The sequence below is a fragment of the Pluralibacter gergoviae ATCC 33028 = NBRC 105706 genome (genome assembly GCF_001598855.1).
GTDB lineage: Bacteria > Pseudomonadota > Gammaproteobacteria > Enterobacterales > Enterobacteriaceae > Pluralibacter > Pluralibacter gergoviae.
Genome location: NZ_BCZS01000003.1, coordinates 112,013 through 333,071, shown reverse-complemented (window position 1 = coordinate 333,071; position 221,059 = coordinate 112,013). Strand labels below are relative to the sequence as shown.

General features: G+C 61.1%; 196 protein-coding genes and 2 pseudogenes. 89 read left to right on the top strand and 109 right to left on the bottom strand.

Annotated features, from left to right (window positions below):
* Window positions 1–145 (top strand): transposase (locus tag ENGE1_RS26785; RefSeq protein WP_073971306.1); only part of this gene is annotated, 145 nt, incomplete at its 5' end.
* 27 nt (window positions 146–172) lie between these two features.
* On the opposite strand, the gene ENGE1_RS28355 is transcribed toward ENGE1_RS26785, so the two are convergent.
* A complete protein-coding gene (locus ENGE1_RS28355; RefSeq protein ID WP_151206543.1) occupies window positions 173–421 on the bottom strand; it encodes a hypothetical protein in 249 nt (82 codons plus the stop codon).
* Between the two features lie 183 nt (window positions 422–604).
* Here ENGE1_RS28355 and dcp point away from each other — a divergent pair, with 183 nt between their 5' ends.
* A complete protein-coding gene (gene dcp, locus ENGE1_RS05705) occupies window positions 605–2,650 on the top strand; it encodes a peptidyl-dipeptidase Dcp (RefSeq protein WP_048273194.1) in 2,046 nt (681 codons plus the stop codon).
* A 106-nt stretch (window positions 2,651–2,756) separates the two neighbouring features.
* Here dcp and ftrA read toward each other — a convergent pair whose 3' ends face one another.
* Window positions 2,757–3,761 carry a transcriptional regulator FtrA gene (gene ftrA / locus ENGE1_RS05700; RefSeq protein ID WP_064360563.1) on the bottom strand — a complete coding sequence of 335 codons (1,005 nt, stop codon included), beginning with the start codon at window positions 3,759–3,761 and terminating at the stop codon, window positions 2,757–2,759.
* Window positions 3,762–3,840: 79 nt separating this feature from the next.
* On the opposite strand from ftrA, the gene ENGE1_RS05695 reads away from it, so the two are divergent.
* The 3 genes from ENGE1_RS05695 (at window position 3,841) to ENGE1_RS05685 (ending at window position 6,477) form a co-directional block, all read left to right on the top strand.
* On the top strand, window positions 3,841–4,239 hold the full coding sequence (locus ENGE1_RS05695; protein ID WP_048252733.1) for a rhodanese-like domain-containing protein: 399 nt from the start codon (window positions 3,841–3,843) through the stop codon (window positions 4,237–4,239).
* Between the two features lie 144 nt (window positions 4,240–4,383).
* Window positions 4,384–5,487: a cobalamin-independent methionine synthase II family protein gene (locus ENGE1_RS05690; protein ID WP_048252732.1), complete on the top strand. Its 1,104-nt coding sequence runs from the start codon at window positions 4,384–4,386 to the stop codon at window positions 5,485–5,487.
* A 96-nt stretch (window positions 5,488–5,583) separates the two neighbouring features.
* Window positions 5,584–6,477, top strand: coding sequence for a LysR family transcriptional regulator (locus ENGE1_RS05685; protein WP_043083932.1), 894 nt, complete (start codon window positions 5,584–5,586; stop codon window positions 6,475–6,477).
* A 40-nt stretch (window positions 6,478–6,517) separates the two neighbouring features.
* On the opposite strand, the gene ENGE1_RS05680 is transcribed toward ENGE1_RS05685, so the two are convergent.
* From ENGE1_RS05680 to ENGE1_RS05670, 3 genes are read right to left on the bottom strand one after another with little or no spacing between them, the layout of a single operon-like run.
* Entirely contained in the window at window positions 6,518–7,852 is a 1,335-nt protein-coding gene (locus tag ENGE1_RS05680) for an MFS transporter (RefSeq protein ID WP_048252731.1), read from the bottom strand.
* 9 nt (window positions 7,853–7,861) lie between these two features.
* Entirely contained in the window at window positions 7,862–8,512 is a 651-nt protein-coding gene (locus ENGE1_RS05675) for an RraA family protein (protein ID WP_043083934.1), read from the bottom strand.
* Window positions 8,512–9,462, bottom strand: coding sequence for an RraA family protein (locus ENGE1_RS05670; RefSeq protein ID WP_197737240.1), 951 nt, complete (start codon window positions 9,460–9,462; stop codon window positions 8,512–8,514). Before ENGE1_RS05670 ends, ENGE1_RS05675 begins: the two co-directional genes overlap by 1 nt.
* Window positions 9,463–9,632: 170 nt before the next feature.
* Here ENGE1_RS05670 and urtA point away from each other — a divergent pair, with 170 nt between their 5' ends.
* The 6 genes from urtA (at window position 9,633) to zinT (ending at window position 15,772) form a co-directional block, all read left to right on the top strand.
* The gene (gene urtA / locus ENGE1_RS05665; RefSeq protein ID WP_048252729.1) at window positions 9,633–10,904 is read left to right on the top strand and encodes an urea ABC transporter substrate-binding protein; all 1,272 of its coding nucleotides are present in this window, start codon (window positions 9,633–9,635) and stop codon (window positions 10,902–10,904) included.
* 17 nt (window positions 10,905–10,921) lie between these two features.
* Window positions 10,922–12,481: an urea ABC transporter permease subunit UrtB gene (gene urtB, locus ENGE1_RS05660; protein WP_048252728.1), complete on the top strand. Its 1,560-nt coding sequence runs from the start codon at window positions 10,922–10,924 to the stop codon at window positions 12,479–12,481.
* Window positions 12,481–13,554, top strand: coding sequence for an urea ABC transporter permease subunit UrtC (gene urtC / locus ENGE1_RS05655; protein ID WP_043083938.1), 1,074 nt, complete (start codon window positions 12,481–12,483; stop codon window positions 13,552–13,554). The genes urtB and urtC overlap by 1 nt, the downstream gene beginning before the upstream one ends.
* The gene (urtD, locus tag ENGE1_RS05650) at window positions 13,554–14,351 is read left to right on the top strand and encodes an urea ABC transporter ATP-binding protein UrtD (RefSeq protein WP_043083939.1); all 798 of its coding nucleotides are present in this window, start codon (window positions 13,554–13,556) and stop codon (window positions 14,349–14,351) included. Before urtC ends, urtD begins: the two co-directional genes overlap by 1 nt.
* Before the next feature lie 9 nt (window positions 14,352–14,360).
* Entirely contained in the window at window positions 14,361–15,059 is a 699-nt protein-coding gene (gene urtE / locus ENGE1_RS05645) for an urea ABC transporter ATP-binding subunit UrtE (protein ID WP_048252727.1), read from the top strand.
* Between the two features lie 86 nt (window positions 15,060–15,145).
* Window positions 15,146–15,772, top strand: a complete 627-nt coding sequence (gene zinT / locus ENGE1_RS05640) for a metal-binding protein ZinT (RefSeq protein WP_225823567.1) — start codon at window positions 15,146–15,148, stop codon at window positions 15,770–15,772.
* A gap of 3 nt (window positions 15,773–15,775) precedes the next feature.
* Here the strand turns inward: zinT and ydeE are convergent, their stop codons facing one another.
* Window positions 15,776–16,960, bottom strand: a complete 1,185-nt coding sequence (gene ydeE / locus ENGE1_RS05635; protein ID WP_048273193.1) for an efflux MFS transporter YdeE — start codon at window positions 16,958–16,960, stop codon at window positions 15,776–15,778.
* A 177-nt stretch (window positions 16,961–17,137) separates the two neighbouring features.
* Here ydeE and eamA point away from each other — a divergent pair, with 177 nt between their 5' ends.
* Complete coding sequence (gene eamA / locus ENGE1_RS05630; protein ID WP_043083944.1) at window positions 17,138–18,037, top strand: O-acetylserine/cysteine exporter; 900 nt, start codon at window positions 17,138–17,140, stop codon at window positions 18,035–18,037.
* 204 nt (window positions 18,038–18,241) lie between these two features.
* On the opposite strand, the gene ENGE1_RS26775 is transcribed toward eamA, so the two are convergent.
* The 4 genes from ENGE1_RS26775 to marR form a co-directional block, all read right to left on the bottom strand.
* A complete protein-coding gene (locus ENGE1_RS26775; RefSeq protein WP_072065259.1) occupies window positions 18,242–18,577 on the bottom strand; it encodes a putative T6SS immunity periplasmic lipoprotein in 336 nt (111 codons plus the stop codon).
* Window positions 18,578–18,888: 311 nt separating this feature from the next.
* Complete coding sequence (gene marB, locus ENGE1_RS05625) at window positions 18,889–19,095, bottom strand: multiple antibiotic resistance protein MarB (RefSeq protein ID WP_043083945.1); 207 nt, start codon at window positions 19,093–19,095, stop codon at window positions 18,889–18,891.
* 7 nt (window positions 19,096–19,102) lie between these two features.
* The gene (gene marA / locus ENGE1_RS05620; RefSeq protein WP_043083946.1) at window positions 19,103–19,495 is read right to left on the bottom strand and encodes an MDR efflux pump AcrAB transcriptional activator MarA; all 393 of its coding nucleotides are present in this window, start codon (window positions 19,493–19,495) and stop codon (window positions 19,103–19,105) included.
* Between the two features lie 17 nt (window positions 19,496–19,512).
* Entirely contained in the window at window positions 19,513–19,947 is a 435-nt protein-coding gene (marR, locus tag ENGE1_RS05615) for a multiple antibiotic resistance transcriptional regulator MarR (RefSeq protein WP_048252768.1), read from the bottom strand.
* A gap of 256 nt (window positions 19,948–20,203) precedes the next feature.
* Here marR and ENGE1_RS05610 point away from each other — a divergent pair, with 256 nt between their 5' ends.
* Window positions 20,204–20,872, top strand: coding sequence for a MarC family NAAT transporter (locus tag ENGE1_RS05610; protein WP_045290998.1), 669 nt, complete (start codon window positions 20,204–20,206; stop codon window positions 20,870–20,872).
* 43 nt (window positions 20,873–20,915) lie between these two features.
* On the opposite strand, the gene ENGE1_RS05605 is transcribed toward ENGE1_RS05610, so the two are convergent.
* A complete protein-coding gene (locus ENGE1_RS05605) occupies window positions 20,916–22,109 on the bottom strand; it encodes a sugar transporter (protein ID WP_048252724.1) in 1,194 nt (397 codons plus the stop codon).
* 144 nt (window positions 22,110–22,253) lie between these two features.
* Between ENGE1_RS05605 and ENGE1_RS05600 the strand changes: the two genes are divergently transcribed.
* From ENGE1_RS05600 to ENGE1_RS05585, 3 genes are all read left to right on the top strand, one after another.
* Window positions 22,254–23,051: a PhzF family phenazine biosynthesis protein gene (locus tag ENGE1_RS05600; RefSeq protein WP_048252723.1), complete on the top strand. Its 798-nt coding sequence runs from the start codon at window positions 22,254–22,256 to the stop codon at window positions 23,049–23,051.
* The gene (locus ENGE1_RS05595) at window positions 23,051–23,845 is read left to right on the top strand and encodes a PhzF family phenazine biosynthesis protein (RefSeq protein WP_048252722.1); all 795 of its coding nucleotides are present in this window, start codon (window positions 23,051–23,053) and stop codon (window positions 23,843–23,845) included. The genes ENGE1_RS05600 and ENGE1_RS05595 overlap by 1 nt, the downstream gene beginning before the upstream one ends.
* A gap of 622 nt (window positions 23,846–24,467) precedes the next feature.
* Complete coding sequence (locus tag ENGE1_RS05585; protein WP_064360562.1) at window positions 24,468–27,467, top strand: autotransporter outer membrane beta-barrel domain-containing protein; 3,000 nt, start codon at window positions 24,468–24,470, stop codon at window positions 27,465–27,467.
* Here ENGE1_RS05585 and ptrR read toward each other — a convergent pair.
* The gene (gene ptrR, locus ENGE1_RS05580) at window positions 27,464–28,336 is read right to left on the bottom strand and encodes a putrescine utilization regulator PtrR (RefSeq protein WP_045291006.1); all 873 of its coding nucleotides are present in this window, start codon (window positions 28,334–28,336) and stop codon (window positions 27,464–27,466) included. The two genes, ENGE1_RS05585 and ptrR, sit on opposite strands and share 4 nt — an antisense overlap.
* Window positions 28,337–28,438: 102 nt before the next feature.
* On the opposite strand from ptrR, the gene sad reads away from it, so the two are divergent.
* The 14 genes from sad (at window position 28,439) to mgtU (ending at window position 45,480) form a co-directional block, all read left to right on the top strand.
* Window positions 28,439–29,824 (top strand): succinate-semialdehyde dehydrogenase, encoded by a 1,386-nt coding sequence (gene sad / locus ENGE1_RS05575; RefSeq protein WP_045291007.1) that lies wholly within the window; start codon window positions 28,439–28,441, stop codon window positions 29,822–29,824.
* 493 nt (window positions 29,825–30,317) lie between these two features.
* Window positions 30,318–32,006, top strand: coding sequence for an aspartate-alanine antiporter (gene aspT, locus ENGE1_RS05570; RefSeq protein WP_045291009.1), 1,689 nt, complete (start codon window positions 30,318–30,320; stop codon window positions 32,004–32,006).
* A 56-nt stretch (window positions 32,007–32,062) separates the two neighbouring features.
* Window positions 32,063–33,664 (top strand): bifunctional aspartate transaminase/aspartate 4-decarboxylase, encoded by a 1,602-nt coding sequence (locus tag ENGE1_RS05565; protein WP_048252720.1) that lies wholly within the window; start codon window positions 32,063–32,065, stop codon window positions 33,662–33,664.
* A gap of 148 nt (window positions 33,665–33,812) precedes the next feature.
* Window positions 33,813–34,739 carry a glutaminase B gene (gene glsB, locus ENGE1_RS05560; RefSeq protein WP_043083957.1) on the top strand — a complete coding sequence of 309 codons (927 nt, stop codon included), beginning with the start codon at window positions 33,813–33,815 and terminating at the stop codon, window positions 34,737–34,739.
* Window positions 34,739–35,098, top strand: coding sequence for a DUF4186 domain-containing protein (locus ENGE1_RS05555; protein ID WP_043083958.1), 360 nt, complete (start codon window positions 34,739–34,741; stop codon window positions 35,096–35,098). Before glsB ends, ENGE1_RS05555 begins: the two co-directional genes overlap by 1 nt.
* 28 nt (window positions 35,099–35,126) lie before the next feature.
* On the top strand, window positions 35,127–36,554 hold the full coding sequence (locus ENGE1_RS05550) for a sensor domain-containing diguanylate cyclase (RefSeq protein WP_043083959.1): 1,428 nt from the start codon (window positions 35,127–35,129) through the stop codon (window positions 36,552–36,554).
* Between the two features lie 176 nt (window positions 36,555–36,730).
* Entirely contained in the window at window positions 36,731–37,717 is a 987-nt protein-coding gene (locus tag ENGE1_RS05545; RefSeq protein ID WP_048252766.1) for a sensor domain-containing diguanylate cyclase, read from the top strand.
* A 95-nt stretch (window positions 37,718–37,812) separates the two neighbouring features.
* The gene (locus ENGE1_RS05540; protein WP_043083960.1) at window positions 37,813–38,349 is read left to right on the top strand and encodes a GNAT family N-acetyltransferase; all 537 of its coding nucleotides are present in this window, start codon (window positions 37,813–37,815) and stop codon (window positions 38,347–38,349) included.
* Window positions 38,350–38,457: 108 nt separating this feature from the next.
* The gene (locus ENGE1_RS05535) at window positions 38,458–39,909 is read left to right on the top strand and encodes a tagaturonate reductase (protein ID WP_048252765.1); all 1,452 of its coding nucleotides are present in this window, start codon (window positions 38,458–38,460) and stop codon (window positions 39,907–39,909) included.
* Window positions 39,910–40,153: 244 nt separating this feature from the next.
* The gene (locus ENGE1_RS05530) at window positions 40,154–41,068 is read left to right on the top strand and encodes a bestrophin family protein (protein WP_048252719.1); all 915 of its coding nucleotides are present in this window, start codon (window positions 40,154–40,156) and stop codon (window positions 41,066–41,068) included.
* Between the two features lie 619 nt (window positions 41,069–41,687).
* A complete protein-coding gene (locus ENGE1_RS05525) occupies window positions 41,688–42,383 on the top strand; it encodes an MgtC family protein (RefSeq protein ID WP_087464862.1) in 696 nt (231 codons plus the stop codon).
* 155 nt (window positions 42,384–42,538) lie between these two features.
* Complete coding sequence (gene mgtA, locus ENGE1_RS05520) at window positions 42,539–45,271, top strand: magnesium-translocating P-type ATPase (protein ID WP_048252718.1); 2,733 nt, start codon at window positions 42,539–42,541, stop codon at window positions 45,269–45,271.
* Between the two features lie 18 nt (window positions 45,272–45,289).
* Entirely contained in the window at window positions 45,290–45,382 is a 93-nt protein-coding gene (gene mgtR / locus ENGE1_RS28350) for a protein MgtR (protein ID WP_098939801.1), read from the top strand.
* Window positions 45,383–45,393: 11 nt separating this feature from the next.
* On the top strand, window positions 45,394–45,480 hold the full coding sequence (gene mgtU / locus ENGE1_RS29180; protein ID WP_254712453.1) for a magnesium transporter protection protein MgtU: 87 nt from the start codon (window positions 45,394–45,396) through the stop codon (window positions 45,478–45,480).
* 174 nt (window positions 45,481–45,654) lie between these two features.
* Here mgtU and ENGE1_RS05515 read toward each other — a convergent pair whose 3' ends face one another.
* Together ENGE1_RS05515 and ENGE1_RS05510 are read right to left on the bottom strand one after the other, a co-directional pair.
* Window positions 45,655–46,929, bottom strand: coding sequence for a Glu/Leu/Phe/Val family dehydrogenase (locus ENGE1_RS05515; protein ID WP_064360560.1), 1,275 nt, complete (start codon window positions 46,927–46,929; stop codon window positions 45,655–45,657).
* 330 nt (window positions 46,930–47,259) lie between these two features.
* Window positions 47,260–48,594 carry an aminotransferase-like domain-containing protein gene (locus ENGE1_RS05510; protein WP_064360559.1) on the bottom strand — a complete coding sequence of 445 codons (1,335 nt, stop codon included), beginning with the start codon at window positions 48,592–48,594 and terminating at the stop codon, window positions 47,260–47,262.
* Between the two features lie 104 nt (window positions 48,595–48,698).
* On the opposite strand from ENGE1_RS05510, the gene ENGE1_RS05505 reads away from it, so the two are divergent.
* Window positions 48,699–49,586 carry a DMT family transporter gene (locus ENGE1_RS05505; RefSeq protein ID WP_048252716.1) on the top strand — a complete coding sequence of 296 codons (888 nt, stop codon included), beginning with the start codon at window positions 48,699–48,701 and terminating at the stop codon, window positions 49,584–49,586.
* A 45-nt stretch (window positions 49,587–49,631) separates the two neighbouring features.
* Here ENGE1_RS05505 and ENGE1_RS05500 read toward each other — a convergent pair whose 3' ends face one another.
* Window positions 49,632–51,035, bottom strand: coding sequence for a glucose/sorbosone family PQQ-dependent dehydrogenase (locus tag ENGE1_RS05500; RefSeq protein ID WP_048273191.1), 1,404 nt, complete (start codon window positions 51,033–51,035; stop codon window positions 49,632–49,634).
* Window positions 51,036–51,375: 340 nt separating this feature from the next.
* Here ENGE1_RS05500 and ENGE1_RS26770 point away from each other — a divergent pair, with 340 nt between their 5' ends.
* A complete protein-coding gene (locus ENGE1_RS26770; protein ID WP_052097926.1) occupies window positions 51,376–51,681 on the top strand; it encodes a hypothetical protein in 306 nt (101 codons plus the stop codon).
* A 9-nt stretch (window positions 51,682–51,690) separates the two neighbouring features.
* Here ENGE1_RS26770 and ENGE1_RS05490 read toward each other — a convergent pair whose 3' ends face one another.
* The 4 genes from ENGE1_RS05490 to ENGE1_RS05475 are packed head-to-tail and all read right to left on the bottom strand — an operon-like array spanning window position 51,691 to window position 54,993.
* Window positions 51,691–52,350, bottom strand: coding sequence for a methionine ABC transporter permease (locus ENGE1_RS05490; RefSeq protein WP_162268884.1), 660 nt, complete (start codon window positions 52,348–52,350; stop codon window positions 51,691–51,693).
* Entirely contained in the window at window positions 52,347–53,138 is a 792-nt protein-coding gene (locus ENGE1_RS05485; RefSeq protein ID WP_053075532.1) for a methionine ABC transporter ATP-binding protein, read from the bottom strand. Before ENGE1_RS05485 ends, ENGE1_RS05490 begins: the two co-directional genes overlap by 4 nt.
* Complete coding sequence (locus tag ENGE1_RS05480) at window positions 53,135–53,944, bottom strand: MetQ/NlpA family ABC transporter substrate-binding protein (protein WP_048273190.1); 810 nt, start codon at window positions 53,942–53,944, stop codon at window positions 53,135–53,137. Before ENGE1_RS05480 ends, ENGE1_RS05485 begins: the two co-directional genes overlap by 4 nt.
* A 20-nt stretch (window positions 53,945–53,964) precedes the next feature.
* Window positions 53,965–54,993: an isopenicillin N synthase family dioxygenase gene (locus ENGE1_RS05475; protein ID WP_048252713.1), complete on the bottom strand. Its 1,029-nt coding sequence runs from the start codon at window positions 54,991–54,993 to the stop codon at window positions 53,965–53,967.
* A 361-nt stretch (window positions 54,994–55,354) separates the two neighbouring features.
* Between ENGE1_RS05475 and ENGE1_RS05470 the strand changes: the two genes are divergently transcribed.
* Complete coding sequence (locus ENGE1_RS05470; protein ID WP_043083979.1) at window positions 55,355–55,654, top strand: hypothetical protein; 300 nt, start codon at window positions 55,355–55,357, stop codon at window positions 55,652–55,654.
* A 460-nt stretch (window positions 55,655–56,114) separates the two neighbouring features.
* Here the strand turns inward: ENGE1_RS05470 and ENGE1_RS05465 are convergent, their stop codons facing one another.
* The gene (locus tag ENGE1_RS05465) at window positions 56,115–56,813 is read right to left on the bottom strand and encodes an RES family NAD+ phosphorylase (RefSeq protein ID WP_048252712.1); all 699 of its coding nucleotides are present in this window, start codon (window positions 56,811–56,813) and stop codon (window positions 56,115–56,117) included.
* On the bottom strand, window positions 56,806–57,480 hold the full coding sequence (locus tag ENGE1_RS05460) for a hypothetical protein (protein ID WP_048252711.1): 675 nt from the start codon (window positions 57,478–57,480) through the stop codon (window positions 56,806–56,808). Before ENGE1_RS05460 ends, ENGE1_RS05465 begins: the two co-directional genes overlap by 8 nt.
* 246 nt (window positions 57,481–57,726) lie before the next feature.
* On the opposite strand from ENGE1_RS05460, the gene ENGE1_RS05455 reads away from it, so the two are divergent.
* Window positions 57,727–60,372: an excinuclease ABC subunit UvrA gene (locus ENGE1_RS05455; RefSeq protein WP_048252710.1), complete on the top strand. Its 2,646-nt coding sequence runs from the start codon at window positions 57,727–57,729 to the stop codon at window positions 60,370–60,372.
* 3 nt (window positions 60,373–60,375) lie between these two features.
* Here the strand turns inward: ENGE1_RS05455 and ENGE1_RS05450 are convergent, their stop codons facing one another.
* The 5 genes from ENGE1_RS05450 to treZ form a co-directional block, all read right to left on the bottom strand.
* Window positions 60,376–61,665 (bottom strand): arsenic transporter, encoded by a 1,290-nt coding sequence (locus tag ENGE1_RS05450; protein WP_048252709.1) that lies wholly within the window; start codon window positions 61,663–61,665, stop codon window positions 60,376–60,378.
* Between the two features lie 51 nt (window positions 61,666–61,716).
* Window positions 61,717–62,037, bottom strand: coding sequence for a metalloregulator ArsR/SmtB family transcription factor (locus tag ENGE1_RS26760; protein ID WP_043083992.1), 321 nt, complete (start codon window positions 62,035–62,037; stop codon window positions 61,717–61,719).
* A 298-nt stretch (window positions 62,038–62,335) separates the two neighbouring features.
* Window positions 62,336–63,694, bottom strand: coding sequence for an MFS transporter (locus ENGE1_RS05445; protein ID WP_048252763.1), 1,359 nt, complete (start codon window positions 63,692–63,694; stop codon window positions 62,336–62,338).
* Between the two features lie 353 nt (window positions 63,695–64,047).
* Window positions 64,048–66,558, bottom strand: coding sequence for a malto-oligosyltrehalose synthase (treY, locus tag ENGE1_RS05440; protein ID WP_048252708.1), 2,511 nt, complete (start codon window positions 66,556–66,558; stop codon window positions 64,048–64,050).
* Entirely contained in the window at window positions 66,555–68,330 is a 1,776-nt protein-coding gene (treZ, locus tag ENGE1_RS05435; protein ID WP_048252707.1) for a malto-oligosyltrehalose trehalohydrolase, read from the bottom strand. The genes treY and treZ overlap by 4 nt, the downstream gene beginning before the upstream one ends.
* Before the next feature lie 145 nt (window positions 68,331–68,475).
* On the opposite strand from treZ, the gene ENGE1_RS05430 reads away from it, so the two are divergent.
* Window positions 68,476–69,036, top strand: a complete 561-nt coding sequence (locus ENGE1_RS05430) for a GNAT family N-acetyltransferase (protein ID WP_048252706.1) — start codon at window positions 68,476–68,478, stop codon at window positions 69,034–69,036.
* A 116-nt stretch (window positions 69,037–69,152) separates the two neighbouring features.
* On the top strand, window positions 69,153–70,328 hold the full coding sequence (gene fdhA, locus ENGE1_RS05425; RefSeq protein WP_048252705.1) for a formaldehyde dehydrogenase, glutathione-independent: 1,176 nt from the start codon (window positions 69,153–69,155) through the stop codon (window positions 70,326–70,328).
* A gap of 46 nt (window positions 70,329–70,374) precedes the next feature.
* Here the strand turns inward: fdhA and ENGE1_RS05420 are convergent, their stop codons facing one another.
* The 7 genes from ENGE1_RS05420 to ENGE1_RS05390 all read right to left on the bottom strand — a co-directional run bounded on the left by ENGE1_RS05420 (window position 70,375) and on the right by ENGE1_RS05390 (window position 77,463).
* Window positions 70,375–71,151, bottom strand: coding sequence for a lysine/arginine/ornithine ABC transporter substrate-binding protein (locus ENGE1_RS05420; protein ID WP_045288845.1), 777 nt, complete (start codon window positions 71,149–71,151; stop codon window positions 70,375–70,377).
* A gap of 16 nt (window positions 71,152–71,167) precedes the next feature.
* Complete coding sequence (locus ENGE1_RS05415; protein WP_048252704.1) at window positions 71,168–72,343, bottom strand: M20 aminoacylase family protein; 1,176 nt, start codon at window positions 72,341–72,343, stop codon at window positions 71,168–71,170.
* Window positions 72,344–72,510: 167 nt separating this feature from the next.
* Window positions 72,511–73,257 carry a proteasome-type protease gene (locus tag ENGE1_RS05410; RefSeq protein WP_048252703.1) on the bottom strand — a complete coding sequence of 249 codons (747 nt, stop codon included), beginning with the start codon at window positions 73,255–73,257 and terminating at the stop codon, window positions 72,511–72,513.
* Between the two features lie 13 nt (window positions 73,258–73,270).
* Entirely contained in the window at window positions 73,271–74,089 is an 819-nt protein-coding gene (locus ENGE1_RS05405) for a transglutaminase family protein (RefSeq protein WP_048252702.1), read from the bottom strand.
* A complete protein-coding gene (locus ENGE1_RS05400; protein ID WP_045288840.1) occupies window positions 74,086–75,015 on the bottom strand; it encodes an alpha-E domain-containing protein in 930 nt (309 codons plus the stop codon). The genes ENGE1_RS05405 and ENGE1_RS05400 overlap by 4 nt, the downstream gene beginning before the upstream one ends.
* Window positions 75,009–76,448: a circularly permuted type 2 ATP-grasp protein gene (locus tag ENGE1_RS05395; protein ID WP_043084005.1), complete on the bottom strand. Its 1,440-nt coding sequence runs from the start codon at window positions 76,446–76,448 to the stop codon at window positions 75,009–75,011. The genes ENGE1_RS05400 and ENGE1_RS05395 overlap by 7 nt, the downstream gene beginning before the upstream one ends.
* A 190-nt stretch (window positions 76,449–76,638) precedes the next feature.
* Window positions 76,639–77,463 (bottom strand): phytanoyl-CoA dioxygenase family protein, encoded by an 825-nt coding sequence (locus ENGE1_RS05390; protein WP_048252701.1) that lies wholly within the window; start codon window positions 77,461–77,463, stop codon window positions 76,639–76,641.
* A 524-nt stretch (window positions 77,464–77,987) separates the two neighbouring features.
* On the opposite strand from ENGE1_RS05390, the gene ENGE1_RS05385 reads away from it, so the two are divergent.
* Genes ENGE1_RS05385 through ENGE1_RS05370 form a run of 4 tightly spaced genes read left to right on the top strand, consistent with a single transcriptional unit; the run spans window position 77,988 to window position 81,996 of the window.
* The gene (locus ENGE1_RS05385) at window positions 77,988–79,508 is read left to right on the top strand and encodes an amino acid ABC transporter permease/ATP-binding protein (RefSeq protein WP_048252700.1); all 1,521 of its coding nucleotides are present in this window, start codon (window positions 77,988–77,990) and stop codon (window positions 79,506–79,508) included.
* Window positions 79,509–79,532: 24 nt separating this feature from the next.
* On the top strand, window positions 79,533–80,432 hold the full coding sequence (locus tag ENGE1_RS05380) for a phytanoyl-CoA dioxygenase family protein (RefSeq protein ID WP_048252699.1): 900 nt from the start codon (window positions 79,533–79,535) through the stop codon (window positions 80,430–80,432).
* An 11-nt stretch (window positions 80,433–80,443) separates the two neighbouring features.
* Window positions 80,444–81,259: a transporter substrate-binding domain-containing protein gene (locus ENGE1_RS05375; RefSeq protein ID WP_098940928.1), complete on the top strand. Its 816-nt coding sequence runs from the start codon at window positions 80,444–80,446 to the stop codon at window positions 81,257–81,259.
* 5 nt (window positions 81,260–81,264) lie between these two features.
* Entirely contained in the window at window positions 81,265–81,996 is a 732-nt protein-coding gene (locus ENGE1_RS05370; protein WP_043084013.1) for a class II aldolase and adducin N-terminal domain-containing protein, read from the top strand.
* Between the two features lie 4 nt (window positions 81,997–82,000).
* On the opposite strand, the gene ENGE1_RS05365 is transcribed toward ENGE1_RS05370, so the two are convergent.
* The 5 genes from ENGE1_RS05365 to ENGE1_RS05345 form a co-directional block, all read right to left on the bottom strand.
* The gene (locus tag ENGE1_RS05365) at window positions 82,001–83,005 is read right to left on the bottom strand and encodes an alpha/beta fold hydrolase (RefSeq protein WP_043084014.1); all 1,005 of its coding nucleotides are present in this window, start codon (window positions 83,003–83,005) and stop codon (window positions 82,001–82,003) included.
* 3 nt (window positions 83,006–83,008) lie between these two features.
* Window positions 83,009–83,323: a hypothetical protein gene (locus ENGE1_RS05360; protein ID WP_146144441.1), complete on the bottom strand. Its 315-nt coding sequence runs from the start codon at window positions 83,321–83,323 to the stop codon at window positions 83,009–83,011.
* A gap of 222 nt (window positions 83,324–83,545) precedes the next feature.
* Window positions 83,546–83,740: a hypothetical protein gene (locus tag ENGE1_RS05355; RefSeq protein WP_045288830.1), complete on the bottom strand. Its 195-nt coding sequence runs from the start codon at window positions 83,738–83,740 to the stop codon at window positions 83,546–83,548.
* Between the two features lie 29 nt (window positions 83,741–83,769).
* On the bottom strand, window positions 83,770–84,078 hold the full coding sequence (locus ENGE1_RS05350; protein WP_225823390.1) for a biofilm development regulator YmgB/AriR family protein: 309 nt from the start codon (window positions 84,076–84,078) through the stop codon (window positions 83,770–83,772).
* A 354-nt stretch (window positions 84,079–84,432) separates the two neighbouring features.
* Window positions 84,433–85,335, bottom strand: a complete 903-nt coding sequence (locus ENGE1_RS05345; protein WP_048252698.1) for a LysR family transcriptional regulator — start codon at window positions 85,333–85,335, stop codon at window positions 84,433–84,435.
* A gap of 111 nt (window positions 85,336–85,446) precedes the next feature.
* On the opposite strand from ENGE1_RS05345, the pseudogene ENGE1_RS05340 reads away from it, so the two are divergent.
* Window positions 85,447–86,185 (top strand): annotated as a pseudogene (locus tag ENGE1_RS05340) (sulfite exporter TauE/SafE family protein).
* 30 nt (window positions 86,186–86,215) lie between these two features.
* Here ENGE1_RS05340 and ENGE1_RS05335 read toward each other — a convergent pair.
* The 6 genes from ENGE1_RS05335 to ENGE1_RS05310 are packed head-to-tail and all read right to left on the bottom strand — an operon-like array spanning window position 86,216 to window position 91,335.
* Window positions 86,216–86,683 (bottom strand): GlcG/HbpS family heme-binding protein, encoded by a 468-nt coding sequence (locus ENGE1_RS05335; RefSeq protein WP_023285947.1) that lies wholly within the window; start codon window positions 86,681–86,683, stop codon window positions 86,216–86,218.
* A 46-nt stretch (window positions 86,684–86,729) separates the two neighbouring features.
* Entirely contained in the window at window positions 86,730–88,130 is a 1,401-nt protein-coding gene (locus tag ENGE1_RS05330) for a cytochrome c (RefSeq protein WP_045288827.1), read from the bottom strand.
* Between the two features lie 3 nt (window positions 88,131–88,133).
* On the bottom strand, window positions 88,134–89,726 hold the full coding sequence (locus tag ENGE1_RS05325) for a GMC family oxidoreductase (protein ID WP_048252697.1): 1,593 nt from the start codon (window positions 89,724–89,726) through the stop codon (window positions 88,134–88,136).
* Window positions 89,727–89,759: 33 nt separating this feature from the next.
* The gene (locus ENGE1_RS05320) at window positions 89,760–90,407 is read right to left on the bottom strand and encodes a sugar dehydrogenase complex small subunit (protein WP_043084020.1); all 648 of its coding nucleotides are present in this window, start codon (window positions 90,405–90,407) and stop codon (window positions 89,760–89,762) included.
* Between the two features lie 15 nt (window positions 90,408–90,422).
* Window positions 90,423–90,899 carry a GlcG/HbpS family heme-binding protein gene (locus ENGE1_RS05315; RefSeq protein WP_043084021.1) on the bottom strand — a complete coding sequence of 159 codons (477 nt, stop codon included), beginning with the start codon at window positions 90,897–90,899 and terminating at the stop codon, window positions 90,423–90,425.
* A gap of 28 nt (window positions 90,900–90,927) precedes the next feature.
* On the bottom strand, window positions 90,928–91,335 hold the full coding sequence (locus tag ENGE1_RS05310) for a DoxX family protein (RefSeq protein ID WP_043084022.1): 408 nt from the start codon (window positions 91,333–91,335) through the stop codon (window positions 90,928–90,930).
* A 466-nt stretch (window positions 91,336–91,801) separates the two neighbouring features.
* Here ENGE1_RS05310 and ENGE1_RS05305 point away from each other — a divergent pair, with 466 nt between their 5' ends.
* From ENGE1_RS05305 to ENGE1_RS05295, 3 genes are read left to right on the top strand one after another with little or no spacing between them, the layout of a single operon-like run.
* A complete protein-coding gene (locus ENGE1_RS05305) occupies window positions 91,802–92,779 on the top strand; it encodes a hydroxyacid dehydrogenase (protein ID WP_048252694.1) in 978 nt (325 codons plus the stop codon).
* A 3-nt stretch (window positions 92,780–92,782) separates the two neighbouring features.
* Window positions 92,783–93,475, top strand: a complete 693-nt coding sequence (locus tag ENGE1_RS05300; protein WP_043084024.1) for an RraA family protein — start codon at window positions 92,783–92,785, stop codon at window positions 93,473–93,475.
* Between the two features lie 54 nt (window positions 93,476–93,529).
* Entirely contained in the window at window positions 93,530–94,990 is a 1,461-nt protein-coding gene (locus tag ENGE1_RS05295) for an MFS transporter (RefSeq protein WP_053075549.1), read from the top strand.
* Between the two features lie 8 nt (window positions 94,991–94,998).
* Here the strand turns inward: ENGE1_RS05295 and ENGE1_RS05290 are convergent, their stop codons facing one another.
* Complete coding sequence (locus tag ENGE1_RS05290) at window positions 94,999–95,886, bottom strand: LysR family transcriptional regulator (protein ID WP_023285956.1); 888 nt, start codon at window positions 95,884–95,886, stop codon at window positions 94,999–95,001.
* Window positions 95,887–96,011: 125 nt separating this feature from the next.
* Between ENGE1_RS05290 and ENGE1_RS05285 the strand changes: the two genes are divergently transcribed.
* From ENGE1_RS05285 to ENGE1_RS05275, 3 genes are all read left to right on the top strand, one after another.
* Entirely contained in the window at window positions 96,012–97,142 is a 1,131-nt protein-coding gene (locus ENGE1_RS05285; protein ID WP_043084029.1) for an L-dopachrome tautomerase-related protein, read from the top strand.
* A gap of 103 nt (window positions 97,143–97,245) precedes the next feature.
* Window positions 97,246–98,541, top strand: coding sequence for a CitMHS family transporter (locus ENGE1_RS05280; protein ID WP_048252693.1), 1,296 nt, complete (start codon window positions 97,246–97,248; stop codon window positions 98,539–98,541).
* A gap of 194 nt (window positions 98,542–98,735) precedes the next feature.
* Window positions 98,736–100,001, top strand: coding sequence for a glycoside hydrolase family 10 protein (locus tag ENGE1_RS05275; RefSeq protein ID WP_080964535.1), 1,266 nt, complete (start codon window positions 98,736–98,738; stop codon window positions 99,999–100,001).
* Window positions 100,002–100,003: 2 nt separating this feature from the next.
* Here ENGE1_RS05275 and oxlT read toward each other — a convergent pair whose 3' ends face one another.
* Both oxlT and ENGE1_RS05265 read right to left on the bottom strand, forming a co-directional pair.
* On the bottom strand, window positions 100,004–101,266 hold the full coding sequence (gene oxlT, locus ENGE1_RS05270) for an oxalate/formate MFS antiporter (protein WP_048252691.1): 1,263 nt from the start codon (window positions 101,264–101,266) through the stop codon (window positions 100,004–100,006).
* A 144-nt stretch (window positions 101,267–101,410) separates the two neighbouring features.
* The gene (locus ENGE1_RS05265) at window positions 101,411–102,337 is read right to left on the bottom strand and encodes a LysR family transcriptional regulator (protein WP_048252690.1); all 927 of its coding nucleotides are present in this window, start codon (window positions 102,335–102,337) and stop codon (window positions 101,411–101,413) included.
* A 121-nt stretch (window positions 102,338–102,458) separates the two neighbouring features.
* Here ENGE1_RS05265 and ENGE1_RS05260 point away from each other — a divergent pair, with 121 nt between their 5' ends.
* Window positions 102,459–103,865, top strand: coding sequence for an MFS transporter (locus ENGE1_RS05260; protein WP_048252689.1), 1,407 nt, complete (start codon window positions 102,459–102,461; stop codon window positions 103,863–103,865).
* Here ENGE1_RS05260 and ENGE1_RS05255 read toward each other — a convergent pair.
* The gene (locus tag ENGE1_RS05255) at window positions 103,862–104,440 is read right to left on the bottom strand and encodes a nuclear transport factor 2 family protein (RefSeq protein ID WP_048252687.1); all 579 of its coding nucleotides are present in this window, start codon (window positions 104,438–104,440) and stop codon (window positions 103,862–103,864) included. The genes ENGE1_RS05260 and ENGE1_RS05255 overlap by 4 nt on opposite strands.
* 106 nt (window positions 104,441–104,546) lie before the next feature.
* On the opposite strand from ENGE1_RS05255, the gene ENGE1_RS05250 reads away from it, so the two are divergent.
* Window positions 104,547–105,107 carry a cupin domain-containing protein gene (locus tag ENGE1_RS05250; protein ID WP_048252686.1) on the top strand — a complete coding sequence of 187 codons (561 nt, stop codon included), beginning with the start codon at window positions 104,547–104,549 and terminating at the stop codon, window positions 105,105–105,107.
* A gap of 15 nt (window positions 105,108–105,122) precedes the next feature.
* Here ENGE1_RS05250 and ENGE1_RS05245 read toward each other — a convergent pair whose 3' ends face one another.
* Together ENGE1_RS05245 and ENGE1_RS05240 are read right to left on the bottom strand one after the other, a co-directional pair.
* Complete coding sequence (locus ENGE1_RS05245) at window positions 105,123–106,055, bottom strand: Rpn family recombination-promoting nuclease/putative transposase (RefSeq protein WP_043084041.1); 933 nt, start codon at window positions 106,053–106,055, stop codon at window positions 105,123–105,125.
* 126 nt (window positions 106,056–106,181) lie between these two features.
* Complete coding sequence (locus ENGE1_RS05240; protein WP_043084042.1) at window positions 106,182–106,610, bottom strand: OsmC family protein; 429 nt, start codon at window positions 106,608–106,610, stop codon at window positions 106,182–106,184.
* Between the two features lie 206 nt (window positions 106,611–106,816).
* On the opposite strand from ENGE1_RS05240, the gene sra reads away from it, so the two are divergent.
* Both sra and ENGE1_RS05230 read left to right on the top strand, forming a co-directional pair.
* Window positions 106,817–106,948 carry a stationary-phase-induced ribosome-associated protein gene (gene sra / locus ENGE1_RS05235; protein ID WP_043084046.1) on the top strand — a complete coding sequence of 44 codons (132 nt, stop codon included), beginning with the start codon at window positions 106,817–106,819 and terminating at the stop codon, window positions 106,946–106,948.
* Between the two features lie 186 nt (window positions 106,949–107,134).
* Complete coding sequence (locus ENGE1_RS05230; protein WP_048252760.1) at window positions 107,135–108,835, top strand: NAD-dependent malic enzyme; 1,701 nt, start codon at window positions 107,135–107,137, stop codon at window positions 108,833–108,835.
* 99 nt (window positions 108,836–108,934) lie between these two features.
* Here the strand turns inward: ENGE1_RS05230 and arnF are convergent, their stop codons facing one another.
* From arnF to arnB, 7 genes are read right to left on the bottom strand one after another with little or no spacing between them, the layout of a single operon-like run.
* Window positions 108,935–109,318: a 4-amino-4-deoxy-L-arabinose-phosphoundecaprenol flippase subunit ArnF gene (arnF, locus tag ENGE1_RS05225; protein ID WP_048252685.1), complete on the bottom strand. Its 384-nt coding sequence runs from the start codon at window positions 109,316–109,318 to the stop codon at window positions 108,935–108,937.
* Window positions 109,318–109,641 carry a 4-amino-4-deoxy-L-arabinose-phosphoundecaprenol flippase subunit ArnE gene (gene arnE / locus ENGE1_RS05220; RefSeq protein WP_048252684.1) on the bottom strand — a complete coding sequence of 108 codons (324 nt, stop codon included), beginning with the start codon at window positions 109,639–109,641 and terminating at the stop codon, window positions 109,318–109,320. The genes arnF and arnE overlap by 1 nt, the downstream gene beginning before the upstream one ends.
* Window positions 109,638–111,299 (bottom strand): lipid IV(A) 4-amino-4-deoxy-L-arabinosyltransferase, encoded by a 1,662-nt coding sequence (arnT, locus tag ENGE1_RS05215; RefSeq protein WP_048252683.1) that lies wholly within the window; start codon window positions 111,297–111,299, stop codon window positions 109,638–109,640. The genes arnE and arnT overlap by 4 nt, the downstream gene beginning before the upstream one ends.
* A gap of 4 nt (window positions 111,300–111,303) precedes the next feature.
* Window positions 111,304–112,200, bottom strand: a complete 897-nt coding sequence (arnD, locus tag ENGE1_RS05210; protein ID WP_043084053.1) for a 4-deoxy-4-formamido-L-arabinose-phosphoundecaprenol deformylase — start codon at window positions 112,198–112,200, stop codon at window positions 111,304–111,306.
* Window positions 112,197–114,179, bottom strand: a complete 1,983-nt coding sequence (arnA, locus tag ENGE1_RS05205) for a bifunctional UDP-4-amino-4-deoxy-L-arabinose formyltransferase/UDP-glucuronic acid oxidase ArnA (protein WP_064360558.1) — start codon at window positions 114,177–114,179, stop codon at window positions 112,197–112,199. Before arnA ends, arnD begins: the two co-directional genes overlap by 4 nt.
* The gene (gene arnC / locus ENGE1_RS05200) at window positions 114,179–115,159 is read right to left on the bottom strand and encodes an undecaprenyl-phosphate 4-deoxy-4-formamido-L-arabinose transferase (RefSeq protein WP_048252681.1); all 981 of its coding nucleotides are present in this window, start codon (window positions 115,157–115,159) and stop codon (window positions 114,179–114,181) included. The genes arnA and arnC overlap by 1 nt, the downstream gene beginning before the upstream one ends.
* Window positions 115,160–115,164: 5 nt before the next feature.
* Entirely contained in the window at window positions 115,165–116,304 is a 1,140-nt protein-coding gene (arnB, locus tag ENGE1_RS05195; protein WP_048252680.1) for a UDP-4-amino-4-deoxy-L-arabinose aminotransferase, read from the bottom strand.
* A 692-nt stretch (window positions 116,305–116,996) separates the two neighbouring features.
* On the opposite strand from arnB, the gene ENGE1_RS05190 reads away from it, so the two are divergent.
* Together ENGE1_RS05190 and adhP are read left to right on the top strand one after the other, a co-directional pair.
* A complete protein-coding gene (locus ENGE1_RS05190) occupies window positions 116,997–118,715 on the top strand; it encodes an ABC-F family ATP-binding cassette domain-containing protein (RefSeq protein ID WP_048252679.1) in 1,719 nt (572 codons plus the stop codon).
* 212 nt (window positions 118,716–118,927) lie between these two features.
* A complete protein-coding gene (gene adhP, locus ENGE1_RS05185) occupies window positions 118,928–119,938 on the top strand; it encodes an alcohol dehydrogenase AdhP (RefSeq protein WP_048252678.1) in 1,011 nt (336 codons plus the stop codon).
* Between the two features lie 35 nt (window positions 119,939–119,973).
* Here adhP and araJ read toward each other — a convergent pair whose 3' ends face one another.
* The 4 genes from araJ to fdnG form a co-directional block, all read right to left on the bottom strand.
* Window positions 119,974–121,143 carry an MFS transporter AraJ gene (araJ, locus tag ENGE1_RS05180; protein ID WP_064360561.1) on the bottom strand — a complete coding sequence of 390 codons (1,170 nt, stop codon included), beginning with the start codon at window positions 121,141–121,143 and terminating at the stop codon, window positions 119,974–119,976.
* A gap of 166 nt (window positions 121,144–121,309) precedes the next feature.
* Window positions 121,310–121,966 carry a formate dehydrogenase-N subunit gamma gene (gene fdnI, locus ENGE1_RS05175; protein WP_043084064.1) on the bottom strand — a complete coding sequence of 219 codons (657 nt, stop codon included), beginning with the start codon at window positions 121,964–121,966 and terminating at the stop codon, window positions 121,310–121,312.
* Window positions 121,959–122,843, bottom strand: a complete 885-nt coding sequence (gene fdxH, locus ENGE1_RS05170; protein WP_043084066.1) for a formate dehydrogenase subunit beta — start codon at window positions 122,841–122,843, stop codon at window positions 121,959–121,961. The genes fdnI and fdxH overlap by 8 nt, the downstream gene beginning before the upstream one ends.
* Window positions 122,844–122,854: 11 nt before the next feature.
* Window positions 122,855–125,902 carry a formate dehydrogenase-N subunit alpha gene (fdnG, locus tag ENGE1_RS05165; RefSeq protein WP_098939859.1) on the bottom strand — a complete coding sequence of 1,016 codons (3,048 nt, stop codon included), beginning with the start codon at window positions 125,900–125,902 and terminating at the stop codon, window positions 122,855–122,857.
* A 214-nt stretch (window positions 125,903–126,116) separates the two neighbouring features.
* Here fdnG and yddG point away from each other — a divergent pair, with 214 nt between their 5' ends.
* On the top strand, window positions 126,117–126,998 hold the full coding sequence (gene yddG / locus ENGE1_RS05155; RefSeq protein WP_048252676.1) for an aromatic amino acid DMT transporter YddG: 882 nt from the start codon (window positions 126,117–126,119) through the stop codon (window positions 126,996–126,998).
* A 42-nt stretch (window positions 126,999–127,040) separates the two neighbouring features.
* Here yddG and ENGE1_RS05150 read toward each other — a convergent pair whose 3' ends face one another.
* Window positions 127,041–128,555: a SmvA family efflux MFS transporter gene (locus ENGE1_RS05150; protein WP_064360557.1), complete on the bottom strand. Its 1,515-nt coding sequence runs from the start codon at window positions 128,553–128,555 to the stop codon at window positions 127,041–127,043.
* Between the two features lie 114 nt (window positions 128,556–128,669).
* Here ENGE1_RS05150 and ENGE1_RS05145 point away from each other — a divergent pair, with 114 nt between their 5' ends.
* The 6 genes from ENGE1_RS05145 (at window position 128,670) to narI (ending at window position 137,525) form a co-directional block, all read left to right on the top strand.
* Complete coding sequence (locus ENGE1_RS05145; protein WP_043084072.1) at window positions 128,670–129,248, top strand: TetR family transcriptional regulator; 579 nt, start codon at window positions 128,670–128,672, stop codon at window positions 129,246–129,248.
* A gap of 170 nt (window positions 129,249–129,418) precedes the next feature.
* Window positions 129,419–130,810: a nitrate/nitrite transporter NarU gene (narU, locus tag ENGE1_RS05140; RefSeq protein ID WP_048273188.1), complete on the top strand. Its 1,392-nt coding sequence runs from the start codon at window positions 129,419–129,421 to the stop codon at window positions 130,808–130,810.
* Window positions 130,811–130,871: 61 nt separating this feature from the next.
* Window positions 130,872–134,612, top strand: coding sequence for a nitrate reductase subunit alpha (locus tag ENGE1_RS05135; RefSeq protein ID WP_048273187.1), 3,741 nt, complete (start codon window positions 130,872–130,874; stop codon window positions 134,610–134,612).
* Window positions 134,609–136,153: a nitrate reductase subunit beta gene (gene narH / locus ENGE1_RS05130; RefSeq protein ID WP_048252672.1), complete on the top strand. Its 1,545-nt coding sequence runs from the start codon at window positions 134,609–134,611 to the stop codon at window positions 136,151–136,153. The genes ENGE1_RS05135 and narH overlap by 4 nt, the downstream gene beginning before the upstream one ends.
* The gene (gene narJ / locus ENGE1_RS05125; protein WP_043084078.1) at window positions 136,153–136,848 is read left to right on the top strand and encodes a nitrate reductase molybdenum cofactor assembly chaperone; all 696 of its coding nucleotides are present in this window, start codon (window positions 136,153–136,155) and stop codon (window positions 136,846–136,848) included. The genes narH and narJ overlap by 1 nt, the downstream gene beginning before the upstream one ends.
* Window positions 136,845–137,525 carry a respiratory nitrate reductase subunit gamma gene (gene narI / locus ENGE1_RS05120; protein ID WP_043084080.1) on the top strand — a complete coding sequence of 227 codons (681 nt, stop codon included), beginning with the start codon at window positions 136,845–136,847 and terminating at the stop codon, window positions 137,523–137,525. Before narJ ends, narI begins: the two co-directional genes overlap by 4 nt.
* Window positions 137,526–137,564: 39 nt before the next feature.
* On the opposite strand, the gene nhoA is transcribed toward narI, so the two are convergent.
* Window positions 137,565–138,410, bottom strand: coding sequence for an N-hydroxyarylamine O-acetyltransferase (gene nhoA, locus ENGE1_RS05115; protein ID WP_045288796.1), 846 nt, complete (start codon window positions 138,408–138,410; stop codon window positions 137,565–137,567).
* 149 nt (window positions 138,411–138,559) lie between these two features.
* Between nhoA and ENGE1_RS05110 the strand changes: the two genes are divergently transcribed.
* Window positions 138,560–139,132 (top strand): flavin reductase family protein, encoded by a 573-nt coding sequence (locus ENGE1_RS05110; RefSeq protein ID WP_043084083.1) that lies wholly within the window; start codon window positions 138,560–138,562, stop codon window positions 139,130–139,132.
* On the opposite strand, the gene ENGE1_RS05105 is transcribed toward ENGE1_RS05110, so the two are convergent.
* Window positions 139,133–140,110 (bottom strand): isopenicillin N synthase family dioxygenase, encoded by a 978-nt coding sequence (locus ENGE1_RS05105; RefSeq protein ID WP_048252671.1) that lies wholly within the window; start codon window positions 140,108–140,110, stop codon window positions 139,133–139,135.
* Between the two features lie 503 nt (window positions 140,111–140,613).
* Between ENGE1_RS05105 and ENGE1_RS05095 the strand changes: the two genes are divergently transcribed.
* The 4 genes from ENGE1_RS05095 to ENGE1_RS05080 are packed head-to-tail and all read left to right on the top strand — an operon-like array spanning window position 140,614 to window position 144,631.
* The gene (locus tag ENGE1_RS05095; protein ID WP_048252670.1) at window positions 140,614–141,582 is read left to right on the top strand and encodes an ABC transporter substrate-binding protein; all 969 of its coding nucleotides are present in this window, start codon (window positions 140,614–140,616) and stop codon (window positions 141,580–141,582) included.
* 14 nt (window positions 141,583–141,596) lie between these two features.
* Window positions 141,597–142,415: an ABC transporter ATP-binding protein gene (locus tag ENGE1_RS05090; RefSeq protein ID WP_080964534.1), complete on the top strand. Its 819-nt coding sequence runs from the start codon at window positions 141,597–141,599 to the stop codon at window positions 142,413–142,415.
* Window positions 142,408–143,202, top strand: coding sequence for an ABC transporter permease (locus ENGE1_RS05085; RefSeq protein WP_048273185.1), 795 nt, complete (start codon window positions 142,408–142,410; stop codon window positions 143,200–143,202). The genes ENGE1_RS05090 and ENGE1_RS05085 overlap by 8 nt, the downstream gene beginning before the upstream one ends.
* A 7-nt stretch (window positions 143,203–143,209) precedes the next feature.
* Window positions 143,210–144,631, top strand: coding sequence for an amidohydrolase family protein (locus ENGE1_RS05080; RefSeq protein WP_048252668.1), 1,422 nt, complete (start codon window positions 143,210–143,212; stop codon window positions 144,629–144,631).
* A 62-nt stretch (window positions 144,632–144,693) separates the two neighbouring features.
* Here the strand turns inward: ENGE1_RS05080 and pptA are convergent, their stop codons facing one another.
* The 8 genes from pptA to ENGE1_RS05040 form a co-directional block, all read right to left on the bottom strand.
* On the bottom strand, window positions 144,694–144,927 hold the full coding sequence (gene pptA / locus ENGE1_RS05075) for a tautomerase PptA (RefSeq protein WP_045288789.1): 234 nt from the start codon (window positions 144,925–144,927) through the stop codon (window positions 144,694–144,696).
* 109 nt (window positions 144,928–145,036) lie between these two features.
* Window positions 145,037–145,429, bottom strand: a complete 393-nt coding sequence (locus ENGE1_RS05070; RefSeq protein WP_048252667.1) for a DUF4150 domain-containing protein — start codon at window positions 145,427–145,429, stop codon at window positions 145,037–145,039.
* A 10-nt stretch (window positions 145,430–145,439) separates the two neighbouring features.
* Entirely contained in the window at window positions 145,440–146,045 is a 606-nt protein-coding gene (locus ENGE1_RS05065) for a DUF3540 domain-containing protein (RefSeq protein WP_045288787.1), read from the bottom strand.
* Window positions 146,046–146,054: 9 nt separating this feature from the next.
* Window positions 146,055–147,125, bottom strand: a complete 1,071-nt coding sequence (locus ENGE1_RS05060; RefSeq protein ID WP_048252666.1) for a pentapeptide repeat-containing protein — start codon at window positions 147,123–147,125, stop codon at window positions 146,055–146,057.
* Window positions 147,122–149,662 (bottom strand): DUF2169 family type VI secretion system accessory protein, encoded by a 2,541-nt coding sequence (locus tag ENGE1_RS05055; RefSeq protein ID WP_048273184.1) that lies wholly within the window; start codon window positions 149,660–149,662, stop codon window positions 147,122–147,124. Before ENGE1_RS05055 ends, ENGE1_RS05060 begins: the two co-directional genes overlap by 4 nt.
* Window positions 149,663–149,720: 58 nt before the next feature.
* Window positions 149,721–150,083: a DUF3592 domain-containing protein gene (locus ENGE1_RS05050; RefSeq protein WP_225823385.1), complete on the bottom strand. Its 363-nt coding sequence runs from the start codon at window positions 150,081–150,083 to the stop codon at window positions 149,721–149,723.
* 33 nt (window positions 150,084–150,116) lie between these two features.
* Entirely contained in the window at window positions 150,117–150,335 is a 219-nt protein-coding gene (locus ENGE1_RS29560; protein WP_421667056.1) for a hypothetical protein, read from the bottom strand.
* A gap of 160 nt (window positions 150,336–150,495) precedes the next feature.
* Window positions 150,496–152,901 carry a type VI secretion system Vgr family protein gene (locus ENGE1_RS05040; RefSeq protein WP_080964533.1) on the bottom strand — a complete coding sequence of 802 codons (2,406 nt, stop codon included), beginning with the start codon at window positions 152,899–152,901 and terminating at the stop codon, window positions 150,496–150,498.
* Window positions 152,902–153,458: 557 nt separating this feature from the next.
* Between ENGE1_RS05040 and ENGE1_RS05035 the strand changes: the two genes are divergently transcribed.
* The 3 genes from ENGE1_RS05035 (at window position 153,459) to ENGE1_RS05025 (ending at window position 155,865) form a co-directional block, all read left to right on the top strand.
* Window positions 153,459–154,304 carry an MBL fold metallo-hydrolase gene (locus tag ENGE1_RS05035; RefSeq protein ID WP_048252756.1) on the top strand — a complete coding sequence of 282 codons (846 nt, stop codon included), beginning with the start codon at window positions 153,459–153,461 and terminating at the stop codon, window positions 154,302–154,304.
* A gap of 302 nt (window positions 154,305–154,606) precedes the next feature.
* On the top strand, window positions 154,607–155,416 hold the full coding sequence (locus tag ENGE1_RS05030) for a DUF3289 family protein (RefSeq protein WP_064360556.1): 810 nt from the start codon (window positions 154,607–154,609) through the stop codon (window positions 155,414–155,416).
* A 2-nt stretch (window positions 155,417–155,418) separates the two neighbouring features.
* Window positions 155,419–155,865, top strand: a complete 447-nt coding sequence (locus ENGE1_RS05025; protein WP_043084111.1) for a DUF943 family protein — start codon at window positions 155,419–155,421, stop codon at window positions 155,863–155,865.
* Between the two features lie 190 nt (window positions 155,866–156,055).
* On the opposite strand, the gene ENGE1_RS05020 is transcribed toward ENGE1_RS05025, so the two are convergent.
* The 9 genes and pseudogenes from ENGE1_RS05020 to ENGE1_RS04975 all read right to left on the bottom strand — a co-directional run bounded on the left by ENGE1_RS05020 (window position 156,056) and on the right by ENGE1_RS04975 (window position 166,103).
* Window positions 156,056–156,955 (bottom strand): transporter substrate-binding domain-containing protein, encoded by a 900-nt coding sequence (locus ENGE1_RS05020; RefSeq protein WP_048252661.1) that lies wholly within the window; start codon window positions 156,953–156,955, stop codon window positions 156,056–156,058.
* Complete coding sequence (locus ENGE1_RS05015) at window positions 156,952–157,734, bottom strand: amino acid ABC transporter ATP-binding protein (protein WP_269473355.1); 783 nt, start codon at window positions 157,732–157,734, stop codon at window positions 156,952–156,954. The genes ENGE1_RS05020 and ENGE1_RS05015 overlap by 4 nt, the downstream gene beginning before the upstream one ends.
* Window positions 157,718–158,635: an amino acid ABC transporter permease gene (locus ENGE1_RS05010; RefSeq protein WP_048252659.1), complete on the bottom strand. Its 918-nt coding sequence runs from the start codon at window positions 158,633–158,635 to the stop codon at window positions 157,718–157,720. The genes ENGE1_RS05015 and ENGE1_RS05010 overlap by 17 nt, the downstream gene beginning before the upstream one ends.
* A 9-nt stretch (window positions 158,636–158,644) precedes the next feature.
* Window positions 158,645–159,154 carry a GNAT family N-acetyltransferase gene (locus ENGE1_RS05005; RefSeq protein WP_043084117.1) on the bottom strand — a complete coding sequence of 170 codons (510 nt, stop codon included), beginning with the start codon at window positions 159,152–159,154 and terminating at the stop codon, window positions 158,645–158,647.
* Between the two features lie 10 nt (window positions 159,155–159,164).
* Window positions 159,165–161,428 (bottom strand): annotated as a pseudogene (locus ENGE1_RS29175) (NtaA/DmoA family FMN-dependent monooxygenase).
* The gene (locus ENGE1_RS04990) at window positions 161,421–162,566 is read right to left on the bottom strand and encodes a M20 peptidase aminoacylase family protein (protein WP_048273182.1); all 1,146 of its coding nucleotides are present in this window, start codon (window positions 162,564–162,566) and stop codon (window positions 161,421–161,423) included. The pseudogene ENGE1_RS29175 and the gene ENGE1_RS04990 overlap by 8 nt, the downstream one beginning before the upstream one ends.
* Window positions 162,563–163,564: an MsnO8 family LLM class oxidoreductase gene (locus ENGE1_RS04985; RefSeq protein WP_048252655.1), complete on the bottom strand. Its 1,002-nt coding sequence runs from the start codon at window positions 163,562–163,564 to the stop codon at window positions 162,563–162,565. Before ENGE1_RS04985 ends, ENGE1_RS04990 begins: the two co-directional genes overlap by 4 nt.
* Before the next feature lie 132 nt (window positions 163,565–163,696).
* Window positions 163,697–165,112 carry a purine-cytosine permease family protein gene (locus tag ENGE1_RS04980; RefSeq protein ID WP_048252654.1) on the bottom strand — a complete coding sequence of 472 codons (1,416 nt, stop codon included), beginning with the start codon at window positions 165,110–165,112 and terminating at the stop codon, window positions 163,697–163,699.
* 244 nt (window positions 165,113–165,356) lie between these two features.
* Entirely contained in the window at window positions 165,357–166,103 is a 747-nt protein-coding gene (locus tag ENGE1_RS04975; protein WP_048252653.1) for a pirin family protein, read from the bottom strand.
* Window positions 166,104–166,197: 94 nt separating this feature from the next.
* Here ENGE1_RS04975 and ENGE1_RS04970 point away from each other — a divergent pair, with 94 nt between their 5' ends.
* Window positions 166,198–167,112 carry a LysR family transcriptional regulator gene (locus tag ENGE1_RS04970; protein WP_048252652.1) on the top strand — a complete coding sequence of 305 codons (915 nt, stop codon included), beginning with the start codon at window positions 166,198–166,200 and terminating at the stop codon, window positions 167,110–167,112.
* Here ENGE1_RS04970 and ENGE1_RS04965 read toward each other — a convergent pair.
* Window positions 167,109–167,657: a P-loop NTPase family protein gene (locus ENGE1_RS04965; protein ID WP_043084127.1), complete on the bottom strand. Its 549-nt coding sequence runs from the start codon at window positions 167,655–167,657 to the stop codon at window positions 167,109–167,111. The genes ENGE1_RS04970 and ENGE1_RS04965 overlap by 4 nt on opposite strands.
* A 158-nt stretch (window positions 167,658–167,815) precedes the next feature.
* Between ENGE1_RS04965 and ENGE1_RS04960 the strand changes: the two genes are divergently transcribed.
* A complete protein-coding gene (locus tag ENGE1_RS04960; protein WP_080964532.1) occupies window positions 167,816–171,874 on the top strand; it encodes a DEAD/DEAH box helicase in 4,059 nt (1,352 codons plus the stop codon).
* Between the two features lie 46 nt (window positions 171,875–171,920).
* On the opposite strand, the gene ENGE1_RS04955 is transcribed toward ENGE1_RS04960, so the two are convergent.
* The gene (locus ENGE1_RS04955) at window positions 171,921–172,442 is read right to left on the bottom strand and encodes a 5' nucleotidase, NT5C type (RefSeq protein ID WP_048252651.1); all 522 of its coding nucleotides are present in this window, start codon (window positions 172,440–172,442) and stop codon (window positions 171,921–171,923) included.
* 286 nt (window positions 172,443–172,728) lie between these two features.
* Between ENGE1_RS04955 and ansP the strand changes: the two genes are divergently transcribed.
* Complete coding sequence (ansP, locus tag ENGE1_RS04950; RefSeq protein ID WP_043084129.1) at window positions 172,729–174,177, top strand: L-asparagine permease; 1,449 nt, start codon at window positions 172,729–172,731, stop codon at window positions 174,175–174,177.
* Window positions 174,178–174,243: 66 nt separating this feature from the next.
* Here ansP and yncE read toward each other — a convergent pair whose 3' ends face one another.
* Window positions 174,244–175,305 carry a 7-bladed beta-propeller protein YncE gene (gene yncE, locus ENGE1_RS04945; protein WP_048252650.1) on the bottom strand — a complete coding sequence of 354 codons (1,062 nt, stop codon included), beginning with the start codon at window positions 175,303–175,305 and terminating at the stop codon, window positions 174,244–174,246.
* 247 nt (window positions 175,306–175,552) lie between these two features.
* On the opposite strand from yncE, the gene pqqU reads away from it, so the two are divergent.
* Window positions 175,553–177,658: a TonB-dependent receptor PqqU gene (gene pqqU, locus ENGE1_RS04940; RefSeq protein WP_048252649.1), complete on the top strand. Its 2,106-nt coding sequence runs from the start codon at window positions 175,553–175,555 to the stop codon at window positions 177,656–177,658.
* 38 nt (window positions 177,659–177,696) lie between these two features.
* On the opposite strand, the gene ENGE1_RS04935 is transcribed toward pqqU, so the two are convergent.
* From ENGE1_RS04935 to ENGE1_RS04925, 3 genes are all read right to left on the bottom strand, one after another.
* Window positions 177,697–178,356, bottom strand: coding sequence for a GntR family transcriptional regulator (locus ENGE1_RS04935; protein WP_048252648.1), 660 nt, complete (start codon window positions 178,354–178,356; stop codon window positions 177,697–177,699).
* A gap of 217 nt (window positions 178,357–178,573) precedes the next feature.
* Window positions 178,574–179,611 (bottom strand): NADP-dependent oxidoreductase, encoded by a 1,038-nt coding sequence (locus ENGE1_RS04930; protein WP_048252754.1) that lies wholly within the window; start codon window positions 179,609–179,611, stop codon window positions 178,574–178,576.
* A 67-nt stretch (window positions 179,612–179,678) separates the two neighbouring features.
* Window positions 179,679–180,254, bottom strand: coding sequence for a helix-turn-helix domain-containing protein (locus ENGE1_RS04925; RefSeq protein WP_043084133.1), 576 nt, complete (start codon window positions 180,252–180,254; stop codon window positions 179,679–179,681).
* A 287-nt stretch (window positions 180,255–180,541) separates the two neighbouring features.
* On the opposite strand from ENGE1_RS04925, the gene ENGE1_RS04920 reads away from it, so the two are divergent.
* The 5 genes from ENGE1_RS04920 to ENGE1_RS04900 all read left to right on the top strand — a co-directional run bounded on the left by ENGE1_RS04920 (window position 180,542) and on the right by ENGE1_RS04900 (window position 185,649).
* Complete coding sequence (locus ENGE1_RS04920) at window positions 180,542–181,738, top strand: DUF2235 domain-containing protein (RefSeq protein WP_053075547.1); 1,197 nt, start codon at window positions 180,542–180,544, stop codon at window positions 181,736–181,738.
* Window positions 181,739–181,806: 68 nt separating this feature from the next.
* Window positions 181,807–182,325: a GNAT family N-acetyltransferase gene (locus ENGE1_RS04915; protein ID WP_048252647.1), complete on the top strand. Its 519-nt coding sequence runs from the start codon at window positions 181,807–181,809 to the stop codon at window positions 182,323–182,325.
* A complete protein-coding gene (locus ENGE1_RS04910; RefSeq protein ID WP_048252646.1) occupies window positions 182,322–182,771 on the top strand; it encodes a DMT family transporter in 450 nt (149 codons plus the stop codon). Before ENGE1_RS04915 ends, ENGE1_RS04910 begins: the two co-directional genes overlap by 4 nt.
* Before the next feature lie 178 nt (window positions 182,772–182,949).
* Window positions 182,950–184,110: an iron-containing alcohol dehydrogenase gene (locus ENGE1_RS04905; RefSeq protein ID WP_048252645.1), complete on the top strand. Its 1,161-nt coding sequence runs from the start codon at window positions 182,950–182,952 to the stop codon at window positions 184,108–184,110.
* A 42-nt stretch (window positions 184,111–184,152) separates the two neighbouring features.
* Window positions 184,153–185,649, top strand: coding sequence for a CoA-acylating methylmalonate-semialdehyde dehydrogenase (locus ENGE1_RS04900; RefSeq protein ID WP_048252644.1), 1,497 nt, complete (start codon window positions 184,153–184,155; stop codon window positions 185,647–185,649).
* Window positions 185,650–185,746: 97 nt separating this feature from the next.
* Here ENGE1_RS04900 and ENGE1_RS04895 read toward each other — a convergent pair whose 3' ends face one another.
* The 5 genes from ENGE1_RS04895 to ENGE1_RS04875 all read right to left on the bottom strand — a co-directional run bounded on the left by ENGE1_RS04895 (window position 185,747) and on the right by ENGE1_RS04875 (window position 189,218).
* A complete protein-coding gene (locus ENGE1_RS04895; RefSeq protein WP_045287768.1) occupies window positions 185,747–186,523 on the bottom strand; it encodes an IclR family transcriptional regulator in 777 nt (258 codons plus the stop codon).
* An 84-nt stretch (window positions 186,524–186,607) separates the two neighbouring features.
* On the bottom strand, window positions 186,608–186,964 hold the full coding sequence (locus ENGE1_RS29170; protein ID WP_048252643.1) for a nuclear transport factor 2 family protein: 357 nt from the start codon (window positions 186,962–186,964) through the stop codon (window positions 186,608–186,610).
* 42 nt (window positions 186,965–187,006) lie between these two features.
* Complete coding sequence (locus tag ENGE1_RS29165; protein ID WP_043084140.1) at window positions 187,007–187,318, bottom strand: ASCH domain-containing protein; 312 nt, start codon at window positions 187,316–187,318, stop codon at window positions 187,007–187,009.
* Entirely contained in the window at window positions 187,318–187,551 is a 234-nt protein-coding gene (locus ENGE1_RS04880) for a DUF2526 family protein (RefSeq protein WP_045287767.1), read from the bottom strand. The genes ENGE1_RS29165 and ENGE1_RS04880 overlap by 1 nt, the downstream gene beginning before the upstream one ends.
* A 65-nt stretch (window positions 187,552–187,616) precedes the next feature.
* Window positions 187,617–189,218: an ABC transporter substrate-binding protein gene (locus ENGE1_RS04875; RefSeq protein ID WP_048252642.1), complete on the bottom strand. Its 1,602-nt coding sequence runs from the start codon at window positions 189,216–189,218 to the stop codon at window positions 187,617–187,619.
* 411 nt (window positions 189,219–189,629) lie between these two features.
* Here ENGE1_RS04875 and ENGE1_RS04870 point away from each other — a divergent pair, with 411 nt between their 5' ends.
* The 4 genes from ENGE1_RS04870 to ENGE1_RS04855 all read left to right on the top strand — a co-directional run bounded on the left by ENGE1_RS04870 (window position 189,630) and on the right by ENGE1_RS04855 (window position 197,589).
* The gene (locus ENGE1_RS04870; protein ID WP_048252641.1) at window positions 189,630–190,922 is read left to right on the top strand and encodes an SrfA family protein; all 1,293 of its coding nucleotides are present in this window, start codon (window positions 189,630–189,632) and stop codon (window positions 190,920–190,922) included.
* Window positions 190,923–190,925: 3 nt separating this feature from the next.
* Entirely contained in the window at window positions 190,926–193,895 is a 2,970-nt protein-coding gene (locus tag ENGE1_RS04865; RefSeq protein WP_048252640.1) for a virulence factor SrfB, read from the top strand.
* Entirely contained in the window at window positions 193,892–196,030 is a 2,139-nt protein-coding gene (locus ENGE1_RS04860) for a virulence factor SrfC family protein (protein ID WP_048252639.1), read from the top strand. Before ENGE1_RS04865 ends, ENGE1_RS04860 begins: the two co-directional genes overlap by 4 nt.
* Before the next feature lie 125 nt (window positions 196,031–196,155).
* Window positions 196,156–197,589, top strand: coding sequence for an aldehyde dehydrogenase (locus ENGE1_RS04855; protein WP_048272975.1), 1,434 nt, complete (start codon window positions 196,156–196,158; stop codon window positions 197,587–197,589).
* Here ENGE1_RS04855 and ENGE1_RS04850 read toward each other — a convergent pair.
* Window positions 197,586–198,338, bottom strand: coding sequence for an alpha/beta fold hydrolase (locus ENGE1_RS04850; protein WP_045287761.1), 753 nt, complete (start codon window positions 198,336–198,338; stop codon window positions 197,586–197,588). The two genes, ENGE1_RS04855 and ENGE1_RS04850, sit on opposite strands and share 4 nt — an antisense overlap.
* A gap of 65 nt (window positions 198,339–198,403) precedes the next feature.
* Window positions 198,404–198,577, bottom strand: a complete 174-nt coding sequence (locus ENGE1_RS26755) for a GhoT/OrtT family toxin (RefSeq protein ID WP_072051241.1) — start codon at window positions 198,575–198,577, stop codon at window positions 198,404–198,406.
* Window positions 198,578–198,760: 183 nt separating this feature from the next.
* Between ENGE1_RS26755 and yncL the strand changes: the two genes are divergently transcribed.
* On the top strand, window positions 198,761–198,853 hold the full coding sequence (gene yncL / locus ENGE1_RS26750; protein ID WP_071883391.1) for a stress response membrane protein YncL: 93 nt from the start codon (window positions 198,761–198,763) through the stop codon (window positions 198,851–198,853).
* Between the two features lie 68 nt (window positions 198,854–198,921).
* On the opposite strand, the gene ENGE1_RS04845 is transcribed toward yncL, so the two are convergent.
* Window positions 198,922–199,179 (bottom strand): hypothetical protein, encoded by a 258-nt coding sequence (locus ENGE1_RS04845; protein WP_045287797.1) that lies wholly within the window; start codon window positions 199,177–199,179, stop codon window positions 198,922–198,924.
* A gap of 175 nt (window positions 199,180–199,354) precedes the next feature.
* On the opposite strand from ENGE1_RS04845, the gene ENGE1_RS04840 reads away from it, so the two are divergent.
* A complete protein-coding gene (locus ENGE1_RS04840; RefSeq protein ID WP_045287760.1) occupies window positions 199,355–199,624 on the top strand; it encodes a DUF883 family protein in 270 nt (89 codons plus the stop codon).
* Between the two features lie 203 nt (window positions 199,625–199,827).
* Here the strand turns inward: ENGE1_RS04840 and ENGE1_RS04835 are convergent, their stop codons facing one another.
* From ENGE1_RS04835 to ENGE1_RS04795, 9 genes are all read right to left on the bottom strand, one after another.
* Window positions 199,828–200,076 (bottom strand): GlsB/YeaQ/YmgE family stress response membrane protein, encoded by a 249-nt coding sequence (locus ENGE1_RS04835; RefSeq protein WP_043084150.1) that lies wholly within the window; start codon window positions 200,074–200,076, stop codon window positions 199,828–199,830.
* A 147-nt stretch (window positions 200,077–200,223) separates the two neighbouring features.
* Window positions 200,224–201,648, bottom strand: coding sequence for an aminobutyraldehyde dehydrogenase (gene patD, locus ENGE1_RS04830; protein ID WP_048252752.1), 1,425 nt, complete (start codon window positions 201,646–201,648; stop codon window positions 200,224–200,226).
* Between the two features lie 21 nt (window positions 201,649–201,669).
* Complete coding sequence (locus ENGE1_RS04825; protein ID WP_048252637.1) at window positions 201,670–202,476, bottom strand: ABC transporter permease; 807 nt, start codon at window positions 202,474–202,476, stop codon at window positions 201,670–201,672.
* On the bottom strand, window positions 202,466–203,407 hold the full coding sequence (locus ENGE1_RS04820) for an ABC transporter permease (protein WP_043084155.1): 942 nt from the start codon (window positions 203,405–203,407) through the stop codon (window positions 202,466–202,468). Before ENGE1_RS04820 ends, ENGE1_RS04825 begins: the two co-directional genes overlap by 11 nt.
* The gene (locus tag ENGE1_RS04815) at window positions 203,408–204,421 is read right to left on the bottom strand and encodes an ABC transporter ATP-binding protein (protein ID WP_048252636.1); all 1,014 of its coding nucleotides are present in this window, start codon (window positions 204,419–204,421) and stop codon (window positions 203,408–203,410) included.
* Between the two features lie 14 nt (window positions 204,422–204,435).
* Window positions 204,436–205,596 carry a putative ABC transporter substrate-binding protein YdcS gene (ydcS, locus tag ENGE1_RS04810; protein WP_043084158.1) on the bottom strand — a complete coding sequence of 387 codons (1,161 nt, stop codon included), beginning with the start codon at window positions 205,594–205,596 and terminating at the stop codon, window positions 204,436–204,438.
* A gap of 320 nt (window positions 205,597–205,916) precedes the next feature.
* Window positions 205,917–207,323, bottom strand: a complete 1,407-nt coding sequence (locus ENGE1_RS04805) for an aminotransferase-like domain-containing protein (RefSeq protein WP_048252635.1) — start codon at window positions 207,321–207,323, stop codon at window positions 205,917–205,919.
* Between the two features lie 171 nt (window positions 207,324–207,494).
* Window positions 207,495–209,456 carry a peptidase U32 family protein gene (locus tag ENGE1_RS04800; RefSeq protein ID WP_048252634.1) on the bottom strand — a complete coding sequence of 654 codons (1,962 nt, stop codon included), beginning with the start codon at window positions 209,454–209,456 and terminating at the stop codon, window positions 207,495–207,497.
* A 79-nt stretch (window positions 209,457–209,535) separates the two neighbouring features.
* Window positions 209,536–210,066 (bottom strand): helix-turn-helix domain-containing protein, encoded by a 531-nt coding sequence (locus ENGE1_RS04795; RefSeq protein ID WP_043084163.1) that lies wholly within the window; start codon window positions 210,064–210,066, stop codon window positions 209,536–209,538.
* Window positions 210,067–210,226: 160 nt separating this feature from the next.
* Between ENGE1_RS04795 and ENGE1_RS04790 the strand changes: the two genes are divergently transcribed.
* The 3 genes from ENGE1_RS04790 (at window position 210,227) to ENGE1_RS04780 (ending at window position 212,822) form a co-directional block, all read left to right on the top strand.
* Window positions 210,227–211,387, top strand: coding sequence for a benzoate/H(+) symporter BenE family transporter (locus ENGE1_RS04790; protein WP_048252633.1), 1,161 nt, complete (start codon window positions 210,227–210,229; stop codon window positions 211,385–211,387).
* Window positions 211,388–211,509: 122 nt separating this feature from the next.
* Window positions 211,510–212,094 (top strand): YceI family protein, encoded by a 585-nt coding sequence (locus ENGE1_RS04785; protein ID WP_043084170.1) that lies wholly within the window; start codon window positions 211,510–211,512, stop codon window positions 212,092–212,094.
* A gap of 257 nt (window positions 212,095–212,351) precedes the next feature.
* Entirely contained in the window at window positions 212,352–212,822 is a 471-nt protein-coding gene (locus ENGE1_RS04780; RefSeq protein ID WP_045287751.1) for a DoxX family protein, read from the top strand.
* On the opposite strand, the gene ENGE1_RS04775 is transcribed toward ENGE1_RS04780, so the two are convergent.
* Window positions 212,819–213,694: a helix-turn-helix domain-containing protein gene (locus tag ENGE1_RS04775; protein ID WP_048252632.1), complete on the bottom strand. Its 876-nt coding sequence runs from the start codon at window positions 213,692–213,694 to the stop codon at window positions 212,819–212,821. The two genes, ENGE1_RS04780 and ENGE1_RS04775, sit on opposite strands and share 4 nt — an antisense overlap.
* Window positions 213,695–213,870: 176 nt before the next feature.
* On the opposite strand from ENGE1_RS04775, the gene ENGE1_RS04770 reads away from it, so the two are divergent.
* Window positions 213,871–214,779, top strand: a complete 909-nt coding sequence (locus tag ENGE1_RS04770; RefSeq protein ID WP_048252631.1) for a DMT family transporter — start codon at window positions 213,871–213,873, stop codon at window positions 214,777–214,779.
* Window position 214,780: 1 nt separating this feature from the next.
* Here the strand turns inward: ENGE1_RS04770 and ENGE1_RS04765 are convergent, their stop codons facing one another.
* A complete protein-coding gene (locus ENGE1_RS04765; protein WP_048252630.1) occupies window positions 214,781–216,367 on the bottom strand; it encodes an ABC transporter substrate-binding protein in 1,587 nt (528 codons plus the stop codon).
* Window positions 216,368–216,459: 92 nt separating this feature from the next.
* Here ENGE1_RS04765 and pepT point away from each other — a divergent pair, with 92 nt between their 5' ends.
* Window positions 216,460–217,692 carry a peptidase T gene (gene pepT / locus ENGE1_RS04760; RefSeq protein WP_048252629.1) on the top strand — a complete coding sequence of 411 codons (1,233 nt, stop codon included), beginning with the start codon at window positions 216,460–216,462 and terminating at the stop codon, window positions 217,690–217,692.
* Here the strand turns inward: pepT and tehB are convergent.
* Window positions 217,689–218,285 (bottom strand): tellurite resistance methyltransferase TehB, encoded by a 597-nt coding sequence (gene tehB, locus ENGE1_RS04755; protein ID WP_045287796.1) that lies wholly within the window; start codon window positions 218,283–218,285, stop codon window positions 217,689–217,691. The genes pepT and tehB overlap by 4 nt on opposite strands.
* 2 nt (window positions 218,286–218,287) lie before the next feature.
* Window positions 218,288–219,289: a dicarboxylate transporter/tellurite-resistance protein TehA gene (gene tehA, locus ENGE1_RS04750; protein WP_048252628.1), complete on the bottom strand. Its 1,002-nt coding sequence runs from the start codon at window positions 219,287–219,289 to the stop codon at window positions 218,288–218,290.
* 107 nt (window positions 219,290–219,396) lie between these two features.
* On the opposite strand from tehA, the gene ydcK reads away from it, so the two are divergent.
* Window positions 219,397–220,377, top strand: coding sequence for a YdcK family protein (ydcK, locus tag ENGE1_RS04745; protein ID WP_048252627.1), 981 nt, complete (start codon window positions 219,397–219,399; stop codon window positions 220,375–220,377).
* Here the strand turns inward: ydcK and rimL are convergent.
* Window positions 220,369–220,932 (bottom strand): 50S ribosomal protein L7/L12-serine acetyltransferase, encoded by a 564-nt coding sequence (gene rimL, locus ENGE1_RS04740; RefSeq protein ID WP_048252626.1) that lies wholly within the window; start codon window positions 220,930–220,932, stop codon window positions 220,369–220,371. The two genes, ydcK and rimL, sit on opposite strands and share 9 nt — an antisense overlap.
* Between the last annotated feature and the right edge of the window lie 127 nt (window positions 220,933–221,059).

Below are 221,059 nucleotides of genomic sequence, written 5' to 3'. Positions count from 1 at the left end.
TTTGCTACGCCAGCAGAACGCGCATTTACGTATGCAGAGTAAAACGGGGCTTTTGTGGTCGAGATCGTACTTTGTATGCAGCACCGGAGGGGCAACGATTGAAACGCTCAGAGCCTACGTTCAGAGTCAGTCAACGCCGGATTGATCTTTAAAGCCCTGCGGGTTTTTCGCCTTATATCCCCGCCCGCATCGGGCGAGGGTTTACGGCGTTTTTCGCTAAAAGCGCAATGAGGACTGATTGTGCGGATACTTTTATAAAACTCACGGTATAAAGGCGACCTGATGCGATGCTGCCTGCCCAGAATTGTCTGGCTACATGTTCCTGTGACGTGTTTAAAGAGTCAATATTATAACGTTCAAACTCGTCCTGTTCGCTAACTTCAGTTTCATCCTCGAAATCATGCCATTTCCAGCAGTGCATTGTTACCTCAATTCCGTTTGTGGTTGGCGTATTTAAACAGACTGTCAAATTATGAACAATTCCGAAATCGGATCTTAGACTGGTGAGTTTCCTAAGCCTTGAACCCCGCCAGCCATATACCCTACTATCCGTCAATGCCCGCTGCGCCTGATGCCCGGGCCCATCAACCCACAGGAGTCCCGCATGTCCAGCCAGAATCCGTTCCTCTCCGCCAGCCTGCTGCCGTACCAGGCGCCGCGCTTCGATCTGATTACTGAGGCGCACTATCAGCCCGCGTTTGAAGAGGGGCTTAAGCGCAAGCGGATGGAAGTGGCGGCCATCGCCGACAATCCGGCGGCGGCCACTTTCGAGAACACGCTGGTGGCGCTGGAGCGCAGCGGCGAGCTGCTCGACCGCGTGACCGCCGTATTTTTTGCCATGGCTGCGGCCCATACCAGCGACGCGATTCAGCAGCTTGAGGAGACCTTCGCCGCCGGGCTGGCGGCGCTGGACAATGATATCTACCTCAACCCGGCGCTGTTTGCCCGCGTCGAACAGGTGCGGGCGCAAAACGATGCCCCGAACGACGAGTCCCGGCGGCTGGTGGAGGTGATTTACCAGCGCTTCGTGCTGGCGGGTGCCAATCTCAGCGATAGCGATAAGCAGATCCTGCGCGGGTTGAACACCGAAGCGGCGGCGCTGGCTACGCAGTTTAATCACCGCCTGCTGGCGGCTGCGAAGGGCGGCGGTCTGGTACTGGAGGCCCGGGAACAGCTCGACGGCTTCAGCGACGACGAGATCGCCGCCGCCGCCGATGCCGCGCGCGAAAAGGGACTTGAGGGCCGCTGGCTGATCCCGCTGCTCAACTTTACCCAGCAGCCAGCGCTGGCCCGCCTGCGCGACCGGCAGGTGCGCGAGCGGCTGTTTAACGCCGGCTGGCAGCGCAATGAAAAAGGCGATGATAACGACACCCGGGCGCTCATTCTGCGGCTGGTATCCCTGCGCGCCAGGCGGGCGCAGCTGCTCGGCTTTGCCGACTACGCCAGCTGGAGCATGGCCGACCAGATGGCGAAAACCCCGCAGGCGGCGCTCGAGTTTATGCGCAACATCGCCCCGGCGGCCCGCGCCCGCGCGGAGCGCGAACTGGCCGACATTCAGCGGCTGATTGACCAGCAGCAGGGCGGCTTTCGCGCCGAGGCCTGGGACTGGGGGTACTACGCCGAACAGGTGCGGCTGGCGCGCCACGACCTCGACGACGCGCAGATTAAGCCCTACCTTGAGCTGAACCGGGTATTGACCGACGGCGTCTTCTGGGCCGCCTCGCAGCTGTTCGGCATCCGCTTCGTCGAGCGCTTTGATATTCCCGTTTACCATCCCGACGTGCGGGTATGGGAGATCTTCGACGCCGACGGCGAAGGCATGGCCCTGTTCTACGGCGACTTCTTCGCCCGCGACAGCAAGAGCGGCGGGGCGTGGATGGACAACTTCGTCCAGCAGTCGACGCTGCTCGGCGCCCGGCCGGTTATCTACAACGTCTGCAATTACGTGAAACCTGCCGAAGGCAGCCCGGCGCTGCTGAGCTGGGACGACGTGGTGACCCTGTTCCACGAGTTCGGCCACACCCTGCACGGCCTGTTCGCCAGCCAGCGCTATCCGACGCTCTCCGGCACCCGCACGCCGCGCGACTTCGTCGAGTTTCCGTCGCAGATCAACGAGCACTGGGCCAGCCACCCGCAGGTGTTCGCCCGCTACGCCCGCCACTGCCGCAGCGGCGAGCCGATGCCCGACGCCCTGCGCGAGCGGCTGCTGGGATCGCTCACCTTTAACAAGGGCTACGACATGAGCGAGCTGCTGAGCTCGGCGCTGCTGGATATGCGCTGGCACACTCAGGCCGCCGGCGCGCTGGCCGATGACGTCGACGCTTTTGACGCGCGGGTGCTGCGCGAGGAGGGGCTGGATCTGGCGGCGGTGCCGCCGCGCTACCGCAGCAGCTACTTCGCCCACATTTTCGGCGGCGGCTACGCGGCGGGCTACTATGCCTATATCTGGACCCAGATGCTGGCGGACGACGGCTACCGGTGGTTTGAAGAGCAGGGCGGCCTGACCCGCGAGAACGGCCAGCGCTTTCGCGAGGCGGTGCTGTCGCGCGGCAACAGCAGCGATCTCGAGGCGCTGTACCGCGACTGGCGCGGGCGCGATCCGCACCCGCAGGCGATGCTGAAAAATCGCGGCCTGGATGAGGCTGTTTAGCTTTCGTTTAACGTCTGTCCGTTAGGCTGGGAACGTAATTGCAGGCTGGGCCTTGCCAACAAGGTTCGGTTTGCTACCCAAAAGAAAAATCAATCCATGCAAGCATTTACCGCCACTTAGCTGGCGGTTTTTTTTGCCCCGCGTTCCGGTACTGGCGCGGACTGACGCCGTAGCGCTGGCGAAAATGCTGCCGCAGGGCGCCGCCGGTGGCGAAGCCGCAGTCGGCGGCAATCTGCTCAACGCTGAGAGTGCCTCCGGTGAGCGCGTCGGCCGCCCGGCGCAGGCGCGTCTCCAGCAGCCAGCGGGCGGGCGTGGTGCCGGTGGACTCCGCAAAGCGCCGCAGCAGCGTGCGCGGGCTCATGCCCGCTCTGGCGGCGAGCGTCGCCAGCGTGTGCGGTTCGGCGAGGTGAAGGTGCAGCCAGTCGAACAGCTGGCCCATGCACTGGCTCTCGCGGCTGCGGGCCACCGGACGGGCGATCTGCTGCGACTGCCCGCCGTCACGGTGGGGCTGGATAACCAGCCTGCGCGCCACGCAGTTGGCCACCTCCAGCCCGTAGTCGCTGCGCACCACGTGCAGGCAGAGATCGAGCCCCGCCGCGCTGCCCGCCGAGGTCATCACCTGCTCATCGCCCACGTACAGCGCATCGTCCACCACCTCAATCGCCGGAAAGCGGCACCGCAGCGCATCGACGTAGCGCCAGTGGGTGGTGGCCCGGCGGCCGTCGAGCAGCCCGGCCGCCGCCAGCACAAACGCCCCCGAGCAGATAGCGATAATCCGACAGCCGCGAAGATGGGCCTGCCGCAGGGCCGCGCACAGCGCCGCCGGCACCGCTGAATCGGCCCCGCGCCAGCCGGGCACGATAAGGGTATCGGCCTGCGCCAGCAGCTCGCCGCCGCCGTCGGCCATCACCCGCACGCCGCCGGTGGCCCGCAGTTCGCCTTCATCGACGGCGGCCACCGCAAAGCGGTACCAGTTCTCGCCCAGCTCCGGGCGCGGCAGGCCGAAGACCTCTACCGCCATGCCGAATTCAAAGGTACACAGGCCGTCATAGGCGAGGGCGACCACCAGCGGGCGGGGCGCATTTGTCAGGATTGCGGCGCTTTCTGTCATCATATGGGGCGGTTACGCGGGGCCATGTTTGGTGTGATAACAGTTACCACGACAGCCCGTCGTCCAGCAAGGAGTAACTATGAGCCTCGTCACCGCCGTTCCCGCCGCGTCCTCTCCAGACGCCGTTCGCCACTTTCAGCTGCGCCTGAGCGTTGAGACCGACTGCGCCGACGTCCACGCCGCGCTTGCCGGCGGCGCGCCGGACTTCGTGCTGCTGCACGTCGTCGGCAGCCCGCAGGGTTTCGCCCGGCGGCATCTTCCCGGCGCCGTTCACCTGCCGCACCGCGAGATCACCGCCGACAGCCTCGCCCGCTGGCCCGCCAACACCCTGTTTGTCACCTACTGCGCCGGGCCGCACTGCAACGGCGCCGATGTCGCGGCGCTGAAGCTGGCCCTGCTCGGGCGGCCGGTGAAAATCATGATCGGCGGCATGACCGGCTGGCAGGATGAGGGGTTTACTTTTGCCCAACATGAATAACGTTCAACTCACATGAGGTAATCTCATTTGCCGCCGGCGGCGCGGCGTGCCAGTATCTGGACATGTAGCCATCCAGAAGTCTGAAAGTTGTTTTTGCTAATGATAACGCCGGGTAAGCAGTTGCCCGGCAAGACAGGAGAGAGTATGCCGCAGCCAGCCGCCCCCTACCGCGCCGATATCGTCGGCAGTTTTTTACGTCCCGACAGCATCAAGCGGGCCCGCGAACAGTTTGCCGCCGGTAAAATTGACGCCCGCCAGCTGCGCAGCGTTGAAGACGCGGCGATCCGCGATGTCGTCGCCCACCAGTGCGACTGCGGCCTGAAGGTGGTCACCGACGGCGAATTTCGCCGCGCCTGGTGGCACTTCGACTTTTTCGACGGCCTGCAGGGCGTTGAGCGCTACGATTCCGATAAGGGCATTCAGTTTAACGGCGTGCAGACCCGGGCCCACGGCGTGCGGGTTACCGGCAAGCTGGGCTTCGGCGATCATCCGATGCTGGAGGATTTCCGCTACCTGAAGAGCATCAGCGGCGGCGCCGAGCCGAAGATGACCATCCCGAGCCCCAGCGTGCTGCACTTCCGCGGCGGGCGCAAAGACATTGACGCAGCGGTCTATCCGGATCTCGCCGACTATTTCGACGACCTGGCCACCACCTGGCGCGATGCCATCCGTGCGTTCTACGACGCGGGCTGCCGCTATCTGCAGCTGGATGATACCGTCTGGGCCTACCTCTGCTCCGACGAACAGCGTCAGCAGGTGCGCGAGCGCGGCGACGATCCCGACGAACTGGCAAAAATCTACGCCCGGGTGCTGAATAAGGCGCTGGAGGGTAAACCGGCGGATCTGACCATCGGCCTGCACGTCTGCCGGGGCAACTTCCGCTCGACCTGGATCTCCTCCGGCGGCTACGGGCCGGTGGCCGAGGTGCTGTTCGGCACCGTCAAGGTCGACGCCTTTTTCCTTGAGTACGACAACGACCGCTCCGGCGACTTCGCGCCCCTGCGCTTTGTGCGCCCCGGCCATCAGAAGGTGGTGCTGGGCCTGATTACCACCAAAAACGGCGAGCTGGAAAATCCCGAGGCGGTGAAGGCTCGCCTTAAAGAGGCGGCGCAGTACGTGGCGCTGGAGCAGATCTGCCTCAGCCCGCAGTGCGGCTTTGCCTCCACAGAAGAGGGCAACAGCCTGACCGACGCCCAGCAGTGGCAGAAAGTGAAGCTGGTGACCGGGATTGCGGCAGAGGTCTGGTAGCCGCGCCGGGCGGTAAAGAGATCGACATCTTTACCGCCCGCGATATTATGGCTTTCCGTAAAACAGGCGGCTAAGCGATCGGTTGGCGAAAAACGCGTGAATATAAAACAGCTGAAATATTTTTGTAAGGTTGTCCAGTGCGGGAGCATCAGCGCGGCGGCAAACGATCTGGCCCTTGCGCCGCCGGCGGTAAGTATGCTGATCGCCGCCTTTGAAAAGGAACTTAATGGCACGCTGTTTGACCGCAGTTCGCGGCCGCTGAAGCTCACCAAGCTCGGCGAATTTATCTATCAGCGGGCGCCGGAGATCATTTTCGATATTGAGAAACTTGAGCACGATGCGCTCAATTATGTTAACGCGAGAAGCGCCTCGCTCAGCATCTGCTTTGTCCGCTCGCTGATGTTCAATCTTATTCCGGAAACCATCAAGCGCCATCTTGAGATGAACAGCCATATGCAGTTCACCCTGAAAGAGGTGCTGTCGGAATATCAGGTGCCCTATTTGCAGGACCAGAGCTTTGATATCGGCTTTTCGCGGCTGATGTACAGCGATGAGCATCCGACGCCGGAGCTGTGCAAAGAGCTTATTCTGGTTGACCCGCTGATTGCCGCCGTCCCGCGCAATCACTATCTGACCCGCAAGCGCTTTATTACGCTGCGCGACTTCTGCAGTTCGCCCTTTATCATCTATCCCTGCGATCCGAAGAGCGACTACGCCAGCTGTATCTTTGGCAAGTTTGATGAGCTCGGGATCCATCCGGCGATTTCTCACCGCGTCGTTGAAATCCACACCGCGCTGGCGCTGGTTGGCGCCGGGCTTGGCGTCACGCTGGTCGGGGCGTCGACCGTCGAGAATAATCGCCAGGACGTGGTCTTCTTGCCGATCGAGGATTTCAAATGCCTGAGCTATATCTACGCGCTCTATAATCCGCGCAATACAAACCCCAACATTCGCGCCTTTATTGATGAGATGAAGCAGAGAGCGGGCTGAAAGACGAGCGATGCGGGAACCGGGTCCCGCATCGGAAGACTCAGGCCTGGCCGTAGGGCTCGTCAATGGTCAGGATCACAACGAAGGTGATAAGCGAAATCGCGGACATAAACAGGAAAACCGTATTCCAGCCATAGCTATCGAGGATCATCCCGGCAATAAACGGCGTCGCGGCGCCGCCGAGTTGGCCGAACATATTGACGATGGCATTGGCGACCGGAAATTTCTCTTTGGCGATAAACGACATCGGATAGACCATATAGGCGGAGAAGCCGATGCTCAGCAGCAGGCCGGTCATAAACAGCAGCAGCGCGCAGGTGAGCGGCGTTACCGGGACATAGATCAGCAGCAGCATCATCACCGAGGTCGACACCGCCGAGATCAGCATACCCGGCTTGCGGCGCTTGCTCAGCACCTTGTCAGACAGCAGGCCGCCGAGCAGATTCCCCAGCACGGCGCCGACCCAGGGCGCGGCGGCGACAAAGCCCATGCCGACAATCGACAGATGCTTTTCGGCCAGCAGATAGGTCGGGATCCACGCCAGCAGCAGGCTGGAGATGCCGAGCTGGCAGCAGTAGCCCAGGCCGCAGCCCAGCAGGTTCCACGATCTCACCACCTCGCCGGTCGTGGTCAGGGTCTTCACCGGTTTGAGCCGGATCAGGGCGTCCAGCCAGGGGATTTTTACGTAGCGCGCCTGGCCGCCGCTGGCGGCGGCTGTTGCGGCGGCTTCATTGATAACGTCCAGCTCCCGGCGGTTCACAAAGCGCGAGGCGGCGGGCTTATCGGCAACAAACAGATACCAGATAATAGGCAGAATCAGTCCCGGCAGGGCGAAGAAAATAAAGACCTCCTGCCATCCCCAGTGCAGAATAATTGCCGCGCCAATAATCGGCGTCAGGACCGGTCCGAGCTTAATTGAGGATAAAAATATTCCCGACGCAGTGCCTTTTTCTTTCGACGGGAACCAGTTGTTAATTGTGGTCGAGACGCCAATAGGCAGCGGCCCTTCGGCAATGCCCAATAATACCCGGCAGAGTTTTAATTGCAGCACGGAGCCGGAAAAACCGGTTAATGCCGTGGCGATGGAGGTAAAAACCATCGAGGTGGTAAATACCTTTCTCACGCCGTAGCGGGTAATTAACCACGCCGAGGGGATCTGGATCAGGGCGTAAGCAATCAGGAACAGACTGACCAGCGCCCCGGCCTCGGCATTGGTCATATGATATTGCTGGCGAATAAACGGCAGCGCGACGCCGAGATTCGCCCGGTCGGCGGCGGCGATGGTATAAATTAAAAAGAAGAGGCCGGCCACCCACCAGCGGTAGTGGGTGGGTTTTTTATTCAGTAGGGTGGCATGTTCTATATTCAGGCTCATAATAATAACCTATTTAAGGTTTAAAGCATCAAACACCGCGTGGAGATTCATCAGTTCCGCAGTGGTTGCCCCTTTGGCGATCTTATTTTTATAGTTGGCCTCTTTTTCTTCTCTGGCACATGCCAGTTCCATGACCTCTTCAAGGCGTCGGGCGGGAATAACGACAATACCATCGCGATCGCCGACGATAATATCTCCGGGATAAATTGTACAATCACCAATATTAACCGGCTGATTCATTACGCCGGGCTGTTTCTTCTCCGTACCGCGAATAGAAATCGCGCGCGCAAAGACCGGAAAATCGGCCTGAATAATGGCCTCGCTGTCGCGAACGGCGCCGTTGACGATAAGACCGGCCAGGCCCGCGTACTGGGCCTGGGTCGTTAAGACATCGCCCCAGATGCCCGCTTCGGTAAACCCGTCGCAGTTGATAATCAGCACATCGCCGGGGCTGACGTGGAGCAGCGCATAGTGAATCATCAGGTTATCGCCCGGGCGCAGGTGCAGGGTGAAGGCCCGGCCGGCCATTTTCATCGTCGGCGAAAGCGGTTTAATCGCGCAGTCAACGGCCCCGGTCGCGCCCTGGGCTTCATATAAGGTTGCGGCACCTAATTTAATCAGCGCGCTGGCGGTAATATCATTTAAAGGTTGAGTGGTCATTATTTTTCCTCGATGAGCGGGTTTCTTTGCAGAGTGTGGTAGTGATGTTTTTGACGCGCTTCTTTAATCGACATGCCGGCGAGTACGTCATCAGTAATAAGATTTTCCAGACGACTGGTTTCCATTGCCCGCAGAATAACTTTTTCTGCGTTCCGGATATCCAGCACCACAACGCCGTCGCTGTCGGCGGCGATAATATCGCCGTGGCACACCCGGGTGCCGCCGAGATTAATCACGCCGGCGGTTTCTGCGACCTGCACGCGATCTTTCCCGGTGCGCATAAAATTGCCGAGGGCGTAGACCGGATAATTTGCATCCCGGGCCTCGGCGGTATCCCTGCACACGCCGTGAATGACGGTTCCGGCAATACCCCGGTGGGCCGCAAGCTGGCTTAAAATACCGCCCCAGACCGTGCAGTCGGTCCGCCCGGCGTTATCAATGACGACGGCATCGCGGGGCGTGACCTGGTCGATAAAATCCCCGACGGAGCCTGGATTATGGTTATCGACCGGAATATAGCGCACGGTCCACGCCGTACCGACAAATGCTCTGTCGACGGTGACGGGTTTAATTCCGTACACCACGCCGGGTAGCGAAAAATAGTCCAGCGCATCCGAAAGTTCTGGGGTGGATAATGTTTTTGCCGCCGCAATAAGTTCATCAATATTCATTTTTTCACCTGACTGGTTTGTGGTTTTCACACTATTCATCAGCGGCGATAACCTCACAACGGCATCGGGAATAACCTGAATTAAGAAAAACTTAATCTGTGAGGCGTGCGAACGGGATGTTAACCTTGTTTTATATATATTATTGATATTTATGGTTTTATCGACGACGGTGAAGAAAGCCCTGTAAAGGGGCGTAATAAAATTGTGATGGCGCCGGAATTTTATATTTACCCGTTCCGCGGCGGGGAGTGCTTTTGGTGCAACGCCCGATGGCTGCACTGTTGTAATGCATTTTTTCCCGGCGCGGCGCGCCAGGGCCGGTGCAATAAGGGCTTCGCGTCGGCGGTCCGCTGATAATGCGCGTGCAGATCAGAACTGGCACTCTTTTTGCCTGACTCCTGACGAGATTATTCGGGATCGTCCTTTTCGTTTTTACTCAGGAGTCATCTATGCGCCGTCGTACTTTCCTCAATGCCTTTGCCTTAACTGCCGCTGCTGCCGCCATAGGATTCAGCGCCAGCGTCTATGCCGCCGACACCATTAAAGTCGGGATCATGCATTCGCTCTCCGGGACAATGGCGATTTCCGAAACGCCGCTTAAGGACGTGGCGCTGATGACCATTGATGAAATCAACGCCAAGGGCGGGGTGCTGGGCAAAAAGCTCGAACCGGTGGTGGTGGATCCGGCCTCCAACTGGCCCCTGTTCGCCGAGAAGGCGCGCCAGCTGCTGACCCAGGACAAGGTGGCGGTGGTGTTCGGCTGCTGGACCTCAGTGTCGCGCAAATCGGTGCTGCCGGTATTCGAGGAACTGAACGGCCTGCTGTTCTATCCGGTGCAGTATGAAGGGGAAGAGATGTCGCCGAACGTCTTCTATACCGGGGCGGCGCCGAACCAGCAGGCGATCCCGGCGGTACAGTATCTGATGAGCGAGGACGGCGGCGGCGCGAAGCGCTTCTTCCTGCTCGGCACCGATTACGTCTATCCGCGCACCACTAACAAGATCCTGCGCGCCTTCCTGCACTCGAAGGGCGTGCAGGATAAGGATATTGAAGAGGTCTACACGCCGTTTGGCTACAGCGATTACCAGACCATCGTCGCCAACATTAAGAAGTTCGCCGCCGGCGGCAAAACGGCGGTGGTCTCGACCATTAACGGCGACTCCAACGTGCCGTTCTATAAAGAGCTGGCCAACCAGGGCGTGAAGGCCACCGACGTGCCTGTAGTCGCCTTCTCGGTGGGCGAAGAGGAGCTGCGCGGCATCGACACCAAACCGCTGGTGGGCAACCTCGCGGCGTGGAACTACTTCGAGTCGCTGGATAACCCGGTGAATAAAGCCTTTGTCGCCGACTACCGCGCCTACGCGAAGGCCCACAAGCTGCCGAATGCCGACACCGTGGTGACCAACGATCCGATGGAGGCCACCTATGTCGGCATCCACATGTGGGCCCAGGCGGTCGAGAAGGCGGGCACCACCGATGTCGATAAAGTGCGCGCGGCGATGGCCGATCAGTCCTTCAAGGCGCCGTCGGGCTACACCCTGACGATGGACGCCACCAACCACCATCTGCACAAGCCGGTGATGATCGGCGAAATCGAGAGCAACGGCCAGTTTAACGTCGTCTGGCAGACCGATAAAACGGTGCGCGCCCAGCCGTGGAGTCCGTACATTCCCGGCAACGACAAGAAGTCCGACAGCCCGGTGAAAGCCTCCGCTCAGTAACTGGCAAGGAAACCTGGATGAAATATCTCCTGATACTGCTGGCGCTGGTCCTGCCGTGGGCTGCGCAGGCGAACGATGCCGATGACTTTGTGGCGGCCAGCCGGCCGGCGCAGGCCGAACTGCTCGGCAAGTGGGCGGCGGATCCGCAGCCGCAGCGCCTGCCGCTGCTGCGGGCGCTGTCGGCGGAGAGCCTGCGCGCCGACGACGGGCACCACGCCTTCAGCGTGGTGAATGGCAACACCACCGCGCTCGGGGACGCTGCCGCGCCCGCCGGCGATCTGCGTCCGGTGCGGCTTACCAACCGCCTGCGCAACCTGGTGGCGGGGGCGCTGGCCACCCATCAGCTGGTGAGTGACAGTGTCACTGACAGGCTGGCGGCGGCCAGAACCCTGCAGCGCGACGGGGCCGCCGATCTGCGGCCGCTGCTGGCGAAGCGTCTGCAGGTCGAAAGCGATGAGGGCGTGAAGGCGCAGCTGGCGCTGGCGCTGGCCAATCTCGATCTGGCCAGCCCCGACGCCGCCGTGCGGCTGCGGGCGGTAGAGGCGCTGGGCCAGGGCACCGACCCGGAGCTGCAGGCGCGCCTGACGCCGTTTACCGACCCGAAGCTGGAGCCCGATGCCGCGGTGCGCGCGGCGGCGGCGGACAGCCTCAGCCACATTCAGTCGCGGCTGAAGTGGGGCGACTGGCTCGGCCAGGCCTTTATGGGCCTGTCACTCGGCTCGGTGCTGCTGCTGGCGGCGCTGGGGCTGGCGATCACCTACGGCCTGCTCGGCGTGATTAACATGGCCCACGGTGAAATGCTGATGCTCGGCGCCTACAGTACCTGGCTGGTGCAGCAGGCGCTGGCCCAGTTCGCGCCCCAGTGGCTGAGCTTCTATCCGCTGCTGGCCCTGCCGGTGGCCTTCGCGGTTACCGGCGGCATCGGTATGCTGCTGGAGCGCACGGTGATCCGCCACCTCTACGGCCGCCCGCTGGAAACCCTGCTGGCGACCTGGGGCATCAGCCTGATGCTTATCCAGATCGTGCGCATGCTGTTCGGCGCCCAGAACGTCGAAGTGGCGAACCCGGCCTGGCTCTCCGGCGGTATTCAGGCGCTGCCTAACCTGATCCTGCCGTGGAACCGCATCGTGACCATCGGCTTTGCGCTGCTGGTGCTGTTCTTCACCTGGCTCATCCTCAACAAGACCCGCCTCGGCCTCAATGTACGGGCGGTGACCCAGAACCGGGCGATGGCCGCCTGCTGCGGCGTACCGACCGGGCGCATCGATATGATGGCCTTCGGCCTCGGGTCCGGCATCGCCGGGCTGGGCGGCGTGGCGCTGTCGCAGCTCGGCAACGTCGGCCCGGAGCTGGGTCAGGGATACATCATCGACTCCTTCCTGGTGGTGGTGCTGGGCGGCGTCGGCCAGCTGGCGGGCAGCGTTGCCGCCGCGTTCGGGCTGGGCTTCTTCAATAAGATCCTTGAGCCGCAGATGGGCGCGGTCCTCGGGAAAATCCTTATTCTGGTGCTGATCATTCTGTTTATCCAGAAGCGGCCTCAGGGACTGTTTGCGCTGAAAGGGAGGGTTATCGACTGATGAGCCAGCCACTGACTCTGACGCTCGCCCGGCGGGCCCCGCGCCCGCTGCGCTGGCTCGGCGGCCTGCTGGCCGCCGCGCTGCTGGTGATGCCGTTTCTGGCGCTGCTGCCCGCCAGCAGCCCGCTGTATATCTCCACCTGGATGCTGACCCTGGTGGGGAAAATTCTCTGCTACGCCATTGTGGCGGTAGCGCTCGATCTGGTGTGGGGCTACGCCGGGCTGCTGTCGCTGGGACACGGTCTGTTCTTCGCCCTCGGCGGCTACGCGATGGGCATGTACCTGATGCGCCAGGCCGCCGGCGACGGGCTGCCGGCGTTTATGTCGTTTCTGTCGTGGAGCGAGCTGCCGTGGTTCTGGTGGGGCACCCAGCACTTTGCCTGGGCGCTGCTGCTGGTGATGCTGGTGCCGGGCCTGCTGGCGCTGGTCTTCGGCTGGTTCGCCTTCCGCTCGAAGATCAAAGGCGTCTACTTCTCGATAATGACCCAGGCGCTGACCTACGCCGGGATGCTGCTGTTCTTTCGCAACGAGACCGGCTTTGGCGGCAACAACGGCTTCACCGGCTTTACCACCATCCTCGGCTTTCCGGTCACCGCCACCGGCACCCGCATCGGGCTGTTCGTGGCGACGGTGCTGCTGCTGCTGGCGACGCTGGCTATCGGCTTCGCGCTGGCGCGCAGCAAGTTTGGCCGCATCCTGACGGCGGTGCGCGACGCCGAAAACCGGCTGATGTTCTGCGGCTACGATCCGCGCGGCTTTAAGCTGCTGGTGTGGACGCTGTCGGCGGTGCTGTGCGGACTGGCGGGGGCGCTGTACGTCCCGCAGGTGGGGATTATCAACCCCGGCGAAATGTCGCCCACCAACTCGATTGAGGCGGCGATCTGGGTAGCCCTCGGCGGGCGCGGCACGCTGATCGGGCCGGTGCTCGGCGCCGGACTGGTCAACGGCGCCAAAAGTCTGTTCACCGTCGCCATGCCGGAGTACTGGCAGCTGTTCCTCGGACTGATTTTTATCGTCGTCACGCTGTTTCTGCCGCGCGGCGTCATCGGACTGCTGCGCAGAGGAGAGAAGTAATGCATCAGCAAGAAGGGCTCTTTACCCGCCAGCAGCCGACGGACCGCTTCCGCGAGCAGACCGACCCGGTGCTGCAGCTGGAGAACATCAACGTCAACTTCGACGGTTTTCAGGCGCTGACCGATCTCTCTTTGCAGATAGGCGTCGGCGAGCTGCGCTGCATTATCGGCCCCAACGGCGCGGGTAAAACCACGCTGATGGACGTGATCACCGGCAAGACGCGGCCCCAGAGCGGGCGCGCTCTGTACGATCAGTCGGTGGATCTGATGACCCTCGATCCTATCGCTATCGCCCGCCGGGGCATTGGCCGCAAGTTCCAGAAGCCGACGGTGTTTGAGGCGCTCAGCGTTGAGGAGAACCTCGAAATCGCCATGAAGGGCGAAAAGTCGGTGTGGGCCAGCCTGCGGGCGGCGCTCAGCGGCGAGCAGCGGGACCGCCTCGACGAGGTGCTGCAGCTGCTGCGCCTCGAGGGCGAACGCCGCCGGCGCGCCGGGCTGCTCTCCCACGGTCAGAAGCAGTTCCTGGAGATCGGCATGCTGCTGGTGCAGGAGCCGCACCTGCTGCTGCTCGATGAGCCCGCCGCCGGGATGACCGACGCCGAAACGGAGTATACCGCCGAGCTGTTTCGCGCGCTTTCCGGCAAGCACTCCCTGATGGTGGTGGAGCACGATATGGGCTTTGTGGAGACGATTGCTGATAAGGTGACGGTGCTGCACCAGGGCCAGGTGCTGGCGGAGGGCTCCCTGCGGGAAGTGCAGGCCAATGAGCAGGTTATCGACGTCTATCTCGGGCGCTAAGGAGCAATCATGTTACAGGTTCAGGAGCTGCACCAGTATTACGGCGGCAGCCACATTCTGCGCGGCGTAAGCTTTGAGGTGCGGGTCGGGGAGATCACCTGCCTGCTGGGGCGCAACGGCGTGGGTAAAACCACACTGCTGAAATGCCTGATGGGGCTGATCCCGGCCCGCAGCGGCAGCGTCAGCTGGCAGGATAAGGCCATCACTCAGCGCAGGCCACATCAGCGGGTGCAGGCGGGGATTGCCTACGTGCCGCAGGGCCGGGAGATTTTTCCCCGCCTCACCGTTGAGGAGAACCTGCTGCTGGGCATGTCGCGCTTTCCGGCGCGGGAAGCCCGCCAGGTGCCGGAGGAAATTTACCGGCTGTTTCCGGTGCTGCGCGAAATGAAGCAGCGCCGCGGCGGCGACTTATCGGGCGGGCAGCAGCAGCAGCTGGCGATAGGCCGGGCGCTGGCCAGCCGCCCGCAGCTGCTTATTCTCGATGAGCCGACCGAGGGCATCCAGCCTTCGGTGATCAAGGAGATTGGCCAGGTGATCCGCACTCTGGCCCAGCGCGGCGATATGGCGATCCTGCTGGTGGAGCAGTTCTACGACTTTGCCGCCGAACTTGCCGACCAGTATCTGGTGATGTCCCGGGGCGCTATTATCCAGCAGGGGCGCGGCGCCGAGATGGAGGCCCACGGCGTGCGCGGTATGGTGACAATATAGCGAGCGCAGCCCTTGAGAAAGGTGTTGTTATAATATAGCATCACTTTTTTCTGATACCAAAGGGACTCTCCGTGGCCGCTAAACCTCTGTTTTTAACCATCTCTATTATCGCCGCGCTGCCTGCAGCCGGCGCTTTTGCCCACTCGCACGGGCACGCCTTCACCGCAGCCGAGCAGAAGGCCGCCGACGGCGTTTTCGCCGACGGCGACGTGCGCGATCGTAAGCTCTCCGACTGGGACGGCATCTGGCAGTCGGTTTATCCGCTGCTGCAGCACGGCGATCTCGACCCGGTGTTCCGCCAGAAGGCGGAAAAGGATAAGAGCAAAACCTTCGACCAGGTGAAGGCCTACTATACGACCGGCTATAAAACCGACGTCGATAAAATCAATATTGAAAATAACGTTATCGAGTTCGACAGCGGCCGGGAGGCGGTCTCCTGCGAGTACCGCTATGAAGGGTTTAAAATTCTCACCTACGCGTCGGGCAAGAAGGGCGTGCGCTACCTGTTTACCTGTCAGGATCTGGAGAGCAAGGCCCCGCGCTTCGTGCAGTTCAGCGACCACCTGATAGGCCCCCGCCAGTCAATGCACTTCCACATCTTTGCCGGCAACACCTCGCAGACGGCGCTGCTCAAGGAGATGGATAACTGGCCGACCTACTACCCGGAGCAGCTCTACACTCGCCAGGTGGTGGAGGAGATGCTCCACCACTAGCCGTCAGGCCGCCGTTTGCAGGCTGGCGATGCGCATCCCACGCAGGATCATCAGCCAGGCGACGACAATGGCGGCAATCATAAAGGCGAACACCGTCCACGCGGGCAGGCTGGAAAGGATCATGCCGGTGATCATCGGATTGGCGGCGGCCCCCAGCCAGCCCAGCATCTGCGCCGAGAAGTAGCTCGCCTTCATCCCCGGCGGGGCAATGCTGTCGATCAGCATATATTCGCCGGGGGCGTAAATAATCTCGCCGACGGTAAACAGCGCCGCCGCCGCGCCCCACAGCCACAGGTTCTGGTGGGCGCCGATAAAGCCCACCAGGCCAATAATAAAGAACACCATGCCGATGGTCATCAGGCGGCCAATATTGGCGGGCGTAATGGCGCGACCGATAAAGTACTGCAGGGAGACCACCATCACCGCGTTGACCGGCAGCACGACGGAAACCACTTTCTGGGCAAACTCCGGGTTGCTCAATTCGACCAGCACGTACTGGGAGATACAGGTGGCAAACGAGCCGCCGACGTAGGAGGCCAGCACGCCGGAAAGGGTGTACCACAGCAGCGCCCGGTCCTTCAGCAGCACCGACGGCTGCCAGGCGGCGGCATTTTTTTCAGTTTCGGCAGCGACGCTGCGCCGGACGTACAGCTGAATAAACACCAGCGGAAACGCCGCGCAGACGGCGGCCAGCCAGAAGGGCAGCTGCAGGCCGTACATTACAAGCCAGGTGCCGATGGGCGGGCCTACGGTCCAGCCGATATTCACCACGCTGTAGTTGAGCGAGAAGATGCGCGCCTTTTCGCCGCCGGCAAGGCTGTCGGAAAACCACGCCTTCAGCACGGTGGAAAACACCGAGTAGGCGCAGTTGATCAGCGAAAAGAAAAACACCACCAGCGCGACGCTGTCGACAAGCGGAATGGCGACAAAGCCGCCGATAAAGGCGGCCACCGCCGCCAGCATATAGCGCTTTTTATCGAACTTGTCGGCGAAAATGCCGAAGCCGAGGCTGAATACAATCCCCACGGTCAGCGCCAGGGTGAGGGCATAGCCGATGCTTTCTACGTCCATGCCGAAGCGGCGGGTAAGGTAGATGGTCATAAACGGCAGCGTGGCGCCGCGTCCAACGGTTAACAATAGCGAAGAGGCCAGCAGCGCCGCGGTCGGCCGCCTGAGTGATGGGTTCATGTCCCTGCCCGAAAAGTTTGTTTTTATTGTGTCTTTTCAGAAATATCACGAGTAAACCGCCTTGTACAGACGCGGATTTGCCCCGCGGCGCCTGCCAGAAATAATGACTGTTCGTGCCGTCTTTTTTTCGCTATTTTAAAAATCGTTTACAAAAATTTAATGTTTCAGGGGCGGGGCATGTCGCGTAAAGATGGTCTGTTGGCGCTGTTGGTGGTGGTTGTCTGGGGGCTTAACTTCGTGGTTATCAAGCTGGGGCTGCACAATATGCCGCCGCTGCTGCTGGCCGGCCTGCGCTTTTTGCTGGTGGCCTTTCCGGCCATCTTCTTTATTCCTCGCCCGAAGGTGCCGCTTTCGCTGCTGCTGGGCTACGGTCTGACCATCAGCTTCGGCCAGTTCGCCTTTCTGTTTTCCGCCATCAGCGTCGGTATGCCCGCCGGGCTTGCCTCCCTGGTGCTGCAGGCGCAGGCCTTTTTCACGATTATTCTCGGCGCCATCGCCTTTGGCGAGCGCCTGCAGAGTAAGCAGATGGCGGGCATCGCCCTGGCGGCCATCGGCGTACTGGTGCTTATCGAGGCCAGCTTCAGCGGCGAGCACGTGGCGCTGCTCGGCTTTATGCTGACCCTGGCGGCGGCGCTCTCCTGGGCCTGCGGCAATATCTTCAATAAAAAAATCATGCAGCTCCCCGAGCGGCCCGGAGTGATGTCGCTGGTGGCGTGGAGCGCGCTGATCCCGGTACTGCCGTTTATGCTTGCCTCGTACCTGCTCGACGGCCCGGGAGTCATGCTGGCAAGCCTGGTCAATATTGATATCACCACCGTGCTGGCGCTGTGCTATCTGGCCTGGGCGGCGTCAATCGTCGGCTACGGGATCTGGGGCGCGCTGCTCGGACGCTATGAAACCTGGCGGGTGGCGCCGCTCTCCCTGCTGGTGCCGGTGTTCGGCATCGCCAGCGCCGCGCTGCTGCTGGGCGAACGGCTTAGCCTTATGCAACTGGCTGGCGCGGTGCTGATTATGGGTGGACTCTATATCAATGTCTTCGGGCTACGGCTGCGGCGGGCGGGCGTGGCGCGTGGATAGCGATTTGCTACGGGCATTACGTGAAAAATTCTGCCCGGAGCCAAACGCATTGCTGACGGGCAGAAGGCATGCTGTGAACCGGTCGCCAGTCCTTCACGCAACGCCTTCTCCTGCAAACCACAGACGCTACGGTTGGCGACGGTTACAAAAAATTGCTTAGATATAAAACAGATGGCTATCAACAGGGGTAAGCATTACGTCCCACTAAAAATTGGTCAGCTGCCCATTGTTATCAATAAAAAATTCATGAACATATTTTTGTCCATTCAACCCATAGTTAATGGCATAACTGTAGCCATAATCCCACTTTACGGTTATACAAGAATCCGGATAAGAACGAGCCAAGCTTTCCTTAGCGGCGATCATTCGGTATCCCTTACCCTTGCTTGATTCAATCGTGTAATAGTTGAGAACATCTTTTTTATCAACACTAAAGCAAAGATTATTTCCATCAATGAAGGTAGATCTGGGATGAGGTGCGGGATTACCTCCTGGGCAACCAGTAAGAAGGAAGACTAATGGCAGTACCAGTCTTTTCATCCGGGAAATCCTCGTAAAACTGCTCTGTATTTAGCGATCAGAGAGCGAACTCACCTAATGTTAGAAGCCTAAGCCCTCCAGGTGCTATTGGTGTCCCTGACGATGGGGTTATCCGTTTATTTACTGGCATTCCGCTTGCTCCGTGGGTAATTCAGAGCGAGCATCATACATCTGCGGAACTTACGGCGGAAAGGGAAGATCCTGAGAAAACGCATAAAAAACGTGCGGGGTACGGGAAGCGCTCAAAACGAAAAGCGCTGCAGTGTAATAAAAAAACCCCGCAAGCGCGGGGTCAGGAAATCAGCGGGCGATCAGTTGTAGTACGGTACGCCCAGCTCGTCGGATTTGTCGCTTCCGGCGCCGCGGTGGTTGAAGTCAAACGGCGAGTTCTGCTGTGAAGAGGGCATCACCATCGTACCTCTGGCGTTATTTTCCGGCGCAATGCGCGTCTGCTCAGCAAAACTCTGGCCGGAGACCAGCACTGTTAAGGCGAGGGCGGCAGTAGCGATGTATTTCATAGCAACCTCAGTGACACTGGTGGCATTGATGATTGAGCGGCAGCAGGTAGCGCGACTCACCGGGCATATTGGTGATGCGGTACTTGTGCGGCGGAACGTCAAAGTAGTTCTTAAACGTTCGGGTCAGGGTCTGCTGGGATTCAAAACCGTAGCGTTCGGCGAGGTAGAGAATCGGCTCGTTGCTTGCCTTCAGCTTCTGGGCGATTTCGGTCAGTTTACGGCTGCGGATATACTGGCCCAGCGAGTGGCCGGTCTCTTTTTTAAACATCCGCTGCAGGTGCCATTTTGAGTAACCCGAGCGTTCGGAAACCTTCTCCAGCGACAGCGGAGACTCCAGGTTATCTTCGATCCACTCAAGAATACTGTGAATTGTGATGGCGTCATTATTACGTCTGGACATCATCTTTCCCCTTCTGATTACGGCAGAACTTTTTTGAGCAGCAGCTCAAGCATGGCAATTTCTTCTGTCGTTAAGTTTTTTGTTAGTTCCTGATGCAGGCTTTGTCCTACTAACTGGTGACACTCTTCGCAGATCGCTGCGCCCTCTGGCGTCAATCGCACCAGCACGCCGCGTTTATCATTCGGGTTAGGCAGACGCTCAACCCAGCCTTTACACGCGAGACGATCCAGCATTCTCGTCAGGGCACCCAGGTCCACCGAAAGCACTTTCTTAAGCTCAACCGGGGTCAGGCAACCCTGGCAGCGAATCGAGCTCAGCGTTTTGAACTGCGACGCGGTGATATCCATCGGCGACAGATATTCATTGAGCAGTCGGTCTTTCTTCTGGTTGGCCATGTAGATCAAACGCCCGAGTGGAATGACTTCGTTAAACAGGTCACTGGTGTTTGTCAAAATGGTTGCCCCGGCAAGTAGTTTAGTTGCAGGCGATATTATTGCCCTGGCAACCATAAGTCAATCGAATGGATTTCCCGATCACACTTATTGCTAAAGTGATAACGATCACTCTTTTTGGCTAACATTTGCAGCATTAAAATTATATTGATAAACGTGCGTTATGGTTGAGGCGCTAAACTTTGCCACCACCACGCAATATCCCTAACTACTCTTATACTTTTAACAACATACCGAACCCACTGGAGTTTTACCTATGCTGGAACTTTTTAAGGCCATTGGACTTGGGCTGGTGGTTATCCTGCCGCTGGCCAATCCGCTGACCACCGTGGCGCTGTTTCTCGGACTGGCCGGCAATATGAGCAGCGCCGAGCGCAACCGTCAGTCTTTTATGGCTTCCGTGTACGTGTTCATTATCATGATGGTGGCCTGGTACGGCGGTCAGGTGGTGATGAATACCTTTGGTATCTCGATTCCAGGGCTGCGTATCGCCGGTGGGCTTATTGTGGCCTTTATCGGTTTTCGCATGTTGTTCCCCCAGCACAAGGCGCAGGATTCGCTGGAGGCAAAGCATAAATCCGAAGAGTTGAAAACGGAGCCGGAGGCCAATATCGCCTTTGTGCCGCTGGCGATGCCGAGCACCGCAGGTCCGGGGACCATCGCGATGATCATCAGCTCCGCGTCAACGGTGAAATCCGGCGTCGATTTTGCACCCTGGATATTGTGGGCGGCGCCGCCGCTGACGTTCCTCGCGGTGGGGATTATTCTGTGGGCCTGCTTGCGCAGTTCCGGGGCCATCATGCGGCTGGTGGGTAAGGGCGGTATCGAAGCGATTTCCCGCCTGATGGGCTTCCTGCTGGTCTGCATGGGCGTGCAGTTCTTTATCAACGGCGTGCTGGAGATTATTCACAACTACCAGCCGTGATCGCCTTGTAAAAAAGGTGGCTTGCGCCACCTTTTTTTTCCCCTCAATGCTGATGCTGTTCCTCAAGCGCCACCGGCCAGCGGCGGAAAATCACCACCGACCACATCAGCGCCGCCAGCGCGGGCGCCGCGCCGATATAGCCAATATCCGCCATCGACAGGTGCAGGCTCACCTGGTTTCCCACCAGCGCGCCGGCGCCGATGCCGATATTGAAAATGCCGGAAAACAGCGACATGGCGACATCCGTGGCGTCCGGCGCCAGCGCCAGCACCTTCACCTGCATCCCGAGGCCGATGGTCATAATGGCAATACCCCACGCGACGCTCAGCAGACCAAGGTTCCACTCGCTCTGTGAGGCGGGAAGCAGCAGCAGCAGGCAGAGCGTCAGCAGCGCGATGGCGGCGCTGACCAGCGACGAGGCGTGGCGGTTGCCGAGCTTGCCGAACACCACGGAGCCGATAATCCCCGCGCTGCCCAGCACCAGCAGCAGCACGGTGGCGAACCCGGCATCAAAGCCGGCGACGTTGATCACGAACGGCTCAATATAGCTGTAGGCGGTGTAGTGGGCGGTGACCACCACCGCCGTCAGCAGATAGATGCTGACCAGCGCCGGTCGGCGGAACAGCAGCGGCAGGCTTTTCAGCGAACCTGAGTGTTCGCTCGGAAGCGCAGGCAGCAGCTTGATCAGCGCCACCAGCGTAGCGAAGGCCCCGACGCCGATAATAAAGAAGGTGGTACGCCAGCCGAAGTACTGGCCGACGATGCGGCCAATCGGCAGGCCGAGCACCATCGCCAGCGCGGTGCCGGTGGCAATCAGGCTCAGGGCCTGGGCGCGCTTGCCCGGCGGCGCAAGGCGGATGGCCAGCGAGGCGGTGATCGACCAGAACACCGCGTGGGCGAAGGCAATGCCGATGCGGCTGACGATAAGCACGGTGAAGTTCCACGCCAGAAACGACAGCACGTGGCTGGCAATAAACAGCACGAACAGGCCGATCAGCAGGCGCCGCCGCTCCACCCGACCGGTCAGCAGCATAAACGGCAGCGACATCAGCGCCACCACCCAGGCATAGATGGTCAGCATAATGCCCACCTGCGCGGTCTGCATCCCGAAGCTGTCGGCAATATCAGAGAGCAGGCCGACCGGCACAAACTCGGTGGTATTAAAGATAAACGCGGCAACGGCAAGCGTGACGACCCGCAGCCACGCGACCTTGCGCGAGACGGTATTTGTTGGCATAAACGTATTCTGGGTTGGTTGCGGAAAGAAGAGGATTCGATCTTAAAACCAACGCTGCGCAGAATACAATCATTTTGTGATTTAGATCTCATATTGAAGCGCTATGCCGCGCTTCTCCCGCGATATTTATGCAAAGGACAGACAATGCTCGAGATCCCGTTTTATATGGTAGACGCCTTCAGCGACCGCGCCTTTGGCGGCAATCCGGCCGCCGTGTGCCCGCTGGTCGACTGGCTGCCGGACGCGACGCTGCTGAAAATGGCCCAGGAGCATAATCAGTCGGAAACGGCTTTCTTTGTCCGCACCGACGGCGGCTTCGAACTGCGCTGGTTTACCACCCAGGGGGAAATCAACCTCTGCGGACACGCCACGCTCGCCAGCGCCCACGTCATTTTTGAGTATCTCGACTATCCCCACGCCGAAATCCGCTTCACAACCCGCTTCGTCGGTGAGCTAACCGTGAAGCGCAGCGGCGACTGGCTGACGATGGATTTTCCGGCGTGGCAAACTGCGCCGGTGCAGCCTCCGGCGCTGCTGCTTTCGGGCCTCGGTATCGACGGCGCGCAGGCATTTCGCCTCGGTCGCGACTACCTGGTGGTGCTGGAAAATGAGCAGCAGGTGACGGCCCTGGCGCCGGATATTCACGCCATGCGGCCGCTGGAGAAAATGGTGTGCGTTACCGCCCCCGGCGACGAGGTCGATTTCGTCAGCCGCTTCTTCTGTCCCGGCGAGGCGGTGGCGGAAGATCCGGTCACCGGTTCGGCCCACAGTATGCTCATCCCGTACTGGGGCGAACGGCTGGGCAAAAAGCAGATGCAGGCGCGGCAGATCTCCGCCCGCGGCGGCGAGCTGCGCTGCGAATGGCGGGGCGACCGGGTGCTTATCAGCGGCGAGGCCAGAACCTACCTGATTGGCACGGTGATGCTGCGGGAGGCGATCTGATGGCGCACGCGATCCCCATCTGGCTGGTAGACGCCTTCAGCGACCGCAACTTCGGCGGCAACCCGGCGGCGGTGTGCGAACTGGCGCAGTGGCTCCCCGATGAGCGACTGCTGGCGATGGCGCGCGAGCACAATCAGTCGGAAACGGCCTTTTTTGTGCGCGATGCCGCCGGGATCGGCCTGCGCTGGTTCACCACCCGCGGCGAGGTGAACCTCTGCGGACACGCGACGCTGGCCACCGCCCACGTGCTGTTCCGCCATCTTGACTACCCTGAACCGGCGATCCGCTTCACAACGGCTTCCGGCACGCTCCGCGTGAGCCGGGAAGGCGAATGGCTGACGCTGGACTTCCCCGCGGGCGATAGCGTTGAGCAAACGCCGCCCGGGGCGATGCTCGACGCGCTGGGCATCCGCCGCTATCTCGCCGCGCGCAAAGGGCGGGCGTGGCTGATCGAACTGGCGGACGCCCGCCAGGTGGCTGACCTCGCGCCGGATATTCACCGCATGATCCCCGGCGAGCATAAAGTGACGGTAACGGCAAAAGGCGAGGGGAAATATGACTTCGTCAGCCGTTTTTTCTCCCCCGGCGAAGCCGTGTGGGAGGATCCGGTAACCGGCTCAGCCCATACCATGCTTATTCCTTACTGGAGTGAAAAGCTCGGCAGAAATTCGCTGCTGGCCCGGCAAATATCTTTTCGCGGCGGCGATGTGCGCTGCGTACTTAACAACGATCGGGTGCTTATGGCCGGCCAGGCGACGACCTGGATGAAAGGAACAATCCTTCCCTGTCATTGAAAATATTCGCCCGCGGCAGCGCGGGCGGGTTTTCCAGCAAGTGCAATTTCCTCTGCCATATATTCCTTGGTGCGCACTGTAAGGTTATTCTGGAATAAGTAAAACAATTCTTTTAGTGTGGTCTATGGCCAGTTTTATCATCCTGATAATGGCTTTGCGTCAGAGGATCACCCCGTATTATCGCCTCCCTGGAAAAATTATGGTTCATTATTCTGTGGATTTTCTGGCGCTTGTGGTTTCTGACTCCTTTATTGCCACTCATTTTATGAATGGAGTCATCATTATAAATATACTGGCACAGAGGGGTTGTGATTTTATCTATGTAAATCATTACGTTGCTGTCCTGGCTGGCGAGTCTTGAGCGTTGCTCAAGGTTGCCTGATAATCATCACTATTTCTTATTTTTGAAAGTGTTTACATCGCGATAAGCCCACCGAAATTGCACCGGCGTTTATTGACAGCGAGAGGTGAGCGATTATTGTTTTATATTGCAAAATATGTCGTATAAATTCACGTAATAACGGCTCAATAACAAGGGATGCTCTCTGGAATGATTAAAGACATTAACAGTGTGAATAACGCTCGCCCGCCGTGCGGCAATTTCCGGCTGCGGTGGGGAGCGATATTGGTTTATCTTGCCGCATACGGCAGCGCCCACGCCGCGGATTATATTGAGCCTGGCAGGGCGGGCGATCCCGCGAGCTGGCGAACGCCGGAATTTAACGCCGAGTGGGGGCTCGGAGCGATTAACGCCGACCGCGCCTACGCGGCGGGCTACAGCGGTAAAGGCGTCAGGCTCGGCATATTCGATCAGCCGGTTTACGCGAAGCATCCCGAATTCTCCGGCGACAATAAAGTCGTTAATCTGGTGACGGAGGGGATCCGCGAATACACCGATCCCTATATTCCGGTGAAAAAAGGCGACAAATTTCGCTACGACGGCACGCCGAGTCAGGATTCTGACGGCACGCTGGGCTCTCACGGTACCCACGTCGGCGGTATTGCCGCCGGCAGCCGCGACGGCGGTCCGATGCACGGCGTGGCCTACGGCGCGCAGATCGTCAGCGCGGAAAACGGCGACCCCGGACCGGAGGACGGCATTATTCTCGGTAACGACGGCGCGGTCTATAAAGCGGGCTGGGAGGCGCTGGTAGACAGCGGGGCGCGCATCATCAATAACAGCTGGGGGATCGGCATCACCGAAAAGTTTGCCGAGGGCGGCTACAACCCGGCCTTTCCCCACTTTTCGGTGGCGGACGCGCAAAAGCAGTTCGACCAGATCCGCGCTATTCTCGGCACGGCGCCGGGCGGGGCCTATCAGGGCGCTATCGACGCGGCGCGCAGCGGCGTGGTCACTATCTTTGCCGCCGGCAACGACGGCAACCTCAATAATCCTGATGCGATGGCCGGGCTGGCCTACTTTGTGCCGGATATCGCGCCGAACTGGCTGTCGGTGTCCAGTCTCCAGGATCCGCAAAACCGCGGCGATTACAGCATCAGCACCTTTTCATCGCGCTGCGGCTACACCGCCAGCTTCTGCGTCTCGGCGCCGGGGACGCGGGTCTACAGCTCGGTCATCAACGGCACCAGCCTCGAGGACCTGACCACCGGCTACGCGCGCTACAGCGGCACCTCGATGGCCGCACCGCATACGGCGGGCAGCATTGCGGTACTGATGGAGCGCTTCCCCTATATGACCGGGGCGCAGGTGGCGGAAGTGCTGAAGACCACCGCCACCGATATGGGCGCGCCGGGTATCGACCCGCTGTTCGGCTGGGGGATGATCAATCTCGGTAAAGCCATCGACGGGCCGGGCATGCTGGTTACCGAAGAGGACATTCCCGAGGCGCTGCGCATCAAAGGCGCCTACGGCCCCTCGCAATTTGTGGTGGATCTGCCGGGCGTCGGCGCCGTGCTCGATGCGGGCAAGCCGACCCAGCGCGTTTGCGACAGCGTACTGTGCGGGCTCGACGTCTGGCGCAACGATATCTCGGGCCACGGCGGACTGACCAAGCTCGGCATTGGGACGCTGGTGCTCGCCGGCGCGAACACCTATTCAGGTCCGACGCGGGTCAACGAAGGGCGGCTGGCGGTCAACGGCTCGCTGACTTCTGACGTCAGCGTGCAGGGCGGCGGTATCGTCGGCGGCAGCGGCCGCGTCGGCTCCCTGACCGCCAATCGCGGCGGCACCGTGGCGCCGGGCAACTCCATCGGCACCCTCAGCGTCGATCGCGACCTGCGCTTTGAGCCCGGTTCACGCTACGCGGTAGAGGTCGGCGCGGACGGGCGCAGCGACCGCATTGCCAGCGGCGGCGCGGCGCAGATTAATGGCGGTGACGTGACGGTGTCACTTGAAAACGACCGCAATTTACTGAGCCAGGCGCAGGTGCGCAGCCTCGCCGGGCAGCGCTACGACATTCTCAGCGCGGCGGGCGGCGTCAGCGGGCAGTTTGATTCGGCGGCGCCGCAGTACCTGTTCCTCGGCACTGCGCTGCGCTACCGGCCGGACCGCGTGCTGCTCGACGTCGGCCGCAACGACCGCCGCTTTGAGAGCGTGGCGGCAACCCGCAACCAGCGCGGCGTGGCCCGGGCGGCGGAGTCCCTCGACGCGGGCCATCCGGTGTATGAAAGCATTCTGGCCAGCGGCAGCGCGGGCGAGGCGCGGCACGCCTTCCGGCAGCTGGGCGGGCAAATCCACGCCGATATCGCCTCGGCGCTGGTCAACGACAGCCGCTACCTGCGCGAAACGCTCAACGGCCGTCTGCGCCAGAGCGAGGGGCTGGCGGGCCCGTCGGAAATCAAGGCTGACGAAAGCGGCGCCTGGGCGCAGCTGCTCGGCGCGTGGGACCACGCCTCGGGCACCGGCTACCAGGCAAATACCTACGGTGTGCTGCTGGGGCTGGACGCCGAGGTTGCCAACGACTGGCGGCTCGGCGTGGCGACGGGCTATACCCGCACCTCGCTGGACGGCGGCCACGGGGCGAAGGGCGACAGCGACAACTACCACCTGGCGGCTTACGGCGGACGGGAGTTCGGCAATCTCGCACTGCGCACCGGCGCGGGCTACACCTGGCACCGCATCGGCACCTCGCGGGACATCGCCTACGGGGCGCAGCGCGACCGGGCGTCGGCGAGCTACAGCGCGCGCACCGCGCAGCTGTTTGCGGAAACCGGCTACGGCGTTGAGACCGGATGGGTGAACCTGGAGCCGTTCGCCAATCTGGCCTACGTCAACTTTGAGAATAACCGCATCGGCGAGCACGGCGGCGCGGCGGCGCTGGGCGGCGGCAAGCAGCATACCGATGCGACGCTCTCAACGCTGGGCCTGCGGGCGGACACCACCTGGCAGGTAGCTAAAGAGACGGCGGTGTCGCTGCGCGGCGAAGCGGGCTGGCAGCATCAGTACGGCGACCGCGACCGGGGAACCGGGCTGCACTTCCGCAATAGCGATGCGGCGTTCGTGACTCGCAGCGTGCCGGTGTCGCGGGACGGCCTGCTGCTGAAGGCCGGCGCGGAGGTCGCGGTGAACGATAACGCCGCGCTGACGCTGGGCTACGGCGGGCTGCTGTCATCGAATCACCAGGACAACAGCGTCAACGCCGGGTTTAACTGGCGCTTCTAGGACGCCGCGGCCGGAGCCTCATCCAGCAGTTCGATAAAGGCGTCGAGCTGCCGGGTTTTTGCTCCGCGCCGCCAGATAAGCCAGGTGGTGAGCCAGCGCCACTTCTCCGGCAGCGGCCACGCTTCGACCTGATGATGACCGGGCATACTTTCGAGCATCGAGCGGGGCATCATCGCCAGCCCGGCGCCGGCGATCGCGCAGGCCAGCATACCGTGGTAGGACTCCATTTCGTGAATACGTCCCGGGGCGGCGCCGTCGGCGTGGAACCAGCTTTCGAAATGGCGGCGGTAGGAGCAGTTGGCGCGAAAGGCGTAGATGCTGCTGCCGTTAACGTCGCCGCCGCGCGTCACCGGCGGATGCCCCTTCGGCGCGACGATCATCATCTCTTCCCGGTAAACCGGGATCCCCTCCAGACCCGGATTCATCACCGGCCCGTCGACGAACGCGGCGCTGAGCGTTCCCTCCAGCACGCCGTCAATCATGGTCCCGGAAGGGCCGGTCGCCAGATCGAACTGGATCTTGGGATAGCGCTGGTTATAGCGCGCCAGCGTCGGCGGAATGCGCACGGCGGCGGTGCTCTCCAGCGAACCAACCGAAAACAGCCCCTGCGGCTCATCGCCGGCCACCACCATGCGGGCTTCGTCCACCAGGGCGAGGATCTGCTCGCTGTAGCGCAGGAAGCTGTGTCCGGCGGGCGACAGGCGCAGGCGCTGGTTTTCGCGAATAAATAGCGCCACGCCGAGATCGTCCTCCAACTGGCGGATGCGGGTAGTCAGATTGGAGGGCACGCGGTGCACCCTGCGCGCGGCCTGGGTAATGCTGCCTTCCCGGGCCACGGCGTTAAACATCTCAAGCTGGGTCAGATCCACAGTATTCTCGCATCGTGAATGGGATGGTTAATATTATTCATTTTCCATAAATAGCAGAGTGGGGCACTATCCTGCAAATCGTTCCCTATCTGGAGAGACAACATGACATCACCTGCAACCCACGCTATCTCCGTCAACCCGGCAACCGGTGAAACCCTTTCCACGCTGCCGTGGGCCACGGCTGAAGACGTCGATCGCGCCATTGCGCAGGCCGACAGCGGCTATCGCCGCTGGAAAACCGCCACCGTTGCCCAGCGCGCCGATGCGCTGCGCCAGCTCGGACGCACGCTGCGCCACCGCGCCGACGAGATGGCGCTGACCATCAGCCGCGAGATGGGCAAACCCATTGCCCAGGCCCGGGGGGAAGTCGCCAAGTCGGCCGGACTGTGCGACTGGTATGCGGAGCACGGCCCGGCGATGCTGGCCTCCGAGCCGACGATGGTGGAAAACAACAAGGCGACGATTGAGTATCGTCCGCTGGGGCCGATTGCCGCCGTGATGCCGTGGAACTTCCCGCTGTGGCAGGTGCTGCGCGGCGCGGTGCCGATCCTGCTGGCGGGCAACAGCTATCTGCTCAAGCATGCCCCGAACGTGATGGGCTGCGCCCGGCTGATTGGCGAGATCTTTCGCGACGCCGGCATTCCGCAAGGCGTCTTCGGCTGGGTTAATGCCACCAATGACGGCGTCTCGCAGATGATTAACGATCCGCGTATCGCCGCCGTCACCCTGACCGGCAGCATGCGGGCGGGGAAAGCGATCGGCGCCCAGGCCGGGGCGGCGCTGAAGAAGTGCGTGCTGGAGCTGGGCGGTTCGGATCCGTTTATTGTGCTCAACGATGCCGACCTGGATGAGGCCGTGAAGGCCGCGGTGATTGGCCGCTACCAGAATACCGGGCAGGTGTGCGCCGCCGCGAAGCGCTTTATCGTTGAGGCCGGTATTGCCGACGCCTTTAGCGCAAAATTTGTCGCGGCAACCGAAGCGCTGAAGATGGGCAATCCGGAAGACGAGCAGAACTACCTCGGGCCGATGGCGCGCTACGATCTGCGCGATGAGCTGCACGCGCAGGTCACCGCCACGCTGCGGGAGGGCGCCACGCTGCTGCTCGGCGGCGAGAAGCTCGCCGGCGCCGGCAACTACTACGCGCCGACGGTGCTCGGCAACGTGACGCCGGAGATGACCGCGTTCCGCCAGGAGATGTTTGGCCCGGTGGCGGCCATCACCGTGGCCCGCGACGCGGATCATGCGCTGGCCCTTGCCAACGATAGCGATTTTGGCCTGTCGGCCACCGTTTATACCGCCGATACGGCGCTGGCGGAGCGCTTCTCCCGCGAGCTGGAGTGCGGCGGGGTGTTTATCAACGGCTACAGCGCCTCCGACGCCCGCGTCGCCTTCGGCGGCGTGAAGAAGAGCGGCTTTGGCCGCGAGCTGTCGCACTTCGGTCTGCATGAGTTCTGCAATGTGCAGACTGTGTGGAAGGATCGGCACTAGCCACCGCTAGCCTGCTGCCACGAGCCCGCGCAACCCGCGGGCTTTTTTAGCTGTATCCGTTGGCGCCTATTGCGGGCCACTCTCACCGCGCTTCGCCGGGGACGGCAGCGTAAGTTTCACGCCGGCGAATAAATTGTTAATCATTTTCCGCCGCGATCGTTATCTGCCCGAATATCTCATTTGCCAAAAAAACGCGCATTTACTGACTAAAGTAAAATCACTCTGGATAATTAATGATCGGCTTTTATCAGAAATAAAACAGCGGCTTTTATTATTATTTACATTGCGCGATAACGCCGCGCTAACATTAGCTCGCTTCATTTGTCATACAAATCATGTTGTAAATCAATTTACCGCCTGTTTATTTTAAATGACTGCCTATCCGCACTTATTGATAAATAAATTAAGTACGCAATGCACAGAATGGATTTCGCCAGTTAACGCATTGCAAAAATCTTCTTTCCTCATTTAAATAAATAGAGGGGTATATGGTATGGAGTGGCTTATTAATACGCTACGAGCCTATCCTGAGATAGCGATATTTTTGTCTATCGGCATTGGCTATTGGCTTGGAGGGAAAAGTTTTCACGGTTTTAGTTTAGGTGCGGTAACGTCGACGCTAATCGCAGCATTGATTATCGGCCTGGTGGGTGTTCATATATCAGGGACCGTTAAAAGCACCTTTTTCTTAATGTTTCTTTTTGCCGTCGGCTACGGCGTTGGTCCGCAATTTGTTCATGGGATATCGAAAGATGGTATTCCGCAGGCAATATTTGCGGTAGTGGTCTGTATTCTTTGTCTTATATTTCCGGTTATTGGTGCAAAAGTGGCGGGATACGATTTAGGATCGTCTACCGGACTATTTGCCGGCTCGCAAACTATTTCCGCGGCAATGGGGTTAGCCACCGATGCGATTGGCCGATTGCATCTTGCGCCAGATAAAACCAAAGCCATGGAGGATGCGATGCCGGTCGCCTATGCCGTCACCTATATATTCGGGACGGTGGGCTCGGCGATATTCCTCGCAATAATTGGGCCGCGAATGCTGGGCATTAATCTTGAGAAATCCTGTAAAGAGTATGAAGCGACCATGAGCGAAGGGCAGGAGACTCAGGAGAAAGGCACCGCGTGGCACCGCTATTCCATTCGCGCCTACCAGGTCGATGAGACGAGTGAAATCATTGGCCGCAGCGTGGCGACGCTGGAGCTGGCGCAGCGGGAGAACCGACTGTTCATCAGCCGCATCCGCCGGGGCGAGCGGATTATCGACGCCACGCCGGATGAGGTGATTGCCTGCGGGGATATTATTGCCATTGAGGGCAGCAGGGCCGCGATACTGGCGCTTATCGGCCAGTCGCAGCAGGAAGTTGAAGACCCTGAGCTTATCGCCGTTCCCGTAGAGGGCGTCGATATCTTTCTTACCAACAAGAAGTGGGCAAACGTCACGCTGGAGCAGCTGGCCGCAGAACCCTTCACCCACGGCGTTTTCCTGCGCGGTATTAAGCGCGGTCCGCTTGGCGTGAGTATTCCGGTGCTGCCGGGAACAAAGCTGTGCCGTAACGACATTCTCACCATTACCGGTATGACCCGGGATACCAAGCGCTTTGCCGGCGAGGTAGGGAAAGCGGACCGCCCTGGCAATGCCGCCGACGTTTCATTTATCGGGCTGGCAATCTTTATCGGTACGATGGTGGGGGCGGTAGTTATTAACGTTGCCGGTATTCCGCTGACCCTTTCTACGGCGGGCGGCTCGCTGATTGCCGGCCTGGTCTTTGGCTGGTGGCGCTCCGTGCGTCCAACGGGGGGCCGGATCCCGGAACCGACCCTGTGGTTTATGAACTCCGTTGGCCTGAATGTGTTTATCGCCGTGGTCGGGCTTAACGCCGCGCATGGTTTTATTGAAGGGCTGCGAACCCTGGGCGCCAGTCTGTTTCTGTGGGGCATCTTCGCCACGCTGCTGCCGCTCGTCGTCAGCATGTATATAGGCCGCTATATTTTTCGCTTTCACCCCGCACTGCTGTTTGGCTGTATTGCCGGGTCGCGTACCACTACGGCGGCTCTGGGTATGATTTGCGAATCAGCAAAAAGTAACGTGCCCGCACTCGGTTATACCGTGACCTATGCCGTAGGCAATACGCTGCTGACAATCTGGGGCATGGTCATCATTATGCTGCTGTCATAACAGGACGCAGCGCATCACGTAATTAATATCTGTTTGTATATTAATGGGAGTTAAAAATGGAAAAGGCTAATATTGATTTAAGCAAGTACAGTGCATTAAGCCCATTCGAACTGAAAGATATTTTGATTAAAGCTGCGAGCAGTCGTGAGAATCGCCTGATGCTCAATGCCGGACGCGGCAATCCTAACTTTTTGGCGACCACCCCGCGCCAGGCATTTTTCCAGCTGGGACTTTTTGCCAGTAAAGAGTCTGAATTGCACCTCTCTTATCTGGAAAAAGACGTCGGCGGTCTGCCAAATATTAAAGGTATCGAGCAGCGCTTTTTAAGCTTCCTCGATAAATATAATGATGAACCCGGCATTGGTTTATTGCGGAAAATCATAAGCTACGTTGGCGATCAGATGGGCATCAGCCCCAGCGAATTTCTGCAGGAAAGCGTGGAGGGGATCCTCGGCTGTAATTATCCGGTACCCTCCAGAGCGCTGCGCTTAACCGAGCACGTTATTCGCGCCTATCTCTCAAAAGAGATGCTGGGTAATAAAGTCTCGGCCGAAGACTATGATATCTTCCCGGTGGAGGGCGGCACCGCCGCGATGGCCTATATCTTTAATTCACTCAAAGAGAACCAGCTTATTGCGCCGGGAGATAAAGTGGCAATCGGTATGCCGACGTTTACGCCGTACTTTGAGATTCCGACCCTGAAAGATTACGACCTGCAGATCGTCAATATTAACGCCGATCCGGAACTCAACTGGCAATATCCGCACGAAGAGCTGGATAAGCTGTGCGACCCGGATATTAAAATCTTCTTCGTCGTTAACCCCGGGAACCCTGACTCGGTAAGAATGAGCGACGAGTCGCTCGATTACATCGCCAGGCTGGTGCGCACGAAGCGTCCGGACCTGTTTATCCTGACGGACGACGTGTACGGCACCTTCGCCGATGACTTTACCTCGCTGTTCGCCGTCTGCCCGCACAACACGGCGCTGGTGTACTCCTACTCGAAATACTTTGGTGCAACCGGCTGGCGGCTGGGGGCTATCGCCATGCATAAGCACAACGTGCTGGATGCCAAAATTAAGGTGCTCAGCGCTGAAAAACAGCAGCTGCTTGACGAGCGCTACGCCTCCCTGACCACCACCCCACGCGATCTTGCCTTCATTGACAGGATGGTTGCCGACAGCCGCGCCGTAGCCCTCAACCATACCGCCGGGCTATCGACGCCGCAGCAGGTGCAGATGGCCATCTTCTCGCTGTTTGCGCTGATCGACATTAATGATAGCTACAAGCAGGTCCTCAAGCGCATCATTCGCCGCCGCTATACCGCTCTGTATCAGCAGTTAGGGCTGCCGGTTCCGATGGACGAAACCAGCGCCGACTACTATACGCTGCTTGACTTCGAGACCATCGCGACGGCTTTTTACGGCGCCGAATTTGGCCAGTGGGTGCTCAATAATATTCAGCCCAACGAGCTGCTGTACCACATTGCCGATCAGACCGGGATCGTCATGCTGCCCGCTTCCGGCTTCGGCAGCCCGCGTCCGGGGGGCCGCGTGTCGCTGGCAAACCTTAATGAGTACGACTATGCCAATATCGGCCGCACGCTGCGGGCCCAGGTCGAGTCGAGCTATGCGCTCTATCAGGCCAGCCGCAAATAAACCATCACCGCTTTAATCTGCTACTGTCGGGAGTACGGGCCGCGGCCCGTACTCCCGCTTTGCTTTTGTTTATGCGCGGGAAACAAGACGCTTTCCCGCGACGCTGCTATACTCCGGGCCGTTAAAAAAAGCGCCTGAAGGAATGAGAGTGGCAACGCGTATTGATAATCAGATGCTGAGCGAAGTTCTGGCCGAGGCGGCGCCGCTTATCGGCCAGGGCAGGGTGGCGGACTATATCCCGGCGCTGGCCTGCGTAGACGGGCGCAAGCTCGGCATCGCCATCAGCACGGTAGACGGGCAGCATTTCTGCGCCGGCGACGCCGCCGAGCGCTTTTCTATCCAGTCTATCTCCAAGGTGCTGAGCCTGGTGGTGGCGATGAACCACTACGAAGAGCACGAGATCTGGCGGCGGGTCGGTAAAGATCCCTCCGGACAGCCCTTTAACTCGCTGCTGCAGCTGGAGATAGAGCAGGGCAAACCGCGCAATCCGTTTATCAACGCCGGGGCGCTGGTGGTCTGCGATATGCTGCAGGGCCGGCTGAGCGCGCCGCGCCAGCGAATGCTGGAAATTGTCCGCAAACTTGCCGCGGTGGACGACATTGCCTACGATAGCGTAGTCGCCCGCTCGGAAATGGATCACGCGGCGCGAAACGCGGCCATTGCCTGGCTTATGAAATCGTTCGGTAACTTCGACCATGATGTCAGCACCGTACTGCAAAACTACTTCCACTACTGCGCGCTGCGGATGAGCTGCTGCGAGCTGGCTCAGACCTTTTTGTTTCTCGCCAATCAGGGGCATCAGCCGGGCGTCAGCCAACCGGTGGTGACGCCGATGCAGGCGCGGCAGATCAATGCCCTGATGGCCACCAGCGGCATGTACCAGAATGCGGGCGAATTTGCCTGGCGCGTGGGGCTGCCCGCCAAATCCGGCGTCGGCGGCGGCATCGTGGCCATTGTGCCTCACGAAATGGCGATCGCCGTCTGGTGCCCTGAACTGGATGAGGCCGGCAATTCGCTGGCCGGGATCGCCGCGCTCGAAGCGCTGACCCGGCGGCTCGGGAGGTCGGTCTTCTGATGGCGGATTTAGACGCTCTCTTTACCCGCCTGGGGCGCTCCACTTTTCGCGCCCGCTTTCGGCTGGGGCCGAAAGAGCGGCAGTACTGCTGGGATAAGGGCGCGCAGGTGATTGACAGCCACGCCGCCGACTTTGTGGCGCAGCGCCTGGCCCCGGCCCATCCGCGCAACGACGGCAAGCAGACGCCAATGCGCGGGCATCCGGTGTTTATTGCTCAGCACGCCACGGCAACCTGCTGCCGGGGCTGTCTTGAGAAATGGCACGGTATTGCCCAGGGACGTGACTTGAGTGAAGGGCAGCAGGCGTATATTGTGTCGGTGATCCATCACTGGCTTGTTATACAGATGAACAGCAGGTAATTTTCGCGTCGTTAAGGGTCCATAATTAATGCGTTCTATCGTTATCCCCCGTATTGCCTGTTTTAGCGAAGCGCACGTGCTGCGAAATATCGTCTGGCTTTTTCTGCTGACCACGCTTTTCTACGCGGTTGGCGCCATGCTGCGCCTGGTGCAGGAGCTGTCGCTGTTCTGGCCGCTGAACGCGGTAATGGCCGGCGTTTTCGCCCGCTACGTGTGGCTGAACCGCATTCACTACTACATTATCTGCTATGTGGCGATGCTGGCCTATGACGGTATAACGACCCAGTGGGGCAGCCTGGATTCGCTGGTCATTAACGCTTCCAACATGGTGTTTATCGTGATGGTCGCCCAGCTGGTGATGCGCGATAAGCGCCTGCAGGACACCGATCCGGAGCCGATTAACGCCCTGCGGTTGTTCAACTACAGCCTGATCTCGTCGCTGGCCTGCGCGCTGGTCGGGGCCGTCGCCTCGGTCGGCGTCAATCATCAGGGCTTCTGGCCGATGCTCGGCGACTGGTTCAGCGAGCAGTTCTCCACCGGCGTGCTGATTTTACCCTGCGTCATGACCCTGACCATGCCCTATGAAATTACCGGCATTCGCTGGCGCAGGCTACTGCCGGCGCTGGCGCTTGTCGTTTCGCTGCTGGCGGCCATTGCCGTCGGCGGCGCCGGCAGCCTGGCGTTCCCGCTGCCGGCGCTTATCTGGTGCGCGATCAGCTATCCGATGCCGGTAGTCTGCCTGCTGACGTTCATTACCGGCGCCAGCGAAATCATTCTCGTGGCTAACGGTATTATCAACCTCGCGGTGGATGGCCCGCTGCAGAATGCGCAGCTCTTCTCCACGCGCCTCGGCATCGCCTCGCTCGCTATCTGTCCGGTGATCGTCGCCTCCAGCGTGATTGCCATTAATAATCTGATTCGCCAGGTCTCGCTGCGGGCAGATTTCGATTTTCTTACCCGCGTCTATTCCCGCTCTGGCTTATATGAGGTGCTGAAAACGCGGCCCTGCGATACCGCGGAACAGCACATTACCGTAATGTTGCTGGATATCGACTACTTTAAAAGCGTCAACGACAACTACGGCCACGAGTGCGGCGACTACGTGTTGACGGCGCTGGCGCGGCAGGTGAGCGACGTGGTCGGCAGCCAGGGGCTGGTCGCGCGCATGGGCGGGGAGGAGTTCGCGGTGGCCGCCAAAACGCGCAATGCGGAAGAGGGCTACCGCCTGGCGGAAGCGGTTCGCGCCCACATTGCCGCCAGCCAGTTTCAGTGGCGGCAGCAGACGCTGCAGGTGACGGTGAGTATCGGCATCGGCAATGGCTACACGGAAAACCGCACGCTGCTTGATACATTCAATACACTGATTGTTGAGGCGGACGACTTTTTGTACCAGGCTAAAAAAAGAGGCCGCAACCAGACCTGCGCGCGGGAGACATTGCCCGCTCTGCAATCTTGACGCTGGCCTCCGGGTAAAGCCAGGCAGGCGGCCCAACGCTCTTTTTTGGTAGCTTGTTGCGGGCCGACAGTTCGCCTATGATCGGCGCAGCACCGAACCGGGAAATGCACTGAATGCGTGAATCAGCTCCCCCTCTGGAAAACCGCGGCGTTCCCGGCCTGCGCTTTGTTAAGCGCATGTTCGCCATGCGCATTCTCGGCACCTTTTTTTGCTTTTTCCCCATTCTCTCCGTCCTTGACGAGCTGGGCCGTCCGGCGCTGCTCATCGTCCTGCTGGCGATCAACGCTTTCATCTGGCCGGTTGTGGCATGGCTGCTGGCAAGGCGCGCTGCGGCCCCGCTGGCGGCGGAGCACCGGAATCTGATCGTTGATGCCGGCGCCGGCGGCTTCTGGGTCGCGGTAATGGCGGTGAATCCGCTGCCGTCGGTAGTGATTGTGACCCTGCTGCTGACGGACAGGCTGGCGGCAGGCGGCGCGCCGCTGCTTCGTCGCGCCGTACTGGCGATGTTGACGGCCTTTGTCGTCTGCTGGCTGGCGCTGGATCTGCCGGTGCAGCTCTATGTCACGCAGCGTACGATGCTGGCCACGCTGCCGCTGATTGCGGTCTATCTGCTGGCGCTCTCCATGCTCACGCACGACATCGCCACCCGCCTGCGGCGTAAAAGCGATGAACTGGAGCGTATCGCCATGCAGGACCCGCTGCTGGACATTGCCAACCGCCGCCTGCTGGAGAGGCGCATGACGACTGAGCTGAACCGCATGCGCCAGCGCCGCTGCCGCTCGGTGCTGATGTTTATCGATCTGGACAATTTTAAAGAGGTCAACGACCGCTACGGCCACAAAGTCGGCGACACGATGCTCGGTATCGTGTCGCAGATCCTCACCATGGTCAGCCGGGAAGGCGATACGCCCGCCCGCCTCGGCGGCGATGAGTTCGTCCTGCTGCTGCCGGATACCCGCGGCGAGGAGGCCGCGCTTATCGCCTCGCGGATCATGGACGCGGCGGCGGCGATGGCGGTGCTTCCCGACGCGACTTTGACGCTGAGCATCGGTATTGCCACCGCCGGGCCGGAGGTGCAGGACGTTGGCGCCTGGCTAAAGCTTGCCGACGATGCGCTGTATGAGGCAAAGCGGCGCGGGAAAAATCAGGTTTTTGCCTGCTGAGCGCGGGCGCACACTATCACGAAATCCTATGACCCTTCGGCTTGCATTGCCGCCGGCGGCTGAGATAGTAGAGGCTCAATAATAAGGAGCCTTTTATGCCTGCGGATATCCGCCTTGTACAACTCTCCGCGGACGCCGTCCGCGACCGCATCTCCCAGCTCGCCGACGTGCTTGAGGACTGCGTCGCCGGCGGCGCCTCCGTCAGCTTTATGCTGCCTTTTCATCGCGATACCGCTATCGCCTTCTGGCAGGGCGTGGCCCGCAGCGCTGCCGCTGGCGAACGCCGCGTGCTGGCGGCAATTGACGATAAAGATACGGTTATCGGCACCGTGCAGCTGATCGTCGATTTACCGGAAAATCAGCCCCACCGGGCCGAGGTCGCTAAGCTGCTGGTCCACTCCCGCGGCAGGCGGCGCGGCATCGCCGCCGCGCTGATGGCGGAGCTGGAGCGCCTTGCCGCCGCCGGGAACAAAACCACGCTGGTGCTCGACACCGCCACCGGCAGCGGCGCGGAGACATTTTACAGCCGCTGCGGCTGGCAGCGGGTAGGGGTTATTCCGGCCTTTGCGCTGATGCCGGACGGTGAGATGACGGGCACGACGCTGTTTTACAAGCAGTTAGCCCCGCAGTAACAGATAGTCGTCTGCGCTTTGATCCAGACAGGGGTTTTATGGTTCTGAAGTCTGCTAAGTTATCAGACCAATAATCAGAGCTGTATGACCAATAATAAGGGGCCCCTTGTGAAATCATTAAACCGCCGCGACTTCCCCGGCGCGCAGTACCCTGAGCGCATCATTCAGTTTGGCGAGGGCAACTTCCTGCGCGCCTTCGTGGACTGGCAGATTGACCTGCTCAATGAGCAGACCGATCTCGATGCGGGCATCGTTATCGTGCGCCCGATTGACAGCGACTTTCCGCCGTCCCTGAGCATTCAGGACGGCCTGTACACCACGATCATTCGCGGTCTCAACGAACAGGGGAAGCGGGTCAGCGACGCGCGGCTCATCCGCAGCGTTAACCGTGAAATCAGCGCCTACGGCGACTATCCGGCGTTTCTGGCGCTGGCCCACAATCCCGATATCCGCTTTGTCTTCTCTAACACCACCGAGGCCGGCATCGCCTGGCACGAGGGCGACAAGTTTGATGATGCCCCGGCGGTGAGCTATCCCGCCAAGCTGACGCGCCTGCTGTTCGAGCGCTACAGCGCGTTTAGCGGCGCGGCGGATAAGGGCTGGATCATCATTCCCTGCGAACTGATTGACTACAACGGCGATGCGCTGCGCGAACTGGTGCTGCGCTACGCCCGCGAATGGGCGCTGCCGGCGGCGTTCACCGCGTGGCTTGAAAGCGCTAATACTTTCTGCTCAACGCTGGTAGACCGTATTGTGACCGGCTATCCGCGCGATGAAGCCGCCGCGCTGGAAGCGGAGCTGGGCTATCGCGATGCCTTCCTCGATACCGCAGAACACTTCTACCTGTTCGTTATCCAGGGGCCGCAGTCGCTGGCCGCCGAGCTGCGCCTCGATAAGCTGCCGCTGAACGTGCGCATCGTTGATGACATCAAACCCTACAAAGAGCGCAAAGTCGCTATCCTCAACGGCGCGCACACCGCCCTGGTGCCGGTGGCGTTTCAGGCCGGGCTGGATACCGTAGGTGAGGCCATGGACGACGCGGAGATCTGCGCCTTCGTGGAAAAGGCGATTCATCAGGAGATCATCCCGGTGCTGGATCTGCCGCCGGCGGAGCTGGCGTCATTTGCCCGCGCCGTGACCGGCAGATTCCGCAACCCGTACATTAAGCATCAGCTGCTATCGATTGCCCTTAACGGCATGACCAAGTTCCGTACCCGCATTCTGCCGCAACTGCTGGCCGGGCGGGAGCAGGGCGGCCATCTGCCGCCGCGGCTCACTTTTGCCCTGGCGGCGCTGATTGCCTTCTACCGCGGCGAGCGCGGGGCTGAACACTATCCGGTACAGGACGACGCCCGCTGGCTGACGCGCTATCAGCAGCTGTGGGGCCTGCACCGCGACCAGCAGATGACCACCCGCGGCCTGGTTGAGGCCGTACTGGGCGACGACGCGCACTGGCAGCAGGACCTGAATCAGGTGCCAGGCCTGACCGATGCCGTGACGCGCGACCTTGACGCGCTCCTCAGTCAGGGGATGCGCCAGGCGGTTAAGCCGCTGTGCTGAGTGGCTGAATCACGCGAACCCGGCCGGGCGCCGGGTTTTATTATAAAGCTAATTAGTTACAACATACTATTAGCCACTGATCACACTCCCGTGTCAAGCCTCCAGCCTGACTTAACACTTGAGGCATAACCCATTTCTGCAGCAAAGGGGGGTTATCAATTTGTATATAAAAAGTAGGGAGTGATTGAAATAGCGATGCAGAACACGTTAAATTGCCGCAGCATCCCCTCTTCGACGATAAACCATGATTGTAAGACCACCTGAACACTGGCTGACCCGGACCCTCGTCTGGCACGGATCGGTGCTCTCTAAAATCTTTACCCGGCTGCTGCTTAACTTTCTGCTCTCCGTGGCGGTGATTATTATGCTGCCGTGGTACACCTCGCTCGGCATCCGGTTAACCGTCGCGCCGTTCAGCATTCTCGGCGTGGCCATCGCCATCTTCCTCGGCTTTCGCAATAACGCCTGCTTTGCCCGCTATGTGGAGGCCCGCCACCTGTGGGGCGAGCTGGTTATTGTATCGCGAACCGCGCTGCGTGAGGTAAAAAATACGCTGCCGGAGGGTGCCGATGCGGCCGCCTTCGCCCGGCTGCAAATCGCCTTCGTTCACTCCCTGCGCATGCAGCTCAGGGGGCTGCCGCAGCGGAAGACGCTGGCCCGTTACCTGGATGAAGCGCAGCTTGAGGAAGTACTGGCCGTGCAGTCGCCGGCCAACCGCATCCTGCAGCTGATGGCGGGCTGGCTGGCGGCGCACCGCCGCCGCGGTGCGCTCTCGGACATTCTGTTCAGCAGCCTTAGCAACCGGCTGGCAGAGATGTCGGCGGTGCAGGCGGGCTGCGAGCGTATCGCCAATACGCCGCTGCCGTTTGCCTATTCGCTGATCCTGCACCGCACTGTCTATCTGTTCTGCATCATGCTGCCGTTTGCGCTGGTCTCCGACCTGCACTATATGACGCCGTTTGTTTCAGTGCTGATTTCCTACACCTTTATTTCGCTGGACGCGCTGGCGGAGGAGCTGGAGGAGCCGTTTGGCTTTGAAAATAACGATCTGCCGCTGGATGCCATCAGCACCGCCATTGAGATCGACCTGCTGCAGATGAATGACGCCCGGGAAGTGCCGGCTAAGCGGGAGCACGATAAGCACTATCAGCTAACCTGAGCCGCAGAATAATGGCAATTCGCGTTAAGAAACCGGTAAGCGTTTCCGTGTGTAATAGGCGTACACACGCAAGGAGACCTCGCATGGAAAAAAAGATCCAGACCGTCCTCAACCTGATTCTCTTCGCCTCGCTGTGCGTAACGGCCTGGGATCTGTCGCTGCTGCGCGATGTTAACTGGTAGCGCGGCGGGCGACCATAAAATGATTAGCGATTAACTCCGGTTCGCGCCGGGGTTAAGGTTATCGCGACCGGCTTGCGCATTAAGGTCATTCTAAACAAATCGTCACTAAAGCGAGATTTTAACTTTACTCGAATAATCGAATGACTATAATAAGCACAAATTCACACAGGAGAAATATGTTGGACAGTCACCCTTACTTAAACATCAAGGCAAGCTGACGCTATTTTTTCTGCGCTGCTTGCCAACCGGCGGGCAGCAATCTCCTCATCCAGACGATTGCATCCCATAAAAATAACGCAGCATGGCTGCGAGGATAATCGTCATGTTCATGTTTAAAAATACATTATTCCCTCCACCGTCAGCACGACGTTAATCGCCTTTGCGGCGATAATTTGTCGTGTGCTTAATAAAGCACGTAGTTAATTCTTCCAGCAAAAATGGAGGAAGCTATGTTGATGTTTCCTTATATCGCAAATTTACTCGCCGCGATGCTATTGGGCGCGCTGATTGGCGCTGAAAGACAGTGGCGTCAGCGTATGGCCGGCCTGCGCACTAACGCGCTGGTCGCCACCGGCGCGGCGGTTTTTATTCTGAGCTCTATTTCAACATCGCCGGACAGCCCCGGACGTATTGCCGCGCAGGTGGTTTCCGGTATTGGTTTTCTCGGCGCCGGCGTCATCATGCGTGAAGGCATGAACGTGCGCGGCCTGAATACCGCCGCAACCCTGTGGTGCTCTGCGGCGATTGGCGTACTGTGCGGCTTAGGCCAGTTCTGGCAAGCGGCGGCGGCAACGCTTATCATCCTCTGCGCCAATATTCTACTGCGCGAAGCGGCGCAGAGAATTAATCAGGTCCCCGGCGCGAGAGAAGAAGAGAAATGCTACGTCCTGAATATTGTCTGTCAAAGCGAATATGAAAATGCGATTCGTCAGCTATTGCTTAATATCAGCAAAGAGATGACGCTCAGCCTTCAGGGACTGGTATCGACAGCAGCAAAAGATCAGGGGCATAAAGAAATCCGCATCGAACTGGTGGGGAATGCCGACTGTCGTAAAGCGCGGGATCTCATTATGACAAGAATTGGCGGGGACGAAAACATTACGTCAGTCCGCTGGTGCGTCGAGGGAAGTTAATCTCGCAACTATTTTACTCTGACAATCATTTGTCTAAGGAGTGAATGATGGATATTCCCAGGCCATTAAAGTAACAAGCGTTTAATAACGTAAAAAGGAATTATGCATAAGTTATTTATGCAGGGATAACGACGACTTAAATTTGAGGATTAATCATGACTGACATGAAAATAGAAAACCGGAAAATAAACCGGTCTGCGTCAGAAAATGATAAGCAGAATAAGAAAAGCTTCGCCATTGAAATCGAGGCATTTAACAGCCCGGATCATACGCTGGCGCGCTTAAACAGCAGTCGCCAGGGGCTCACCACCGAAGACGCCCTTGAACGACTGGATGAATATGGCCGCAATGAAGTGGCGCATGAGCAGGCGCCGCCGGCGTTGATCCAGCTTCTGCAGGCATTCAACAACCCGTTTATCTATGTCCTGATGGCGCTGGCCGCCGTCAGCTTCGTGACCGATTACTGGCTACCGCTGCGTAACGGTGAAGAGACCGATCTGACCGGGATCATCATTATCGTCACGATGGTTAGCCTGAGCGGGTTATTGCGTTTCTGGCAGGAGTTTCGCACCAACAAAGCGGCGCAGGCGCTGAAATCCATGGTCCGCACCACGGCGACGGTGCTGCGTCGCGGTCCCGGGAATACGGGGCCGGTGCAGGAAGAGATTGCCATTGAGGAGCTGGTGCCCGGGGACATCATCTTCCTGGCGGCGGGGGATCTGGTTCCGGCGGACGTCCGCCTGCTGGAGTCCAGGGACCTGTTTGTCAGCCAGTCGATACTCAGCGGCGAGTCGCTGCCGGTTGAGAAGTATGATGTTCTGGCCAGCGTTTCCGGCAAAGGATGCGACAGGCTTCCCGAGCCGAACAAAGATAAAAGCCTGCTGGAGATGGGCAATATCTGTCTGATGGGCACTAATGTGACCAGCGGCCGGGCGCAGGCGGTGGTGGTGGCTACCGGAAACCGTACCTGGTTTGGTTCGCTGGCGAAATCCATCGTCGGCACGCGTACCCAGACGGCCTTCGACCGCGGAGTAAACAGCGTCAGCTGGCTGCTGATCCGCTTTATGCTGGTCATGGTGCCGATTGTGCTGCTGATTAACGGCTTCAGCAAAGGTGACTGGGTTGAGGCCTCGCTGTTTGCCCTGGCGGTAGCGGTTGGCCTGACGCCGGAAATGCTGCCGATGATCGTCAGCTCCAATCTGGCGAAAGGCGCTATCGCCATGTCGCGGCGCAAAGTGATCGTCAAGCGGCTGAACGCCATCCAGAACTTTGGCGCTATGGACGTGCTGTGTACCGATAAAACCGGCACGCTGACTCAGGATAATATCATCCTTGAGCATCATCTTGATGTCAGCGGTCATGAGAGCGACCGGGTGCTGACGCTGGCCTGGCTTAACAGCAGCAGCCAGAGCGGGGCGCGCAACCTGATGGATCGGGCGGTGCTGCGCTTTGGCGAGGGGCGGATTGCGCCGGCGACCAAAGAGCGCTTTGTCAAACTTGATGAACTGCCGTTTGATTTTGTCCGCCGTCGGGTCTCGGTGTCGGTGGAAGATGTCCGCCACGGTGATAAAAGCCTGATCTGCAAAGGCGCTGTCGAAGAGATGCTGATGGTCGCCACGCATCTTCGCGAAGGCGACAATGTTGTGGCGCTGGATGACACCCAACGCGATCTGCTGTTAGCCAAAACGAAGGACTATAACGCCCAGGGCTTCCGCGTGCTGCTGGTCGCAACGCGCAAGCTGGATGACGCCGCTCTGACCACGCCGCTGTGCACCGACGATGAGCGGGGACTGACTGTTGAGGGAATGCTGACTTTCCTCGATCCGCCGAAAGAGAGCGCGGGAAAAGCCATTACCGCACTGCGCGAAAACGGCGTGGCGGTGAAAGTGCTGACCGGCGATAACCCGGTGGTGACGGCGCGTATTTGCCTGGAAGTGGGTATCGATGCCAACGATATTCTGACCGGCGCCCAGATTGAAGCGATGACGGATCGCGAACTGGAGCGCGAAGTGGAAACGCGCTCAGTTTTCGCGAAGCTGACGCCGCTGCAGAAGTCGCGCATCCTGAAAACGCTACAGAAAAACGGCCACACCGTCGGCTTTCTCGGCGACGGCATCAACGATGCGCCGGCCCTGCGCGATGCGGATGTCGGTATTTCGGTCGACAGCGCTGCGGATATCGCCAAAGAGGCATCGGATATCATCCTGCTGGAAAAGGATCTGATGGTGCTGGAAGAAGGGGTGATCAAAGGACGTGAGACGTTCGGCAATATCATTAAGTACCTGAATATGACCGCCAGCTCTAACTTCGGCAACGTATTCTCGGTACTGGTGGCCAGCGCGTTTATTCCGTTTCTGCCGATGCTGGCGATTCATCTGCTGATCCAGAACCTGATGTACGATCTCTCCCAGCTCTCGCTGCCGTGGGACAAAATGGACAAAGAGTTTCTGCGCAAGCCGCGCAAGTGGGATGCGAAGAATATCGGCCGTTTTATGCTGTGGATTGGCCCAACGTCGTCCATTTTTGATATCACCACCTTCGCGCTGATGTGGTACGTGTTTGCGGCAAATAACGTTGAGGCCCAGGCGCTGTTCCAGTCCGGGTGGTTTATTGAAGGGCTGCTGTCGCAAACGCTGGTCGTGCATATGCTGAGAACGCAGAAAATTCCGTTTATCCAGAGCCGGGCGACGTTGCCGGTGCTGCTCACCACCGCGGTGGTTATGGCGATCGGGATCTACATTCCGTTCTCGCCGCTGGGAGCGATGGTCGGACTGGAGCCGCTGCCGCTGAGCTACTTCCCGTGGCTGGTCGCGACGCTGCTCAGCTATTGCCTGGTAGCGCAGGGGATGAAGCGTTTCTATATCAAACGTTTCGGTCAGTGGTTCTGATAATAAGGAGGCGCAGAGATGAATCGTTCTCCGGACATCATCATCGCGCTGATATTTTTCCTGATGGGTCTGCTGGTACTGGTGCTGGCAATCTGGCAAATCCTGTTCTGAAAGGGGGCGCGATGCGCAGAGGATCGCTGGATAACGTCTTTATCCAGGTGGCTATTATTGCATTCATCATTATTCTGCTGACGGTCTGGATTAGATAAGAGACTTTTTGTCTCGCCCGCTTGCCGGGCGGCGGCTAACGTCTGCCCGGCCTACCGTTCACGTACAGGAAAATTGAGGATCGCGTATGGTGGAGCGTGGCGCAGGCAGAATAGAAATAGGGAAATAATGACAAGTGGGCCTCAGGCGGCCCACTAAGTCGCATGACAGGGTGATTAACCCGGATAAATACCGCGATCTTTACGCGCCAGCAGAATACGCTCGCAGGCAACAATATAGGCGGCGGTACGCAGGGAGCAGTCTTTTTCGCTGGCCTTGTTCCAGACGTGGATCATGGCGTCGGTCATGATCTTATCCATCCGCTCGTTGATCTCCTCTTCGCTCCAGAAGAAGCTGGCCATGTCCTGGACCCACTCGAAGTAGCTGACGGTCACGCCGCCGGCGTTACATACTACGTCCGGCACCACAATGATACCGCGGGTCGCCAGCACGTCATCAGCGTCCGGATAGGTCGGGCCGTTGGCGCCTTCAAGAACCAGTTTACATTTCAGGACTTCAGCGCGGTGGCGGGTGATCTGCCCCTCCAGGGCGGCCGGGATAAAGATATCCATATCCATGCTCCAGAACGCCTCGTCGTCGATGGTTTCAGCGCCCGGGAAGCCGGCGATCTGCTTATGCTCGGTCTGCCAGGCGGTGAGGGCGGCCATATCGATACCGTCCGGGTTTGACAACGTGGCGGTATGATCCTGAATGGCCACTACGCGCGCGCCGGAGGCGGCGAACAGGCGGGCGGCTTCACTGCCGACGTTACCGAAGCCCTGTACGGCTACGCGTGCGCCTTCAACAGGAATGTTGGCGCGGCGGGCCACTTCGCGGCCGCTGATCCACACGCCGCGGCCGGTGGCTTTCTCACGGCCCAGCGAACCGCCGAGGTGAATAGGTTTGCCGGTGACAACGCCGGTAACGGTCGTGCCGTGGTTCATGGAGTAGGTATCCATCATCCACGCCATCACTTTGCCGTTGGTGCCGACGTCCGGTGCCGGGATATCTTTCTGCGGCCCGATGATGATGCCGATTTCGCTGGTGTAGCGGCGGGTCAGACGCTCAAGTTCGCCTTCAGACAGCTTGAAGGGATCGACGCGGATGCCGCCTTTCGCCCCGCCGTAGGGCAGGTTGAGCGCGGCGCACTTCACGGTCATCCAGGCGGAGAGGGCCATCACTTCATTCAGATCGACATCCGGGTGATAGCGCACGCCGCCTTTACCCGGCCCGCGCGACAGGTTGTGCTGGACGCGGTAGCCTTCAAAGTGGCGGATAGTGCCGTCATCCATCTGTACCGGAATATCGACAATCAGGGCGCGCTTGGGATGGCGCAGGGTATCAACCCAGTGGGAGAGTTCGCCGAGATAGGGCGCAACGCGCTCGATTTGTTGCAGATAGGTGTTCCAGGCAGATGTGCTGCTATCTGAGGCGTAAGATAACTTATCCATGATGAACCTTTAGTTTTGTACGTGGTATGTTCTTTATTTGGCCGTGGTCATAGTGATACTCACTATGTGAGCATCAATTTAACACTTTATTAAATTCTTGTATCCGGCGGCCCGAGAGGGAAAGTGTACGGCGATGCACCAAAATAATGCATCTCCGCCGCGCCCGGCCCTTGCCGCCTGCGGAGGTTGGCATTACCTCATCTTTTTATATGCACTTTATCTGCATAAAAATGAAAAATGACAATTTTTCAAAAGTTTGACGCAGCTCTAAAAGTAAATGCAATGAAAATAAATTGTGTCGGCGGTGTGTCTCATACAGATGGAGTAGGCCTACAGATAGCGGCAGTACTCAATCCCGGCGGCAATCTTCTGCAGCGCGTCGCGAAGCTGGGCGAGCGTGACGGAGCCGAGCGCGAGGCGCAGCGCGTGCGGAGGGCTGCCGGTGGTGCAAAACGGTTCCGCCGTTGAGAGCGAAACGCCGTCATCCCTCAGCCGCCTGATGACCGCCTCGGCGCGGATCTCCTCCCCCAGCGGCAGCCAGCTGTAGTAGGCGTTCGGATGGCCTGTGGGCTTTAGCGGATGCAGCATCTCCCTCACCAGCTGCTGTCGGCGCCGGCCGTCGGCCCGCTTCTCCTCTTCCAGCCGCGCCAGGGTGCCGTCGGCTATCCAGCCGCAGACGATACCGCTCAGCAGGGCGGGCGTATTCCACGCGGTGGCGCGAATGGCGCGCTCAAGGGCGGGCAGCCAGGCGTCGGGCGCCGCCACGGCGCCTACGCGCAGGCCGGTGGCGATATTTTTCGAATAGCCGGTCACGTAAAGAGTCCTTTCGGGCGCCAGGGCGGCCAGCGGCGGAGGCGGGGAGTCCGCAAGAAAGGCGTAGGCGGCGTCTTCAATAATCAGCAGATCGTGCGCGCGGGCGACGGCCACCAGGGCGTCGCGCCGGGAGGCGCTCAGCACCCAGCCCAGCGGATTGTGCAGCGTCGGCATGACGTAGAGGGCGCGAACGTGTCGGGTGCGGCAGAGCGCGTGCAGCGCATCAGGACAGGGGCCGTCGGCGGTGACCGGCAGGGGCAGCAGCTCAAGATGCAGCAGGGTGGCCAGCACCTTAAAGCCGGGATAGGTCAGGGCATCCACGGCCACGGCGTCCCCGGGCCGCAGCATAGCCATCATCGCCACGCAGAGGCCGTGCTGGGCGCCGCTGACGATGAGCACGTTATCCGGGCTGACATTCAGCCGGCGGCGGCGGAGGTCATTGGCGATCTGCTCGCGATCCGCCGCTCTGCCGCCGTGCGGCTGGTAGCGCAGCAGCGCGGCAATATCGCCGGAGGTCGCCACCTGGCGAAGCGCCTGGCGCAGCAGTTCGCCCTGGTCGTCCAGCATCGGCGAATTGAAGTTCAGATCGAGCATGCTGGCGCCTACGGCGTCCTGATCGATACCGAGTCCGGCGGGCAGCGTCAGGTCTCTGACAAAGGTGCCCCGGCCCGCTTCGCCGCTGACCAGCCGCATCGCCTCCAGCTCCTGATAGACGCGCGTCGCGGTCGCCAGCGACACCCGCCGCTCGGCGGCCAGCCGCCGGTGGGTCGGCAGCTGGGTGCCCGCCGCCAGGCCGCCGGAGCGGATCGCCTGCGCCAGCTCGTCAACGATCGTTTTGTACCGCGCCTTCATCACTGTATCCATGACAATTATTTGATTGTACCGAATGCTGCTCACTATTCTGCTGGCTGTCAACGCCCCTGCGCGGGGCCCATTCAGCAATGAGGGAATAAACAGTGGATAATTCAGCAGCGCAAAGCGCCGCGCCGCGTTCGGCCAGCGGCTGGCTAAACGGCCTGGCGGGTGTGGTCATCTTCAGCGGTTCGCTGCCCGCCACGCGGCTGGCCCTGCAGGACTTCGAGCCGGGATTTCTGACCTATGCCCGCGCCACGCTTGCCGCGGCGGTGGCGCTGGTGCTGCTCGCCGTACGGCGGGAAGCGCTGCCGCTGCGGGCGCACGCCGCCGGGCTTGCAATCACCGCCTGCGGCGTGGTGGTGGGCTTCCCGCTGCTGACCGCGCTGGCGCTGCAGCACATCACGGCGGCGCGCTCTATCGTTTTTCTGGGGCTGCTGCCGCTCGCGACGGCGCTGTTTGCGGTGGTCAGAGGCGGGGAGAGGCCGCGCCCGGCGTTCTGGCTGTTTTCGCTCGCAGGCAGCGCGCTGGTTGCCGGCTTTGCCCTCGGGCAGCCGGCGGCGGCCTCGGCCACAGGCGATCTGCTGATGCTCGCCGCCGTCGCGGTCTGCGGCCTGGGCTACGCCGAGGGCGCACGGCTTTCTCGTAAGCTCGGCGGCTGGCAGGTGATCTGCTGGGCGCTGGTTGTCGCGCTGCCGGTTATGGCCGCCGGGGCCGTTTATTCGTTACCTTCGTCCGCTGCGGCGATTCATCCGACCGCCTGGGCCGCGCTCGGCTACGTGTCGCTGTTCAGTATGCTGATAGGTTTTATTTTCTGGTACCGGGGGCTGGCCATCGGCGGAATCGCAGCCGTCGGGCAGCTTCAGCTGCTGCAGCCTTTGCTGGGTCTGATGCTCTCGGCGCTGCTGCTGCACGAATCGATCGGCACAGCGATGCTGGCGACGACGGCTGGGGTGATCCTCTGCGTGGCCGGTGCGAAAAGGTTTGCCTGACGGGAAGTGGGGAAGAAGCCGCCGGGGGGCCGGCGGCTGAGGACGCTATTTACCGGTGTATTCAAACACGATAATCGAGCCCGGGTTAGCCAGGTTTTGGGTCGGCTTGTTGCTCTCATCCATCGCGCCGTTGAAGTTGTCGGTCGCGACGTAGATTTTGCGGGTGTCAGGGCTGACCACCGCCATGCGGTAGCGGTTGGTGGTGTGGAACTCTTTCGCCACGTCGCCCTGCACGTTTTTGGTGTCATCGTTGAGCAGCACGCGGTAGATGGCGCCGTTTTTCAGCGACGTTATCAGCAGCGAGTTACGGAAAGATTTAATGACGCCGTCTTTCGGATAGTAGGCCACGCTGGAAGGCGCGATGGTCGGCCAGCACATGTAGAACGAATCGCCGCAGCTGGCGTCGTTATAGGTGTAACCCTGCGGCACGGTGAAGAAGGTTTTCACCGGCGGCTTGAAGTTTGGCGCGTTCCAGTCGGTCTCTTTTTGCACCGGCACGCCGTCCGGGATGTGGTTCGGATCGTACTTCACGGACTCGCAGTCTTTGGCCTTCGAATAGTTGGCGTAGACGTAGGCCTGATCGTCGCGGTAGCCCGCAACGTGCGGCCAGCCGTAGTTGCCACCGGCCTGCAGGATGTTCAGCTCATCATCCGAAGATGGCCCCTGCTCAGAGGAGTAGAGCGTATCGCCAACGAACACCAGCCCCTGCGGATTGCGGTGGCCGTAGGTAAACAGGTGGCTCTTCACGCCTTCGATAACCGGGTTATCATCGGGGATAGAGCCGTCGCTGTTCAGGCGCAGCACTTTACCGACGTAGGCGGAGTAATCCTTTTTCTCAAGCTCCGCGCTGGTCGGCAGGCGCTGGGCTTCGATAGGCTCGCAAACGTGCTTGCCCTGGTTATGACCCTGCTCACCAATGGTGTAGTACAGCTTGCCGTCTGGCCCAAAGCGCAGGCGGCCGCCGTTGTGGTCGCTGCCCGCCGGAATACCGGCCAATACGTCCTGCTGGTTACCCAGCGTGTGGGCTTTCGGATCGTATTCAAAGCGGACGATCTTCGCGCGCTCGCTGTCGCCGTTCATGTAGGTGTAGGCGGCATAAACGTAATTCTTACTGTCGGACTTCAGGAAATCAGGGGAGAGCGCCAGGCCCAGCACGCCTTCATGCTGCGGACCAATTTTCACGTCGGCAATTTTCACCAGCACCTGCTTTTTACCGCTCTTCGGATCGATGCGGTCGATCGTTGCCCCTTTACGCTCGGTGACCCACAGGTAGCCATCCGGCGCCCACACCATATCCCACGGCGCATCCAGGCCGCTGACCAGCACGTGGGCGGCAAACGGCTCAGCAATCTGGACTTTGCTCTGCGCTGCGCTGTCTGCTGCATAAGAGATGCCGCAGGCTGCGATGGACAGCGCTACGGCCTGCCCGATTAAAGATAACTTATTCATTTCTTATCACTCCATGCCATGAGGTATATTCAATTAATGCGTTGAATCCTTAACAACGTTTTTCAGTATAGGTCACCGTTGTTTTAGACGCGTTGTAATGTCGTTAACCTGTCGTGAACGCGATTTGCGTTAAATCATGGCAACGGGGTTAGTGATGCGTTTTTGTCTACCTGTCAACGAAAAGTAAGGGTGTGCTATGAGGATCTACTGGACCCGGCGGAGTATTCCCGAGTTCGCGGGACTTTCTCCCGCCGTCAGAAATAAAAACTTCAGGGATGCGGTGCGTGCGGTAAATACTCGCGCGGTATATTGGATGGGCACTGGACTATCTTTTGCTGTAATGATAGCCGTACTCATGCTTTCCCCGCGCTTTATTAATCATCCTGATATGGGGCGCTATGCCGGGCTGATAATTATTCCGGGGATACTGATCGGCGCTTTTATCTGGCACCAGTTTGCCATCTTTGCCATGAGGAAATATTACCCGCATATTCTGCGTCGCGGCCAGGACCTCAGCGGTGAAACCGAAGCCGGGCGGCTTATCCGCGAAGCAAATGATGCGGAATATAAGCGCTGGCGCGTGGCCCGCTATGCGCTGCAGGTCGGGCTGGCGGCGCTGGCCCTGGCGCTCATGGTGCATTTGTAAGCCGCGCGTCTATCGTCGATGCGCCAGCCGTCGGACCAGCCGGTCGCCCGTCATCTGGACGACCTGCACCATAGCGATAAGCAGCACGATGGTGCCGAACATCACCCGGTTGTTAAAGCGCTGGTAGCCGTAGCGGATCGCCAGATCCCCCAGCCCGCCGCCGCCGATGACGCCGGCCATCGACGAGAAGCCAATCAGCATGATCACCGTGAGCGTTACCCCGGCCAGCAGGGCCGGGAGCGCCTCCGGCAGCAGCGCTTTAAAAATAATGTGCCGCACGCCGCCGCCCATCGATAGCACGGCCTCAATGCGCCCGTAGTCGACTTCATCGAGCGCGCTTTCCGCAAGCCTTGCGAAGAAGGGAAAGGCGCCGAGGGTAATGGGCACGATGGCCGCCGTGCTGCCGAGGGTAGTGCCGACGATCAGGCGGGTGAGGGGGATCAGGGCGATCAGCAGGACGATGAACGGCAGCGAACGGCCGGTATTGATGATGGCGCCGAGCAGGGCGTTGATTTTGGGCAGCGGCGCCACGCCGCCCGGCCTGGACACATAAAGCAGTACCCCGGTCGGTAGCCCCAGCAGGACGGTAAACAGCGCAGACAGGCTTACCATATAAAGAGTTTCCAGCGTGCCGTCGTACAGCAGCGGCCACAGCGCATCCCAGCTCATGCTACTGTGCATAGCGGCCTCCCGTTTATGCCGTGGCGTGCAAGAAACGCCTCCTCAGCCCGCGGGTCGTGCAGCAGCTGCTGGCGCAGCCTTGACCAGGGCGCGGTCAGCAGATCGGCGATGCGGCCGCTCTCTACAAGCTCGCCGTGTTCCAGCAGGGCGGCGCTGTCGCAGAGCGCTTTGACCACCTCCAGCTGGTGAGTGATCAGCACAATCGTCAGCTTCAGCTGGCGGTTTATTTCCGCCAGCAGGTCGAGGATCGATACGGTGGTCTGCGGATCGAGGGCGCTGGTGGCCTCGTCGCAGAGCAGCACGCTGGGCCGCGCCGCCAGCGCGCGGGCGATACCGACGCGCTGCTTCTGCCCGCCGGAGAGCTGCGAAGGATACGCCTCCCCCTTATCCTGCAGGCCAACCAGCGCCAGCAGCTCCTCTACCCGCGCCCTGCGGGCCGCCTTTGCAACCCGGCCAATTTCCAGCGGCACGGCAATGTTCTCCGCCACGGTGCGGGCGTGAAGCAGGTTGAAGTGCTGGAAAATCATCCCGGTGCGCTGGCGGTACTCGCGCAGGGCGGCGCCATTCATGCCGATGATATCGCACCCGTTCACCAAAATTGCGCCGGACGTTGGCCTCTCCAGCAGATTAAGGCAGCGAATCAGCGTGCTTTTCCCGGCGCCGCTGCGCCCGAGGATGCCGAAGATCGTCCCCGCCGGTATCTGCAGGTTAATCTCTTTCAGCGCCGGCTGGCCCGCACCGGGGTAGGTTTTATTCAGGCCGATGATCTCAATCACGGCTGCTGCGCTACCGGGATCACCGAACCGCTGTAGGTTTTGCGGATGAATTCCGCCACCTGCGGCGAGGTCAGGTCTTTGGCCAGCGTCTTGATGCGCGGGTTGTTGGCCAGCGCAGGCGTGGTGACCAGCAGATTGGCGTAGGGGTTGTTGGCGGCGCTCTCAAGCCCCAGGGCATCTTTCGCCGGCGACAGGCCCGCCTCCAGCGCGTAATTACCGTTAATCACCGCTAAATCCACATCATCAAGCGAGCGGGGCAGCTGGGCGGCTTCAACCTCGAGGATTTTCAGATGCCGGGAATTACCGCTGATGTCTTTCACTGTCGCCAGCGTGGTTGAGGGATCGCTAAATTTACCGCCGAGGGTTATCAGCCCCGCCTTTTGCAGCAGAAACAGCGCCCGGCTCAGGTTGGAGGGGTTGTTCGGTACCGCGACGCTCGCGCCGTCCGGCAGCGACTTGAGGTCCTTATGCCTGCGGGAGTATATGCCCAGCGGCTCAATGTGTACCGAAGCGACGACGGTAAACGTCTTGCCCAGCGCCTGCTCCTGGTCTCTCAGGTAGGGCAGATGCTGGAAGTAGTTGGCATCCACATCGCCGTTAGCCAGCAGCTCGTTGGCGTTAACGCCGCTGGTCAGTTCAACCACCTTCAGATCTAAGCTGGGATCGATTTTTTTAACGTAATTCAGTATCTCCGCGTGCGGGACCGGGTCGGCGGCAACCCGCAGAACCTCCGCGTAAGCGCTGCTCCACGCCAGAGAAAGTGACAGGGTAACAAAAAACGGGCGAAACAGGGTCTTATTATGCATAGTGTGGCCTTCAGTTGGGATTAAACGGTGGCGTGTTCAGCGCGTTCGCGAAAAAGATCCGGGTAGTAGCGGGCGGCAACGTCCGGATGCGAGCGCAGACGCCCCTTCAGGTAGTTCCAGCCGACGTCGCGCAGCAGCGGATTCTCGGGATCGCTATCCGGGCCGCGGGCCTCCTGCGCCAGATCGGCGGGCAGGGCGTAGACCGGGACCACCGCATCGAGCTGCGCGCCGAGGAAAAAGGCTATCGACAGGCGCTCCTGACCGGATGGCGGAGAGACAACGCGGTGTACCGTGGCCCGCAAATAACCGTTGGTGGCAAGCTCCAGCAGCTCGCCGATATTGACCACAAAGCTGCCCGCCAGCGGCGCCGCATCGGTCCAGCGGCCGGGCTCAACTTCCACCTGCAGTCCCTGCTGCGCGTCCTGCAGCAAAAAGCTGAGAAAGCCGGAGTCTTTGTGGGCGCCGACGCCCTGATTGCTCTCGCCGGCGGGCTGGCCCGGGTAGCGAATGAGTTTAATATGTTCATTGGGCCGGTCGCCGTAGAGCCTATCGAAAGCATCGGCCGGCAGGCGCAGCGCCTCGGCGAAGGCCCGCAGCAGCATAAAGCCGACGCCTGCCATACTCTTTTGCCACGTTAGCAGGACGGGCTTCAGCTCGGGCAGCGCCTGCGGCCATAAATTCGGTCCCTGCAACCGCTGCCAGCGCGGCGCCCGTTCGCTCAATGGGAGTGCAGGGCGCTCGGCGCCAATATCAAACTGCTCCCGCCAGTCCGGCTGGCCTCGCGTCAGTTCCGACGCCGCGCGGTTATAGCCGCGAAAGTGCGGAGAGTGGATCATCGCTACCTGCTGCTTCTGCGTATCGGGAAGGGCGAAAAACTGCCGCGCCAGGCGCTGAACGGAGCGCTGAAGCCCGGCATCGACGCCGTGGTTAATGAGATAAAAAAAGCCGCTATCGCGGGCAGCGCGGCGAAGATCGGCCAGAAAGGCCGCTTTTTCAGCCGGATTGAGATAACGGGCAAAATCCAGAACGGGCAGGGCAAGTGCGCTCATGGTGTCCTCCATTAGTAGCTGAAAACAGCTTGCCCGAACCTTTGGTGAAGGCCAAATAACCTTATTTTCTAACCTTTTGCAGGCGCGTATTTTGAGCTTCTGCGATTTTTGGATAAGCAGAATATCTGAGGGCTAATACATCCATATAAAAAATAAGATGCGAAGAAATATGTGTTTTATGTATGGATTTGCCGCCGTAATCACATATTAAAGCCGGTCCTTAACCTATGCTTTTACTATCGCGCATTTCAGATCAGGGAGCGATCGCAGGCAGCCGGACGACGTACGTGAGCGCTGGCTGTCGCGTTGTTTAATCATGGTCCAGCCAAATCAGCAGCGGTCCACGCGTAAGGAGTGAGTTATGAATAGCCCCGATGAAAAAAGCCGTAACGTAAAAATTGAAAAAACCGAGCAGCAGGAGTTTCGGGAGAGCTTTCCATCGCTTCAGCCGCTGTTTTTACTGTTGACGGCGATTATATTCGTATTTGCGGTATATATTATTTTTCAAAAGCTCAGCAGCGGCGGCGCGGCGCCAGATGTCGGATTCGCTGTGCTTTGCACCGCAGGCGCAATGGTGGTCTTCTGCGCCGCCTATGTGTTATTGAAAAATCGCGTAGCCTCCGCCTACCATCACTTTATGCATCACTCTCCACATCACTGATTTCCACGTAGCCTGCAGCGGAGTCCGGAAAGACTCCGCTTTTTTGTGCACAGAAAACCCCCAGCTAGGCTGGGGGTTCAGTAAAGCTTTCAGCTTTGAGCCAGTTATAAAAACCCCTTTTGATAAGTCGATATAAACTGATGTGCATCCTGGGCATGTGGTACTGAAGGAGCAGAATGAAGAGTGGCTGTTGCAGAACCGCTATCTGCCGCAACACACCCGGGCTGAGATAGAACAAACCGCTGGAACCGAAGCGACAAAGTGCCGGACATTTTTTCCGATGTTTTGGTGGGTTGGACAAGCCGTGTATGCGCGTCAGTATGTAGTCAAGGATGACCACAAAACGACGAATTCCGCCTGAATCTATATTGGTGCGCATAATGTATATTATGTTAAATAATATCTGAGGATTATGCAGACGCTACTACACAGCGTTATACGCCGGTGTTTCGCTGCCCTTTCATTCTTTGCCCGGCACAATAAGCACATCGAGCTTCTCTGCCAGGTCAAGCACGTCGTCGTAAGTCGCACCGTCATTTATCAGGCTCAGCGACTCACCTATCTGCGCAAGCGATTGTGGTGTCATGCGGTTACCAAAGAGCATCACTGCCCGCGCGCTATCATCCTGCCTGGAAATCCACGTGAGACCCTGCGTCACCAGGCACTGTGCATAAATTTTTTCAGCCCATTGGCGAGTCGTCGGATAGCAATCTTTCTCAGTGTCAATTATCTCTTTACGGCTAATCCCAAGTTTGCGCAACGCAACGCTTGCAAGGTCTATTAACGTCAGGTCTTTAAGCACCAGAAGTGTTGAGTGCACCTGTCCCTGCAGCTTACTTTTGTCGTACGTTTTGAGGCCTGGCGCAAAAGAAACATCGTGAAAGATTGTCTCCATCATCGCGCACGCTTTAGTCACGCCAGCATACAGAGTCGGAATCGGATCACCTTCAGCATTTCGTATTGGGCTAAAGCGGGCATTACCGCGCACCCCGGGATTAAACTGGTCGGCTGAATAGTGCTCATGATGAACGCGATGTAGCACGGTCCCTTTACTTAATGAATATGCTGTTGTTCTTAATTGGCCACTATGAGGAAGCTGAGAGTGCCCTGCTCCATGATTATCCAGCGCATCCGCTGCGCTGGCAGTACGTTTAGCCATGTTCTACTCCCTGAACTTCATCTCTGGCGGCCGCAATCACTTGCTCAGGATGTGAGGCAAGCAGATCCTGAGGCCGCTTGCCGCCCAGAAAACTGTTTGCCGATATAAACCAGAATGCCATTCCCCAGCTGTCTTTATAGCCGTTTAACGCGTCGATCACCTGAGTCAGCGCTTTTAATGGCCGGAAGCCATTATCCTTATCCAGGCCATAGGCCGGAAAGTAATCGACGCCATTGTGGTGGATAGCGAAAATGCGACCGGCCCTCTTCCACTTGTTCGGCTGAGCGCTTGGGTTGGCGGTACTTAACTGCGCCAGCTGTGCCAGCTCGGCGGCATTCAGCCAGTCACCACTGTCCAGAACTGCCTTACGCGCTTTGACCAGCATGGCGGCTTCTTTAAGGATCCGCGGCGATACAGGTGCCGGTGGCATCAGTGCTTCCGCTAGGCGCTCCAGCGCGGCACGACTTTGCTGTTGCTGTAACAGCCCGTACATAGATGACGCTACATTTGACAGGTTTTCGAAAATGACCTGTATCCCAGGATGATTCTGCTCTTCTAACGTGACGACCAGCACCTGGTCTGCATGAGATTTACTGAGACGGCCCCTGACTTCTTTAGGTGTTCCAATAAGAGTCGAAACCCCGGTATGCGCTTTCTGAACGCTCATGGATGTGTTCTCACGTTGGTTATCAACATGATTAAATTATACCATATCTAAGATAACCCACAAAAATCTTCTCCGGTGTTTAATAGATAAAATCTCAATCAACTTCACATCCGGATTGCGAAGATACGGCCTGGCGGCAGCGGCCAGCACTCATTTCAAATCATAGCCTTTTATAACAATGCCTGGCACATCTGCCGCCATCCTACTATGGTGATCGCAACCCGATTTACCCGACGCAGGAAAACCATGGCAAACAAACAACCTGTTCCCCTACCCGCTCAGGCTACCGACGGCGGCTCGGTAGTGGTTCGCGGCGCCCGCGAGCACAATCTTAAAAATGTTAACGTCGCTATACCGCGCAACGCGCTGGTTGTGTTTTCCGGCGTGTCGGGTTCCGGCAAGTCATCGCTGGCGTTTGGCACTCTCTATGCCGAGGCGCAGCGGCGCTACTTTGAATCGGTCGCACCCTATGCCCGCCGGCTTATCGATCAGGCCGGCGTGCCCGACGTTGACGCCATTGATGGGCTGCCGCCGGCGGTTGCACTGCAGCAGCAGCGCGGCGCCAGCAATACGCGCTCGTCGGTGGGCAGCGTGACTACGCTTTCAAGCCTGGTGCGGATGATGTACTCCCGAGCTGGCGCCTATCCGCCGGGCCAGCCGATGCTCTATGCCGAGGACTTTTCGCCCAATACGCCCCAGGGGGCCTGCCCGTCCTGCCACGGCCTGGGCCATATCTATGACGTGACCGAAGCGCTGATGGTGCCCGATCCGACCCTCAGCATCCGCGATAAGGCGATCGCCTCCTGGCCTCCGGCCTGGCAGGGACAAAATCTGCGCGATATCCTGGTCTCGCTGGACTATGACGTCGATACGCCCTGGCAGGCGCTGCCGGAGAAGGATCGGCGCTGGATCCTGTTCACCGAAGAGACGCCGACGGTGCCGGTCTATCCCGGGCTGACGCCGGCGGAGACGCGCGAAGCTATCGAGAAAAAGATGACGCCGGGCTATATGGGCACCTTTACCGGTGCGCGCCGCTATGTACTGCACACGTTTGCCACCACGCAAAGCGCGCTGATGCGCAAGCGGGTCTCCCGCTTTATGGAAGGCAGGCCGTGCCCCGTCTGCCGCGGGAAAAGGCTTAAGCCGGAATCGCTGGCGGTCACCTTCGCCGGGATCGACATCGGCGAATTTATGGCGCTGCCCGTCAGCCGGCTGGCTGAGCTGCTGCTGCCGGTCTCGCGGGGCGATTTCAGCGCCCACCGCGGCGGCGCGGAAACGGATAGCGATGTTACCCGCCGCGACCGCGCCGGACGCGCGAGCAGCGGTAAAGCCAGCCACGCCGCGACGCCAGACGTGCGGCGCACGTCCGCGCTCTCGCAAGAGAAGCAGCTGGCCGCAGCCCAGCTGGCCAGAGGCATTCTCGCCAGGCTGGATCAGCTGCAAAAGCTGGGGCTGGGGTATCTCTCCCTCGACCGGGCCACGCCAACCCTCTCTGCCGGCGAACTGCAGCGGCTGCGCCTCGCCACCCAGCTCAGCGCCATGCTGTTTGGCGTGGTCTACGTGCTTGATGAGCCTTCGGCTGGCCTGCATCCCGCCGACAGCGACGCGCTTTACGATGCGCTGGAGGGGCTGCGGGACGCCGGCAATTCGGTGTTTGTCGTTGAGCACGATCTCGCGCTGATGCGCCGCGCGCAGTGGCTGGTCGACGTCGGCCCGGCGGCGGGCGAAGGCGGCGGCCGCGTCCTGTATAGCGGCGAGCCGGAGGGGCTGAAAGCCGTGCCGGACTCGGTGACCGCGCAGTATCTGTTTGATGAAGTCAGGCCGCCGCGCATGACCGGCCGGCAGCCGATCGGCTGGCTGCAGCTGCGGAATATTCACCGGCACAATCTTCGGGGCGTTGATGCCGATATTGCGCTGGGCGTGCTGACGGCGGTCACCGGGATTTCTGGCTCCGGTAAGTCGAGTCTCTTCGCCCAGGCGCTGCCGGAACTGGTGCTTTCCGCCCTGGGCCAGGAGCCCGCAGAGTCGCCGACGGAAGGCTCCGACTCCGGAGAGCCGTCGGTGCTGGAAAAAACCGTCGGCGCCCTGGGCGGCGATACCGGCACGATAAAGCGGCTGGTTCAGATCGATCAGAAACCGATCGGCCGCACCCCGCGCTCTAATCTGGCTACCTATACCGGACTGTTTGACCACGTGCGCAAGCTGTTTGCCGCCACGCCGGAGGCGAAAAGCCGCCGCTACGATGCCGGCCAGTTCTCGTTCAACGTGGCCAAAGGCCGCTGCCCGACCTGTGAAGGCGAAGGTTTCGTTAGCGTCGAGCTGCTGTTTATGCCCAGCGTCTATGCGCCCTGTCCGACCTGCCGCGGCGCGCGCTACAACGAGGAGACGCTCAGTATCCGCTGGCGCGGGCAAAACATCGCGCAGGTCCTGCACATGACGGTCGATGAGGCTCTGGCGTTTTTTGCTGATGAGGAGCCCGCGGCCCGCCCGCTTCGCCTGCTGGCGGAAATCGGCCTCGGCTATCTGCGCCTCGGCCAGCCCGCCACCGAGCTCTCCGGCGGCGAGGCGCAGCGGATTAAACTGGCCACCGAACTCCAGCGCGCCCAGCGCGGCCACGCGCTGTATATTCTCGACGAGCCGACCACCGGTCTGCACGCCGCGGACGCGGACAGGCTGCTGGCTCAGCTGCAGCGGCTGGTTGATGCCGGCAACACGGTGGTCATGATCGAGCACGATATGCGCTCGGTGATTCAGGCGGACCGCATTATGGATATCGGCCCCGGCGCGGGTCTGGACGGCGGCAGAGTGGTCGCCGCCGGTACGCCTGAGCAGGTGGCGCAGGTCGCTGAGAGCCGCACCGCCCGCTATATTGCCAGGGAACTGAAGGCGTGAGAATTACAGCGTGACGGAAAGCCGCAGCGCCAGTGCGGCCAGCGTGACGAACAGCACGGGCAGCGTCATGATAATGCCCGTGCGGAAATAGTAGCCCCAGGTGATGGTCATATTTTTCCGCGACAGTACGTGCAGCCACAGCAAGGTGGCCAGGCTGCCGATGGGAGTTATTTTGGGCCCCAGATCGCAACCGATAACGTTGGCGTAGATCATCGCTTCTTTGATGACGCCGGAAGCCGTACTGCCGTCAATGGATAAAGCGCCAACCAGCACCGTGGGCATGTTGTTCATAACGGACGACAGAAAAGCCGTCAGAAAACCGGTGCCAAAGGTGGCGGCCAGCAGACCCTTTTCCGCCAGCACATTCAGCACGTCCGAGAGAAACTCCGTCAGTCCGGCATTGCGAAGGCCATAAACCACCAGGTACATCCCCAATGAGAAAATGACGATTTGCCACGGCGCGCCGCGCAGGACTTTACCCGTATCAATCGTCCGCCCCATTTTTGCCACCGCAAACAGGATAACCGCCGCCGCGGCAGCAATCGCGCTGACCGGGATCCCCAGCGGCTCCAGAATAAAAAAACCGGCAAGCAGAACCGCAAGCACTATCCAGCCGGCCCTGAACGTTGCGGGATCTTTAATCGCACTGGCCGGCGTCTTCAGCAGCGCAGCGTCATAGGTCGCGGGAATGTCCCTGCGGAAGAAAAGGTGCAGCATCGCCAGAGTCGTTACGATAGCGGCGAGATCTACCGGGACCATCACCGAGGCGTATTGCGTAAAGCCGAGGCTGAAAAAATCAGCGGAAACGATGTTAACCAGGTTGGAAACGATAAGCGGCAGGCTGGCGGTATCGGCAATAAACCCGGCGGCCATCACGAAGGCCAGAGTGGTACTTTTGCTGAAGCCAAGCGCGAGCAGCATGGCAATGACGATCGGCGTCAGAATAAGCGCCGCGCCGTCATTGGCAAAAAGCGCGGCAACAGCGGCGCCGAGCAGGACTATCCAGGTAAAGAGCAGGCGCCCTCGCCCGTTCCCCCACCGCGCAACGTGCAGAGCCGCCCATTCGAAAAAGCCTGACTCATCGAGCAGCAGGCTGATGATAATCACGGCAATAAATGTTGTCGTCGCGTTCCAGACAATGTTCCAGACCACCGGAATATCGCCGATATGTATAACGCCGCTGGCGAGCGCCAGCGCGGCACCAATGCTGGCGCTCCAGCCGATGCTCAGCCCTTTAGGCTGCCAGATGATCAGAATAAGCGTCAGTAAAAAGATAATCCCTGCCAATACCATCTCAGGCCCCAATAGAATAGATATGATTAAGAGAATGTGTTCGCGCGTTTTCTAACAGGATGACGATGAGGATGCTGACAGCCACCGGCGAACATCTTCACGCATACACTGCCAGGCGATCGTGATATTCTCTGCCGCCCATGCGGGCATATGCGGCGACAGCCGGTAGTAGATCCACTTCCCTTCCCGACGGTCAAGAACAAGCCCCGCCCCGCGAAGAATCGCCATATGCCGCGATATTTTGGGCTGGGATTGAGATGTCGCTCCGCAGATGTCGCAGACGCACAGTTCCCCCGCTTCTCTGAGCAGCATAATGATGGCCAGTCGGGTTTCATCCGAGAGAATTTTAAACAGTTGCACGGGCTGTAGCATGGTTAACCTCGATTCGTCCGAAGACACATATGCTAAAGCATATGTATTGCTTTTTGAACCACCGATTGCTAATGGAGATAAAAGGACGTCTCAGCGCCAGTCGATGCCTGTATCGATCTGCAAATGGACATACGGCCCGGGCGGTCATCAGGAGAGATTGCGATATCCGCGTTTCCCGGATATCGCGTGAGGTATTAACCGCGGCCTTTATGCCCGGGGCGGCAATGACGCCTTGCCAGAAAAAGGTCGAGCACCAGGCCAGAAGTGATGTTTATGCAGGCTAATATGTATGTTGTAACTAAAAGGAGATTTCTTTTTCCGACTTAAGCTGCGCAAATCCCTCGCCGGGCGCCACTTTATGTCCTGCTGCCGCCAGCGAAATCCGCGAGGTTTCCGGCAGCGACAGCCCGCCGATCAGGGCCATTATAGCTACCGCGCCGAGATACCAGGCCGGTGACACGCTGCTGCCGGTATAGCCAATCAGCCACGTCGCGACCAGCGGCGCGGTGCCGCCGAAGATGGTATAAGCGACGTTGTAGGTAATAGCCGATGCCGTATAGCGGGCGCGGGTCGGAAACACCTCGGAGAGCAGCGTGGCGGTCACTACGCCGGAAAGCACTGCCCCGACCGCCAGCATCAGATCCCCGGCGATGGCGGCCCACAGATGCCCTGACCCGGCCAGTCGCCAGGCCGGATAAACGCTGACGATCGCCCACAGCGCGGTCAGGGCCATCGTTTTGCGGCGGCCGATGCGGTCGCAGAGCAGCCCGGCGGGCGGACAGAGGGCGGCGGCAAACAGCAGCGCCACGGTGGACACCAGCAGCGCGGACGCCCGGCTGAAGCCCGCCTCGGTTTGCAGGAAGGTTGAAAAGAAGGTAGTGAACATATAGAACGACAGCGCGGTCAGCGCGATAAAAGCCCCCAGCCGCAGGATATTGCCGCCCTGCTGGCGCATTGTTTCAGCGAACGGAGCGTGAGGCACACCGTCCGATTCGGCCAGCGCGGCGCGAAAGGCCGGTGTCTCTTCCATGCGCAGGCGCAGATAAACCCCGATCAGGCCGAGCGGCGCGGCGACAAGGAACGGAATACGCCAGCCCCACAGCCCCATCTGCGCCGGACTCAGCGCGGCGTCGAGGCCAAACACCATCACCGCCGCCGCCGCGAAGGCGGTAAAAGTCGAAACCGGCAGGAAGCTGCCGTACCAGGCGCGGCGGTTATCCGGCGAGTGCTCCATTACATAGGCGCAGGCGCCGGCGTATTCGCCTCCGGCGGAAAAGCCCTGTACGCAGCGGGCAAGGGTCAGCAGCAGCGGGGCCGCGACGCCTATCTGATGATAGTCCGGCAGCAGGCCAATGACCGTGGTTGAGGCGGCCATCAGCAGAACGGTAACCGATAAGATGCGCTTGCGGCCGAACTTATCGCCGAGCATACCGAACACCACCCCGCCCAGCGGACGCAGGGCGAAGGCAACGGCAAAAACGGCAAAGGTTTGCAGCAGCGCCGCCTGCGGCAGACTTTGCGAAAAAAACTGCGCGGCGATAACCGTCGCCAGAAAACCGTAAACGGCAAAATCAAACCATTCGACAAAATTACCTACTGCCGCGGCGACAGCGACTTTACGAAGCGTGACCGGCGGAACGGAATGCGGGTTAAGCATAAACATGCCTCCTGCTAAAAGGATGCGAATAGATCGGCGGAACGCCATTATCGGTGCAGATAAAGCGTTGCATAAATATATAACGCGATCAATGCGGGGCATTTTTTATTGCGGGTTTCGGCTGACCTTTGGCTTAATTCTTTATTTAAATAATAAGATTAATCATAAAGTTAACTTTTAATCATATTTTTTAATTATCGGCAAATTCTGTTTTCGCCTGTCGTTTTCAGATATCGATGCGTCGCTCCGGAAAATCAAATGGGTTTTGTAATAGCGTAAAGTGGATAATAAATTCTGCATATTATTCCGACGGCGCAGCAAATTTGCACGGCCGCCGGAATAATAATTGCGCATTACGCCGAAATAAATACCAGTACCCTGACCGCCTCCTGCGCCAGGGTAAGCGTCTCGCCCAAAATCCGGCTTACATTGCTGAACAGCTCCCGAAAGCGCATCGCCGCCAGCGCGGGCGGAATTGAAACCCTGGCGCTTCCCCACAGCGCTTCGCCCGCGGGCAGCCCCCCGGCGACGGCGCTAAACGCCAGGCGCGGCGCCACCACGATAATGACGCCCTCGCCGCCGGTGCGGGCATAGGCAATCACCCGCCCCTCATCGTCGTCCTCCGCCTTCAGCGGCAGCCAGTCGCCGTGGCGCAGCAGCCCCGAAAAGCGCGGGCGCAGGCGCAGCAGTCCGGCGGTGACAAACTGCTTCAGCCGGCCGTCGCGCCACGCCCGCTCGTCGTGAAACAGCGCCGGGCTGCCGGCCGCGAGATCGCTTGCCAGGGCGGCAAAGTCCGGCTCCCGGCGGTTGTCGGGATCCACCAGGCTGAAGTTGAGCCCTTCGCTCCCCTGATAGATATCCGGCACGCCCGGCGCGGTCAGCTTAATCACCGTCTGGGTCAGGCCATTGAGCAGCCCGGCGCGGATAAACGGCTGCAGCCCGTCGCTGAAGTCCTGCAAAAACGCCGCGTTATCCGGCGACAGCAGGTGGCGGGCGTAGTCCAGCACCGTATTCTCGTAGGCCTCATTGCTGTCTATCCAGTCGGTGCGCTGCTTGGCCTCGCGCAGGGCCTTCTCCACGAAGCCGGTAAAGCGCGCCTCCAGCATTTTCAGCGCCGCCGCATCGTCCGGCGCCATCGCTGCGGGCCAGACGCCCGCCAGCGCCTGGTAGAGCATCCAGGTGTCGGCTCCGTTTGGCGCGGTGCCGTCATTCAGGAAACGTACCTGAGTCTGGTTCATCTGCCGCCAGCGGGCGAGATTTTCGGCCCACAGCGACGGCGCCTCGGTCAGCGCGTAGAGCCGGGCCCGGGCGTCCTCCCCGCGCTTGGTGTCGTGGGTCGAGGTGCCGAGCAGCGCGTCCGGCTGGCGGGCCAGGCGGATGCGCATCTCCTGATGAAAGCGGGCGATGCCGAAGCCGCGCGGCAGCGGCTCGGCGCCCACCTCATTAAGGGCCAGATCGACGTTGTGGCGAAAGAACAGCGTATCTTCGACCGATTTGGCCATCAGCGGCCCGGTCAGCTGCTGGAAGCGGGTGCGAAACTGCCCCGCCTCCTGCCGGCAATTTTCCGGCAGATTGCTGCTGAGAATAGCGACGATAAACCCGAGGGCCGCAGAGTCGGCGTCAACCCCGGCGGCCACCCGCGCCAGCAGCGCGCTATCGCTGCGGGTCAGCCCCGCCGCCGTGCCGTAGGTGCGGTAAACCGGGAAAGCGATCAGCAGCTCGCGCAAGGCGCGGCGCAGCGCGTCGGCGTCAATTTGCTCGCCGCCGCTTTCGGCAATCCCGGCGGCCAGCCGCAGCAGCGTCGTAAACTCGCCCTCGAAATTGCGGTCGGTCATCAGCCCCTTGGCGTCCCGCAGCGCATCGCGGCGGTCGGGCGCGCTGCCGGTCGCCTCGTCGTGGACCTGCTCCAGCCGGGTGATGCCGTCGTCATCGACCAGCACTTCCGCGAGGGTGGCGATAAACTCATAGCCGGTGGTGCCCGACACCGGCCAGTCGTCGGGCAGCTGCTCGCCTTTGGCGAGGATCTTCTCAACGGTGATGTAGCATTCCGGCCCGGCCTCGCGGCGCAGGCGCTGCAGGTAGCCGAGCGGGTCCGCCAGGCCATCGACGTGGTCAATGCGCAGGCCGTCAACCGCGCCGGAGTGTACCAGGTCGAGGATCAGGCGATGGGTAGCGTCAAACACCGCCTCATCTTCAACGCGCACGCCCACCAGGCCGGTGATTTCAAAAAAGCGCCGCCAGGAGAGCCGCTTCGGCGCTTCGCGCCACGACATCAGCCGCCAGCTCTGCGCCTCGTGCAGCGCGGCAATCTCCTTTGCGTCCGCCCCGGCCAGCAGCTGCGCTTCCCTGCCCGCCCAGCTGTCGGGATTGAGCGGATAAAGGGTATCGAAGTAGTTCAGCACCGGTTTGCCGGTCGCCGGATCGGCTTCCAGGATCAGCGCCCCGCGCGCCAGCTCGGCTTCAAAGGTGTCGCCGAGAAACGGCAGCGTCAGCGGCCGCGTCCAGTCGATATCAAAATAGTCCGCGTAGCGGCTCTGCCTGCCGTGTTCGATAACGTCCCGCCACCAGCGGTTTTCCAGCGAGGTGGACATGTGGTTGGGTACGATATCGAGAATAATGCCGATCCCCTCGGCGCGCAGGGCCGCGGCCATGCGCTCGAAGCCCGCCCGGCCGCCGATGGCCGGCTCTATCTCATTGGGATCGGTGATGTCGTAGCCGTGGGTCGACTCCGCCGCCGCGGTAAAGATCGGCGAGGCATAAAGATGGCTGATGCCGAGGCTTTTCAGATACGGCGCCAGCGCCGCCGCCCGGTCAAAGGTCATGCCGTTGCGAAACTGAATACGGTAGGTGGCGAGCGGGATCATAGGGCATTATCTCCATCAGCAAGGCAAACGATAATCGCATCCTGCGCATCCTGCGCGCGGGGCCAGCGGAACAGAACCTCGCCGGGCAGATCCGGCAGCGCGTCGCTATCGAGATTGAGCGCAAGTGACAGCGTCACGTTATCAAAGCGCCACTGCACCGCCACCGCGCGATCTTCGGCCTGCAGTACCCGCCCCTCGGCCATAGCGCCGTGGGCAATCAGCGGCGCAATCCGCCGCTGCCGCAGGGCGATCAGCGCCCTGACCAGCGCCAGCCACGCCTGACCGTCGGCGCTTTGCATTCGCTGCCAGTCCAGCTTCGAGCGCCGGAACGTCTCCAGGTCGTTCGGATCGGGCACCGCGTCGCCGTGCCCCGCGTGGCCGGCAAACTCTTTCGCCCGCCCTTCGCGCACCGCCTTCGCCAGCTCGCCGTGAAAGTCGGTAAAGAAGAGGAATGGCCGCGTCTCGCCGTACTCCTCGCCCATAAACAGCAGCGGTACGTGCGGGGAAAGCAGCAGCGCCGCCTGCAGAATCCGGGTGGCGTCCGCCCCGGCGAGGGCAATCAGCCGCTCGCCCTGCGCGCGGTTGCCGGTCTGATCGTGGTTCTGAATAAAATCGACAAAAAAGGACGGCGGCTGGCCGAGGCACGGCACGCCCCTCGGTTCGCCCGTCTGCGGGGACACCTCGCCCTGATAGGCAAAGCCCTCCGCCATCGCGCGGGCCAGCTTTTCCCCCGGCCGTTCGGCAAAATCCTGATAGTAGCCGCGGGTTTCGCCGGTGGCGAAGACGTGGGCCGCATTGTGGTAATCGTCGTTCCACTCGCCGGTAAACAGCGGCGCGCCGCCGTCTTCATCCCGCGGATGCAGAAAAATCACGTTGCGGCTGTCTTCCGTGGTCAGGTGAACATGCCTGTCCGGCAGGTGTTGGCGGATCCGCTGCGCGATCTCCACCAGCACGTGGTCATCGGGATCGTCTTCGATCTGGTCGATGGCGTCAAAGCGCAGCCCGTCGAGGCGATATTCGCTCAGCCAGAACAGCGGCGCGTCGCGGATATAGTCCCGCACCGCCGGGTTTTGATAGGCAATGCCGTTGCCCCAGGGCGTCATGCGCGCGCTATCGAAGAAGCCCGGCGACAGCCTCGGAAGATAGTTCCCCTCCGGCCCGAAGTGGTTCAGCACAATATCGAGCACTACCGACATGCCGAGCGCGTGGGCAGCGTCGATAAACGCGTGAAAATCCCCCGGCGTGCCGTAGGCCGAATGCACCGCGTAGAGCAGCACGCCGTCATAGCCCCAGCCGCGGCTGCCGCCGAACTGGGCCACCGGCATCACCTCCAGTTGGGTGATGCCGATCCCGGCAAGGTAAGGCAGCCGCTCTATAGCGGCCCGCAGCGTCCCCTCCGGCGTGAAGGTGCCGATATGCAGCTCATAGATAACCGTCTCCTCCCAGGGCCGCCCGCGCCAGGCGGTTTGCCGGTGCGGATAGCGCCGGGGATCGATGACCAGGGAGGGACCGTTAACGCTATCCGCCTGCGCCCTGGATGCGGGATCGGCAACCGCCGTCCCGTCCGCCAGCAAAAACTGGTATTCGTCGCCGTGGACCACGTCCGCCGCCTCAATCTCAAACCAGCCGTCCGGCGAGCGGGTCATCGCCAGCTCCCGCCCGGCGAGGCGCAGCGTCAGGCTGGCCTGCCCCTCGGCCCAGACGCGAAAGCGCACCGCGTTATCGGCAATAAACTCGGCGCCCCAGCGCTTGTGAAAGGTGTTGTTTTCCATGCATTGACCTCTGTTGTGCCACGGCCGCCCCGGCCGGAAATTCAAGCTTAGTCCAGCCAGCGGCGCGCGCTGCAAAAGCCGGTTTTTCCGGCGCTTTTGAGCGCGTTGTCTATCATTACTAGACTTTTCTTAACCCGGATGGCCCATGCAGATTCGTAACGGACGTACATCAGACTTTTCCCGCCTTGAGCGCTGTGATTTTTCATTTACCGTCAACCGCGTGGCCAGAGGCCCGTTTATCGACGGCGATCTGCAGATTGAAGCCGTCGATGAGCCGTGGCTAAAAATCTACGAACTGGATATTCAGACTCTGGAGAACCACTGCGCCGATCCGCAGGGGCTGTTTCTGGTCGCCGAAACCGCCGCCGGCGAGATAGCCGGCTTCATCACCGCCTCGCAGAGCTGGAATCAGTTTATTACCATCGACTATATCGCTATCGACAGCGGCAAGCGGCGCAGCGGCGCGGCCAGGCTGCTGATGGATGAAGCCCACCGCTGGGCCTGCACCACCGAGGCGGCGGGCCTGCGGCTGGAGACGCAGAACGTTAACGTCTCCGCCTGCCTCTTCTACCGCAGCTGCGGATTCTCTCTCGGCGGCTATGACCGCTATCTCTATAATGCGCTGCCGGAAAAGGAGGAAGTGGCCCTCTTTTGGTACTACATGCTTGACCGCCGCCCGGCGATGTCGCATCCAGAACAGAGATAAGAATTACCTATGTCGCTTTCAGGTCAGTCATAAGCAAAACGCTCACCTAGACTGTGGAGGCAGAACGTAAGCCGTGTTCTGTTCCAGATTCCTGACCAGCACAATTCGGAGCGACTATGAACAGAGGCGTTGTATACCAGGGGCCGGGGAAAGTAGAAGTCATGGACATTGACGATCCTAAATTTTCCAGCCCGTCCGGCAAGAAGATAGACCACGCAGTGATCCTCAAGGTACTTTCTACCAACATCTGCGGCTCAGACCAGCACATGGTGCGCGGACGCACCACCGCCCCGGCGGGGATGGTGCTGGGGCACGAAATTACCGGCGAAATCATCGAAAAAGGCTCCGATGTTGAGATGCTGGAGGTTGGCGATATCGTCTCGGTGCCCTTCAACGTCGCCTGCGGCCGCTGCCGCTGCTGCCGCGAGCAGGACACCGGCGTCTGCCTGACCGTCAACCCGGCGCGGGCGGGCGGCGCCTTCGGCTACGTGGACATGGGCGGCTGGGTCGGCGGCCAGGCAAAATACGTGATGGTCCCCTACGCCGACTTCAACCTGCTCAAGTTCCCGGACCGCGACCGGGCGATGGAAAAAATCCTCGATCTGACCATGCTGTCGGACATTCTGCCCACCGGCTTTCACGGCGCCATCAGCGCGGGCGTCGGCGTCGGCTCGGTCACCTACGTGGCGGGCGCCGGACCGGTCGGCCTGGCCGCTGCCGCCTCGGCGCAAATTCTCGGCTCGGCGGTAGTAATGATCGGCGACTTTAACAAGGAGCGCCTGGCCCACGCCGAAAAAATGGGCTTCGTGCCGATTGACCTCGGCAAACACGACAGGCTCGGGGAGATGATTGCCGACGAGGTCGGCGTGCCGGAAGTTGACGCCGCCATTGACGCGGTCGGCTTTGAGGCCCGCGGTCACTCCGGCAAAGAGCAGCCTGCGGTAGTGCTCAACCAGATGATGGAGATCACCCGCGTGGCGGGCGGCATCGGCATTCCGGGGCTCTACGTCACCGACGATCCGGGCGCCAAAGAAAAGGCCGCCCGCGAAGGCTCCCTGAGCCTCAAGTTCGGCCTCGGCTGGTCGAAGGCCCAGAGTTTCCACACCGGGCAGACGCCGGTGCTGCGCTACAACCGCCAGCTGATGAACGCCATTCTTCACGGCCGCCTGCCAATCGCCAGCATCGTTAACGCGAAGGTGATCCCGCTGGAGAGCGCGGCGGAGGGCTACGCCCGGTTTGATTCCGGCGTGGCGGCGAAGTATGTGCTGGATCCGCACGGGGTGCTCGGCTGACATGTTGCTGCGCAAACCTCGCAGCAGTGAGGTTTGCGCTTCTCACTCATTTCCCGGCGTATACGTCGTAGCTGAAATAGTGCCCGGCCAGTTTTTGATAACTTCCGTCTGCGCGTATTTTAGCGATCGCCTCGTTCAGCGCGGCGCGCAGCGCCTCATCCTCTTTGCGCAGGCCAATGGCCACGCCTGCGCTAAAGAGCTTGTCATCCTGGAGCGCCCCGCCGACAAAAGCGTACTCCTTGCCCTGCGGTTTTTGTAAAAAGCCGTAGTCCGCCATCATGCCGGAGAGCACGGCGCCATCGATGCGCCCGGACTCCAGATCGCGAACCACGCTGTCGGCGCCCTGGTAAGATACGACGTTAACGCCCTGCCCGCGCCAGTGCTCATTCGCGTAGGTTTCCTGGGCCGAACCCTGCTCCACACCGATGGTTTTACCTTTCAGCTGTTCAACACCGTTTCCGCTGAGGGTATTTTTCCGCGCGACGAGGAAGGTCAGCCCGCTGTAGAGCTTATCGCTAAAGGCAACCTGCTGTTTGCGCTTGTCGGTGATGTACATTCCGGAAAGAATGGCGTCAAATTTGCGCGCCTTAAGCGCCGGAATGATGCCGTCAAAGTTGCTTTCCACCCATACGCACTGGGCGTTGAGCTGCTTACAGATAGCGTTCCCGAGGTCGATATCAAATCCCCGGAGGGTGCCCTGCGCATCTTTCCACTCAAAGGGGGCAAAGCTCGGGTCGACGCCAAAGCGGATTTGCTTTAGTTCATTAGCCAGGGTCGGTGCGGAGGCCATCAACGCCATCCATAGCACAAGGGATTTCTTCATGATTAAGCTCCACAGATTAACAGCAATGTTTTTCAACCAGGCGAACGAAAAGCGTTGCCCCGATGCTGATGATATCGTCATTAAAGTCGTAGCCCGGATTGTGAACCATGCAACTGCCTTTACCCGCTTCGCCGTTACCCAGCAAGAAGTAGCACCCCGGTCGCTCACGCAGCATAAAGGCAAAATCTTCACTCGCATTCATCGGTGAAATGGTCTCCAGCACGCCGTCGCGGCCAAACACCTCCAGCGCCAGTTCGCGGGCAAAGTCGGTCTCCGCCTCACTGTTGGTTAATACCGGATAGGAGTCGTAGACCTCAACCTGGCTGGTCGCGCCGTAGCTTTTTACCGTCAAATCCGCCAGCTCGTGAATGCGCCGGATAAGCAGGTCGCGGATCTCAGGCTTCATCGCCCGCACGCTCAGCTCCATCTCCACGCTCTCGGGGATCACGTTCGAGGCGATGCCGGCGTGGAATGTGCCAACGCTAACGACGGCCGTTTCACCCGGCGGCACGTTTCGCGAGACAATGCTTTGTAATCCCATCACCAGGGCCGCGCCTGCCACTATCGGATCGATGGTGCGCTCTGGATGTGCCCCGTGTCCGCCGTAGCCGGTGATGGTGATTTTGACGGTGTCCGCCGAGGCCATGAAATTCCCGGCATAGAATCCTAATCGACCGGCCGGCAAACCGGGCATATTGTGCAACCCAAAAATGCGATCGCAGGGAAAGCGGGTGAAAAGCCCCTCTTTAACCATCAAATCGGCCCCGCCAAAAGCCTCTTCGGCCGGTTGAAAAATAAGATGCACGGTGCCGTTGAACCGGCAGGCATCCGAGGCAATATATTTGGCCGCCGCCAGCAGGATGGTGGTATGGCCGTCGTGCCCGCAGGCGTGCATTTTACCTGCCGTTCTGCTGGCCCAGGGAAGACCGGTCGTTTCAACAATCGGCAGCGCATCCATGTCCGCGCGCAGTCCAATGGTTCTGGCGGAATCGCCTTTCGTCAGGGTGCCGACCACACCGGTTTTCCCCAACCCACGGGTCACCGCGTACCCCCATCCTGCCAGCTTGTCTGCCACCAGCGCACTGGTGTTGAACTCCTCAAGGCTCAGCTCCGGATTAGCGTGCAAGTGGCGGCGAATGGCGATCATTTCATCTTCAGCGGCTTTAATCTCGGGGATTGCGAAATCACTCATCGGCTCTACAACCTTATTTATTGTTGTGGTAAAGAAAGATCCAGCAGAGCATCGGTCCGCTATCCTGCTGAAACTGTACATAAAATAAACATAACAATGTAATGTCTGCTGTCATTTATCAAGGATACGACCGGGCCATCGCGGCGCGCGGGCAGCGGCCGATCGCGTCACATATTCTCCCGCTCGGCCGGCGGAAACGGCGGCAGCCCGGCAAACACCGACTGCAGCCCTTCCGACCAGGCGGTGCGGATAGTGTTGAAGTAGGGATCGCTTTCGGTGATCCGGTGCTGGCACGCCGCGCTGAGGCTGCCGCTGCGGTAGAGCAGCGTGTCGAGCGGCAGGCCGACGGAGAGGTTGCTGCGCAGGGTGGAGTCGATGGAGATCAGCGCGCAGCACATCGCCTGCTCCAGCGGGGTATCGATGCGCAGTACCCGATCGATAATAGGCTTGCCGTACTTGCTTTCACCTATCTGGAAGTACGGCGTGTCGGCGGTGGCCTCGATAAAGTTGCCTTCGGGATAGATATGAAACAGGCGGTGGCCTTCACCGGCAATCTGCCCGCCGAGGAGGATATTGCTGCTGAAGTTGGTGGTGCTCCCGCTCTGCTGGCTGCTGCTGTCGCGCTGGATAACCTCCTGCAGCGTTTGTCCCACCAGCATGGCGGCATCGTACAGGGAGCTGACCTGCATCAGGTTTGGCTCCTGCTCGGTGCGGATGCGCGCGTTCAGCAGGCTTATCACGCTCTGGGTAGTCGCCAGGTTACCGGCCGACTGCATCACCAGCACCCGCTTGCCCGGCTGATGAAAAACGTGCAGCTTGCGGAAGGTCGCAATATGGTCGACCCCGGCGTTGGTGCGGGAGTCGGAGGCGAATACCAGGCCGTCGTTCAGGCACATGGCCACACAATAGGTCATCGTAGGGTTGCTCTTATTGCTGCTGCTGCGCCTGCTGCTCCACCTCGCGCACTTCAGCATGGGTTAACATAATTTCGCCGCCGCCGCCGAGGCGCGTGCCGCGCACCGGACAGGCGTCGAGATAGTCCAGCCCGATAGCCAGCCGCAGGTGCTGGGCGAGGTTGCGGGTGTTGTTAGTAATATCAAACGCCCGCCAGCGTCCGTCAAGCCAGGCTTCGGCCCAGGCGTGCATCGCCACGTGCTGCGTATTGTCGCTGTAGACATAGCCGCTGACGTAGCGCGCCGGAATGGCCAGCGCGCGGCAGCAGGCGAGAAAGACGTGGGTATGATCCTGGCAGACGCCCTTCCCTCTGGCAAAAGCATCGGTCGCCGAGTCCTGCACGGCGGTAGCCCCCGGCGAGTAGGGCATCTTTTCGCGCAGCCCGGCCATCAGCGCGTTGAGGCTCTCTTCCGCCGCGCCGGGCCGGAAGTAGCGCCGGGCAAAGGCCCGGATATCCGCGTCGGCGCGGGTAAGCGGCGTTACGCGCAGAAAGACCAGCGGCGGCAGCGTCTCGTCCTGCTCGCCCGCATCATCGACCGCGCCGTCGGCAATCTCCACTTCACCGGTCGCGCGAATGGCAATCTCCCGGTGCGGATTATCGAGGGTCAGCACGTGCAGCACGTTGCCCCAGGCATCGGTGGTGGCCACCGCCGAGCCGTCGGGCAACGCCAGAGACCAGGTCATGATGCTCTGGCGCGCGGTGCTGCGCGGGGTCAGGCGCAGATACTGGGTTGAAAACTTCACTTCCTCTTCGTAGCCGTAGCGGGTCAGGTGATCGATAACCAATTTCATAGCGCCTCCAGGTAGGTTCTTCTTATGCAGTCGGACAGGGCGTTGATGCGCTCCAGCAGTTCGCTAAGCCACTGCTGCATATCGGCCTCCGCCAGCTCGTCGCGGGTACTGAAGCGCAGATCGACATTGATCTGATGCGCGAGGCGCAGCGGCAGATGGGAGCGGGCGCTGGCGATAAGCTCCAGCTGGCCGACAAGATCGGCGATGCAGGCCCGCAGGGAGCGCGGCGCGTCGTTGCGCAGGATCAGAAACTCCATCACCGTTTCGCGGTTCACCGGCTGGCGGTAGATGCTGTTGTACGCCTCCCTGGCGCTGACCGCCTGCAGCAGGGTGTCGAGGCGGTAGTATTCGCGCACCGGGTCCGGATCGCCGCTCAGCTGCTGGTCCTTAATCAGCAGCAGCTGGGTGGTGGCGCAGGCGCGCTCAATCAGGGTGCCGACGTTGATAAAACTCAGCACGTCGTTGCGCAGCATGGTGCCCAGCACCGCGCCGCGAAACAGATGCACCCTCTCCTTCACCCAGTCAAAAAAGCCGTCGGTGCCCATGTCGCTGATGCCCTCCTGACGCAGGCGCCTGAGCTCAATGCGGGTGGCGTTGATCGACTCCCACACCTCCGCCGACAGGCTGCCGCGCACCGCGTGGGCGTTGTTCCACGCCATCTCCACGCAGCTGTAAATGCTGCTGGGATTATTGCCGTCGAGGGCAAAAAAATTGAGCAGATTGCTGATGGTAAAGCGGGCGTGCCGGTCCTGAAACAGCTCGTGGGTCGCGGAGAGATTGAGCGGCAGGGCCAGGTCCCGCGACTGCTGGCTGTGGCGGGGGATCATCGACAGTTTCCAGGTCACGTCCAGCACCCGGGCATAGCTCTCCGCGCGCTCCAGGTAGCGCGCCATCCAGAACAGCTCACTGGCTGTGCGGCTCAGCATGATTCGCCCTCCTCCATCACCCAGGTATCCTTGGTGCCGCCGCCCTGCGAGGAGTTGACCACCAGCGAGCCGGCGGTCAGCGCCACGCGCGTCAGGCCGCCGGGCACCAGCCGGATCTCCTGACCGGAGAGCACAAACGGCCGCAGATCGATATGCCGCGGCGCCAGGCCGTCGTCGGTAAAGGTCGGACAGGTCGAGAGCGCCAGCGTGTTCTGCGCAATATAGTTGGCGGGATCCGCCAGCAGCCGCGCGCGAAAGTTATCGATTTCCGCCTTCGTTGAACGCGGTCCCACCAGCATGCCGTAGCCCCCGGCGCCGTGGACCTCTTTGACCACCATCTCGTCGAGGTGGTCGAGCACGTAGCGCAGATCTCCGGGCCGGCGGCACTGCCAGGTCGGAATATTGCTCAGCACCGGCTCCTCGCCGAGATAGAAGCGGATCATCTCCGGCACGTAGGGGTAGATGGACTTATCGTCGGCGACCCCGGTGCCGATGGCGTTTGCCAGCACCACGCCGCCGGCGCGGTAGACCGACAGCAGGCCGGGCACCCCGAGCAGCGAATCGGCGCGAAACGCCAGCGGATCGAGGAAGGCGTCGTCAATGCGCCGGTAGATAACGTCTACCCGCCGCGGGCCTTCGGTGGTGCGCATGTAAACCGCCCCGTCCTTGATAAACAGATCGGCGCTCTCCACCAGCTCGACGCCCATCTGCTGGGCGAGAAAGCTGTGCTCAAAATAGGCGCTGTTGAACCGTCCCGGGGTCATTACGACCACGCAGGGATCGTCTGCCGGCGAACTCTCCCGCAGGGTCTGCAGCAGGTAGCCCGGATAGCGCTCCACCGGCGCGATAAGGTGCTGCTCGAACATCTCCGGATAGAGCCGCATCATCATCTTGCGGTTCTCCAGCATATAGGAGACGCCGGAGGGCGTGCGCAGGTTATCCTCCAGCACGTAGTACCTGCCGTCGCTGTTGCGCACCATATCGACGCCGGCAATGTGGGCATAGATCTGGTTATGCAGGCTGATGCCCTGCATACACGGCTGGTACTGCTCGTTGGCCAGCACCTGCTCGGCGGGAATAATGCCGGCGCGCAGGATGTCCCTGTCGTGGTAGATATCGTGAAGAAAGGCGTTCAGCGCCTTGACCCGCTGGCGGATGCCGATGTCGATGGTCCGCCACTCGTCGGCGGGAATGATGCGCGGTACGCTGTCAAAGGGGATAAGTCGTTCGGTGCCCTCATCGTCGCCGTAGACGTTAAAGGTGATGCCGATGCGGTGAAAAAGCAGCTCTGCCTGCGCCTTTTTCTGCCGAATGGAGAACTGTTCCGTGCTGTGAAACCATTGCCACCAGGCACTGTAGTGATCGCGCTGCCGGCCGTCGGCGGTCAGCATCTCATCGTAATAGTGCCCGTCGGGAAGCGTTATTTTTATCATGGCCGTCTCCTCCGGTCGTACGTGCTTATGGGTATTCCCGAACAGAGATAAGCATTAAGTATGCCAGGGCACTATTTTCTTAAAGATAGCAGAAATCCGGGGGGGGGCCCCCGGATTTCTGTACAAAAAAACAGCGACATAACATGAGTCCCCGGCGCGGCGTGCACCAGCGTGGGGCATCCGCGCTGGCTTAGCGCGGGGCGTGCGGCCAGACCTGCGGAAACAGCGGAGACATCAGCGGTTCGCCGTCCGCCAGGTCCAGCCCCGGAAACGGCGGCGAGGTGACGCCGCCCCGGTCGGCGTACACCGCATCGTCGCCCACCCAGCGGGCGGAAAACACCCGCCTGGCGCGGGCGCTGTCGTTGCCCCTGGCGCCGTGCACGGTGCGAAAGTGAAAGGCAACCGCATCCCCGGGCTCCATTTCAAAACTGACGATATCGTACTCCTCCTCGCGGGCGTCAATATCCGGCAGGGTTTTAAACCGGGAGTGTGAATAGAGCTTCGTACCGTTGAAGCGCGTCGGGCTGAACTCCTCTTCCCACAGGTGCGAACCGCGAATGCAGCGCAGGGAAATGCTTTGCGCCACCGGGTCGAGGGGGATCCAGAAGCTGACGTTTTGCCTTCCCTCCACGCAGTAGTAGGGCTGATCGTGGTGCCAGGGGGTCACCGTACTGCCACCGGACTGCTTCACCAGCACGTGCTCGTGGAAAAAGGCCGCCGTGCGCGAGCCCATCAGCGCCGCCGCAATCTCCGCCGCGCGGGATTCAAACACGAACGCCTTAAATTCCGGGATCCGCTGCCAGTTGCAGTAGTCCTGAAAAAACGGCGCCGAGCCGTCTTTCGGGATCACCGTGCGCGCGTGCCCGTATTCGCTCGGATCGGCCATCAGGGCGGCAACGCCCTCGGCCAGCGAGTCCACCCAGGGCGTAAAGGCCCCCTTGAGCAGCACGACGCCGTCCTGCTGCCAGCGTTCGATAGTCTGCGGGTCGACGGTGGGAAATGATTGATTTTGCATAGCCGGGCATCCTCTGTTGAGTGAATAGCGCCGCTGCGCGGCAGCCGCGAACAGGGATAATGTAGACACTTACCGCAGGTCGACAAAATAGTTTTAAACGATCTTATTAATATATTATTACGAGCCTCAACTTATCCGGTTCATTATTTCAAACACACCCGCAGTACGTTATCCATTAGTAACAAAAAAGTAATCACATAATATCGCACCACGACAGCGCAGACTGCACCATATTGATTATATAAATGCACCATGAGTGATCCCGCAAAAATCACCAGCATAAAACACCAATTAATTATCAATTAAAATCAATAAATTAACCAAATAAAACATTAACAACATTTTTATGAAAAATGAGCACCTGGCCTGTATAGTTTTTTTATGGCAAGAAACCATTTTTTTACTAATTGCCTGATTTAACATTTTCAGAACATAGTAACCCTGCGCTAATCAGCGTCCGGACATTCCGTTTTTTAGCGCGCAACGGCTTTGAGCATTAATTATGATGGTGAGTGATACAGCCTATGACATTTAACTGGAACTACGTGTTAAGTCTGCTCAGCGATGCTGACTTCTGGCAGGCGACCTGGACCGTCATTAAACTGAGCCTGCTGACCTGGGTTATCAGTATTGTGCTGGGGTTTATCCTGGCGCTGGCAAAGCAGTCCGGACGCCCGCTGCTTAACCTTCCTGCCCGCCTCTATATCTGGCTGTTTCGCAGCATGCCGCTGCTGGTGCTACTGATTTTTGTCTACAACCTGCCCCAGGCCGTGCCGTCAACGGCGCCGCTGCTGAACGATCCCTTCTGGGCCGGGCTGCTGGCGATGGTGCTGAGCGAAGCCGCCTATATTGCCGAAATACACCGCGGCGGCCTGCTGTCGATCCCGAAAGGCCAGAGCGAGGCCGCCCGGGCGCTGGGCTTACGCTATGCGGGCATTCAGTGGCGGGTGGTGATCCCGCAGGCGCTGCGCGTCGCGCTGCCGTCGCTGGCTAACGAGTATATCGCCATCGTCAAGCTCAGCTCGCTGGTGTCGGTTATCTCCCTGACCGAGATCCTGATGGTCGGCCAGCGCCTCTATTCGCAAAACTTTCTCGTCATGGAGACGATGCTGGCGGTCTCCTTCTACTACATCCTGATCGTCACGGTGTTCGATTTTCTGCTCAAGCGGCTGGAAAACTATCTCGACGTCTCCCGGCGCAAAAGCGTGCGGCCGATCGATGACGAGATGCGCCGGCTGGCCGCCGCCCGGCGCCCGGCAATGGCTAACGGCGCCAGTGCGTCCGGCCACCCGGCGCTGCAGGCCACAAAGCTGCATAAGGCCTATAACAATGTCGAGGTGCTGGGGGCGGTCAGCCTGCAGATCCAGCCCGGAGAAGTGGTCTCCGTGATTGGCCCGTCGGGATCGGGCAAAACGACGCTGATTCGCCTGCTCAACGGGCTTGAGCAGATAGACAGCGGCGAAATCAGCGTCAACGGCCAGCCGTTTATTCATCTGGTCCACAAAGGGCAGCAGGCGCCGCGCTTCGTGGAAGAGTCGCGCCATCGCCTGACCATCGGCATGGTGTTTCAGAGCTTCAACCTGTTCCCGCACCTGACGGTGCTGGGCAACCTGCTGCTGGCCCCGCGCTATCACCGCCTGGCCGCGGAGGCCGAGCTGAAGCAGCACGCCTGCGAGCTGCTGCAGAAAGTGGGCATGCTCGACCACGCGTGGAAGTATCCGCACCAGCTTTCCGGCGGCCAGCAGCAGCGCGTCGCCATCGCCCGCGCCCTGATGATGCGCCCGCAGATCATGCTGTTTGACGAGCCAACCTCGGCCCTCGATCCGGAGAAGGTCAACGAGGTGCTGCAGGTGATTGCCGACCTCGCCGACGACGGCATCACCATGATTATCGTCACCCATGAGATGAATTTCGCCTTTAAGGTTTCTGACCGCATCGTCTTTATGGAGAAAGGCCGCGTGGTCTGTGACGACACGCCGGGCGCGATGCGCGGCGGACAGCATCCCCGGGTGGAGGCGTTTCTCAAAGACGTCTCCCTTGCCTGAACCCTGTATTTACTGGAGAAGACTATGATTGAGCAATGGCAAATAGCGCAGTTTCAGCGCGACGGTTATCTGGTGGTTGAAGGCGTGTTCTCCCCCGCAGAGCTGGCCGATCTGCAGGCCGACTTTACCGGCTGGGTCGAGGAGAGCCGCCGTTACCAGGCGGCATACGGCGAGACCGCCGACGGACGGCCGCGATTCGATCTGGAGCGCGATCATAGTCCGACGCATCCCTCCCTGCGCCGGGTCAGTTCGCCGACGGAGATCTCCGCGGCATATCGCCATGCGGCGCTGGGGTCGAAGATGGCGGAGATTGCCGCCGCGCTTATCGGCGGCAGCGGCCTGCGCTTCCACCACAGCAAGATCAACTCCAAGCTGCCGCACACCGCTACCGAGGTGAAGTGGCACCAGGATTTTCCCTTTACGCCGCACAGCAACGACGACATCGTTACCGCGCTGCTGATGGTCAGCGACGTCACCGCGGAAAACGGTCCCCTGAACGTAATCCCCGGCAGCCATAAAGGCCCGCTATGGCCGCACTGGCAGCATGAACGCTTTACCGGCGCGGTGGCGGATGAGATTGTTGCGGCGCACTGCCGCGAACCGCACGCCTGCTTCGGCCCGGCGGGATCGGTCTGCTTTATGCACACCCGGCTGCTGCACGCCTCCAGTGCCAACCATACCGAACGGCCGCGCACGTTGTTTATCAGCGTCTACGCCGCGGAAGATGCGCTGCCCTACGGTGAAAACCCGCTGCCGAGCGCCCACGCCGGGCTGCTGGTCGCAGGGACGGAGAGCGGCGTGGTGCGCAGTACGGCGAACGCCCTGCGCCTGCCGCAGAAGCCGCGCGGCGCCTCCTTTTTTGTTCAACAGGCCGGCGCCGACGGCGCCGCCGATATTCCAGCCCAGACCCCGGAGATGCTATGAAACGTTCAATGATGCTGCGCCCGACCGCCCTGCTCCTCTGCGCCGCAGGCGCGCTCTCCTCCTTCAGCGCGCTGGCATTCCAGCAGGAGGGCAAGATAATCGCCGGGTCCGACATGACCTTTTTTCCCTATGAGTATATGGAAAACAACAAGGCCGCCGGGTTTGATATTGAGTTTCTGGCCGGTCTGGCGAAGGTGATGGGCCGGGAAGCGGTCAATATTGATACCCGCTTTCCCAACCTGATCCCCGGCCTGCAGGGGGGCCGCTTTGATATTACCAACTCGTCGATGTATATCACCGCCGAGCGGCTGAAGGTTATCGACATGGTGCCCTATCTCAAGAGCGGCGAGGCCATTCTGAGCCTCAAGGGCAGCGACTATCAGCCGAAAACCCCGGAGGAATTCTGCGGGCATAAAATCGGATCAATGGGGGCCACTTCGTGGCTGGCGCAGCTGCACAAGCTCTCCGCCGACTACTGCGTGAAGAAGGGGCTGAAGCCGATTGCCATCAGCGAGTACGCCACCGATCCGCAGACCACTCAGGCGCTGCTGTCGCGCGCCGTAGAGGCGCAGATAACCGACGCGGCGGTCGCCCGCGGCGCGGTGGATAAGCTCGGGGGCCGCATCGTTATCTCCTCTGAAACGCTGATCTACCCGGTGCTTAACGGCTTTGGGGTGAAGAAAGGCAATGATGAGGTGAAGACGGCGCTGGAGGCGGGTCTGAAAAAATTCAGCGCCACCCCGGAATACGCGGCCCTGCTGAAAAAGTACAACTTCCAGGCGCCGACGCAGCAGGACCTGGACGCCCTGATGCCAAAAGCGGAGTAAAGCAGATGATCCCGACACATGAACGGCAGCTGCGCATCGATCTGGCCGCCACCTTCCGCATTATTGCCAGGCTCGGGATGCACGAGGCGGTGGCGAATCACTTCAGCGCCGCCGTCTCGCCGGACGGCAAAACCTTTCTGCTCAACCCGAAGTGGAAGCACTTTTCACGCATTCGCGCCAGCGACCTGCTGCTGCTGAATGCCGACGATGAGGCCTGCGCCCGGCGTCCGGACGTGGACGCCACCGCCTGGGCCATTCACGGGCAGATCCACCAGCGGCTACCGGCGGCCCGGGTAGTGCTGCATCTGCACCCGGTCTTTACGACGGCAGTCGCCTGCCTCGCCTCGCCCCACGTACCGCCCATCGACCAGAATACGGCGCGCTACTTTAACCGCATCGCGGTGGATACGCTGTACGGCGGCATGGCCGACACCGCTGAAGAGGGCGCCCGCTTGGGCGCCCTGCTGGCGGATAAGCAACGGCTGCTGATGGGTAATCACGGGGTGCTGGTGACGGCGCAGGCCGTCGGCGAGGCCTTCGATGATATCTGGACTCTGGAACGGGCCTGCCAGATCCTGGTCACCGCCTGGTCCACCGGCCAGCCGCTGAAGGTCCTGTCCGATGAGGTGGCGGAGAAGACCGCCCGCGCCTGGGAGGGCATCCGCGACTTTTCGCAGCAGCATTTTGAGGAGATGAAGCAGCTCGAAATCGAGGCCGATCCCTCGCTGCTGGATTAAGGTTTCACTTTCCGGCAAGGGCGCCAATCAGCGCGGCGTTAAACCGCGCCGGATCCTCCATCTGCGGCGCGTGCCCCATGCCGGCAAATTCGATAAGCCGGGCATGGGGAATGCGCGCCGCCGCCTGTTTGCCGAGCACATTGTAGTGGCCGAGTGTGGCCTTCACCTGCGCAGAAGCGATATCGCTGCCGATGGCAGTGGTATCGGCGGTGCCGATCATCAGCACGGTTGGCGGCCTGAGGTCCGGAAACTCGTACCACACCGGCTGGGTAAAGATCATGTCGTAGATCAGCGCCGAGTTCCACGCCACCCGCCGATGGCCGGGCCCGCGGTTAAGGCCCGCCAGCATATCGACCCAGCGGTCATATTCCGGCTGCCATTTGCCGACGTAGTAGGTTTTCTTTTCATAGCTGCGTATTGATTCGGCGGAGACCTTCAGCTCGCGCTGGAACCAGCTGTCGACGCTGCGGTATGGGACGCCTTTTGCCTTCCAGTCCTCAAGGCCGATAGGATTGACCAGTACAAGTTTTTCAACGCTGTCCGGATACATCAGCGCATAGCGGGTCGCCAGCATCCCGCCGGTGGAGTGCCCGACGATAACCGCTTTATCAATACCGCGTTCAGCGAGCAGATTACGGGTGTTCTGCGCCAGCTGCTGGAAGCTGTACTGGTAGCGATCCGGCTTGCTGGCGGTGCAGAAGCCAATCTGGTCCGGGGCTATTACCCGATATCCCTGACGGCTGAGCGCGCGGATGGTGCTCTCCCAGGTGGCGGCGCAGAAATTCTTACCGTGCAGCAGAACTACCGTCTGACCGTTGGCGTTTTTCTGCGGCGCCACGTCCATATAGCCCATTTCCAGCGGCTGGCCCTGGGAACGGAAGGCGTAGTGCCTTAGTGTCCAGGGATAGGTGAAGCCTTCGAGTCGTTCGCCGTAAGAAGGCGCCGGCTCGGCGGCGTGGGCGGTCAGGGCGGATACCGCCAGCAGCGCGGCGGCGAGAGGTTTTAACATCACTTATCCTCCGGTCAGGATGGCTAACAGCGTGGCCCAGCATGAGTAATAACATTCGCCGAGATAAGCGCAGATTTTTTTTATCCGCGCAATAAGGCGTTCTGTAAAGAGAGCATAGCGTGGCCTGGCGAGCGGTTTTTTCAGGGCGATACCCTGCCGTACGGCGGCGGACCAGGCAGCGAGGCGGACTTCATAAACAAAATCATGGCAGGCGAGATAGCGCAGTGCTTCTGCGCTGCCGGGGCGCGGAGTGACGCGCAGCGACTCGATAAGCGCGAGCCGCTTGCGGAAATCAGTTTTATCTTTGACCAGAGCCATCAGCTCGCGGTCTGTCGCCTGCGTCATCTGCTGCAGCCCCGCCGTTGCGTATAAGATTGTCTCTACACCATACAGGATGCGTCAGCGCGAAGGCCAGTTTTGCTGAATTTCAGGAGGGATTGAGGGACAAGATAATATCTGTCAGCGCCAGCAATCCCTGCCGGCGGCAGGTTATTGTTTAAACCTGCTGTTGAGTGCAATAATTGCCGGGAGAGACTCTCCTCAGCGGGTTACCTTGCGTAAAATCTGGCTATACAGATCGGCGACAATACTGTTTTGCTCGCGCGCCTGAAAATTTATTATTGTAGAGGCAAGCGTTTCGCTGCTGATAAAACCGAAGGTCTGATAAGCCTTAATTTCGATATTTTTATACAGTGCCGAATGTAAAATAAACTCTTCGGGAATGGTGTGAATCATACATGCTCCGGAATAAAATATACCCTCTGCTACAGGTCGTCGTGGGTGTACTGAACCACGATTTCCAGAGTATGGCGAATGATATCAGCGCTGACGACATCGTCACTGCTACACTCCAGCATGGTCAACAGGCTAACAATCAGGTTTTTATTAGTTACCGAGCGGCCGAGCGCCAAGATATTGCGTACAGCTGCACCGAGAATAAGTTTTTCATCTTCAAAGCGGCTGCCGGAATTAAAAAAATAACTTACCAGGTTTTTATCAGCGATAGAGGAATAAAAACCGCTGTTATTAAGTTGCTCACTCATTTTTACGGCGTTGTTCAGCGATAACATCATAATATTGCTCCTTCCAGAATAGAGTTATTGGCGTAGTAAATACACAGACTGAAACTGCCGCGCATCCATTCTGTTCCGATCCATGAACATTGTGTAATCCCTTTATCTCCCTTTGGCCTGCACACCGTTGCTTAGCCAGCTATGAATAATGTAGACCAAACGGTTAAAGTTGTACAACTCATTTGTACATTTATTTTTTAATTTTTGTATAATAACTGTTAATTCATTGAATTTAATAAACAAAAATCAACATAACGCTGTATACATACCACCAAAGTGGTGTTGTACAATCTGGCATGGTAAGCAGGCAACGCCAGGCTGAGCCAGGCGAGAAAACTTGTACACGTTGTGGAATTAGCGCTGAGACGCCGACGCCCCTGCCCTGATCCAGCCCAGCAGCGCCTGCATTCCCGGCGCCAGCGCCGCCCACTCCCGGTAGCAGAGGCAGATGCTGCGGCGCGCCCAGCCGTCGCTAAGAGCCATGCTGCGCAGGGCAAACCGCCGCGCGTACAGTCTGGCCTGGATCTCCGGCACAATGGCAATGCCGATACCGCGCCCCACCATCTCACACACGCCTTCGAAGTGCCCGGCCCGGATGCGGTAAATAAGCGCGTGGCCCGCTGCGGCGGCGCGGGCGCTGATGTACTGCTGCAGCGCGCTGCCGCTCTCCAGCCCGACAAAAGGCATATTGACCACCTCCCGCAGCGCCAGGGACGGCCGGCCGGCAAGCGGATGAGCGTCGGCAGTGATAACCACCAGGTTATCCGCCGCCACCGGCTCCACAATAAGGTTGCCTGCGTCAACGGCGTCGGAAATCAGGCCCGCCTCGCCGAGGCCTGCCGCGATGCAGCTCACCGCCTCGGCGCTGGGCTTCTCCTCCACCTCAAGCAGCGCCCCCGGATGCGCGGACAGCCAGGCCGCAATGCGGCCGGGCAGCAGCCAGCTTGCCGCCGACGTATTGGCGTAAATCCGCTGCGTACCGCCATAGCCGGCGGCAAAAGCGGTCAGCCCGGCGCACAGCCGGTCGTGCTCCCCGACGATCCGGCGGGCGTGACGCAGCAAAATGTCGCCTGCGGGCGTCAGCCCGATACCCCGCGGACGGCGCGTCAGCAGAGACACGCCCGCCCGGAACTCCATATTTTTCACCCGCTCACTGGCCGACGCCAGCGCCAGGTGGCTTCTCTGCGCCCCGCCGGTGATGCTTCCCGACTCGGCAATGTGAATAAACAGCGTCAAATCCGCGATATCGAATCGCATCCGGCTCTCCTTCCGCCTTCGGTATAGCCGAAGCATGGAAAGGTATTCCCGCATTGTCAATGGCGCCGCCGGCTGATGAGATGGCTGCCCATTCGACAGCGAGGCTGAACAGTGAACGACGCGCCCTATCTTGCCCTGACGCTAATTTTTACAACGGCCGGGATCGTTAAAGGGATCACCGGCATGGGCCTGCCCACGGTTGCCGTGGCCCTTCTCGGCCTGCTGATGCCCCTTCCCTCCGCCGCAGCGCTGCTTATCGTCCCGTCGCTGCTGACCAACCTCATTCAGCTTTTCACCGGGCCGCCGCTGTCAGACGCGCTGCGGCGCCTGGCGCCGATGATGCTGTGCATTGCCGCCGCAACCCTGGCGGCAAGCGGCCTGCTGCTGAGCAATCCGCAGTGGTCAGCCTGCGCGCTGGGGGCGGTATTGGTTATTTATGCCCTGACGGCGCTCTTTGCCCCTGCTGTACAGGTTTCTCCCCCGGCGGAGCGGTGGCTCTCGCCGTTGGCCGGGGCGCTTACCGGGCTGATTACCGGCGCGACGGGGGTTTTCGTACTCCCCGCCGTCCCTTATCTGCAAACCCTCGGTCTGGATAAGGCGCGGCTGGTACAGGCCCTGGGGCTTTCGTTTACGGTGTCGACGCTGGCGCTGTGGGCGGGACTCTGGCTGCACAACGGCTGGCAGATGGGGTTACTGGCTCCGTCCGTCGGCGACGGTGCCGGCGATAGCGGGAATGTGGACAGGTCAGAAGATAAGCCGCAGATTAAGTGCCGCCGCGTTCAGGCGCTGCTTTCTCGGCGTGCTGCTGCTATTGGGCGCGGAGCTGATTCTGCGCCCGCTGGTAGGGTAGCTTTCCCCCGCAGGGGAAAGCCGGATGGCGCTACTTAAAGCTATCGCTGGCCGCTTTAGCGATGGCGATTTCGTTAGGGTTGGCCGAGCCGCTGACGCCGACGGCGCCCAGGGTATCGCCCTGCTGCACCACCGGCGAACCGCCGCCCAGCGGGATAATGCCGGGCAGGGTGGCGATAGCCGGCTCTTTACCGTTCGCCCGGTCCATGTATTTATCCGTCGGAGTACGGTACAGCGCCGCAGCGCGCCCCTTGAGGATCGACGAGTCAATACACCCGGTTGGCGCACCGTCCATCCGCTGGAAGGCCAGCAGCTGGCCCGCGCGGTCAAGCACGGCCACGCAGACGTTGGCCTTCAGCGCTTTCGCCTTTTCCTGGGCGGCGGCAATCAGCTTCTGAGCATCGCTTTGCGTCAGGATGGTCTGGGTCGTAGTAGCCTGCGCGCCCGCGGCGGAAAACAGCGCGGCGGTCAGCAGCGTCAGGGACAGCAATTTTTTCACAAGTCACACTCCATGCAGTGGGAGCCGCGCGGCGGCTCCCGGGGGGTTAACCGCGCCGACGGCGCAGAGAGAAGATCAGCAGCCCAATCGCAATCAGGACGATCGCCGCGCCCGCCACGGTCAGCGGCATGGCATAGCGCACCAGCCAGCTGCCGCTTTCGCCCTGCAGCGTGCGGTGGACGTCTTCCACGGCGATCGGGTGCTGCGGATCGCCAAAGCGGGTGGAAACATAGTTGGCCACCTCCGCCAGTTCATCTTCGCTAAACTGCGAGCGGAAGGCCGGCATAAACGCATGTCCGGCTGGGGTATCGCGGTTGACGCCTTCGGCTATCGTCATGATCAGGTTGGCCGGATCGTCAGATTTCACCGCCGAGGAGCCCACCAGTGACGGGAAGAAGCGCTGCGGATCGTGCGTGCCCTTCCCATCGCTGCCGTGACAGGTCGCGCAGGCGCCGTTGTACAGCTGCGCGCCGCTCATCCCTTTGCCGGAGATGTAGTCGTTAATATCCGCCTTCATGCCGGTTTCCACCGCCGTTAGCGGCTGCGCCTCTTTTGCCGGCGTGCCGCTCTGGCGATCGCCGCCGCCGATAGCGGGGACCTGGCGGATATAGCGGGCGATGGCGCGCAGGTCGTCATCGCTCAGTTTTGAGAAGGAGTTTTGCACCGCAAGCCCCATCTCGCCGGCGGCAACGGCTTTACCATGCAGCGCCCCGGTTTTGAGATAGGTGACAAGGTCACTTTCACTCCAGTTGCCAATCCCGGCCTGCGGATCGGAGGTGATATTCGGCGCCGTCCAGCTGCCGACTTTGCCCCCCGCGAGGAAGCGGTCGTTCTGCTCCGCCATCATCGCGTTGCGCGGCGTGTGGCAGGTTGAACAGTGGGCCAGCGTCCGCGCCAGATATTCACCGCGCTCCGCGCTGCCCGGCGCAGCGTCGCTGCCCTTCACTTCGCCCGACTGCAGGAACATCAGATTCCACATCGCCATGACCGGCCGGAAAGAGAACGGAAACGGCAGGTGGGTTTCAGGCGCCGGATGGTCGTCTGCGGGCACGCCGAGCATCAGATAGGAGTACAGCGCGCGCAGATCCTCATCAGACATGCCGGCAAAGGAGGTATAGGGCATGGCCGGATAGAGATAGTGGTTGCCCGGCGCCTTGCCTTCGCGCATCACTTTCTTAAAATCATCCAGCGAGTAGCCGCCAATCCCCGCCGTTTTCGACGGCGTGATGTTAGATCCGTAGATCATCCCCATCGGCGACTGGATCCCGTAGCCGCCGGAAAAGGGCTTGCCGCTCTCCGGGCTGCGGTGGCAGGCCGTGCAGTCTCCGGCGACCGCCAGATACTCGCCGCGTTTAACCAGATCGGGAGAGGCATCCTGAGCCAGCGCCGCAGCGCTCGCCAGCAGCAGGCTGAAGCCGGTCAGGCGGAATAGCTGTTTTACGCGCATGGCTCAGACCTCCCTTGCAACGGTGTCGGCCAGGCGGATCGCCAGGGCGATGCCGGTCAGCGTCGGGTTAACGGTGGCCGAGGTCGGCATCACGCCGGTGGTGGCCAGAAAAAGGTTCGGGTGGTCCCAGCTGCGGCAGTGGGCATCCACCACCGAGTCCTTCGGACTGTCTCCCATGATCGTCGTGCCCATGATGTGGTACTGGTTACGCCACCCGGTCGGCGCTTCGATCACTTCCCCGTTAAAAGCCTGCAGGAAGTTAGCGAAATCTTTGTACGCCTGGGGCCGCATGCCGCGCACGTAGCTGTCGAGGTGGTAATCGACTTTCATCATCGGCAGGCCAATGCTGTCCTTGCGGTCGTAGTTGGGCACAATGCGGTTGGTCGGGCTGGGCAGCGTTTCGCTCATGGTGCTGATGTTCATAATGCGCGACGCGCGGTCGCGGATAGCATCGTCCAGCGCCTGGCCCATCACGCCCTGCCTGAGCAGAGGGACGGTAACATCGACGTTTGGCACCAGGTTGCGCAGGGAGTAGCGGATGGCGGAGTGCTGCGCCCGGCTCGGCTCATCGCGGCGGTTGGCGATAGTGCCGTGCTGCACCGAACCGCGCCCGGTCCACAGCGGTTCATCCGCAAGGAAGGTCAGGCTCAGACCGGTATGATCCATCAGATTGCGGCCCACCTGATCGGAGCTGTTGGCGATATCGTTCATCAGCAGCAGCTTCGGTGTCTCCAGACCGTGGGCGGCGATAATAAAGACTTTCGCCGTCAGCCGGGTGTCTTTGCCGTCGGGCTTGCGGTAGGTCAGCGCGACGATCTTATTGCCCGCGCCCTTCTCCAGTTTCCAGGCCACGCACTCGGTGCGCAGCTCTGCGCCCAGCGCCACCGCCTTGTCCACGTGCATATCGCCGGAGTACATGGCGCCGATGGGGCAGATGGGCTCGCAGTTATTGTTTCCCGCGCAGGCCGGCCGACCGTCATAGGGGCGCGAAACCCGGGCGTGCGGTTCATGAATCACCTGATATCCCATCGGGCCAAGCTTCGACTGCATACGCTGCACCATGTACGGCTTGGCTTCCGGCGGCAGCGGATAATCCGCCGAGCGCGGCGGATAGTGGCCGCGCCCCTGCCCGCTCTGATCTTCGTCACCGGTGCCTACTACGCCGATTTCGCGCTCGGCCTTCACGTACCACGGCTCCAGTTCGCTGTACTCAAACGGCCAGTCGCGGCCAACGCCGTAGGCGCTTTTCAGCTTGAAGTCGTTCGGTAGCAGGCGCCAGCACGCCGAGGCCCAGTGTCGGGTACTGCCGCCCGCTACCCGCAGAAAGCTGGTGACATATTCAAAGTCGTCGTCGCCCTTCGCGTCGATATAGCCTTCGGTATAGGAGTTAGGCGCCCAGGGGAGATTGGGATAAGGGGCGCACCAGTTGCGTTTACTGGCGCTGTTGCGGTAGTTTTCGACCACTTTCCAGCGGGGAATATAGGGGCCCGCTTCCAGCATAATCACCGACTTTCCCGCTTTAGCGAGCTGATACGCCGCATTGGCTCCCAGTGCGCCCGAGCCGACGATAACAACATCAGCATCAAATTCGCTCATTTTTTCTTCCTGCTCACATGTTCTTATTTATTGTTATGACGCCGCCAGCATCGCCTGCGCTTCGGCAAGGGTTTTGGCTTTTCCCTGAACCATCAGCAGCCACGGGGCTTCAGGTTCTTTAATCCTGCCCGCGGCCGCCGGCGACTGTTCGCCCCAGGCGCGGATGTTGTCCGGCATTGCCGGAGCGGTAACGCCCGCAGGCACCTCCGCCCAGTAATCGCCCCCGGCGCGGGCGTAGGTTGGACGAATGGTCTGCTCCCGGGTCGGCTCATACATCAGCGCCGAGAGGAAGGTGACAAACTGCGCATCGTCCACCGCTTTGGTGGTTGACGGCGTGCCGGTATAGCCGAGATACCACGGGGAGATGATAGCGAGCGCGGTTTTCACCTCGTCATCATCAAGCTGGCTAACGATCTGCTCCCGATCTTCGCTGTGCAGCGCCTGCAGGCGGGTCATCAGCTGTGCGAGCCGGGCCGGAAACTGCTTGTCCTGCTCGCAGAGCAGCGTCCACAGGCGGGCGGCGATGCCGCTATCCAGCCCGCGACGTCCGGTCAGCAGTTCGCTGGCGCGCAGCAGCTGGGCGGTTTCGCCGTCTGCCGGCGCGGCCAGCAGCGTATGCACCGGCATCGAGAGGATCACCGGGGTCGCCAGCATCATCTGTAAAAAGCGTCTTCTTTCCATGTCTGGCCTCTTGTCTTAGCCGGCGTTAAGAGCCGCGAGCGCGCCGGTGGCGGCTTCTTCATCGACATTGCCATCGGGCGTACTGACGCCAATCGCGCCAATAACCACGCCGTTGACTTTCACCGGCTGGCCGCCCGGGAGCGGTACGACGACAGGGTTACCCAATACGCCAACGTTACCCTCGGCAATTTTTTTCTGAAAACTGGCGGTCGGCGCGCCAAATGCGGCGGCAGCGTGGGCTTTCTTCGGCGCCAGCTCGCTGTTGGCGAGCGTGGCGCCATCAAGCCGGTCAAAAGCGATCGTCTGACCAAAAGCATCCACCACCACCACCACGCCGCCGATCTTGTGGCCGGTGATGATCTGCTCTGCTTTATCGAGCAGCAGGTGGGCCTGTTGATGACTCAGCACGGAGACCTGTCGGGCGGGCTCTGCCGCATGGGCAGCCGTGCCAATCAGCGCGGCGCCGGCAATAAGTGCAGGAATGAGCTTCATGTTTTTTCCTTTGATAAGTTGCGATCAATTAGTGAGAAGCAGGACGCTTTAATTGGCGCTGGAGCCAGTAGTCAATGCTCCATTTCCCGCCACCGTGCACGCACAGAAGGACAAAGCCGGCGGCACACGAGATATTTTTCAGCCAGACCATCAGATGGGCATGGCTGTAGCCCTGATAAAAAAGGAACCCCGCCAGCACCGAGAACACCGCCATAAACAGGGAGGTAAAGCGGGTAAGGAATCCGCAGGCGATAGCCAGCCCGCCGCCGACTTCCAGCAGGATCACCAGCGGCAGGAAAAAACCGGGGACGCCGTTGCTGGCCATCAGATCTAAGTTGCTGCCGTAGTTGAATATTTTGTCAACACCGGAGGTAAAAAACAGGCCAACGGCCATGATGCGTGCGAGGAGAGAGAAGAACGCTTTATTGTTATCCATGATGTAACCATTTTGATATTAAGGTGTTAATGAACCAAAAGGTACACTTCCTGGCTTTACGCATTTTTACATTTCGTGCGAGATAGCACAGGCGTACCGCCAGGGGGACCGCTCAGGCGCCATGCGGCTTGCCGCGCCGCTGCCCCATTTTTCAAAGGGAATCAAAACCTAAAAATATGAAGTGCATCACATTTCGATCGTCTCCGTCAGCCGCCCGATTGCCCGGCGATCGCCCCGCCGCCGATGAAAAGCGCGCTAACCGGCGGCGGGATCCGTGGGTAAACGGGCAGGAAAAGTGAAGCCACTGTTAATTTTTTTCCGCGTCTCGCGGCCTGCTGAGGGCTTATTACAGTTCCGGACCGGGCTGAAATCAATTCACGGCAGGAATTGATTTATAACTTTTCCATAATTTTATTAATCGTTCTCCGCTGCCAGGATAAAGCGGAACTCATTCGGAGAACTGAACATGCCTTACCGCTTTCTCGTTACCACCACCGACCTTGGCCACGGCGGCCGCAAAGCGCTGGCCGAGGCCGGCTGCGAGGTAGATTACCTGGACACCAATAATGATGCCGACGAAGTGGAGCGGCGGATGGCGAGCGTCGCCTATGATGCGGTCATTTCGCGGACGGTGACCCTCAGCGCCCGCGCCATCGCCTCCTGCCCGACGCTGAAAATTATCTGCAAACACGGCGTCGGCGTGACCAATATCGACGTTGAGGCCGCTACCCGGCAGGGCATTCCGGTCCTGACGACGCCCGCCACCAACGCGCAGTCGGTGGCCGAGCTGACCGTGGCGCTGATGCTCAGCTGCGCCCGCCGCCTGCCCTGGTTCCAGCAGGAGGTGGCCGCAGGCCGCTGGACCCGCAGCGGCGACGGCGAGGAGCTGAGCGGTAAAACCCTCGGCCTGGTAGGCTACGGTGAAATCGGCCGCCGGGTGGCGAAGGTGGCGCAGGCGCTTGGCATGAACGTGGCCTTTTTCGATCCGGCCATCGCCGGCGATGCCGATACCGCAGGCGCCCGCCGCTGCGCCAGCCTCGCCGACCTGCTGCCCCGGGCCGACGTGCTCAGCCTGCACTGCCCGGTAAACGATAAAACCCGCGGTATGCTCGACGCCGCGGCGCTGGCGCTGATGCCGGCCGGCGCGGTGCTGATTAACACCGCCCGCGGTGAGCTGGTGGATGAGGGCGCTCTGTTCGCGGCGCTGCAGTCCGGACACCTGCGCGCCGCCGGGCTGGATACCGTCGCCCATGAACCGCTGGCGGCCGATCACCCTTTCCGCCAGCTCTCCAGCGTCATCATCACCCCGCACATCGGCGGTTCGACGCCGCAGGCGCTTGACGCGGTAGCCAGCAGCGCCGCCCGCCAGTGCCTCGAATGGCTGGATAACCACCATCTGCAGATTTCTGCCTGCGTGAACCCGCAGGTGCTTAACCGGAGTTAACTTATGACCATACGAAGCGACTGGCCGATTGGCTATTTTATTGGTGAACGCGGCCCGGATATCGCCCCCGGGCTGCTGGACGCGTACCGTCAGCTGCCTGCGGCCAATATTGGCGACAGCATGGGGCGCAGCGTGGGCGCTCTTGGCCTGCTCCCTTATCACAACGACCCGAATCTGGTGCTCTGCGGTCCGGCGCTGACCGTCAAGGTTCGCCCTGGCGACAACCTGATGATCCATAAAGCGATGGAGATGGCCCGTCCGGGCGATGTGATCGTCATCGATGGCTCGGGCGATCTGACGCAGGCCCTGGTCGGCGGTCTGATGCGCACCACGGCGCAGACCAAAAAAATTGCCGGTTTTGTGATTGACGGCGCGGTGCGGGATATCAACGAGTGGGCCGAAGGCGGCATTGCCATGTGGGCGCGCGGTAACACCCTGCGCGGCCCGTCCAAAGAGGGACCGGGCGAGATCAATACCACGGTGCACTGCGCCGGGATGGTCGTTGCACCGGGCGATCTGATCGTGGCCGATGCCGATGGCGTGCTGGCCATCCCGCACGACGCGCTCGACGTTCTGCTGCCGCGCGTGCAGGCGCATGCTAAACGCGAAGAGAAGATCCGCGCGACCAATGTGGCAGGCACCAGCGACCCGGAACGCTTTAACGCAATTCTGCGCGCTAAAGGATGCCCGCTCTGATTACGTGACGGTGTCACGAAAAAGATATTATAACGACAATTGTGGAGCCCTGCCGTGTTAAAAAAACTGTCGCTGAGCGAATCCCTGCCGCCGCCGATGCACTGGCGTGAAAACTTTACCCCGGAGGAAGGCAAAGCCTTCGGGGCGCAGCTTTCCGCCCGTCTTGAGCGGCTCCCCGCCGCCCGCCCGGTGTGGCTCATCATCTTCGGCCTGGCCCTCGGGGGCTGGTTTGAAATCTATGACGTGTTCCTCACCGCCTATATCGGCCCGGGCATGGTCCGGGAAGGTATTTTTAGCCACGGCAGCCACAATTTTTTCGATCCCACAAGCCTGGGCGCGTTTGTCGCCGCCATGTTTATGGGCGTATTTCTCGGGACGCTGCTGGTCGCCGGTCTGGCTGACCGGCTGGGCAGGCGCAAGGTGTTTGTGATAGCCCTGCTCATCTACGCGGTTTCCAGCGGCATTATGGCTTTTCAGCATCACCCGCACGCGGTGATCTTCTGGCGCATCGTCTCCGGCATCGGCGTAGGGGCCGAGCTGGTGACGATTGATGCCTACGTCTCAGAATTTATCCCGGCCCGCCTGCGGGGGCGCTCCTATGCGTTCGTGCAGGCTATCCAGTATACCGCCATTCCCACTATTGCTTTCCTCTCCTGGCAGCTGGTGCCGCTGGCGCCGCTGGGGATCAGCGGCTGGCGCTGGGTTGTCCTGCTCGGCTGTATCGGCGCCGTGGTGGTGTGGCTTATCCGCATGGGGCTGCCGGAGAGCCCGCGCTGGCTGGTGGAGAAAGGCCGCTATAAGGAAGCCGAAGATATCGTGCGCCGGCTGGAGGCGCGGGTGGCGAAATCGACCGGCGAAGTCCTGCCTCCGGTCAGAGAGGTGGACATCGTACCGGCGGCCGCAGCGCCGGCGGTAAAAAATGAGATGTGGAAGCCGCCCTATCGCCGCCGGACGCTGATGCTGCTGGTGTTTAACTTCTTCCAGTCCATCGGCTATTACGGCTTCGCCAGCTGGATCCCCACGCTGCTGGCCGCCAAAGGGGTGACCTTTACCCACAGCCTGCTCTACTCGTTTTTAATCGCCTTTGCCAGCCCGCTCGGCCCGCTGCTGGCGATGACCATCGCCGACCGCATCGAGCGCAAGTGGCTGGTGAGCGGTTCGGCCCTGGCCATTGCCGTTGTGGGGACGCTCTTTTCCTGGCAATCGGCGCCGGTGATGCTGGTCTCCCTGGGTCTGCTGCTGTCGCTTGCCAGCACCTGCATGACCTTCTCGTACCGCGCCTATCAGGCGGAGCTGTTCCCGACCCGGTTCCGGGCCAAGGCTATCGGGCTGGTCTATTCGGTGAGCCGCATCAGCGGCATGCTGTCGGGCTTCACCATTGCCTGGGTACTGCATGAGATGGGCGTCGGGACGGTGTTCATCGTCATCTCCGCCGCGATGGCGATTGTGGTATTTACCATCGGCGTGTTTGGCCCGCGGACCCTTAACCGCCGCCTGGAGGATATTGCAGGGTGAGCTGGCCGCTACCAGCGCCAGCGCTTCTCCGCCAGTTCCACCAGCAGCCGACTGGCGGGCGAGAGTTCGCTGAGCGAGCGAAACTGCCAGCCGAAGGTGCGCGGCATCACCACCAGCGGCAGCGGGATCTCCGCCAGCCCGCTTTCACTGTCGCCGCTGTTGATGAGGCGCCGGGAGATAAAGGTCAGCAGTTCGCTGCTGGCGACCAGCCGGCGCAGCGGCGACAGGGTATTGCTCTGCATCTGTACCCGCGGCGGCGCATAGCCGCCGCTGTGCAGGCGCCGCTCCAGCCACTGGCGGGTGGCGACCTCAGATGAAGGCAGCAGCCAGCTGTAGCTTGCCAGCTGTTCCGGCGTCGGGTGGATGTTGGTCAGCGGGTGCCGGCGGCTGGCGGCGATGACCACCGGATCGTCAATCAGCGGCCGGGTGACAAACTCCCCGCCGCTCTCCGGCAAGTAGCCCAGAATCAGATCGATTTTATTCTCCCGCAGCAGCTTCTGCAGAAGGTCATTCATGCCGACGGTCACCTCCAGCTGCGCCGTCGGCGCCTTTTGCAGCAGCGCTGCGCTCAATTCCGGCAGCATAAACTCGGCCGCCGTGGCCGCCACGCCCAGCCGCAGCACCCCCGCGGTCCCCTCGCCCAGCGCCCGCAGATCCTGACGCGTCACCTGCATCAGGTGGGTGACTTTTTGAGCGCGTTCACAAAGTAGAAGGCCCGCTTCCGTCAGCTGCATCCCCCGTCCGACCTTCATTATCAGCCGCGTTGCGTAAAACTTCTCCAGCCGCTGAAGGCATTTGGTCAGCGCGGGCTGAGTAATGCCAAGGGATTGTGCCGCCTTACCCAGATGGCCCGTCTCCCTCACCGCCAGTAAGTAGTGCAGATCTTTAAGCTCCATACATTCCCGCCAGGAATTAATTGATAAAAACCAAAGAATATAATTTATTTTCCCGGGATGCCAGGATGTAAATAAGTTAACAACAAAGCAACACTCGGAGTAACATCCGCGCAAAGGAGATAAAAATGAACCATTTGTTTAAAGCGCTGACGCTTGCCTTAGCCCTGGGTACCGCCCTGGAGGCCAGCGCGCAGGACCCGCTTGCGGCCAGTTTACCGACTCAGCAGGATAGCCGCCTGCAGCAGGTGGCGACCTCACCCCGGGTGTGGAACGGCATTACGGTCAGCCAGGATGGCCGCATCTTTGCGTCGCTGACCCAGTCCGAGGGCAGCGGCGTACAGCTGGCTGAAGTTATCAATAATCAGCTCACGCCCTACCCGAACGGCGAGTGGAACCAGTGGCAGGCGCAGGATCCCGAGCATCACTTCTATCACGTAAACGCCCTGCGCATCGGGCCGGACGGCAATCTGTGGGTAATGGACGCCGGCAACAAAGGTATCGGCACCGGCGATAAGGCCGTGCCGGGGGCGGCCAAGCTGGTGAGTATCGATCTGCGGACCGGGAAAGTGGTCAGCAGCTACGTCTTCAAAGCGCCGGTGCTGAAAGAGACCAGCTACCTCGACGACGTGCGCTTCAACGGCGACTTCGCCTATATCACCGATCCGGGCGCCCGGGGGCTGGTGATCCTCAATATGAAAAGCGGCAAAAGCTGGCGCGCGCTGGACGACCATCCGCTGTCGATTGACCACCTGCCCATCTACGCCGACGGGAAGAAACTCTACCTGCGCGACGGCCGCGAGAAGCGCGTAGGCCTCGATCAGCTGGAAGTCTCTCCCGACGGTAAGTGGCTCTATTACCAGGCGATCCCCGGCCCGCTGGCCCGCATCGGGACCCGCTATCTGAATGACCCGTCGCTGCCGGCGGCCGAGGTCGCGAAACATGCGCAGAAGGTTCGCGACACCTGGAGCACGGGCGGTACGGCCATTGATGCTAACGGCAATATCTACGCGTCGGATCTCAATACCCGCAGCATCAAGCGCATTGCGCCGGACGGCAGCGTCACAACGGTGATTCAGGATCCGCGGCTGGTGTGGATCGATGCGATGTGGATTTCAGAGGGCGCGCTGTGGATGCCTTCTGCGCAGATTAACCGCACGCCGGCCACCACCGGAGGAAAACCGTCAACGGTTGAGTATCCGGTGAAGCTCTATCGCCTGCCGCTGCCGGTGTCGCCTTCGCTGCGCGACCACCGCTAGGCCAGCTGCCCTGCCGCTGCGGCAGGGCAAGCCTGAACGGATAAGTGTGCTTTTAAAAAAAATAACGACACCGTTCTTACTCTACCCTACAGGATACCTCATCATGCTGCTGATCCTCAGTGTGCTCATGATCGTTTGCTTTATCGGCTTACTGATGAGCAAAAAACTTTCGGCGATGACCGCGCTGATTCTGATCCCCACGCTTTTTGCCCTGTTCGCAGGTCACGGAACCGACATGGGCGCGATGGTCACCAAAGGTCTGCGTACCGTCGCGCCGACCGGGGTGATGCTGATTTTTGCCATGATCTACTTTATGAGCGTGACCGACGCCGGGATGTTCGATCCCGTCATTAAGCGCATCGTCAGCGCCGTCGGCGGCGATCCGGTGAAAATCTTCATGGGCACCGCGCTGCTGGGCTTCATCGTTGCGCTGGACGGCGATGGCGCCACGGTCTACATGATCGTGCTGGCGGCGTTCATGCCCATCTATGAGCGCATCGGCCTGTCGAAGCTGAGCGTCTGCTGCCTGCTGCTGCAGTGTACCGGACTTGGCAATATGTTCCCCTGGGGCGGCCCGACGGCAAGGGCCGCAGCGGTGGTCCACGCCGACGTGGCGACGCTGTTTGTCCCGATGCTGCTGCCGCTGTTCGCCTGCGTGGTGTGGACCTTTATCATGGCCTGGCTGCTCGGTCGCCGGGAGCGCGCGCGCCTGAACATTCGCGCCGGCGCACCGGCGGCGGCGGGATGGGTTGAGCTTGAGCCGAAGCCGGACGCGGGATGGCGCTTCTGGTTTAACTGGGCGCTGACGGTGGCCCTGATGACGCTGCTGGTGCTGGACGTCATGCCCATGGCTTACCTGTTTATGCTGGCGACGGCCCTGATGTTCGTCGTCAACTATCCGCACCTGAAGCAGCAGCAGGAGCAGCTTACCCGCCACGCGCCCGCGGTGCTGGCGGTCGCAGGACTGATTTTCGCCGCCGCCGTGTTTACCGGCATCTTCTCAGAGACCGGAATGGCTAACCGCCTCGCCACCGCCATCGTCGATATTATTCCCGCCGCGCTGGGGCCCTATCTGGCGCTGATCACCGCCATTATCAGCATTCCGGTGACGTGGATGGTTTCCAACGACGTGTTCTATTTCGGGATGCTTCCGGTGCTGGTTCAGGCCGCGGGCCACTACGGCATCGAGCCGCTGGAGATGGCCCGCGCCGCGCTGGTGGGACAGCCGGTGCATATCCTCAGTCCGCTGGTGGCCTCCACCTACCTGCTGGTGGGGATGCTGAAGGTGGATTATGCCCAGGCCCAGCGCTTCACGCTGCGCTGGTCGTTTATCACCTGCCTGGCCCTGCTGGCGGTTTCTCTGTTGACAGGCTGTTTTCCGTTTTATCGCTATGCTTAAATTCCACTCACCCGCTACGCTTATCATGCGGGTGAGTGCGAAGCGGCCCGCCAGCACCATTGCCCCGGGGCGGGAATAAGCAGAAAATGTTGCCTCCCGGACGGCGACGATAAAAAACGGAGTTTACCATTAAGACCTTCACCCACTCTTTTTTCGCAGCAGGCGCCTATTCTGCCGCGCGCGCTGCAGCGCTAATGGCGGGGGCGCTGCTGCTCATCAGCTGCGCCAGTAAACCGCCGGTTTCGCTGGTCACCCCTTCCGGCCCGGCGAGTCATCCCGGCCAGCCCCGGACGCAGAATGAAGAGGTGCGCGGCGTCTGGCTGACCACCGTATCGCGTCTCGACTGGCCGCCGATCCCCTCGGTGACCATTACCGACGCGGCAACGCGGATTGCGATGCAAAAAAAGGCCCTCACCGATAAGCTGGATAACCTGAAAACGCTGGGCATCAATACCGTATTCTTCCAGGTGAAGCCGGACGGCACCGCCCTGTGGCGCTCGCAGATCCTGCCCTGGTCCGATACGCTGACCGGACACATTGGTCAGGATCCGGGCTACGACCCGCTGCAGTTTATGCTCGACGAGGCCCACCGGCGCGGCATGAAGGTTCACGCCTGGTTTAACCCCTATCGCGTGACCACCAATACCCGCCCTTCAACCGTGGCGGCCCTCAACGCCACCCTGAGACAGCAGCCGCCCAGCGTCTACGTACTGCACCGGGACTGGATCCGCACCGCCAGCGACCGCTTTGTCCTTGACCCCGGCATTCCCGAAGCGCGGGACTGGATCACCAGCATCGTCGCCGAAGTCGTGCAGAACTATCCGGTAGACGGCGTGCAGTTCGACGACTATTTCTATACCGAAACCCGCGATTCTGCGCTTAACGACGCCGCCACGTACCGGCAGTACGGCCAGGGCTTCAGCAGCAAGGCCGACTGGCGGCGCAACAACACCCTGCAGCTGATCGAGCAGGTCTCGCGCACGGTGCACCAGATAAAACCGGACGTGCAGTTTGGCGTCAGCCCCGCCGGCGTGTGGCGCAACCGCTCCCACGATGCGGCCGGATCGGATACCCGGGGCGCCGCCACCTACGATGAGGCCTATGCCGATACCCGCCGCTGGGTGCAGCTCGGGCTGCTTGATTACATCGCGCCGCAGCTCTACTGGCCTTTCGCCCGGGATGCCGCCCGCTACGACGTACTGGCCCGCTGGTGGGCCGACGTGGTGAAGCCGACGCACACCCGGCTCTATATCGGCATGGCGCTGTATAAAATCGGCGAGCCGTCGCGCAGCGAGCCGGACTGGACCGTTGCCGGCGGCGTGCCGGAGCTGAAGAAGCAGCTCGACTTCAACGCCTCGCTGCCGCAGATCCGGGGCACCATCCTGTTTCGCGAAGACTACCTCAACCGCCCGCAGACCCGCCAGGCGGTTGACTACCTGCGCAGCCGCTGGAGAGAATAGCCTCAGCGGGCGTTATTCTGCCGGATGAAGCGCGCCCGCCAGGGTTTGAGCACCAGCAGCGCCAGCCCGGCGGTGAGAAAATCGAGGGTGATGGCGCTGCTAAAGACGGCGGTCCAGCTGTGGCTGTGCTGATAAAGCAGCGCCGCCAGCGGGCCGCCGAAAATGGAGCCGACGCCCTGAGAGATGTACAGCCAGCCGTAGTTGGATGCGGCGTGCTCGCTGCCGAAGGTGTCGGTCAGCGTCGACGGAAACAGCGAAAAAATCTCGCCCCAGCCGAAAAAGACCACCCCCGACAGCAGGACGAACAGCACCGGCGATTCGCGACAGGCCAACCACAGCATCATGGCGACGCCCTCCAGCGCGAAGGCGATGAACATGGTCTTCTCCCGCCCGATGCGGTCAGAGATAAAACCAAACAGCGGGCGCGTCAGGCCATTGGTGAAGCGGTCAATGGTCAGCGCCAGCGGCAGGGCCGCCATGCCGAAGACCACCGCGTTACTGATGCCAAAATCTTCGGCGAAAATCGCCATCTGCGAGGTGACCATCAGCCCGGAGGTGGACATCATCGCCATCATCATAAACATCAGCCAGAACAGCGGCTGGCGCAGCATCTCAGAGGATCGGAACTGGCGGTGGCTCTGGGCCACGCGCGGCGGAACCTGCCGCGCCGCGGCCTCCGGCGGCAGGCTAAGCCCCTGGCTTGCCAGCAGTCCGACGAGGGCAAAAATCACGCCAAACAGCGTCATCGTCTGCGACAGCCCGTAGCTGCTCAGCGAAATGGCGATCGGGAACGTGGTCAGAATCGCGCCCATGCCGTAACCCGCCGCCACCGCGCCGGCGGCAAAGCCGCGGTTGTGCGGAAACCACTTCACCATCAGCCCCACCACGCCAATGTAGACAATCCCGGTACCCAGACCGCCGAGGCAGCCGTAGACCAGATACAGCGCGGCCAGGCCGTTGACCCGGGCGGCCAGCACCCAGCTCAGCCCGGCCATCACCGTACCGAGAGAGATAAGCAGGCGCGGTCCGTACTTCTCCACCAGTCGCCCCTGAAAGGGCGAAAAGAAGGTCTGGAGGATAATCAGCAGCGAAAACGTCACCTGCAGCTCGGGCAGGCCAACGCCGAGCTTCGCGGTGAGCGGCTTTGCCAGCAGCGTCCAGACGTACTGGGGGCTGGAAATAGAGGCCATGCAGACGAGGCCGAGAAACAGCTGCGACCATTTACCGTACTTCACCCTGACTAAGGGTTCTCTCATTACGCTCATTGTTGACTCCCGTCACAGAAATAACCGTCTGTGAAGGGCTAAGCAGTAACTGTGCCAGGATTATTTTACTTTTATTTACAACAACATCGGGACTCAAGGCGGGAAAGGACGCACGGTGATTGTGCAAACGCCCGCTGCGCGGGCTCAGGCGCTGCCTGCCGCGCGGGCAAGCGCCTCCGCGCAGGCGGTCAGCACCCGCTGGCGCAGCCAGCGGTGGCCGGGATCGTTCTCCATGCGCGGGTGCCACATCTGGGAGATGGTGATAACCGGCGTGCGGACCGGCAGTTCGAAGCGGTGAAAGCGCGCCGCCAGCAGCGGGTTTATCAGAAACGACGCCGGCGCCAGGGCAATAAGATCGGTCGCCCCGGCAACGGCCAGCGCGGCCGGAAAGCCCGGCACCACGCTGATTATCCGCCGCTGAAGCCCCATTTCTGCCAGCGCCTCGTCCACCGGTCCGGTCTGCACGCCGCGCCGCGAGGCCGTCACGTGCCCCCAGGCGACGTAGTCCTGAGGCGTTATCGGATCCTGCGTCGCCAGCGGGTGCTCGCGGCGAACGACGCCGACAAAGCGGTCGCGAAATAGCGCCTGCACGCGGATCTCCGGTCCCATGTTGCTCAGAACGCCTATTTCCAGATCGGCCCGCCCTTCTCTCAGGGGCTGGCCGCTTTTCTCAGGCTTGGGGGCAAAGCGCAGGCAGACCTGCGGCGCCCGCGCCGCAATATCGGCAATCAGCGCCGGGCCCAGCGCCTCAACGAAGCCCTCATTGGCGCGCAGCGTGAAGGTTCTTTTTAAGATCTGCAAATCCACCCGCGGCGCGGGGGGAGTGAGGATGTCGACAACCTGGCCAACAGCCTCCCGGGCGCGCGCGCGCACCGACTCCGCATAGGGCGTCAGCACCATATTGCGCCCGGCCCTGACCAGCAGGCCATCGCCGGTTGCCTGCCGCAGGCGGCTCAGGGTGCGGCTCATCGCCGAGGTACTCAGGCCCAGGCGCCTTGCCGCACCCGCTACGCTGGCTTCAGTCAGCAGCGCGTCGAGGGCAATAATCAGGTTGAAGTCAACGTCTTTCATACGTCAAATCCCTTCACAGGTGGCGTCACGCGCAACAATAAAATGCAGATGAGGCGTCTTCCGCAGCGTTTCCCGTCAGCTTATAGTTTCCGCAGCCAATAAAACAGTACCAGGAGTTGTGATGACGCTTTTCTCTGACCGCCCGGGCGATGAGGGTCTGCCGGGCCACCGGCGGGCGCTGGCGATGGCCGCCGTGATGTGCTCAACGCTGATGGCGGTGTTTGACGGGGCGATGATCAATATCGCCCTGCCGCAAATGGCCCATACGCTGCAGGTGAGCGCCGGCGTCGCCGTCTGGTTTGCCAACGGCTATCTGCTCGCCGTCTCCATGCTGCTGATCGCCTTTTCGGCGCTGGCGACCCGCTACGGATTCCGGCCGCTATTTATCTTTGGCCTCAGCCTGTTTACCCTCGCCTCGCTGGGCTGCGCCCTTTCCTCGTCGGCGGAAATGCTGATTGCCATGCGGGTGCTGCAGGGCATCGGCGGCGCGGCGACGCTGAGCATCTCGCCCGCCATTCTGCGCTCAATCTTCCCCAACCGGCTGCTCGGCAGGATCCTCGGCCTCAATGCGCTGCTGATCGCCGCCAGCACCGCCGTCGCCCCGGTGCTGGGCGGCACCCTGCTGTCGGCGTTCGGATGGCAGTGGCTGTTTGCCATCAATATTCTCCCCGGCGCGCTGGCGCTGGTGCTGGCGATTAAAGCCATCCCCAATCAGGCGCAAACCCGCGCGGTCGCCTTCGACGGGCCGGGGGCGCTGCTCTCAGCCCTCGCGCTCGGTTCACTGATTATGGCCGCCACCCGCTTCTCCTCGCCGCACGGCGGCGGAGTCGATACGGAGGCCGGGCTGTGGGGGGCGACGGCGCTGGTCTCCGGCCTGCTGTTCGTGCGCCACATCCGCCGCCGCCGCGATCCGCTGCTGCCGCCGGTTATCTTCACCTCCGCGCGCTTTTCGCTGGCGGCGCTGACCTCGCTGGCGTCGTTTATCGGCCAGGGGATTGCCTTTATCGCCCTGCCGTTTCTGTTCCAGAACGTCTACGGCTACAGCGCCTTCGGCGCCGCGCTGCTGTTCACGCCCTGGCCGCTGGGGATCATGCTGGTGGCGCCGCAGGCCGGTCGGCTGGCGGACAGGTATTCGGCGGCGGCGATCTCAACCGCCGGACTCGCCCTGTTTGCCGCAGGCCTGATGCTGCTGGCGACGCTGCCGGCGCACGCCGGGGTGTGGGATATTGGCCTGCGCAGCCTGGTGTGCGGCCTGGGCTTTGGCTGCTTCCAGAGTCCGAACAACCGGGAGCTGATGGGTAACGTGGCGCGGGAGCACAGCGGCTACGCTTCGGGCGTACTGGCGGTAGTGCGGACCTTCGGCCAGTGCCTCGGGGCGGCGATTGTCGGGATCGCGCTGGCGCTGCTGGCGCACGCCACTGCCCCCGCGCAGGAGGAGCAGGCGGTGCGCCTGAGCCTGTGGATCGCGGTCGCGGCGTCAGCGCTGGCGGTATTGTTCAGCCTCAGCCGCCTGCGCCGCCGCGCTTAGCTCTCCAGCCACGCCGCGTTGCTGCGGCGAATGTCGGCCTCCAGCGGGCTGTTGCGGGTAGCAAACAGCCGCTGCACCGTGTAGCCGCCGCTGTGCAGCAGGTAGCCCAGCGGCGCATAGGCCAGCGGAAACTGGCCGACCACGTGCTGATCGATATCGACAATGCCCGCCGGAAAATCAAAAGAGCCGCAGTCGTACACCACCTGGCGCTGGCAGATTTTCCACTCGCCGTTCACCTTCTGCAGATTGTCGAGGAAGCGGTTGTGAACGGTGGCCCCGAGGCGGATGCTCTCGTTCATGGCGATAATCATGGCGTTGGTCTCGGTTACCGCCCGGCCGCCGTCGGCGCTGAAGGTAATGACCGGCGCGCCGATAAAGTGCTTCGAGGAGATCGCCGATGTGCCCATCTTGCGCGAGGCGGCAATAAACTCGCTGGCCTTGCCTTCAAACCAGGTCACTTCAATGGTGGCATCGGGGGCGAAGATCGCCGCCAGCTTGTCCCACTGGCCGGTATCGCGATAGATCCAGCCGTTAATCAACTCGCCTATGGCGACCTTGTCTTCAGTACGGTTCATCTTGCTGCTCCTTTTTCTGAGCCGCAGATTAGCGGCCTTTTGCCGACGCGGGTAGCCATAAATGGCGCTATGGTCCAGGGTTAATACTTTACGGGAGGATTGAAGTATGACGTCTCACTCACCTGACCGCCGACTTTTTCCTGCTGCCGCCGACGCGGCGGCGGAACACTTTATGCTGACCGCCCACGACTGGGTGCCCAATAACGCCCGCCTGCCGGTGCTGCACTACCGGCAGGCGATAGTCCGGCCCGACGCCGGCCTGGATCTGGCTAGCACCATGGAGCAGCGGTTTAACCGCAACGGCTGGCCGCCGCAGTGGCGCTGGGGCATTTATGATTTTCACCACTACCACACCGAAGGACACGAGGTGCTGGGCGTCTTTGCGGGTCGCGCGCAGGTGATGCTCGGCGGGCCGGGCGGCCGCACGGTGACGCTTGAAAAAGGAGACGTGGTGGTGCTGCCGACCGGCACCGGGCACTGCTGCCTGAGCCATAGCGACGACTTCACGGTGGTCGGCGCCTACCCGCCGGGTGAGCATGCGGACATCAATCGCGCGGCGCCGGATGCCGCCGCACGGCGGCGCATCAGCACAACGCCTTTCCCCGACAGCGATCCGGTGACCGGCGCCGGCGGCCCGCTTACCGCGCTGTGGCGGCGTACGGGATGAGGCAGTTGGCGGCGCTTATCGGCTGATTTGCGCCAGCTCGTCGGGCGTAAGACCTGCGGTTTCAGCAATTAAATTCAGATCGACGCCCTTTTGCAGTAAAGCGCGCGCCAGCTCTAGTTTGCCGCGGCGCTCGCCAAGGGGGATCCCCTGCTGAATGCCCTTCTCAACACCTTTCTGTTCTAACTGTTGTGCGATCGTCATCAGTGCATCCTCATGTTGCGGTACGCGCCGCGCCAGCTGGTGGACAAAGCCCTCGGCATCAGGCGTATCTCCCGCTTGTATAACATAGTTTATCAACGACGCAAGCTGCTGTCCCGTCATGTATTCGCTGCACAGCAGAGTAACCAGCCGGTCCGTCAGTTCGGCCAGATTGCGGCGATGAATGTGCTTTTGCAGCAGCGTCAGCGCCGCCATGCTGCGGTGCTCCATAATTTCATCGTCAGGAATAATCGTGACGTCTACCAGCGGAAACGCCCCCCGGTAAAGCCGTTCCGCGATTTCGGGCCGGTGGAAATCATCCAGCCAGCGGGTGGACCAGGGATAAGGCGTACGCCGGCCGGCATAAAACAGCACCGGTATCACCAGCGGCAGCCTGCTGTGTCCGGCTTCAAGGTGGCGCTGCATCGCCGCAACGGCGTAGCGCAACAGCCTGAAAGCCATATGTCTGTCCGGCGTGGATTGATGCTCAATAAGCACATGGATATAACCATCATCATGATTAACGGTCTTCAGACTGTAGAGCACATCGCTAAAGTAGGGCCGCAGGTTGTCTTCAATAAAACTGCCTGATTCAAGCTTCAGCGTACTGAAATCGCAAAGCGCCTGCAGATCCGCTGGCAGGTGCAGCTGCATAAAGTCGCGCGCCGTGTCGGGATGGGTCAAAAACTGTTTGAAGGTCGAATCGTGAGGGGTGGGGCTTCGCCTGATGTCGTCGCTGTCGTTTTCCATAACGTCCCTGCTCCGTGAAGGATGGCGAAGGATTGTACGGAAAAAACGGTGAAAAAGCCTGCCCGTTTCCGGACAAAACGACAGCGGCCCCGAATCCGGAGCCGCTGTCTGGCGATAAATGCAGAATCAGTTCAGCGTGTAATCAAGCGTGATCTCAGCGTTCAGCACCTGAGAGACCGGGCAGCCGGCCTTCGCTTTGTTGATGATTTCATCAAACTTGGCGGGATCGATATCCGGCACGGAGATCCGGCTCTGCAGCGCCACTTTGGTAATGGCAAAGCCGCCGTCTTTTTTATCCAGCGACACGGTGGCTTCCGTGTCGATAGAGGTGGCGGTATAGCCGCCGTCGCTCAGCATCAGCGACAGCGCCATCGAGAAGCAGGAGGCGTGCGCGGCGCCGATAAGCTCTTCAGGGTTGGTGCCGGGCTTCCCTTCAAAGCGGGTGTTGAAGCCGTAGGGCTGCTGGCTGAGGGCGCCGCTTTCGGTAGAGACCGTGCCTTTCCCGTGCTTGAGATCCCCTTCCCAGTGCGCCTGGCCTTTCTTATGAATAGTCATGTGTTGCTCCTTGTTGACGATTGAGTGCTTAAGTATAGATCACCGTAGCACAGCGCCATGATTCCTGGATTATTCCTTAATGCCTCCCCCGGCGCTTGCTATTTTGCCGCTACTGGCGAATGATAAATGGCGCAGGATTCATCCTGCACGCTATGGGTTATATTTCAACCGACCTTGAAACTCGCAACAGGATCAAAGGAGTCAACATGAAATCGAACCGTCAGGCACGCCACCTTCTTGGCCTGAATTATAAGCTCTCTAACCAGAAAAAAGTTCTTGTCGAAGGCGGCAGCGAAAGCCTGGTATCACACGCCACCGGCCGCAAGCGTCGCGGCTAACCTCACTCGCCTTTAATACAGAACAGCACCACCTTTCAAGTAAAGGGGGTGCTTTTTTTAGTTTCACAACACCAGATTTCACCCTTTTCATTAACACTTGCTTTATAATTTGTCGCGCCGCAGTACCTGCCAGACCCTCTCGCTACCGATGTCCGGGCCTGGAGTGATGACAAAGGAGTGAGTGTGATATTTCCCAATCTTAAAAAAAATCGTTCGCTTTATATTCCCTATGCGGGCCCGGTCCTGCTTGAATTCCCCCTGCTGAACAAAGGCAGCGCCTTCAGCATAGAAGAGCGCCGCAGCTTCAACCTGCTCGGCCTCCTCCCGGAAGTGGTGGAAACCATCGAAGAGCAGGCTGAGCGCGCCTGGATCCAGTACCAGGGCTTCAAAACCGAAATCGATAAGCATATCTACCTGCGCAACATCCAGGACACCAACGAAACCCTTTTCTACCGGCTGGTTGAAAACCACCTCGATGAAATGATGCCGGTCATCTATACCCCGACGGTCGGCGCCGCCTGCGAGCGCTTCTCGGAGATCTACCGCCGCGCGCGCGGGGTGTTCATCTCCTGGGAGAACCGGGAAAACATCGACGACATTCTGCAAAACGTGCCGAACCACAATATTAAAGTGATCGTAGTCACCGACGGCGAGCGCATTCTCGGTCTCGGCGACCAGGGCATCGGCGGTATGGGCATTCCCATCGGCAAGCTGTCGCTGTACACCGCCTGCGGCGGCATCAGCCCGGCCTATACTCTGCCGGTGGTGCTTGACGTCGGCACCAACAACCAGCAGTTGCTCAACGATCCGCTGTACATGGGCGCGCGCCATCCGCGCATTACCGACGACGAGTACTACCAGTTTGTCGATGACTTTATTCAGGCCGTTAAGTCGCGCTGGCCGAACGTGCTGCTGCAGTTCGAAGACTTCGCCCAGAAGAACGCCATGCCGCTGCTGACCCGCTACCGCAATGAGATCTGCTCCTTTAATGACGACATTCAGGGCACGGCGGCGGTGACCGTCGGCACGCTGATTGCCGCCAGCCGCGCGGCGGGCAGCCAGCTCAGCGAGCAGAAAATCGTCTTCCTCGGCGCCGGCTCCGCCGGCTGCGGTATCGCCGAGCAGATTATTGCCCAGACCCAGCGGGAAGGCCTCAGCGAGGAGCTGGCCCGCTCGCGCATCTTCATGGTGGACCGCTTCGGCCTGCTCACCGATCAGATGCCGAACCTGCTCTCCTTCCAGACGAAGCTGACCCAGAAGCGCGACGGCCTGCTGGCCCAGTGGGATACCCAGGAAGAGGTGCTCTCCCTGCTGGACGTGGTACGCAACGTGAAGCCGGATATCCTGATCGGCGTCTCCGGCCAGAGCGGGCTGTTTACCGAAGAGATCATCCGCGAGATGCACAAGCACTGTCCGCGCCCGATCGTCATGCCGCTCTCTAACCCGACCTCGCGCGTTGAGGCCACGCCGCAGGACATCATCAGCTGGACCGACGGCAACGCCCTGGTCGCCACCGGCAGTCCGTTCGATCCGGTCGTGTGGAAGGATAAAACCTACCCTATCGCCCAGTGCAACAACTCCTATATCTTCCCCGGTATTGGCCTCGGCGTTATCGCCTCCGGCGCCACCCGCATCACCGACGAGATGCTGATGTCCGCCAGCGAAACCCTGGCCAAGCACTCGCCGCTGGTGAATAACGGCGAGGGCCTGGTGCTGCCCGAACTGAAGGATATCCACACCGTGTCCCGCGCTATCGCCTTCGCGGTGGGCAAAATGGCCCAACAGCAGGGCGTGGCGGTAAACACCTCGGCGGATGCCCTGACCCAGGCAATTAATGATAATTTCTGGGAGCCGGAGTACCGTAACTACCGGCGGACGTCGATTTAAGACACCGGGCCTGCGGATGCAGGCCCGTTTTTTATCTCCGCAACATCCCGCGGGTTACCCCTTGCGGCCCCCCGTTTATCCTCCCCCTCAAAGCCCGCCTTATTTGCCGCGCCGCTTATCGGGCAGACAAATCAGTACCAGGCCGGTGACAATCGCCGCCACGCCGATAAGCTTTTCCGGGCTAAACCTTTCGTTAAGCCACGGCAGCATCATGGCGGCAAACCATACCAGCACGTAGCTCAGGCTTAACAGCGGATAGACCTTGCTCAGCGGGAGCCGCCTGAGCGCCATATACCAGCAGCCGATGGAGAACGCATAGGCCGCCAGCCCGCACGCCAGCGCCAGCGCGCCGGAGCCGCCGGCCAGCATCGCCGTCGCAAAATCCTGATCCGACGCCGCGGGGAGCTGAACCATCGCCCACTTCATGCCAAGCTGCGCCGAGCTTACCAGCAGCACGCTCATCAGCGCCCAGAGATATCCCATCAGGCGTACCTTCCCAGCGCAATGATGCCAATGATGATTAACCCCACCCCCAGCCAGTGGCGGGCAGAAATAGGCTCTTTCCAGATCCCGCGCGCGGCAAGCGTAATAAAGATAAAGTTCAGGCTGAGCATCGGATAAGCGACACTGACGTCAACATGCCGGAGAACCTGCAGCCAGACCAGCATTCCCGCCCCCAGCAGCAGCGCGCTCAGCCCGAGCCACAGTATCAGATGGCGGCGCCCCGCCCGCTGGGCCGCCTGCTTCTGGCACAGCTGGCCGCAGCAGCTCAGCAAACTGGCCAGAACGATCAGCGCAATATTCATGGCCGGGCATCGTATTCAAGGAGAACGAAGCGTCCGCGGCGGGTCAGGCGATCCGCCGGCGGCGGCGTCAGGGCGTGGAGCTCGCCGGGATTCGACACCACCAGCAGCAGCGAGACTTTCCCCTGCCTGCGGTGCTCCGCCAGCCAGGCCGCGAACAGGGACGGACGGAGATAGCGGTCGTGCACATCCGGATAGTTGAGACCGTAGCGCAGTTCGCCCGCCTGACCATAAAGCTGTATGTCGCTGCGCCGCATTTCCCAGGCAATGCCCGCCGCCACGCCCACGCTGTTGGTAAAGATATAGCGGCTGTCGGCCAGCGGCTGGCGAACATCATCAATAAACGCCTGCGGCTGCTTCGAGTCCACCACCCTGGCGGGGATAACGGCACCGACCAGTAGCGCCACGCCCAGCGGGCAAAGCGCGGCCGAGAATCCGCGTCCGGGCCTGCGGGTTAGCGCCAGGAGGCCAAACAGCCCCCAGACGGCAAACGCCAGGCAGGCAAGTATCGCCTTCAGGGTTTCGTTAGCCGCGTACACCGGGTGTTTTGCCAGCCCCCACGGCGCCAGGAAGAAGGCGACGATGCTCAGACAAACGGCGCCGAATGCCAGATTTATCCAGCCGTTGACGCGTAAAATGACCGATCCGCTTCTTGCCTGCGCCACCGCGTAGCGCGCCATCAGGATCGCCAGCGGCGCGAAGCACGGCAAAATATAGGTCGGCAGCTTGCCCTTAGCGATGCTGAAAAACAGCAGCGGCATCACAAGCCAGCCCAGCAGATAAAACGCCTCGCCCTGCCCGCGCCGTCCCTGCCAGCCGCTTTTCAGGGCGCCGGGCAGCAGCCCCAGCCACGGCAGCGCGCCGGCGACCAGGAACGGAACGTAATACCAGAATGGCGCTTTGTGCTGGGCGTTGTCCTCCGCGAAGCGCTGAATATGCTCCACCCAGAAGAAATAGCGCCAGAAGTCCGGTTCGGCGTGGGCGATAGCCAGCGCCCACGGCAGCGTTATCAGTACGGCGCTCAGCACCGCCCACGGCCCGTAGAGCAGGACCCGTTGCCAGCGTTTTTGCGCCATCGCCCACGGCAGCACGCTAATGACCGGCACCGCCAGCGCCAGAAACCCTTTGGTCATGACGCCCATGCCGCAGGCCAGGCCCAGCAGGAGGTAACCGCCGAGGATGCCGCCGCGCGTTCTGGCGGTACTGGCCAGCCAGAAACTGCACATTGCCGCGGTCAGCCACAGCGCGATCATCGGATCGAGCACGGCGTACGTGCCGACCCCATAGACCAGCAGGCAGGTCAGGAAGATAACCCCCGCCAGCAGCGCAACGGTTTTATCGCCCCACAGGCGAAACGCCAGCCAGGAGGTCAGCAGCGCGCTGAGCGTTACTGAGAATACGGCGCCAAAACGCACGGCAAAATTGTTATGCCCGAAGATCAGCTGGCTGAGGTTATTGATCCAGTAGCCGGCAACCGGCTTTTCGAAATAGCGCAGATCGAGAAAATGGGGTACGACCCAGTTACCGGACAGCAGCATTTCGCGGCTGATTTCCGCATAGCGGGTCTCATCCGGCTGCCACAGGTGGCGAAACGCCAGCGGGACGAGGTACAGCAAGGCAAAACAGGTCAGAATAAGTATTCCGTATCGTGCTGATTTCATCGGCTCACGGCTCTATGCGTTGTTGACAGCCAAGCCAGCCTTCCCGGCCTGGCGTGGACCCGCGCACAATTTTGCCTCTCGGCAGCGTGGATAAATCGGCCGGCAGAAGCGCGCTGAGCGGGCAGAACTGCACCCCCCGGGCCGCGGCCATTTCCAGCAGTTGACGAAAGGCGTCAAGCATCGCTATCCCTTCCACTTCCGCATGGATGGTGTAAACCGGCGTCCCTGTGTCCTGGTGTATTTTCTGCAGAATAACGTCGTTGAAATTTTCTTTACTGACGCCGGCGCCGATCAGCTCGTCCCAGGTCGGTAGCGTCACGGGAATTTGCACCGCGGCTTCGCTGCCGTCAGACAGAACCGGCACAAACGGCGTCGTCCCCCGGCAGTCGCTGTTGTAGTGAAACGGGAACGCGGCTTTGGCCTTGACGACGCGCTGGTCGGCGCGCCAGCCCGCCGCCGCCGAACAGATGACCGGCCGATCGACAATGTTCTGCAGCGCATCCAGCCCCAGGTGAATCTGCTGTTTGAGTTTCGACTGATCCCAGACGCCGGCCCAGGCCTGCCAGGCATGGTGATCCCACGCGTGGAGGCCAATTTCATGCTGCTCCGCCGCCGCCGCAATGACCCCGGCATTCCCCGCGCCAATGACGCGCCCCGGCCATGCGGTTCCGGCCAGAAGGATGTCCCAGCCGTACAGCGACGCCGCGCGGGAACGCAGCATCTTCCACAGAAAGTCAGGCTTGATCAGCCGCCACAGGTGGCGCCCCATGTTGTCCGGCCCTGTGCTAAAGAAAAAAGTGGCCTGAATTGCGTGTAAACTGAGCGCCTTCAGAAGATTTGGCACCCCTTCACGGGTGCCTCGCCAGGTATCGACATCAATACGCAGGCCGACTTTTCTCATGATGCACGCTCCCTGAGCTCTACGGTTTTCAGGAAGAAATCCAGCGTTTCGTCGATGGTTTTCTCCATAGGCACTGTCGGCGTCCAGTTCAGCAGGCGCCGGGCGTTGCTGATGCTGGGCCTGCGGTGTTCAACGTCCTGATAACCTTTGCCATAGTAGGTGCTGCTTTCCACCTCGCGGAAACCGGCAAACGGCGGGAACTGGCCGCGCAGCGGATGACGTTCAAAGCTCTCCAGCAGACTTTCGGCCAGCTGCTTAATGCTCGCCTCGTTATCCGGATTACCGATATTGATGATCTGGCCGTCGCAGTTATTCTTCTTATTTTCAATGATGCGGAACAGCGCTTCGATACCGTCGCCAATATCGGTAAAGCAGCGTTTCTGCCTGCCGCCGTCGATAAGTTTGATCGGCGATCCCTCCACCAGGTTGAGGATCAGCTGGGTGATGGCGCGGGAACTGCCGATCCGCGCAGAGTTCAGGTTATCGAGCCGCGGCCCCATCCAGTTAAACGGCCGGAACAGCGTAAAGCGTAGCCCCTCTTTTTCGCCGTAGGCCCAGATAACGCGGTCAAGCAGCTGCTTGGACACGGAGTAGATCCAGCGCTGTTTGTTGATAGGCCCGACGATCAGCGGCGAGCGGTCTTCATCAAATGACGCATCGCTGCACATGCCGTACACCTCGGACGTGGACGGGAAGATAATGCGTTTTTTGTATTTCACACAGTCGCGGACGATCTTCAGATTCTCTTCGAAGTCGAGTTCGAAGACGCGCAGCGGATTGCGGGTATATTCGATTGGGGTGGCAATCGCCACCAGCGGCAGCACCACATCACACTTTTTAATGTGATACTCGATCCACTCGGAGTGAATGCTGATGTCCCCTTCAACAAAGTGGAAGCGCTCATGGCCGATGAAGCGGGAGATCGCGTCAGAGCCGATATCGAGGCCGAAAATCTCGAAGTCGTCCTCGCGCAGCAGGCGTTCGGTCAGGTGGTTACCAATAAAACCGTTCACGCCGAGGATAAGTACGCGGGTGCGACTCTTCACGGCGGAAACCGGCTTACTGCTGAGGATGGCGCCGGTGACCAGGCCGAGGGACTGCGCGAGCTGGCTCCCCTGCATGTATACGCCGTTGTCCGCCTGCCCGGCGATCACTTCCAGCGCGCCCGTACCGCAGGCGATCGTCAGCGGGTTGACGGCGATCACGGTGCCCGCTTTCGCGCCGCTGTTGTTTGCCAGCACGCGGCTTTTCCAGATAATAAATTGACTGCCGCCCGCGTAGCTGAACGCCCCCGGCCACGGTTCGCTGACCGCACGCACCAGGTTATTGGCCGCTACCGCCGATCCCTGCCAGTTTATCGCGCCGTTTTTGGGCGATCGGCCGCCAAAATAGGTCGCTTCAGCTTCATCCTGGGCGATCTGCGCAAAATTACCGGTTTTGATCGCCTGCAGGCTGTCCGCCAGCAGCGACGACGCGGCGGCGCACAGCTTGTGGTGCAGAGTCAGCGCCGTATCGTCTGCCGCGATCGCCACCCGTGCCTGGGCGACGATGTTGCCGGCGTCTGCGCGTTTCACCATGCGGTGCAGGGTAACGCCGGTTTCGGTTTCCCCGTGTACCAGTACCCAATTGAGCGGCGCGCGGCCGCGGTATTTCGGCAGCAGAGAGCCGTGCAGGTTAAATCCGCCCGCCCGCGCGCAGTTCAGAATCGCGTCACTCAGCAGGCTGCGGTAATAGAACGAAAAAATAACGTCCGGCCGCGCGTCTTTAATACGATCGACCCACAGCGGGTGGTTCACATCCTCAGGCGCAAAAACCGGAATACCGAATTCTGCCGCCGTACGGGCAACAGAGCCAAAGAACGTATTCTCAGCCGCATTATCCGGATGAGTATAAATCGCTGTAATATCATAGCCTGCGGCAATTAGGGCACGGATCCCCACGCAGCCCATATCGTGATAGGCAAAAACAACGGCCTTCATTATTGATTGTCCTCTGAAGATAAAGCGGTTTCACGGCGAATGATGCGTTGAATAAAATAGCGCGGGCGCGCGCGCACATCGTTATAGATCCGACCGATGTACTCACCCAGCAGCCCCATCCCGATAAACTGGGCGCCAATAAAGGTGAAGAGCACGGCAAAGAGCATAAATACCCCGTCTGCCGCCCAGTGTGAGCCGAGCGCAAACCGCAGTACCACCAGCAGCACGGCCAGCGCAAAACCAAAGAGCGCGATAATGCTGCCGACGACGCTCAGCAGGCGCAGCGGCGTGGTGGTCAGACAGGTGACCAGGTCATACATCAGGTTAATCAGGCGCATGAAGCTGTACTTCGAGTCGCCAAACTGGCGCTCATCGTGGTGCACGGGAATTTCAATGGCGCGACGCGCAAAGGTATTGGCCAGAATAGGGATAAAGGTGCTGCGCTCGTGGCAGTGCAGCATCGCGTCGATGATATGGCGGCGATAGGCGCGCAACATGCAGCCATAGTCCTCCATGGCTTTACCGGTGGTGCGCTGGATCAGCAGGTTAATCATTTTCGACGCGCGTTTGCGAAACCAGCTGTCCTGGCGGTTCTGACGCACGGTGCCCACCACGTCATAACCCTCATCGGCTTTGGCAACCAGCCGCGGGATCTCTTCCGGCGGGTTTTGCAGGTCGGCATCGAGGGTGATGATAAGGTCGCCGGTGACGTGGCTAAAGCCCGCCATGATCGCCGAATGCTGGCCATAGTTGCGGTTGAGCAGCACCGCGATAATGCGGCTGTCCGGCGCTTCTGCGGCACGGGTTAGTATGGCGGCGGAGTCGTCGCTGCTGCCGTCATCGACAAGGAGAATTTCGTAATCGCGATTGAGCGTTTCGCAGGCGGCTGATGTACGGCGAAGCAGTTCAGGCAGGCTCTCCTGTTCGTTGTACACCGGGATCACAATCGAGATTTTGTTGACAGGTTCCAGGGTCGTCATCTGAGTTAGCATCCGGAGAGTTCACGTAAGGCGGTAATGACCCGGGAAGTCTCTTCGGGAGTCATATCGGGAAACAGCGGCAGCGAGCACAGACGCTCGCTGTTCCACTCGCTGTTTGGCAGCCGCAGCTGCGGATAGCGTTCGCGGTAATATTTCTGCGTATGCGCGGCGCGAAAATGCAGGCCCGTGCCGATCCCCCGCGCTTTCAGAGCCTCCATCAGCCCGGCGCGGGAAATGCCGCAGGCGGCCTCGTCTACGCGGATGATAAACAGGTGCCAGGCGTGGTGATGCGGCCATTCAGGCAGCGAAAGCGGCAGAAATGGCGTATCGGCCAGCGCCTGTAAGTAGTGGCGGGCTATCTCCCGGCGGCGCGCGTTAAGCTGCTCCAGTTTAGCCAGCTGCACCAGCGCGATAGCGGCATTGATGTCCGCCATGTTGTACTTGAACCCCGGTTCGATCACCTCCGCCTGCGGCGCGCGGCCGTACGCCTGCCGGTCAAATGCGTCCACGCCCAGACCGTGAAACTTCAGGCTGCGGATCCGCTTTGCCAGCCGGTCATTGTCGGTCACGATAAGTCCGCCTTCCGCGCAGGTCATGTTCTTGATAGCGTGAAAAGAGAAAATCGCCGTGCCCTCTGCCCCCACGTGCTTGCCCTTGTACCGGGTGCCGGCCGCATGGGCGGCATCTTCAATGACCGGGATACCGTAGCGCTCGCCAATCGCGCGGATCGCGTCGATGTCCACAGGCGCTCCCGCGTAATGCACGGGAATAATGGCTTTCGTGCGCGGCGTTATGGCCGCCTCAATCGCCTCGGGGGTCACCAGCAGCGTGTCGCGATCGACATCAATCATCACCGGCTCTGCGCCCAGCAGCGCAATCATGTTAAGGGTGGACACCCACGTCAGCGATGGCGTAATCACCTCATCGCCCTGCTGTACGCCGAGCGCCATCAGCGTGACGTGCATCCCGCCGGTCGCCGAACTTACCGCAATGGCATGTTGATTGCCGGTTAAGTCACAAAATGCCTTCTCAAGCGCCTGATTTTTCGGCCCGGTGGTGATCCAGCCGGATTGCAGGACCTCCGTCACCGCGGCAATTTCTTCCGCGCCCAACGCCGGCCGTGAAAAAGGCAGAAAATCACTCATTGCGTGGATCCCTTATTAAATACCGAACGCTAAACGTTGACGGGATAATGAATCAGGCTAATTAAATAGAAGTACAACATTCAGAAAGAACTGCCTGACTGGCTAAACGATGAATCAATGGGAGGAATTTAACGAACAAACCTTATAACAACATTAAGAAAATAAGATTTAAAAAAAGTCGGCATTAAGCGGCGCTTGCTTTAAAGGCGCCAGCAATGATAAAAGCGCCACCTCAATGTCGGGCTGATTGCTTAATAACAAAAAAGTTCCGCATATTTAAAAATAATCATCTGCGCTGCGGGAATTAACGCTATTTAGATTATTCCCAGGACAGCTAACAGGGGCGGAAATACCGGCGACTGACCGCCGCGCATTTCTCTGGCGCGTTAATGTTACTTCCACGCCGGGCAGGAGGACAGGCTGGACTGGTCAAACGCGACTCTCCCCGCTACACTACCTCTCCCCATTTACCTGATGAATAAATAAGGAGGATCCCATGCCGTACTGTGAAATGATTGTTATTTCACATACATTTGGCGATCGCACCTGCTCAAGCGTTACGCACACCGTGCTGCGATAACTTTGGCTTGAGCGAAGACACCAGAATGTAACTCCCTTCCCTCGGCTTACCGGGTTATCGTCAGCGATGTTTGACGAGGCGTTCGCACGCCTGTAACACTTGAGTAAGTTCAATGAGCACACTACTGAATGCACGCGCCCTGAGCGTGGAAACGGCTTTTGCGCCGCTCTTTTCCGATCTCACCTTTACCCTGCAAAAAGGCGACCGCGTCGGCCTTATCGGCGATAACGGCAGCGGCAAAAGCACGCTGCTGAAACTGCTTGACGGCACCCTGTCGCCCTCCTCGGGCACGGTGTCAACCGCCTCAGGCTGCCTGCTGGCGCGCATCGAGCAGCACCTGCCGGCGCATCTCGCCTCCCTTACCCTGCGCGCCGCCGTCGCCGCCGTCCTGCCGCCCGACGAGCGCGAGAGCCAGCTCTGGCGGGTTGATGCTCTGCTGGCGGAGATGGGCCTCGCCCCCGACGTGGCAAACCTCACCTGCGCGACCCTGAGCGGCGGTCAGCACACCCGCCTGCTGCTGGCCAGGGCGCTGATCCGCCGGCCCGATGTGCTGCTGCTGGATGAACCGGGCAACCACCTCGATCTGCCGACCCTGCTGTGGCTGGAGTCGTTCATCCAGAGCTGGCGCGGCGGCTTTATCATGGTCTCTCACGACGCCCGGCTGCTGGATAACGTCACCAACGTCAGCTGGATTTTACGCGACCGCACGCTGCACCACTTCGCCCTTCCGTGCAGCGCCGCCCTGCGGGCGCTCGCCGGGCGCGATGAAAGCGACGCCCTGCGCCGCAGGGCCGAGCAGAAAGAGATTGACCGGGTCACCGCCAGCGCGAAGCGGCTGGCCGCGTGGGGCCGGGATTACGATAACGAAGATCTGGCCCGCAAGGCCAAACAGATGGAGAAGCAGGTCCAGCGCCTGCAGGCGAGCCAGACCGCGCTGACCGAAGGCAGCCGCTGGCGGCTGCACCTCAGCGGCGATGCTCTGCCCGCCGACAGGCTGCTGGCGCTGAACGGCCTGCCCGTCGCTCCCGCCCCAGGGCTGCCGGCGCTGTTTACCGTCCCGGCGGCGCGGCTGAAAAGCGGCGACCGGGTAGCGATAATCGGGCGCAACGGCGGCGGTAAATCGTCGCTGCTGCGCCTTATCTGGCAGCACTACTGCGGGCAGCAGAATAGCGCAGCGCTGCAGATCCATCCCCGCGTGAAGGTCGGCTATTACGACCAGACCCTCAGGCAGTTGGCAGACGAGGCCACGCTGTTTGACGCCCTTGCGCCCTTCGCCCCGGAACCGGAGGATCGCAAAATGGCCCTGATTAGCGCCGGGTTCGGCTACGCCCACCGCGGCCAGCGGGTGGCGACGCTCAGCGGCGGCGAGCGCTCGCGCCTGCTGTTCGTCGGCCTGAGCCTCGCCCGCTACGGGCTGCTGATGCTCGATGAGCCGACCAACCATCTCGATATGGCGGGCAAAGCGGCGCTGGCGGAGGCGCTGGCGGCATTCCCCGGCGGCGTGCTGCTGGTCAGCCACGATCGGCAGTTCATCGAACGGGCCTGCAGCCGCTTCTGGTTTATCGACGGCGGGACGCTGGAGGAGTGGCACGATGCCGAGGCCCTGTGGACGCGGATGCGCGAAACCTCCGCCCCGCCGGCGGCCGCAGCGCAGTTGGCGGCGCAGCCGCCGGCGGGCGACGATGAAGAGGCGCTGCTGACCCGGCTTATCGCCCTCGAGTCGCAGCTGGCCGAGGACCTCGCCCGCAAACCCCGCCATCAGAAGCCTGAGCGGCAGATCCGCTGGCGGCAGGAAATTGACGCTCTGCTCACTCTGCTGGAAAAGCGCTGACCGGCAGGCACCGCAGGTGCCTGCTTTTTAAGCATTTAACCGCCCTGAATGTGCAGCTTTTCACAGAGTTGCCATAATCACCCTGTAAAGTATGTATGAATGTTGCGGAAGCCTTGCGGATCTCGCGAAAAACATTAACCCTTGAGGGGTAATTCAACGTTACAGTCTCTAGCCTGCAACGCAGATTCTCATAATAAACAAGGAGCTATGATATGAAGGCTGCTGTAGTGACTCAGGATCATCAGATTAACGTCACCGATAAAACCCTGCGCGCGCTGAAGCACGGCGAAGCGCTGCTGAAAATGGAATGCTGCGGGGTTTGTCATACCGATCTGCACGTTAAAAACGGCGATTTCGGTGACAAGACCGGCGTCATTTTAGGTCATGAAGGCATCGGCGTCGTTGCGGAAGTCGGTCCGGGCGTCACCTCCCTCAAGCCCGGCGACCGCGCAAGCGTGGCGTGGTTTTTCGAAGGCTGCGGCCACTGCGAATACTGCAACAGCGGTAACGAAACCCTGTGTCGCGAGGTGAAGAATGCCGGCTATACCGTTGACGGCGGCATGGCCGAAGAGTGCATCGTGGTCGCCGACTACGCGGTAAAAGTCCCGGACGGGCTGGACTCAGCGGCGGCGAGCAGCATCACCTGCGCCGGCGTGACCACCTATAAAGCGGTGAAGGTCTCCGGCATCAAGCCCGGCCAGTGGATTGCCATCTACGGCCTCGGCGGCCTCGGCAACCTGGCGCTGCAGTACGCGAAAAATGTGTTTAACGCCAAGGTCATCGCCCTTGACGTTAACGACGCGCAGCTTGAGCTGGCGAAGCAGATGGGCGCCGATCTGACCATCAACTCGCGCAGCGAAGACGCGGCAAAGATCGTTCAGGAGAAAACCGGCGGCGCCCACGCCGCGGTCGTCACTGCCGTGGCGAAAGCGGCGTTCAACTCCGCCGTGGACGCGGTGCGCGCCGGTGGCCGCGTGGTGGCCGTCGGCCTGCCGCCGGAAGCGATGAGTCTCGATATTCCGCGCCTGGTGCTGGACGGTATCCAGGTTGTCGGTTCGCTGGTCGGCACCCGCCAGGACCTGACCGAGGCGTTCCAGTTTGCCGCCGAAGGCAAAGTGGTACCGAAAGTGGCCCTGCGTCCGCTGGGCGATATCAACGCCATCTTTAAAGAGATGGAACAGGGCCAGATCCGCGGCCGCATGGTTATCGACTTCCGCCGCTAATCATCAAAAACGCCGGGGCTCTCCCGGCGTTTCTCTCAGGCCAGCGCCTCCCTCTGCGCCCGCCTGCGCTTTATCTGTCCGTAAATCATCAGCGAACTCATCGCCGCGAACGACAGCAGCGCCGCCGGCAGCACGACGTAGCTGTAGCCAAAATTGAGGGTTATCATCAGCCCGCCGCACCAGGCGCCGATGGCGCTGCCGAGATTAAAGGCCATCTGGCCGCCCGCCGCCCCCAGCATCTCCCCGCCTTTGGCATTCTGCAGCAGCATGATCTGCAGCGGCGCCGACAGCGCGAACAATCCCGCGCAGCAGACAAAACCCAGCGCCAGCGACGCGGCGGGTATGCCGCCGAACATAAACAGCAGCATCAGGCTGAGCACAATCACCAGATCGGTCATAATCGTAATACGCAGCGGGCTGAAGCGTCCAGAGAGCCTGCCGCTCAGCATATTGCCGAGCACCATGCCGAGGCCCATCAGCGTCATGACGGCGGTCATCGCGCCTTCAGAGAAGCCCGATACGCTCAGCATAAACGGCTTCACAAAGCTGAACCACGCGAACACGCCGGCATTGCCGAACATCGTCGCGGCAAACACCAGCCACGGCTCCGGCAGCGTGAGGAAGCGAAACTGCTCTCTGAGGCGGACTTCTGATCTATCAAACAGGTGCGGCACCCAGGCGATAATCGACAGCAGCACCAGTACGTCGAAGACGGCAATCAGTAAAAAGGTGTAGCGCCAGCTGAAGGTGTGCCCAATCCAGGTGCCCAGCGGCACGCCCGCCAGATTCGCCACGGTCATGCCGCCAATCATCCCCGCCACCGCCATCGTCACTTTGCCCGGCGGCGCAATGCGCGAAAGAATAATGGCCCCGACGCCGAAGATAGCCCCGTGGGGGAAACCGGATACCAGGCGTCCGAGCGCCAGTAGGGCGTAGCTGTTGGCAAAGGTAAACAGCGCGTTGCCGGTAATGCACAGGGCAACCAGAAACAGCAGTATCGACTTCAGTGAGAATCGGGTTGAGAACAGCGCAATGACGGGCGCGCCAATCACCACGCCGAAGGCATAAAAGGAGATCATGTGACCGGCGGCGGGGATCGAGATCCCGGTGTCCCGCGCCAGTTCGGTGAGCACGCCCATTACGCCAAATTCGGCCATGCCCAGCCCGAAGGTGCCAAGTGCTAACGAAAAAATCGTCTTTTTCATACGGCTAATCACTTGTTGGAGGAAAGCGCCGTATTATTCCTGAAACGGGCGGAATGGACCATTGCAATCGGGCGCGGATTTATGCAGTTTTGTGTTATTTGCGCAAGCTGCGCCGCCTGGCGCTTGCCGGAAAGAAAAACGGCGCCTTACGGCGCCGCTTCGTCGGTTACTTAATGCCTTCGGAACTCTCTTCCTGCGCTTCCTTGCGCTCCACGTCGCGATACCAGCGCGGGTGATGTTTCTGCGCCCAGCGGCGGCTGACTTTGCCTTCGATCATCCCTTTGATCGAACCTTTGACCCAAAACGCCATATACATATGGATCAGAATGGCGTGGATCAGCACAATCGCCGAGGTGGCGTGGATCAGCAGGCAGTAGCGGATCAGCTGAATCGGGAAGTACTGCGCAAAGTAGGGCCGCCAGATAACCACCCCGGTGACCAGCAGGACGAAGATCATGCTCATAATGGTCCAGAACATCATCTTCTGCCCGGCGTTGTACTTACCGACCTTCGCCACCTTGTGCTCGTTGCCCTTCAGCACTTCAACAATGCCCAGCACCCAGGGAATATCCTGCTTATCCGGGATGTTGTGGTGCACGAAGCGCACGAACATCACCATCAGGGCGACGAAGATCAGCACGCCGAAGAACGGGTGCAGAATGCGCCCCATCTGCGGCGTACCGAAGGTTTCCGTCAGCCACTTCAGGGTCGGAAAGAAGAACGAAATCCCCGACAGCGCCACCAGGAAAAAGGCGATCACCACCGTCCAGTGGCAGGCGCGGTCGATAAACGTCGTGCGGACGATCATTTTTGACTTACGCATCGTGGTCCTCCTCCTCGTCGTCCACTTCCTTGTTTGGCCCAATGCCGATGTAGTGGTAAATCAGCCCGGCGAAGGTGGCGATAAAGCCCGCCGCCGACAGCGGCTTCAGCACGCCCTTCCACAGCGATACGGCGGCATCGATCTTCGGCGCTTTCGGCAGCTCGTGGTACAGCTCCGGCTGGTCGGCGTGGTGCAGAACGTACATCACGTGGGTGCCGCCGACGCCTTCCGGGTTATACAGCCCGGCGTGCGGATAGCCGCGCGCCTGCAGCTTTTTCACCCGCGCCGCCGCTACGTCCAGCATCTCTTTCTTGGTGCCGAAGTGGATAGCGCCCGTCGGGCAGGTCTTGACGCAGGCGGGCTCCTGGCCGACGCTGACGCGATCGACGCACAGGGTGCACTTGTAGACCCGGTTATCCTCTTTATTGAGGCGCGGCACGTTGAACGGGCAGCCGGCGATGCAGTAGCCGCAGCCGATGCAGTTGTCCTGCTGAAAATCGACGATGCCGTTGGCGTACTGCACGATGGCGCCTGCGGACGGGCAGGCCTTCAGGCAGCCAGGATCTTCGCAGTGCATACAGCCGTCCTTGCGGATCAGCCACTCCAGCCTGCCGTTGGCCTCGGTTTCGCTAAAGCGCATCACCGTCCAGGATTTGGCGCTGAGATCGGCGGGGTTATCGTAAACGCCCACGCAGTGGCCAACTTCGTCGCGGATGTCGTTCCACTCCGAGCAGGCGACCTGGCAGGCTTTGCAGCCCACGCAGGAGGTCACATCAATCAGCTTCGCCACTTCCTCTTTGTAGTCCCGCGCGCGGGGCGCGGGCGTTGCCGGATTGGTGGCAGAGCGTTTAATGATGTCCTGTGTTTCCATTGACATAAAATCGCTCCTTACGCTTTCTCAATGTTGACCAGAAACGCCTTGTACTCCGGCGTCTGCGAGTTGGCATCGCCGACGTTCGGCGTCAGGGTGTTGGCGATATAACCCTTCTGCGCCACGCCCTCGAAGCCCCAGTGCAGCGGAATGCCGACGGTCTCCACCTGCTGGCCGTTAACGTTCAGGGTGCGCAGACGGCGGGTTACCACCGCCACGGCGCGGATAAAGCCGCGCTTGCTGCTGACCTTCACCCGGTCGCCGTTGCTGATGCCTTTCGCTTTCGCCAGCCCTTCGCTGATTTCCACAAACTGCTCCGGCTGGGCGATGGCGTTGAGCCGCGCGTGCTTAGTCCAGGTGTGGAAGTGCTCGGTCAGGCGATAGGTGGTGCCGACGTAGGGGAACTTATCCTTCTTGCCGAGGCGCTTCGCATCTTCGTCATACAGCCGCGCCGCCGGGTTGGAGACCACGTTCGGGTGCAGCGGGTTGGTGCCGAGCGGCGTTTCCATCGGCTCGTAGTGTTCCGGGAACGGTCCTTCCGCCAGCTTGTTGAGAGCAAACAGGCGGCCCAGCCCTTCCGGCTGCATGATGAACGGTCCGACCTTGCTGCCCGGCGCGGCGGTGCTGAAGTCGGGAATGTCGTTGCCAACCCACTTGCTGCCGTTCCACTGGATCAGCATCCGCTTCGCATCCCACGGCTTGCCGTTAATGTCCGCCGAAGCGCGGTTATACAGCACCCGACGGTTCAGCGGCCACGCCCACGCCCAGCCCAGCGTATTGCCGAGGCCCGACGGATCGGCGTTGTCGCGGTTGGCCATCTGGTTGCCCCGCTCGGTCCAGCTGCCGGTATAGATCCAGCACGAAGAGGCGGTGGAGCCGTCATCGCGCAGCAGCGCGAAGCTGCTCAGCAGCTCGCCCTTCTTCGCCAGCAGCTTGCCGGAGGCGTCATAAAGATCGTCGAGGGCGACGCCGTTGTTCTCTTTCGCCACCTCTTCCGATTCCGGCGCGTGCGGCAGTTTGTAGTGCCAGCTCATATTGAGCAGCGGCTCCACGCCCTTCCCGCCTTCGCTGCGGTACATCTTGCGCAGGCGATGGTAGATGCCGGCGAGGATCTCGCCGTCGTTGCGCGCCTCGCCCGGCGCCTCGCCGCCCTTCCAGTGCCACTGCAGCCAGCGCCCGGAGTTGGAGATCGAACCGTCCTCTTCGGCAAAGCAGGTCGACGGCAGGCGGAACACTTCGGTCTGAATAGTCGACGGATCGACGTCGTTAGACTCGCCGTGGTTCTGCCAGAAGGTGGAGGTTTCGGTCACCAGCGGATCGATCACCACCATGTATTTCAGCTTGCTTAAGCAGCGCACGGTGTTGTTCTTATCCGGGAACGACGCCACCGGGTTAAAGCCCTGGCAGATGTAGCCGTTGACTTCACCCTTATCCATCAGGTTGAAGTATTTGATAACGTCGTACATCTGGTCCCACTTCGGCAGCCAGTCAAAGCCCCAGCCGTTCTCCTTTTGCGCCCGGTCGCCGTAAAACGACTTCATCAGACTGACGAAGAATTTCGGGTAGTTGCTCCAGTAGTTAACCTGATCCGCCAGCATCGCCTTCGGCGTGTTGGCGCTGAGATAGGTCTGCAGGTCGGTCTGCTTTTCACTCGGCAGCGTCAGGTAGCCCGGCAGACTGGTCGAGAGCAGCCCGAGGTCGGTCAGCCCCTGAATGTTGGAGTGGCCGCGCAGGGCGTTAACGCCGCCGCCCGCCATGCCCATATTGCCGAGCAGCAGCTGGATCATCGCCATGGTGCGGATGTTCTGCGCGCCCACGGTGTGCTGCGTCCAGCCCAGCGCATACAGGAAGGTGGTGGTTCTGTCCGGCGCGCTGGTCGAGGCCAGCACTTCGCACACCTTCAGGAAGTCGGCTTTGGGCGTGCCGCAGATGTTCTCCACCACGTCCGGCGTATAGCGTGAAACGTGCTTCTTCAGCAGGTTCCAGACGCAGCGCGGGTGGCTGAGGCTGATATCGCGCTTCGCAAAACCGTCTTCGTCAAACTGATAGGTCCACGTAGACTTATCGTACTGGCGTTTATCGGCGTCATAGCCGCTGAACAGCCCGTCGTTGAAGTCAAAATCTTCGTGCACCAGCAGATTGGCGTTGGTGTAGTCGCGCACGTAGTCGGCGTTGATTTTGTTATTTTCAATCAGGTAGTGCAGTACGCCCGACAGGAAGGTAATGTCGGTCCCGGAGCGGATAGGCGCATAAATGTCGGCCACCGACGCGGTGCGCGTAAAGCGCGGATCGACAACGATAAGCGTGGCATCGTTGTTATTTTTGGCTTCCATCGCCCAGCGGAATCCCACCGGATGCGCTTCAGCGGCGTTGCCGCCCATCACCATCACGACGTTGGCGTTTTTGATATCCACCCAGTGGTTGGTCATCGCACCGCGACCAAATGTTGGAGCAAGACTTGCTACCGTTGGTCCGTGTCAGACGCGCGCCTGGTTGTCTACCGCCAGCATCCCCAGCGAGCGGACGAATTTCTGCGTCAGCATGCCGGTTTCGTTACTGGCCGCCGAGGCGCAGAGCATCCCGGTGGAGAGCCAGCGGTTAACCGTCACGCCTTCGGCGTTTTGCTCCATGAAGTTCGCATCGCGATCGCTTTTCATCAGCCGGGCGATGCGTTCGAACGCCTCGTCCCAGGAGATGCGCTGCCACTTATTGGAGCCCGGCGCGCGGTACTCCGGATAGCGCAGGCGATTTTCGCTGTGAACGTAGTCAAGCAGGCCGGCCCCTTTCGGGCACAGCGCGCCGCGGCTCACCGGATGGTCCGGATCTCCCTCAATATGATAGATAGAGGCGCGGGCGTTCCTGGCGCCGTCACCCAGGCTGTACATCAGCAGCCCACATCCCACGGAGCAGTAGGTACAGGAATTTCGGGTCTCTTTCCCGCGCAATAGCTTATAGTCGCGCGTGGATGCCAGCGCCGCCTTCGGGGCAAAGCCCAGCGCCGCTACCGTTGTTCCGGCCAAACCGCCCGCGCAGATTTTAAAAAACTTCCTGCGGCTTACGTTCATTCTTTCCCTCGTTATCAGGATAAACGGCTGGGAAATTACCATTGCTGAAGTTAGTTTTTTTGCGGCAAATCAATATTAGGCCTGAGCACATCCCTAATAGTCACGGATAGCTAAATAGCGTACTCACAAGGTATTAACCGTTGCCGGAAATAGCAGCGCCGGTGATATAAAAATGTTATAAATTCAAAAAGCTTGCCCTTTAATGCGACGGATGATGAACACTCAAAAAGCGACCCTTACCGGCTTAACGGCAATTATTTTATGGAGCACGATGGTCGGCCTGATGCGCAGCGTCAGCGAAGGACTTGGCCCGGTTGGCGGCGCGGCGCTGGTATTCACGTTCAGCGGCCTCCTGCTGATTTTCACCGTCGGCTTTCCCAACCTGCGCCGCATTCGCCGCCGCTATCTGCTGGCCGGCAGCGCGCTTTTCGTCAGCTATGAAATATGCCTGGCGCTGGCGCTTGGCTATGCGGTCAACCGCCAGCAGGCAATCGAAGTCGGCATGGTGAATTATCTCTGGCCGAGCCTGACGATTTTATTTGCGATGGCGTTTAACGGCCAAAAAAGCTGCTGGCCGGTGCTGCCGGGAATATTACTCTCGCTGGCGGGCGTGGTCTGGGTATTAGGCGGCGAGCGCGGACTCAATATTGATGAAATCATCAGCAACGTGCGCAGCGGGCCGCTGAGCTATTTGCTGGCGTTTACCGGCGCCTTTATCTGGGCGGCCTACTGCACGGTCACCGCCAAATATGCCGGCGGGCAAAACGGCATCACGCTGTTCGTCCTGCTGACCGCCGCTGCGCTGTGGCTGAAGTTTCTGCTGGCGGACCAGCCGCCGATGCACTTTACGCTGCCGGTGACGCTTAAGCTGCTGGCCCTTTCCGCGGCGCTGGGGCTGGCCTATGCGGCGTGGAATATCGGGATCCTGCACGGCAACGTCACCCTGCTGGCCACCGCCTCCTACTTCACGCCGGTTCTCTCGTCGGCGCTGGCGGCGCTGCTGCTCAGCACGCCGCTGTCGTGGGCATTCTGGCAGGGCGCCGCGATGGTCTGCCTCGGCTCCCTGATCTGCGGCCTGGCGACCCGGCGGCGCTGAGCGCAAGGCGCTTCGCGTAGTGAAGCGCGGATAGTGACGCGCTCAGAGCGTACCGTCAGCGGCCTCCTCGCGGGGAAGCGGCGCGCCGGCCAGCCCCCGCCAGATGCCCACCGCCAGCAGCAGAAGCAGCGCACCGGCGGTCAGAAGTACCGCGCTGTGAGCGCTGACGAAGGCCGAACTGGCGGCCTCCAGCAGCTGCCCGGCGGACTGCGCGGGCAGGCTTTGCGCCACCCGCACCGCCTCGCCGATGGAGCTCGCCGCCTGCCCGGCGCTGGCCGGGTCCAGCCCCGCCGGCAGCACGATGGCGCGGCTATAGCTGCGGGAGAGGATCAGGCCGAACAGCGCGATGCCCAGCCCCGCGCCAAGTTCGTAGGCCATGGTCTCAATGGCGCCCGCCGCCGCGGCCTTCTCTTTCGGCGCCGCCGCCATGATCGCCGCCGTTGAAGCCAGCAGCGCGCTGGCGGCGCTGAAGCCCAGCAGCGCCATCAGCCCCCAGGCCTGCCACGGCTGGCGGCTGAAGTCGGTGACCGACAGCCCGAAGAAGCTCACGGCGCTGAGGGCCATGCCGGCGGTGGCCACCCGCCGCAGGCCAAAGCGCGACACCAGCGCCGCGGCCAGCGGCCCGCAGAATCCGCTCGCCAGCATCAGCGGCAGCATAAAGGCGCCCGCTTCCAAGGGCGTTTTGCCGTGGACGAACTGCAGCTCCTGGGCCATCAGCAGCTCAAAGCCCACCAGCGCCACCATAGCGGTGACCGCCATCATCACCCCGCAGAGGATAATGCGGTGGGTAAACAGCCGCATATCGATCATCGGCACGCGGGCCCTGAGCTGGATGCGCACGAACGCCGCCAGCATCAAACTGCCGATCGCCATTGCCGCCGCGACAAGGCCAAAGGCCGCGTGGCCCTTGATGGCGGTTTTGGCGCTCCACACCAGCAGCAGGATCGCCGCGATCAGCATCAGCGCATGGGAGATATTCAGCGGCTGCTCGCGGCTCGACGGCTGCGCGGGCACCACGCGGGCGCTCAGGGCCATCACCGCCAGCACGATGGGGAAGTTGATCAGAAACGCCGCGCCCCACCAGAAGTGCTCCAGCATAAAGCCGCCGATAAGCGGCCCGAAGGCCGCCCCGCCTGAGCCGACCGCGGCCCACATGCCGAGCGCCATATTGCGCTGGCGCGCGTCGCTGAAGGTGTTGCGGATCCCGGCAAGCGTCGCCGGAACGATCATCGCCGCGCCGACGGCCAGCAGCGCGCGGGCGGCAATCAGCCATTCGGCGCTGGCGGCAAAAGCCGCCGCCAGCGACGCCGCGCCAAACAGCCCGCAGCCGAGCAGCAGCAGGCGCTTAAAGCCGATGCGGTCGCCCAGCGCGCCCATCGGCAGCACCATCCCCGCCATCACCAGCGAATAGATATCAATGATCCACAGCAGCTCATTACCGCTGGCCGCCAGCGCGACGCTGAGCGTCGGCGCGGCAACGTGGAGCACCGTGGCATCAATGGCGACCGGGATATCCACCAGTACGATAGCCACTAATGTTAGCCACTGACGAAACATACTTTTTTCCTCACAAAAGAAATCTGGACAGATGTCCAGAATGCGATCCTGTGAGAAACTTGAACGCTTGTCCAGCTTTTTGTTATGCTGCAACCCCCTTCTCAGGAGCCGTTTATGAGCTATTTAAATCGCGAGGCGCGCCGGGAGACAATTATGCGGGCCGCCATGGACGTGGCGCTACAGGAAGGACTGACCGCCATGACCGTGCGCCATATTGCCGCGCAGGCGGGCGTGGCGACAGGCCAGGTCCACCACCACTTCGCGTCGGCCGGCGAGCTAAAGTCCGAAGCCTTTATCCGCCTCATTCGCGAAATGATGGATATTCAGGCCCTCGGCCCTCAGGCAAGCTGGCAGGAACGGCTCTTTTCGCTGCTCGGCAGCGAAGACGGCAGGCTTGAGCCCTACATCCGCCTGTGGCGGCAGGCGCAGCTGCTGGCCGACGGCGATGCCGGGCTGCGCCGGGCCTACACCCTCACCATGACCCTGTGGCACGACGAGGTGGTCAGCACTATCGAAGGCGGACGCCGCGCCGGCGAGTTTGTGCCCCGCGACAGCATAAAAAATATTGCCTGGCGGCTGATTGCCCTCGTTTGCGGTCTGGACGGCATTTATCTCCTTGGATTGACTGATATTGATGATGCGGCCTTTCGTCAACATATAGAATATATAATACAGCGCGAATTATTAACCTGATGACCTTCCTGCTACCCGGGCCAGAAAATTCTTATTAAGAACTCGCGCCCGGCGTTTTTTTTATCTACGCTTTTGTTACCCACAATAAGACTCCTGATTTCTGTACGAGCTATTCACGCTCGGGGTCTGCTGCGCTTTTTTTCACGCTACGCTGGTGTTATGAGGGCGATATGTCACAGATAAATGAGAAAGAAAACCATTATCTTTTACGCGACTGGCAGCCGGAGAATCCGGATTTCTGGGAGAAAAAAGGCAAACGAATAGCGAATAAAAATCTCATCATTTCAGTATTTTGTTTACTTCTCGCTTTCTGCGTCTGGATGCTATTCAGCGCAGTAACGGTCAACCTCAATAAAGCGGGGTTTAATTTCAGCACCGATCAGTTATTTATGTTAACGGCGCTGCCGGCGCTCTCCGGCGCAATATTACGCGTGCCCTACTCCTTTATGGTGCCAATATTGGGCGGACGTTACTGGACGGTAATAAGCACGGTTATCATGATTATTCCCTGCCTGTGGCTGGGATTCGCCATTCAAAATACCCATACGCCCTATGAAGTATTTATTATTATTTCTCTGCTGTGCGGATTCGCTGGCGCGAACTTTGCCTCCAGCATGGGAAATATCAGCTACTTCTTTCCAAAAGCACTGCAGGGCGGCGCGCTGGGGATCAACGGCGGCCTCGGCAATCTCGGCGTCAGCGTAATGCAGCTGGTCTCGCCGGTGGTGGTGTTTTTACCGCTGTTCACCTTCCTCGGCGTTCACGGGGTCCCGCAGGGGGACGGTTCAACGCTGTGGCTGAGTAACGCCGCGCTGTTCTGGGTGCCGCTGCTGGTGCTGGCGACCATTGCGGCCTGGTTCGGCATGAACAATGTTGCCAGCGCGAAGGCCTCTATTCGCGAGCAGCTGCCGGTGCTGGGCCGAGCCCATATGTGGATACTCTCCGTACTCTATCTCGCCACCTTCGGTTCGTTTATCGGCTTTTCCGCAGGCTTCGCAATGCTCGCCAAAACCCAGTTCCCGGACGTCAATATTCTCAAGCTGGCGTTCTTCGGCCCCTTTGTCGGCGCCATCGCCCGCTCGGTAGGCGGATTCATCTCCGATAAGTTCGGCGGCGTGCGGGTGACGCTGATTAACTTCATCTGCATGGCCGTTTTTACCGCGCTGCTGTTCCTGACCCTGCCCGGCGCCGGCTCCTCCGGCAACTTCCTCGCCTTTTATCTGGTGTTTATGGGCCTGTTCCTCACGGCCGGACTGGGCAGCGGCTCTACCTTCCAGATGATTGCCGTCATCTTCCGCCAGCTCACTATTGAGCGGGTAAAAAAACGCGGCGGCAGCGACGATGAGGCCCGCCGCGAAGCGGTTACCGATACCGCCGCCGCCCTCGGTTTTATCTCGGCTATCGGCGCCGTCGGCGGCTTTTTTATCCCCAAGGCTTTCGGTACTTCGCTGGCGATGACCGGCTCGGCGGCCGGGGCAATGAAGTTGTTTTTAGTGTTCTACGTGGTGTGCGTTCTGGTGACCTGGCTGGTCTATGGCCGCCGCGCTGCGCCGAAATCCTAATACTATGCCCGGAAGCGCCAGCTGACCGGGCGATTTGTGCAGGCCTGTATGGAGCAATGTCATGAGCAAACTACTGGATCGCTTTCGCTACTTTAAGCAAAAAGGCGACAGCTTCGCCAACGGCCACGGCCAGGTATATAACAACAACCGCGACTGGGAGGACAGCTACCGCCAGCGCTGGCAGTTCGACAAAATCGTCCGCTCCACCCACGGCGTGAACTGTACAGGCTCCTGCAGCTGGAAAATCTATGTGAAAAACGGCCTTGTTACCTGGGAAACCCAGCAGACGGACTACCCGCGTACGCGACCGGATTTGCCTAACCATGAACCGCGCGGCTGCCCGCGCGGCGCCAGCTACTCCTGGTATCTCTACAGCGCCAACCGGCTTAAGTATCCGCTGATCCGCAAAAGCCTGATTGTGATGTGGCGCGAGGCCCTCGCCAGCCATCCCGATCCGGTAGATGCCTGGGACGCGCTGATGAACGATCCGCAGAAATGCGCCCAGTACAAGGCGGCCCGGGGCCACGGCGGTTTTGTGCGCTCCAGCTGGCAGGAGCTCAACCCGCTGATTGCCGCCGCCAACGTCTGGACCATCAAACACTACGGCCCGGACCGGGTCGCGGGCTTCTCGCCCATTCCGGCGATGTCGATGGTCTCCTATGCGGCGGGCACCCGCTACCTGTCGCTGATCGGCGGCACCTGCCTGAGCTTCTACGACTGGTACTGCGACCTGCCCCCCGCCTCGCCGATGACCTGGGGCGAACAGACCGACGTGCCGGAATCCGCCGACTGGTACAACTCCAGCTACATTATCGCCTGGGGCTCCAATGTGCCGCAGACCCGCACCCCCGATGCCCACTTCTTTACCGAGGTGCGCTATAAGGGCACCAAAACCATCGCCATCACCCCCGACTACTCGGAGGTCGCCAAGCTCTGCGACCAGTGGCTGGCGCCGAAGCAGGGTACCGACAGCGCTCTGGCGATGGCGATGGGGCACGTTATCCTCAAAGAGTTTCACCTCGATAATCCCAGCGACTACTTCCTCAACTACTGTCGCCGCTACACCGATATGCCGATGCTGGTGATGCTCGAGGCCCGGGAAGACGGCAGCTACGCCCCCGGCCGGATGCTGCGCGCCTCCGACCTGGTGGACGGGCTGGGGGAAACCAACAACCCGCAGTGGAAGACCGTTGCCCTCAGCGCGGATAATCAGCTGGTGGTGCCCAACGGCGCGATCGGTTTTCGCTGGGGCGAACAGGGCAAATGGAATCTCGAAGCGGTGGCGGACGGGCGGGAAACCGAACTTCGCCTCTCCCTGCTCGACGCCCACGACAGCGTGGTGGGCGTCGCGTTCCCCTATTTCGGCGGCAATGAAAATCCGTACTTTCGCAGCGTGAAGCAGGAGCCGATTCTGATCCACCGGCTGCCGGCGAAGCAGCTTGCCCTGGCCGACGGCGGCAGCGGGCTGGTGGTCAGCGTCTATGACCTGATCCTCGCCAACTACGGCCTCGATCGCGGTCTGAATGACCCGCTGGCGGCGAAAGACTACGACGACGTGAAGGCCTATAGCCCGGCGTGGGCGGAACAGATCACCGGCGTCCCCCGCCAGCAAATCTGCAAAATCGCCCGCGAGTTTGCCGACACCGCCCATAAAACCCACGGCCGGTCGATGATCATTCTCGGGGCGGGGGTTAACCACTGGTATCACATGGACATGAACTACCGGGGGATGATCAATATGCTGGTGTTCTGCGGCTGCGTCGGCCAGAGCGGCGGCGGCTGGGCGCACTACGTGGGCCAGGAGAAGCTGCGACCGCAGAACGGCTGGCTGCCGCTGGCCTTCGCCCTCGACTGGAATCGCCCGCCGCGGCAGATGAACAGCACCTCGTTCTTTTACAACCACGCCAGCCAGTGGCGCTATGAGAAGCTCAACGCCCGGGAGCTGCTCTCTCCGCTTGCCGATCCGGCAAAATTCAGCGGTCACCTGATCGACTTTAACGTCCGCGCCGAGCGGATGGGCTGGCTCCCCTCCTCGCCGCAGCTGAACCGCAACCCGCTCACCATCAAGGCGGCGGCGGATGCCGCGGGGGTGACGCCCGCTGAGTACACCGCAGACGCCCTGCGCTCGGGCGAGATGCGCATGGCCTGCGAACAGCCGGACAGCGGCAATAACCATCCGCGCAACCTGTTTGTCTGGCGCTCCAACCTGCTCGGCTCCTCGGGCAAGGGCCACGAGTACATGCTGCGCTACCTGCTCGGCACCGCCTGCGGTATCAACGGCGAGGAGTTCGGCTCCACCGAGGACGTGAAGCCCGAAGAGGTGGAGTGGCAGACCGCCGCCATTGAGGGCAAGCTGGATCTGCTGGTGACCCTCGATTTCCGCATGTCCAGCACCTGCCTGTTCTCCGATATCGTCCTGCCCACCGCCACCTGGTATGAGAAGGACGACATGAACACCTCGGACATGCACCCCTTTATCCACCCGCTCTCCGCCGCCGTCGATCCCGCGTGGGAGGCGAAAAGCGACTGGGAGATCTACAAGGGGATCGCCGAAGCCTTCTCGGAGGTCTGCGTCGGCCATCTCGGCAGCGAAACTGACGTGGTGCTGCAGCCGCTGCTGCACGACTCGCCGGCAGAGCTATCGCAGCCCTTTGAGGTCGCCGACTGGCGCAAGGGCGAGTGCGACTACGTGCCGGGCAAAACCGGCCCCGGTATCGCGGTGGTCGAGCGGGACTACCCCGCGACCTACGCCCGCTTTACCTCTCTCGGCCCGCTGATGGATAAGCTCGGCAACGGCGGCAAAGGGATCGCCTGGCAAACCCAGGAGGAGGTGGCGTTTCTCGGCAAGCTCAACTATGTCAAGCAGGACGGACCGGCCAAGGGCCGCCCCCGCATCGAAACCGCCATTGACGCCGCCGAGGTGATCCTCACCCTCGCCCCGGAAACCAACGGCGAGGTGGCGGTCAGGGCCTGGGCGGCGCAGAGCAAAGTGACCGGCCGGGATCACACTCACCTGGCGCGCAACAAAGAAGAGGAAAAGATCCGCTTTCGCGACATCGTCGCCCAGCCGCGCAAAATCATCTCCAGCCCTACCTGGTCCGGGCTGGAGAGCGAGCACGTCTCCTACAACGCCAGCTATACCAACGTCCACGAGCTGATCCCCTGGCGCACCCTCACCGGCCGCCAGCAGCTCTACCAGGACCACCTGTGGATGCGCGCCTTCGGGGAGAGTTTGGTGGTCTACCGGCCGCCGATTGACACCCGCAGCGTCAGCCAGATGAAGTCGGTGCCGCCGAACGGCTTCCCGGAGAAGGCGCTCAACTTCCTGACCCCGCATCAGAAATGGGGCATCCACTCCACCTACAGCGAAAACCTGCTGATGCTGACCCTGTCGCGCGGCGGCCCCATCGTCTGGATCAGCGAAAGCGACGCCCGGGAGCTGGGGATTGAGGATAACGACTGGATAGAGGTCTTTAACGCCAACGGCGCTCTCACCGCCCGGGCGGTGGTCAGCCAGAGGGTGCCTCCCGGCATGACCATGATGTACCACGCCCAGGAGCGAATCATGAACATTCCGGGCTCGGAGGTAACCGGCCGGCGCGGCGGCATTCACAACTCGGTCACCCGCATCTGTCCGAAACCGACGCACATGATTGGCGGCTATGCCCAGCTGGCTTACGGCTTCAACTACTACGGCACCGTCGGCTCCAACCGGGACGAATTCATCATGATCCGCAAAATGAAGCACGTTAACTGGCTGGATGACGAAGGCAACGATCAGGTCCAGGAGGCAAAACAATGAAAATACGCTCTCAGGTTGGCATGGTACTGAATCTGGACAAATGCATCGGGTGCCACACCTGCTCGGTAACCTGCAAAAACGTCTGGACCAGCCGGGAAGGCATGGAGTACGGCTGGTTCAACAACGTTGAGACCAAGCCCGGCATCGGCTATCCGAAGAACTGGGAAGATCAGGACGAGTGGCACGGGGGCTGGATCCGCAGCATCAGCGGTAAGCTGACGCCCCGCCTCGGCGGCCGCGCCGGCGTGCTGTCGAAAATCTTCGCCAATCCGCTCATTCCCGGGATCGACGACTACTACGAGCCTTTTACCTACGACTATCAGCATCTGCAGCAGGCCCCGGAGGGCAAGCATCTGCCCACCGCCCGCCCGCGCTCGCTGATCAGCGGCCAGCGGATCAACAAAATCAAATGGGGCCCCAACTGGGAGGAGCTGCTGGGCGGCGAGTTTGAAAAGCGCGCCCGCGACGCCAACTTTGAGCATATTCAGAAAGAGATGTACGGCCAGTTCGAGAACACCTTCATGATGTATCTCCCGCGCCTGTGCGAGCACTGCCTGAACCCGAGCTGCGTCGCCACCTGCCCGAGCGGGGCTATTTACAAGCGCGAAGAGGACGGCATTGTACTGATCGACCAGGACAAATGCCGCGGCTGGCGGATGTGCATCAGCGGCTGCCCGTACAAGAAAATCTACTTCAACTGGAAGAGCGGCAAGTCCGAGAAGTGCATCTTCTGCTACCCGCGCATCGAATCCGGGCAGCCGACGGTCTGCTCCGAAACCTGCGTCGGGCGCATCCGCTATCTCGGGGTGCTGCTGTACGATGCGGATCGCATTGAGGAGGCCGCCAGCACCGAGCACGAAACCGATCTCTACCAGCGCCAGTGCGACGTTTTCCTCAACCCGCACGATCCGGCGGTCATCGAGGAGGCGCTTAAGCAGGGTATTCCGCAGAACGTGATCGACGCCGCGCAGAAGTCGCCGGTCTACAAAATGGCGATGGACTGGCAGCTCGCCCTGCCGCTGCACCCGGAGTACCGCACCCTGCCGATGGTCTGGTACGTGCCGCCCCTGTCGCCGATCCAGTCGGTCGCCGACGCCGGCGGCCTGCCCGCCAGCGATAGCGTACTTCCCGCCGTGGAGAGCCTGCGCATTCCGGTGCAGTACCTCGCCAATATGCTCAGCGCGGGCGACACCGGCCCGGTGCTGCGCGCCCTTAAGCGGATGATGGCCATGCGCCACTACAAGCGCGCGCAGACCGTTGAAGGGGTCACCGATACCCGGGCGCTGGAGGAAACCGGCCTCAGCGTTGAACAGGTAGAAGAGATGTACCGCTACCTGGCCATCGCCAACTACGAGGACCGCTTTGTCATCCCCACCAGCCACCGGGAACTGGCGCAGGAGGCGTTCCCGGAGCGCAACGGCTGCGGCTTTACTTTCGGCGACGGCTGCCACGGCTCGGATACCAAATTTAACCTGTTCAACAGCCGCCGCATCGACGCCATTGACGTTTCCGGCGTGCGCCGCCACGGGGAGGGAGAGTAATGCCCATCTTACGACTGATAGCCCTGCTGCTGGAGTACCCGGACCCGCATCTGTGGGACAACCGCGAGGAGGCGCTGGCGATGATTGCCCGCGACGCGCCGCCGTTGCTCGGCTGGGCGACGGAGTACGTCGCCGCGCCGCTGATCGACAGGCAATCAGAGTGGTGCGACCTGTTTGAACGCGGCAGCTCGACCTCGCTGCTGCTGTTCGAGCACGTCCACGGTGAGTCGAGAGATCGCGGGCAGGCAATGGTCGATCTGCTCGGGCAGTATGCGCAGGCCGGGCTTGAGCTGGGCTGCCGCGAACTGCCGGACCACCTTCCGCTCTATCTGGAGTATCTCGGTACCCGCAGCGCGCAGGAGGCCCGCGAAGGGCTGGATAACGTCGCCCCGATCCTCGCCCTGCTCGGCGGACGACTGAAGCAGCGCGGCGCCGGCCACTGGCAGCTGTTCGACGCGCTGCTGATGCTGGCGGGCAGCGAACTAAGAAGTGACAACGTCACCAATCAGGTTACTAAAGAGCCGCGCGACGATACGCGCCAGGCTCTGGACGCAGTCTGGGAGGAGGAGCAGGTGAAATTTATCGAAGATAAAGGTACCTCCTGCGACAGCTCCCCGCTGCAAAGCTATCAGCGACGTTTTAGCCAGGACGTCGCGCCCCAGTATCTCGACGTGCGTGCCGGAGGTGCCAAATGAGTGCGTATCTGAGTATGTTCTTCTACGACATCTATCCCTACATCTGCGGCACGGTGTTCCTGGTGGGCAGCTGGCTGCGCTACGACTACGGTCAGTACACCTGGCGGGCCGCCTCCAGCCAGATGCTCGACAAGCGTGGGATGGTGATATGGTCTAACCTGTTCCACGTCGGCATCCTCGGCATCTTCTTCGGCCACTTCTTCGGGATGCTGACTCCGCACTGGGTGTATTCCTGGTTCCTGCCCATCGCCGTCAAGCAGCAGCTGGCGATGATCGTCGGCGGCATCTGCGGCGCCATGACCCTGGTGGGCGGCGCCGGGCTGCTGTACCGGCGGCTGACCAATCCCCGGGTGCGGGCCACCTCTACCACGGCGGACATCCTGATCCTCAGCATCCTGCTGATCCAGTGCCTTCTCGGCCTGACCACTATTCACTTTTCCGCACAGCACCCGGACGGCAGCGAGATGATGAAGCTGGTCGGCTGGGCGCAGGCGATCGTCACCTTCCAGGGCGGGGCATCGGCGCACCTTGACGGCGTCGCCTATATCTACCGTATTCATCTGGCGCTGGGGATGACCATCTTCCTGCTCTTCCCCTTCACCCGGCTGGTTCACGTCTGGAGCGCCCCGGTGGAGTATTTCACCCGCAAATACCAGGTGGTGCGGGCGCGGCGCTAAACGCTTGCCCGGCGCAGGGCCGCCTGCGCCGGGCGGGCTTTATTTCCCCGCCTCCGGATGGGTATCAAACGCCGACATAACCGAGGCCAGATCGGCAAGCGTAAAGCCATTGCGCGGATCGTCCACGCCGAGGCCGAAGCGCTCCTGCAGCAGCTGGTACAGACTTTCAACGTCGGGCAGGTGCTGCTTCTCCACCGCGTGTCCGTCCTGCCAGTGGGTAAAGTTGAAGTTGGTCAGGGTCAGCTTGCCGCCGTCCGGCAGGTGCAGGCAGGCCAGCAGATGGTGGCGAAAGTGCGACTGCGGCCAGTGGGCGGACCAGAAATTGCCCATCACGTGATCGCTGAAGTACTGCCGCGCGAGATCGAACACGTACATCGACTGCCAGCGGTCGTGGTGCTGAAACTGCAGCGTCCAGTCATTGCCCTCATTCAACAGACGATAGACGCCGTGCGGCGTCTCCTGCTCCAGATCGGCCACCAGCCGCAGCGGCGCGGTCAGCGTCTGGCCGCCGAAGCCGACGTCGGCTATCCAGCGTTCGCCGTCCAGTTCGACCCGCACCAGGCGATGGGTGCGCGGCGGCATCTGCGGCGGGTTTGCCAGCACCACGCGCCCCAGCACGCTGCGCACGTTAAAGCCCACCTCGCGCAGCCCGCGCTCCAGCAGGCCGTTCTGCTCAAAGCAGTAACCGCCGCGCCGACCGTGCAGCAGCTTATCCTCAAGCGAGCGGTCGTCGAGCTGAATTTCGCGCGGCAGCAGCACATCCAGATTTTCAAACGGGATGGCGCAGTTGTGGTGCAGATGCAGCCCTTTTAACGTTTCAATATCGACAGCCGCGGGCCGGGTCCAGTTTATGCGGGAAAACCAGGCGGTTAAAAATGGGCTCATGGGGCCTCCGTGCAATGATTTCTCCTGTTTATAACCTATTTTTTTCCCCGGACCGGCGTTTTTGTGCACCTGATGTCGCTATTTGTGCTCAACGCCTGTTTTTCATCCGCCCGCTGCGTTTAAATGCAGCAAAAACTGAAGGAGTTGCTATGAGCCGATTTCAAACCGTGGCGCTACACCACGCCAGCCGCCTGATCAACCACGGCCCGACCGTGCTGATCACCAGCGTTGATGCGCAGGTGGAGCGCCGCAACATCATGGCCGCTGCCTGGATCATGGGCGTTGAATTTCAGCCGCCGCGCGTGGCGGTAGTGATTGATAAGAGCGCGTGGTCGCGGGAGCTTATTGAGCGCAGCGGCCAGTTCGGCATCGTGGTGCCGGGCGCGGACGCGGCGAGGTGGACGTACGCCGTCGGCAGCGTCAGCGGCCGCGATGAAGATAAATTTAACGCCTACGGTATTCCGACGGTCAGCGGCCCGGTTCTCGGCCTGCCGCTGGTGGAGGAGAAGTGCCTGGCGTGGATGGAGTGCCGCCTGCTGCCCGCCACCGCCGCCGCAGAAAAATACGATACGCTGTTTGGTGAAGTGGTCTCGGCCGCCGCCGATGGAGAGGCGTTTATCGCCGGCCGCTGGCAGTTCGACGACGATAAACGCGCTACGCTGCATCATCTCGGCGCCGGGACCTTCGTCACCAGCGGCCGGATAATTAACGGGGCGGAGTAGTTAATATTTGCCCGAGAAATTGGCGCCGATCCGCTGGGCCAGATAGTCGCTGGCGGTAATCGGCGGGTACTTCTTCCCCGGTCCCTCAATCACGGCCTCTTCGTTCGCCTGGCAGAAGAAGGCCAGGCTGTAGCGGTCGTCCACCGACTCGCCCGGCAGCGGGCTGCGCACCCGGTGGAAGTTGGACGGCAGCCGGTCGTCGCTCCAGCGCATCAGCATATCGCCGATATTGCAGGTGATAAGCCCCTCCAGCGGCTCAATGGAAGTCCAGCGCTGCGCCGCCATCTCTTTGCCGGGGCAGACCTGCAGTCCGCCCTGGCCCGCCTGCTGAAACAGCAGCGTCAGGCAGTCGAAATCGGTGTGCGCGCCGGCGCGCCACGGGCCGTCCGCCTCACCGGTCAGGGCGAAATAGTGCAGCATCCGCAGGGTGCTCTGGTAGGACGCGCTGGCAGGATCGTGCGCAGCGGTAAAAAAGTCATCGGCAAACCCCAGCTTGAGGGCAAAGCAGGAGAGCAGCCTCATGCCGACCTCCCAGCACTGGCGCTCGAAGGCCAGCGTCGCGGCCTGAAAGTCCGGCAGCTCATCGTCCGGCCACAGCCCGGCCATGCGCGGGCGCGTCACCTGATAAGACTCCTTCTGGTCCGGCTTGCCGGTGGAGGGGCGGATCTGCGCCCGATACTCCCAGCCTGCGTTACGGTGTAACGGATAGCGCGCTTTTGCCGCCTCCGGCAGAGCAAAGAACTGCTCCGCCCGGGCGAAGGCGGCGTTGATATCGGCAAGCGGTATCCCGTGGCCGGAGACCTGGAAAAAGCCGATATCCACCGAGGCCTGCCACAGGGCATCGGCGATTTCAGCTTTGCGGTTATCAAAGTCGGACAGGTCGATAATGCGCACTTCGCGGCTGGACTCTTCGCCGCGGGCGCCCATGGCGGCTTCTTTACTGAGTTCGTGCATGGCGTAAGCGGTAGTGCTGTTCATGGTGTACCTCGTTATCAGCTTGGCGTTAAACGAGATCTGCCGGCGTCAGCAGATCGGCGCGCCGCCCGCGCGGGGCGGCAGAGCAATGACCCACCGGAATGTGCCGGCTGACAGCTTCTACTCACTGATGATTCATCCAAAATTCATGCCAGGCCGCGTTTGTCCGCGCCGGGCGGACCTGCGCATGGCCCGCATACCGCCAGCGCACTAAAAACGTGCATTTTTTGAAACTTTTGCTTCACCGCGGCGCGAAAAAATCGTTCACCGCGCATTCAGGCATCAGTAGCCCGGCCATCACGGGCGGTTAACAAGATGATAACCATTCTGGCACGAGCCTTGCTTTGATGGCTCTGAGTATAAGCGGTCAGCGCGGCCCACCGGCGCGCGGGACATTGCTCTCTAGCGAGAGCTGCACCTCTTCATTAGGGGGCGACCCGCCGGGTCGTGAGCCACGCTTTTCTCCCCCCAATGAAATGTGATTAACGTCCTGATTGGGGGTCTCTATGCCTGAGTTATCCATCCGCCTGCTTGCCCTGAGCGCCCTGCTCGCCGCCAGCGCCGCGTCACACGCCGCCGATAAGCTGATCCTGCAAACGACCTGGGTCGCCCAGGCGGAACAGGGAGGCTATTACCAGGCTATCGCCGCCGGGATTTACAAAAAGTACGGCCTTGATGTCGAGGTCCGCGCCGGCGGGCCGCAGCTCAATAATATGACCCTGCTGCTGGCGAAGCGCGCGGACGTTATCGTCAGCTACGATCTGCAGGTGTTAAAAGGTATCGAACAGCAGTTTCCCGTCCGCGCTATCGCCGCGCCTTTCCAGTTCGATCCGCAGGGGCTGCTGACCCACGTCGACATTAAATCGCTGAACGACCTGAAGGGTAAAACGGTGCTGGTCTCCGCCAGCGGTCAGGCCACCTGGTGGCCGTGGCTTAAGGCCCGCTATCACCTGCAGGACAGCCAGGTCCGCCCCTACACCTTCAATATGCAGCCCTTCCTCGCCGATAAAAACAGCGCCCAGCAGGCCTACGCCACCTCTGAAGTGCAGCAGGCCGAGGCCGCCGCGCCAGACAGCAAATTCTGGCTGTTTGCCGAACAGGGCTACCCGGCCTACGGCGGCATTCTGGTGACCCGCAGCGATCTGCTGGCGCAGAAGCCGGAGGTGCTTAAGCGCTTTGTCGAAGCCTCTATGGCGGGCTGGAAGTCTTATCTTGCCGACCCGGCGCCGGGCAATGCGCTGATCAAAAAAGCCAACCCGCAGATGAGCGACGCGGTACTGGCGTTTGGCGTCGCGCAGATGAAAAAACTGCGGCTGATCGAGGGCGGCGATGCGGCAACACGCGGCATTGGCGTAATGACCGACGCCCGCTGGCGGGCGACGCGCGACTTTATGGTCGGCGCCGGACTGCTCTCCGCGCAGACCGATTATAAGGCAGCGTATACCACCCAGTTCTGGCCGCAGGCCGCGATGTGATGTAAGGAGGCAAGATGAGCGACGTTTTACCCTTTGAAGCCCCGGCGCAGCCGGAAGAGCGCCGGGAAGAGCGCTTCCTGATGGCCCGCGGCGTGGAAAAAATCTGGCCCAACGGCACGCTCGCCCTCGAGCGGCTTAATCTCGACATTGCTAAAGGCGAACTGGTATCGCTGCTCGGCCCCTCCGGCTGCGGCAAGAGCACGCTGCTGAAAATGTTCGCCGGACTGGAGCAGCCGAGCGCGGGGATGCTGCGCTGGAGCGGCCAGGCAAGACTACAGGCAAACAGCCCGATGTCGATGGTGTTCCAGGAAGCCACGCTGATGCCGTGGGCGACGGTTGAGGATAACGTCCGCCTGCCGCTGACCCTGCGCGGGATCGGCAAAAAGGCGAGCGCTTCCCGGGTAATGCACGCCCTGCTGGCGGTGGGCCTGGAGAACTTTCTTCACGTGCTGCCGCGGGAGCTTTCCGGCGGGATGCAGATGCGGGTGGCGCTCGCCAGGGCGCTGGTTACCGAGCCCGACCTGCTGCTGATGGATGAACCCTTCGGCGCGCTGGACGAATTTACTCGCCAGCGGCTCGACGCGAAGATCCGCACGCTGTGGCTGCGCCGGGGCCTGACGGTGCTCTTCGTTACCCACAGCATCTACGAGGCGGTGTGGCTCTCTTCGCGCGTGATCGTCATGGGCGCACGCCCGAGCCGGGTGATTGCCGATATTGCGATTGATGGCCCGCAAGCGCGCGACGCCGCCTTTCGCACCTCGCCCGATTTTATTCGCCAGGCGGCGCGGCTCGCACAGCTTCTCGAACAGGCCAGCGGAGGCGACCGTGAATAAACCTTTACTGCACTATCCGGCGCTGCGCCGGGCGCTGGCGCCGCTGCTGGTAGCCCTCGCCTTCCTGCTGGCGTGGCAAATCGGCTTCAGCCAGGCCAACGTCCCGGTTTATCTGGCGCCGAAGCCCAGCGATATCGCGCTCACGCTCTACGACCAGCGCGACGCCCTGCTCGGCAGCCTGCTGACGACCCTGAAGGTCACGCTGCTGGCGTTTCTGCTGGCGGCGGCTGTCGGTACCTGCATCGCCTTTCTCTGCGTGCAGAGCCGGGTGATTGAGGCCTGCCTGATGCCGTGGGCCATCCTGTTTCAGGTCACGCCGGTGGTGGCAATCGCCCCGCTGGTGATCATCTGGATCCACAGCACCACGCTGGCGCTGGTGATCTGCGCAATGCTGGTGGCGGTGTTTCCCGTCCTCACCAATACCACTCTGGGCCTGCGCAGCGTGCCGCCGGGGCTGCTGAACCTGTTCAGGATCAATCAGGCGTCGCGCTGGCAGGTGCTGCGGCATCTGCGGATCCCCAATGCCATGCCGTACTTTTTCAGCGGCCTGCGCATCTCCTGCGGGCTGGCGCTGATCGGCGCGGTAGTGGCCGAATTCGTGGCCGGTACCGGCGGCACAGGCGCCGGGCTGGCGTGGCAGATCCTGCAGGCGGGCTTTCAGCTCAACCTGCCGCTGATGTTCGCCGCGCTGTTCCTGATAACCTGCACCGGCCTCGCCCTGTGGGGGCTGATGTCGCTGCTGACCCGCGTGTGCCTGAAAAGCTGGCACGACAGTGAACTGAACTGAGGAAACCATGCAGACGCTATTAATCAAAAACTGCGCCGCCATTATGACCGGCGATCGGGTAACGCCGCGCGCCGCGGGGGGCGATATCCGCATCCGCGGCAGCCGCATCGTCGAGGTCGGCAACCTCACCGCCGAACCCGGGGATACGATCCTCGACGCCCGGGGCTGCGTTGCCTATCCCGGCTGGGTCAACACCCATCACCATCTGTTTCAGTCGCTGCTCAAGGGGGAACCGGGCGGCCTTAACCTCAGCCTCGGCGACTGGCTGGCGGCCACGCCCTACCGCTTTCGCGCCGCTTTTGATGAGGAGACCTTCCGCATCGCCGCCCGCGTCGGCCTGACCGAACTGGTAAGATCCGGCTGCACCACCGTCGCCGATCATCACTATCTCTACTGGCCAGAGATGCCTTTTGACGGCGCGGCGATCCTGTTTGAGGAGGCGGCGCGGCTGGGCATCCGCTTCGTGCTGTGCCGGGGCGGCGCCACGCAAACCCGCACCCTGGAGCAGGCCCTGCCCGCCGCGCTCCGCCCCGAGCGGTTCGACAGCTGGATGGCGGACGTTGAGCTGCTGGTGGCCCGCTACCACCAGCCCGCGCCCGATGCGATGCGCCGGATAGTGATGGCCCCCACCACGCCGCTCTACTCCCTCAGCCCCGGCGAACTGCGGGAGAGCGCGCGCCTGGCGCGGAGCCTCGGCATACGCCTGCACAGCCATCTCAGCGAAACGGTGGCCTATCTCGACGCGGCGCAGGACAGGTTCGCCATGACGCCGGTCGAATTCTGCGCCGCGCACGACTGGATCGGAGAAGACGTCTGGTTTGCCCACCTGGTGAAGCTGATGCCGCAAGAGATAGCCCTGCTCGGCGCCAGCCGCACCGGCATCGCCCACTGCCCGCAGAGCAATGCCCGCCTCGGCAGCGGCATCGCTGACCTGGTGACCCTTGAACAGGCCGGCGTGCGCATCTCCATCGGCGTAGACGGCGCCGGCTCAAACGAGGCCGCCGATATGCAGAGCGAGGCCCACGCGGCCTGGCTGCTGCAGCGGGCGCGCCGGGGCATGACGGCCGTGCCGCGCTACGCCGGGGGGGAGTTTGAGGGCGGCGGCGATGCGGCCAGCATCGAAGATACCGTGCGCTGGGGAACCGCCGGCGGTGCAGATGTTCTGGGCCTCGACTGCGGGCGCATCGCGCCCGGCATGGCGGCCGATATCGCCCTTTACCGGCTCGACGATCCGCGCTACTTTGGCCTGCACGACGTCGCCATCGGGCCGGTGGCCTGCGCAGGCCGGGCGCCCCTTCGGGCGCTGCTCTGCGCCGGGCGAATGATTGTTGAGAATGACCAGATCCCGCACTGCGATCTTGCCGGGCTGGGCGCCCTGGCAGCGGCGTGCGTTAAAAAACTGCGCCAGCGGATACCCGGCGGGCGGTGATATCCCCCTTCACGGCGAAGGATGTCAGGCGCAGCAGCGGATGCCGCGCCCTGACGCCCGGCTCAGCTCATGCTGTAGCCGGGCTTTTTAATCAGCGTCTCCATCTGCGGGGCGATTTCGCAGTCCCACACCGCCGTTTTCCAGTCAGCTTCGTTCACTTCGCGCAGGGCGATGGAGATAGCGCGGTCTTTACTGCCGAGGTGGCGGGCGATGGCCTGCGCAACGTCGGCGGCGAGCGCCTGCTTCTGTTCGTCGCTCAGTTCGCGGGGAAAGCATTTGATATCGATGTGGGGCATGGGGTTCTCCTTATGATGAGCGCTTACGCTATCACGTTGCAGCGGACATCATTGGCGTTTTGTGCCTGGCCGGGTTAATACCCGTCATTTCCGCTGAAGCGCCCGGGGTTCAGGGGGCCAGCATCAGGACTTTAAACTGGCTCGGCACAATGCGCATCCCGATAGCGTTCGTGGAATTCTGCAGGCTTACGCTGGTTAACCGCGTCGCCGGGGTGCCTTTCAGCAATACGGTAAATGCGCCCGTCAGATGCCGGGACGGTCCCATCACGGTGCCGGATGCAACACCGGTCGCCACGCCGGGGTTATCGCCATTGGTCAGGGGAGTCACGGTCGCCATATTGTGGGCGGGCATCCCCATAAACAGGATATTCATGGCATTGGGAATAGCCGTGGGACCAAGGGCGATATCCGGATACGGAACCGGCACTGGCGCCGGCATCGGCGTCAGGCAGACGTCAGGAAAGGCGAGATCAACGCCGGACAGCTGGCAATTTGCAAACACGGGAGGCTCCTTAACCCATATGGATCTGTTCAGAATCGACTTTGGTGATCGCCTTTGAGGTGATCACCACGTTTTGCGCGTGCAGCCGCGCGTAGTGTTCCGCCTTCATGTCCAGCTGTCCGGCGCGAACCTGCTCGGTCTGCCGGGTGCTGCGAAACAGATGATGGCTGATCTGCGTGACCGTCTGCCAGACCGATTCCGCCCGCTTGCCGACGATGCGCGACAGGCTGACCCACGCCGAGAGGCTATCGCCGCTGTATTTCATCTCGCCGATGTGGCAGTCACCCTGCTCTGCGCTGACGCGCAGGGATGCGCCGCTGAGGCTAAGCTCACCCTGGCTGTGGATCTGCAGATCGCCCGGGACGCGCAGCTGCGACGCCTGCGGATTCAGCTGCTCCAGCACCGCCAGGATCCAGATGCGGTTGTCGACGCGGGCGATCAGTACCGTATCGCCCGCTTGCGGGACAATAACGCAGCTCGCCGCCCGGCGGCAGTGCCAGCCGCGGCCTTCACTTTCGACCGTCAGCGAGCCATCCGCAAAGCTGTGGGTGACGGTCCCGGATGCCTGCACCGGCGAGATCAGGGATTGGGTCAGGGTGTGATTAACATTGCTCATGCTCTCTCCTCAATGGCGGCTGCGGCGCTGGGCGCTCCAGGCTTCAGCGGCCAGCAGTTCTTCGTCATATTCCATGATGCCCTGCCGCCCGGAAAACAGCGCGCCGGTCTGGCGGGCGCGGTGCATCCGGGTGCGGGAAAAGGTTGCTCCGCGCAGATCCGCCGTACTGAGATCCGCGCCGGAAAAATCGCTGTAGGTCAGGTCGCACAGGGCGAAACGGGCGCGGGCAGCGTTCGCCTGCTGCAGAACGCTTTGCCGCAGGCGGCTCCGGCTAAAGTCAGCCTCTTCCAGCCGGGCGCCAACAAACATACCCTGATCGAACACGCTGCCGCAGCAGCGGGCGCTGCGCAGATTGGCCTGCATAAACAGCGCCTGGCTGGCGTTGACCTGATTGAGCTGCGCGGCCTGCAGCGAGGCGCTCGTGAAGTTACACTGCGTGAGCTGCGCGCCGTCAAAGATAGCGCCATCCAGCAGCCCATCGGTAAACTGGCATCCCGTAAAAATCTGCCCGGCATAATTTTTATCGCGCTGATCGCACTGAAAGAAGACCGTACGTTCGAACTGTCCGTCGCGCAAATCGGTGCTTCTCAGGTCGATAGCGTAAAAGGTGCTCATCAGGCTTCTGCACGCGGTAAAATCCGCCTCATCGAGGGGGGATTGATAGAAGACGCTGCGATCCAGCTCGCTGCGCGCAAAGCGGCTCCTGCTCAGGGTGCACTCCATAAACTGGCTGGAGAATAGAGCGCCGCCCGCAAAATCACTCTCCTCAAGCGTGCACTGATTAAAGATGCAGGTCTCCAGGCGGGTATCCGTCGCCTGCAGCGCCGCCATTGCACACTGGTTGAAGGTGGTTTGATTAAGCGTAGCGCCGCTGAGGGTGGCGCGGTCAAGGCAACACTCGCTGAAGACAGCCTCATGCAGATTCGCCCCCTGCAGGTTTACGTCGCGCAGAGAGACGTCCTGAAAAATCGCGCCGGCAAGATGACAGCCCCGCAGGTCGAGGCCGTCCAGCACAATATCGCTCAGCGGCTCGCCGCTTTTTACTCTCTGCTCCAGCGCCTGCGGGCTCAGGGTCGTCATATTATCTCTCCATCGCGCCTCGGCAGCGTTTTCGTCCGCTTCGTCCAGGCACCCTCCAGGGAGGTCGTCTTACTGGTAAACGACTGCGAAAGATCGGCGCGGAATAAGTTAGCGCCGGGGAAGCGGGTGCCGCCGAGCCGACACTTCTGCAGCAGGGCGCCCATCAGATTGGCATCGCTGAAGTCGGCATCGCGAAAATCGGCGCGTATGAAGGCGCTGCCCACCAGATTTGCCCGCGTAAAGCAGGCGCCGCGGCAGTCGGCCTCGCTCAGATCGCTGTTGTCGATTTTCGCCAGCGTAAACTGCGCCGCCTGCAGAGGCGCTGAGCGCAGGTTGCTCTGCTGCAGGGTCGCATGGCTGAAATCGGCGCCGTTAAGCGAGCTCCCGGCGGCGGCGGCGCTGGCTATCCATATGGCGCCGTCAAAGCGCGCGCCGTCGGCCGCCGTCTGTACCAGCGAACAAACCTCCAGCGTAGCCCCACTGAAGATGGCCCCTTCAAGGCGCGACTGGATAAATGAACTCTTATGCAGCCGCGCGCCGCGGAAGTCCGGCTCCGGCAGGGTCAGATCCATGAAGATACAGCCGTCGAGCGACGCCTTATGAAAACGGCAGCGGATCAGGCTGACCTCGCGCAGCAGCAGCCCCTTCATCACGGCGCCATCAAATATACATGCCTCAAACAGCGCATTCTGTACCTGCGTCTCCTCCAGGCGAGCGCCGGTAAAGTCGCACCCTTCCGCCCGGGCCAGCGCCAGGCTGGCGCCGCTGAAGTCGCACTCGCGCAGAGAGGTCTGCGCCAGCTCCGCGCGCGCCAGGACGGCGCCCCGGAAGTCCGCGCCGTCCAGCCGGCTGCGCCGCAGATCGGCGCACTCCAGCAGGGCCCGATTGAAGCAGGCACCGCGCAGATCCATGCCTGAAAAATCAACGCCGGTCAGGTCCATGCCGCTGAAGTCACCGCCCTGGGCCAGGGTACGCTCGGCCCGCTGGCGCAGTATTGTCGCCAGATCGCCTTTCAGGCGGACGGCCGGCGGCTGGTGCCCGACGGCCGCCATGTACATCTGGTGCAGCGACTCGCGCATTTGCTCACGCTTTTTGTCACTCAGCCCCGATGCATTGCCGGCCAGCATCTCCTGCATCCGGTACATAGAGTCCGGCCCGCGGGGCGCGTTCTCGTCATCCTGCGGCGACGGATACTTTTCGGCCATCTGCTGCTGGCGCTCCTCGGCCCGGGACTGCATCTCCTGCGCCTGCTGCTCCATTTTGTCGATAAAGTCAGGCAGATCCTCAAGCCGCGGGATCTCCGGCGCAGCGGACAAAGGCAGCAGGTCGTCAATATCTTCCCCCGCCTGTTCCAGCCTTGCGCGGTGCTGTTCGCGCAGCAGCGCGGCGCGATTGTGCATGTTCTCCTGCTGCGGGCTCGTCTGTTCGGCAACCTCGCTGTCGATCCACGGGCCAATCAGCGCTTCAGGAAGGAGATCTTTTTCGCGAAAGGCGTACAGCGCTCCCTTCTCCTTGTCCATCCGCCGGGCCAGCACCTCCCGGTAATGCCCGACGGTCCGGGGCGCCCCCGCTATTTCCAGCGCCGGGATCAGCTGCTGTACATCGGCGGCATCATCCTCATTAATGCGGATATGGCCCTGCCAGATGAGCAGCATCTGCTCGTGGTGGGGAAAGAACCAGACGGTTGTCGCCCGCAGGGCAATCTCCTCAAACAGGGTTTCGTCAGCGCGCTGGCGGTTGATAAAGCAGCGCGCCTGCCACGGGGGCAACGTCCCTTCCTGCAGTGGCTTCTGCGGATGCATATTCCACACCCGCCACCGCGCGCCGGGCGGCAGCGCATCGCGATCGGGCCACCACTGGTCCGGGCTGGCGGCATTAAAGACTTTCCAGTCAATATCGCGGGCAAAGCCGGGAAAATCGGTTTGCAGCCAGCTGGCGTCATACTTTTTGCCCATCCGGCGAAAGCGGCGCGGCCACTGGATATCCAGCGCGCCAAAGCCCGCCGGTTCAGGCTTCTGCTGCGGCGAGACGAGGCGTCCGTGCAGAGGCTCAATGTTGGGAAGGCGCCGCACCTGACGGCCATCCAGCGTCTCCAGCGCCGCGCCCAGGCCGTGCGGGTTATCCGCGCAGCCCGGCCCGCCCCAGGCGCGGCTCCAGTCAAGCCGCATCTCGCTAAAGGGCTTTGCCGGGGTGATTTTACTGCCTGCCCAGTAGCGATCGCCCGACACGGCCAGCGATTTGCTCAGGGTATCCACGTCGATGCGCGCAATGCAGGCGCTCTTCTCCAGCTGGTGATGCGTATAGGCGTAGCCGGTTGCCAGAAACTCGGCCCGCACCTTCGGGATCGCCATATCCACCACGCCGCCGCTGGTCTGCAGCTCGCTGGCGGCCAGCTGCCACAGTTCCATCTCGGGGCGAAGCTGCGGATTTTCGCCCATATCGGTCAGCGCCAGGACCGAGACGCCAAGGTAGTTTTTACCCTGCCAGCGGAAGGGCCGGTTAAGCACGCTCAGGCGCAGGGGCTTAACGATTTTCATTAAAATATCCTTTTTCAGTCACAGGCGATCGTGCGGGGGTGGTACATGTCCGCGTATTTTATTCACCTAATATCAACGGCCTGTCATAGATAGCGATCTTCTGCGGATCGGCAGGATCGTATTTTATGGTTGTCTGATTGCCTTCTCTGAAATTCTCAATCTCTTTGAACGTGAGTGCCTTTAGGGTCGTCGACTCCATTAACTGCCCCCCTTGTGTTTCAAAGCGAAGCGTCAGTTTATAAATAGGCTTATTGCCACTCCAGGCGCTGGTTTGCAGCGACGAAATAATATCGGCATTAGCTGAAGTGCCGGTTTTTAATACGGTGTCCTGAGTGAAGCCATCTTTCAGATAAGGATATAAATCCCTGCGGATAAACCTGACCATAGGAATAATCCCGAACACGATGGCAATAACGGCCATTAGGATACTGAATATGATAATCATTACCTTACGTTAAACATTGCGATAATCAAGATAATAGAAACTTTGCGGTTTATTTTTATTGACACGAATGCCTATTTTATTACCGATTTTTATTTTATCTTGCATCGACGCTGGAAAAACAACTCCTCTGGTAGAAAAAATGTTTTCCCCGCCGTAAGAATAATGAACTTTAATAACGGCAGAAAAATTATTATTTATGCGCTGATCTTTATCATAAGAAATATCCACGATTGTCGCCTGAATGTTGTCTCCATGTTCTGAAATTCTTTTATCTTCTTGCGAGGATAGTCTATTCTGCATGAAAACATAAAAACAGAAAAACAGGATTATTAGTGGAATAATCCATGCAAGCTTAGGCATTATAAATGAAATGAAGTTCATATTACCTCTAAACAAATGATATTAATGCATGAACAAACTGACTAAATGTGCCAATTTCCGTTTCTGTTCCTCCAACGGCAAATTTAAGTTTGCCGCCAATTTTACGCAAAGCTATACCCTTATTTTCAATTTTAAGCCCACTGACTGACACACCTAAAACCGGCGTCATCCCGATAGATGTCATGTTCATTGAGATGTCGTTCAATTTAATGCTTGCAGAAGCATTTTTATATTCAAAGTACTCTCCAGGGGAAAGCACTTCAACTTTAGAGTCACTCTTAATGGTTATGTTATTTGGCGAAGATATAGATACGCCGCCTTGAATATTTTCATTGAGTTTACCTGCTATACTTCTGGCAACGTTACCATTGATATTTACAAGTTGATTGTTATCTACTGTCAGTTTATCTATTCCCTGTATATACGTTACTACACCTTTTTTATAAGTCACTCGTGTAGCAGCACTAATAGCATCAGATGATGCTGCTGCGAGATAATCCGTAGCAGTTAACACTGTATCTTTCGCAGCAATTATTGGTGCAGATGTTTTTTTAATATCAAAAGGTAGGGGCTTAGTTTCCGAAGTTAGCCCCGATGAGTCAATTACCTGACCAAATATAATATCTGGTGCTTCATACATAATCCTTGACGATGCCTGAGTACTCACCGTTTCATCAGTTTTAATTATAACGTTGCTGGTATAACTATTATTTGAGTAACCAGTTACAGATTTGTTTTCATTATCAACAATAGTCTCATTCCGACCTTTAGCTGTAATAGAAATACTTTGTCCTGCATTGTAAGTCTGCGCATCATGCCCTTCAACAGTCGTTGTTCGGGTATTTTTATGAGCATACATTGTATGCTGGTAAACCACTTCGTTATGGCATCCTTCAACAGAGACATTCATATCCTTTTCCGAATGCAGGTCTACGGACTCCTGGCCAGCCTTATCTTCAAAAAACAAATAGCTGGCATTATCTTTATTGCCACCCTTACTCCGCGTCATAAATCCCATACGCGTAGCATCACCCGGCAGCGCCCACGGCGGCATGCTCGCCTCGTTGTACACCCGGCCCGTTACCAGCGGACGGTCCGGGTCGCCGTTGATGAAGTCTATCACCACCTCGTCGCCCACCCGCGGTATCTGCACCCCGCCGAACCCCTGGCCCGCCCACGCGCTCGACACCCGCACCCAGCACGAGCTGGTGTCGTCTCCCTTCGCCAGCCGGTCCCAGTGGAACTTCACCTTGACGCGCCCGTAGCGGTCCGTCCAGATGCTCTCTCCCTGCGGGCCCACCACCCGCGCCGTCTGCGGGCCGTAGGTCCGCGGCCACGCCGTGCCCTGCGCCGGGCGGTAGACCACCGCCGCCGGGATGACCGTGAACTCCGTGCGGTGTATCGTCTCTCCGCCGTCGCCGCTGGCGTAGCGGTTCTCCTCGAACTGATAATCCGCCGCCGTCGTCAGGTACTGCCCGTTGTCGCTGAAGAACGGCGCGTTGGTCAGCCCGAAGACGTGCCCCGGCGCAATGCCCATCGCCGTCGCCGTGCCGCTTATCTGCTGGTGCTCCACCTGCCAACGCTCCTGGCGGATGCGCGCGTAGAACTCCCCGTGGCCGTGCTCCACGAACCGCCCCGGCCAGTCGTACACGTCGATGCTCCCCGGCACCGGCGACGCCGGGTTCTGACGCGCCTGGAACAGCCACGCGTTCGGCTTGCGGAAGTCGTAGTCGTCCAGGCTGTAAATCCCCGGCGTCACGCTGTCCGACAGCGCCCACTGGCTGATGCCCTCCTCGCTGGTGCTGCCCCCCGACGGCGTCTGGTGGTACGGGATGATTTCGTAGCCGCCGAACGGTTCGAAGCTCCCCTCCGCGTCGGTCAGCACCAGGGTGTGCCTGTCCGCCTCGTGCTTAAAGTGGTAGGCAATCCCCTCCAGCTCCATCAGCCGGCTGATAAAGGCGAAGCTGCTCTCCTGGTACTGCACGCAGTACTCCCACGTCCGGTAGCTGCCCGTCAGCTTGTCCTCCAGGTTCACCTGGTACTCACCGAGCAGCGTCTTCACTATCTGCGGCACCGTCTGCCCCTGGAAGATGCGCAGGTTGCGGTCCCGCTTCATCGGCCACAGGTCCGGCTCCACCGTCAGCGTGTACACCGCGTAGCGCGTCCCGCTCAGCTCCTTGGCGCTCACTGCCACCCGCGTTACCTTGCCGTTGATGTAGCGCGAGGAGAGCAGGCTCTGCGTCGGTATCGTCACCGTCACCGGCTGGCCCAGCAGCTGGCTGCGGTCAATGCGCGCGTCGGTCCCGAGTAGGGTCAGCTCGAGTTCAAACGATTCGGATATCGCCTCCCGGCCGGACAGTTTCCAGAAAAGCAGTTCCCCGGCGGGGAGCGTGACGGTGATGCGGTTGAGCATAGCGTTCATTCCATTAATCGTAGTTTACGCACAGCCGTAATCAAAAAGGTAAACGCTCTGCGGGCGCTGAGCATAATATCCGGCGGACGAAAACTATAATACCAATAAGCGCAAGGATAAAATTTGAAACATTTATTTTGGCATTGTGGACTTTTGGGCGGAAAAAAACTATTAAGAGCTATCTGATTTTTAATTGATTTAAGCTGAGATTTTAAGCTGAAATGTAAAGAAAGATGGGGCATCCATAATACAACGCAATAGTGTCGACGACATCCGGAATAGAGCCCGATGCGGGTTAGCTCTCCAAAGGCACCCCATTTCACACTGTGTGTTGGATAAGCGCAGCACCATCCGACACAGGGCGGTGCATAGGCCCGGCGCTTCGCTTGCACGGGCCTACGCATAACTCAGACTCCGCCGGGAGTGTAGGTCAAGGCCCCGGATGACCACCCGGAGGGGATGGTTCCCCGCACAAAATGCATCCCCCCGCGCATTCATAACGCCGGGGGTTGAGCGTAGTATTCATGATTACCACTCCCCCGATTCACGAGGCCATTATGCAGCGCAACAGCTTCCCTTTTCGTCGGTTCGGTGATTACGAGATAGCCGCCCTCAGCGACGGCACCATGAACGCCAGCCTGGATCTGCTTTCCGGTATCGACGCTGCGGCGGCGGCGGAAATACAGCGTCAGGCGGGCATCGACGCGCCCGGCGATATTCATATCAACGTCTACCTGATCCGGGGCCGGGGTAAAACCATTCTGGTGGATAGCGGCAGAGGCGGGGCCATCGGCGAGCTTGGCGCAGCTCTTGCGGCGTACGGCGTGGCGGCGGACGATATTGACGCCGTGCTGCTGACCCACGCGCATCCCGATCATATTGGCGGTCTGCTGAACGACGGCGGCGGGCCCGCGTTCCCGCGCGCGACCCTCTGGCTGCATCCGCTGGAGGCCGCTTACTGGCAGGATGACGCCAAAATGGCGCAGGCCAGCGAGCGGGCTAAGGGCAACTTCGCCCTCGCCCGCCGCGCGCTTGCCGCCTATAAGGATAAGCTGCACTACTTTAGCCAGCAGGACGTGCTGCCGGGTATTCGCCCGCTGTGGCTGCCGGGCCACACCCCGGGACACAGCGGATTGCTGATTGACGACCCGGCCCAGCCGCTGCTTATCTGGGGCGATATCGTCCACTACCCGCACGTACAGACCGTCCGCCCTTCGGTGACCATCGCCTTTGATATCGACCCGGCGCAGGCGCAGGACACCCGGCGGGCCATTCTGGCCCGCGCGGTACGCGATCGGCTGCTGGTGGCGGGGATGCATCTCGGTACGGCGGGATTTTGCCGCGTCGCCGAAGCCGATGGCGGCTACCGACTGGCATACCAACTGCCGGTCACGTATAAGTAATCCCTCCCACCGGCGGACGCCTGTGGGGCACAAATCGGGCTGATGCCTCTTTCAATGGTGGCGGCGATAGGAGCCTTTCCAGCCTCAGCCCCTTGTCGTGTCGATCCCGCGAGTCGATGTAGAGCATTTGCAATTGAACGTGCCCGCGAACAGTCGGGAATGCGATTTTCATTCGAAAAATTGTATACAGCATATAGCGCGCATTCTTATTTTTCCCCACGTGTATTTTATTATTTCTCTCTGTCGTTTAGACTGTTTTTGAACCAAACCATCAGCAATACGGTCATGACAAGGGATTGATTATGCCAGCATTACAACCACCCTACACAATTTATCAAACGCAGCACCGATTTAACGATTACAGTTCAGACGATATGCGTTATGGAGATCTGACAGAAAAGCAGCTCAGGCAAAATTTCGGACTCGAGGACGTTTCTAACGTTGTAAATCCTTGGACAGGCGAAGATTTTTCGCTCTTTAGAGCTTTCAGTAAGTCACGTCCCAAATCAAGGATGGAAATAGCCAAGCTACTCTTTGATAAGTTTTTACGCCTGTCCATGCCAGCATACTATCTTGGCCAGCGTCAGCTGTTCACAGATTTGGTTAAGCATTTTTATAATGGTCGGGGAAATGCCTTTTCTAGCCCTTTTCTCGATAAAGCTTACAGTGAGCAAATTCTAAACGACAAATCTGAAAAAAACAGCTCTCTACTAGCAATTAAAAATACTATACGTGATGGTATTGACTGGGATAACCGTACATTCTCTGAGTCAGCAGATAACAACTTTAACAAGAACATTAGAACGACCATCTTACCTAAGTTCAATCGTTGGAGCGATTATTTTAATGGGCTTGGCATGTCAGTACATGACATTTATGCTACGAACATTCAAATTATTGATATTAACATTTATGAAGATGAGTTTATAGCAACAATTAAATACCGTGGACAAGATCATTTTGGACTCGATCGGAATGATATTATGGATAAGAGATTTTATTATTTGAGAGTTTTTCGTATCTGGTTTGTACTTCAACGCTGGAATGAGTTCAACTTTAAACCTTTTTTTACCAATATTACTGCTACTGTTACGGTAAAAGGGAGGAAATAATTTTGTGCAAGAACAGAATCAAGATTCCCCTTGTTTTTTTTACATTATTCATCTGCTTTATTGTTTTCAAACTCCTGACACCGGTAAAAGTAATCGCAGTCTATCTTGATGGAAGTTACGCGGATGTTCTCGTTAAGAATTTCCCACTAACGGATCGCGCCAAAATAAAGTGGTGGCAAGAAAACGACTCCATGCTAAAAGAGCATTACAACGTACCAGCGCCTTCAAAGAATGGGGTGTTTCACATCAGCTTTTGGGCTTTTGATAATAATTACAAACCTGAAGGAAAAGAAGATCTGCTGTGTTTCAACCAGATAAAGTCCGAAGCTCGATGCATTGAAAAAAACAAGCTCATGGAAGTCAAGAAAAATAAAAATGGAGAAGTAAGCATTTTAACAGATGATGCTTATATTCTTTCAGAAGACAATATGTTTACTAAAAAAAGGTAGTATCGAGATGCCCGGCGCAAAAGCATCGTCATATTCCGCAATTATTCAAGCTACAGGAACAATGCACCGCATTTTATTCCCGGGGAGACATTGCCCTCAATTTTATCACCTGCGGACTTTTCCCAGTAAAAGTATCCCCTGACCTTAAGGGATAATCTCATACCGGCACGGCGCCGGATACACCGTCCCCTCACGGATAAGTAATCCCCGGCGGATTCACCTCAGACTGACCGACGCTCTCCCCCGCCTCGCCCCAGCGGGCGAGGATTGTCGCCAGTTCGCCGCGGGCGATAGCGCCGTTTATCGCCGACTGTAGAGCATAAGCCAGCCCGTTGCCCTTTTTCGTCGTCACCGCGACAAACGCCTTTTTCGGTCCCAGCCCGACCACTTTCGTGGCGCCGTTCAGCGCCGCCTTGTAAGCCGCCACCGACTGCGGACCAAACAGCACGTCGGCGCGCCCGGACTGAATATAGAGGCTGGAGGAGGCGTCGTCGGTCACGTAAATCGGCAGCGCCGGCTTTTGCCCCGCCTTCTCGTTGATCGCATTCCAGCCGAGCAGGATCCGCTCCTGGTTGGTGCCCGCGCCGACGATGACCCGCTTGCCGGCAAGATCCGCGGGGCCGCGAATCGCCGCTATCGGGCTGTCGGCCTTAACGCTAAAGGCCAGCGAGTCGACCCGGTAGGTCGCAAAATCAAACTTCTGCTTGCGCTGCTCGGTCACCGCGATGTTAATCAGCGCCGCATCGTAGCGCCCGGCGGCGATGCCCAGCGGCCAGTCTTCCCAGGCGGTGGGGACCAGCTTCAGTTTCAGGCCGAGGCTGCCCGCCAGCAGCCGGGCCACGTCCACGTCGCTGCCGATGCGGGTGCGGTTGTCGCTGGCCAGCAGCGCCAGCGGCGGCGAGTTGAGCGCCGAGACGGCCACGGTGAGCGTACCCGGCGCAACGAAGCGAAAGCCGGGCGGGATTTTGGCAATGGCCTGCGGATCGGCGGTAACCGGCAGCGGCGTTTCGTTGGCCCGCAGATCGAGGCTCCCCCCGGCAAAGGCGCCGCCCGCCGCCAGCAGCAGTAGCGCAATCAGGCCCCGCTTCATGCCAGCACCTTCGACAGGAACTGGCGGGTGCGGGGATGCTGCGGGTGGTTAAGCACCTTGTCGCTGCTGCCCTGCTCGACGACTTTGCCGTCCACCATAAACACCACCCGATCCGCCACTTCGCGGGCAAAGCCGATTTCGTGGGTTACCACTACCAGCGTGGTGCCCGAGCGCGCCAGATCTTTGATCACGTCCAGCACCTCGCCCACCAGCTCCGGATCGAGCGCCGAGGTCGGTTCATCAAACAGCATCACCTTCGGGCTGAGGGCCAGCGCCCTGGCGATGGCGATGCGCTGCTGCTGGCCGCCGGAGAGGTGCCGCGGCCAGGCGTGCTCTTTGTCGCGCAGGCCCACCCGGTCGAGCAGCCGACGGGCGCGGGCCTCCGCCTCTTTGCGGCTGAACAGCCGGTGGGCGACGGGCGCCTCCGTCAGGTTATCCAGCACCGTCAGGTGCGGAAACAAATTGAAACTCTGAAAGACGTAGCCGACATTGATCCGCTGGCGCAGCACCGCCCGCTCCTTCAGCTCAAACAGCCGGTTGCCCTCCCGGCGGTAGCCGATGTACTCCCCGTCTATCTGGATAAAGCCTTCGTCCACCCGCTCCAGGTGGTTGATGGCCCGCAGTAGCGTCGATTTGCCGGAGCCGGAGGGGCCGAGTATCACCGTCACGCTGCCCGGCGCCATCTCAAGGGAGACGTTATCCAGCGCCCGGTGGCGGCCAAAATATTTACTGACGCCGGTAATGGCAATGTGGCCGACGGAGTTAGCTGACATGGGCAGCCTCCTGTCCTGAAGGTGCAGAGGATGCCGCCGCGCGGCGGCGCGGGCGGGCGTCGATAGCCGAGCGGCGCTCGCTGCGCGCCAGAGCGCGCTCCACCAGATACTGAATGGCGGAGAGCACGCTGGTAATCACCAGATACCAGGCGGCGCCCACCATCAGCAGCGGGATCACCTGCTGGGTGCGGTTGTAGATCATCTGAATGGTATAGAACAGCTCCGGCATCGCCAGCACGTAAACCATCGCCGTGCCTTTGGCGAGGCTGATGATTTCATTAAAGCCGGCCGGAAGAATAGCGCGCAGCGCCTGGGGCAGAATAATGCGCAGTGTACGCCGCGTCGCGGGCAGCCCCAGCGCGGCGGCGGCCTCATACTGGCCGCGATCGACGCCGAGAAAACCGCCGCGAATAATCTCCGCAGTGTACGCGCTCTGTACCAGCGTCAGGCCGACCACTGCCGTGGAGAACTGCCCCAGCACGTTGATGGTCTGATAGCTCGCCCAGCGAATGCCGGTAAAGGGAATGCCCAGCGACAGCGTATCGTACAGATAGGAAAAGTTGTACAGCACGATCAGTACGACGATCAGCGGCAGGGAGCGAAACAGCCAGATATAGGCCCAGGCCAGACCGCTCAGCAGCCACGATGGCGACAGGCGGGCCAGCGCCAGCAGGCCGCCGAGCAGCACGCTCAGCGCCGTGCCGATAAGCGTCAGCAGCAGCGTCTGTCCCACGCCCTCGAGGATCACCGGGTCAAAGAACCAGCGGGCAAACACGCCCCACTCCCAGCGCGGATTGAACGCCACCGACTGCGCTACCACCGCCAGCACGAACAGGGCGACGGCGGCGCCGGCCATGCGCCAGGGATAGCGCGCAGGGACGACTTTAATGGTTTCATCAGATCTCATGTTGACTCCTCAGGCGCTTTTACTCAGCGACGACTGCGCCAGCGTTTTGGTAAACCGCAGCCGTCCGTCAAACGGCGGGCGGCTGTACTCTTCCGGATCGCGATAAATATCGAAGTGCGGCTCATAGCCCCGGCTCAGGTAGAGCCGCACCGCCTCCGGCTGGCGAAAACCGGTGGTCAGGTAGATCCGGCGATAGCCGGCGAGCAGCGCCCGCCGCTCAAGCTCAGCCACCACTTTCCCGGCCAGTCCCTGCTGGCGCAGCGATTTATCGGTCCAGATGCGCTTGATTTCGGCGGTATCGGCATCAAAGGGCTTATACGCGCCGGTGGCGACTATCCTGCCGTCGCGCTCCAGCACGATAAACAGCCCCTGCGGCGCCAGATACCAGGCCGTCTGTTCAACCTCCGCCGTGCGGGAAAAGTAGTCCCCGTAGCGGGCGGCGTACTCGGTAAACAGTCCGCTGAGGATCGGCAGTATCTCCGCATCCTCCGGCGAGACGTCGCGAAAGCGTTCGCGCATAGCGGCCTCCTTAGTCGCCGAGCCCCGGCGGGTTGATTTCCGACTGCGCAATGCGCTCCACGCCTTCGCCCCACCGGTTGAGCACCCGGTCGTAGTCGCCGCTTTTCATCGCGCCGTTGAGCGCCGCCTGCACCGCGTCAACCAGCCCGCTGCCCTTTTTGACGGTCACGGCGATGTGCGCCGCCTTTGGCCAGCCGCCGCCCACGCTGCCCACCAGCCGGGTGCGGCCGGTGAGCGCCGCTTTCCAGGCGCCGATGACGTTAGGACCGAAGTAAGCGTCGGCGCGGCCGGACTGCAGCGCCAGGGTCTGGGCGGCATCGTCTTTGGTATAGACAGGAGTAAAGGGCTTCAGGCCCTTTTTGAGGTTATCGGCGTTCCAGGCCAGCAGGATCGCTTCCTGATTGGTGCCGGAACCAACGATGATGCGCAGCCCGGCGATATCCTCCGCTTTCTCAAGCCGCGTTATCGGGCTGCCGGTTTTGACGTAGAAGCCCAGCGAATCCTTGCGGTAGGTGGCGAAGTCGAAGCGTTCCTTGCGCGCTTTAGTCACCGTAATATTGCTGATCGCGGCATCATATTTGCCGGAAGCAACGCCCAGCGGCCAGTCTTCCCACGAGGTGGGGACAATGTTGAGCGTCAGTCCAAGGCTGTCGGCCACCAGCCTGGCGATATCCGCCTCGCTGCCGATCAGGGTTTTGTTGTCATCGGCAAACACCGTCAGCGGCGGCTGGCTCAATCCGGCAATGGCGACGGTAAATTTGCCCGGCACCACCGGGGTAAACCCGGTGGGCAGCTTCGCGATGGCCGCCGGGTTTCTGGCGGTATGGATCGGCGCCTGGTTGGCCTCAAGGCTGACGCCGGTGCCGTTAATGGTGACGCTTTCGGCGCGCGCCAGCCCGGAAACCGCCAGCGCGACGGCCAGCAGCAGAGAACGTTTATGCATAGCAGACTCGCTTATTATTGTTGTGTGAACTGATTTTCCGGCAGGCTGAGGCCCAGACTCTCGCGCAGGGTGCGCCCCGGATAGTCGCGGCGAAACAGCCCGCGCGCCTGCAGCAGCGGCACCACCTGCGCTACGAAGCGCGGGAAGGTCTCCGGCGTACCGCCCTGAATAATGAAGCCGTCGGCGCCGCGCGCTTCAAACCACTGCTGCAGGCCGTCCGCCACCTGCTCAGCCGTGCCGGAGAAGCGCGGCCGGGGGCTTGCCGCCTCCAGCGCCGCCTGGCGCAGAGTCAGGCCGCGCTCGCGGGCCTCGCGCTTGATGGCGTCGGTGGTGCTGCGAAAGCTGTTCTCGCCCAGACTGCCGAGATCCGGAAAAGGCGCATCCAGCGGATACTGGCTGAAGTCGTGGTGCTCGAAGTAGCGGCCAAGATAGTTGAGCGCGTTGTCGATCGACACCAGCGCGGCGGTCTCCTGATACTGCCGCTCGGCGTCCGCTTCGCTGTCGCCAACAATCACGCTGACGCCCTGGAAGATATGCAGCTGGTCGTCGCTTCTGCCCCGCGCGGCGAGCTGGCGCTTGACGTCGCGGTAAAACGCCTGCGCCTCTTCAAGCGTCTCCTGATGGGTAAAGATGGCGTCGGCGTGGCTTGCCGCCAGCGCCCTGCCGTCGTCGGAGGCGCCGGCCTGGAAGATAATGGGCCGCCCCTGCGGCGTGCGGCCAATGTTCAGCGGCCCGGCGACCTGGAAAAAGTCGCCCCGGTGATCGAGGGTGTGCAGCTTTGCCGGATTAAAGAACTCGCCGCTGGCCTTGTCGCGCACGAAGGCGTCCGCTTCCCACGAGTCCCACAGCCCCTTCACCACCCGCAGATACTCATCGGCAATGCGGTAGCGCAGGGCGTGGTCGGGATGCCGGGCGCGGGAGAAGTTCTTCGCCGACCCTTCCAGCGGCGAAGTCACCACGTTCCAGCCCGCCCGGCCGCCGCTGAGGTGATCGAGGCTGGCAAACTGCCGGGCGGCGGTGAACGGTTCGCTGTAGGAGGTTGACAGCGTGCCCACCAGGCCCAGGTGCTCCGTCACGCTCGCCAGCGCCGACAGAACGGTCAGCGGCTCGAAGCGGTTGAGAAAGTGCGGAATCGACTTCTCGTTGATGTACAGCCCGTCGGCGACGAACAGGAAGTCGAGCTTCCCCGCTTCCGCCAGGCGGGCGGTCTCTTTAACAAAGTCGAAATTAATGCTGGCATCGGCCACCGCCGCCGGATGGCGCCAGGCGGACATATTGCCCGAGGCGCCGTGCAGAATGGTGCCAAGCCTCAGCTGCCGCTGTTCAGCCATGCGCGTTCTCCTTGCCGTTGAGGGTATGCAGCGCTTTTTCCGCCAGCGCGGCGAAGTAGCGCGCCGCCGGCGCAATCAGCCGCTCGTCGGGGTTAAAAGCCGGATGGTGGAGGCCAAATTCGCTGGCGCTGCCGATGCTGACGAAGGCGCCCGGCGTCTGCTGCAGATAGACCGCAAAGTCCTCGCCGCCCAGGTGCAGCGCGGCGGTAGAGGTCTTGTATCCCTCCTCGTCGGCGACCTGCGTCGCAAAGTCGGCCCAGGCGGGATCGTTGACCAGCGCCGTCGGCCCGGCGTACCACACCACCTCGATGCCGGCGTTAAAGGCGCGGGCAAAGCCGGCGGCGATTTCGCTGAGCCGGGTCTTCACCCGCTGCTGAACGTCGGTGCGGTGGGTGCGCAGGGTGCCTTCCAGTTCGACGCTCTCCGGCAGCACGTTCCAGGTATTACCGCCCTGAATGCGGGTGACGCTCAGCACCACCGAGTCGAGGGTATTCACCTCCCGGCTGGCGATCCCCTGCAGGGCGCCGATCAGCTGGCTGGCGAGCAGGATCGCGTCCTGCCCTTCGTGGGGCCGGGCGGCGTGGGCGCCCTTGCCCTGCACGCGGATAATAAAGCGATCGACGTTGGCGTAGAACGCCCCGCCGCGGGTGGCGAACTCGCCCACCGGCAGGCCCGGCTCGTTGTGCATACCGAAGATGGCCGACACGCCTTCAAGGGCGCCGGCGCGGATCAGCGTTTTGGCACCGCCGAAGTTCTCCTCGGCGGGCTGAAAGAGGATCCGCACCCGGCCGGGCAGCGAGGCCTCCCGGGCCTTGAGCAGCAGCGCCGCGCCGAGGATAACGCTGGTGTGGATATCGTGGCCGCAGGCGTGCATCACGCCGGGGTTCTGCGAGCGATACTCAAGGCCGGTCGCCTCTTCAATGGGCAGCGCGTCAATATCGGCGCGCAGGGCGACAACCCTCTCCCCCTGCCCGACCTCCGCCACCGCGCCGGTTTTCAGCTCCAGCGGCAGCGGCGCGATGCCGGCGCTCTGCAGCCAGTCGCGAACGCGGGCGGTTGTCTCCACCTCCTGCAGGGAAAGCTCCGGGTTCTGGTGCAGCTCGCGCCGCCAGCGAATCAGCTGCTGTTCAAAGCTCATGACGGCACCTCCACGCGGTTGAGCGCCTGGGCCAGCAGCCGCAGCGACGTCAGCCGCGCCGCGCCGTCGGCCACCGGGGTGTCGATAATAAACTCGTCCACACCGTAGTACTGGTGCAGCGTGTCCAGCTGGGCGCGCACCTGCAGCGCCGTACCGTAGAGCAGCGACGAGGTGCGGCGGGCGATCTCGACCGCCGGGCTGCCGGCCTGGCGGGTAAACTCGTGGGCCTGGGCCTCGCTGCCGACGGTAACCCGCTGGCCGTTGGCAAGCACCACGCCCCACACCTCCACCTTCTCCGCCAGCGCCGCCGCCCGGGCCGCGTCCGGCGCGACAATCGCCTGTACCGCCACCATGACGTCGCGGCGGCTCCTCTCACGCCAGCGGCTGATGACCTCGCCCAGCAGTCGGCTCTCGCCGTTGAGATGGGCGGCAAAGACAAAGTTCCAGTCGAGCTGCGCCGCCAGGTCGGCGCTCTCCAGACTGGCGCCGAGGAGAAAGCCGTCCGCCCGCTGCGGCGGGATCGGGGTAGCCCGCACCGTATCGCTGCTGCTGGCTTCGGTCAGCGATAGCCAGTTATCCAGCTGCGCCAGCCGGTCGGCGAAGGTCAGCCTCTCCGGCTGGGCGACGCCCTGCTGCAGCGCCCGGGTGGAAAGCGGCAGGCCGCCCGGCGCTTTGCCGACGCCGAGGTCGACGCGCCCCGGCGCGAGGGCCGCCAGCAGGTTAAAATTCTCCGCCACTTTGTAGGGGCTGTAGTGCTGGAGCATCACCCCGCCGGAGCCGATGCGGATCCGGCGGGTCTGCCCCAGCAGCCAGCCGATCGCTACCTCCGGCGAGGGGCTGGCCAGCTGGTCGCTATTGTGATGTTCGGCAATCCAGAAGCGGTGGTAGCCCCAGGACTCCGCCTGCTGCGCGAGGCTCAGCGTGCGCTTCAGGGCCTGGGCGGCGGTTTCGCCGTTGGCCAGGGGACTCTTATCCAGAATGCTGATTCGGTATGACATATCGCAGGCTCTTGATAATGAACGTGCCTGCATTATGTGAAGGGAGATGCGCCGGGGAGAACTGATTTAATCGGCTTTGCTCTGCACAAAATTAGCTAATGGCGCCCCGGAGGAGACCGGGGCGCGGATATCTCACTCGCGTACAGCACCGTGCAGAGTGCCCGACGTCTGCCGACGGTAGGCGCTGTCCCGGCTCGCCAGCCAGTAGTAGAGCGGTGAAGTCACCAGCATCCCCACCAGCCATGAAAGGTCGGCGCCGTTAATGTAGTGCGACACGTGTCCGGTGTAGATAGGCGTGTTCATAAACGGGATCTGCACCGCGATGCCGACCGCGTAGGCGATCAGCGCGTGCGGGTTGTAGTAGCCGTAGATCCCGCCGTCAACGCGAAAGATGGAGGCGATATCGTACTTGCCCCGGTGGATCAGGTAGAAGTCGATCAGGTTGATAGCGGTCCACGGCACAAGCACCACCAGCAGGGCAAGCACCAGGTCAACGAAGTGGCCGATAAAATCCTTCGAGGTGCCGATAGCGGCAATACTGCAGAGGATCAGCACCACCACCGAAAGCGCGGCGCGGCTTTTGCCGGTGGGGATCCAGCGCCAGGCGAAGGTCTGCACGAGGGTGATGATCGACAGCACCGCGCCGTAGAGGTTGAGCGCGTTGTGGCTGATGACGCTGAGCAGGAACAGCAGCAGCATAAACGGCCCGAGCGCGCCGCAGGCCAGACTTACCGCGTCCATGGTATCGGTGCCCACCGGCGTCGCCAGTACGGCGACAGCGCCGAAGATAAAGGCCAGACTGGAGCCCAGCGTCGAGCCGAGATAGGTTGCCCAGAAAGTCGCGGCGACCGGCACGTCGGCGGGCAGATAGCGCGAATAGTCGGAGACGTAGGGCGCAAAGGCAATTTGCCACAGCGCCGCCAGCGACACGGTCGCCAGCCAGCCGGAGAGATTAAATTCGCCGCGGGTTAAAAAATCACCGGTATGAATATGGCTTAAAATATAAATAAAACCAACCACCGTACTGATGCCTAATACCCAGGTGCCAATCCGATTGAGAATATGAATACAGCGGTAGCCAATAATCCCTATTATGCCGGAACCAATCGCGCCGACAATAATTCCCGCTGACACCGGAACGTCGTTCACCACGCCGTGCAGCGATTTCCCCGCCAGAATAATATTGGAGGCAAAAAAGCCGACGTACATAATACCGGCGATGATCACCACCAGCAGTGAACCTATCGATCCAAACTGGGCGCGGCTCTGGATCATCTGCGGAATGCCCATCTGCGGGCCCTGCGCCGAATGCAGCGCCATCAGTATGCCGCCAATCAGGTGGCCGACGAGGATGGCGACAATGCCCCATAGCAGATTAAGATGAAATATCTGTACACCGAGCGCGCCGGTGACAATCGGCAGCGGCGCGATATTTCCGCCGAACCACAGGGTAAATAGATCTTTAACTTTGCCGTGCCGGTCTTCGGGCGGAATATAACCAATGGTGTATTTTTCAATCAGCGGCGGCGATGTGTTGTTGTCAGGCATAATAAGCTCCGGTCGTGCTTTTTTATTTATCCTCCTGGAATAGGGTGTCCCTGTTTATTTTTATCGGGTAATTCGTCGGCTTGCGCGGAAGAACAGAAATGAAGCTACCGGAGTGTTAATGGCTTGTAAAATACAAAATACATTGCCTGTAAAGATAAAATTGCGAGGCTGCGGAACGCAAAAAGGCGCGCACTTGCCCGATAGCCGGACAAGCGCGCGCTGGAGATGCTGCTAATGAGTGCCGTCAGATCGCTTCACACTGCGGCATGTCGATGATAATAAAGTGGGCGTGGTTGCCGCCCGCCCTGAAGGTCAGGGTCGCCGGGCCGCTGACTTCCAGCGAATCGCGCTCTTCAAGTATCGCCATGCCCTCAACGTCCACCGCGTCCTCAATGCTGTTGATATAGGCCTGACGTCCGGTCTGCACCTGATACGTCACCGTGGCGCTGGCTTCGGTCAGTTCGCTGACGTACATATTAATGTCCTGATTCAGATGCAGCGGCGCATCGTCCTCTTTCTGCAGCGTCCCCACGATGTGCAGCAGCTTGTTCTGCCTGTCCTGAGCGGTGAACTTGTGGTTCTCATAGCGCACCGGCAGCCCGCCCTTCGGCGGCAGGATCCAGATCTGCAGGAACCGGCACCAGTCGTCGTGCTTGTTCAGCTCCGAGTGCCACACGCCGCTGCCCGCGGTGACGGTCTGCACGTGGCCGCGGCTGAGGACATCTTCTTCCTGGGTGGCGCTATCCCAGTGGGTCAGGTTGCCCTTCACCAGATAGCTGACGATCTCCATATCCTTGTGCGGGTGACGGTCAAAGCCGCTGTGGGGCTTGACGTCATCATCATTCACGACCCGCAGCACCCCGTAGTTCATGTTGTCCGGGTTGTAATAGTTGGCGAACGAGAAATGGAAGTAGGTATTAGCCGGGTGATAATCGCTTGCCGGCAGATAGTGCAGCGCTTCGGCCGGTTTTTTACGATAATGTGTAGCCATGACGTTTAATCCTCGGTTTTCATCTGATGTGCGCATCATAGTCCTGCGCTCAGCGGGGAAAAATCGGGCTTCGGGTAAGACACCATTACGTAAAATGAAAGAATACGATCTCGTTTCCCTGCGCAGTTTTGTCGCGGTAGTGGAGAGCGGCAGCTTCTATAATGCCGCCGTGCAGATGGATGCCAGCAGCGCCGCCGTCAGCCGCCGCATCTCCTCGCTGGAGGCCGCGCTCGGGGTGAAGCTCCTCAACCGCACCACCCGCCAGCTCGATCTCACTCCGGCAGGCCAGCAGTACTATCAGGACGTGCTGGCGATCCTGACGGCGCTGGAGCAGGCCGAGGACCGGCTGAGCGTTGACAAAACCCAGTTCAGCGGCGTTATCCGCCTCGGGGCGCCGCTCAGCTTCGGGATCAATAAGCTTGCTCCCCTGCTGCCCGCCTTTATGAAGCAGTATCCGCAGGTGACCGTCTCGCTCCAGCTGGAGGACCGCATCAGCGATCTGCTTAACGACGGCATCGACCTTTCGCTGCGCATTGGCAATCTTCAGGATTCCACCCTCGTCAGTACGCAGATTGCCATGATGCCGCGCCTCTACTGCGCCTCGCCCGACTACCTCGCCCGCTACGGCGTGCCCGCCGGGCCGGACGACCTGCAGCACCACCGCTGCCTGCGCTACTCCCTGCTCTCCACCCGCGATGAGTGGGAGTTCGCCGAGAAAAGCCTCACGCCGGATACCTGCGTGCCGCTGGCCGCCAACAACGGCGACGTGCTGCGCGAGGCCGCCATTCAGGGGCTGGGCATCGCCATGCTGCCCTGGTACATCGTCGAAGAGGCGCTGCGCGCCGGGGCGCTGGTGCCGGTGCTGGCGCAGCACGCGCCGCCGCCGATCCCGCTGTCGATCGTCCGCCCCTCGCGGCAGTTTACGCCGGTGCGGGTCACCGCCCTGATGGCGTGGCTGCGCGAGGCGCTGGCGGACGCGGGTAAAAAAGAGGGGGAAGAGAAACGCTAGCGGACTAGTTCCCGGAGCAACTGCTCCGCCTCGCGGGGCGTGCGCAGGCGAATAAAGCGGATGCGGGCGTACTGCGGATCCTGCATATCCGCCAGGTAGCGCCGCCGGTTCTGACGCCAGGTTTTCATCGTCCACCAGATAATCGACTCGCGGCTGAAGAAGGAGCGGCGAAAGCTCTCCCTGTTGCCGGTGCCCGGCCACAGCTCGTTCTTACGCCACGCCCGGGAAACCGCCCGCCGCACCGCCCGGTACAGCGTGCGGCCAAAGCCGTAATCGAGCCACACCACCAGATCGACGTCCCGCCACTTCACCGGCCTGCTGCGGTTGTAGTTGCCGTCCAGCACCCAGCCGGGGCTCGCCGCAAGCCGCTGCTCCAGCCTGGCAAACAGCTCGCCGTCGGGCGTGCCCTGCCAGTCGGGCCGCCAGTAGAGGCGGTCCATTTCAATGCAGGGCACGTCGAGGCGCTGCGCCAGCCGCCGGCTTAGCGTCGATTTGCCGGAGCCGCTGGTGCCGACGACGTTGACTCTTAATGTTACTGTATCCATAGCGTTATCACTGATTTCCCATGGAGATGGCAGGCTGTTTTTACCGTAGCAATAGTGATGTAATGCTACTTTAGCGTCCACTTGACGGCCAGAATTTAACGCCGCAGGCGCCCGCGGCTGATAGCCAAAGTTCAAAGCGTATACTCGCAGGTAATGACATGACCTCTCGCAGTGACAACATGACATCGCATGGGCACGGAGCCGACACCATCGCCGGGCTCCCCTATCACTTCGCCGTCCTCCTCAGCCAGCTGGCCCTGCTGGGTGAGCTATCAAGAACGGCGCTGCTGGAGAACGTTCACCTGCTCGGCATCAGCCCCACCGGCGATCGGCGCATGAGCACCGCAGAGGTTAGCGACGCGCTGGAACGTTTACGGGCGCAGGGCTGGGTGCAGAAAACGGGTACCCGCTGGGCGCTAACCCCCGGGCTTGAAAACAGCGTTTTCCTCTGGCTGCTGACGCAGCCGGAGGCCCGTAAGGCGATACTGGGCGGTCCGCAACCGCTTCCTCTTTATCTGCGCGGCGTGACGCAGCCGGACCGCGCGCTGCTGTGGACGGCCATTCTGTCAGGCAACGTGACTGTCCTGCCCGCGCTGCTGGCGAAAAATGCCGCTTACTTTGACTATTTTGATGCCGTCGATCCCACCGTTACCCTGTTTACCGATGACGCCGGGCAGCGCGTCTTTACTCTGCTTAACGAGGAGGTGCAGAGCCTGCTGCTTGCCACGGCGCTAAACGATGCCAGCTACCGGCTCAGCGATTGTCAGCCTATCTGGCAGTTTGCCCGCGCACAGGCGCTTTCGCACAAGCGCATTGCGGAGCTACTTCACGGCCCGCTGGCCCTGCAGGCGCTATTGCGTAACGACCGCGAACTGTTGACTCAGCTGACGGCCAACGGTCTGCCGCTCTCTGTCGCCGGCTGGTTTTGCCTGTATCGCGGCGATCCGGCTGGCGCCACGGAGGTCCACCGCCAGTTGCTCGGCCAATACCGGAAAATTACGCGCAGCCGACAGCTCCATCTGCCGCCGCTGGCGTCTGTCAGGGTGGCCCTGACGCTGTTACCCAGCGATAAGCCCGCTGATATTAAGACGTTACGGGAGGTCACCCGCCAGGCGATCGCCGGGGGCTTCGGCGGCGAATGGTCGATACTTGAGGGCCTGCTGCGCGAGCGCAGCGGCGCTGCGTTAGCGCATCCGCCGCAGATGAGCAGCAGATCCTTTAGCGGGATGGCGGGCCTGCTGAAGGCGCTGGTGCTCTACTGGCGGGGCGACATCCCCGACGCCGATAAGCTGTGCAAACAGCTTGAAGCCTTTGCCCGCCTGCTGGAGGCGCGGGGATATCAGCTGCCGGCGTATGATATTCGCACCATTCTGCATCTGACATTCAGCCAGGCCGCCCCCACGCGGCCCGGGGAGGTTCAGCCTCTCTGCAGCCTCTGGCAGCGGAAGCCGGACTGGGAATATGCCCTGGAGGCGCTGGGCCAGCTAATGCCCAAAGCCAGCAGTAGCGACTCCCGGCTGGCCTGGCTGGTGGCGCTGGGGCGCTGGGGCGTGGAGCTCTCTCCGCTCGAGCAGAAGCGCAACAAGCAGGGCTGGACCAAGGGCCGCGCCGTGGCGCTCAAGCGTCTGCATGCAGAAGCAGACACCCTCCCCTGGCTGGTCGCCCAGGATCGCCAGGTGATTCGCCACATTCATTACACCTCCGGCTACTCGTACTACGATCGCGGCCGCTACGAACTTGATGCAGAATCCGCACTCCCCTTGCTTGCCGGCCATCCGGCGGTCTTCTGGCACGATGCGCCCGATACCCGCATCGACGTCGAAGCGGGTCAGGTCACGCTGGTGCTCACCGAAAGCGACAATCGTCTGCGGCTGACGCTATCGCCTGCCATCGGCGAGGGGCAGCATCTGGTCACCCGCAAAGAGACGCCGACCCGGCTGGTGGTCTATCCGGTCAGTGAAGAACATCGCCGCATTGCGGCTATCGTCGGCGACGGGCTGCACATTCCGCTGAGCGGCCGCGACAGAGCGCTGCAGTCCGTCGCGGCTATCGCCCCGCTGCTGCCGGTGCAAACCGACCTTCCCGAGCTGATGGCCCACATCCCTCACGTGCCGGCGGATGATAAAATATATGCCCATCTGCTGCCGCTCGGCGAGGGGCTGCGCATGCAGCTCCTGGTCCGCCCGCTGGCCGACGGCGCCTGGTTCGCTCCCGGCCGGGGATCGGACGTTATCAGCGGGGAGCAGGCCGGTCAGGCGATACAGGCCCAGCGTTCGCTTGCCGATGAGCAGCAAAGGCTCCGGCAGGTTCTGGCCCTCTGCCCGATGCTGGCTGAAGGCGCTCCGGACACTAACGAATGGCAATTTGACGATCCGCAGGACGCCCTGGAAGCGCTCAGCGAACTGCGCAATGTGGATAGCGCGCTGCTGGAATGCGTGTGGCCGGAGGGCGAACGGCTGCGGCTCGGCGGACGGCGCAACATGCACGCGCTGACGCTGAACACCCATCGCCAGGGGGAGTGGTTCACCCTCGGCGGGACATTGAAACTTGACGATGGCCGCGTGCTGGAGCTGCGCCAGCTGCTGACGCTGCTGCAGGAGAGCCGGGGGCGCTTTATCCGCCTGGGCGAAGGTGACTGGCTGGCGCTGGATAATCAGCTGCGCCAGCGTCTGCAGCAGATTGCTCTGCTGAGCGGCGGTCGCGATAACCTCAATCTGAATGCGCTAACCCTGCCCTTTCTGAAGCAGCTCGCCGATGAGGCCGGAGAGTTTAGCGGCGACGCCGACTGGCAACAGCAGCTGAGCAGGCTTGAGGCGCGGGAACAACACCGGCCCGCCGTCCCCTCAACCCTCAAGGCGGAACTGCGCGATTACCAGGTGGACGGATTCTGCTGGCTTTCGCGCCTGGCCCAGTGGGGCGTCGGCGCCTGCCTGGCCGATGATATGGGGCTGGGAAAAACGCTGCAGGCGCTGGCCCTGATGCTGGAGCGCGCGTCGGGAGGACCGCAGCTGGTTGTCGCCCCGACCTCGGTGACCCACAACTGGCTGAGTGAAAGCAGCCGCTTCGCCCCCACGCTGCGGCTTCGCGATTACCGCAGCCGCCGCGATTTGTCGGCGCTGGAGCCCTTCGAGGTCGTAGTCGTCAGCTATGGCCTTCTGCTGCAGGATGCCGGGCTTTTTCACCAGCCGCAATGGCACAGCGTGGTGCTGGACGAAGCCCAGTCGATTAAAAATGCGCAGACCCAGCGAGCCAAAGCGGTAACGGCGCTGAAGGTAGATTTTCGCCTGGCGCTGAGCGGCACGCCGGTTGAGAATCACCTCGGTGAGCTGTGGAGCCTGTTCCGCTTCCTCAACCCCGGCCTGCTGGGAAGCCTGAAATCCTTCAATCAGCGCTTTGCCCTGCCTGCCGGACAGGGAGACAGAGTGGCTGGCGGCGCGCTGAAGCAGCTGGTGAAGCCGTTTATCCTGCGCAGAACGAAATCACAGGTGCTGGATGAGCTGCCTCCGCGCACGGATATTTTGTATCAGATCCCGATGAGCGCCGAGGAGCAGCACTGGTACGAGGCCCTGCGGCGGCAGGCGGTTGAAAATCTGGAGGCGGGAGAAAACGTCGGCCCGCTGCAGGTGCTGACGGAGATCACCCGCCTGCGCCGGTTCTGCTGCAACCCCGCCCTGGTCCTGGAGAGCGCGGCGCCGCAAAGCAGCAAGCTGGCGGCCTGCCTGGCGATAATCGGTGAACTGCGTGAGAACCACCATAAGGCGCTGGTATTCAGCCAGTTCGTCGATCACCTGGCGCTGCTGCGCGCCGCGCTGGAGCGCGCGGGTATTGCTTATCAGTACCTGGACGGCACGACGCCCGCTGCGGAACGGCAAAAGCGCGTCGCGGCCTTTCAGGCTGGAGAGGGCGATCTGTTTCTGATAAGCCTCAAGGCCGGCGGGACGGGCCTCAATCTGACGGCCGCGGACTACGTTATCCATCTCGATCCGTGGTGGAACCCGGCGGTCGAAGATCAGGCCAGCGACCGCGCCCACCGCATGGGCCAGGAGCGGCCGGTGACGGTGTATCGTCTGGTGATGGAAGGCACCCTTGAAGAGCAGATGGTCTCTCTGCACAACAAGAAGCGCCAGATGGCAGAAGACCTGCTGGAAGGCAGCGATGCTGTGGGCAGGCTCGACACCCAGGCGCTGCTGTCAGTCCTGCGCGGCGGCACGCCCTGACCTGTCCCGGCCCCCCGAAAACAGCGCGTTTTCGGGGGGCCGGCTATCACAAAAACATCGCCCCCACTTCCTGCCAGTTCCGCACCCGGGTAAAGCCCTCGACGTAAAGATTGTGCGGCGCGGAGTAGAGAATGCCTTCACCGCGAAAATGCGCGAAGTGGTGGCTGTTGTCGTCGATCAGATAGTCGGCATTGATAATGCTTTTGCTGCCGCAGAACACCACGTTCATCGGGCTGATAAAGGGAAAGTGTTCCTTGAGCCAGCTGAATTTGTCGTTAAAGCAGGCGGGAAACTCCATCGCCGCGGTGGTGATAAAAATCTCGTGGCGCTTGCTCATCCTCGCCAGCACGTCCTGGCTGTCGGGCATTACCGGCAGATCGGCAAAGAAACCTTCAGCGCCTATCATCGCCAGCACCTCCTCCTGCATCTCCGGCAGCAGGCTGTGAAACGCCTTGCCGGCCATCTCCCCGACGCTGATTTGCCGCCCGCCGCGGGCGTTGAAGGTAGCGATAAATTTAGCGTTGAAGTCGGCGATCACTTCATCCATATCGACTGCGATTCTGGCCATTAAAACCTCCTGTTTTTAGGTAGTCTGTAGTTGTAACAGGTTGACGGCACGGTCTTCAACCGCGCGCTGCGATCGCCGTCTTAAATACTTCAAAAGCTAATGAGTTTCGCACTGTTATCTTTTGCGTCACTTATCATTTGCGGGTACGATGCTGCGCCGGGTTTTGGCTTATCTCTGCGTCAGAATAGTGAGAAAGTCCGAACGGTGCGCTGGCGGACGCAATCGTTTCACCGTCCGCCATTATGGCCCCCCGCCTGGGGGAATGACAGGAACTTCAGGTATCTTAATGAGTACAAAACACAACAGCGCGGCGGAAAAACACGCTGCCAAACGCCGCTGGCTAAACTCCCATGAGGAGGGTTACCACAAGGCGATGAGCAACCGCCACGTGCAGATGATCGCCATCGGCGGCGCCATCGGCACCGGCCTGTTTCTCGGCGCGGGCGCCCGCCTGCAGATGGCCGGCCCCTCTCTTGCCCTCGTCTATCTGGTGTGCGGCATTTTCTCCTTCTTTATCCTCCGCGCGCTGGGCGAGCTGGTGCTTCACCGCCCCTCCAGCGGCAACTTCGTCTCCTACGCCCGGGAATTTCTCGGCGAAAAGGCCGCCTACGTGGCGGGCTGGATGTACTTCGTTAACTGGGCGATGACCGGCATCGTCGATATCACCGCCGTCGCCCTCTATATGCACTACTGGGGCGCCTTCGGCGATGTCCCGCAGTGGGTGTTCGCCCTCGGCGCGCTGGCGGTGGTCGGCACCATGAACATGATAGGCGTGAAGTGGTTCGCCGAAATGGAGTTCTGGTTCGCCCTGCTGAAGGTGCTGGCCATCGTTATCTTCCTGGTGGTCGGTACGGTGTTTCTCGGCACCGGCAAGCCGCTGGACGGCAACGCCACCGGCTTTCACCTGATCACCGACAACGGCGGCCTGTTCCCGCACGGCCTGCTGCCGGCGCTGGTGCTGGTGCAGGGCGTGGTCTTTGCCTTCGCCTCCATTGAGCTGGTGGGTACGGCGGCGGGCGAGTGTAAAGATCCGCAGACTATGGTGCCGAAGGCGATCAACAGCGTGATCTGGCGCATCGGCCTGTTCTACGTCGGCTCGGTGGTGCTGCTGGTGCTGCTGCTGCCGTGGAACGCCTATCAGGCCGGCCAGAGCCCGTTCGTCACCTTCTTCTCGAAGCTCGGCATTCCCTACGTCGGCAGCATCATGAACATCGTGGTGCTGAGCGCGGCGCTCTCCAGCCTCAACTCCGGCCTCTACAGCACCGGGCGCATCCTGCGCTCGATGTCGATGGGCGGGTCGGCGCCGAAGTTTATGTCGAAGATGAGCCGCCACCACGTGCCGCACGCGGCGATCCTCGCTACGCTTGCGGTCTACGTGCTGGGCGTTATCCTCAACTATCTGGTGCCGTCGCAGGTGTTTGAAATCGTCCTCAACATCGCCTCGCTGGGCATTATCGCCTCCTGGGGCTTTATCGTGGTGTGCCAGATGCGCCTGCGGAAGGCGATTAAAGAGGGCAAATGCGCCGACGTCAGCTTCAAGCTGCCGGGGGCACCGGTGACCTCCTGGCTGACGCTGCTGTTCCTGCTCAGCGTGCTGGTGCTGATGGCCTTCGACTATCCGAACGGCACCTTCACCATCGCCTCAATCCCGCTGCTGGCGGTGATCCTGGTGGCGGGCTGGTTCGGGGTGCGTAAGCGGGTGAATGCGCTTCATGATGAAGCGATGAAATCCTGATCGGCAAAGCATAGCGTAAAAAGGGAAGGCTTCGGCCTTCCCTTCTCTTTTCTGACGCCTGAGAAATTACAGGCTGATGCGGATCACATCGTCAGGCTGGGTGGCCTCTTTCTCGCGCGTGGACTCCTGCTTGACGGTGACGTACAGGGTCTTGCCGTCGGCGGAGAGCGCCAGGCTGTTCGGGCGCGGCGGCGTATCGAAAGTTTTGACCACTTTATTGGTCTTCGCGTCGATCACGCTCACTTTACCCGCCATGCGGTGGGTGACGTACACTTCATTGCGCGCCGGGTTGAACAGCACCGCCAGCGATTCCGGGGCGGCAACTTTATCCACCACCTTGCCGCTGCGGTAGTCGACGACCAGCACTTCCGGCTGCTTAAAGTCGGTAACGTAGGCGCGGTGGTTGGCCTTATCCAGCGCGATGTTCAGGAAGGCGTGCTCTTTGCCGTCGTCCACCAGCTTGTGGCGTTCGATGATGCTGTTTTTCGCGGTATCAATGGTCAGCAGCTCGCCGCTGGAGCTGACCACGTAGAGACGCTGCGCGTCGTCATCAATCGCCAGCGCGGTGGTGCGCTCCCCGGTGCCTTCAATGGTGGTTTTCAGCTTCATCGCGGCGCCGTCAACGACCCAGACCGCGCTCTCTTTGCCCACGGCGGTGATGTAAATGGTGTTGGTCTTCTCATCGGCCACCAGCTCGCGCGGCTGCAGCGGACGCACGGTTTCGCTGCGCTGGCGCGGGTCGAGGACAATGCGGCCCTTTACGTCGCCGGTTTTCGCGTCGATTGCCGTCACGCTGCCGTTAAGGGTGTTGCCAAACCACAGCACCTGGCTCTGGTTGTCGAGCGTCGCCCCGAACGGTTTCAGATCGCTGTGAATGATCTGCGTAATCGCCAGCGTCGCCGGATCGAGGCGATACACTACCCCGCCCTTGTCGGTTTTGCGGCTCTGGGAGGTGGCCACCCACAGGGCGTTCTCCTGCTGGCCGATGGCCATCTCGTAGGCGCCTTTGCCCACAGGCTTGCGCAGCATCTCATCGGCGGCGTGGGCGCTGAAGCTGCCGGCAATCAGCAGCGAGGTTAACAGCAGCGAACGGCGAAAGCGCGGGGCGGAAAGCTGAGGTAATAACATGAAGACTCCCTTTGATAACAGTGTGTTAATGTGCATGACGAACAGATGACTGTCCACTTTATGATAATCATTGATGCGAATAGTAATCATTTATGCCATTAATGTGGAGCGATAATTACGTTCTGCCCGCCGCAGGGCTATATTCATGATAAAAATCAGTGCAACTTTCTGTAAACATTTTAAAAAGCCGTCAAACCTATTAACATAAGCACAATTTGTTCCATTTGGTTCATCACATGAGACGTGTATGAAAATTATGACTATTCGCAGGGCCGCGATTTCAGTACTTCTGCTGCCGTTTACGCCCTTCTCCCAGGCTGATGACAGCCAGACGATGATCGTTACCGCCGCGCCGCAGGGCATTTCCGAGCTCGACACTCCCGCGGCGGTCAGCGTGGTGAACGGCGACGATATGCGCCAGGCCGCGCCGCGCATCAATCTTTCGGAGTCCCTCGGCGCGGTGCCGGGGCTGCAGGTGCAGAACCGGCAGAACTATGCCCAGGATCTGCAGATCTCTATTCGCGGCTTTGGCTCCCGCTCCACTTTCGGCGTGCGGGGCATTCGTCTGTACGTTGACGGCATTCCGGCCACCATGCCCGACGGCCAGGGGCAGACCTCGAATATCGACATCGCCAGCATCGACCATATTGACGTTCTGCGCGGGCCGTTTTCGGCGCTCTACGGCAACTCCTCCGGCGGCGTGGTCAACGTCACCACCCAGCGCGGACAGCAGCCGGACACCGTTGAAGCCAGCAGCTACTACGGCAGCTACGGCACCTGGCGCTACGGGCTGAAGGCCAGCGGCGCCACCGGCGACGGCAGCCAGGCGGGCGATGTGGACTACACCGTCTCCAGCAGCCGGATGATCACCCGCGGCTACCGGGACCACAGCGGCGCGCGCAAGAATCTGGCCAACGCCAAGCTCGGGGTCCGCATCGACGACGCCAGCAAGCTGACCCTGCTGTTTAACAGCGTGGATATGAAGGCCGACGATCCGGGCGGTCTGAATAAGCAGGAGTGGCGCGACAGCGCCCGCCAGTCGCCGCGCGGCGATGGGTTCAATACCCGCAAAAACCTCAAGCAGACCCAGGCGGGCCTGCGCTATGAGCGCCAGCTGACTGCGCAGGATGACCTGAGCGTGATGATGTACGCCGGGGAGCGGCAGACGACGCAGTATCAGTCGATTCCCATGGCTCCGCAGTTGCGCCCCACCCACGCCGGGGGCGTTATCAACCTCGACCGCCACTACCAGGGTATCGATACCCGCTGGACCCACCGCGGCGAACTGCTGGTGCCGGTCAGCTTCACCACCGGTCTCGACTACGAGACGATGACCGAGCAGCGCCGGGGCTACGAAAACTTCCATCTGGTCAACGGCGAACCCAGCTACGGGCAGAAAGGCAACCTGCGCCGCAAAGAGCGCAACCTGATGTGGAACGTCGACCCCTACCTGCAGACCCAGTGGCAGCTGACCGATAAGCTGAGCCTCGACGCCGGGGTGCGCTACAGTTCGGTGTGGTTCGACTCCAACGATCACTACATCAGGCCCGACAACGGCGACGACAGCGGTGATGCCGACTACCACAAGTGGCTGCCGGCGGGATCGCTCAAGTATGCGGTCACCGATGCCTGGAACGTCTACGCCTCGGCGGGGCGCGGCTTCGAAACGCCGACCATCAACGAGCTCTCCTATCGCTCGGACGATAAGGGCGGGCTGAACATGAATCTGCGCCCCTCCACCAACGAAACCATCGAAATCGGCAGCAAAACGCGCATCGGCAACGGCCTGTTCAGTGCCGCCCTGTTCAAAACCGACACCGATAACGAAATCGTGGTCGACAGCAGCAGCGGCGGACGCACCAGCTACAAAAACGCCGGCAAAACCCGCCGCCGCGGCATGGAGCTGGCGCTGGATCAGCAGTTTGGCGACAGCTGGAAGCTGAAGGCGGCCTGGACCTGGCTCGACGCCACCTACCGCAGCAACGTCTGCGCCGACGGCAACTGCAACGGCCACCGCATTCCCGGCATCGCCCGCAATATGGGCTACGCCAGCTTCGGCTATCAGCCGGAGCTGGGCTGGTACGCGGGCAGCGATATCCGCTATATGAGCGGCATTATGGCGAACGATAAAAACAGCGAGCGGGCGCCGGGCTGGACCGTGGTTGGCCTCAACACCGGCTATAAGTTTGGCGCCGGGAACTGGATGATGGATCTGTTTGGCCGCGTCGACAACCTGTTTGACCGCGAGTACGCCGGGTCGGTTATCGTCAACGAATCCAACGGGCGCTATTACGAACCCGCCCCCGGCCGCAACTACGGCGTGGGGCTGTCGGTGTCGTATCAGTTCATGTAGTCAGGAAACGGGTGCCGGATCCTCCGGCGCCCTCAGATTCAGTTCAGATACTGGCGCTGGATCACCGCCGCATCCTTATCAATCGCCTGGCAGATAGCCGCGGCGCTCTGCGTCTGGTCCCCGCGCTCCAGCGCCGAGAACAGCGCATCGCAAATCCGGTGCTGGCGCAGTACCTCGCAGGGCTGCGTCTGCAGATAGTTAAAGCACGGTCCGATGCGGACCCACAGCTGTTCAATCATCGCCGTCAGCGTCGGCATTTCGGCATAGTCATAGAGCCGAAAATGGAAGCGGCAGTTGGCCTGCAGCGCATTCGCCATATCCCCCTCATCAATCGCGTCGGTAAAGGCCTGCATGTGCGCGCGCAGGTCGTTCAGCCTGCCCGGCGTCATCTTCACCGCCGCCGCCGCCGCCGCCATCCCCTCCAGATTTTTGCGGATCTGATTCACCTCCCTGAAGCGCGCCAGCGAAATCTCCGGCACCAGAAAAGCCTGGGCGGGCGTGGCCTGCAGCGCGCCGGAAGAAACCAGCCGCAGCAGCGCTTCCCGCACCGGCGTAATGCTGGTTCCCAGCTGTTCAGCAATCTCACGGGTAATCAGCCTGATGCCCGGCTTCAGGGACCCCACGATCAGGGCGCTCTTTAGATTGACTTCAACCTGAGTCGTCAGGCTCATTCTTTGGGCTTTTTCAAAATCGGGCATGCTGGCTTCCTGTTTCTATTATCACTTTTCTCATTACGGACTGAGAGCGAATCTGGTGTTGGATAAAAGAAAAAAAGAAGGGCTGTCATTATTATTACCGGGGTTTATCATTCCGGTCACGTTATTAAGAAATATCAATTAGAGGCTGCATTAATTAAAGCCGCTGACGGAAAATTTGCACGAAAAAAGCGGCGCTTTACGCGCCGCCGAGCGTTTTTTAAGCATCCTGCGCCACGCGCACCACGGTTTTGCCGAAATTATCTCCCTTCAGCATCGCGAAAAAGGCCTGCGGGGCATTTTCCAGTCCGTCGAGAATATGCTCCCGATAGTGAATTGCCCCGTCGTTCAGCCACGCCGACATCGCCTCGCGAAATTCATTAATCCGCTGACCGTAGTCGAGACCAATAATAAAGCCCTGCATACGGATACGCTTTCTCAGCAGGGTCGCCATCAGCAGTGGCAGCCTGTCGGGTCCGTCGGGCAGCGAGGTGGCGCTGTAGCCGCTGACCAGGCCGCACACCGGCACCCTGGCGGAGGTGTTGAGCAGCGGCAGCACCGCGTCAAAGACCTTACCGCCGACGTTCTCATAATAGATATCAATGCCCTGCGGGCAGGCGCGGGCCAGCTGCTGGTCAAAATCGGCGGCGCGGTGATCGAGGCAGGCGTCAAAGCCCAGCGTCTGCACGGCGTAGTCGCACTTCTCCCGGCCGCCGGCCACGCCCACCACGCGACAGCCCTTCAGTTTGCCAATCTGCCCGACGGTAGCCCCGACCGGCCCGGTTGCCGCCGCGACGACCAGCGTCTCGCCCGCCTTCGGCTGGCCGATATCCAGCAGCCCCATATAGGCGGTAAAACCCGGCATCCCGGCGACGCCCAGCGCCCACGAGGGGTGTTCGGGGTTGTCGCCCAGCTTTATCAGCCCTTCGCCGTCGGAAATGGCGTAGTTCTGCCAGCCGCTGGCGGCCAGCACCCACTCGCCGACCGCGTAATCGGGATGGTTTGACGCCGCGACCCGGCTGACGGTGCCGCCGGTCATCGTCGCGCCAACCGCCACCGGTTCGGCATACGAAGGCGCATCGCTCATCCGCCCGCGCATGTACGGATCGAGCGAAAGGTAAACGGTGCGCAGCAGCAGCTCGCCGTCGCCGGGCTGCGGGATGTCGCCCTCTTCGAGACGAAAGTTTTCCGCGCGCGGTTCGCCGTGCGGGCGCGAGGCCAGCACCCAGCGGCGGTGGCGGGTATTATTTTCCAGCATCATAGCGTTCTCCTGTAGGGGATGTTTTTAATAAGAGTAACTGCTGGCATCGGGCTGCGCTTTGGCATTATGCGCCGCGGACGTTAAGGCGCACCACCAGGTAGACGCAGTCATCGGCGCTTTCATTAACGAAGCGGCAGTCGCTCGGGGGCCCGAGGGCCAGGCAGTCTCCGGCGCGCATGGCGTGGCGCGTCTCGCCTTCGATAAACAGCAGCTCGCCCTGCTGGAGCCAGATAAGCTGGCGCGCCAGGGCGTAGGAGGCGGCGGGCATCGGTATGTCGCTGCCCGGCGGCAGGGTAATCTGCACCAGGTCAACGGGAAGATCGCCGCGCGGCGAGATGTGGCGGCGCAGATAGTGGCTGAGCGGATCCCGCCACAGCGGCTGATTTTCATAGCGCAGCAGCGCGCCCTCCTGCATCTCGGCGCGGGCAATCAGCGTTGACATGCTGATGCCGAACGCGCCGGAGAGGCGCCCGAGCAGCGCGGCGGTCGGGCTGCTCTCGCCGCGTTCGATTTTGTGGATCATCGCCCGGGAGACGCCCGCCCGCTCGGCCAGATCGCTGAGCGACCAGCCGCGCGATTCGCGCTCGATGCGGATGCGGGCGCTGATGCGCTGATTTAAGGTGTCTTCGATAGTATTCATAACGTAATACTATACACGTCATCCTTCAAACTGCCTCTGCGTTGGCTGCGCTCGCTCACCCCAGTCACTTACTTCAGTAAGCTCCCGGGGATTAATGAGAGACTCCTGTCTCTCACCAGAGGCCAGCCTGCGGCTGGTCAAATTCGTTCCCGACGAATTTGTCACTCCCTTGCCGCCTTGATGCAGCTTGAATGATTTTGTGTATATAGTATCAGCGGCAGATTTCCAGATGACGCCTCCGACAGAATTGTCTACAGTGATCGTTCCCCCACGGATCGGATATCGCCATGAATAAAAACATTATTTTTTGTGCGGACGGCACCTGGAACAGCCCGGACCAGGACGACAACCGCGACGGACAGCCGGACTACACCAACGTCTGGCGGCTGTACGGCGACCTGGCCGGCGCGGAAGATACGCTCTCCCCGCCGCTGAAAGATGAGTACCAGAAAACGCTGACCGCCGACGGCGGCGTGGTTCAGGTGGCGCGCTACATCCACGGCGTCGGCGACTCGGACAACTGGCTGCTGAAGATCCTAGGCGGCGTCTTCGGCGCCGGCATTCTCTGCCACATTGTACGCGGCTACCTTTTCGTCTCCCGCCACTACCGGCCGGGCGACCGCATTTATCTGACCGGATTTAGCCGCGGCGCCTATACGGCGCGGGCGCTGGCCGGCATGATCGGCAAATGCGGCCTGCTGGACGCCGGGAAAGTCGATTTTGACGATGAGCAAAACGCCTGCCGGCTGGGCGTGGCGGCGTGGCTGCGCTACCGGCAAAACTCAGGCGCTTCCGTACCGCTGATTAACCGCCTTCTGGCGCAGCTTCCCCGGCTCTTTCACCGCGATCTCGACCCGGACCTGCTGCTGGCGGACGTGCCCATTGAGGCGGTGGCCGTGTGGGAAACCGTCGGCGCGCTGGGCATTCCGCGCTATCAGAACGCAAAGCGCCTCGACGTTTATCAGTTCGCCGACACCCGGCTGGGGGAGCGGGTGCGCTACGGCCGCCAGGCAATCGCCATCGACGAAGAGCGCGTGGACTTCACGCCGACCTGCTGGCACGCCCGCGACGGCATCGTCCAGGTGCTGTTTGCCGGTATCCACAGCGATGTCGGCGGCGGCTACCCGGCCGGGGGCGACGGCAACGGCCTGTCCAACATCAGCTACCGCTGGCTGCGCGACGAACTGCGGACGCTGGGCGCGCAGGTGAACTCAGTGGCGCGCGCGGAGGATCCGCTCGGCGGCATCCACTGCGAATGGGGCGGCGGCAAGCCGTGGATAACCAGCCCCCGCACCCTCGGCGAACCGGTGTCGCCGGGCATGATGATCCACCGGGCGGCGGTGACCCGCCTGCAGAGCAGCGCGCCTTCGCCGGTGATGCAGCCCGGCGGCGGCTGGCAAAACCAGCTCTACCGCCCGCAGGCGCTGCGCGCATTTACCGCCCCGGACTGGCGTCTGCCGCCGGATACGGTGATTGCCGAATAGCGTATTGCCAGCGCCGCGTAAACTATAGTATCAATAGCGTATTACTATAGTGAACAACAGGGTGAGCCATGAACATACGACACGCGGGCGCCAGAGAGTGCGGCGCTATCGCCGATATCTACAATCACGCCGTGCTGAACACCGTCGCCATCTGGAGCGACCATACCGTGGACGGCGACAACCGCCTTGCCTGGCTGAAGGCCCGGCAGCAGGCGGGCTACCCGGTGCTGGTCAGCGAGGAAAGCGGCACCATTACCGGCTACGCCTCCTTCGGCGACTGGCGCGCCTTTGACGGCTTTCGCCACACGGTGGAGCACTCGGTGTATGTGCATCCGGAGCATCAGGGCAAAGGCATTGGCCGGGCGCTGCTCGGCGGGCTTATCGCCGAGGCCAGGCGTATCGGCAAGCATGTGATGGTCGCCGGGATCGAATCGGAGAATACCGCCTCGCTGCGGCTGCACCAGGCGTTTGGCTTCGTCACCACCGCGCAGATGCCGCAGGTGGGCACCAAGTTTGGCCGCTGGCTGGATCTCACCTTTATGCAGCTGCGGCTCGACGAACGCCGGGATCCGGATGTGGCCCCGTGAATCACACCCTGACGCTCTGTTTTCTGGTCGCGGCAGGACTCGGGCTGGTGGTCCAGAATACGCTGATGGTGCGGATTACCCAGGCCTCTTCCACCATTCTGATCGCCATGCTGCTCAATTCGCTGGTGGGGATTGCGCTGTTTGTCTCATTGCTGCTGATGAAGCACGGCGTGGCGGGCTTTCATGAACTGGCGGCCCGGCTGAGCTGGTGGTCGCTGCTGCCCGGTCTGCTGGGCTCATTTTTCGTTTTTGCCAGCATCAGCGGCTATCAACACCTCGGGGCGGCCACCACCATTGCCGTCCTCGTTGCCAGCCAGCTGATTGGCGGCCTGGCGCTGGATATTGTCCGCGCGCCGCCCCTGCCCTGGCGCGCGCTGGTCGGCCCCCTGCTGGGCGCGCTCCTGCTGGCGCTGGGCGCCTGGCTGGTGGCCCGACGATCGTTTTAACGCTTTCCCCTCCCCCAAACCGCCTTCCCTGACGCCCGCATTTGCGGGCGTCGTCACGTAATGAGACATCCGCCTTCGCTGTCATTTGCAAAACCGAAAAACAACAATAATGATACATATCGTATCACTTTAACCAACTCCAATAACATCACCCTGCTCCCGAGGCTAAGGAATTCCTATGTCTGTCTCAGTTGTTTTACCCCGCATGATGGAGATCGGCGCCGGCGCCCTGCGTAAACTCCCGGACATCGTCAGCGCGCTTCAGGGCGCAAATGCGCTCATTGTTACCGATAAAATGATGGTTAAGCTCGGCTACATTGCGCAGATTAAAACGCTGCTTGCGGCGGCCGGCATCGACAGCGGCGTTTTTGACGGCACAGAGCCGGAGCCGACCGCCGCCTCCATCGAAGCCGGCATGGCATACGTCAACGGCGCCGCCTGGGACGTGATTATTGCCGTCGGCGGCGGCAGTCCCATCGACAGCGCGAAGGCCCTCTCGATTCTCGGCAGGCACGGGGGCAATATCCGCGACTATAAGTTCCCCCATCAGGCCGATGCGCCGGGCATTCCGCTTATCGCCATTCCCACCACCGCCGGCACCGGTTCGGAGGTGACGCGCTTTACCATCATTACGGATGAGAAAAACAACGAAAAAATGCTCTGCGCCGGCGCCGGATTTGTGCCGGCAGCCGCCATCGTCGATGCCGACCTGACCCTGAGCCTGCCCGCCCGCACCACGGCAGACACCGGGATTGATGCCCTCACCCACGCGATAGAAGCCTATGTCAGCCGCAAAGCCAGCCCGTTCAGCGATAACCTGGCGCTGTCGGCAATGCGCCTGATTGGCCCGAACCTGCAGCGGGTCTACAGCCACGGCGAGGATGTTGCGGCACGCGAAGCGATGATGCTCGGCTCTACGCTTGCCGGGATGGCTTTTTCCACCGCCTCTGTGGCGCTGGTTCACGGCATGAGCCGCCCGATAGGCGCGTTTTTCCACGTCCCGCACGGTCTCTCCAACGCCATGCTGCTGCCCGCGGTCACCGCGTTTTCGCTTGCCGCCGCCCCTGAACGCTATGCCGACTGCGCGAGGGCCATCGGCGTTGCCGACACCGGCGACGACGACGCCGGGGCGAATGACAAACTGCTCACCGCCCTGCAGACATTCAACCGGGCGCTGAAGGTCCCGACCCTGGCCGAATTTGGCGTGGCGAAGCCGCACTTTGATGAGGTCGTTGCCGTCATGGCCGAGCAGGCGCTGGCGTCAGGATCGCCGGGCAACAACCCTCGCGTCCCGGATAGCCGCGAGATCATCGCGCTCTATCAGCAGCTCTGGGCCTGATAGCGGCCCGCCTTCTCTCTAACAGACTGACAGGATAATCCGATGAACATAATTGGACACTTAATCAACGGCGAGCGGGTCAACGACCGCGCCCGCACGCAGCCGGTGTATAACCCGGCGGCTGGCGAAGCCACTAAAGAGGTCGCCCTGGCGAGTAAAAGTACGGTCGAACAGGCGATTGCCGCCGCCGCTGCCGCCTTTCCCGCCTGGCGCGATACGCCCGTGGCGAAACGGGCGCGGGTGATGTTTCGTTTTAAAGCGCTGCTCGAAGAACACGCCGACACCATCTGTAACATGATCGGCGAAGAGCATGGCAAAATTCTCCACGATGCCGCAGGCGAACTGCAGCGCGGCATTGAAAACGTCGAGTATGCCTGCGGCGCCCCCGAGCTGCTAAAAGGGGAATACAGTAAAAATGCCGGTCCCGGGATCGACTCCTGGAGCGAGTTTCACCCGCTGGGGGTGGTGGCCGGGATCACGCCGTTCAATTTTCCGGCGATGGTGCCGCTGTGGATGTACCCGCTGGCTATCGTCTGCGGCAACTGCTTTATCCTCAAGCCCTCGGAGCGGGATCCGGGCTCCACGCTGTTTATCGCCCAGCTGCTGAAAGAGGCGGGCCTGCCGGACGGCGTGATGAACGTGGTTAACGGCGATAAGGAGGCGGTGGATACTCTGCTGAGCGATCCGCGCATTCAGGCGGTGAGCTTCGTCGGCTCTACGCCGATTGCCCGCCATATTTACGCCACGGCGGCGGGGAACGGTAAACGCTGTCAGGCGCTGGGCGGGGCAAAAAATCACGCCATCGTGATGCCGGATGCGGACCTGGATAACGTGGTTAACTCCCTGCTGGGCGCGGCGTTCGGCTCCTCCGGCGAGCGCTGTATGGCGCTGTCGGTCGCCGTGGCCGTCGGGGACGACATTGCCGATAAGCTGATCGCGCAGTTACAGCACGCCATGCAGCCGCTGAAGGTCGGCGTCTACAGCGATACCCACAACGACTTTGGCCCGCTGATCACCCGCCAGCACCAGCAAAATGTCGAAAATGCCATCGCCAGCGCCGAACAACAGGGCGCAGACATCGTCATCGATGGACGTCACTTACGCCCCGCTGGCTATGAAAACGGCTTTTTCGTCGGCGCGACGCTTATTGACCGCGTGACGCCGGAGATGGAGAGCTATCGCCAGGAGATTTTTGGCCCGGTACTGCAGGTAGTGCGGGTACAGACCATGGAACAGGCGATGCAGCTGATTAACGATCATGAGTACGGCAACGGCACCTGTATTTACACCCGCGACGGCGAAGCGGCCCGCTACTTCACGGACCATATTCAGGTGGGCATGGTGGGGGTCAACATACCGCTACCGGTGCCGGTCGCCAGTCAGAGCTTTGGCGGCTGGAAAAACTCCCTGTTCGGCGATCTGCACGCCTACGGCCCGGACGGCGTGCGTTTCTACACCCGCCGCAAAACCATCACCCAGCGCTGGCCCAGCGCCGATCTGCGCGAAGGGGCGCAGTTCTCGATGCCGTCGCAGGGCTGACAGGCGTGCCGGACCGCCGCTGCTGTTCAGCGGCGACTTCCGGGTTAAAGCATGGCGCCGCCCTCTGTCGGCTGGCGCCGCGCTTACCCGACCTCCCTTACTGCGCAGACTCTTTCAGCAGCTGACTCAGTTCCCGGGCGGCCTGGCGCATCTGCGGTAAAAAGGCGTGCAGCTGCTCAAGCGAACAGCGCAGCGTCGGCGCATGCACAAACAGGCTGGCAAAATAGCGGTCGTCAGGCCCGGCGATCGCAACCGAACAGGCCACCATCCCGGCAATAAACTCTTCGTTGTCGTTGCTGACGCCGGTGTGCGCAATCTCTGCAATATCCGCTTCAAGCGCGGCTTTCTCCACCAGGCTGTTGCGGGTGAGCGCTTCCAGCTGCATATTGCCGATCAGCCGACTGCGCTGCGCTTTGGTCAGCGTACTGAGGTACAGCTTGCCGCCGGAGGTACACCAGACGGGCACCCGGCACCCCACCGGCAGATAAATTTGCAGCGGCCAGTTGCTCTGCACCCGATCGGTATACAGCATCTCCATATCGCGGGGGATCGCGATACCGCAGGTCTCGCCCACCTCTGCCGCCAGGCGCTGTAAAACGGACTGGCGCATATTCTCCTGCACCCGACTGGACAGCGCCCCCACCGCCGTTTTCACCAGCCGCGCGCCGGGGACTATCTGCCCGCGCCAGTCGGTGCGCACGAAGCCGTCCTCTTCCAGCTGCTGCAGCAGACGGTGAATACTCGGTTTCGGAATATCCAGCGTGAAGGCCAGATCGGCCGGAGCCAGCGGGCGTTCGCTCACCGAGATCAGCTCAATAATTTCCAGAACCCGGTTTATTGCGGAGCCTTTACTGCGTTTAACGGTATCGTTCATCAGGGGTAAATCCAGCGGCGTCAGTCAGGTGTTCAGGCAGGCAACAGCGTAGCATATTTGCCGCCGCCCGCAGGAGCGGTAACGTTAATCCACTTCCGCCGTGGGCGTTCCCTGATGGAAAAAGAGCTGCCAGTAGCCCGCGTCGGTCAGGACCCACATAGAGGCGCGCAGTGCCGCCTGGCTGCCGTCAACCTGGGAGGTCTGGTAGTTCAGTAAGGCGCACTTCTCTTCCACGAGAGCAAGACGGTAGTCAAAACTTAGCAGCGGCTGGGGACTCATCTCGTTGGCCAGCGACTCAATGGTTTCCGCCCGCGTCACCATCCGCCCTGCCCGCGCGATCTCTTTAAAATCAGGGTGCAGAATGGACTCAAGCCATTCGCGGTTATTGCGCTTATCAAAATGAAGGGATTGTTCAAGGTCTATTAACGTATCAATCAGCATAATCCAACGTCTGTTATTTTTGCCGGGCACCGCCGGCAGGATTCAGAGGGGCGCGCTGTGGAAGATGACCTCCACCCGCGAGTCGAGTTCGATATCGGGATAGTGTTCGCGCATTCCCGCCAGCAGGACCGCATCCGGCCACTCGTCGACTTTATTGAGACAAGCCGCTACCGCCGACAGCGGTAGCGTAATGACGCGCGTCACGTTAACCGTGACGCTTTCCCGCGGATCGGCGGTACTGACGTAGCGCAGCGGTCCGGGTTGAATCGCCGCTTCCCGCCAGCGAATCGTGTGGCGCTTTTTACCTGCGCGCAGATCGGGCAGCAGGCGGGGGACAATACCGAGGCGCTGCATCACACGATCGCGCCGCCGGCGGTCAGGTGCTCGCGCCGCGCCTCCTCATCCTCCCGGTGCTTCTGACCGTGATGGGCGATAGCGGTACGCAGGCGCTGCTGCTGGACGTAACGCTCTTCGCGGCTCAGGTCTGCATCATCGCTTAACGCAATCAGCAGTTCGTTCATCGGGGCAATAATGCCCTGTTCAATCACGGCGTCTACGCTGGAACGCACTTCATCCAGATGTGACATGTTGACTCCTTCGTCGTCTGAGAGAGTGCCCGGCGGCCTGCGCCTGCCGGGCCCGTAAAGCCGACTTAGTTCAGCTTCGCCTTCGAAAAATCGCTGCCCATCAGGCTCACGCTGTAGCCTGACACGTTGCTGCGGGTGGCGTAGAAGGTTTTACCGTTCGCCAGCGCGATCCACGGCGCCTGGCGATAGAAAATGGCCTGCGCCTGCTCGTAGAGCGCAGCCCGGGCGGCGGGTTCGCTGACCAGCCTGGCTTTCTTCACCAGACTATCATAGTCCTTATCGCACCAGCGCGCGGCGTTCGATCCGGTTTTTATGCTGTCGCAGCCGAGCAGCGTGTCGGCAAAGTTGTCCGGATCGCCGTTGTCGGACATCCATCCGTACAGCGCCGCGTCGTGTTCGCCCTTGCGGATCCCGGCGAGATATTCCCCCCACTCAAAGGTAGTGATTTTCGCCTTGATACCCACTTTCGCCCAGTCGCTCTGGATCATCTCGGCAACGCGCCGCGAATTGGGGTTATAGGGGCGCTGCACCGGCATCGACCACAGCGTCACCTCCGTACCCTCTTTAACGCCCGCCTGCGCCAGCAGCGCCTTCGCTTTGGCAACGTCATAGCCGTAGTCCGGCAGGTCGCTGGCGTAGCCGAGGCTGTGGGGCGGCAGCATCGACTTCGCTACCGTGCCGGAGCCCATAAAGACGGCGTTAACAATCGCTTTCTTATCGGTGGCGTAGTTCAGCGCCTGGCGCACCCGCACGTCGTCGAACGGCTTTTTCGCGGTGTTAAACGCCAGATAGCCGACGTTCAGCGCCTCGACGCCGTGCAGGATCAGATCCTTATCCTTCTCAATCACCGCAAACTGCACCGGCGACGGGGCCGGGATTATCTGACATTCGTTGGTCTGCAGCTTCGCCAGCCGGGTCTCGACGTTTGGCGTTATCGAGAAAATCAGGTGTTTGGTCGGCACCTCGCCGTCCCAGTAGTGCGGATTCGCTACGTAGCGGATCAGCGAATCCACCTTATACTGCTGCAGCGCGTAAGGCCCGGTGCCGATAGGCCAGGTATCGACAAACTCCGGGGTGCCTTTTTTCAGCATCGCGTCGGCGTACTCCGCCGACAGAATAGAGGCGAAGTCCATGCCCCAGTCCGCGAGGAACGCCGCGTTGGGCTCAGTGAGGACGAACTGAACGTGATAGTCATCGATTTTCTTCACGTCCTGGATCAGCGAATCCAGCCCGACGTCGTGGAAGTATTCGTAGCTGCCGCCGGATACCTTGTGATAAGGGTTACTGGCATCTTTCTGCCGCATCACCGAGAAGATAACGTCATCGGCATTAAAATCGCGGGTCGGCTTAAAATATTTGTTGCTGTTGAACTTCACGCCCTGCCGCAGCGTGAAGGTGTAGGTTTTACCGTCCGGAGAGATAGTCCAGCCGGTCGCCAGCGACGGGATCGGCGTATTCTTCTCAGGATCGAAGTTAATCAGCCGGTTGTACAGCGTCTGCGAGCTGGCGACGAATGTCGGGCCGGAGCTGGCGAGCTGCGGGTTGAAGGACTCCGGGGAGGCCTCGGAGCAGTAAATAATCGTATCCTTGCCTGCCGCCGCAGCGGCCCCTGCCGGTATCAATGCGCTGAACGCCAGCGCCATCAGCGTTTTACCGCGTGCATTCATCGTTATAAGCCTTATGGTTTTGTTATAAGCAGGTTAATCAGAGCACAGCATGACCACACTGGCAAATAACCATTGTGCATCAGCTTATGCCCCGCCCCGTTTCGGCTAATTAAGCCGCGCCCGGAGAAATCGCCAGATCAACGCCGCTCGGACGCACTTCTGCTTATCAGCCGGGTGCCGGGACACATTGACTGAGGGCGTTGCGAGCCGGCGGACGCCCGTTTTGACAGGCCTGTTTTCGCTCGCGTAAAGCTCGGGGTACAGACTGATGCAAGGCCTGTGCCAGCAGCCCTGCGGCGCAGGCCCGCGCGCAATGGCCCGAGGATTTACCCTTTTTGCTTTTTTCTCGGGCCTTTATCGGCCCTGGCGCTGTTGTAAAGTAGCGGCGATGAAAACAGACGGGACAACAACGTGACCAAAACCTTACTGCGCAGCGGAAACCTCGATGATTATCAGTCCGTGGGCGGCGGCGGCCAGGCGGTATTTACCTCCGCGCTGCAGATCCGCGAGACGCTGCGCCTGCAAAAGCACGATGCGCTGGTCGCCTGCCTGGCGGTGCCGCAGGTCAACGATGACGGCGATCGGGTGGACTGGTACGCGCCGCGCGCGGGTAAGGTGGTGGCCTGGAAGGCGGCGGATGAGGCCGTACAGGCGCGGGCGCTGGCGCAGCTGACGTCGCTCTTTGAGGCCGCCGCGCAGCTCAGCGCATCGTGCCAGCAGTCGACGAAGACCGCCCGCCGCCTGTTCGGCGCCCTGCTGGAGAAAGCGCTGCAGTTTCCCGGCCCCAATCACGTCTTTCTGGTCGACAATTCGCCGGTAATCGCCTTCTGGGGCTTCGTGAACCTCAATGAACAGGCCAGGGAAGCCCCCTTCGCCTGCCTGCAGCCGCCGGCGCGGGTGCAGGATCCGGCGCCCGCCCTGCCGCCCGCCGGTCTTGCCGCAGCGTACAGCGAAACCATGGACGCCGCAGCGGAAGAAGCGGCGCCGATTTCCCCGCCGCCGCAGGCCGAACCAGAGCCTGCGGCGGCAGCGGCGACGCCGCCCGCGGACACCCCCGCCCCCGCGCGGTCCCGCCTCAGGCCCGGACGCCTGGCATTTCTCGGCCTGCCGCTCGTCGCCGGCGCCGCGGCGCTGCTGCTGGTGCCGGATCTGCTCTCCGCCCACCGCGCCGAAAGCGCGGCGGTCGTACAGGCCCTGCCCGCTGTACCGGCGCAGCCGATGCTGACCGGCGCCCTGCCCCTGCGCCCGGCCACCGTGATTGCGCCGGTCAGGGAGCCGCCGAAAGCGGAAACCCAAACGGTGGTCCTCACCGCCGTGCCGGGAGATGCGCTGGTGATGGAGGCCGGGCAGGTCCGGGTCGGCACCACCGGCTTCCTCAACGGCAGCTGGCGCGTAGTGCTCGATGCCAAAGATGCCGTGACCGGTAAGGCGCCGCTGCTGCGCTACCAGATCAAAAATAACAAAGGCACGGCCCGCCTGGTCCACGGCGACAGCGTGGTGTGCAAAGCGGATGTATTCGCCGGCCTGCACCAGAATGGGGAGCTGCAGATCAAAAATCGCGGCCTCGCCCGCTGCAGCGACGGCTCACGCTATCCGCTGCCGCTGATCGTTTGCACCGCCGGCACCAGCGGCGTCGCCCAGTGCAGCGGACGCTACGATGCCAGCACCGTGATCCCGTTAACCTTTCACAAAATAGGGCGCTAATTCATGCTGGTTACCCTGTGCGACTATCCGCAGAGCGTCACGCTGATTGCCAATAGCGGCGTGCAGTTTCTCGACTTCGGCCTGACGCCGCAGGAGGCCGCCTCACTCGGCCGCTTCGTGCGCAAAACCGCCAACGGCCCGCTGCTGCGCCTCGATTACGATATCGCCAGCGGCCGCTACGCTCTGCCTGCCGCCGACGGCCAGCAGCCGGAGGTGGTCAAGCCGGAGAGTACCCTCACGCTCGCGCAGTCGCTGGCAATGCTCGACGGCATCTGGCTGCCGCTGCCGGTGATGCGCTTCAATCCACCGCGCGCCTTTATCGAAGGCCCGGACAACTGGGCCCGGGTGCAGATCCGCAAACTGCCCGAGCCGGACAGCGCCGGCAACAGCCACCGCATCACCCTCGCCTTCGACAGTCAGGTGCGCCCGCAGGCCCCGGCAGGCCTGGCGCCCACCGAGAACGACCTGCGCAACGGCACCCGCTTCGCGCTGGCCTGGCGCGACGACGAGGTGGCGAGCTTCCTCGATCAGACCTGGGTCGACGGCTGGCTGCGGGAAGTCTTCACCCAGCGCGCCAGCGACCTGGAGAGCCGCAGCGAGCGTGAGATTGCCCAGGCGCTGCGCAGCTTTGAGTACCAAGGCCACTGGCTGAACCTGCTGTCGCTGCTCGGCGAGCAGCTGCGGGTGCCCGAGCTGCGGCTGATCGCCGCCACCGTCAGTACCCCGGCTATCGCGGTGGACCTGGTGCTGGACGTCGGCAACAGCCACACCTGCGGCGTTATCGTCGAAGACCACGGCGATGCCAACGACGGCCTGCGCCAGACGGCGGAGCTGCAGGTGCGCTCCCTGAGCGAGCCGCAGTTTCTTAACGCCCCGCTGTTCACCAGCCGCCTTGAGTTTGCCGAGGCCCGCTTCGGCAAGCAGCACTTCTCGGTGGAAAGCGGGCGCGATGACGCCTTTGTCTGGCCGTCGATCGTTCGCGTCGGCGACGAGGCCCGCCGCCTGGCGATGCAGCGCCTCGGCACCGAGGGCAACAGCGGCATCTCCAGCCCGCGCCGCTACCTGTGGGACGAAACGCCGGCCGTGCAGGACTGGCGCTTCAGCCAGATGAACCCCCGCAGCCGCCGGGAGCCGCTGGCGCTGGCCTTTCCGCTGGCCGGGCTAATGAACGACGGCGGCGAGCCGCTGTTCAGCCTGCCGCCGGAGGAGCGGATGCCGGTGTTTTCCCCTCAGTACAGCCGCAGCACGCTGATGACCCACATGCTGTGCGAACTGCTGGCCCAGGCCCTGAGCCAAATCAACAGCGTCGCCGCCCGCCAGCGGCTCGGCTTCGCCAACTCGCCCCGCCAGCTGCGCACCCTGATCCTGACCCTGCCGTCGGCAATGCCGAAGCAGGAGCGCGAGATCTTCCGCCGCCGCATGGCCGAGGCCATTGCTCTGGTGTGGAAAGCGCAGGGCTGGCATCCGCAGGATGACGACTTTTCCCCCGCAGCGGCGACGGTGCCGGTCCCGGCCATTCAGATGGAGTGGGACGAAGCCAGCTGCGGGCAGCTGGTGTGGCTCTATAACGAAGCCATCTCGCATTTCGGCGGCCAGACCGAGGCCTTTTTCGCCGCCCTCGCCCGCCCGGACCGCCAGCCGCAGGAGAACGAGCAACAGGGGCGCGCCCTGCGCGTTGCCGCCATCGATCTTGGCGGCGGCACCACCGATATGGCCATTACCCACTACTCACTGGACGAAGGGCGAGGCAGCAACGTCAAAATTACCCCCCACCTGCTGTTTCGCGAGGGATTCAAGGTGGCCGGAGACGATATCCTGCTCGACGTTATCCAGCGCTGCGTGCTGCCGGCGCTGCAGGACGCCCTGCTGCAGGCGGGCATTGCCGACGCCGCGGCCCTGATGGCCTCCCTGTTCGGCGATACCGGGCGCATCGACGCCCAGGCGGTACTGCGTCAGCAGACCACGCTGCAGCTGTTTATGCCCCTCGGCCACGCGATTCTGGCGGCCTGGGAGCAGTGCGATCCCGCCGATCCGCTGGCCGGGCTGCACGCCAGCTTCGGCGAACTGCTCAGCCAGCCGCTGACCGACAATGTGGTTAACTACGTCTGTCAGGCCATCGCTCTCGCCCGCCCGGCGGACGCGGAGCCGTTCGATCTGCTGGCGGTGCCGCTGGCGGTCAGCTTCAGCGACCTGCGCGCGGCGGTACTGGACGGAGAGTTCTCTATCGCCGCCCCGCTGCACGCCCTGTGCGAAGCTATCAGCCACTACTGCTGCGACGTGCTGCTGGTCACCGGCCGCCCCGGCTGCCTGCCCGGCGTGCAGGCGCTGATCCGCTATCTGCAGCCGGTGCCGGTCAGCCGGATGGTGTGGATGGACAACTATCACGTCCACGCGTGGTACCCCTTCAGCCAGCAGGGGCGCATCGGCAATCCGAAGTCCACGGCGGCGGTCGGGGCGATGCTCTGCAGCCTGGCGCTCGACCTGCGCCTGCCGCGCTTTAACTTTAAGGCCGCCGATATCGGCGCCTACTCCACGGTGCGCTATCTCGGCGTGCTCGACAGCAGCGTCAATACGCTGCGGGATGAGAATATCTGGTATGCGGATCTCGACCTCGATGACCCCGACGCGCGGCTGGACGCACAGCTCCACTTTCCGCTGCGCGGCAGCATCACGCTCGGCTTTCGCCAGCTCGCCAACGCCCGCTGGCCCGCGACGCCGCTCTATACCCTGAGCATCAGCGACCCGGAGGTGGCCAGAGCCATCGCCGGCGATGCGGTGCTGCAGGTCAAGCTGGCGCTCAGCGGCGGGCGCCCCGGCGAAGGGCCGGAGGCGTTTACCCTCAGCGAGGCGTGGCTGCAGGACGGAACGCCGGTGCCCTACGATGCGCTGAGCCTGAAGCTCAATACCCTTGCCGACCGCCGCCACAGCGGCAGCCACTACTGGATTGATAGCGGGAGCCTGTACCTGAAATGAGCCAACTGCAACCCCTCATCGACTGGACCCGCTCCGCGCGCGAACAGTCACCGCTGTTTGACGACGACGCGGACGCCCTGCTGACGCGCCTGCAGATGCTGCAAAGCACCGAGCGCGCGCTGCGCGACGCCGAAACTGCGCCGGTAAGCATCGGACTGTACGGCCAGTCGCAGGCGTCAAAGGCCTGCCTGCTGAAGATCCTCTGCGGCAGCGGCGAGCGCCTGCCGGTGCGCCTCGGCCAGCGCAGCGTGGACTGGCTGACCCACATCAATCCCGGCCACGCCCCGGCGCGGATGGCGCTGCGCTTCAGCCCGCATTCAGCGCCGGTAGACGACGCCTTTCCGCTGCGTCTGCGCCTGCTGAGCGAGGCGGAGCTGGTACAGGTGTTTGTTGACAATGCGCTAAGCCAGCCCGGCCTGCAGCCGGTCGACAAATCCACGGTCAGCGCCCGGCTGGCGGGCTGGCAAACGCTGCGCCAGGTCCAGCCGGTGCCCGGCGTCAGCGAGCAGGAGGTGGCGGGCGTCGCCCGCTTCTGCCAGCAGCGGATCCCCGCCCGTCTGCAGCAGTTCGATGACGACCTGTGGCAGCAGATGATCCGCCTGCTGCCCTGGCTGGATCTCAACGCCCGCGCCAGCGCCTGGGCGCTGCTGTGGGGCGAGCAGCCCGCGCTCACCCGCCGCTGGCTGACGCTGGCGCAGGCGCTGCAGCAGACCGGCTACGCCGAGGAGGTCGCCGCCCCGCTGAGCCTGCTGATGGATAGCGACGGCCAGCCCGCGGCGGGCTTTCTCACCGCCAGCCGCGCGCCGCTGGGCGAGACCGTGGTCACGCCGCTGCGCAACGGCGCGCCGCAGGGGGCGTTAAGCCTGCCGCTCGATGCCCTCGCCCTGCTGGCGGCCGAGCTGGTGCTGCCGACAGAAAGCAGTGCGCTGCCGGAGGTGGATATCATCGATATTCCACCGGCGCCGGAAGCGGCAACCTCCGCCCTGGAGGCCACCCGCCGCCGCTGGCTGCTGGAGCGCTATCGCCAGCGGCTGGAGCCGGATCTGCTGCTGGTCTGTAATGCCACCCGCGCCCGCGGCCAGATCCCCGCCAGCGCCCGCCGCCTGCTGCGCTGGTGCAGCGACGCGCAGCCGCCGCGCGGCGGCGCGCTGCCGGGGCTGGTCTGGATCATTACCCCTCACGACGACCGCCTGCTGCGCGGCATTAATCTCGATGAGGGCGTTCAGCGGCTCATTGAGCAGCCGGGCCAGCGCTGGGGCGCGCTGCAGGCGCTGGAGAGCGGCAGCGTCCAGCGGGTCATCGAGTGGCTATCGCGGGCGGTGATGGCCGGCCAGCGCCAGGCGAGACTGCAGGAGATCGAACAGCGGCTCTGGCAGCACGCCCGGGCGCTAATGCAGCCGTTTTATCATCCCGCCGCGCAGGATGCCGCCCGCAGCCGGGAGCAGGCCGAGGCGATGGTTCGCGCGCTGCAGGGCCGCGCCGCCGCGCTGGGTGAACTGCTGGAGGGACTGCTGCCTCCGCTGCGCGACTTCGAGCGCATCGTGCAGGTCCGCCAGCCGCGCGAGGAGCGCGCGGCGGCGCTGTTTAGCGACGATGTCGACCTTTTTGCCGCCGCCGAGGGCCCGCAGGCCGATGCCGGAGCGCTGGCCCCCCGGGGAGCGCTGGCCCACGCGCTGTGGGTGAAGCACCTGCGCCAGTGGAGCCGCCGGGAGGAGAGCGCCGGGCGCTTTGGCCTCAGTCCGGCCATCCTCCAGCAGTTGGCCGACTGCCTGACGGTGGCCAGCTATCGCCTGGGGCTGGCGGATAAGCTGCAGAGCGTGGCGCCAAACGAACGCACCAGCGCCGCCCAGCTGCGGGCCACCATCGGCAACTGGCTGACCTGGCTCGGCTATGGCGACGTCGCGCCGGCCGACAGGCCGGCCAGCGGCTACGCCCGCGACAGCACCCTGTTCGCGCCGGTCGGCGCCCGCAGCGCCAGGCTGACCGCGCTCGGCGAGCGGCCCGAACATGCCGCTACCCGCTATGTGTATGACTGGCTGCTGGCGCTGTTTATCCGCGCCACCGAAGCGCCGGATTATCAGCATCCGCAGGCGCTGTCGCCAAAAATCCGGGCGCAGCTGGCGGCACTTCTCTAAACGTGCGCTAAAGCGCGGAAATGTTAACAGCCGCATAAAAAAGCGTGCGATTAACGCCCCCGCGGGTAGGCCGCAGCAGGTTATATCATTACACTCGCAGAATTCACCATAATAACGAGGTAACTATGACCCGCTCCGTATCGCTGTTTATTGATGGAAAACCGGCCCAGGCTGAAAGCACACGCACCTTCGACAGGCTCAATCCGGTGGACGGCACCGTTGCCAGCCGCTCGCCCGCCGCCGGCGTTGAGGATGTCCGCCGCACTGCGGACGCCGCCTGGTCTGCCTTTACCCGCTGGCGCGATACGACGCCCGTCGAGCGCAGAAACCTGCTGCTGAAGGCCGCCGAAGAGATGGAGAAGCGCCGCGACCTGTTCGTGGAACTGATGAATGCCGAAACCGGCGCCACGCCGTTCTGGGCCGGTTTTAACGTACAGCTCGGGGCCGATGTACTGCGCGAGGCCGCGGGCCTGACCACCCAGATTGAGGGCCAGGTGATCCCCTCCAACGTGCCGGGCAATCTGTCGCTGGGCGTGCGCCAGGGGGCGGGCGTGGTGCTGAGCATGGCGCCGTGGAATGCGCCGATCATTCTGGCGGTGCGCGCCATCGCCACGCCGCTGGCCTGCGGCAACGCCGTCATCCTTAAAGGCTCCGAACTGTCACCCGCGACCCAGGGTCTGATCATTGAGACCCTGATCGCCGCCGGCTTCCCCGACGGCGTGGTCAGCTATCTGACCTGCGATGTTAAGGATGCGGGTGAGGTGGTCGAAGCGCTGATTGCCCACCCCGGCGTGCGGCGCATTAACTTTACCGGCTCTACCGGTGTCGGCAAAATCATCGCCCAGACCTGCGGGCGCTACCTGAAGCCGGTGGTGCTGGAGCTGGGCGGCAAGGCACCGCTGCTGGTGCTGGACGACGCCGATGTCGAAGAAGCGGCGGCCGGGGCTAACTTCGGCGCCTTCGCCAACGCCGGGCAAATCTGCATGTCCACCGAGCGGATCATCGTCGATGAGGCCATCGCCGACGACTTTATCGCCGCGCTGGTTAAGCGCGTCCAGTCTCAGCCGGCGGCTTTCCCTGGCCCGGTGGTCGATATGCGCACCGTCGAGCGCTGCAATGCCCTGATCGACGACGCCCTCAGTAAAGGCGCCCGCCTGCTGACCGGTGGCAAAGCCGAAAACACGCTGATGTCCGCCACCCTGCTGGACGGCGTGACCGAAGAGATGCGCATCTGGCGGGAAGAGTCGTTCGGGCCGGTGAAGGGCATTATCCGCGCCCGCGGCGACGCGCGGCTGCTGGAGATCGCCAACGAAAGCGAGTTTGGCCTGTCGTCGGCCATCTACAGCCGCGATACCGCCCGGGCGTGGAACCTGGCGCTGGATCTGCAAAGCGGTATCTGCCACATCAACGGGCCAACGGTGCACGACGAGGCGCAGATGCCGTTCGGCGGCTGTAAGGCGTCAGGCTACGGGCGCTTCGGCGGCCGGGCGGGTATTCATGAGTTTACCGAACTGCGCTGGATAAGCCTCCAGACCACGCCGCGCCCGATGCCGTTCTAATCCATTATCGCGCTCAGCGCTGCGGCCAGCGCGGCAGGATTCTCCCACGACATGGAGTGTCCCGCGCTGGCAACGGTGTGCACCGCAATGCCCTTTCCGGCGACGAATGCCGCATCGGCGTCGGGCAGCGATCGTTCGCCGACGATCAGCGCCTTGCGGCACGTCAGCGCCAGAAAGCGCGTCATCCAGTCCGGCGCAACGCCGTCCGTCAGGCTGCGCGCCGCGCGCCACAGCGCAGCAGGCGCGGTGGCCTGCAGGCACCCCTTCCACGCCGTCTGCTCCTGCTCAACCAGCGCCGCAAAGCCTGTGGCGACAAAATCCGCCTCCGTCCAGCGGACGATCTGGCGGCTAAAAAATCCGCCCCCGGCGTAGAAGTTAGGCTCTGACACCGCCAGAGCGTCAACGCGGCTGCCCAGCAGTCCGGCGGCCTCAATGGCGATGCTGCCGCCCATGCTGTGGCCGTACAGGCCGCAGGCGGCGACGCCGAGGCTATCAATCACCTCCGCCACCGCCTCTGCCTGATGGGTGGTGCTGTAATCGTACGCCTGCGGCTTATCGCTGTAGCCGCTGCCGGGCAAGTCGATAAGGATAGCCCGCCTGCCGGACCAGGCCGCATCGGCCACAACGCGGGGATATTCGTAAGACGCGGCGCAGCCGAGGCCGTGAACAAACACCACGGGATGGCCGGTACCCGGTAAATCGAGCCAGCGGATCGCCGCCTGCGCTGCGGTGGAAAATTGTGTCTGCATAGCCTGCTCCTTATGATGACTGTTTATATATACAGCAAAAAGGTGCAGGCGTTACATATATTTACTCAGAACAGGGCAAAGAGCAGCGCGACCGGGAAACTGAACGGCCAGGTGGCGCCGACCAGGAAAGTGGCAATCAGGCGGATACGTTTGGTGTCCTGGGTAAGGAACCAGGTGATAAAAGCGCTGATCGTCGCCATAACGGCGTAAAAAATCAGCATATGTTGGTAAAGCGTCATTGGGAGGGACTCGTTAGCGATAGAAAAACTGCTCGTCTATTATGCCTCTTTATGTGATTTGCATCAATTTTTTACAGATATGACATTTTTTTACGCAAGCTGAAAAAAATAAAGCATTTGTCTGATTGCAGACTTTCTTCTGGGGGTCTATATAATGTGGGCTGACAAACAGAGGATGGCGCTATGGATGTTTCCAGTAAAACCGTAGTCCTGATTAATGTCTTTTTCGCTGTAGCACTTGGTAGCTTGCTGATGTCGCGATTTGGTTTCTTTTGACAGTAATTTGGATGTGGTCAGATGCAAAAAGCAGCCGAACGGCTGCTTTCTTGTTTCTGAGGGCGACCTTACTGGGTCTGATTTTTGCGGCGGGCGGCGTTGGCGTCATAGGCCGCCTGTAATACCGCCGAATTATCATAGCTCGTCGGCTGATACTGCGGCAGCGGGTGCGCTTTCTCATAATCCCTTTCCGCCGCCGTGCACAGCGCCTCCGTGCCCCCCTTCTTCTGACACTCGGCGATACGGTGCGCCGGTGAATGTGTACACCCCGTGACGGCAGTTGATACCGTCAGCGCCAGTACCGCGCTAAAAACCACTCTTTTCATGATGATACAGCGTTATTGTTCAAATCAGGAGGCGCGATCCTGACACGCGACTTTTCACCTGTCAAAAGCCGTTTTGCCACGATCTGTAACATCTTATCGGCGGCAATCAGAATAGTCGGGTGGCAGATCGCGCATCAGCCACTAGACTTAAGTTCAGAAATCAAAAGGAGGAAGTATGTCGACTGAATATGAAAAAGATGCACAACGTTTGGCAGATAAAGCAGGGAATAAACTGGATCAGTTCGCCGGTGAAGCCCAGGAAACTTTCGGCGATGCCGTAGATTCGCCTAAACACCAGCTTAAGGGTGCTGCGCGCAAGTATGCCGCTCAGGCTTCCGATGCCGTATCTGAAGTCTCCGATCGCGTCCGGGAAAACCCGCTAACGGGTCTGGTTGCTGCAGGTGCAATTGGTCTGATTATCGGTCTGCTGGCTGGCCGGAAGTAATTTTTCGCTTCACCCTATAAATCCTGGTCACTTCGGTGGCCAGGTTTTTTTTGAACCACATTCACACTCCGCGACCGGCAAATCCCCCAACCCTGCGCAATAAAAAATCCGGAAACGCCTCAGCATTTCCGGATCCTTACGCAGCCGCTAAACCGGTTGCCTGGTATGAGCGCGGTATGCGCCGCGCGGCCGCTTTGTTTACATTAGCTCTTAATTTTTCTGTAGACGAACAGCACCACCAGCGCGCCGATCACGGCAACGACGAAGCTGCCGAAGTTAAAACCGTCAACTTTACCGAAGCCGAAGAGGGTGCTGATCCAGCCACCGACTACTGCACCGATAATCCCCAGAATCACCGTCACAATGAAACCACCGCCGTCTTTACCTGGCATGATCCATTTAGCGAGAATACCAGCGATAAGACCAAAAATAATCCAGGACAAAATACCCATATTTCCTCTCCCTTTATTAAAAAAACAACAACATAACATTCTTAGTTAAGCATGTTTTTTAAAATTCGCAATGGGTAAGCTTTCTGATTGTTTACGGTTTATACCAAAAATTAACCCCGCCTTTGGCGGGGTTAGCGGAATATAACGCTAGTGTTTGATCATCACGTGGCGCACCACCGTGTAATCCTCCAGGCCGTAAATGGACATATCTTTGCCGTAGCCGGAGAGCTTCTGACCGCCGTGGGGCATTTCGCTGACCAGCATAAAATGGGTATTGACCCAGGTACAGCCATACTGCAGCCGGGCGCTGAAGCGGTGCGCGCGGCCGACATCTTTCGTCCACACCGAGGAGGCGAGCCCGTACTGGGAATCATTGGCCCACGCCAGCACCTCGTCTTCATCGCTGAACTCGGTAACGCTGACCACCGGGCCAAACACCTCTTTCTGCACGATATCGTCATGCTGCTTCGCGCCCGCCAGCACCGTCGGCCTGAAGTAGTAGCCGCCGCCCTGCACCGCTTCACCGCCGGTAACAACGCGGATATGACTCAGGGATTTCGCCTTATCGACCGCCTGAACGATGCGCGCCAGGTGGGCGCTGGAGCTTACCGGACCGAGCTCGGTGCTCTCATCGTCCGGCGCGCCGATTTTCAGGCTGGAGACCGCCGCGCCCAGCTTCTCGACCAGCGTGTCGTAAATGGCCCTGTGGGCATAGATGCGGCAGGCGGCGGTACAGTCCTGCCCGGCGTTATAGAAGCCGAAGGTGCGCACGCCCTCCACCACCGCATCAATATCGGCGTCGTCAAAAACAATGACCGGCGCCTTGCCGCCCAGCTCCATATGGGTACGCTTAATCGACGGCGCGGTGTGGGCGATGATGTGCTCGCCGGTCGGGATCGAGCCGGTCAGCGATACCATGCGCACTTTTGCGTGTCCGGTCAGCGGATCGCCGACCGTCTTGCCGCGGCCAAACAGCACGTTGATAACCCCCGCCGGGAAGATATCTTTCGCCAGCTCGGCCAGCTTCAGCGCGGTGAGCGGGGTTATCTCCGACGGCTTGAGTACCACGCAGTTGCCCGCCGCCAGCGCCGGGCCCAGTTTCCAGGCGGCCATCATCAGCGGATAGTTCCAGGGCGCAATCGAGGCCACCACGCCAAGCGGGTCGCGGCGGATCATCGAGGTGTGTCCTTCCAGATACTCGCCCGCCGCCGAACCGTTGAGGCAGCGCGCGGCTCCGGCAAAAAAGCGGAATACATCGGCAATCGCCGGGATCTCATCGTTGAGCGCGCTGTGCAGCGGCTTGCCGCAGTTGAGAGACTCCAGACCGGCAAAGGTTTGTGCATTCTCCTCAATAACGTCGGCCAGTTTCAGCAGGCATTCGGCGCGCGCCTTTGGCGTGGTCTGACCCCATTGAGCAAAGGCGCGATCGGCCGCCTGCACGGCGGCGTCCACCTGCGCGGCGCTGGCTTCGGCAATATCGAGGATCACCTCCCCGGTCGCCGGGTTGTAGACCGGCTGCTTTTCACCTTCACCTGCAATCAGTTCACCGTTGATCAATAACTTATCTTGCATATCCAGCTCCACGTTTTACGGTTATTTACTACTTCCGGCGATCATGTCGCCATCACGGGTCAGCCACCAGGCCCCCAGAATCGGAATCGTTGTCACCAGCATCACCAGCAGCGCCACCACGTTGGTCACCGGCACATCGCGCGGCCTGCCCAGCTGATTGAGCAGCCACAGCGGCAGCGTGCGCTCGTGGCCAGCGGTAAAGGTGGTGACGATAATTTCATCAAACGACAGCGCGAACGCCAGCATTCCTCCGGCCAGCAGCGCCGAGCCGAGGTTCGGCAGCACCACGTAGCGAAAGGTCTGCCAGCCGCTGGCGCCCAGGTCCATCGACGCCTCCACCAGGCTCCACGAGGTCCGGCGAAAGCGGGCAATCACGTTGTTAAACACCACCACCACGCAGAAGGTCGCGTGTCCAATGACGATGGTGAGGAAGCCCGGCTCGAGGCCGACGGCTTTAAACGCCGTCAGCAGCGCCAGGCCGGTAATAATGCCCGGCAGCGCAATGGGCAACAGCAGCAGCAGCGAGACGGCGTTTTTGCCAAAAAAGGTGCTGCGCCAGAGGGCCGCTGCAGCAAACGTGCCAAGCAGCAGCGCGATGGCGGTCGCTAGCGCCGCCACCTGAAGTGACAGTGTAACTGACTCGATAATATCGCTGCGCCCCGCCGCCACGCTGAACCAGCGCAGCGTCAGCCCCTGCGGTGGAAAGCTGAAGGCCGCCTCTTCGGTATTGAAGGCGTAGACGGCGATGATCAGCAGCGGAAAGTGCAGGAAGATAACGCCGCCCCAGGTCGCCAGCCTGAGCAGCCACGGTGCGCGTTCAGAGTGCATCGAATGCTCCCAGACGTTTCACTAACGCCAGATAGAGGGTGATTAACACAATCGGCACCAGGGTAAAGGCCGCCGCCATCGGCATATTGCCGATGGCCCCCTGCTGGGCGTAGACCATCTGGCCGATAAAGTAGCCCGGCGGCCCCACCAGCTGCGGAACGATAAAGTCGCCGAGCGTCAGGGAGAAGGTGAAGATAGAACCGGCGGCAATGCCCGGGACAGCCAGCGGCAGCACCACGTGGCGGAAGGTCTGCCGCGGCGTGGCGCCGAGATCCGCCGAGGCCTGCAGCAGCGAAGGCGGCAGCCGCTCCAGCGCCGCCTGCACCGGCAGGATCATAAACGGCAGCCAGATGTAGACGAAGACCAGAAAGCGCCCCAGCCCGGAGGTAGAGAGCGTATTGCCCCCCACCGCCGGCAGGGTCAGAAACAGATTAAGCAGGCCCTCAAGGCCCATATGGCCGAGAAACCACTGGGCGACGCCGTCTTTTGCCAGCAGCAGCGTCCAGGCATACGCCTTAACGATGTAGCTGGCCCACATCGGCAGCATCACCGCGATATAGAAGAAGGCTTTCCACTTGCCGCGGGCGTAGCGCGCCATATACCACGCCATCGGAAAGGCCAGCACCGCGCTGGCGAGGGTGACGGCAATCGCCATCACCAGCGTGCGCAGGATAATGTCGTAGTTGGCCGGATTAAACAGCGCCCGGATATTGGCAAGCGTCAGATCCGGCGTCACCGACATGGTAAAGTCGTCGAAGGTGTAGAAGCCCTGCCACAGCAGGGTCAGCAGCGAGCCGAAATAGACGATGCCGAACCACATCAGCGGCCCGAGCAGCAGCAAAAATAGCCCTAGCGAGGGCCTGCGCCAGAACAGCGCCGACAGGCGGCTGGCGCGCCCGCAGGCGGGCATGGATACAGTGCCGGTGCTCATCTATCGCTCTCCGTCCAGCGGCACCATCGCCCCGCGCGCCCAGGAAGCCTGTACGGTATCCCCCACCGCCAGCCCGGTAATCTGCAGGCCGTCGCTGAAGTTGGACTGGCTGACCAGCAGCTTGCCGCCGTCCGCGAGGCGAAGCTCGTAGCGGGTCGCCGCCCCCTGGTACTGCACCGCCTGCACCACGCCGCTGACCGCAATCTCCCCCTGCGCGTCGAGGCGGATATGCTCCGGGCGCAGCGCCCACTGGCCGTTGATGCCGAACAGTTTCTCGCTGAGGGCGCCGTCAAAGACGTTCGAGGTGCCGACAAAGCCGGCGACAAACGGCGTGCGCGGGCGCAGATAAAGTTCGCGCGGGGTATCAACCTGCTCAATACGCCCCTGATTAAACACCGCCACCCGATCCGACATCGACAGGGCTTCGCCCTGATCGTGGGTGACGAAGATAAAGGTGATGCCCAGTTCCTGCTGCAGCTTTTTCAGCTCCAGCTGCATCTGCTCGCGCAGCTTCAGATCCAGCGCCCCCAGCGGCTCATCGAGCAGCAGCACCCGGGGCTGATTAACCAGCGCCCGCGCTATCGCCACCCGCTGACGCTGGCCGCCGGAGAGCTGGGACGGCCGGCGGCCGTGGGCGAAGCCGAGGGCCACTTTCTCCAGCGCCTCGTGGGCCAGACGGTGGCGGGCCTTTTTATCCATGCCCTTGACCATCAGGCCGTAGGCCACGTTATCGAGGATCGACATATGCGGGAACAGGGCGTAATCCTGAAAGACGGTGTTCACGTCCCGCTGCCACGGCGGCAGCGTGCTGGCATCCTGGCCAAAGATAGCGATGCGGCCGCCGGTAAGCTGTTCAAAGCCGGCGATCAGCCGCAGGCAGGTGGTTTTGCCGGAGCCGGAGGGCCCCAGCATGGAGAAAAACTCGCCGTCGCGGATGGCGATGCTGACCCCATCCACGGCGCGAACGTCGCCATACCGCCGCGAGACGTCATGAAACTCTACTGCGTACGTCATGTCCGACTCCCGGCCTAGCGGCCGCCCATAATCGCGATGTAATCCTGGGTCCAGCGGCTGTAGGGCACGTATTTCCCGCCTTCGGAGACCGGCGTTTTCCAGAACGCTATCTTATCGAAGAAGGCGTAGCCGTTGGTTTCGCAGCCCTTGTCGCCGAGCAGCGAACTGGCTTTACAGCCCTGCGGCACCACCGGCAGGGAGCCAAACCAGGCGGCCACGTCGCCCTGCACCTTCGGCGTCAGGGACCAGTTCATCCACTTGTAGGCGCACACCGGGTGCTTCGCCTGGGCGTGCAGCATGGTGGTATCAGACCAGCCGGTCACGCCCTCTTTCGGGAAAACGGTGGCGATCGGCTGCTTGTCGCTCTTCAGCCCGTTGGCCTGATAGGGCCAGGAGCTGGAGGCGACCACGCCTTCGTTTTTGAAGTCGCTCATCTGCACGGTCGCGTCGTGCCAGTAGCGGTGGATCAGCCCGTGCTGTTCGCGCAGCACCTTCAGCACCGCCGCGTACTGCGCTTCATTGAGCTGATAGGGATCTTTAATGCCGAGCTGCGGCTGGGTGGCTTTCACGAACAGCGCCGCGTCGGCGATGTAGATCGGGCCATCGTAGGCCTGCACGCGGCCCTGGTTGGATTTACCGTCGGGCAGATCCTGCTTAACGAAGACCACGCTCCAGCTGTCCGGCGGCGTGGGGAAGGTTTTGGTGTTGTACATCAGCAGGTTCGGCCCCCACTGGTAGGGCGTACCGAAGACCTGACCGCCGACGTTGAACCACGCGCCCTTTTCGATGCGCGGATCGAGGTTTTTCCAGTTGGGGATCAGGGCGGTGTTAATCGGCTGAACGCGCTTGCCCATAATCAGGCGCAGCGACGCATCGCCGGAGGCGGTAACCAGGTCATAGCCGCCCTTTGCCATCAGGCTGACCATCTCATCGGAGGTGGCGGCGGTCTTCACATTCACCGCGCAGCCGGTCTCTTTTTCAAACTGGGTAACCCAGTCATAGCTTTTATCGGTCTGGCCGCGCTCGATATAGCCGGGCCAGGCGATAATATCCAGCTGGCCTTCGGGTTTATCCAGCGTCGCCGGCCCCTCCGCCGCCCAGGCGGTAGTGACGGTCAACGCAAAGGCGCACAGGCTGCTGCGGGCAAATTTATTGCGTGCAAAAGGCTTGCTCATTGTCTTATTACTCCGTTTACGAAGAAATCAGGCGGCAGCCCTGCCGTTAAAATATCTCCCTCAATAACAGTAGACGGCGGCGGGCAGACTCACCTGTCCGCCGCCGGGAATTTCACAAGGTTGTGACAAGGCGCGCATTACGCCAGTAAAGCGTAAACCCGGTTGTATTAATTCCAGTATAGACAGCACGTTAGTGGCCGGATGAAGGATGCATATTTCCTGTGATGGCAGGTGATTAAAATAGCATTCTGGTATGTAGGGCTTTATTTAAAATCTATTTTTTATTTTAGAAGAAGATCTTCTGCAAATAAGAACGCCGATTATTTCATCATCCGGCGAATAAGCTCGCCGAGGGTTTTAACGCCAATTTCTTCGCGCTCGCCCCAGCCCCAGGCGGTGTTGAAGCGAAAACCCGACGGCCAGCTGTTGGCGATGGAGAACATCTTTCCTGGCGCAATGCTGATGCCGCGGGCCAGCGCCCGGACGCCCAGCTCGCCGGCGTCAAGGCCCTCCGGCAGCGTCAGCCACAGGAAGTAGCCGCCCTCGCTGTAGTGGATAGTCACCTCCGGCGGCAGATGGCGCAATAGCCCCTGCCACGCCAGCCGCTTGCGCTCCGCCAGCTGGCGGCGCAGGCGCCGCAGGTGGGTATCAAACCGGCGGGTCTCCAGATAATCCACCAGCGCCAGCTGCATCGGCGAGCTGGTAGAGAGCGTGCTCATCAGCTGCAGCTGCTGAATGCGCCGGGCGTGCTGCCCCGCCGCCACCCAGCCGATGCGAAACCCCGGCACCAGGCACTTGGAAAACGAGCTGCAGTGCAGCACCCGGTCATCGCTGTCCCACGCCTTCGCCGGCAGCGGCTTCTCGCGCCCGGACCACAGCTCGCCGTAGACATCATCCTCAATCAGCACCGCGTTATGCTGACGCAGCAGCGCCGCGAGGCGGGATTTTTTCTCCGCCGTCAGCGTAACGCCGAGGGGATTCTGGCAATTGGTCATCAGCCAGCAGGCCTTGACCGGATAGTCGCGCAGCGCCTGGGCCAGCGCCGCAAGATCGATACCCTCTTTTACGTCAGAAGGCACCGACAGCGCCTTGAGCCGCAGCCGCTCCAGCGCCTGCAGCGCGCCGTAGAAGCAGGGATTTTCCACGATAACCCAGTCCCCCGGCTCGGTAACCGCCTGCAGGCTGAGGTTCAGCGCCTCCAGCGCGCCGGCGGTGATCACTATCTCGTCGGGCGAGATATTCATTCCCTGCAGCGCGTAGCGCCTGGCAATGGCGTGGCGCAGGGCGGCGTTGCCGGGCGGCAGGTTGGCGATGGTGCTGAGCGGGCTGGCGCGTTTGCTCACCTGCGCCAGCGAACGGTTGAGCTGGGCGAGCGGAAACAGCCGCGGATCGGGAAAGGCGGAGGCAAACGGCAGCACGGCGGGATCGCGGCTGGCCTGCAAAATATCGAAAATGGTGGTGTTGATATCCACCGATTCGCTGGTCGCTACCCGGACCACCGGCGGGGCGGGCTTCGCCACCTGCGGCGCCACGTAGTAGCCGGACTGCGGACGGGCGACGACCTGCCCCTGGCTCTCCAGCAGCTGATAGGCGTGGCCGACGGTCATCAGGCTCATGCCGCTTGCCGCCACCTGCTCGCGCAGCGACGGCAGGCGATCGCCCGGCTGCCAGACGCCGAGGGCGATCTGCTCGCTTATCTGCTGCGCCAGGCGCTGGTATTTTTTCATCGGCTTCTCCGTCCCTGCCCGGCTGGAGTATATCAGAAGCGCCGCGCAGCGAGGCGGCCTTAACCGCTGCGCCCGCAGAAGAAATTCAAGCGTCGGCGCGGCCTTCCCGCCGGGCGGCGCTGCGCTTGCGCCGGCCTACGCATCCTGCCGCGCCCCCCGATACGTTTAACGTCAGGCGTTTTTGCGCTTCGGCAGGGTTTTCAGCAGTTCATCCGGGCTAACCGAAGCGACGATGCTGCCGGGCTGCGGCATTTTGAAGATGTGGTTCTTCATTTTGCCGATGACGTGCATCTCGCAGGGGCGGCAGTCGAACTTGAGGGTCAGCACTTCGTCGCCGTTGATAAGCTGCATCGGCGTCGCCTTCCAGCTTTTGATGCTGCCTTTGGCCTGCTTCGGACAGAGGTTAAAGGCGAAGCGCAGGCAGTGCTTGGTGATCATCACCGGCACGTCGCCCTTCTCTTCGTGGGCCTCGTAGGCGGCGTCGATCAGCTGCACGCCGTAGCGGTGATAGAATTCGCGCGCCTTGTGGTTATAGACGTTGGCGAGGAAGCTCAGGTGCGTGTCCGGATAGACCGGCGCGGGCGTCGCCACCGGCCTGCGGCTGCCGCGCTGATAAGCGGCGAGACGCGCGGCGTCGAGCAGTTCGACTGCTTCGCGGCGCAGCTGATTAAGCTGGCTGTTGGGGACGAACAGCCCCGGCAGCGTGACCTCCACCGCGCGCGGGTAATAGAGCGTCTGGCCGAGCTTCGCCACGCCGTCGCGCAGGCTGCCGGTGGCCTTCTCCGGGTTGGAGGCTTCGGCAAAATCGCCCTCTAGCGTATGGGTCACCGTCACGCCGTCTTCGCTGGTCAGGGTCAGCACCAGCTGCTCCTGCCAGCCGCCGAGGGCGATATCCACTGCGATACGCCGCTCGCTCGAGGTTTTCAGCAGCGCCTGCTGCCAGTTGTGGTCGAGGTTGCGGTTGAGCGCCTGATGCGGGCGCGCCTTGTGCAGATCGGCAGGCATTTCATTCGGCCACACGCGGTAGCGGTTTTGCCCGGTTTTCTCCACCGTATTGGCGCGAAAGCCCACGACCTCACGCTTGATCATCACGTTCAGCCCGTCGCCGTTGGCCAGCGGCTCGCTGACCTCCACGTCGAGGTAATCTTTCGCCACCTTCAGCACTTCGCCCACCGGCAGGCCGATAAACTTCGGCGAGTCGAAAGCGCCGATATCGCCCTTGCGGGCGTTAACGAAGTAGTCGGTGCTGCCCCGGTGGAAGGTTTTGTCGGTGGAGGGAATGAAGAAGTGTTCGGTGCGCCCCGCCGACGCGCGGGTCAGATCGCCGCGCTCTTCAATGATGGCGTCCAGCATCTGCCGGTAGTGGGCGGTGATGTTCTTGACGTAGCTCATGTCCTTATAGCGCCCCTCAATCTTGAAAGAGCGCACGCCGGCGTCGATCAGCGCGCCGAGGTTGGCGGTCTGATCGTTGTCCTTCATCGACAGGAGGTGCTTTTCATAGGCCACTACCCGGCCCTGGTCATCTTTCAGGGTGTACGGCAGGCGGCAGGCCTGCGAGCAGTCGCCGCGGTTGGCGCTGCGCCCGGTCTGAGCGTGGGAGATATTGCACTGGCCGGAGTAGGCCACGCACAGCGCGCCGTGGATAAAGAATTCGATGGTGGCATCGGTGGCCTGGTGAATGGCCTGGATCTGCTGCAGGTTCAGCTCGCGGGCCAGCACGATCTGGCTGAAGCCGACGTCGGCGAGGAACTTCGCCTTCTCGACGCTGCGGATATCGCACTGGGTGCTGGCGTGCAGCTCAATCGGCGGCAGATCCAGCTCCAGCACCCCCATATCCTGCACAATCAGCGCATCAACGCCCGCCTCGTAGAGGTCGGTAATCAGCTTCTGCGCCGGCTCAAGCTCGTCGTCGTGCAGGATGGTATTGAGGGTAATGAAGATCTTCGCCCCGAAGCGGTGGGCAAACGGCACCAGCGCGGCGATATCGCTCAGGCTGTTGCTGGCGTTGTGCCGGGCGCCAAAGCCCGGACCGCCGATATAGACGGCGTCGGCACCGTGAAGGATAGCCTCGTGGGCAATGGCGGTATCGCGAGCCGGGCTCAGAAGCTCAAGAGAGGAAGCGTGCAGGCGCATTGTTATTATCCACAGCAAGAAAATGGCGGCTATTGTAGTCAGAAGTGGCGCGCGGGGGAATGGTTTTTACGCGCGGGCCTTATGCCTGCGGATAGTGAATCAGCGAATGAAACAGCACCGCGCGATCCGAACCGTTGCGGTAGGCGTGAGGCCGGTCGCCGGCAAAGCGCCGCCCTTCTCCTTCCGGGATAATTTGCCATTCGCCGTCGATGCACATCTCCAGCGCGCCGGAGATCGCCACCACGTGTTCGATAACGCCCGCTTCGTGCGGGGTGGATTCGCTGAGCGCCCCCGGCGCAAGGGTGATGGCGAAATGATCGAAGCGCAGCTGCGGGTCCCAGGGAAAAAGCGGCTTCACCACCATCGCCTGCTGCTGCGGATCAAAGGCCGCGTCGTCGCCCTCCGGCGGCGTGATAAACAGCGAGAACGGCACGTTGAGACCGGTGGCAATCTTCCACAGGGTTGCCACCGTCGGGCTGGATTCGTTGCGCTCAATCTGTCCGAGCATCGCCTTGGAAACGCCGGTCTCCTCCGCCAGCCGCGAGAGGCTCCAGCCGCGCTGCTGGCGCAGGGTTTTCAGGGTTGATGCCAGGTGCTGAGGGATATTCATGGTGGCTCCTTTTTACCCGCCGCTACGGTACGTTTTCGTCCGGGTTCGCGGTACATCGTTAATATATTGCATTCCCCACAATTATCGTAGCCCTGTTGTGCGTTATAACGCACGGTGCTACATTCTCACTGTCCGTTATAACGCACAGTGAGGCTTTTCAATGCGCAGCTCAGTTATCCCCTTCCCAACCCTGCTGGCGGGCCTTGTCGCCGTGCTGGTGGGCTATGCCAGCTCGGCGGCGATCATCTGGCAGGCGGCGGCCGCCGCCGGAGCGGACGCCCGGGATATTGCCGGCTGGATGACGGCCCTGGGGCTGGGGATGGGCGTCAGTACGCTGGCGCTGACCCTGTGGCGGCGGGTGCCGGTGCTGACCGCCTGGTCAACGCCCGGCGCCGCGCTGCTGGTTACGGGCCTGCAGGGGGTAACGCTGAATCAGGCGGTGGGCATTTTTATCTTTGCCAACGGCCTGATTGTGCTGTGCGGACTGACCGGGCTGTTTGCCCGGCTGATGAAGATTATTCCGCACTCGCTGGCCGCCGCGATGCTGGCGGGGATCCTGCTGCGCTTTGGCCTGCAGGCCTTTGCGTCGCTGCAGGGCAATCTCTGGCTGTGCGGCAGTATGCTGCTGGCGTGGCTTATGTGTAAGGCGCTGGCGCCGCGCTATGCGGTAGTCGGTGCGCTGGTCGCCGGCGCGGCGGTAGCGGTGCTGAGCGGACAAACCGCCGGCCAGGCGGTCGGCATCGCCTTTGTCGCCCCGCGCTTTATCGCGCCTGAATTTTCTCCTGCGCTGCTGCTGAGCGTCGGCCTGCCGTTCTTTCTGGTGACGATGGCCTCCCAGAACGCGCCGGGCGTGGCGACAATGAAGGCCGCCGGCTACGCCGCGCCCGTTTCGCTGCTGATGGTCGCCACCGGCGGCCTGGCGCTGCTGCTGTCGCCCTTCGGCGTCTACTCTATCTGCATTGCGGCGATCACCGCCGCCATCTGCCAGAGCCCGGAGGCGCATCCCGATCCGCATCAGCGCTGGAAGGCGGCGGCAGCGGCGGGCGGCTTCTATCTGCTGGCGGGCCTGTTCGGCGGCTCGATTACCGCCCTGATGGCGGCCCTGCCGGCGGCGTGGATCCAGATGCTGGCCGGGCTGGCCCTGCTCGGTACGCTGGGCGGCAGCCTGGCCCAGGCGCTGGTCAACGAACGCGAGCGCGACGCGGCAATGGTCACCTTTCTGGTCACCGCCAGCGGCTTGACGCTGCTGGGGATCGGTTCGGCATTCTGGGGGCTGGCGGCCGGCGCGGTCTGCTACGCCGCTCTCTGCCGGGCCCGCTAGCCGGGCGGGCAGATTTCACCTTGAATATATTTGAACCTTAACAGCAAATATATTCACTGGAATAATTGATTCTCATTTGCGACTGTAACCACACTTACGTCGAAACGAATGAGGGAAAATCAGTGAATTCTATGAAGAAAATGGCTTTTGCCGCTGTCGCCGCCGCCAGTCTCTATGTCCCGCTGTCGCAGGCTGAACTGAAAACCTATGAGATTGATCCGACCCACACCGCCGTTGCCGTTTCCTGGAACCACTTCGGCTTCTCTAATCCGATGGCCTTTATTCCCAACGCGACCGGCGAAGTCAAATTCGACAGCGCGAACCCGGAAAAATCGACCGTGAACGTCACCCTGCCGATCGGCGAAATCAACACCTTCGTGCCGAAGCTGACCGAAGAGTTCAAGGGCGCGGAGTACTTTGACGTGGCGAAGTACCCGACCGCCACCTTCCGCAGCACCAAAGTGACGGCCAAAGGCGACGACAAGTTTGAGATTGTTGGCGATCTGACGCTGAAGGGCATTACCAAACCGGTCACCCTTGAGGCGACGCTGAACAAGCAGGGCGAACAGCCGATGATGAAGAAGCCGGCGATTGGCTTTGACGCCAGCGGCACGATTAAGCGTTCTGATTTCAAAATCGACAAGTACGTGCCGAACGTCTCCGATGAAATCAAGCTGACGATTACGACTGAAGCCCACAGCAAATAATCGCTTCCTGAGCTCGCTTCCCGGCGCGGCGACATCTTTTTATCGCCGCGCCATTATTATTTCGCCCTCCAGAGTCGCTCTTCTTCACTGCCTTCCGCCTTGAGTTAAACGCAAAGAAAAGTAATGTCGCTTGGCCCGCACAATATAAACAGTGCTAGTCTGGCCCGCGTTATACGCATGATGATTATAAAAATACTGCCTAGCAGCGATGAGCGTTTTGTCATTACTTTTAATGTTGATTAATCCAGGAGTTCTCTATGTCACGATACCTGCCCTTATTTAATTCCCCCGGCGGTGTCGCCTCTTTACCTTTAACGCTAATGCGCGTGGCAATCGGTCTGTTTTTCTTTGCTTCAGGCTTTAATAAAGTTTTCGTCCCCGCCAGCCAGATGATGATGCTGGAGACCATAACTGAAGCGGGTATTCCATTCCCTGCCCTGATGGCGGTATTTGTGGCCAGCTGCGAGACGCTGTTTGGTTTGTCGCTGGCCGTCGGACTGCTCAGCCGCTTCAGCGCGCTGGTGCTGACGATAATTAGCCTGGTGGCTCTGGTGACGGTCGGCATTCACCATATTCCTGCGGGGATCAATATGCTGACGTGGTACAGTTGGCTGCTCTACCTGCCGGAGCCGCTTTATATCCTTATTCTCGCCATGATTGTCGTTCAGGGCAGCGGCCCTCTGAGCATCGACCGGATTATCGCGCAGCGCCTTACCCGCAGCAGCTAACCTTCCGCCAGGCCCGCGGCCTGCCGCATCTGCGACGGCGTAATGCCCGTGACCTGGCGAAAGCGGTTGCTGAAGTGGCTGGCGGAGCTGAATCCGCAGGCCAGCGCAATCTCCGTCAGCGGCAGCGCCGTGGTCTGCACCAGATTTTTTGCCCGCGCCATCCGGCGCTGCATCACGTACTGATGCGGCGCCATTTTCATTGACTGGCTGAACATCCGCGCAAAGTGGTATTCGCTGAGCGCCGCCTGCTGCGCCAGGGTCGCCAGAGTCAGCGGATCGCCGAGATGCGCCTCAATGTAGTTGACGATATCGCGCAGCACCCGCGGCGCCAGGCCGCCGGTCACTTTCGGCAGCCGCCACTGCACGCTGGCGTAGCTGGCGATCAGATGGCTCAGCAGCAGCGTGCTGGCCGAGCTGAGGGTCAGGTGATTCGCCGCCTGCTGCCAGTCGCAGCCGAGCAGAAAGTGCCGGTAGAGCGCGGTTATCTTGTCGTCCCGGGCAAAGGTCTTCTCCTCAAGCTGCAGCGACGCCGGGCTTTTGTCCCAGGTCTGCTCCGCAATATTCCGCAGATGGTCATCGGTGCAGTAAAGGTGAACAAACGAAAGCCTGTCGCGGATATCCCAGCTGGACTCGCTCTCCTGCGGCATCAGGCAAAAATGATCCGGCCCGCCGCCGTTTTTCCAGCCGCCGGGCGTTTTGTGGTAGCTCTCATAGCCGTCGGCCACGTACAGGCTGAGGGTATGGTGATCGCTTTTTACGGTCAACGTATCGCGCTGATTGAACCACGACGCCAGCTGGATGCCGGAATTCAGCTCCAGAGTATCGCGCAGGTGCGCATTTTGCCGCTGCAGGGTTTCAAACGTGGCGTACATGGTTGACCCGTAAAAAGGAACAGGAAGCGCCAGTCTACGCTGGCCGCCGCATTCACAGCAATGCGCGGGCGATAAAAAGCGCAAGAATTTGCAACCGCTGCGCAGGCGGCTGCAAGCGCCCGAACAGCAGCCGGGGCATAGTGCACTCTCTTTTTCATCTGCGTTAAGGAAACGGTATGAACATCGCGCTTTATGCTCTGGTGGTGCTTATCTGGGGCACCACCTGGATTGCCATCTTTTTACAGCAGGGGCCGGTCCCGGCTACCGTCTCCATCTTCTGGCGCTTTGCGCTGGCCAGCGCCGTGCTGATGCTGGCCCTGAAGCTGACCGGCCGCCTGCGCCGGCTGACCGCCAGGGATCACCTGTTCTGCCTGCTGCAGGGCTGCTGCGTATTCTGCTTTAACTTCCTCTGCTTCTATACCGCCGCCCGCTGGATCAATACCGGCCTGGAGTCGGTGATTTTCTCGATGGCGGTCCTGTTTAACGCGATCAACAGCTTTCTGTTCTGGCGCCAGCAGCCGCCGGGGCGCTTTTATCTCGCCGCCCTGCTCGGCCTGGCCGGGATCGTCATCCTGTTCTGGCACGACTTGATCTCCTCCGGGCTCAGCGCGGGCCTGCTGGCGGGGATCGGCCTGAGCGCGCTCGGTACCTACGGCTTTTCGCTCGGCAACATGCTCTCCCTGCGCCACCAGCGCCGCGGCCTCGATACGCTGAGCACCAACGGCTGGGCGATGCTTTACGGCACGCTGGTGATGGGCGCGATTGCCCTGGTACGCGGCGACAGCTTCCGCCCGGAGTGGACGCTGAGCTACCTCGGCGCACTGATTTATCTGGCGCTGTTCGGCTCGGTTATCGCCTTTGCCGCCTACTTCACCCTGGTCAGGCGCATCGGCCCGGCCAGCGCCGCCTACAGCACCCTGCTCTTTCCGCTGGTGGCCCTGACCATTTCGACGTTCTATGAAGGTTTTGTCTGGCACGCCAACGCCGTCGCCGGGCTGGCGCTGATCCTGGTGGGAAACCTGGTGATGTTTGCCCGGCCGCCGGCGTGGCTTACGCGCAGCCTGCCGGGCAGAAGCGCGGCCTGAGCTACTTCACATCCACCTGATAAAAAATATGCTTACCGAAGGGGTCTATCTCATAGCCGCTGACCGATTTGCGCACCGGCTCGAAGATGGTCGAGTGGGCGATCATCACGGCGGGCATCTCGTCGTGCATCAGCTGCTGGGCCTGCTGATAGAGCGCGGTGCGCTGCTTAACGTCGGTGATGGCTTTCGCCTCGCCGATAAGCTTGTCGAACTGCGCGTTGCACCACTTCGCCGAGTTGGAGCCGCCGCTGGCGGACTGGCAGGTAAACAGCGGGCCGAAGAAGTTGTCCGGATCGCCGGTGGCGGTGGTCCAGCCCATTAGCGCCGCCTGGTGCTCGCCGTCCTTGATACGCTTGAGGTACTCGCCCCATTCGTAGGTGGTGATGGTGGTTTTGACGCCGATTTTCGCCCAGTCGGCCTGAATCATCTCTGCCATCCGCTTTGCGTTGGGGTTGTAGGGCCGCTGGACCGGCATCGCCCACAGGTCGATGGTCAGGCCGTCGGCAAAACCCGCCTCTTTCAGCAGCGCCTTCGCCGCGGCAGGATCGTAGTCATAATCTTTTAAGCCGGCGTCGGCGCTCCACACGCCCGGGGGCAGCAGATTTTTCGCCGCCGTGCCGGTGCCGTGGAAAATCGCCTCAATAATAGCGGGTTTGTTGATGGCCATCGCCAGCGCCCGGCGCACCTTGACGTTATTCAGCGGCGGCTTTTGCGTATTAAAGGCGAGGAAGCCGGTATTCAGCCCCGCTTTACTCAGCAGGTTAATCTGCGGGTTAGCCTTCATACGCGGCAGATCGGCGGGATTGGGGAACGGTATCACCTGGCACTCGTTTTTCTCAAGCTTGGCGTAGCGCACCGAGGCGTCCGGCGTGATGGCGAACACCAGCCGGTCAATCTTCGCCTTGCCCTGCCAGTAGTCGGGGAAGGCGGTAAACAGAATGCGGGAGTCCTTCTGGTACTGCGCCAGGCGGAACGGGCCGGTGCCGATCGGGTTCATGTCGACGCGCTCCGGCGTGCCCGCCTTGAGCATCGCGTCGGCGTATTCGGCGGAGAGGATCGAGGCAAAATACCACGCCAGATCGGGCACAAACGGCGCCTCGGGATGCGCGAGGGTAAAGCGCACCGTATGGTCATCCACCTTATCAATGGCGGTAATCAGCTTGCCGAATTCGAGGCTTTCAAAATTGGAATAGCTGCCGCCGGAGACGTTGTGATAAGGATTGCTGGGATCCTTCTGACGCATAAACGAGAAAATAACGTCGTCGGCGTTAAAATCGCGGGTCGGGGTAAAGTATTTATTGCTCTGAAACTTCACGCCCTGGCGCAGGTGGAAGGTATACACCTTGCCGTCATCGCTCACATCCCAGCGCTCCGCCAGACTCGGCACGAGATGGGTGGTACCCGGCGTAAAGTCCACCAGCCGGTTGTAAACCGGCACGGCGCTGGCGTCCACGCTGGTGCCCGAGGTATAGAGCTGCGGGTTAAAGTTTTCCGGAGATCCTTCCGAGCAGTAAACCAGGGTTTTTGCCGATACGGCAGAACTTACGGTCAGGGCTGCCAGCGTCAGTATCGTCAGTTTGCTTTTCATGTCCTTTTCCTGTTCTTATTGTCGTAGCCCTCATACATAACATCAAAAACAGACCGCAAACACCTGATTATATGAATAAAGAAGGAACCACCATGACATCACCGCTGGCCAGTCAATTAACCCAACGCTTCTTCCGCTATCTGGCGGTCACCAGCCAGAGCTACGCTTCGGCAACGACGCTGCCCACCACGCCAGGCCAGCACCAGATGGCCCGGCTGCTGGCCGATGAGCTGGCGCAGCTGGGCCTGGACGAGATAGTGATTGACGAGCACGCCACCGTCACCGCCGTCAGACGGGGCAACGCGCCCGGCGCGCCGCGCGTGGGCTTTATCACCCACATCGACACCGTGGATGTCGGACTGTCGCCGGATATTCATCCGCAGATCCTGCGCTTCAATGGTGAAGACCTCTGCCTGAACGGCGAAAAAAACATCTGGCTGCGGGTCGCCGAGCATCCGGAGATCCTCGCCTATCCCGGCGAAGAGATCATTTTCAGCGACGGCACCAGCGTGCTCGGGGCCGACAACAAGGCGGCGGTGACCGTGGTGATGACCCTGCTGGAGAACCTGACGGCGGCGCAGCGCCACGGCGATATTGTCGTTGCCTTCGTCCCCGATGAGGAGGTCGGGCTGCGCGGCGCGAAGGCGCTGGATCTGGAGAAACGCTTTAACGTCGATTTTGCCTGGACTATCGACTGCTGCGAGCTGGGGGAGATTGTCTATGAGAACTTTAACGCCGCGGCGGCGGAGATCCGCTTCACCGGCGTCACCGCCCACCCGATGTCGGCGAAGGGCGTGCTGGTCAATCCGCTGCTGATGGCTACCGACTATATTAGCCTCTTCGATCGCCTGCAGACCCCGGAGCACACCGCCGGACGCGAGGGCTACGTCTGGTTTAACGGCATGGAAGCGGTACAGGGCCATGCCGTCCTCCACGCCAGCATTCGCGATTTCGACGGCGAGGGCTTCATGCGGCGCAAGCAGCAGATTGCCGACGCCGCCGCTGACATTGCCGCCCGCCACCCGACGGCGAAGGTGGAGTACCGGATAACCGACACCTACAGCAACATCAGCAGCGCCATCGGCGAAGACCGCCGCGCCGTCGACCTGATGTTCGAGGCGATGGAGAGTCTCGGCATCACGCCAAAGCCGACGCCGATGCGCGGCGGCACCGACGGCGCGGCCCTGTCGGCCAAGGGGCTGCTGACGCCAAATTTCTTTACCGGCGCCCACAACTTTCACTCGCCGTTTGAGTTTCTGCCGCTGAGCTCTTTTGAGGCCTCGTACCGCGTCGCCCTGCAGCTCTGCCTGCTGGCGGCCCGTTAAGCGGGCTTACGCGCCAGCATCGTGGCAAAGCGCAGCTTAATGCGATTACCGTTGTCGTCGGTGCGGTGCAGTTCACCGACGTCTTCGTTATAGCGCTCGAAGTGCCAGCCGTCGTAGTAGCCCTTCAGCTCGCCGGCCTTAAAGGCAAACGGAAAACCGACGGTGCAGGGAAAATCTTCGGTATCCATCGCCGCGACGATCAGGTTCCAGCCGCCGGGCGCCGTGCAGCGCTGCATGTTGGCAATCAGCCGCGGCACGGTCTGCGGCTGCAGGAACATCATCACCACGGTGGAGAGGATAAAATCGTACTCGCCCTCGAAAGTCAGCGTATTGAGATCTTTTTCAGCGATATGCAGGTGGTCGAGCCGCTCTTTGGCGGCAATGTCGCGCAGATTTGCGATGCTCATCGGGTTGCGGTCCCAGGCGGTGACGTCAAAGCCGCGCGCCGCGAGGTAAAGGCTGTTGCGCCCGCTGCCGCAGCCGAGATCCAGCGCCCTGCCCGGCGCGATTTTACCCGCCGCGTGCAGCACTTCCGAATGGGTGCGGGTCAGGCCATAGGTATCGGTAAAGTAGTTTTCGTCGCGAATTGTCATCATCATAAATCCCTGGTAGTTATCAGCGTCTGGCGCTCAACGCGTATCAGCAGCTTACCGCAGGCCAGCAGATGCAGCGTGCGGACGATCAATAAGCCAATAATCAGGTTGCTAAAAATAAACAGCGGCAGCGCCAGAGCGTGAAAGAAACCGTCGGCGCGGGCCGCGCCGAGGTGCAGCGCGGTGGTCGCCAGCGCGGAAAGGCCGAATGAGAAGCTCCAGAACCCGGCGCTGAACGGCTGCTTCAGATACCACGGCATCAGCCGCAGCATAAACAGCAGCTGCAGCAGGCCGTAGCCGAAGAGCATTTTCGCCATCACGTCGGCCCGGCCGCCGTTCACCGCCAGCCAGGCGCTGCAGGCGACCAGCGCCGGCGCCAGCTGTATGCCCAGCGAGGCGCGCAGGGGCGCGGCCAGCTCGCCGCCGCTGCGCAGCCGCTGCTGGATGACCGGCTCCAGGCTCAGCCAGGAGAAGACGCCCGCGCCGAGAAATGCCAGCCCGGCGTCCTGCCAGCCCAGCGCGCCGCAGGTCATGGCGCTGATAAAGTTGTTCGCCACCGTCGGGAGATACATCCCCGGCGTCGTGGCCCCGGCCGGATGGCTTCCGCGCCACAGCCCGGCGCTCTGCCAGGCGGCATAGCCCAGCTGCAGGGTCACGCCCAGCGCAAACAGGCCGACGGTTAGCGGCCGGCACCAGGGCAGTACGCCAATAGCGACCAGCATCGTCGTCGCGGGAAACAGGCTGACGAAGCTGCCGGCCAGCGGATCGCGCATTTCGGCCAGGGCGGCGTGCGGGAAGCGGAGCAGCCGCGCGGCGAAAGCCAGCGTCAGCAGCGCCCAGATAAGGATCGCCGCGCACACCAGTCCGTCGCCCACGGCGCGCGGCACCGGCCAGATCGTGCTGGCGTAGCGCCACGCAAAACCCATACCGATCGTGCCCAGCACCATGCCGAAGTAGGCGGCGGGCAGATTCAGCACCCTTCTGTTTGAGTTATTACTTTTCATTTTAATCTTTCAACTATTTTTGAAGTTGCATTTTAAAGGAACCTTATGCCCGGCGTCATGGAGATTCTTTGCTACGTTTATGTTAATCCCTGGTAAAGAGTAGACCCATGAATAAATATCGACTCGGCGATGCGACGCGCGTTCTGCCGCTAAAGGAAAGTGAAGGCGGCGGCAGCGTGACGCTGCGACAGATCATTGCCCTGCGCGATTTTGCCGACGTGTCCGCCGGAACGCCCGGCGGCTGGGTAGACGATGAAGCGGTCCTCAGCCAGGCGGGCCTGTGCTGGATCTACGATGAAAACAGCGCCGCCTGGGGCGGCGTGCGGATAAGCGGCGATGCCCGCATCACCCGGGCCTGCACCCTCAGCGGCGGCGCCAGCGTCGGCGGCCGGGCGTGGATTGACGGCGCGATCGTCAGCCACGGTGCACAAATTTGTGACAACGTCACCGTACAGAATTCGCAGGTGCGCGGCGAATGCCGCCTGTCCGGCGATGCGCGGGTGCTGCACGACAGCGTGGTGGTTGCCGCATCGGGCATGACGCCGGACGCCAGCCTGCGCCTGCAGATCTACGACCGCGCCACCGTCAGCCGCTCGCGCGTCGTTCACCAGGCGCAAATCTACGGCGACGCGATTGTCGAGGACGCCTTTATTGAACACCGGGCGGAAGTGTTCGACTTCGCCGTGCTGAAGGGCAATGAAGAGAATAACGTCTGGGTATGCGACTGCGCGAAGGTCTACGGCCGCGCCCGGGTGCTGGCGGGCCTGGAGGAGGACGCGATCCCCACCCTGCGCTACAGCGCCCAGGTGGCGGAAGACGCGCTGATAGAGGGCAACTGCGTGCTCAGGCATCACGTGAAGGTCGGCGGCCACGCCCGGCTGTACGGCGGACCCATTCTGCTGGATGACCACGTGCTGATCACCGGGCAGGCCGTGGTCCGCGGCGATGTGGTGATCGAGCATCACGTTGAGGTCTGCGGCAGCGCGGCGGTGGAAGCCTTCGACGGCGATAAAATTACCGTACGCGGACGCCGGGTGATTAACGGCGAGGAGCACATTACCCGCACGCCGCTGCTGGGGTCACTGTGAGCGGTCCACGATACGGGCATAAATATTCTGGTCGTGAAACGCGCCGTTGAGATACTCCGCCTGCCGCAGGCAGCCTTCGAGCGCGAAGCCGTTGCGCTGCGCCACCCGGTTGCTGGCCGCGTTGGCGGTGCGGCACTTAATCACGAAGCGGCGCACCTCGCCTTTTTCAGCATAGTAGTTGATAAACGCCTGCAGGCAGGCGGAGAGGATCCCCTTGCCCTGCCGCTGCTCGTCGAGCCAGTAGCCGATATAGCCCGCTTTGTTCTGCGGCTCGATGGCGTTAAACGACAGCACGCCCGCCATGTCGCCCTCGCAGACAATAACAAACATTTTGGCGTAGCCGCGCTGGTGCAGCATCACGTTGCTCAGCATGTTCTGCCGCGAATCGGCTTCGCTGCTGACGTGCTGCGGCCAGTCGAGCGACTGCTGCAGCCAGTCGCGGTTTTTAAGAACCAGTTGATACAATTCTGAAACAAAACATTCATTGGCCGCGTAGAGCGTAATGGCGTCAGAAACCTGAATAGACTCTATGTCGGGCGGAATTTTGGCGTGCATGTTTTCTCCTGATGATGCGCCATTGGCACCATTATAGTGCACCACGGTGAGGCAAACGCTGAAATACGCCGCCGCCGCAGGCCCCGGGCGCGCTGGTACGCTTTTTGCTATCTCCTGATATAACCAA

Excerpts from the sequence above, each read along its gene's own strand:
- ENGE1_RS28355 (WP_151206543.1), bottom strand. The coding sequence starts at position 421 with ATGCACTGCTGGAAATGGCATGATTTCGAGGATGAAACTGAAGTTAGC.
- dcp (WP_048273194.1), top strand. The coding sequence starts at position 605 with ATGTCCAGCCAGAATCCGTTCCTCTCCGCCAGCCTGCTGCCGTACCAG.
- ftrA (WP_064360563.1), bottom strand. The coding sequence starts at position 3,761 with ATGACAGAAAGCGCCGCAATCCTGACAAATGCGCCCCGCCCGCTGGTG.
- ENGE1_RS05695 (WP_048252733.1), top strand. The coding sequence starts at position 3,841 with ATGAGCCTCGTCACCGCCGTTCCCGCCGCGTCCTCTCCAGACGCCGTT.
- ENGE1_RS05690 (WP_048252732.1), top strand. The coding sequence starts at position 4,384 with ATGCCGCAGCCAGCCGCCCCCTACCGCGCCGATATCGTCGGCAGTTTT.
- ENGE1_RS05680 (WP_048252731.1), bottom strand. The coding sequence starts at position 7,852 with ATGAGCCTGAATATAGAACATGCCACCCTACTGAATAAAAAACCCACC.
- ENGE1_RS05675 (WP_043083934.1), bottom strand. The coding sequence starts at position 8,512 with ATGACCACTCAACCTTTAAATGATATTACCGCCAGCGCGCTGATTAAA.
- urtA (WP_048252729.1), top strand. The coding sequence starts at position 9,633 with ATGCGCCGTCGTACTTTCCTCAATGCCTTTGCCTTAACTGCCGCTGCT.
- urtB (WP_048252728.1), top strand. The coding sequence starts at position 10,922 with ATGAAATATCTCCTGATACTGCTGGCGCTGGTCCTGCCGTGGGCTGCG.
- urtC (WP_043083938.1), top strand. The coding sequence starts at position 12,481 with ATGAGCCAGCCACTGACTCTGACGCTCGCCCGGCGGGCCCCGCGCCCG.
- urtD (WP_043083939.1), top strand. The coding sequence starts at position 13,554 with ATGCATCAGCAAGAAGGGCTCTTTACCCGCCAGCAGCCGACGGACCGC.
- urtE (WP_048252727.1), top strand. The coding sequence starts at position 14,361 with ATGTTACAGGTTCAGGAGCTGCACCAGTATTACGGCGGCAGCCACATT.
- ydeE (WP_048273193.1), bottom strand. The coding sequence starts at position 16,960 with ATGAACCCATCACTCAGGCGGCCGACCGCGGCGCTGCTGGCCTCTTCG.
- eamA (WP_043083944.1), top strand. The coding sequence starts at position 17,138 with ATGTCGCGTAAAGATGGTCTGTTGGCGCTGTTGGTGGTGGTTGTCTGG.
- ENGE1_RS26775 (WP_072065259.1), bottom strand. The coding sequence starts at position 18,577 with ATGAAAAGACTGGTACTGCCATTAGTCTTCCTTCTTACTGGTTGCCCA.
- marB (WP_043083945.1), bottom strand. The coding sequence starts at position 19,095 with ATGAAATACATCGCTACTGCCGCCCTCGCCTTAACAGTGCTGGTCTCC.
- marA (WP_043083946.1), bottom strand. The coding sequence starts at position 19,495 with ATGTCCAGACGTAATAATGACGCCATCACAATTCACAGTATTCTTGAG.
- ENGE1_RS05610 (WP_045290998.1), top strand. The coding sequence starts at position 20,204 with ATGCTGGAACTTTTTAAGGCCATTGGACTTGGGCTGGTGGTTATCCTG.
- ENGE1_RS05605 (WP_048252724.1), bottom strand. The coding sequence starts at position 22,109 with ATGCCAACAAATACCGTCTCGCGCAAGGTCGCGTGGCTGCGGGTCGTC.
- ENGE1_RS05600 (WP_048252723.1), top strand. The coding sequence starts at position 22,254 with ATGCTCGAGATCCCGTTTTATATGGTAGACGCCTTCAGCGACCGCGCC.
- ENGE1_RS05595 (WP_048252722.1), top strand. The coding sequence starts at position 23,051 with ATGGCGCACGCGATCCCCATCTGGCTGGTAGACGCCTTCAGCGACCGC.
- sad (WP_045291007.1), top strand. The coding sequence starts at position 28,439 with ATGACATCACCTGCAACCCACGCTATCTCCGTCAACCCGGCAACCGGT.
- aspT (WP_045291009.1), top strand. The coding sequence starts at position 30,318 with ATGGAGTGGCTTATTAATACGCTACGAGCCTATCCTGAGATAGCGATA.
- ENGE1_RS05565 (WP_048252720.1), top strand. The coding sequence starts at position 32,063 with ATGGAAAAGGCTAATATTGATTTAAGCAAGTACAGTGCATTAAGCCCA.
- ENGE1_RS05555 (WP_043083958.1), top strand. The coding sequence starts at position 34,739 with ATGGCGGATTTAGACGCTCTCTTTACCCGCCTGGGGCGCTCCACTTTT.
- ENGE1_RS05550 (WP_043083959.1), top strand. The coding sequence starts at position 35,127 with ATGCGTTCTATCGTTATCCCCCGTATTGCCTGTTTTAGCGAAGCGCAC.
- ENGE1_RS05545 (WP_048252766.1), top strand. The coding sequence starts at position 36,731 with ATGTTCGCCATGCGCATTCTCGGCACCTTTTTTTGCTTTTTCCCCATT.
- ENGE1_RS05540 (WP_043083960.1), top strand. The coding sequence starts at position 37,813 with ATGCCTGCGGATATCCGCCTTGTACAACTCTCCGCGGACGCCGTCCGC.
- ENGE1_RS05530 (WP_048252719.1), top strand. The coding sequence starts at position 40,154 with ATGATTGTAAGACCACCTGAACACTGGCTGACCCGGACCCTCGTCTGG.
- ENGE1_RS05525 (WP_087464862.1), top strand. The coding sequence starts at position 41,688 with ATGGAGGAAGCTATGTTGATGTTTCCTTATATCGCAAATTTACTCGCC.
- mgtA (WP_048252718.1), top strand. The coding sequence starts at position 42,539 with ATGACTGACATGAAAATAGAAAACCGGAAAATAAACCGGTCTGCGTCA.
- mgtR (WP_098939801.1), top strand. The coding sequence starts at position 45,290 with ATGAATCGTTCTCCGGACATCATCATCGCGCTGATATTTTTCCTGATG.
- mgtU (WP_254712453.1), top strand. The coding sequence starts at position 45,394 with ATGCGCAGAGGATCGCTGGATAACGTCTTTATCCAGGTGGCTATTATT.
- ENGE1_RS05515 (WP_064360560.1), bottom strand. The coding sequence starts at position 46,929 with ATGGATAAGTTATCTTACGCCTCAGATAGCAGCACATCTGCCTGGAAC.
- ENGE1_RS05510 (WP_064360559.1), bottom strand. The coding sequence starts at position 48,594 with ATGAAGGCGCGGTACAAAACGATCGTTGACGAGCTGGCGCAGGCGATC.
- ENGE1_RS05500 (WP_048273191.1), bottom strand. The coding sequence starts at position 51,035 with ATGAATAAGTTATCTTTAATCGGGCAGGCCGTAGCGCTGTCCATCGCA.
- ENGE1_RS26770 (WP_052097926.1), top strand. The coding sequence starts at position 51,376 with ATGATAGCCGTACTCATGCTTTCCCCGCGCTTTATTAATCATCCTGAT.
- ENGE1_RS05490 (WP_162268884.1), bottom strand. The coding sequence starts at position 52,350 with ATGAGCTGGGATGCGCTGTGGCCGCTGCTGTACGACGGCACGCTGGAA.
- ENGE1_RS05480 (WP_048273190.1), bottom strand. The coding sequence starts at position 53,944 with ATGCATAATAAGACCCTGTTTCGCCCGTTTTTTGTTACCCTGTCACTT.
- ENGE1_RS05475 (WP_048252713.1), bottom strand. The coding sequence starts at position 54,993 with ATGAGCGCACTTGCCCTGCCCGTTCTGGATTTTGCCCGTTATCTCAAT.
- ENGE1_RS05470 (WP_043083979.1), top strand. The coding sequence starts at position 55,355 with ATGAATAGCCCCGATGAAAAAAGCCGTAACGTAAAAATTGAAAAAACC.
- ENGE1_RS05465 (WP_048252712.1), bottom strand. The coding sequence starts at position 56,813 with ATGGCTAAACGTACTGCCAGCGCAGCGGATGCGCTGGATAATCATGGA.
- ENGE1_RS05460 (WP_048252711.1), bottom strand. The coding sequence starts at position 57,480 with ATGAGCGTTCAGAAAGCGCATACCGGGGTTTCGACTCTTATTGGAACA.
- ENGE1_RS05455 (WP_048252710.1), top strand. The coding sequence starts at position 57,727 with ATGGCAAACAAACAACCTGTTCCCCTACCCGCTCAGGCTACCGACGGC.
- ENGE1_RS05450 (WP_048252709.1), bottom strand. The coding sequence starts at position 61,665 with ATGGTATTGGCAGGGATTATCTTTTTACTGACGCTTATTCTGATCATC.
- ENGE1_RS26760 (WP_043083992.1), bottom strand. The coding sequence starts at position 62,037 with ATGCTACAGCCCGTGCAACTGTTTAAAATTCTCTCGGATGAAACCCGA.
- ENGE1_RS05445 (WP_048252763.1), bottom strand. The coding sequence starts at position 63,694 with ATGCTTAACCCGCATTCCGTTCCGCCGGTCACGCTTCGTAAAGTCGCT.
- treY (WP_048252708.1), bottom strand. The coding sequence starts at position 66,558 with ATGATCCCGCTCGCCACCTACCGTATTCAGTTTCGCAACGGCATGACC.
- treZ (WP_048252707.1), bottom strand. The coding sequence starts at position 68,330 with ATGGAAAACAACACCTTTCACAAGCGCTGGGGCGCCGAGTTTATTGCC.
- ENGE1_RS05430 (WP_048252706.1), top strand. The coding sequence starts at position 68,476 with ATGCAGATTCGTAACGGACGTACATCAGACTTTTCCCGCCTTGAGCGC.
- fdhA (WP_048252705.1), top strand. The coding sequence starts at position 69,153 with ATGAACAGAGGCGTTGTATACCAGGGGCCGGGGAAAGTAGAAGTCATG.
- ENGE1_RS05420 (WP_045288845.1), bottom strand. The coding sequence starts at position 71,151 with ATGAAGAAATCCCTTGTGCTATGGATGGCGTTGATGGCCTCCGCACCG.
- ENGE1_RS05415 (WP_048252704.1), bottom strand. The coding sequence starts at position 72,343 with ATGAGTGATTTCGCAATCCCCGAGATTAAAGCCGCTGAAGATGAAATG.
- ENGE1_RS05410 (WP_048252703.1), bottom strand. The coding sequence starts at position 73,257 with ATGACCTATTGTGTGGCCATGTGCCTGAACGACGGCCTGGTATTCGCC.
- ENGE1_RS05405 (WP_048252702.1), bottom strand. The coding sequence starts at position 74,089 with ATGAAATTGGTTATCGATCACCTGACCCGCTACGGCTACGAAGAGGAA.
- ENGE1_RS05400 (WP_045288840.1), bottom strand. The coding sequence starts at position 75,015 with ATGCTGAGCCGCACAGCCAGTGAGCTGTTCTGGATGGCGCGCTACCTG.
- ENGE1_RS05395 (WP_043084005.1), bottom strand. The coding sequence starts at position 76,448 with ATGATAAAAATAACGCTTCCCGACGGGCACTATTACGATGAGATGCTG.
- ENGE1_RS05390 (WP_048252701.1), bottom strand. The coding sequence starts at position 77,463 with ATGCAAAATCAATCATTTCCCACCGTCGACCCGCAGACTATCGAACGC.
- ENGE1_RS05385 (WP_048252700.1), top strand. The coding sequence starts at position 77,988 with ATGACATTTAACTGGAACTACGTGTTAAGTCTGCTCAGCGATGCTGAC.
- ENGE1_RS05380 (WP_048252699.1), top strand. The coding sequence starts at position 79,533 with ATGATTGAGCAATGGCAAATAGCGCAGTTTCAGCGCGACGGTTATCTG.
- ENGE1_RS05375 (WP_098940928.1), top strand. The coding sequence starts at position 80,444 with ATGCTGCGCCCGACCGCCCTGCTCCTCTGCGCCGCAGGCGCGCTCTCC.
- ENGE1_RS05370 (WP_043084013.1), top strand. The coding sequence starts at position 81,265 with ATGATCCCGACACATGAACGGCAGCTGCGCATCGATCTGGCCGCCACC.
- ENGE1_RS05365 (WP_043084014.1), bottom strand. The coding sequence starts at position 83,005 with ATGTTAAAACCTCTCGCCGCCGCGCTGCTGGCGGTATCCGCCCTGACC.
- ENGE1_RS05360 (WP_146144441.1), bottom strand. The coding sequence starts at position 83,323 with ATGGCTCTGGTCAAAGATAAAACTGATTTCCGCAAGCGGCTCGCGCTT.
- ENGE1_RS05355 (WP_045288830.1), bottom strand. The coding sequence starts at position 83,740 with ATGATTCACACCATTCCCGAAGAGTTTATTTTACATTCGGCACTGTAT.
- ENGE1_RS05350 (WP_225823390.1), bottom strand. The coding sequence starts at position 84,078 with ATGATGTTATCGCTGAACAACGCCGTAAAAATGAGTGAGCAACTTAAT.
- ENGE1_RS05345 (WP_048252698.1), bottom strand. The coding sequence starts at position 85,335 with ATGCGATTCGATATCGCGGATTTGACGCTGTTTATTCACATTGCCGAG.
- ENGE1_RS05330 (WP_045288827.1), bottom strand. The coding sequence starts at position 88,130 with ATGCGCGTAAAACAGCTATTCCGCCTGACCGGCTTCAGCCTGCTGCTG.
- ENGE1_RS05325 (WP_048252697.1), bottom strand. The coding sequence starts at position 89,726 with ATGAGCGAATTTGATGCTGATGTTGTTATCGTCGGCTCGGGCGCACTG.
- ENGE1_RS05320 (WP_043084020.1), bottom strand. The coding sequence starts at position 90,407 with ATGGAAAGAAGACGCTTTTTACAGATGATGCTGGCGACCCCGGTGATC.
- ENGE1_RS05315 (WP_043084021.1), bottom strand. The coding sequence starts at position 90,899 with ATGAAGCTCATTCCTGCACTTATTGCCGGCGCCGCGCTGATTGGCACG.
- ENGE1_RS05310 (WP_043084022.1), bottom strand. The coding sequence starts at position 91,335 with ATGGATAACAATAAAGCGTTCTTCTCTCTCCTCGCACGCATCATGGCC.
- ENGE1_RS05305 (WP_048252694.1), top strand. The coding sequence starts at position 91,802 with ATGCCTTACCGCTTTCTCGTTACCACCACCGACCTTGGCCACGGCGGC.
- ENGE1_RS05300 (WP_043084024.1), top strand. The coding sequence starts at position 92,783 with ATGACCATACGAAGCGACTGGCCGATTGGCTATTTTATTGGTGAACGC.
- ENGE1_RS05290 (WP_023285956.1), bottom strand. The coding sequence starts at position 95,886 with ATGGAGCTTAAAGATCTGCACTACTTACTGGCGGTGAGGGAGACGGGC.
- ENGE1_RS05285 (WP_043084029.1), top strand. The coding sequence starts at position 96,012 with ATGAACCATTTGTTTAAAGCGCTGACGCTTGCCTTAGCCCTGGGTACC.
- ENGE1_RS05280 (WP_048252693.1), top strand. The coding sequence starts at position 97,246 with ATGCTGCTGATCCTCAGTGTGCTCATGATCGTTTGCTTTATCGGCTTA.
- ENGE1_RS05275 (WP_080964535.1), top strand. The coding sequence starts at position 98,736 with ATGGCGGGGGCGCTGCTGCTCATCAGCTGCGCCAGTAAACCGCCGGTT.
- oxlT (WP_048252691.1), bottom strand. The coding sequence starts at position 101,266 with ATGAGCGTAATGAGAGAACCCTTAGTCAGGGTGAAGTACGGTAAATGG.
- ENGE1_RS05265 (WP_048252690.1), bottom strand. The coding sequence starts at position 102,337 with ATGAAAGACGTTGACTTCAACCTGATTATTGCCCTCGACGCGCTGCTG.
- ENGE1_RS05260 (WP_048252689.1), top strand. The coding sequence starts at position 102,459 with ATGACGCTTTTCTCTGACCGCCCGGGCGATGAGGGTCTGCCGGGCCAC.
- ENGE1_RS05255 (WP_048252687.1), bottom strand. The coding sequence starts at position 104,440 with ATGAACCGTACTGAAGACAAGGTCGCCATAGGCGAGTTGATTAACGGC.
- ENGE1_RS05250 (WP_048252686.1), top strand. The coding sequence starts at position 104,547 with ATGACGTCTCACTCACCTGACCGCCGACTTTTTCCTGCTGCCGCCGAC.
- ENGE1_RS05245 (WP_043084041.1), bottom strand. The coding sequence starts at position 106,055 with ATGGAAAACGACAGCGACGACATCAGGCGAAGCCCCACCCCTCACGAT.
- ENGE1_RS05240 (WP_043084042.1), bottom strand. The coding sequence starts at position 106,610 with ATGACTATTCATAAGAAAGGCCAGGCGCACTGGGAAGGGGATCTCAAG.
- sra (WP_043084046.1), top strand. The coding sequence starts at position 106,817 with ATGAAATCGAACCGTCAGGCACGCCACCTTCTTGGCCTGAATTATAAG.
- arnF (WP_048252685.1), bottom strand. The coding sequence starts at position 109,318 with ATGGGATATCTCTGGGCGCTGATGAGCGTGCTGCTGGTAAGCTCGGCG.
- arnE (WP_048252684.1), bottom strand. The coding sequence starts at position 109,641 with ATGAATATTGCGCTGATCGTTCTGGCCAGTTTGCTGAGCTGCTGCGGC.
- arnT (WP_048252683.1), bottom strand. The coding sequence starts at position 111,299 with ATGAAATCAGCACGATACGGAATACTTATTCTGACCTGTTTTGCCTTG.
- arnD (WP_043084053.1), bottom strand. The coding sequence starts at position 112,200 with ATGAGAAAAGTCGGCCTGCGTATTGATGTCGATACCTGGCGAGGCACC.
- arnA (WP_064360558.1), bottom strand. The coding sequence starts at position 114,179 with ATGAAGGCCGTTGTTTTTGCCTATCACGATATGGGCTGCGTGGGGATC.
- arnC (WP_048252681.1), bottom strand. The coding sequence starts at position 115,159 with ATGACGACCCTGGAACCTGTCAACAAAATCTCGATTGTGATCCCGGTG.
- arnB (WP_048252680.1), bottom strand. The coding sequence starts at position 116,304 with ATGAGTGATTTTCTGCCTTTTTCACGGCCGGCGTTGGGCGCGGAAGAA.
- ENGE1_RS05190 (WP_048252679.1), top strand. The coding sequence starts at position 116,997 with ATGAGCACACTACTGAATGCACGCGCCCTGAGCGTGGAAACGGCTTTT.
- adhP (WP_048252678.1), top strand. The coding sequence starts at position 118,928 with ATGAAGGCTGCTGTAGTGACTCAGGATCATCAGATTAACGTCACCGAT.
- araJ (WP_064360561.1), bottom strand. The coding sequence starts at position 121,143 with ATGAAAAAGACGATTTTTTCGTTAGCACTTGGCACCTTCGGGCTGGGC.
- fdnI (WP_043084064.1), bottom strand. The coding sequence starts at position 121,966 with ATGCGTAAGTCAAAAATGATCGTCCGCACGACGTTTATCGACCGCGCC.
- fdxH (WP_043084066.1), bottom strand. The coding sequence starts at position 122,843 with ATGTCAATGGAAACACAGGACATCATTAAACGCTCTGCCACCAATCCG.
- yddG (WP_048252676.1), top strand. The coding sequence starts at position 126,117 with ATGAACACTCAAAAAGCGACCCTTACCGGCTTAACGGCAATTATTTTA.
- ENGE1_RS05150 (WP_064360557.1), bottom strand. The coding sequence starts at position 128,555 with ATGTTTCGTCAGTGGCTAACATTAGTGGCTATCGTACTGGTGGATATC.
- ENGE1_RS05145 (WP_043084072.1), top strand. The coding sequence starts at position 128,670 with ATGAGCTATTTAAATCGCGAGGCGCGCCGGGAGACAATTATGCGGGCC.
- narU (WP_048273188.1), top strand. The coding sequence starts at position 129,419 with ATGTCACAGATAAATGAGAAAGAAAACCATTATCTTTTACGCGACTGG.
- ENGE1_RS05135 (WP_048273187.1), top strand. The coding sequence starts at position 130,872 with ATGAGCAAACTACTGGATCGCTTTCGCTACTTTAAGCAAAAAGGCGAC.
- narH (WP_048252672.1), top strand. The coding sequence starts at position 134,609 with ATGAAAATACGCTCTCAGGTTGGCATGGTACTGAATCTGGACAAATGC.
- narJ (WP_043084078.1), top strand. The coding sequence starts at position 136,153 with ATGCCCATCTTACGACTGATAGCCCTGCTGCTGGAGTACCCGGACCCG.
- narI (WP_043084080.1), top strand. The coding sequence starts at position 136,845 with ATGAGTGCGTATCTGAGTATGTTCTTCTACGACATCTATCCCTACATC.
- nhoA (WP_045288796.1), bottom strand. The coding sequence starts at position 138,410 with ATGAGCCCATTTTTAACCGCCTGGTTTTCCCGCATAAACTGGACCCGG.
- ENGE1_RS05110 (WP_043084083.1), top strand. The coding sequence starts at position 138,560 with ATGAGCCGATTTCAAACCGTGGCGCTACACCACGCCAGCCGCCTGATC.
- ENGE1_RS05105 (WP_048252671.1), bottom strand. The coding sequence starts at position 140,110 with ATGAACAGCACTACCGCTTACGCCATGCACGAACTCAGTAAAGAAGCC.
- ENGE1_RS05095 (WP_048252670.1), top strand. The coding sequence starts at position 140,614 with ATGCCTGAGTTATCCATCCGCCTGCTTGCCCTGAGCGCCCTGCTCGCC.
- ENGE1_RS05090 (WP_080964534.1), top strand. The coding sequence starts at position 141,597 with ATGAGCGACGTTTTACCCTTTGAAGCCCCGGCGCAGCCGGAAGAGCGC.
- ENGE1_RS05080 (WP_048252668.1), top strand. The coding sequence starts at position 143,210 with ATGCAGACGCTATTAATCAAAAACTGCGCCGCCATTATGACCGGCGAT.
- pptA (WP_045288789.1), bottom strand. The coding sequence starts at position 144,927 with ATGCCCCACATCGATATCAAATGCTTTCCCCGCGAACTGAGCGACGAA.
- ENGE1_RS05065 (WP_045288787.1), bottom strand. The coding sequence starts at position 146,045 with ATGAGCAATGTTAATCACACCCTGACCCAATCCCTGATCTCGCCGGTG.
- ENGE1_RS05060 (WP_048252666.1), bottom strand. The coding sequence starts at position 147,125 with ATGACGACCCTGAGCCCGCAGGCGCTGGAGCAGAGAGTAAAAAGCGGC.
- ENGE1_RS05055 (WP_048273184.1), bottom strand. The coding sequence starts at position 149,662 with ATGAAAATCGTTAAGCCCCTGCGCCTGAGCGTGCTTAACCGGCCCTTC.
- ENGE1_RS05050 (WP_225823385.1), bottom strand. The coding sequence starts at position 150,083 with ATGGCCGTTATTGCCATCGTGTTCGGGATTATTCCTATGGTCAGGTTT.
- ENGE1_RS05040 (WP_080964533.1), bottom strand. The coding sequence starts at position 152,901 with ATGCTCAACCGCATCACCGTCACGCTCCCCGCCGGGGAACTGCTTTTC.
- ENGE1_RS05035 (WP_048252756.1), top strand. The coding sequence starts at position 153,459 with ATGCAGCGCAACAGCTTCCCTTTTCGTCGGTTCGGTGATTACGAGATA.
- ENGE1_RS05030 (WP_064360556.1), top strand. The coding sequence starts at position 154,607 with ATGCCAGCATTACAACCACCCTACACAATTTATCAAACGCAGCACCGA.
- ENGE1_RS05020 (WP_048252661.1), bottom strand. The coding sequence starts at position 156,955 with ATGAAGCGGGGCCTGATTGCGCTACTGCTGCTGGCGGCGGGCGGCGCC.
- ENGE1_RS05010 (WP_048252659.1), bottom strand. The coding sequence starts at position 158,635 with ATGAGATCTGATGAAACCATTAAAGTCGTCCCTGCGCGCTATCCCTGG.
- ENGE1_RS05005 (WP_043084117.1), bottom strand. The coding sequence starts at position 159,154 with ATGCGCGAACGCTTTCGCGACGTCTCGCCGGAGGATGCGGAGATACTG.
- ENGE1_RS04990 (WP_048273182.1), bottom strand. The coding sequence starts at position 162,566 with ATGAGCTTTGAACAGCAGCTGATTCGCTGGCGGCGCGAGCTGCACCAG.
- ENGE1_RS04985 (WP_048252655.1), bottom strand. The coding sequence starts at position 163,564 with ATGTCATACCGAATCAGCATTCTGGATAAGAGTCCCCTGGCCAACGGC.
- ENGE1_RS04980 (WP_048252654.1), bottom strand. The coding sequence starts at position 165,112 with ATGCCTGACAACAACACATCGCCGCCGCTGATTGAAAAATACACCATT.
- ENGE1_RS04975 (WP_048252653.1), bottom strand. The coding sequence starts at position 166,103 with ATGGCTACACATTATCGTAAAAAACCGGCCGAAGCGCTGCACTATCTG.
- ENGE1_RS04970 (WP_048252652.1), top strand. The coding sequence starts at position 166,198 with ATGAAAGAATACGATCTCGTTTCCCTGCGCAGTTTTGTCGCGGTAGTG.
- ENGE1_RS04965 (WP_043084127.1), bottom strand. The coding sequence starts at position 167,657 with ATGGATACAGTAACATTAAGAGTCAACGTCGTCGGCACCAGCGGCTCC.
- ENGE1_RS04960 (WP_080964532.1), top strand. The coding sequence starts at position 167,816 with ATGACCTCTCGCAGTGACAACATGACATCGCATGGGCACGGAGCCGAC.
- ENGE1_RS04955 (WP_048252651.1), bottom strand. The coding sequence starts at position 172,442 with ATGGCCAGAATCGCAGTCGATATGGATGAAGTGATCGCCGACTTCAAC.
- ansP (WP_043084129.1), top strand. The coding sequence starts at position 172,729 with ATGAGTACAAAACACAACAGCGCGGCGGAAAAACACGCTGCCAAACGC.
- yncE (WP_048252650.1), bottom strand. The coding sequence starts at position 175,305 with ATGTTATTACCTCAGCTTTCCGCCCCGCGCTTTCGCCGTTCGCTGCTG.
- pqqU (WP_048252649.1), top strand. The coding sequence starts at position 175,553 with ATGAAAATTATGACTATTCGCAGGGCCGCGATTTCAGTACTTCTGCTG.
- ENGE1_RS04935 (WP_048252648.1), bottom strand. The coding sequence starts at position 178,356 with ATGCCCGATTTTGAAAAAGCCCAAAGAATGAGCCTGACGACTCAGGTT.
- ENGE1_RS04930 (WP_048252754.1), bottom strand. The coding sequence starts at position 179,611 with ATGCTGGAAAATAATACCCGCCACCGCCGCTGGGTGCTGGCCTCGCGC.
- ENGE1_RS04925 (WP_043084133.1), bottom strand. The coding sequence starts at position 180,254 with ATGAATACTATCGAAGACACCTTAAATCAGCGCATCAGCGCCCGCATC.
- ENGE1_RS04920 (WP_053075547.1), top strand. The coding sequence starts at position 180,542 with ATGAATAAAAACATTATTTTTTGTGCGGACGGCACCTGGAACAGCCCG.
- ENGE1_RS04915 (WP_048252647.1), top strand. The coding sequence starts at position 181,807 with ATGAACATACGACACGCGGGCGCCAGAGAGTGCGGCGCTATCGCCGAT.
- ENGE1_RS04905 (WP_048252645.1), top strand. The coding sequence starts at position 182,950 with ATGTCTGTCTCAGTTGTTTTACCCCGCATGATGGAGATCGGCGCCGGC.
- ENGE1_RS04900 (WP_048252644.1), top strand. The coding sequence starts at position 184,153 with ATGAACATAATTGGACACTTAATCAACGGCGAGCGGGTCAACGACCGC.
- ENGE1_RS04895 (WP_045287768.1), bottom strand. The coding sequence starts at position 186,523 with ATGAACGATACCGTTAAACGCAGTAAAGGCTCCGCAATAAACCGGGTT.
- ENGE1_RS29170 (WP_048252643.1), bottom strand. The coding sequence starts at position 186,964 with ATGCTGATTGATACGTTAATAGACCTTGAACAATCCCTTCATTTTGAT.
- ENGE1_RS29165 (WP_043084140.1), bottom strand. The coding sequence starts at position 187,318 with ATGCAGCGCCTCGGTATTGTCCCCCGCCTGCTGCCCGATCTGCGCGCA.
- ENGE1_RS04880 (WP_045287767.1), bottom strand. The coding sequence starts at position 187,551 with ATGTCACATCTGGATGAAGTGCGTTCCAGCGTAGACGCCGTGATTGAA.
- ENGE1_RS04875 (WP_048252642.1), bottom strand. The coding sequence starts at position 189,218 with ATGAATGCACGCGGTAAAACGCTGATGGCGCTGGCGTTCAGCGCATTG.
- ENGE1_RS04865 (WP_048252640.1), top strand. The coding sequence starts at position 190,926 with ATGCTGGTTACCCTGTGCGACTATCCGCAGAGCGTCACGCTGATTGCC.
- ENGE1_RS04860 (WP_048252639.1), top strand. The coding sequence starts at position 193,892 with ATGAGCCAACTGCAACCCCTCATCGACTGGACCCGCTCCGCGCGCGAA.
- ENGE1_RS04855 (WP_048272975.1), top strand. The coding sequence starts at position 196,156 with ATGACCCGCTCCGTATCGCTGTTTATTGATGGAAAACCGGCCCAGGCT.
- ENGE1_RS04850 (WP_045287761.1), bottom strand. The coding sequence starts at position 198,338 with ATGCAGACACAATTTTCCACCGCAGCGCAGGCGGCGATCCGCTGGCTC.
- ENGE1_RS26755 (WP_072051241.1), bottom strand. The coding sequence starts at position 198,577 with ATGACGCTTTACCAACATATGCTGATTTTTTACGCCGTTATGGCGACG.
- yncL (WP_071883391.1), top strand. The coding sequence starts at position 198,761 with ATGGATGTTTCCAGTAAAACCGTAGTCCTGATTAATGTCTTTTTCGCT.
- ENGE1_RS04845 (WP_045287797.1), bottom strand. The coding sequence starts at position 199,179 with ATGAAAAGAGTGGTTTTTAGCGCGGTACTGGCGCTGACGGTATCAACT.
- ENGE1_RS04840 (WP_045287760.1), top strand. The coding sequence starts at position 199,355 with ATGTCGACTGAATATGAAAAAGATGCACAACGTTTGGCAGATAAAGCA.
- ENGE1_RS04835 (WP_043084150.1), bottom strand. The coding sequence starts at position 200,076 with ATGGGTATTTTGTCCTGGATTATTTTTGGTCTTATCGCTGGTATTCTC.
- patD (WP_048252752.1), bottom strand. The coding sequence starts at position 201,648 with ATGCAAGATAAGTTATTGATCAACGGTGAACTGATTGCAGGTGAAGGT.
- ENGE1_RS04825 (WP_048252637.1), bottom strand. The coding sequence starts at position 202,476 with ATGCACTCTGAACGCGCACCGTGGCTGCTCAGGCTGGCGACCTGGGGC.
- ENGE1_RS04820 (WP_043084155.1), bottom strand. The coding sequence starts at position 203,407 with ATGAGCACCGGCACTGTATCCATGCCCGCCTGCGGGCGCGCCAGCCGC.
- ENGE1_RS04815 (WP_048252636.1), bottom strand. The coding sequence starts at position 204,421 with ATGACGTACGCAGTAGAGTTTCATGACGTCTCGCGGCGGTATGGCGAC.
- ydcS (WP_043084158.1), bottom strand. The coding sequence starts at position 205,596 with ATGAGCAAGCCTTTTGCACGCAATAAATTTGCCCGCAGCAGCCTGTGC.
- ENGE1_RS04805 (WP_048252635.1), bottom strand. The coding sequence starts at position 207,323 with ATGAAAAAATACCAGCGCCTGGCGCAGCAGATAAGCGAGCAGATCGCC.
- ENGE1_RS04800 (WP_048252634.1), bottom strand. The coding sequence starts at position 209,456 with ATGCGCCTGCACGCTTCCTCTCTTGAGCTTCTGAGCCCGGCTCGCGAT.
- ENGE1_RS04795 (WP_043084163.1), bottom strand. The coding sequence starts at position 210,066 with ATGAATATCCCTCAGCACCTGGCATCAACCCTGAAAACCCTGCGCCAG.
- ENGE1_RS04790 (WP_048252633.1), top strand. The coding sequence starts at position 210,227 with ATGCGCAGCTCAGTTATCCCCTTCCCAACCCTGCTGGCGGGCCTTGTC.
- ENGE1_RS04780 (WP_045287751.1), top strand. The coding sequence starts at position 212,352 with ATGTCACGATACCTGCCCTTATTTAATTCCCCCGGCGGTGTCGCCTCT.
- ENGE1_RS04775 (WP_048252632.1), bottom strand. The coding sequence starts at position 213,694 with ATGTACGCCACGTTTGAAACCCTGCAGCGGCAAAATGCGCACCTGCGC.
- ENGE1_RS04770 (WP_048252631.1), top strand. The coding sequence starts at position 213,871 with ATGAACATCGCGCTTTATGCTCTGGTGGTGCTTATCTGGGGCACCACC.
- ENGE1_RS04765 (WP_048252630.1), bottom strand. The coding sequence starts at position 216,367 with ATGAAAAGCAAACTGACGATACTGACGCTGGCAGCCCTGACCGTAAGT.
- pepT (WP_048252629.1), top strand. The coding sequence starts at position 216,460 with ATGACATCACCGCTGGCCAGTCAATTAACCCAACGCTTCTTCCGCTAT.
- tehB (WP_045287796.1), bottom strand. The coding sequence starts at position 218,285 with ATGACAATTCGCGACGAAAACTACTTTACCGATACCTATGGCCTGACC.
- tehA (WP_048252628.1), bottom strand. The coding sequence starts at position 219,289 with ATGAAAAGTAATAACTCAAACAGAAGGGTGCTGAATCTGCCCGCCGCC.
- ydcK (WP_048252627.1), top strand. The coding sequence starts at position 219,397 with ATGAATAAATATCGACTCGGCGATGCGACGCGCGTTCTGCCGCTAAAG.
- rimL (WP_048252626.1), bottom strand. The coding sequence starts at position 220,932 with ATGCACGCCAAAATTCCGCCCGACATAGAGTCTATTCAGGTTTCTGAC.